The organism is Enterococcus phoeniculicola ATCC BAA-412, assembly GCF_000407505.1.
In the GTDB taxonomy this organism is placed as follows: Bacteria; Bacillota; Bacilli; order Lactobacillales; family Enterococcaceae; genus Enterococcus_K; species Enterococcus_K phoeniculicola.
Genome location: NZ_ASWE01000004.1, coordinates 1 through 230,686 on the forward strand (window position 1 = coordinate 1; position 230,686 = coordinate 230,686).

The window sequence follows — 230,686 nt, forward strand, 5'->3', positions numbered from 1 at the left end:
TTGTAGTTATTCCGGCATAGCTCAGTTGGTAGTAGCGCATGACTGTTAATCATGATGTCGTAGGTTCGAGTCCTACTGCCGGAGTCAATTAAAGATAGTTTCGACTATCTTTTTTTTGTGTCTAAATTTTTTATAGGATTATGGATTGGTATGCTTTCTCAAATGATATTTTAGAAAGGAAAGCAAGGAGGAGACCTTCAACTCAAGCATGTCTCATGCGTAGAAGATGATGAGAGACAAACGCAGTGGAGACCTTCAACTCAAGCATGTTTCATGCGTAGAAGATGATGAGAGCGAAACGCAGTGGAGATGAGTTTCCCCTCCCCCACCAAAATTTTCAAGAACTGGAAGTAACTACTATAATAGTTATATCCAGCTCTTGTTTTTTTCTATACAAAAGTATTATTTTAGTTTGCTCCGAAAATATGTAGGAAAAGAGCTGTATCTTTACACATCTTAGCCGAATCATAATCAGAAAATGCTACTAAAAGATTATATTTTATGTTATTTAACAAATAAATAAACGATGCGAAATGACTATCCATATCATTTCGCATCGTTTATTATGAGGGGCGTTCTACTTCAATTACTTCACTTAAATGTCCATAGAAATTTCCAGCTAACCTAGAGACGGGCTGTAATTTTTCAGGAAGAATATATTCGCGTTCTTTATCAAAAACGGAATCACTAAAGTAATAATCAAGTACTTCTAAAACAAAAAGATCACTGATTACCTCCTTCTGATGGTCTGTTATTGGTAAGTATTGATGTACGCGAACTTCCATACGAATGGGCGCTTCTTTTATTCCAGGAACGTCGACAGAGTAACTATCTGCTAATGTAACGTTTGTAAGAGATAGCTCGCTTTCTTCAGATGATAAGGATGCTGCTGTAGCATTCATTGCATAAAGAACCTCATCATTTACAATGTGGATAACTCCTTGTTTATTTTTAAGCAAGTTTGCTGCAGTATCTTTTAGCTCATGATTTTTACGATTAATTGAGATGGTAACTAATGGCACCTCTTTTGAAGCAACGGTGAAGTAGCTAAAAGGTGCTGCATTTATGACAGATGTATCTAAGTTTTTTGTTGTAATCCAAGCGATAGGACGTGGAATGATAGAACCGGTTAAAAATTTGTAATGTTGTTTAGTAGTTAGCATTTCAGCAGAATAATGAATCATAAACGTTCTCCTTAATAAATAAAAGTTGTATTCCTTTATTATATGAATATTCTCTCTTTCATGTAAATAAAATTGATTTTATTATGATTATATAAAAGAGAAGGTGGGATATAACTATTAAGTTATACCCCACCCTCGTAAACTCTTGATAAAGGTTGGGAACAGAAATACATTTCTAGGAAGCTAGTCGATTCTGCCCCGTTCTCAATTATATACACTTAAATCCGAAAATTATTTACGTTTTTCATTTGTTTTAGACGTGTCAAAAGGTCGAACATAATCTTCAATTTCTTTTCGTTTAGGTTCCAAGAATGGAGGGAGAGAAAGGATTTCTCCAGCTGTTTCATAGGTTTCATCTTCAAGGAAACCAGGACCGTCCGTTGCTAGTTCAAACAAAATACCGGGTGCTGCTCTAAAATATTCTGATTCAAAATAGAAACGTTGAACAAATCCTGAGTTAGGGAATTCTAATTGATTTAATCGTTTAATCCAAAACTCAAGTGCTTCACGATCTTCAACACGTAAAGCTAGATGGTGAACATTTCCAAATCCTTCCATTGCTACTGGAAGATCAGTCCGATGCTCTACAATGATACTTGCACCATTGCCTCCTTCACCAACTTCAAATAAGTAGAAATCGCCATCGACAGCTGTTTGTTTAAATCCTAAAACTTGTTCCAATACAAGTTTCATATGGTCATAATTTTGTACAGTAACAAATCCAGGTCCTAAGCCAATTAAAGCATGTTCTGCTGGAACGTTTGAATTTTTCCATGGGACACCAGCTGCAACGCCTGTATTCTTTTCATCTGAAATTAGTTGGTAACGTTGATTATCAAAATCCTCAAATTCTAAATACTTTTTCCCAAAGCGTTCACTAATTTCTCCGTGCTCAATTTGATTATCGTCAAATCGTGAAATCCAATAAGCTAAAGCTGCGTCGTCTTTTACACGAAATGAAGTACGTGAGATAGTGTTTGTTCCTTTCACGCCTTTAGGAATGCCAGGAAAGTCGAAAAAGGTCATGTCGGTTCCTGCAGAGCCTAAATCATCAGTAAAATATAAATGATAGGTTTCAATATCATCTTGGTTCACAGTTTTCTTTATTAAACGCAATCCTAAAGTATCCGTAAAGAAATGGTAAATTTTCTCTGCACTAGATGTGATTGCTGTTACATGGTGTAGTCCTAAAATTTGTTGGTTCATTTTGTGTTGCCTCCTAATAAATAAAATAATTAACTTACTAAAAGTAAGTATATTGTAATCATCAATATTTCGCAACTATTTTATCTTCTAAGTAAAAAAGACAGGTATAATAGGGATAGAAAGGTGGAAAATACATGAAAAGAGCTATTTTTTTTGATTTAGATGGAACCCTTATAGATTCAAGTGAAGGGATTTTTTCTTCAATCTTATTTGCTGCTGAAAGATTGAATCTTGAATATCCCAACTCAGAACTACTTCGAAAATTTATTGGTCCGCCATTAAAGACATCGTTTGAAAAATACCTTGGGCTTGATGAGAAATCAGCAAATAAAGCAGTACATGCTTACAGGGAGTATTATGCAAAAAAAGGAATGTATCAAATCAAACCGTATGATGGAATTAAAGAAGTACTTGAAGCGTTAAGTATAGAAAAAAATGTTTATATTGCCACTTCTAAACCAGAAATATTTGCCAAAGAAATTCTTGAATATCTTGGATTTAGTGACTATTTTGTAGGGATTTACGGTGCGGATCTTGATGGAAAACGGAGTGAAAAGTCTGAAGTCATTTCTCATGTACTTTCTCGTCACCCCGAAATAAAGCAGGCTGTTATGATTGGTGATAGAAAACATGATATGGTTGGCGGAAAGAGAAATAATCTGGCAACACTAGGCGTGTTATATGGGTTTGGCTCTGAAAAAGAGCTGTTGTCTGCTGGAGCAGATCAATTGGCAAGAGTACCATCTGATATTTTAGATAAGCTAAAGAAGATAAACTAAAAATTTAATATGTATGAAAAGAACACCAAACATTAGATGCTTTTCCTACATTTGGTGTTCTTTCCATATATGAATCTATTGAGGGAAGTTAGTTTAATCAAACTTAAAGAGTTTTTTTATATTTGCGAATCTTTTTAATTGCCCAATCATAGTGACTGGAAGTGGCAGAGACACAATAACTTCCTAAAGATGTACTGCCTGTCCAAGTAAAAAATTTTTTACTGAATAGCTCTTCGTTACTAAATTCATTGATTACATTCATTACTTTTGCATGACTTGTTTCAAATAGAGTCAATGCTTGAGTGAATGTTGTCTGTTGGTGTGATTCCCAAAATTTCTGATTTAACTCGGGAGTAGTTCGCATGGTGTAAGGAGCAGGGAAGAAGGGAGCCTTTACTCCGTCCACATGATTTGATTGAATTAGATTTAATAAAAGCTGTTGCCATTCATAAAGATGAATGAGCACATCTCGAAAATTACGGTCTCTATCCTCAAACGGAAATGTTCCAATCTGTTCTTCTACAGTAAATTCCTGAATGAGAGAATAAAGCTGTGTATATTTGTTTTGAGAAGCAGTTAATAGTTCTTCTTTATTTGTTGGTCTACTCATCGTTTTTCCTTTCTATTGGGATACATGATTCAGTCACCCATTTTTCAGAATTTTGTTCGGTTGCTGGTGATACGTGATTAACATTAAACATGGGGCCGCTAATTTGATAGGAATGAACTTCAATCCAACGAGCAAGTGCTTCCATTACTTGAGGAAGCTGTGTGTAGGGGCCTGAAAAGGTTACTGAAGCAACAGCCATTTCGTCAATCTTTCTAAATAAAATTTCTGGTGTGTTCATGTATGTACCTGTGACAGTATTTTGTACCTCTAAATCAACATTTTTTTCTTTGTATTCAGGGTCATGGTAGATACTTATACCAAAAAAAGCTGGAATTACCTCTACGTGTTGTTTTTCTACTTCTTCATACAACTTCTGCCATAATGTATATTCATCAGAAGCGTTTGAGATATGTTTTCTAAGAGACATCACTTGACGTTTAGGAAGAGTCTTTTTTACGACTGCATAGTCCAAGTAAGCCATTTTTTTATCAAATAATTGTTGAATAGAGTCAATCATTGCTTGTTGCGTTTTTAAAACTTCAACTTCTTTTTGAAGTTCTTTTTCTCTAATAGATAATTGTGTTTCAAATATTGTTACATTTTCAGAAGAAAGAATGGTTTGAATAGTTGCTAATGAAAATCCCATTTTTTGAAGCTGCTTTATTTGATTGATAGTTGTCAATTGCTGAGCTGTGTAATAGCGATAACCAGTGATTGGATCTTTTTTATCAGGAATTAAAAGAGCCTGTTTTTCATAATGTCTAAGCATGCGACTACTTGTTCCTGAGAGCTTTGAAAATTCACCAATTTGAAACAAATTTAACCACCTCACCTTTCAACTTTAAGTATACACATTTACATAGTGTCAATGTCAAGGAGGTGCAGGGGAGATATAGTAATAGATATATAAAGAACTTATGCGTAAGTCTTGGTATAAAATCCGTACACCAATCAATTTGACGGGTATCTGGTTTATTTTCTGTATAAAAATAAAGGGACATTTGCTAGAATAAAAGTAACCGCCAATTCAAATTGCTCTTCCACCAGATTTTAGTCTTTAATTTTAACTTACAAAAGAAAAGAGAAATCCTTCATAATTTTGCTAGAATTCAATGTTTTTTTAGTTTACCAGTTATCACAATTAAAAAAATAGTGAGGAGAATACATAAATGTATGATGCTATAAAGTTAGCTACAGAGGATGATATAAACAAATTAGAGGAGGAAATATCATTATTTAATAAAAGTAAAAAAAAGGTAATTCAAAATAAAGAATATAAGCAGTTTGCTTATGTTTTAACTGAAAATGAAGAAATTATTGCTGGTTGTATAGGTTTTTCATCTTTATATTATATAGGATATATAGATAGTTTGTGGGTAAAAGAAGAAAGAAGAGGAGAAGGTTTTGGGTCTTCTCTTTTAGAAAAAATGGAAAGTGAAATGAGAAATTATGGATGTCATACTTGCCATCTAGAAACATTTGATTTTCAAGCACCTAATTTTTATAAAAAAAATGGATATAAAAGTTTTGGTGCTCTAGAGTATAAAAAAATAGGTTTAAAAGAATTTTTTTTCTACAAAGAACTATAGTTAATTATTGTTGATAGATGAATATTGATAATGGTAATAAATTTAAAGTGGCTATTTTGAAACTATGAATTTTTTAGACTGAATCAAAATAACGAATGCTATCTGTAAATTTATTTATCAGATAAATTAGTTGCCATTTTTGGAAAATATAGACAAAATCAATAACAAATTTCGGATCCAGTTTGTGATAATTCTATTTCGGAAAAATATTCGACATGTTCTGTAGCGTTATACAAGATCAAAGAAGAGCTCTTTGGCCGTCGCAACATACTCATGCTACATTTTTTTATAAATAGCTGGTGCTAAATCCAATAAAAAAGACAACGTCCGATGAACGTTGTCTTACCAAAGCCACTTGACGGGCTTGAACCGTCGACCTCATCCTTACCATGGATGCGCTCTACCAACTGAGCTAAAGCGGCAATTAACACAAATACTAGGATACCGAATATAGAAGTATTTGTCAATATGACAACAGAAAATTTCATTTATGAAGTTTATTTTATTAATGGCTGTCTTTTTTGCAGCCTATTTTTTATTGAACATTTAAATAAAGAAAAAGGGGGTGGAACATAACTAATTTAGTCATAGCCCACCCTCGTAAACTATTAATAAAGGTTGAAAAGAAGAGGAACTCATCTACACTAGGCGTTGAGTGGGGGGAGAACTAATCTCCACTGCGTTTGTCTCTCATCATCTTCTACGCATGAGACATGCTTGAGTTGAAGGTCTCGAAAATAAGCTTAAATCCCTAATGATTTTAGAAGCAATCTTCGTGAATATTTCTCAAAGCTGAACACGTCTACCCCCCTTTTCTTATAGAAAGGATTTCATTATATTCGTTGATTACTCAATTTCTGTTTTTAGCTTTTTGTAAGTGAGCTTTGTCTCTTTAGGTATTTTAGAAGTGAAGTAATAGTCTCTTTTTTTTGTTTGTATCTTAAGGACTGGACTGGATGAGTTATCAACAAAAAGTGTGGCTGTCCGATTCTCCACTTTAAACTCGCCTAATTGATAATGCTCCGTTCCTGTTCCATTCATACGAATTCTGTCATTTGGTAGCTTATCGAGAAGGACAACATCCTCTATATCATCTATAGGAATTTTTGCATGAGTCAAGGGAGCTTGAAGCTGTACTTCTTCATTTGAAAGGGTTGCTTGGAAAGGATCTTGTCCAAAGTCAATCATAAATAGCGGGATTAAAACTACGAATAATAAACCTGTTACTAAAATACCAAGGATTCCTGCAATAATTTTTCCGGATTTTTTTCCTAGGTTCATAGAGACATTCATTCCTAAGCGATCTGCTACCATCAATCTAGAATCATTTGGGTTAATATAGATGCTAAACTTCCAATAATCATCGTCTCCTGTGTATTGATATTCAGGTGCTTGCTCAATGATTTGGTCTTGTTTTTTTCGTAAATCATAGAGATAGTAGATAGTAAAGATAGCACCCATAATTATAAGAATCATATAGAGCATCATTAAAAGAAACACAAAGTGATAATTCTCTTGTAATGAAGCTACAGGTAGAAAAGAAATTGGTGCAAGTAGCCAAAACAAGACAATTAAGATAACGGACCAGTGATGACGAAACAAGTCATTGTAAAGACCATTTAATTTTTTATCAGTCGTATAGGATTTAACTGGCATGCGACCTAAAGAATAATATAAAGCTATAAAGAGACCACAGACAACTATAGCTGTAATGATAAATATCCAGGTAGTAGTTGCCGTTCCTAGTGTGCGAAAGGTATATAGGCATCCGAAAATACTGACAAAAATAGCGGGTAATAACCACCAAGCAGAAAGCATTTTCCGATTTTTTTCAACAACGAGCGTAGTATCAATAACGAGAGGTGTTACTTCTGCTGTCCAATGGTTCTCAACAATTAATTGTTTCATTTTTCGGATGTAAGTGACTTCACAATAAAACATGCTTGCAATGCTTACCATCATAATTACTATAAAGCCAAGCATCATAATAGAATCATAAGGAGAGAATAAAAGCGGCAAACTTACTAAAGAGAGAACCGCTGCAATTTGTAAAAGACGTCGTTTGTATTCTTGTCGTAATTCAGTAATTTTAGTCTCCTCTAAATGCTCTTTTTGTATGGTATTTTCCAAAATAATGTTTTTGTGGGGATTCCCAGGAACTCTCGCAGATAATGCGATAATAAAAATAACTAAAATTAATATGCCAACTAACATGAAATTCATTTTTCTTCCTCCTTTATAAAAGCTGAAAGAATTCGTTCAACTTTTATAAGAATATCTTCTTTCGTTTGGTTATGTATAACAGCTTCTGCTAAAAGCAATGTGAGTGACTCCTCAAAGCTTGCAGGAAACTGCATGTCTAAAACAGGGAGTGGGGCAATCTTTGTGCCCTGTCGTCTGTCTGTGACGATGTAGCCCTCTTGTTTGAGCTGATTGTAAGCTTTGGATACAGTCATCATATTCACACCAATCTCATCGGCTAGCTGACGTACAGAAGGTAATAACTCATTTTCTGTAACTTCATGTGTTGCAATGCCTATAATTATTTGGTTTCGAATTTGTTGATAGATAGGTTCCTCTGAATTTGGGTTAATTGTCAATAACATTTCATCCCTCCTTTGTATTATATATAGTAATACAGATAATACATTAATGCAACTGAAAGTTTCTAAAGTAAAGCGTCGGCATTCTTACGAGTGATTATCTAATCATAGGAAAGAAGAGATAAAAACTTTATCAGTAAAATAAATAAGTCTGACTTTTCTGAAGAAGGTTGAGTTCATTTCTGAAGAGGAGTAAAATGGATAGTGGATTAAGAATTGAAAGGATGAGATGGATGACAGCAATCAATCAAGAAGTAACAAAGAAATTCAATCAGGAATATCTTGCAAACAATAAGCAACTTGCATTACAACGTGGAGTTGTGAAAAATGGGATTACCGCTTCTGCAGAAAATATTTCCGCACATGTGAATAATGTCCCAGTTTTTTCTGTAGACGTGGCTACAGGCAAAGTGTCTAATCAAAAACAATCAGGCCGCTGCTGGATGTTTGCTGCGTTGAATACTTTCCGCCACAAACTATTAACAAACTATCAGTTAAAGGATTTCGAGCTTTCTCAAAACTATACGTTTTTCTGGGATAAGTATGAAAAAGCAAACTATTTTTATGAAAATATTTTAGCAACAGCAACGGATTCGTTAGACAGCCGTAAAGTAGCATTTTTATTGTCAATGCCTCAACAAGACGGCGGGCAGTGGGATATGATTGTTTCTATTTTCCAAAAATATGGAATTGTTCCTAAATCAGCAATGCCTGAAAGCAGTAACAGCTCAAATTCAAGAGATTTAAACAATTATTTAAACAAAAAACTACGCAAAGACGCGGTAACACTCCGTCAGCTAGTTGCAGATGGTAAAACACCAGAAGCAATTCAAACAGCAAAAGAAGAAATGCTCCAAGATGTTTATAACTTTTTAGCAACTTCTTTAGGTACACCACCAGAAACATTTGATTTTGAATATCGCGATGAAGAAAAAAATTATCATATTGATCGTAATTTAACTCCTCAAAGCTTCTATGAAAAATATGTAGGTGTTGATTTAGATAACTATGTAAGCATTATTAATGCACCTACTGCAGATAAGCCTTATGACAAGTCATACACGGTTGAAATGCTAGGAAATGTGGTTGGTGGAAAAGAAGTTAAATATTTAAATGTAGATATGGATGCATTTAAAAAACTGGCTATTGCTCAATTGGAACAAGGAGAGTCTGTTTGGTTTGGTTGTGACGTGGGTCAATCTTCTACTCGTGATAGCGGTATTATGTCATTAGATGCGTATGATATGAATGATTTATTTGATATTGACTTCACCATGACAAAAGCAGAGCGTTTAGATCATGGAGAAAGCTTAATGACTCATGCGATGGTCTTAACTGGTGTTGATATTATCGATGGAAAATCAGCAAAATGGAAAGTGGAAAATAGCTGGGGAGATAAAGTAGGGGACAAAGGCTTCTTTGTTATGAGCGATGCATGGATGGATGAGTATACCTATCAAATTGTTGTTCGCAAAGATTTACTAAGTCCTGAGCAGTTAGCTGCGTTTGAAGAAGCACCTAAATTACTTGCTCCTTGGGATCCAATGGGCGCACTTGCTTAAACATGAAGGAAAAAATGAGTCTGAGACATACCCATTTCAGGGGATGTTTTGGACTCTTTAACTCTTAATAAATAGTGAGTCTAGAGAAATATATAGCTTAAAAAGGGGGAAACTTTATGGCAAAAAAATATACAACAACGCATGAAGTAGCGTATTATGAGTGTGATGTTAACCAAACAATGACGTTTCCTTCTATGTTAGGGGTCGTTATTAAAACGTCGGAAGAACAGAGTGATAAGTTAGGTCGAGGTTCAGAATTTGTTTCTAATTTTGGCTTAACATGGGTGATTACAAATTACCAGATTTCAATTACGCGCTTACCTAAAGTAGGGGAAGTAGTCAATGTCACGACCCAAGCTCGTGAATACAACAAATATTTTTGTTATCGGAATTTTTGGATTCATGACCAAGATGGAAATGAATTAGTAATGATTGAATCTGTGTTTGTATTAATGGATTTAAAAAATCGGAAAATGAGTAGCGTGATTGAAGAAATCATTGAACCGTACGAAAGTGAAAAAATTAAAAAAATCAAAAGAGCACCTAAATTTGAAAGCATTCAGGAGGGAGCTGTTGTTCCTTACCGTGTTCGATTTTATGACATTGACAGTAATCAGCATGTAAATAATGCCATGTATTTTAATTGGATGATTGATGTTTTAGGCTATGATTTTTTAACAAGCCATGTTCCAGTTTTTGTAAACATACGATTTGATAAGGAAGTCGAGTATGGTAATACGATTGATAGTCATTATGAAATCATTACGTTAGAGGAGCAAGTTGAAACTCGGCATGAAATCCGAATTGGGGAACTGCTCTGCTGTGAAGCGACGATTCAATGGAAGAAAAAATAAGAAAGCACATGAGGAAATCACATTTAGGACAAGAAGACGATAAACAGGGACCTGTTTTGTCTACTTGTTCATAATGGATAGCCATTCATGTGCTTTTAATCAAGATTGCATGAAGGAAATCAACTGCTCCTTGGAGAGAGCATTATTTATTGCAATTAACAGCTTTAGCCGAGCTTTTTGGCTGTTAATACTGTTACAGAAAATAACACCTAGCTCCTGCAGTTCTTTCCCCCCACCTGCATACTCATAAACTGCTTCTGCTATCCCGTTGAAGCAGCGGGAAACCAGAACGATGGGGACTTCTTTAGCTAACAGCTTTTTAATTGCTGGAATAGTCTCTGGAGGGAGATTTCCGGCACCTAATGCTTCTATGACTAATCCATCAACCTCAGATTCTCCAAGTGCTTCTATTAAATCTCCGTGCATCCCGGCATATGCTTTGACAATGGGAATTAATCCAGTCACAGTCTTTGTATCTAGCTGTTTTGTTTCTAATAATTCCTGCATAAACAAAATACGTTGCTTGGTTACGATACCAATGGGACCAAGAGTTGGTGTACGAAAGGTTGCAACGTTTGTTGTGTGTGTTTTGGTGACATAGCGAGCAGAGTGAATTTCATCATTCATAACCACCAGTACGCCTTTTTTCTTTGCTTCTGGGCAAGCAGCAACCCGAATCGCACTTTCAAAGTTGTAAAGACCATCACTTCCAAGCTCATTGCTGGAACGCATTGCACCAGTTACAGCAATAGGGATTTGTTGACCAATCGTGGTGTCTAGGAAAAATGCTGTTTCTTCAAGAGTATCTGTTCCATGTGTAATAACAATGCCATCAAACTGTTGAGAGATTGCTTGTTGAATTCTATTTTTTAAACGAAGCATGTGTTCTGGCATAATATGAGGCGATGGCAGATTGAAAATATCCTCCACAAATAATTCAACTGATTGAGGAATCGCAATTTCGGCATCCATTAATGGATTGATTACATCTGGACTAACTCCGCCAGTTAAAAGGTCTTCTTTCATAGCGATCGTACCGCCTGTGTGTAGTACAAGAATTTTTTTCATTCAGTCACCTTCTATAGAAAATTTTTGCAACAGCTTTAGCACCTATTGTATACTATTATAATAAGAAAAAAAACTGGAGGCCTCAAAATGATTCGAATTGGTTTGACATCCTACAAAGAACATGACAAATTAACTGGAAAACCTAATAATACACTGTATGAGTATGCAGGATTTCTGCCATTTGTCGAACTAGATACGGCTTACTATGGAATTCCAAGAAAAAGTAGTGTAGAAAATTGGATAGAAGAAGTTCCTCATTCGTTTCGTTTCGTGGTGAAAGTGTATCAAGGAATTAGCGGTCAAGGAAAATGGCAGGATTATTATACATCGGAAGCAGAGATGTTCACACGTTTTCTTGAAGCCATGGAACCTATGATTCAGTCGGGAAAACTCTATTGCTTTTTAATTCAGTTTCCATCTACCTTCAAATGTACAAAAGAAAATGTCATGTATTTAAAACGATTACGCGCATATTTTGGCGAGCTTCCAATTGCTATTGAGTTGCGGGATTTTTCTTGGTACTCAGAAAAATTTCTTAAAGGAACGAGAGACTTTATGATGCAACAGCAGTTTTCATTAGCTATTATTGATGAGCCGCAACTGCTAAATACTACTGTACCGTTTGATTCTTTTGTAACGAATTCAGCATTTACCTTACTTCGTTTACATGGTAGAAATGCAAACGGCTGGCAAAGTAACGATGCGGATTGGCGAAAAAAGCGAACGCTCTACCGATATAATGAGCAAGAACTTTATGAACTTGCAGAAACAATCAAACGATTACAGGGACAAACTAAAGAAATTGGAATTATTTTTAATAATAATTCTGGTGGAGATGCAGCAGAAAATGCATTAGCATTAAAAAAAATATTAGATATTACCTATGATGATTTGAATCCTGCACAAATTGACTTATTTTAAGGAGAAACCATGATAAAAGCAATCTTTTTTGATATTGACGGCACACTTGTCACAAGTAACTCAAAAGCATTGGCTAGCACACGACAAGCAATTGCTGAAGCTCAAAACAAAGGAATACTCTGTGGTGTTGCAACAGGCAGAAGCCCTGTGAGAATTCAGAGAGTTACAGATAATCTCAATCTGGACATGTTTGTCACGTATAACGGACAGTATGTTTATACAAAAGAAGAAGTTATTTTTGAAGAGGCCTTCCGTCCGGAAGTGTTGGAGGAAATTGTCAGATTTGCGGATACTAAGCACAGACAAATCATGTTTGGTGGAAAAGATCAAGTAGATGGAAGTACGACGATGATGATGGGCCAAGCGCGTTGGATAAAAAAAGTTAGTACGTACTTGCCAAAATGGTTTCCAGTAAGAACAGTAAAAGTTCTTTTACAAAAATTTAGTCCAAATCGAAGAAAAATTCGTTATGAGCAACTGGAAATACTAAAGCAGCCGATTTATCAGTGTATTTTGTTTAGCCCAGAAGCAGAAGATGAGACCTTACGTAAACAATTTCCTCATTGTACATTTCAGCGGTCAAATCCTTATTCAGTAGACATTATTCCTAAAGGCGGTTCAAAGCTCAGAGGAATCAATTATTTTTTAGAAACACAGGAAATTAAGCTGTCAGAAACGATGGCATTCGGCGATAATTTTAATGATAACGAGATGTTAGCTGGTGTAGGTATTGGTGTTGCGATGGGCAATGGCCGAACAGCTACAAAAAAAGCAGCTGATTATATAACGGACACAAATGAAGCTGATGGTATTGCAAAAGCACTTAAACATTTTCGAGTGATTGACTAGGAGCGAGCGCATATGACAAAACAATCCCCTTTTGAACAAGCAGAAGAATTTCATGAAATTTTTGATCCAAGAAAACCCAAAGTGCCTACCGCATTTTCTCCTGAGGAAGCCTCTTTTCGAGCGGGCTTCAAACAAGAGGAGTTAGTGGAGCTGTTATATGCAGCAAGTAATAATGACTTAGCTCTTTTTGAGAAACTGACAGAACAACTGCAACAAGATATTATAAAAGCAAAGAAAAAAATTTTAGCAAAATCAGAGCCTGTAGAAAACGTGCTGGTTTCAGAAGTGGATGCTCTAGTGGATGTGCTTTATTTTACTTATGGATCATTTTCCTTGTTAGGGGTAGACCCGATGCCTATTTTTGATATTGTCCATCAAGCCAATATGGGAAAGCTCTTTCCAGACGGGCAACCACACTATGATCCCAAAACCAACAAAGTACTTAAGCCAGAAAACTGGGCAAGAGATTTTGCTCCGGAAAAGAAAATTTATGCTGAAATTAAACGTCAGCAGCAAAAGAAGCAGCGGGATAATTAGAATAAAGAAACTGCTCTGTAAAGCGCGCAACAGGCACTTTACAAAGCAGTTTCTTTTCTAGTCAGATTAATCAAAAAATGTATAGTATAGAGCACGAATCGCTTTTTCTTCTTGAACTTCTTGTATACCAAACATAATACTCACCTCAGAAGAGCCTTGGTTAATCATTTCCAAGTTTACATGCTTCCTAGCGAGGGCACTAGTACTTTCAGCGGTAATCCCGACTCTTTGGCGCATACCTTCTCCTACGACCATAATCATGGAAAGTCCATGTGTAATCCGTAACTCATCAGGATCGAGTTCAAAAGCCAATCGACGCATCAGCTCTTCTTCGCTTTCTTTGGTAAGCTGGCGTTCTCTTAAAATAATTGAAACGTCATCGATTCCTGAAGGCATATGCTCATAGCTAAGAGAGAGATCTTCAAACACTTGTAAAATACGGCGAACAAAGCCGATTTCTCTGTTCATTAAATATTTACTAATATATATACTTGCGAATCCCTGGTCACTAGCAATACCCACAACCGGCTGTTGACTGATATCACGCTTTGTTGTAATCAATGTTCCAGGGTGCTGAGGATTATTTGTATTTTTTATAACGACAGGAATTTTTGCACGATACGAAGGCATCAAGGCTTCATCATGAAAAACAGAAAATCCAGCATAGGCCAATTCACGCATTTCCCGGTAAGTTAACTCCTTAATTGTTTCAGGTTCATGAACAAAGCCAGGATGAGAGACATAAATACCATCAACATCTGTAAAATTCTCATAAAGATCTACTTTCATTCCGGCAGCAACAATAGAGCCTGTGATATCAGAGCCACCACGTGAAAAGGTACAAATTTGACCGGCTTCTGTATATCCAAAGAATCCGGGAATAACTAAGATTTCCGACTCATTTCGCCAAGCGTAAATTTGTTCATAAGATTTCTGTAAAATACGTGCATTGCCAGGTTCGTCACTCACAATCATTCCAAGCTCTTTAGGGTTGATATAGCGTGCAGCGACTCCCTGCGTTCGTAAAATTCCTGCGATGAGTTTCGCATTGTTATTCTCACCACTGGCTAAAAATGTATCTGACAAGTGGGGATTGTTAGTGATAGGTAAGGTTTGTAAAGAAAGAATGTTTTCTTTAATTTCAGCCATTATTGCTTTTTCCACTTGAAAAGCGTCTGCAATCTCTTGATACCGCTGAATGATTTCTTGAGTGAATTCAGTCGTAGGTAAGTGAGTAAGTGTTGCTTCGTAGTAGGCAATCAATAGATCAGTGACCTTTATATCATCCTGGGTTCGCTTACCAGGCGCAGAGACAACGACAAACTTTCGCTGTACATCTCCTTTGATGATATGGACGACTTTCTCTAATTGACCGGCAGAAGCAAGGGAGCTACCACCAAATTTTACGACTTTCATTTATTTCACTCCTAGTTTTAATCTTATCCTAAGGATACAAAATTAACCTTGTAAAATCAAGAACGTTTCAAGGTAAATATGTAAAAAAACGAAAAATTTTCATGGGATATTGCGACTTATTTCTTTAATAAGAAATGTTTTTTTTAAAAGAATGAAAAAAACATAGAAAAAAGTAAAGTTTTTGGTGTTAGATAGTGAATGCTTTTTTTGTTTATGATATAATCTAGCGTAGACGTCTTCTGTTTACAGAAGAATAGGAACGAGAAATAGTAGATAATTATGTTGAATGGACATGAGGTTCATTTACTTTATAGGCATATTTGAAAACGGAGGAACCTTAAATGGGAAGTAAAGTTATCATTGGAATTGTAATCGCAATAATTATCGTGGCGGCAGTGTTATATTTAGTCGGCCATTTTATGAGAAAGAAAAATCAAGAGCGTTTAGATTTACTGGAGAAGAGAAAAGAAGACCTGTTTGACTTACCTGTCATTGAAGAGGTTGATGATGTAAAACGAATGCATTTGGTTGGTCAAAGTCAAAATACATTTAGAGAATGGCGACAAAAATGGACAGACATTTCCACTACTTCCTTTGCAGAGTTAGAAACACAAATCTTTGAGGTTGAAAACCTAAATGAGAATTTGCATTTTCTAAAGGGCAAGAAAATGGTCGTTGAAGCAGAAGAAACCATGGATGAAATGGAAAAGCAAGTGGCAGAAATTCGTGAAGGCTTGCGGGAATTACGTGAGAGTGAAGAACGTAACTCATTAGAGGTTCAAAAGGCATTAGATGTTTATGAAGATTTGAAAAAACTTCTAAAAGAAGACAACACTATTTATGGACCAGCTTATTCAGAGCTGCAAAAACAAATTAAAAATATTGAAATTGAATTTACACAATTTGTGACATTGAATACTTCGGGCGACCCGATTGAAGCTCGTGAAGTTCTAGAACAAGCAGAACGTCACACGTATGAAGTGGACGACTTAATGAAACGTATTCCTCCATTGTATGAAGAGTTAAGTAAAACTTATCCTGACCAGCTAAAAGAAATTGAAGATGGCTACAAACGTATGCTAGAACAAAATTACGTTTTCCCAGAGAAAAATTTTGCTGATGATATCAAGCGTGCAAAAAAACGTGTGGAAAATTCAATGAACGATTTAGAAAAAACAGAGGTAGAATCAGTAGAAGTTGCAAATATCGATACAGCCAATTCAATCGATGCGCTTTATGATGTACTTGAACGAGAAATCGAAGCGAAAAAATATGTTGTTCAAAGTCAAAAAGTAATCCAAGATTACATTGATCATGCAACAAAAAATAATCGTCAACTATTGATAGAGCTTGATCACACTTCTCAAAGCTATACATTGAATAATAATCAAGTGGGACGTGCCCGCGGGTTCCAAACAGAAATTGATGAGCTTTCTCGTCGAAATAGTCAAATGGAACCATTACTTGCAAAACATGAAGTACCTTATTCGGATGTTCAGCATTTTTACAAAAATGCATTTAAAGTGCTAGATGATATTGAAGCGCAACAAGTAGAAATTGATGATTCTTTACGTGAACTTCGTAAAGGAGAAAAAATTGCACAGGAAAAAATTGAAAAACTTGAGTTTAGCTTACGTAACTTAAAACGTTTTGTTGAAAAACAACGATTACCTGGTTTGCCGGGAGACTATTTAGAGTTTTTCTTTGTTGCAACAGATCGTATCGAAGAGCTCTCACGTGCGTTAAATCGAATTCGCATTAATATGGAAGAAATTAATAAGCTAGTTAACTTGTGTGAAGAAGATTTAGAAATGCTTGAAAAACGGACCTATGATTTAGTGGATGCTGCTGCATTAACGGAACAAATGATGCAATACGCGAACCGCTACCGTCATACACATCCTGAAATCAAGCAAGCTATTGAAAAAACGCTGGTACTATTCAGTAAAGAATATCGTTATCAAGAAGCATTAGATGAAATTGGTACCGCGTTAGAACAAGTTGAAAGTGGTGCGTTCAAGCGTATTGAAACATTCTACTTCAATAATCAGGATTTAGTATAGATTAGAAGGGGTCAGGACAGTAGAGTTCAACTCTAGCATGTCTCTCTTTTAGAGATTATTGAGAGTAAAACGCAGTGGCGACCTTCAATTCACAACCTTTATTATGATTTCACGAGGGTGGGATATAACTTAAATAGTTATATTTCACCCTCTTCTTTTTTGTCAAAAAGTGAGTGGAAGCATGCGTATCTATTTAAGGATAGACGCTTGAAAGCAAGGGTGACAACAGGTATAATAGGAAAGAATTTCAAAAAAGAGGGGTTTCTTATGATTTATTTTGATAATAGCGCAACAACAGCAATTGATCCTCAGGCACTAGATACATATGTAAAAACAAGCCAGCGTATTTATGGGAATCCATCTAGTCTCCATGATCTTGGAAACCAGGCGAATCGCTTACTGCAGCAAGCGAGAAAGCAAATTGCTGATCAGCTTCAAGTCTCTGTTGATGAAATTTATTTTACAAGCGGTGGAACAGAAGGCGATAATTGGGCTTTAAAAGGAACAGCGATTGCTAAACGAGAGTTTGGAAACCATATAATCATCTCAGGAATTGAGCACCCAGCAATAAGTGAAACAGCAGAACAGCTGCGACAGCTTGGAATAGAAGTCAGCATTTTACCCGTGGATGAACAGGGGTTTGTTGAAGTAGGGGCGTTGGAGTCACTCATAAGAAAAGAGACCATCCTTGTTTCTGTGATGGCTGTGAATAATGAAATTGGTTCCGTTCAGCCAATAAGTGAACTTAGCGAAATATTGGAAAAATATCCTAAAATTCACTTTCATGTCGATGCTGTTCAAGCCATTACAAAAATTCCTCAAGAGCATTGGCTAACCAATCGTGTTGACTTTGCTACTTTTTCTGCGCATAAATTCCATGGTCCTCGAGGAGTGGGCTTTAACTACTGGAAAAAAGGACGCAAATTAGCGCCTCTTTTAACAGGTGGCGGACAAGAAAATAACCAGCGTAGTAGTACAGAAAATCTGCCTGGAATCGTTTCTATGGCAAAAGCATTACGTATTTCTTTCAATAAAAAAGAAGAACGTCCAAATCATGTCGCTCTTTTAAAAGACTATTTAATGGGTGCTTTGGGTGAATATGAAAAAGTAACTCTTTTTTCAAAAAAAGAAAATTTTGCTCCGCACATTTTGTGTTTTGCTTTAAAGGGAATTCGCGGAGAGGTACTGGTGCATGCATTGGAAGAAAAACAAATATACATTTCAACAACGAGTGCTTGTTCAAGTAAAAAGAAGATGTCAAGCTCCACTCTAGGTGCAATGCATGTTGCTAAAGATTTAGCTACCTCAGCTGTACGAATTAGTTTGGATGAAAGTAACACTATGGCGGAAGTAGAACAATTTTTAATTATTTTTCATCAATTATATAAGAAGTTTTCAACAATTAATTAAGGAGCGTATGGCGTGAAGTATACAGAAATTATGGTTCGTTATGGCGAACTTTCAACTAAAGGAAAAAACCGTAAAACATTTATTATGCAGCTTGCTCAAAACACACGTCGCGCATTGTCTGAATTTCCAGCTGTTCGGATTCATGCCGATCGTGACCGTATGCATTTGATCCTAAATGGAGAAGACAGTCAGTTAATTATTCCAAAACTTGAAAAAATCTTTGGGATACAAAATTTCTCTCCCAGCGTTCAAGTGGAGAAAAATGTGGAAGTATTGAAGCAATCAGTTCAAGAGATTATGAAGGAGATTTATACAGGAAAAGAAACCTTCAAGATTAATGCCAAACGCAGCGATCATCAATTTGAGCTAGACAGCAATGAACTAAATCAAGTACTTGGAAATGCTGTTTTTGACGTGTTTCCTGAAATTAAAGCACAGATGAAAAAGCCCGATATTCTCTTACGCGTAGAGATTCGTCAGGATGGTGCCTATCTTTCTTATGAGACACTAAAGGGTGCGATGGGCTTACCTGTTGGAACAAGCGGAAAAGGAATGCTTATGTTGTCTGGAGGGATTGATTCACCAGTTGCAGGTTATTTGGCAATGAAGCGTGGGGTGGAGATTGAAGCGGTCCATTTTGCGAGTCCCCCTTACACGAGCGAACAAGCGCTTCAAAAAGCGAAGGACTTGACTGCTAAACTAGCTCCTTATGTTGGAAGTATCCAATTTATAGAAGTCCCATTTACTGAGATTCAAGAAGAAATAAAAAAATCACTTCCACAGGGATACTGGATGACAGTAACTCGTCGAATGATGTTACGACTGACTGATGCAATTCGTGCGCAACGTAAGGGCTTAGTGATTATTAATGGAGAGTCATTAGGGCAAGTTGCCTCCCAAACACTACACAGTATGGTGGCGATTAATGAGGTTACCGCAACGCCTATTATTCGGCCGGTCGTTACTATGGACAAGCTGGAGATTATTGAATTAGCCGAAAAAATTGATACCTTCGAGTTATCTGTACAGCCTTTTGAGGACTGCTGCACGATTTTTGCTCCACCACAGCCTAAAACACGACCTCGAGTGGATAAAGTAGAAGAGTACGAAAAACGATTGGATATTGATGGAATGATTGCTCGCTCATTAGCTGGGATAAACATTTCTCAAATTGACTCTTCTACTCCAAAAGAAACACTTGAAGAAGAATTTTCAGATTTATTATAAGAAGAATAAAGGAAGGCAGAAGTGTTCAGCTCCGAGAATCATTGTGAGCAATCGAAAGTAAAATTTCGTGATTTGTAGCATCAAGCAGGTGTAGTGTTGTAATTTTAGTTTCTTTCCGAAACTTTTAACTTTCTATCTTGCCTTATACGTAGAAGATGAGTTGTTTCTGCCTGCAACCATTATTAAGACGGAGATCTAGCATATGACTATTCCAGTTATGTGCTAGACTCTTTTTTTATTTTTTAAGGAAACGTTTTATTTTGTGAAGCTTTTCCGCTGAAATTTTTTTGACAATCAGTGAGTCAAATAATTGATATTTAATTTTAATTTTTGAGCAAAAAAAGCTTAGCAGTCATCATTTATTACACCATCCCTAGTTTTTTCTTCTTTTGTTTAGATGAGAGTTTATTTCTTTATAAAAAAAGAATTAGTAAAACAATGTAAAAAATTCACAATCTCTTGCGAATCATCAAGTTCCATGATAGAATCAATATGTGAATTCTGTAACAAAGGAGGGGTTAAATGATTGACGAAAAAAAGTGCAAGGAGCTTCCTAAAGCCACTGCCAAACGGTTACCTTTATATTTACGCTATTTAAAAATTCTTGGAGGATCTGGCGTATCAAGAATAAAATCAAAAGAATTTAGTGAAGTGACACAAGTTCCTTCCGCAACCATTCGTCGTGATTTTTCTCACTTAGGAGAGCTTGGTCGAAGCGGTTATGGCTATGATGTTCCTTATTTAATTGAAGTATTTAATAGCATTTTAAATACACAAGAAGAAAAAAGAATCGCTTTGGTTGGTTATGGAAATTTAGGGAGAGCATTAGTAAATAATAATTTTAGACGAAATGATAATTTAAAAATTGTCTGTGTGTTTGACAATAATCCGGAGCTTATCGGTAAAACTTTTGATGGTTTTGAGATTCATTCAATGGATGAATTTGAAAGAGTCAGCAAAGAACAAGAAGTCGCGGTGGCGATTACGACAGTTCCTAGCCAATACTCACAAAGTGCAGTAGATGTGATTGTTCAAAGCGGAATCACTGCAATTTTAAATTTTGCTCCTGATCGTGTGGTTGTGCCAAAAGAAGTTCACGTACAATATATCGATTTAACGACTGAACTGCAGACATTGATTTATTTTGATGAAAATTTAATCAAAAGCTAAAGCAGCGAAGTTTGTATAGGCTCATGGGTAAAAAATGTAAAATGATAATTATTAGAAAGAAGGTGAGGTCGGGACAGACGTGGTTCGCATAAGGAGCCAGTAATGTTCTGACCTTGTTTTTTTTCAGGTATAAAAGTCCGCTTCTTTGTTTTAGCTAAAAGTGAAGGTTGGCTAAGCAGTTTTCTTTTAAGAATAGCTGTTTTCAACTATACTCAAAGAGAAGGGACGTGATTTTTTGAAAATTACTAGAAAAGGAATTTCGATGGATGTTCCAGGGAAACAGCCAATGGTAGGAGAAAAAGCACCTGATTTTTCATTGGTGAATATAAAAAAACAAATTGTCCATCTATCTGATTTGCTGGGCAAACCTGTATTGATTAGTGTTGTGCCAGATATTGATACGCGAGTTTGTTCAATTCAAACCAAGCGATTTAATCAAGAGGCAGCAAAAGAGACGGACATTCATTTTGTTACTATTTCCAATAATACTAGAGAAGAACAAGCTAACTGGTGTGCTGCAGAGGGTGTCGATATGTTGATGCTCCATGATCCAGATTCTATTTTTGGTCAGGCTTATGGGTTATTTGTTCCTGAAACTGGTCGTTTTGTCCGCTCAATTTTTGTATTGGATGCAAAAGGAACCATTGTTTATGAAGAGTTAGTGGAAGAACAGACAAATGAACCTGACTATCAAAAAGCCTTGGAAGAAGCCAAAGCACTCATTTAAAACTAGAATTGACTTTAAAAATACTTCGTTGTAAAATAAGTCAAGACGAAGAACAAGAGGAGTAGCTAAATACTCATTTTTTAGAGAGAAAATCAGCAGGTGAAAGATTTTCAAATGAATTTAGTGAAGGTAGCTTGGGAGTCTTTGACTTGAAGAAGTAGTAGAGTCAAACGAGTCGTGATCGTTATCACACGCATGAAGTGGCAGGTAATCCTGCAATTTAGGTGGTACCGCGTAAACTACGTCCTAAAATACGAAAGTATTTTAGGACTTTTTTTGTATCTAAAATTAAGGAGGAAAAAAGATGACCGAAGAGAACAATTTATCAACAAAATACAACCCTCAAGAAGTCGAAGCTGGTCGTTACGAAAAATGGCTGGAAAAAGATTTATTTAAACCAAATGGAGATAAAAAAGCTGAGCCTTATTCTATTGTTATTCCACCGCCTAACGTAACGGGAAAACTGCATTTAGGACATGCGTGGGATACAACATTGCAAGACATGATTATTCGCCAAAAACGGATGCAGGGGTTTGATACATTATGGTTACCGGGAATGGACCATGCAGGAATTGCGACTCAGGCAAAAGTGGAAGAAAAATTAAGAGAGCAAGGAATTTCTCGTTACGATTTAGGAAGAGAAAAATTTGTGGATCAGGTTTGGGAATGGAAAGAAGAATACGCCAGTCATATTCGTGAGCAGTGGTCAAAGTTAGGCTTATCTTTAGACTATGGCCGTGAACGCTTTACTTTAGATGATGGTCTTTCTGAAGCTGTTCGTACTGTTTTTGTAAAACTCTACGAAAAAGACCTTATTTATCGTGGAGAGTATATTATTAACTGGGACCCAAAAGCGCGTACAGCATTATCTGATATTGAAGTTATCCATAAAGATATTGAAGGGGCTTTTTACCATATGACGTATCCGCTAGCCGATGGTTCTGGTGTTCTTGAAATTGCGACTACACGACCTGAAACTATGTTGGGAGATACTGCCGTCGCGGTTCACCCAGAGGACGAGCGTTATCAATCCTACATTGGTAAAACAGTTATTTTACCGTTAGTTGATAAAGAAATCCCAATCATTGCCGATGAATACGTTGATATGGAATTTGGAACAGGGGTGGTAAAAATTACGCCAGCCCATGACCCAAATGACTTTGAGGTAGGTAACCGTCACGATCTTCCTCGCGTAAATGTGATGAATGAAGACGGTACGATGAATGATTTAGCTGGAAACTATAAGGGAATGGACCGTTTTGCGGCTCGTAAACTGATTGTTTCTGATCTGAAGGAAATCGGACGTCTTGAAAAAATCGAAACAATGGTTCACAGTGTAGGTCATTCTGAGCGAACAGGTGTAGTTGTTGAGCCACGTTTGTCTACTCAATGGTTCGTGAAGATGGCACCTCTTGCAAAAGAAGCAATGGCAAATCAAGAAACAGAGAATGCGGTTGAATTTTTCCCTCCACGTTTTGATCAAACATTTATTCGCTGGATGGATAATGTTCATGACTGGGTAATCTCTCGACAATTATGGTGGGGACATCAGATTCCTGCATGGTATCATAATGAAACCGGGGAAATGTATGTAGGAATGGAAGCTCCAGAGGATGTGGAAAACTGGACACAGGATGCTGACGTACTTGATACATGGTTCAGTTCAGCACTATGGCCGTTTTCAACAATGGGCTGGCCAGATGAGTCAAATGAAGACTTTAAACGCTATTTCCCAACTAGTACATTAGTTACCGGTTATGATATTATCTTTTTCTGGGTAAGTCGTATGATTTTCCAAAGTCTGGAATTTACTGGAAAACGTCCTTTTAAAAATGTGCTAATGCATGGTCTGATTCGTGCAGAAGACGGACGTAAGATGAGTAAATCTCTAGGAAATGGGATTGACCCAATGGAAGTCATCGAAAAATATGGAGCGGATGCCTTAAGATGGTTCTTGTCAAATGGCTCAGCACCTGGACAAGATATGCGTTTTAGTTATGAACGTATGGATGCTTCATGGAACTTCATCAATAAAATCTGGAATGCCTCTCGATTTGTTTTGATGAATGTTGAGACAATGACTGTTGATCAAATTGATTTGTCAGGTGAAAAAACAGTAGCTGACCGTTGGATTTTGACCCGCTTAAATGAAACAGTTGAAAAAGTGACTGAATTATTTGATCGCTTTGAATTTGGAGAAGCTGGTCGTCAGTTGTATAACTTCATTTGGGATGATTTCTGTGATTGGTACATTGAAATGAGTAAGGAAGTTCTTTACGGAGAAAATGAAGCATCAAAACAAACAACACGCAGCATTTTAGTTTATACGCTAGATCAAATTTTACGCTTGTTGCATCCTATCATGCCTTTTGTTACAGAGGAAATTTGGAGCAAGCTACCACATGAAGGAGAATCTTTAGTTGTTGCAGACTATCCGGTGGTTCACCCTGAATTTAACGACAAACAAGCTGCAAATGGAATGGAAGTACTTAAAGAGCTAATCCGTGCGGTACGTAATATTCGTTCAGAAGTGAATACCCCTTTATCTAAACCAATTACGCTGCTGATTAAGACAAATGATGAAGCAGTGGATAAATTCTTGGTAGAAAATACAAGCTACATTGAACGTTTCTGTAACCCAGAAGAGCTAGTGATAGCCGCTCAGCTAACTGCGCCAGATTTAGCAATGTCAGCTGTATTAACAGGGGCAGAAATTTATCTTCCACTAGCAGGTTTAATTAATATTGAAGAAGAAATTGTTCGTCTTGAAAAAGAATTAGACAAGTGGGATAAAGAAGTGAAACGCGTGCAGGGCAAACTTTCTAATGAAAGATTTGTTGCTAACGCGCCAGAAGAAGTGGTTGCGACAGAAAAAGAAAAAGAAAAAGACTATCTTGAAAAGCAAGCAGCTGTAAAAGAAAGAATCCAAAGTTTACGTACAATCAGCTAGTCGAATGAAACAGGAAATGATACAAAGTCTAAGAAACGAAGCTCTATAGATAATTAAGTTTTATTCGCTCTTTTTCTGAAAGAATGTAGTATTTCTGTTATTTATATTCGTAGATGAACAGAATAATTGATTCAGTCTGAGAACTGAAGTGACCGCCAAAAGTTGTGCATGTAGCCTGCAGCTTTTGGCGGTCTTTTTTATGAACCATTAGGAAGCCGCAGGGAAAGTAAAGGGGGGAGTCTTTTTAAGGTCATTTAAAAGGAGAACATCGCTGAAATTTCTTGATAGGTTTTGTATGCAGGTATATTCGTATCAATTGTTTGCGAAAGAGAGAATACAAATATGTTATTCAACAACAAGATAAGTGAATGTATGTGCGAAATGAACTGTATTTTATGTAGATAACGAGTGTCTATTTGCTGCATTAAATAGCTGTTTTCAATGACGATTGCCACTTATTCACTAGAAATCAGACAGAGTATTTTGAAAGAGTTAGATGTGAAGGAAGTCCCAATTTTTTTAAGCTCTCTTTTTAAGGTGCCTTGTTTGAAAAGAGAGATAATGCTATATTTTGTGTACAAGATTTATATTGAAAGGAGTGATGATTAATGGGAACGCAGCTTCCTTTTACTCTTTCGTTAGTGAAAGCAACCTATATACCAAAACAAACGAATGATAGCCTGAACGTTTTTTTCGTTTTAAATGGATCGATTGAGTTAGAGGTCTCTAATCATGTACAAACGCTTTTTGCCGACGATCTTTATGTGGTTAATCCAATGGAAAGTTATCAGATTTCTTCTAAAGAAAAAAATTTATATTTGTATTTGCGTATTTCAAAGAAACAATTAGAACAGCAATTTTTAGGACCTTGTCTTCCTTTATATGATAGTCTGTTGCTAACAAATGCTGAAAAACAAGAAGAAGTCGGAAAGCTGAGGAAGCTTTTAACCCATTTGATGGCAGCCTATTTTAAAAAAGAAAATCGTTTGGAAATAGAAGTATATCAGTATTTATTCAGTTTTTTGACGCAAATGACCAAAAAATTTAAAAAAGAATCACCTATTCTTTTGACGATGAACACCAATGAAATCGACCCTCGTATTTCTCAGATTCTTGAGACGATTCAATCCGAGTATGAACAGGCACTGACACTAGATGACTTTGCAGAAAAGCATGGAATCTCTTACCATTATTTATCTAGATTATTTAAAGAGCACGTAGGAATGACCTATACCGAATACCTTAATCAGACGCGATTGCTTCATGCAGCCGAAGAGTTACTTTTGACAGATTTGCCCATAATAAAAGTTGCTTTAAATAATGGTTTTTCTAGTGGAAAGAATTTTCATCAGTTGTTCAAGAAACATTATCAAGTGACACCAAGTAGTTATAGAAAAGAACATTCGCTTATCTCAGACTATTCCTTAGGTACATCACGAATGGCCGATTTTGAGGAAGTGAGCAGACCACTGGCTTTACAAGAACTATCCAAGTATTTGGTAGAAAAAGAACTTGAAGATGAGAATGTTGCTGTGGATGAATCACTTTGTCTAGATGTAAAAACGATGTCTTATAAAGAAAGAGTCACGGGAAAGAAAATAATTAAAATTGGTCCCGCGTTTGAAGGGCTGGATAGCGCAGTTCAAGCAGAGCTTCGAATTGTTCAAGAAGAACTTCGTTTTGACTACATATTATTTGAAGGATTTTGTCCGGAAACAAATTTTGAAAAAGAAATGCATATGATTTCAGAATATCTGTTAAATAATCGATTGTTTGATTTTTTTGTGCGTATTCACTTAACACCCATGATTCAACTTTGTTTAGATGAACAGCTTGAAACAAATGATCAGGTGAAAAATTGGTGTGACCGGCAGCTTCAACTAATTCGTCATTTTATAAATCGTTATGGATACAGTGAAGTAGGAAAATGGTACTTTCAATGGAAGTTGCCAAGAAACATTGAACAGAAAAAGGTGGTCAATCATTATGGCTATACTTATTTTTTTAAGCAAGCAAAAATTCTCTTGCCAGAAATACATGTTGGCATTTTAGCAATGCAAACATTAAGCGAAGAGGAATTTGAGGAATATCAACTCTTTTTATCTGAGCAGGAACAGGTACGTGCTCTGCCGGATTTTATTAATTTTCACGCAGATCCATACAAATCATCAGAGATTCGAGCCGAACATGCGATTCATTTTAAAGAATACCAGCAGGCAATTTTATGTAGAATTACAACAACTGTTGAACAAATTCAACAACAACCTCTCCATTCTACTTGGCAGCCAGAAGTATTTTTGACGGATTGGAACACTCTGGTTGGTGAAGGAAACACATTAGCCGGTACTTTCTTTCGGTCTGCATTAATTCTTGAGTCAATTATTGAACTTTCTGAGAAAGTCTCAGGGATTGCTTATTGGTTGAATATTAAAGTAAAAGAACGCAAAACATTGCGTAGGGAAGATAGCAGTTTATCGGTATTTTTATATGGGGAGTTACGGCGTCCTTTGTTTTTTTCCTTAAAATTTCTGAGTCATTTAAAGAAGCGACAGCTTGCTCAAGGAGAAGGATATTTATTAACGAATGAACAGGGTAGCTATCAACTGTTAGTCTATAATTCAAGCTATTTGGATCCGGATTACTCGGTAGACACCGTTCAGGTAAAGTATCAAACAAAAAAACTGAAGATTGCTTTAGACCATTTACCAAAAGGAGACTATCTAGTAAGGCATTACGTGCTTGATAAAGATCATGGTGGAATCTATAACGATTGGATTCGTGTAGGGGGCGAACAGGAAATTGATTCAGAACTACAAAGCTATTTAGAGAAAAAAATAGTCCCAAAATTTGAGTTAACCAAGGAAAAAATTAGTAAGGATACCTATCACTTTGAAACCACATTGACATTGAATGCCTGTCAGCTGTATTTGTTTCAACCAATCTATTAATTCAAGAAAAGAGCAAAAAAAGACATCCTTTATTTGCTCTTTTCTTTTTTTATTTTTTCAAAAATAGAATATTTGGAAAAAATATCATAAATATAGCAGTTAATTTATTAAGAAGATAGCCTATAATTCTTATAGAAAACGTTTTCTTAATAAAAGTTAGCTGGAGGTAAAAAATGGACGTAAACATTGAAAAAACAGGTGCTAAAAAAAATAGCGTAGGATTAGTATTCGCATTGATGGCTGGTTACTCTATGGTTTACATGGATAAGAGCATGATATCAACTGCTGTCTTGCCAATCACACAAGAATTTCATTTAGATGCGGGACAAACAGGTTTTATTATGTCATTTTTCTTTTTAGGATATTCATTAATGCAAATTCCAGGTGGCTGGTTAGCCGATAAAATTGGTGCAAAAAAAGTATTAATGCTATCACTAGCAATCATTTCAGTCTTTTCATTTGCATTTGGTGCAGTAAGCAGTCTAATGCTATTTATTGCCATTCGATTTTTTGCAGGAATAGGACACGGAGGTTATCCACCAAGTTGTTCAAAATCAATTTCCGATAATTTTCCTCAAGAACGACGAACATTTATTCAGTCATTAATACTCTCAACATCTGGAATTGGTGGAATTTTAGCATTTACGCTTGGAACCAATCTAATTAATGCTAATTGGCGCTTTGGCTACTTAGCTTTAGGAACGTTATTTGCAGTTGCTTGTATCCTTGTAGGAATTTTTGTTCCTAGTCAGCCAGTGGACAAACAGAAGAAACAAGAAAATCCAATCCGATTCAGTCAAATAATTACCAACAGAAATGTTTTAGTATTATTTGTCGCAATGCTGCTATTAAACTTTTTACTTTATGGGAATATGTCTTGGCTGCCTAGCTTCTTAGCTCAAAAGTTTTCTTTAGATATTAAAACAATTGGGTACTTGCTCGCTGTAAATGCTATTTTCCAAACAGCAGCAACTATGTTTTCTGGGGTTCTGTTATCAAAAGTATTTTTGGGGAAAGAACGCAAATTTATTATTAGTGCCACGATTATTTCTGCAGGACTTGTTGCAGGATTTGTGCTGTCTAATCAACTTATTTTATCTATGGCTTGTTTAATTTTATTAAGTATGGTTTCAGTAGGCGCCTTTACTGCAATTTTTACTTGGCCTCATAAAATTATGGATTCATCAATTATCGGTTCCTCTATTGGAATCATTAATACAGGAGGAACATTAGGCGGATTTTTAGCTCCAATGATTTTAGGTCAGTTAATTAAAGCCGCTGGGGGTTCCTTTACCTTAGCTTTTGGGTTTATGGCTGTAGCAAGTATTTGCTGCGGATTAGTTGTTTTAGGAGTGAAAAAAGAAGACAAATGATTGAGAAAAAAATGAGGTATAAAAGTGCATTTGATATTATCGGTCCGATTATGGTGGGTCCCTCTAGTTCACATACAGCAGGTGCCGTTAGAATTGGGAAAATGGCCAGAGAGCTATTTAGATGCCTGCCGGAAAAACTAGTTGTAACCTTTTATGGTTCATTTGCTGAAACCTACAAGGGACATGGGACAGCAGTGGCAATCGTTGCAGGCGTTTTATCCTTTGATACAAACGATGAACGAATTCCGGATGCTATTGAAATTGCTGAAAAATTAGGTGTGACTATTGAATTTTTGATTAGCAAGAAACAGACAGAACATGCAAATACAGTAAATTTAGAATTAAAAACGCAAAAGGATGTATTGAATTTAACGGCTGTCTCTATTGGAGGAGGAAGTATCCAATTGACTGAATTAAATCATCAACCAACGTTTACCGAATCAGCTAGCGGTCACGGGTTGGTTGTTTCTACAAATGAACCTAAATTAGCTGAAGCGCAAATAAACACAGCGTTAGAAAGGCCAATATTTGTCCGCATACAAGACTTGCATAATGAATCAGTTATTTTTATTGAAACGGTAAGTGAAATCACTCAAAATCTATTAGAAAAAATAAAAAACATGTCAAGTATTACAACAGTTTTTTCTACAACAGGATGACAAGAAGGACGGGGAAGAAGATTGTTTCGATCAATTAAAGAACTAGTCAAAAGTGCAGAGGAAAAAAACTGTCGCATTTCAGAAATAATGATTCAACAAGAGATAGAAGTCTCAACTCGTTCCTATGAAGAAATCATCAGTCAAATGGATTTAAACCTTCAAACAATGGAACAAGCAGTTGAAAAAGGAGTAAATGGTGTTCGTTCACGCTCAGGACTAACTGGATATGATGCGAAAAAAATTCAAGCCTATATGGATCATCAATCGGTTTTAACCGATCAGACATTTGTTCAGGCGCTTTGCTATTCCATTGCAACAAATGAGGTGAATGCTGCGATGGGAATGATCTGTGCAACTCCTACAGCGGGTTCTGCAGGGGTTGTCCCTGGCGTATTACTTGCTTTTAGTAAAAAGTTTGAGGCAAGCAGAAAGCAAATGATTGAGTGCTTGTTTACTGCTGCGGCATTTGGCTTTGTTGTTGCTAATAATGCATGTATTTCGGGTGCTGAAGGAGGATGCCAGGCGGAAATAGGCTCGGCTTCCGCGATGGCAGCAGCATGTCTTGTAGAATTAGCAGAGGGAACGCCTAAACAAGCTGCTCATGCATTTGCCATTGCGTTAAGTAACAGCATTGGATTAGCTTGTGATCCAGTCGCGGGGTTAGTAGAAATTCCATGTATTAAAAGAAACGCAGGAGGAACTGCAAATGCTATTGCTGCAGCTGAGTTAGCATTAGCCAATGTGGAAAGTGAAATTCCTGCAGATGAAGTCATAGAAGCTATGTATCGAGTAGGACGCAATATGCCTGCAGATATTCGGGAAACAGGGATTGGCGGACTTGCTGGAACGGAGACGGGAAAGCGAATAATGAAAGAATTATTTGGTGTAGAAAGATAATGGACAAAAAAGATGGGAGAGAAGAAAATGAATGCAAAAGACCAAATTTCAGCAATCATAGAATCAAAAAAAGAAGAATTGTTTGAAGCTGCGGACAGTATCTGGGGGACTCCGGAAACTCGGTTTGCAACAGAAAAATCTGTACAGCATTACTATAGAATTCTCGAAAAAGAAGGATTTCAAATTGAAAAAGGAGTAGCAAATATGGATCATGCATTTGTTGCTACTTATGGAAATGGGCACCCAGTCATTGGAATATTAGCCGAATATGATGCATTAGATAATTTAAGCCAAGTAGCTGATTTAGGCGAACAAAAGGCGGAAATATCTGGAGGAAATGGTCATGGATGTGGACATAATTTACTCGGCACGGGGGCATTAGCAGGAGCTATAGGAATTAAGGAGTTCATGGAAAAAAATAATGTGTCAGGAACAATTCAGCTATTTGGCTGTCCGGCAGAAGAGAGCGGGTATGGAAAAGCGTTCATGGCTAGAGACGGAGTGTTTGATAAGGTTGATGTTGCGTTATCATGGCACCCTATGGATACGAGTATGGCATGGGGAATGAGTAGTCTAGCTGTTTATCAAATTTACTACAATTTTAAAGGGATTTCCGCCCATGCAGCAGCGTCACCAGAGATGGGGAGAAGTGCACTGGATGCAGCTGAATTAATGAATATAGGTGTTCAGTACTTAAGAGAACATATTATTGATGAAGGTCGGGTTCATTATGCATTTATTGATGCAGGTGGAAAATCTGCAAATGTTGTGCAGCCAACGGCAAGTTTATACTATTTTATTCGTGCGCCAAAAATCGAACAGGCTGAAGAAATATATAAACGTGTGAACAAGATTGCTGAGGGGGCGGCTTTAATGACAGAAACTGAATTAGAGATTGTTTTTGATTCCGCCTGTGCTAATTATCTGCCTAATCAAGTAGTTACAACGGCAATGTACGAAAATTTAAAAGAGTTTGGAAATCTTGGACTTACACCGAGTGATCAAGAATATAGCCAAAGATACTATGACAGTTTAACTGAAGAAACAAAAGCGGGTCTTCTTTCAAGAGCAAAACAAACAAACCCAACGGCAAGTGAAGAAGAAATTCAACGATTAGGCACTTTACCGGTTCAAGAAAAAGTGGGGCCATTATTCTTTTCAGAGAAAACTTCGGGGTCTACAGATGTTGGAGATGTAAGCTGGGTATGTCCAACTGCACAGGTAACAGTTGCTTGTGAACCACAAGGAACACCTCCACATTCTTGGCAGTGGGTTGCTAATGGAAAATCATCCGTTGCTCATAAGGGATTACTAGCTGCAGGAAGAGTCATTGCAACTACGGCTTATGATTTACTTATGAATCCGGATTTAGTAGAAAAAGCAAAGGCTGAGCATGTAAAAGCTGTTGATGGGCAGAAATACCAATCAGCAATTCCAAGCGATGTATTACCAAAATAAACGTCCTAAAAAATAAGAAAAGAGTCTAATTATAGAAACAACAAAGTTGAGGGAAATCTATTTCAACTTTGTTGTTTTTTTGACATTATTATTTTCAAAGTTTGCTATAATGTCAGAGAAGGAGTGGATACGATGACAATTGAAGAAGCAATTGAATGGATTCACAGTCGTCTGCCATTTGGCTCTCGACCTGGCTTAGAACGTGTAAATGCATTACTTGATCGGGTAAATCATCCAGAAAAAAAGGTACCTACGATTCATATTGCTGGAACAAACGGAAAAGGTTCCACCGTGACAGATTTACGCTGTCTGCTTGAAGAAGTGGGCGTAACGGTTGGGACGTTTACTTCGCCATATATTGAACGATTTAATGAGCGAATCGCAATTAATGGACAGCCGATTTCGGATAATCAGTTCATTAAGTATGCGCAAAAATATAAGACGCTGGTTGAAGAAATGGATCGTGAGGATGCAGTATCAGGCATTACAGAGTTTGAAACATTGACAGCGATGGCATTTGACTTTTTTCTTCAGGAAAAAATAGATGTTGCCATTATTGAAGTGGGACTAGGCGGCTTAATGGACAGCACGAATGTAGCCGTCCCAATGTTAACGGCGATTACAACCATTGGCCTAGATCACACAGATATTTTGGGGGACACAATCGAAAAGATTGCTTTTCAAAAGGCAGGCATTATTAAACAGGGTGTCCCTGTAGTTACGGGAAACATTCAAGAAGAAGCATTGACTGTTATTTTAGAAGAAGCCAAAAAGAAAGAGGCTGTTGTTCATAGATTTGAAAAAGACTATCGAGTAGAGTACCTGCATCCTGATGAAACGTGGGGAGAGGTTTTTACATTTTATAATGAAGCAGGACGGCTTCAAAAATTGAAGACCAGCTTACTTGGAAGACATCAAGTAGAAAATGCAGGAGTAGCTATTGAACTGTTTTATCAGTACTGTCAGCTTAAAGGACTGCCATTTCATCAAAAAGAAGTAGCAGAAGGGCTGTCTAATGCTCGCTGGCCTGGACGTATGGAACGAGTAAGTGAAGAGCCTTTGATTATTTTAGACGGTGCACACAATGACCACGCAGTGCGTCGATTAGTTCAGACGATGAAAAAAGAATTTAAAGAATATGAGATTCACATTCTTTTTTCAGCTTTGACGACAAAGAATGTAGAAGAAATGCTGCAATTACTGAAAAAAATTCCGAATGCCCATATTTATTTAACAACTTTTGATTATCCAAGAGCCATTGATTTGAAGAAAGTTGCCAATTTAGCTGATGATCAAGTAACGATTGTCTCCTTATGGCAATTTGGCATGGCAGAGATACTGGAAAAAATGAATAGTGAGACTCTCTTATTAGTGACAGGCTCACTTTATTTTGTTTCTGAAGTACGAGAATTTTTATTAACCTTAGGAGGAAGCGATGACTAGAGTAAGTGGTATAATTTTTGATATGGATGGATTGATTTTTGATACGGAGATGATTTATTATCAAGCTTCTCAAGAAATTGCTGATGCAATGGGGATGCCTTATAGCAAAGAAAGCTACATTCAATTCATTGGAATATCTGATGAAGAGCTAAAAGAGAGTTATCACGAATTTTTTTCAGCTTTTGGTAAAGAAAAGGTTCAAACATTTATCGATAATTCTTATGAGGAAGCGCTACGCTTATTTTCAGAAGGAAAAGCCAAACTTAAGCCTGGGGTCAAAGAGCTGGTTGACTACTTGGAAGAGCAGAAGATTCCACGAGTAGTTGCATCGAGCAATAATCGTCCAACGATTGAAATGCTTTTAAACCAAGTTGGATTAAAAGAAAAATTCACAACGATTGTTTCAGCGGAGGATGTAACAAGAGCAAAACCAGATCCAGAGATTTTTCAGATTGCTTGTGAGAAATTAGAAACAAAAAAAGAAGAGACGCTTATACTAGAAGACTCTAAGAATGGGGTGTTGGCAGCAGCGGCTGCCGAAATACCAGTGATTATGGTCCCTGATTTAGTTCCGCCAACCCCTGAATTAGAAGAAAAATCTATTCAAGTAGTGGACTCTCTGTTTGACGTAATTTCTTATTTAAAAAATAAATGATCCTTTTACTTCTTTGCGTAGCTAACTTATGAAACGCAAAGGAGTTTTTATATGGAAGAAAAGCTATTATTAAGAGAAGTACCTCCTAGTTCATTGCCCCGAGAGCGGTTGATAATGCAAGGGGAGAAGTCGCTTTCAGATCAAGAGCTGTTAGCAATCTGTTTACGAACCGGGCAGCATCCGATACATGTAATGGCTCTTGCTGCTGCAGTGTTAGAACGTTTTGGCAATCTCTATACGTTGAAAAGTGCAACGATGGAAGAATTGACAGAGATTAAAGGAATTGGCAAAGTACGAGCCATTGAAATTCGAGCACTTATTGAGTTGGGAAGTCGAATACAAAGGGCGACGCAGCCTAAAGTTGGCAAAGTGCGAGCAAGTTTTGATCTTGCACAACAATTAATTAATGAGCTGAAGGATTATCAGCAAGAACACTTTCTCTGTTTTTATCTAAACACAAAAAATGAGATCATTCAAAAAATTACGTTGTTTGTTGGGTCATTAAATCAGTCAATTGCTCATCCAAGGGAAGTCTTTCATGGAGCGGTAAGGTATCATGCGGCAAGTATACTTATTGCGCACAATCATCCATCAGGTGATGCGACCCCTTCTCATCAAGATATATTATTTACCCAACGGTTAAGTCAATGTGGGGAGCTCATGGGAATTGAGTTGTTAGACCATATTATTACCGGGCAGAATACGTATACAAGTCTAAGAGAAGAAGGAATACTAAAGAAAAAATAAGAGGTATATCTTGCAAAACATAAAATTCAACGGTACAATACTAAGTGTAATCTTGTTTGGCAATAGAAGTTGTAACACCTGTCACACCTCTATCGGACTCGAGCAATGTTACAATTAATTAAGTGCTTTAGCACGAGGAGGATATTTATTATGGAACATGGTACAGTTAAATGGTTTAACGCTGAAAAAGGATTTGGCTTCATCTCTCGTGAAGACGGAAGCGACGTATTCGTTCACTTTTCAGCAATCCAAGGAGACGGTTTTAAAACATTAGAAGAAGGACAAGCAGTTACTTTTGATGTTGAAGATTCAGATCGTGGTCCTCAAGCTGTAAACGTAGAAAAAAACTAATTGATTACGTACAAAAGTCCCTGCAAGGATTCTTGCGGGGACTTTTTTTATGTAAGTATCGATTAGTTAGACAGCTATTTTTTGTATGTATAATTTGCTTAACTCATCTAATGTGCTATGTAAATCTTCTTCTTCGGTGACTGTATGTGCACGTTGTGCGGCTTTGCCTAATGTATAGAACCAGAAAAGATCAAATAGCTGATCTAGCTGCTCTGAAGAAATCGTTTGATAAGCAGGGAGGCTAATGACTAAATGATTAAAATGAACATTGATCAATTCCTTCATTAATGGCTTGCAAGTCTCATCTACTAAGAAGAAACGCTCAAACTCATCTGGATGTTTATCTGCATATTGACAAAGTACTTCTGAAAACGATGATAAATCATGTCGTTCTTTATCAGACAAGAATTGTTCGACGGTCTGAATAATATACTCACTAGTGGCTGCTTTAAAAGTTGTCAGATTATCAAACTCTCGATAAATTGGTTGAGTAGAACAAGAGATGACTTTTGCAACTTTGCGTGCATGAAAATGTTTGAAACCTTCATCAACAACTAATTGGTAAGCACCTTCTAAAAGCTGTTCACGAAATATCTTTTTTGTACGAACCATTTTTATAAACTCCTTTATATTTAATAACCAAAAGTTGCATTTGATTTATTCTTAGAGAATACCATAAGAATTTGATAATAAATCATCAAGAATCGGCAAGTATGTTCCCAATTTATAAGAAAAGTCTGATAGAATAGTAAAATAGGGATAAGAAATTTTTTTATTCTTAAATATTCAGATGGTTATTTTATGTAATCTTGTTATTTATTTTTGTGAAAATGAGGTGTAAAAATTGATAAAAAAACTATTGAAGCAAAGTACAGGAAAAAAACTAGAGCTTTTTCGCTATATCATCATCCAAAAACCTGTAGCAATCAAAGAATTAATGGATGTATTTCAGCTTTCTAGAACAACGATTAAAAGAATGCTTCAAGAAGTGTCGAATGACTTAGAAAGCTTGAACATTGAAGGAGAAATTATTCAATATGCTGATTTTTCCTATTCTTTTATCAATCAGTCTGAGGATCTTTCTGGTATCTACCATCAATTAACACTTTACTACTGTCAACAAAGTACAATCTTTCAATTGTTAAAACTGAATTATCTCGAAACTGACTTAACGGTACCAATCTGTTGTCAAAAAATGAACATATCAGAAGCCTATTGTTATAAAGTGATAAATGAAACGAATAGTTTCTTAAAAGATTTCCATGTAAAAATTGCGACGCAACAAAAAGTACTAGTATTTTCTGGTGAGGAAGCCTCTATTCGATTATTGGGGTACTATTTGTTTAGTCATACATATCTTGGTGTAAAGTGGCCGTTTACACACATTCAAGAACAACAAATTGCACAACAGCTGACAGTCAGTTACCGTAATTTTTTAGAAAAAAAATCTTTCTCAGAAAAACAAACATTTTATTATTGGCATGCAGTAAATTCGTTACGTGCTTCTCAAGGACATATGATTGAAGAACTTGATGAGACAAATCAAGAAATTTTGAGATTGTTAACGAAAGACTACCATATTTTTAAACCAAAACAATTATATTTTTCTGGAGTAAGTCCAGAGAACTATCAAAAAGAATTATATTTCTGTAGTTTTATTGCACAGATGCAGTTATCTAAAGTTTCTGAGCTTTCTCCACAGCTAAGAAAGATAGGGGAGCAAATTTGTCAGTTAACATTCCCTGTAGTTTCTTTTTTTAAACAATTTATGAGCGAATTTAGTGAATATTTTATGCTAGATATGTCAGAAAATGAACGTTCTTTATTGATGTATCAATTGATTTTTCCGTATATTCGAGATCAATATTTTTTGTATGGGAAAGACAAATTCGTGGATGTGGTTTATCATTATGCGGTATTAACATATGAAAAAACACCGCAGCGTTTAGCCGTCGAGGATTTCTTAATCTATTTTCTTGGAGAAGAGATAGCAAAGCCGTATGAATCTTTTCTTACTAATAACAAATGGTTTATTGCAGATATTTTATATGCAACAACTGTTCGGCTTGAAAAAAAACAAATAAAAATTTATATTCATAATTCTTTAAAGGGTATGTCGGGAGAGTCACTGATTCGCTATCGGCTGGAAAATTTATTTAATCCCAAAACGATAAAAATTGTTAGTCAGATAGAAGAGGCAGATTTAATTATTTCTGATGCGGTAGAAGAAGAGCGCAATCCAGAGTCAAAGGTATTTTTTTTGGAAGACTTAAACAATCGGCATCAATGGGAGAATTTATTTGATACGATTTTAGCAATGTTGGAAAAACGAGTGGATATTCAGCTGCCAAAAAAATAAGGCGTCGATAGAAAAAGCGCTTCAGATGAAGAGAAATTTTCCTCTTCGTCTGAAGCGTTACTTTTCTTCTAGTAGTCGATTGAGTTCTTCCAGTAGTGGACGAGTGTATTTTTCCCGAAGAAAAGCTTCATATTCTTTTGCCTGTGTTTTTGTATCAAATTTTCGCTTGATTTTCATTGTTTTCGTTTTTGCTTTTACTTTTGTACCTTTTCGCTTGACGATTTTATCAACAACCTCTGACACTAGTTGTTCCTTCTTTTTTTGTTTCATTTTAGTCCTCTCCTTTATATTCGGCGTAGATGGTGAAGATGGAACTTATTTTCAATAAAAGAAGAAGGCGGGACATAACTAATTAAGTTATATCCCACCCTCGTAAAAGATTAATAAACGGTGGGAACAGAAGTGACTCATCTTCCCTGCGTTTTTGCTCTCAACAATTTCTACGCATGAAACATGCTAGAGTTGAAGGCTTCGAAAATAAGCTGAATACTTCTGTCCGAATCTCTTTGTATGAATTACTTATCTGGTGTCATAATCATAGGTAAAATCATTGGATGACGTTCTGTTTTTTCAAATAAGAAGGGCTGTAATGCACCAGTCATTGCGTCACGCAATTTTGCTTCTGTACAATCAGGAGCATTTAATACTTCACGTAATGCGTGGAACAAAATACGCTGTCCTTCGCTAATCATCTCACCTGATTCACGCATGTAGACAAACCCTCTCGAGAGAATATCAGGTCCAGCAAGGACTTCCTTTTTACTGATATCAACAGTAGCAACTGCAAGAACAAGACCTTCTTCAGAAAGAATTCTTCTGTCGCGTAAAACCACATTTCCAATATCACCAACGCCGTTTCCGTCAACATACACATCGCTTGCGTTAAAATGTCCGGCTACGTGTGCTTCATCTGCTGTTAAGGCTAAGACGTCGCCATTTTCTAAGATAAAACAATTTTCAGCGGGAACACCTGTATCTTGAGCGAGAGATGTATGAATTTTTAACATACGAAACTCTCCGTGAACAGGCATAAAGTATTTTGGTTTCATTAAACGAAGCATCAATTTTTGTTCCTCTTGTCCACCATGTCCAGAAGTATGGATATTGTTGATTTTTCCATGAATGACTTCAGCGCCAGCTTCAGACAGAAGATTAATCAGATGATTGACACTTGTTGTGTTTCCTGGAATCGGAGAACTTGAAAAAATCACGGTATCATCTGGCTGAATTTGGATTTGACGATGGGTGCCATTCGCAATTCGGCTAAGGGCTGCCATAGGCTCACCTTGAGAACCGGTACAAAGAATCATCGTTTCATTTGCAGGCAGGCGATTAATCTCATGGGCATCAACAAATGTGCCATCGGGAACATTGATATATCCTAAGCGTTGCCCGTTAACGATAGCATTTTCCATACTGCGTCCAAATACAGCAATTTTTCGTCCTGTTGCCACAGCGGCATCCGCTGCTTGTTGAAGACGAAAGATGTTTGAGGCGAAGCTTGCAAAGATGACCCGTCCTTCAATTTTTTCAAAAATTCGTTGAATAGAGGCGCCAATTGTTTTTTCTGATTTTGTGAATGTCGGAATTTCAGCATTTGTACTATCTGAAAGTAGACAAAGCACTCCTTCTTCACCAATTCGTGCCATCTTGTGCAGGTTTGCAGGCTCGCCGACTGGTGTGAAATCAAATTTGAAGTCACCGGTAGCGACAATATTTCCAGAAGGTGTTTTGACAACAACCCCTAAAGCATCAGGGATACTGTGTGTTGTTCTGAAAAAGCTCACAGCTGTTTTTCGGAAACGAATCACAGTATCTTCATTAATTTCGTGCATTTCAGCATCTCTTAGCAGTCCGTGCTCATCCAATTTGTTGGTAATTAGCGCAAGTGCTAAAGGTCCTGCATAGATAGGGATGTTCGCCTGACGTAGTAGGTAAGGAACGCCGCCAATATGATCTTCGTGACCATGTGTAATAACTAGTGCTTTAATTTTTTGAATGTTTTGGACAATATAACTGTAATCTGGAATCACATAGTCAATTCCCAATAGGTCATCTTCAGGAAATTTAATTCCCGCATCAATCAAGATGATTTCATCTTGGAACTGTACCCCGTATGTGTTTTTCCCAATTTCGCCCAAGCCACCAATTGCAAAGACACCCGTTTCATTATTTTTTATGAAGGGTTTCATTTTAAAACTCCGTTAATGTGAATTCAGCATTTTCTTGTTCGTATTCAAGGTGGCTACCTTCTAATAGTTGCACGAATTCAATATTATATGGGGTATTGTCTTCGACTAGTTGACGTGCAGTGACGTCTGAGTCTGCTTCAATGTATAGAGAGTGTGTTTGTTCTCTCTTTGGATTGCGTTCTTTTGTTTCTTGGTAATAAACTTTATAAATCATATAGTTCGTCTCCTTTATCTGCTTTTTGCAGTAATCTAACTTAGTTGACCTTCTTTTGCACAGCAAAAAACGGGGGGCATAGCCGCCACCTAAAGTTTACTCTGTATGCTTCTTAGATACGTCTTTGTAATCCAAGAAGAGAAAGCCTCGACATTGCTTTCTGGTAATCGTAATACTTTTCACCGGACATTTTGTATGCAAGATACAACAATTATAGATAGTTTATCATAGAATAATTCATAAGTATAGAAACTAGAGTGATGGATTTAAAAGAATTTAAAAAAATGAAAGAAAAAGTGAAAAAAAAAGAACTGAAGATTGTTATTTAAATGATTATTAAATAGTAATAAAAGTAAATAAGGAGAGAATTGCTCATTTTTTTCGTTAAAATGCTGTTTTTTCAAATGAGGGTGTTTTATTAAAAAAATGGGTGTGCTATATTGAAAGTAATCGATAAAAGAAGGGAGCTGATTAATTGAAATTAATGTGGCGTTACACGATGCGATATAAGAAGTTGCTGATTCTTGATTTTATCTGTGTATTCGGTTTTATTTTGATTGAATTAGGATTGCCAACAATTTTGGCAAAAATGATCGATTTAGGCATAGGAGAAAAAGATTTTGACTATGTAAAACAGCAAGGAATTCTGATGATTGTGATTACAGCAATTGGGATTATTATGAATATCTTGTTAGGATTCTTTTCCGCGCGTATTACGACAAATATTGTTGCTGATATCCGCGATGACTTGTTTGAAAAAGTTCAGACATATTCTCATACAGAGTATGAAACAATTGGTGTCTCTTCATTGATAACAAGAACGACAAATGACGCATATCAAATTATGTTATTTATGCAAAATATCCTGCGCACAGGATTTATGACACCCATGATGTTTATTGTTAGTTTATACATGGTTATGCGAACGAGTGTAAGTCTCGGATGGTACGTATTAGGGGCTTTGCCAATATTGCTTCTGGCAGTGGTAGCTATTGCAAGAGTTTCTGAGCCATTATCAAATAGACAACAGAAAAATCTTGATGGCATCAATGGCATTCTACGTGAGAATCTTTCGGGATTACGGGTTATTCGTGCTTTTGTAAATGAAAAATTTGAAGAAAAACGTTTTGAAAAAGTAAATGAAGACTATGCAGATAGCTCAAAACGATTATTTCGATTAATGGCCGTTGCACAGCCGGGCTTCTTCTTTTTATTCAATATTGTCATGGTTTTAATTATTTGGAGCGGGTCTGTACAAATTGAAGCAGGAAGTCTTCAGGTGGGGGATTTGATTGCGTTTATTGAATATATTTTCCACGCTTTGTTCTCATTCATGCTCTTTGCCAGCATCTTTATGATGTATCCACGAGCAGCAGTCTCTGCAAGACGTATTCAAGAAGCGTTAGATGCAGCGCCTTCTATCGTAGAAGATGAATCAGGTATTACAGAAACAAAAACAAAAGGCTATATTGAATTCAAAAATGTGACATTTGCTTATCCAGGGCATGCAGAAAGTCCAGTGATTCGAAATGTAAGCTTCACAGCGAGTCCTGGAGAAACGGTCGCGTTTATTGGGAGTACTGGGAGTGGGAAATCTACTTTAATTCAGTTGATTCCTCGATTCTATGATGTAAGTGACGGGCAGATTTTAATTGATGGTGAAGACGTTCGCAAGTACAGATTAAGTGCCTTGCGACAAAAAATTGGGTTTATTCCTCAAAAAGCATTATTATTTACTGGAACAATTGCAGAAAATCTGCGCTACGGGAAAGAAGATGCGACACAAGAGGAAATGGAGCGTGCAGCAGACATTGCACAGGCTTCTGAATTTATTTCACAAAAATCTGATGGCTATGACGAGCATTTATCTGAGGGCGGTTCAAACTTTTCAGGTGGACAAAAGCAACGTCTGGCTATTGCACGTGCCATCATCAGGAATCCGGAAATTTATATCTTTGATGATAGCTTCTCTGCTCTTGATTATCGAACAGATGCTAATTTGCGTGCTCGGTTGAAGAAGGAAACAACAGAGTCTACAGTATTAATCGTTGCTCAACGTGTTGGAACTATTATGCACGCAGATAAGATTATCGTATTAAACGAAGGTAATGTTGTCGGTATGGGCACGCATAAAGAACTACTTGGGAATTGTCCAATTTACTATGATATTGCGGCTTCTCAATTGTCAGAGGAGGAATTGTCATGAAAAAAACATTCTCTTCATTAATGCGATTGGGGCAGTATATTAAGCCCTATAGAGTTTCTTTTATTTTGGTTATATTTTTTACGGTGTTGACAGTAGCATTTAATGCAGCGTTACCGTATGTTACAGGATTGCCAACAACGGAAATTTCTAAAAATGTGTTAAATCACGAATCAATCAATTTTGATTACATTATTATGTGTCTGATTTGGATTACGATTGTAGGTGTCGGCTATTCAGCTGCTCAGCTGTTATCAGGAGTTTTAATGGCGAATGTTGTTCAAAGTGCCATGAAAGACTTACGTCGAGACATTGAAGAAAAAATCAATCGGTTGCCTGTTTCTTACTTTGATAAAAATCAGCAAGGAAATATCTTGTCTAGGGTAACGAATGACGTTGATGCAGTGAGTGGGGCGATGCAACAGGCATTTATCGGTGTAGTGAATGCAATTTTGGGCATCGTGATGGCTGTTGCCATGATGTTTTATATCAACTCACTAATGGCTGTTATTTCACTCATTATGATTCCGTTATCTATTTTCATTTCTAAGAAGATTGTTCAAATATCACAAAAGTACTTCCAAGGAATGCAGAATTCTTTAGGCGAATTGAATGGTTATGTTCAAGAAAACATGACAGGTTTCAGTGTGCTAAAGGTATATGGACGTGAAAAGCAAACACTGGATGGGTTTAAAAACGTTAATCACAAACTGAATCACTTTGGCTTTCGTGCCGCATTTATCTCTGGATTAATGATGCCGTTAGTTCAATTAACCGCTTATGCAACATACATTGGAATGGCTGTCATGGGAAGTTTTTATGTGATTTCTGGTGTTATTTTGGTAGGCCAGCTGCAAGCCTTTATTCAATATATTTGGCAGGTTAGTCAACCTATGGGGAACATCACTCAGCTATCTTCTGTTTTACAAAGTGCATCTGCGGCAACGACTCGTGTGTTTGAAATATTAGATGAACCAGAAGAAGTGCCAAATGAAGTGACAGTAGCTCTTCCAGAATCGATAGAAGGTCATGTGAAATTTGACCATGTATCGTTTGCTTATGACCCAAGCAAACCGCTGATTCGTGACTTAAACTTTGAGGTGAAAGCGGGACAAACGGTTGCTATTGTTGGTCCAACTGGTGCTGGGAAGACGACATTAATCAATCTGCTGATGCGTTTTTATGATGTGAATGAAGGAGCCATTCGGGTTGATGGAATCGACACAAAAACACTTGACCGAAGTGAGGTACGTTCAATCTTTGGGATGGTTCTGCAAGATGCATGGCTGTATGAAGGAACAATTGCGGATAATATTCGCTTTGGTCATTTAGAAGCGACAGATTATGAAGTGGTGGATGCTGCAAAAACAGCAAATGTTGATCATTTTATCCGGACAATGCCGGGTGGCTATGATATGGAAATTAACTCTGAAGGAGATAATATTTCTTTAGGACAAAAACAACTGTTGACTATCGCGCGAGCGGTGATTTCAAATCCAAAAATTCTTATTCTTGATGAAGCAACAAGCTCTGTTGACACGAGACTTGAGGCATTAATTCAAAAAGCAATGGATCGTGTAATGGAGGGCAGGACAAGTTTTGTTATTGCCCATCGTCTATCAACGATTCGTGATGCGGATTTAATTCTTGTGATGAACCAAGGAGAAATCATTGAAAAAGGAACACATGATAGCTTGTTAGCACAAGGCGGATTCTATGAGAAACTTTATAATAGTCAGTTTGCTGAAGACGGCGATTATGAATAGAATAGAGAAATAAAAGTAAATCGACAGAGGACGGGTGTCCCTCTGTCGGTTTTTTTTGCTATACTTACCTTATAGTGTAAGGTGAAACAGATAGGAGAGAACAAAATGAATCGATTTATTGCAGATAGCGCAGATGTATATGGAGATGTTCAGCTGGGGGAAGAGTCTAGCGTTTGGTTTCAAGCTGTATTACGTGGGGATGCGGAAAAAATTGTTGTAGGCAAAAGAACGAATATTCAAGATGGAACAATTGTTCACGTTGATCATGGAGCACCAACTATTATTGGTGATGATGTCACAGTTGGTCATCAATGTATGATTCATGGGTGTGAAATTAAGGATGGTGCGCTAATTGGTATGGGATCAACTATACTAAATCGTGCAGTTATTGGAGAAAATACATTAATCGGGGCTGGTTCTTTGGTAACGGAAGGGAAAATCATTCCTCCTAATGTGTTAGCTTTTGGACGGCCAGCCAAAGTGATTCGACCGTTGACAGAAGAAGAAATCAAGCAGAATCAAGAAAATATTCGCCATTATGTAGAAAAAGGCAATCAATTTAAACAAGGAAAATATAAACGAATTGTCGAGTAAAAATCTTCGTGAAGCAAGAACTCTGTATGAACGAGGAGTAAGCTTTCATTTTACTTCATAAATAAAAGAGGCGGTCCAGAATCGGACCGCTTCTTTTAGTGTATTAATTTAATGATGCGCTGTTTTCCATTACTTGGTCAATTAAGCCGTATTCTTTTGCTTGTTCAGCTGTCATGAAGTTATCACGATCGGTATCTTTTTCGATGACTTCAAGTGGTTGACCTGTACGTTCCGATAAAATTTTGTTTAGACGGTCACGTGTTTGTAAAATATGACGTGCAGCAATTTCAATTTCAGTTGCTTGTCCTTGTGCGCCTCCTAATGGTTGGTGAATCATGATTTCAGCATTTGGCAAAGCAAAACGTTTGCCTTTTTTACCAGCTGTCAACAAGAAGCTACCCATTGAAGCAGCCATCCCCATAACGATTGTTTGAACGTCAGCTTTCACAAAGTTCATTGTATCGTAGATAGCCATCCCAGCAGTTACACTACCACCAGGTGAGTTAATGTATAAATAGATGTCTTTTTCAGAATCTTGAGCATCTAGGAAAAGTAATTGTGCAATGATAGAATTTGCTAAATCGTCTGTTACTTGACCGCTCAGCATAATGATACGATCCTTTAATAAACGAGAATAGATATCATAAGCTCTTTCTCCTCTAGATGATTGTTCGATGACTGTAGGAATTAAATTCATAGTATTGTTCCTCCTTAAATTCTTTCAGGAATAGTTTAACATAGATTTTCAATATCTAAAAAGAAGTATACACATAAGGTCAATAAAGGTCAAATAGAAAGTTTTCATTCAATCTACTGTTCATGAAAAATAGAAATGTGTTACTATATAAAATAAGAGGAAAATCAGGAGGTACAGTATGTTAAGTGTTGCATTAGCAGGTTTAATAGGTGTATTAGTCGGAGCTGGGATAGTTAGTCTAGCTTTTTATCTACAGCTAAGATATCAAGAAAAAAAAGAGCTTCGCCGCCGGAGTTTAGAAAATAAAGTGAGAGAAATTGAAGTGTTAAACGAATTAAATAAGAAGGTAAATGAAATTCTTCAAAAACGAAATGTTTTATTGGAAAAATATGTCAGCTTTGATGCGTTTGACGACTGTTACATTACAATAGATGATTTTGTTTATTTACAAACTTTTACCTCACAAAATAATTTTTATTTGCCTAACTATATTCTTGAACAATTTTTTAAAAATATTGCGCATAGAAAAGTTGTTCTTTCACCAGATGAAACAGTTAAGATTGGCGGATATACTTATAAAGGCGGACGAGTTATTTTAGAGAATTTCTCTGAAGAGCTAATCGAAATGATTAATGAAAAGAAAATTCAGATGAAGCAGTTAACCAATGATCCTGTAGAGTTTTTTTCAGGTAAGTAATCGATAGAAACAACAGGTAAGAAGATAGAAATTTGATAACAAAGAGTAAATCTAAAACAAGTGTTTAGGTTTTGCTCTTTTTATTTTTAATGCAGGGATTCTTAATAGTCCTGTTCATTTCTTCTTGCTTTCAAGAATGATACAATAGAAAAGATTGGAGTGAAGGAATATGACACAAGTAATGGCACACAGAGGAAGCAGTGGTACTCGTCCAGAAAATACCTTGCCTGCGTTTTCTGAAGCAGTTCGAGCAGAGGCGGACGGCATTGAGCTAGATGTCCATTTAACTAAAGATCAAGTGCTCGTAGTCATGCATGATGAGGAAGTTGATCGAACAACTAATGGTCAAGGACGGATTCGAGAAATGACCTTAGCAGAAATAAAAACATTAAATGCTGGTTCATGGTTTGATAAAGAATTTTCTGCAGCAAGGGTTCCTACACTTAAAGAAGTACTTGATTTACTTGTCCAAAAAAATTTTCGTGGCTTTTTAAATATTGAAATTAAAACAGATAAATTTGACTATCCAGGAATTGAAGAAGCAGTCTCCTCTTTGATGATGAGTCAGCAATGGCCCTTTACACACTGGTACAGCAGTTTTAATATGAAGTCTTTAGAAAAAATGCATCATCTTGAGCCAGATACACAGTTAGATTATATTATGGGAACGGCTGAATCAAAGGTGAAACAAGCGTTAGAACGATCCTTTATTGAGGGAATTCATCCTAAAATTAATTGGATAAGAGAATCAGAAGCTTCTTTTTTAAGTTTCCCAAAGGCTGTTCGGCCGTGGACAATCAATGAAAGTGATGACATGCTTGCATGTTTTGAACAAAACCTGACAGGGATTATTACAGACTTCCCAGAGAAGGCAGTTCGTCTTCGCAGAGGGATGAAAAAATAGGAGAATTATGGAAAAAATAATTGTTATTGTTGGTCCAACGGCTGTTGGGAAAACAAGTCTAAGTATTCAATTAGCAAAGCATTTTCAAGGCGAAATCATCAGTGGAGACTCCATGCAAATTTATCGAGGGCTGGACATTGGAACAGCCAAGGTAACGGTGAAAGAAATGCAAGGAATTGCGCATCATCTTATTGATATTCGGGAGAAAGAGGAGTCATATTCTGTTGCCGAATTTCAAAAAGAAGCAAGACAGCATATAAAAAACATTCAGAGCAGAGGGAATATTCCTATTATAGCTGGGGGAACGGGGCTTTATATCCAAGCCTTACTTTATGATTATAAGCTAGGTGCCACAAGCGAGGAGGATGAAACAGACTCCCGATTGATTCGAGAATCCTACGAAAGCTTTGCTGAAAATAATGGCAATGAGGCGCTTTGGCAAAAGCTTGTCTCTGTTGATCCATTAGCAGCAGAAAAAATTCATCAGAATAACCGTCGAAAAGTGATTCGTGCACTTGAAGTGTTTGAACGAACTGGAAAAAGTATTTTCGCGCCTGAAAAAATACCTGAAAAACGGTATGATGCCTTTATTATTGGACTAAATACTGATCGTGAGGTGTTATATCAAAGAATTAATCAGCGGGTAGACGAGATGATGACCAAGGATTTGGTAGAGGAAGCAAGAAGTTTATTTGAGCATCCTGATACGCAGGCAGCAAAAGCGATTGGTTATAAAGAACTGTTTGGCTATCTTGCTGGCAATGAGTCAATAGAAACAGCAGTAGAATCGATTAAACAAAACTCGCGTCGGTATGCAAAGCGTCAGCTTACTTGGTTTCGAAACAAGATGGATGTTCATTGGTTTGATTTAGTGAAGCACCCTGAAGAAATCAAAGAAATAGAAACACAGGTACAAAAATGGTTACAAGAGGGGTGAAACGATGGAGAAACCACAGGAAAAAGTCATTATTGTTGGTGTAGAAACCGATGAAAATACAAAAAATTTCCAAGAATCAATGGAGGAGTTAAAAAGTTTAACCAAGACTGCCAATGGAGAAGTTGTCTACTCGGTGACTCAAAAACGAAAACAGGTTGATAGACAAACGCTGATTGGAAAAGGCAAATTAGAAGAATTAGTTCAGCTTGCGGATGCCTACGAAGCAGATTTGATTATCTTTAATCATGAATTGTCTCCGAGACAAAGTCAGCTTATCAATGACGCAATTGGGTTGCCGGTGATTGACCGAGTGCAGCTGATATTAGATATTTTTGCGATGCGTGCACGCTCAAAAGAGGGAAAACTTCAAGTGGCGCTTGCGCAGTTAAATTATTTACTTCCTCGATTAGTTGGACAAGGGAAAGCTTTGTCACGATTAGGTGGGGGAATAGGGACAAGAGGTCCAGGGGAAACCAAACTGGAAACGGATAGACGACACATCCGAAATAAGATTACTGTAATTAAGCGAGAATTAAAGGAAGTTTCTGCTCATCGCCAACGAAATAGGCAAAAGAGAAAGCAAGCAGATGTTTTTCAAATTGGACTGATTGGTTATACGAATGCAGGAAAATCAACACTCTTGAACCTGTTGACTAATGGGGAGACCTATGCAAAAGACCAGTTATTCGCTACATTGGATCCTTTAACGAAGAAATGGCGGCTACCAGAAGGGCTTGAGGTCACCTTAACCGATACAGTTGGTTTTATCCAAGACTTGCCTACACAGTTAATTGACGCGTTTCATTCAACTTTGGAAGAAAGTAAAGAAATGAATTTGCTTTTACATGTAGTTGATGCAAGTGCAGAAGATCGCATTCAGCAAGAAGCAACTGTTATGCAGCTGATTGAAGAGCTTCAGTTGAACCAACTTCCTATTTTAACGGTTTATAATAAAGCAGATCAGATAGAAGAAGATCAGTTTACCCCAACGTTGTTTCCAAATGTGTTGATTAGTGCAAGAAGCCAAGAAGGAAAACAGGCAGTAACAAAAGCAATCCGTCTGCAGCTGATGGAGCTAATGGAGCCTTACGCCTTAGAAATTCCTAGTCACGAAGGACAAGAATTAAATGAAATAAAGAGAAAAACATTTGTCTTTTCTGAAGAATATGAGGAGCAAACCAATGACTATGCAATAAAAGGATTTGCTATGAAGAATTCACGTTGGGTTCGCAAAACAGAGGACAGAGAGTTTTTTTAAGCTTCCTTGCTTTATCGAGTGGGAAGTAAAGTAATCCCGTATTTTTTTTGATGATGCAATTGTTGAAAAATAGAAAAAATGAATCCAGAAGTATGCTTATCAATGCTTGAACGTCAGAGTACCTAGCTGGCATTAAGTAGATAGATTGCTTCTGGATTTTTTTCTTTAAAAAAGGTTATCTTTATTTTGGATCATTCAGGCTTGAATTCAAGCTATTTCCGAACGTTCGGGTGAAAATGGTATAGGCATATTTAAAAAAACTTTTATTCATGTTAGAAAACCTTACATATGGGGTTGACAGGCTTTTTTTGAACTGCTATTCTTACACTAACTTAAAAAAAGCGTTACTTTTTTAAGAAAAAAGGGTCAAGAGAGGGGATTAAGATGCGAGAAAAAGAACTACGACGTTCCATGTCCGTATTTCCTATAGGTACAGTGATGAAGCTAACTGATTTATCTGCCCGACAGATTCGGTATTATGAAGAGCAGGATCTCATTCATCCTGAACGTAGTGAAGGAAATCGCCGAATGTATTCTCTCAACGATATTGATACCTTGCTTGAGATTAAGGATTATCTATCTGATGGATTAAATATGGCTGGGATTAAACGAGTATATGAGATGAAGCTATCAGAAGAGAAAGCCGCAAAGAAAAAGAATCAGCCGTTAACAGATGGTGATGTTCGTCGTATCCTACACGATGAAATGTTAGCACAAGGCGGATTCGGCCAGCAAAGTCCATTTCAATCAAACAGTGCACGACTTTAGTGCGCATTGATTGTGGAAATAAAAAATGAATAAATAAATGAAGTGTGAGGAAGGGAATTTAATTATGGCAAAAGAAGCAAAGACAGCAGCAGAGATAAAACATATCGCAGATGAAGAAAATGTCCGATTTCTACGTTTAATGTTTACCGACATCATGGGAACCATTAAAAATGTTGAAGTTCCAGTAAGTCAGTTAGACAAAGTACTAGACAACAAGATGATGTTTGACGGCTCTTCCATTGAAGGATTTGTCCGTATTGAAGAAAGTGATATGTACCTATACCCAGATTTATCTACTTGGATGATCTTCCCTTGGGAAAGTGATCATGGAAAAGTTGCACGCTTGATTTGCGATATCTATAATCCAGATGGGACGCCATTTGCTGGAGATCCTCGCGGGAATCTAAAACGCGCATTGAAAGATATGAAAGAACTAGGATTTTCACAATTTAACTTAGGACCTGAACCAGAATTTTTCCTTTTCAAATTAGATGAGAATGGCGAAATCACACTTGATTTAAACGATCGTGGCGGATACTTTGATTTTGCACCGACAGATTTGGGTGAAACTTGTCGTCGTGATATTGTCTTGGAATTAGAAAGTCTAGGATTTGAAGTAGAAGCTTCTCACCATGAAGTTGCTCCTGGGCAACATGAAATTGATTTTAAATATGCAGATGTGATTGATGCGTGTGACAACATTCAAACCTTCAAACTAGTAGTGAAAACCATTGCTAGAAAACATGGTCTTCATGCAACCTTCATGCCTAAGCCTTTATTTGGTATTAACGGTTCAGGCATGCACTGCAACATGTCTTTATTTACTGAGGAAGGAAATGCCTTCTACGACGCAGATGGTGAGATGGGCTTAAGTAAGACAGCTTATCATTTCTTAGCAGGATTATTGGAGCATGCGCGTTCTTATACCGCTGTTTGTAATCCAACGGTCAACTCATACAAACGTTTAGTACCTGGCTATGAAGCTCCTGTCTACGTGGCATGGAGTGGGCATAACCGTTCGCCTTTAGTACGTGTACCTGAGTCTCGTGGTTTATCTACACGTTTAGAATTGCGTTCTGTTGATCCATCAGCAAATCCATATTTAACTATGGCTGTATTACTGCAAGCAGGGTTAGATGGTATTCGTAATGAGTTAACACCGCCTCCTGCTGTAGACCGCAATATTTATGTGATGAATGAAGAAGAACGTGAAGCAGCACAAATCAAAGACTTACCATCAACCATTCATAATGCTATAAAAGAATTAAGAAAAGACCCAGTGATGATTGATGCGTTAGGCCAACACATTTATTCGAACTTTGTCGAAGCAAAACGAATGGAATGGGCAGCCTTCCGTCAAACCGTTTCAGAATGGGAAAGAGAACAATATCTAGAGCTGTATTAATTAGTAGGTTAAACCGCTACGAGCTGGGGCTTGTAGCGGTTTTTTTATAATTTTAGTAGATTTTAAACACTAAAGGAATTGAGGAAAACAAGCGTATTATAGGTAAGAGGAAGTAGCATTAGCGATAAATACCCTTTGATATACTGAATAAAAGCTACCAACGATTATTAATCGAAAGGAATTTTTATGTCAAACGATGATAAAAATTTAGCGACTATTGGAATTAAAAGAGAATAAGTAAATGAAGTACACAAATATAGACATCTAACCAAGAGGTAGGGGTGGCTATAAGAAAGAGGATCAAAATAGAATGAATAGAACAAGTATTCGGATTATCAAAATAGATGAAAAGTATGAAAAAGTAATTCATGGATGAAAATAGTAAATAGTGCTAAGATACCAAGTGAAAGAAGGAACTAGTAAATTTCTGTTAAAGCCTTTCTCTATATCCATTTTACGCTGAGAAATCAGACAATATTGAAAAATTTTGAATTAATACTTAGGAAGTGAAGACTTATTTTTTTTAAATATTTTACGAGAAGGAATAGCATCTGAAAAAAGAGTCTATTTTAAAAATAGTAGCTGTCATGATTGGTTTAATCAGATTGAGAGTTCTCTTTGTTTTGACTCATGTATTAAATCTAAATACCAGTCTGATATTTTTTCTAGTTTCTTTTTTGAAGTGTTTATTCATGGGGAGAACCTATTGTTTATTGAAGGAAAATTCGGTACGTTACATTGTTGGCAATAGTTATTTTAATACTTTCTTGTTGTATATATTTATAGTCTAAAACTGAACAATTTTGTATGAAAATAAATGAGAAACAGATTATAATAATGGACTTCTTCCCAACAAAAAGAGTACGTCATGTGATTAATCAAGAAATCAGAACGATTTGGGGTAGGAAATAATGCAAACATTTTTGACTAAAACATCAATGAAAAAAGTGATTTTGTTCGATTATTTATTGGAAAAAAACGGGTGGTGTACATTAAAGGAATTGCAAACCACACTCAAAGTGACAGGAAAATCCATTTTACATTACATAAAAGAATTGACAAAATTATTTGAAATTTATGGCGATAAAATAATCCTGATAAATGAGGAAAATAAAAGATTTTGTTTGAAAAAAGAAGAGGATTTTCCATCTTATGAAGTCTATCTTCATTTTTATAAAGGCTCCTATAATTATCAGTTGATTGATTTTATGTATCTTTACCCTGAAAAATCATTAAAGGATTTCGCAGAAAGTCAATTTACAAGTATATCCACAGTTTTTCGCTATGCAAAATTACTAGATCCTTTTTTTAGACGTTATCAGATTGATTTTCAGCCGTATCGATTACATTTAGATGCAAAGGAAAAAAATATTCGTTGCTTTTACTATTATTTTTATTGGAATTCTACACATGGTAATGGAGAAAGTTGGCCATTTCGTAGTGAGCTAAGCATGATAAAAAGGTACATGGAGAGCTTTGAAAATCATTATAAAATAAAGTTTGAACCGCTTCAACAGCGGATATTTTCCTATTGGCTAGCCATCATTTTAGAAAGGAGCCGTCTTACGAATATCTCAATTGCTGTTGATATTAAGACGGTCATTAATTTAGATCCCTATTTTCAGCTTTTGGAAAAATGGCATGCCGAATCTGACATGACTTTAAGTGAAAATGAGTTGTATTTTCTTTACCAAGTTATCTACTCATTTGGGATTATTGATGGTAATAGCTGCTATGAAAATAGCTATGCAATGGCACACAAACAGCAGATTACTTGTTCCTATCAAGCTGTTGAGAATCTGGCCGCTGTTTTAGAAAAAAAGTTCCACTTTCATTTAACAATGACAGATCAAGAGCTCTTGTTCAATTTTATTGCTTTTCACGAGCGTAGTAGGCTTTTTTATGGAAATACTGATCTTTTTTTTAACCGTTCCTATAGAGAAGAAGTTCAAGTAGAGACCCCTAAAAAATACCATCTAATGGAATCTCTTCATGAGACATTAAAACAGAAGGCGGATAAGAAGTTAGCTAGTGTGTTAGAAAATTGGGAACAACTTTTTTTAAGTTATTATTTTGTACTAGATTACTATGATTTGTTTGTAAGCTGTTATAAGCCATTGAAGATATTGATTCAAGATGATTTGCATCATACTCATCGTTTATGGCTGATGGACAAAATTAATACATACTTTGGTCATTCCTATACCTTCGCGTTTTATGATTACAAAACCAAGACTTCAGAAGTTGATTTAGTTGTATCGAATTATTATTTTAACACAGGTGAGACTCCTTTGGTTTTAATGAAAAATATTCCTACAGAGCGCAATTGGCGACAATTTGGAGAGCTAATTTATCGTTTAACGAATCAAAAAGACACATTTGCTTAATCAGCATATGTGTTTTTTTGCACAGATGAATGAACCTTAAATTTTTTTCCAAAATCAGGAAAAATTTCGAACTAGAAAAAGCTTATTGCCCATGGGAAAATTGTCCTAGGTCAGATTAGGCCAATTATTATTTAGGAGGAATTATAAAATGAAAAAAACAATGATTACTACTGCTGCTTTTGGTTTATTGGCAATGAGTACGACAAGTCTGTCTGTCTTTGCCAGTGAGCTTACAGATGTCACAAATAAAACGGATGTCACATTGACAGCCGGATCAGGAGAAGATGTTGATCCAGTCGTTCCAGACGACACACACGATGATGATCCAAGTACTGGTGATACTGGTGCGCTTTCGATTCCTTACGCATCGAATATCACATTTGGTCAACAAGAAATCAAGCAAGGAGATACAGATTACTTTGCGCTAAACAAAAAACCTCATGTACAAGTTAATGATACCCGAGGTGGGGCAAAGGGATGGATACTTGGTGTAACAATCTCACCATTCGTGGGTGAAAACGGCAAAGAATTAATCGGTGCGAAAATGTCGCTGACTAATGGGAAAATTACTACAAAAGACAACCAATCAACAGCCCCAGAACTAGCAGAAAATTCCTTTGAATTAAATGAAGAATATCAAGATGTTGTGAGAGCTAAGAAAGGTCAAGGTGCGGGAGCCTTCGCGGCGGTTTTTGAAGGGAAAGATGGGGAAAATGAAAATGTCAAACTTCATGTACCGCGAGCAGGTGTTGAAGCGCAAAGCTACACAGCAGATTTAACGTGGGTGTTGACTGATGCGCCAGCATAAGGAGCTAGGAGGACGTGAGAAGAAATTTTCCCTCTTTTTTATTTATGCACTTTGCCTGATTGTTCTTGTTTTTCCTGCAAAAATTTTTGCCGCATCCGAAGAAACAAAGAATAATATTTCTTTTGATGCACAAGCGGTTTTACCAGATAATCAGCAATCAGAAGCAAGCTATTATGATTTGAAAGTCCAGTCAGGAGCAACTCAGGATCTGATTCTCAAGTTGCGTAATACTAGTACAACTCAAATCAAAGTAAAAATTGAAGCAAATAATGCCGTTACAAATCAAAATGGTTCAATTGATTATTCTCAGCATGGCACTAAACTGATTGGCGGTCCATCATTTGAGAATCTGGTTTCTGAGTCACAAACAGTTATTCTACAGCCGAAAGAGGATCGAGAGGTACACTTTCAATTAAATATTCCTGAAGAAGGATTCGATGGAGTGGTTTTAGGTGGTTTTTATTGTTATGAGGACACCAAAGAAGAGGACCAAAAGGAAAAAGGGTTTAGTTTGAAAAATAAATTTGCATATACCATTGGAGTAAAACTTAGCTGTTCAGATAAAAAAATTAAACAGAACTTAACGTTAAAAAAGGTAACACCAGGGCTAGATAACGGTTATTTAGCAGTATTTGCTGATATGGAAAATTTGCAGCCGGTTCTTATGAGTAAACTGGACATGCATGTAACGGTTACTAAAAAAGGACAAAAGGATGTACTGAAGGTGCTAGATAAAAAAATTTCGTTTGCACCGCGTACCAACTTTCACTTGCCAATTAGCTGGAACAATGATCCTCTTAAAAAGGGGAAATACGAATTAACGATGCATCTAACAGATGATAAAGGGAAAAAATGGTTATTTCAAAAAGATTTTGAAATCAAAGAGGCAGATGAAAAATTGAATGAGCAAGCAGTAGAAGTAAAAAAATCCCATAATTATACTTGGTTGCTCTATTTGATGAGTATTGTATCCTTAGGAATCATTCTTGGTTTAATCACTTATATTTACAAATTGAAACGTAAAAAAAATTAGAGCGGAGGGAGAAAATGAAAAAAGTTATTAGTCTCTTTCTAGTTGTGATAGTACTTGGAATTCCTATATCAGCGTCGGCGGCTGAACAAGTCAAAAGTGAAGCTAGGATTACATTTTATCAACCTAGTAACAAAAATCAAACGATACCGATGGAAAAAGTATTAATGAAGAATTCCCAAAATGCTGGATCTCAGCTGAGGGATAGTGATACGAGTTCAGGTTCTAAAATGTTCCCAAAGACAAATGAAGAAAAATCTTTTTTATTAGTAGAAATTGGCTTGTTGATTCTGGGGTTGGTTTCCTTTATAGCTATTACTAAGAATAAGCTGAATGATAAGGGGATATCAAATGAAAAAGCATAGCTATATATCCATTTTACTACTGTTAGTTGGCGGTATTTTTTTGGGAGCTGCTAGGGTGGAAGCGGCTCCCAGACCGCTAACAGATTTAGAATACTTTCATTGGGCTAATCAATCCGTGACACCAGCTGAAAACACTTTTGTCATGCATTATGGGGAAAATACGACTGTTGAACTGCTTGAAGGGGACGGCGATTTGGATTATTTAACGGTTGATCACAATACGAATAAAAGTAAAGCGTTAGTGAAAAATGTAGGCTTTTATGAAGGAAAGGAAGTAAGCTTATTAGTAACATTGGAACGAAATAAAAGCAGCTTGGATGGTGGTTCTATTGGCTTCACAAAAGGTTATTTTTTGGGGATTACAATCAAAGGGGAAATGATTGTTACTTATGATTTTGTTGATAATACTGGGCGGCCAATCACGATAAAAACTGCATTTAATTATTATGGCTTAAATCATAATAAATATATTGGCTACAAAAATCCTGGTTCTACTATTGATTCGTTATATGCTGAAAACCCGACACATATTCTTTATGATACTTGGGATGGAGATGACGATGATCACTGGTTATATTTAAAGAATATCACACCAGGAATTCCTTGGAGGGATCCACGTCAGCGTTTTGAAATGACAACACATGCTGTTTCTAATGTTACGTTTGTCGTGCACAATAATGATGTGACTCCTTCGTCAATCGTCTATTTTACAGATTTTTTAGCCAAACCAGAATTTCCATCTGCGTATGCGGTGAATTCGAGCTTTGAGAGTGCAAATAAGAATGTGTACTTAAAAGCTAAGCAGACGATTCCAAATGTTGATCAATGGCAGAAACCTACTCAAATGACAATCAATGTCAATCTGGAACAGGTGAGTCAAACGAGACAATATGCGTTTGATAAAGTACTTATTACTAATTTCAATGGGGATGATCTGACAGAGTTATTTTCTAGCCAATCAGATGAGAAAAACGTTCAAATTATAGCTAAGAACCCAACAGACAGCCGTCTATATGATACTATCCTTCAATATAAAATCTATTTGAAATGGATGGGGACAGAAAATCCAGTAAATACTGCAATTGTTTCAGATGGAAGTTTATCCTTGCCATTTGATGTAGAGACCATTTTAGACGGACACCATTTAGAAAAAAATGCAGCTTCATCAATTATTAATTATCTTGGAAAAGAAACTACTGTTTTTTTAAATGAACAGGATAATCTGGTTCATGATTCGATAACAAAATTTGGAGTGCTAACAACCTCTTTTGATTTATCTGATGATTATCCAGAAGTACCTGGATATGAACCAATCAAGGAAAAGAAGCAAGACAAAGGTATCTTCTTACCTGAAGAACAAACAATCATTCATCGCTATCGTGAAAAAAGAAAGTTACAATTTGAATTAATCGATAAGGACAATCCTCTGTTCGTTTCACGTTTTACAAATAAGCGGAAGCTTACTTTTTCATTTACTCATGATAAATCAACGAGTGTTTCGGTGATAGCGCAATGTGGAACAGAAGAAAGGGAGCTTAAGAAATACTCAGCTATACCTGAAAAAGTTAATGACAGTCTTATGTTTAAATTTCCTGAAAAATGGTTAGATCAAGAGGTATTTTTCTATGTAAAAGATGATAACAATCAAGAATCTGATAAAGAGAGTAGAATTATTGAGAAAGAATCTGGTCCGAAACTCATTATTCCTAATACAATTAGTTTCGGTGAAAATAGGATCCCAGCGATGGATAGAGTAATTTCTGCGACTACTGAGGAAGACTTTCAAGTCGAAGATAAAAGTAAACTAGACAAGAGTTGTTGGACAGTTAAGGTGAAAGAAGAGCAGCCGTTAACAAACGAAGAAGGACAGATACTTTCACAGAGATTAGCTTACCATAATCAGGATCAACACATTCAAATTAATGGAGGCAATCAAACTATTTGGCAAGGGAGCGGTAGCATAAGTGCTAATTTGGCAGGGGGTCTGCAGTTAACAATTTGCCCTTCCGACGTAGTTGGCACATATAATGGGGTATTGTGCTGGTCACTTGAGGATGCACCTGAATAAATATTTGGAGAGTGTAGAAATATAAATAAGCAATCCGTTTGTAGAGGGTGAGCTATAACTATCTAAGTTGTGGCTCACCCTTGTAACATTTTAATGAACCGAGGAGAAGTAACTCATCTTCTGTGAATAGAATACGAGAGAGCAGCAGGTTACACAAATAAGCTGAAATTGCGCCTCTCTGTTTGATTTGCAGAGCTCACTCCTTCTAGCCTTACCTCAACGTATGAATAAAATTAAAGAGCTTAAATTAAATTTTTAAAAAGGAAGATTTATTTGTCTCATAATCATTTTATTTCGTGCATCATTAGTTAAAAAAATTCCTTTTAATTTCATTTTTTGTGAGGAGAGATTCATCAAGGGTGTTCGATCAAAAGTGATATGATTCTAATAGAATAGACACTAAAAAATAAAAAGATGATAGCCGATTAATATGAAAAATTAACTAAGGTAGTCTCAATCTTCCTAGAAAGAGGTTTACGGAAAATCTAATATCAAGTAGACTATAAAAAAGAATGTGTGAATGATAAGGAAGTGAAGAGTTGGCGAAAATTGGGATTGTAGAAGACGATCGATTGTTGCAAGAAGCGCTGGATATTTTATTTAAGAAAGAAGGATTTGAGGTTCTGCATGCTTTTTCCTGTAGAGAAGGAATCGACCTGCTGAAAAGTCAACCAGATATACTGTTGTTAGATATTAATTTACCTGACGGCCTAGGGTTTCAAGTATGTGAACGAGCAAAAGATATTCCTGTGTTGTTTCTAACCGCGCGTGATGATGAAGTAGACATGATTGAAGCCTATGATCAGGGATGTGAGGACTATATTGTAAAGCCTTTTTCTACAGAAGTATTAAAGAAAAAAATTCAAGTTGTTTTACGAAGAAATGCAGGACTATCTGACAGTTTTCACTATCTTACACTCTCTATTAACTATAAGAAAAAACAAGTGACACAACAAGGGGAGCTTGTTCAGTTGACTGCCAAAGAGTTCCAACTACTGGAATACCTAACAAAAAATGTAGGACAAGTCGTTTCCAAAGAGGCAATTTTACAAAAAGTTTGGGATTTAGAAGGATCGTTTGTAGGCGAAAATACGGTGAGTGTTACTATTAATCGATTAAGAAAGAAAATAGAAGTGGATGCCTTACAAACCCAATATATAAAAAATATATTTGGTATGGGGTATATTTTTGGAGAATAAACATGAAAAAAAACGGGTTAAATATTCCTAGCTATACAATCATTCAATGTCTGATTGCCCTAGCAATCATGGGATTTGCACTGACTCAAATAAAAGAACTTTCAGCAAAACTGGTGATTTTTGGTATACTAGGACTTTACTTTCTAAGTTCGTTGCTTGAAAGAAGACGATATGAAAAAAAACTGGTAGAGGTATCCATCTATATTCGAGAAATATTTGATGGAATTACAGAGCATAAAACATTTCGTGACACAGATGACTTATTATCAAAAATAGTTGAGCAGCTTCAACGTCTGGAAGAAATGATGAGTGGAACAAAACAAAAAATTATTGCTGACCGAGATAATATGCAAGCACTCATTACAGAAATTGCCCATCAATTGAGGACGCCGTTAGTGAACATAAAAACCTATCTAGATATTTTAGAACTTCCAGAGCTTACAGAAAATGAAGAAAAACAAGCGCTTCAAGCATTGGATTTTTCTCAACAAAAACTCACATTTTTAGTCGAAAGCTTTATTAAGATTTCTAGGTTTGAAAACAAGCTGATTCAGATTAAGAAGAAAGAAACAAATGTGAAGGAAACTGTTGTTGAAGCGATGTTTCAAGTACATAAACAAGCGCACGAAAAACAAATTGACCTTTCACTTGATGCAAAGGAAGCAATTGTCCTTTCTCATGATAAAAACTGGTTAGCAGAGGCTATTTATAACGTGTTGGACAACAGTGTAAAGTATTCTCCGGAAGAGTCAAAGATTGACCTAGCTTTATCTGAAAATGATTTATTTGTCCAATTATTTATAAGAGATTATGGGATTGGAATTGAAAAAGGGGAAGAGCCAAAAATTTACCAACGCTTCTATCGAGGAAAAAGAGTGACAACAGAGGAAGGCTTTGGGGTTGGTTTGTATTTAACCAGAGAAATTATTAACCAGCACGGGGGACTCATCAAGGTAAAACGAGAAGAGCCAGGACTCAGCGTGTCGATAATTTTAAATAAACGGTGAAAGTGGTCGGGACTTGTTCAGTTCCTAGAACAGGTACTGTGCATCATCAGAAGCAATAATTTATGTGATTTAAAGTGATTGTAAGAAGTACTTCTGTTCACGCCGTTTATTAAGCGTTCACGAGGGTGGGACATAACTTAGATAGTTATGTCCCCCCTCGCCTTTTTTTAATAAAAATGATTATTTTATTTCTGTCAGTTTGTTAGGAGTTTGTTAGAATTGATCATTATACTGAATTTAGTCAAATAAAATAGTAAGGATAAGGTGAATATGAATCTATTAAAGACAATGAACTTAACAAAAATTTATGGCGAAGACGAAACACAAGTGCATGCACTAAATGAGGTGACGATTGAAATAGAAGAAGGCGAATTCGTAGCAATTGTTGGGAGCTCAGGAAGTGGAAAGAGTACTCTTTTGAACATGTTAGGCGGACTAGATACCCCCTCAAGTGGAGAAGTTTATGTTCGAAACAATGAATTGAGCCAACTAAGCAATGAGGAGCTCACCATTTTTCGCAGAAGAAATATAGGGTTTGTCTTTCAAAATTATAATTTGGTTCCTATCTTGAATGTCTACGAAAATATTACACTGCCATTGAAGTTGGACGGAGTGGCTGTAGATGAAGCATTTCTTTCGTTAATTACGAATAAACTGCAGCTTCAACAAAAATTAGAACAAATGCCGAATACTCTTTCGGGGGGACAACAGCAAAGAGTGGCGATTGCACGAGCATTAATAACAAAGCCTGCAATTATCTTAGCAGATGAGCCTACTGGAAATCTTGACTCAAAAAATGGGTTGGAAGTTATCAGTCTATTGAAAAGTTCAGCACATGAGTTTCATCAAACGATTGCAGTGGTTACTCATAATGAGGAGATTGCTCAAATGGCTGACAGAATGATTCGAATAGAAGATGGAAAAGCTTATTAAAGGGGGCTAGGAGAATGAAGCTAAGGAATAATAATCGAACGGTTATCCGTACGTTATCAAAGGCAAATTATAAACATAATCAATCACGAAATTGGTTAATGATAGGTGCAGTAGCTACTACAGTCCTTGTATTGTTTTGTATTTTTAGTTTTATGAAGGGACGAATTGATGCAGAATACATTATGGAAGTTAGACACAATGGCGTTGCCTCCACCACTTCTTTGGATCGTCCGACCAATCTTCAAAAAAAAGAAATCGAACGGCTTTCTTATATTGATCGAACAGGTAAGGTCTATGGATTTTCAGAGGGAAAAGTGAATGGAACAAGCCGTTTTGCAGGAGTAGTTGCTGATAACACAGCTTTTGAAAAAATGTTTGTTCCGGCATATTCTGATATTCATGGAGCCTATCCAAAAAAAGAAAATGAACTGATGCTCTCCATTAGAGGACTAGAGGAGCTTGGGATAACAAATCCAACACTTGGAATGAAGATTCCTGTAGAGATTTATATGGATAAGGGAAAATCAGAGAATCGGACTTTTTTGCTAAGTGGTTTTTATACAGAGTATGTTCATCCTATAGAGGGTCCGCCTATCGGTTTTTTCTCTGAAATCTATCTGAATCATTTGGGTTTTTCAATGAACAATCCAACTAACCTACTCATTCAACAGAAAAACTGGTATCCCGGAGAAGATATAGAGCAAATGCTTTACAATGATGTGGATACAATTGATGAGATTCAGAAATTTGGTAGTGCAAATTCTGTAAGTTATAATGTGATTCGAAGAACAGTAGGTGGGTACGATATTGCCTTTTTAAGTATTGCTATTCTAATCATTTGTGTCTTTTTATTAAACTACAACGTAATGAATATTTCCGTGAGTCGCGAAATTCGTTATTATGGATTGTTAAAAACGATTGGTGCAACAAATCGTCAAATTAGAAGAACTATTTATCAACAATTTCTTAAAATATCGTTGATTGGACTGTTGATTGGTAGCGGGATAAGCTTAGTAATTATTTTAGGAATTGCCCCTAAAATACTATCAAAATACTATTTAAATAATTATGGGCTTTCTTCTCAGATGATTCAATTTGAACCGATTCTTTTAATTGGAAGTGTGGGGCTTACACTTCTCCTCTCTTTTATAAGTATTTTACTTCCTGCATATAAAGCAGGAAAAATTACGCCGATTGAATCATTAAATTATATTGGCCCTAAGACTAACAAAAAAAGAAGACGAAAGGGTCAAGAGGGGGCGAAGCTCCATTATATGGCATGGAGAAATTTATGGAGAAATAGACGAGCAACGGTATTGTCAATGTTGTCTATTTTTCTAGGACTTGGAATAGCACTAAGCTCCATTGTTGTCGTGACTTCTTTAGACTATACGAATAACTTTAAATCTTTTCCTGATTTTGAACTGGCTGCGCCGTATAGCCCAATGTTTTATTTGGATGATAAAATATTTGATGATAGTTTTGCTTCTTTAACGATGGAGGAGGCAGAGTATCTTCAAACACTTGATGGCGTAAAAAAATCAGAGGTTATCTATGGGGGATTTATTCAAGCGAATCCAGATGATAAGGCATGGGTGCCCTATTTTAAAGGTGGAACGATGATTCCCAACCTTGAATCAGAAGATGGGAAAGAACAGTTAAAGCAAATGAAAGCTTATTTTTATTCGACAATTTTAATTGTTGAGGATTCTTATTTAGATCAATTAGAAAAATATAGTGAAAAAAATCAACTTAGTTTAGACATAGAAGGTCTCCGAGCAGGAACAAGTGTCATTAGCACAGCGGGCTCTCTTTTCTCGAAAAAATTATTAGCATCCTCTATTTCAGAGATGGGGGAAGTGGTCCATTTAGATGCGAAAATTCCTAATAAGAAACCGGCAGAGAGGACTTTTGGTGGTTATGTAGATTCATCGAAAGAAGAATTTCCAGCAAAACACTATAGCTATATGCAAAATGGACCGGAGCTCATGATGAGTGAAGCAAGTTTTGATCAATTAGGTATTCAAAAACGGCCACTGGTTGTCAACTTATATGTAGAAGAAGAAAAAGAACCTTTTGTTAAAAGAAAAATAAAACGATTTATGGAACAAAAGGAAGCGGCTATCGCACCCAATGAGCGTGAAGCGAAAGTCCCTTCCGCATTTATCAACTCAGAAAGCTTAGAGGCTGCACAAGATGAGATAAGAACGATGAAAGTAGCGATGTATTCGATTAGTTTCTTGTTAATTTCATTAGGACTTGTCAATCATATGAATACGACATCAAGTAGTCTATTGAGTCGACGAAGTGAAATCGCTGTTATGGAAAGTGTGGGAATGACTAGAAAGCAGCTGAGAAAGCTTTTGATATTTGAAGGACTTTACTATAGTGGGATTGTTTCGGCGTTGTTGTGTACGCTAGGTTCAAGTAGTTTATTTCTCTTATTTAAGGTTATTCACGGGCGAATGGGGTATGCACAGTTTACATTTCCAATGATTTCTTTGCTGGTGATTGTCAGCTGTTTATTCTTAGTTTGTATAAGTATCCCACTTATTTTTTATCGACGAATGACTAATCAAAGTGTGATCGAACGATTGCGGGAAACAAACGAGTAGCGGATGTTTTTTGAAAATTTTCGTGAAACTTAACTGAGAAATCTTCTTGACATTTTGTATCATAACTTGTATTATACTGCTTGGGCACCTTTCTAAAAGGTCAGTTGTTTATACGTAAATAATAGCTCCCTGTTCACTATGAATGGGGAGTTTTCTTTTTTTATTTACTAAGCACTATCCTAAACATGCATAAAAATTTTTAAGAAGGAGTTTTTCATTTTATGACAAAATACATTTTTGTGACAGGCGGCGTGGTATCTTCTATTGGTAAAGGAATTGTTGCAGCTTCTTTAGGTCGCTTGCTGAAAAATCGTGGATTAAAAGTGACTATTCAAAAGTTCGATCCTTACATCAATGTGGACCCAGGGACAATGAGTCCATACCAACATGGGGAAGTATTTGTAACAGATGATGGTGCAGAAACTGACTTAGATTTAGGTCACTATGAACGCTTTATTGATATTAATTTGAATAAATACTCCAATGTGACGACAGGTAAAATTTATTCTGAGGTTTTGCGTAAAGAGCGTAAAGGGGAGTATCTTGGTGCAACGGTCCAAGTGATTCCACATATTACAAATGAAATCAAAGAAAAAATTATGCGTGCTGCCAGCATGACAGACTCCGATGTAATTATTACTGAGGTGGGAGGAACTGTTGGAGATATCGAATCATTGCCATTTTTAGAAGCACTTCGTCAAATGAAAGCAGACGTGGGTTCTGATAACGTGATGTACATTCATACAACCTTGATTCCTTACTTAAAAGCGGCTGGAGAAATGAAGACTAAACCAACACAACATAGCGTAAAAGAGTTACGTGGTTTAGGAATTCAACCGAATATTTTAGTTGTTCGCACAGAACAGCCTGTTTCTCAAGATGTTAAAAATAAACTTGCACAATTTTGTGATGTTGCGCCAGAAGCTGTTATTGAATCTCGCGACGTGGAAACATTGTATTCTATTCCTCTTGCACTTCAAGCACAGGGAATGGATCAGTTTGTTTGTGACCATCTAAAATTAGAGGCACCGGCTGCTGATATGACAGAATGGCGTGAGCTAGAAGAAAAAGTATTGAGTTTACAAAAAACTGTTCGTATTGGACTAGTTGGAAAATATGTAGAATTGCCGGATGCCTATCTTTCTGTTGTGGAATCATTGAAGCATGCAGGGTTTGCTTATAATTCTGATATTGAAATTGACTGGATTCAAGCACAAGAAATTACACAAGACAATGCAGCAGAAAAACTAAGTCATCTTGATGGTATCTTAGTTCCTGGTGGATTTGGCGATCGTGGAGTTGAAGGAAAAGTTGAAGCAATCCGCTTTGCACGTGAAAATGACGTTCCATTCTTGGGGATTTGTTTAGGAATGCAGATGGCCTGTGTCGAATTTGGCCGAAACGTTGTTGGATTAGAGGATGCAGGCTCTGCAGAAACGTATCCAGATGCACAAAACAATATTATTGATTTGATGGCTGACCAAGAAAACATTGAAAACTTAGGTGGCACATTACGTCTAGGATTGTATCCATGTAAAGTAAAAAAAGGAACGAAGACAGCCGCTGCCTATAATAATGAAGAAGTGGTTCAAGAACGTCATCGTCACCGCTATGAATTTAATAACAAATACCGTGAAATGTTTGAAGCAAACGGAATGGTTTTCTCAGGTGTATCACCAGACAATCGTTTAGTGGAAATTGTGGAAATTCCTGAGAAAAAATTCTTTGTGGGTTGTCAGTTCCATCCAGAGTTAATCTCTCGTCCAAACCGTCCGCAAAAATTAATTAAAGCGTTCGTTGGCGCATCTTTAGATAGTCGCGAAGAAAAATAAAGGTAGATAGCCAAGTTATTCAAGAATGTTAAGTGAAATGAATAGAGAGTAGGACACCCCCTGGTGAGAGCGATAGTCTTCACCGAGGGGTGTCTTATTCTCGTTGTGCAAATTTTTTTTGAATGATAAATGAGCTAATCACCAAAGGAGTGATTCCGAAATTCTTTTGGTGAAATCTTTTCCTTCTTTTTAAATAAATAACTAAAATAGTTTGGATCGTTGTAGCCAATCTCTAGGGCAATGGATGAAAGCTTCTCATTTGTTTCGGTGAGTAGCTTCTTTGCCAGTTGAATACGGCAATTAGTCAAATACTCAATAAAGGTTACACCGATTGCCTGAGAAAATATTGTACTAAAATGAGCTGGACTCAGGCTGACATGTTCTGCCACAACATTCAGGGAAATATTGGGATCAGAATAATTTTCTTTAATATAATCGATTGCTTTTTGAATAATCGTTTGATGTTTAAACATAATGGAGTTCTGCGGCGATTGTATGAGAAACAAGCAAATTTGTCGAACAACAGTTGTATATTCTTCCATGGAGGATACTGTTAAAGATAAATCCCTTATCGTAGTTAATTCTTCAAGTTCGGGAGGCAGTTGAGTTTGATTTTTTTGTTGAACAAGTTTAATCAGCTCTGTCAACACAAAAAAACGAAAGAAGATGTTTCGAGTCTCGTCTGCCGCAGGAAAACCGGATAGCTCACTAACAAATGAATTCACTTCTTCTGGCTTGAGAGCAGCAATTCTTTTGGCTAAATCTAGTTTGAATGGATTGGGTGAAGCAGAGTGGTTTTCCTTGAATGTTTCCTCGTAACTAATGATTTCTACTTTTTTTAAATCCCCATACGTAGCAAGCAAGGATTTTGTTAAATGAAACGAATGAGGAATGTCGCTGATTCGATTTACAACAGGTCCAATCGCAACTGAAACGGCTTGTTTTTGTTCACTTTGTAATTCTTTGATGAGTATTTGTGCTAACTCTGAACTCTTCTTTACTAATTGCTCTCTATCTTTTTGAAAGACTAAAAATTTTATATACTTAGACGAAATACTAGAAAAAATCAAAGATGAATCGTCGTCAAATAGATAATTCAGATGATTGCTAAAATAGTATTGCTCTTCAAAGCATGGATTATTTTGACTTTTCACTAATAAGACAAGAAATTTTTGACCTAGAAGCGAGCGATCTAAGCTTGTTGATTTTTTCTGAATTTCTTCCATGGATAAAGAACCGTTAAAAAGACCATTTAAAAAATGATTTTTTTTAAGTTCAAAGACAATCTTTTCATCGCCAGACTCATTTTCTGAGGGAACCTTTTTTTGACTATCTAATTCAGAAACAACTCTTCTGAGTGAACGCTCTAATTCATTGTTTTTAATGGGTTTTAAAAGATATTCATCGGCTTTAATTTGAATAGCTGTCTTCATATAATTAAAGTCATCAAAGCCTGTTAAAAAGAGAATACGAATCCAAGGAAATCTTTTTTTGACTTCTTTTGCAAAGGTAACGCCATCCATAAAGGGCATTTTAATATCCGTTAATATAATATCAGGTTGTAAATCAATAATAGCAGAAAGCCCCATCTCGCCATCAGAAGCTTCTCCTGAAAAAAAGAGAGGGAGGGTCTCAGAGAGCTTTAATAACTGATTACGCAAATTTTCTCGAATTAAGGGCTCATCTTCAACGATAAATATACTGTACATAGTTTGTAATCTCCTTATCTTATAAAGTGGGTTGTTTTTTTGGTACACGAATGGTGACACAGGTTCCTTGATTATAAGTGCTCTCTATTTTCAAGTAGGCATCTTCGCCGTAATAGAGATTTAGTCGCCGATTGACATTATAAAGTCCGTATCCTGATTCAGTTGATGAAAGAGAGACTTCGGATAAATGAAAACGAACGTTGTTTAACACCTCTGGCGACATCCCGATTCCATTGTCATTGACAAAAAACACGAGTGCTTCTTTTTCCTCCACTAAGCCGACATGGACTTTCCCAGCTCGTCTGACAAGTTTTGTTCCGTGATAGACGGCATTTTCAATAATCGGCTGTAGAATCATTTTTAATACCATCTGTTCTTGAAGCTCATCAGGTACTTGAATATCATAAGTAAGCATCTCCGCATAGCGAATTTTTAAAATTTTGAGATAGTCTTCAACATGGCGAATTTCTTTTGACAGAGGAATCCAGTCTTTTCCTTTGCTTAAGGAGATTCTGAAAAAATCAGATAATGCAAAGGTCATTTCTTTGACAGCAGGTAAATCTTCTTGATCGGCGAGTGCTAATATGGCATCTAGTGAGTTATAAACAAAATGCGGCGTGATTTGAGCTTGCAGTGTTCGTACTTCACTTTGCGCGAGATGCTGCTGTTTTTTTGCATTTTCTTCAATTAGCGTAGTTAAGTTTTCTGCCATCATATTCATACTTTCGCTTAATTTAGAAAGCTCAAAAAGCTGTGAGGCAGTGGAACGATAAGAAAAATGACCGTTTGAAAACTCATTCGCTAATTTGACTAAGTCATTAATCGGCTGTTGAATTTTCTTTTCAAGAAATTTTTGTGTACGACGACTAAAAAAGAAAATACAAGCAATAATAAGCAGTTGAGCCATACTAAGCAGTAGAAGAGAGTTCGTCACTTCCTCGCTTCGTTTGCTTGCTAAATTAATTTCAACTCGAACGAAATCTTGTAAAATATCATAGAGCAGCTGGTTTACAGAATCTATTTGAAGCATAATCAGTTCATTTTCTTCCACAGGCTGTTCGAGTTTTACATTATCTAAAATCTTATCCAAGTATTTTTCCATGGTATCTAAAGTACGTTGAGCAACCTCCAGTGTACTTCGTTCAGTAGTAGTGTTGGCATTTTCGCTGATGACCGTGAGTTCAGAACGCAGCTCATAAATAATACTTTTTTTATCATAATTTGTGGGTTCAATTTGACCAAATACAATATCCCACATTTCTTCCAGTACATTATTTTTTACTTTTGTTGATATCTGATTTGCAGCTTGTATATTATCAACAGAGTTTTGATAAATCAGAATATAGCGAGTGTAAAAAAAGATACTGAACAAAATAGGTAAGATAGCAATCGCTAGCATAATTTTATTGGACTGCTTAAAGATTTTTTTGATACTGTCCGTATTATACATCGTATACACCTCAGTAATTTCTTGTAGGAATGGTCTTCAATGGCGATTGATCAGAAAAAATTGTTTCAGGCATGTAGACCTCTTCAGGAATCGTATTTCCCTTTAAATAACGAGAAATAGTATTTCGAACATACCAGCCAGCATTTGGATTGCATTCGACCACGGCATTTACGTCTCCTGATTTTAATTTCAAAATCATATCTTCCTGTGCATCAATTGTAATAATGATTAATTCTTTTCCTGGCTGTATATCACTGCCTTTTAAAGCATCCAATGCCCCATGAGTCATTTCATCATTATGGCTAAATAAGACATCAATCTTGTTAATTTCTCCTGATTGAATTAATTTAGTCATCTGTTCTTTTCCTTTTAAGCGAATGTAGTCCCCGCTTTTTGTTTGAGTGATTTTCATACGGGAGTCTCTTTGAATCACTTCTGAAAATCCCTCATGTCGAAGCGTGGTTGGAGAAGTAGAGGCAAGTCCTTTTAATTCAAAAATATTGATTGTTTTCTGATCTTTTTCCTTAAAGTAGTTATACACATAAAGTCCAGCACGATTTCCTTCTGCTTTAAAGCTTGGACCGATGTGGGTAAGGTACAGAGAGCTATCCGTAACGTTAACATTTCTATCCGTTATGATGACTGGAATACCTGCGTCTCTTGCTTCTTTTAAAACAGGCTCCCAGCCATCTTCTTTTAATGGAGTAAAAACAATAATATCTACTTTGTAGGCGATGAAGGTCCGAATATCCTGAATTTGTCTCTCTTGGTTCATAAATCCATTTTTGTACAGTACTTGATAATTTTCTTTGGCCAATTCCTCGTTAATTGATTCAGTGTGCCGTTTACGCCAGCTGCTTTCTGTTCCTGATTGAGAAAAACCGACAACAATGGTGGGTTCTTCCTTCTCAAGTGGTTTTGTACAGGCAGCAAGAATGAAGAGAAGAAATAGAACCATAACTCCTGTTTTTTTCAACAATAGTTCACTCCTTTTTTGAGTACGATTATTGTATCAAATAATCACCTTTATTGTAATCGCTATCACGATTGGGCAGAGCCGTTCGAATAAAAACAAAGAAAATAAAAAAATATTCAAGATTTATCTAACGTTTACACGAAAAAATAAGCAGAGAAAAAAAGATTTGTAGAAACGGAGAAAAATATTCAATGAAAGCGCTTGTAAAGTTTAGTAAACTTCAACATGTAATTAGAAATCGAAAAAAGGAGAGTATGAAATGAATACACGTTTGAAAAAAGGATTGATCGCTGCTGCAGGGTTGATGGTCGCTATGAGTTTAGCAGCTTGCGGGAAGACATCAGGAGATACTAAGAGTCAGGACAAAGGATTTGTTGGAATTGCTATGCCGACGAAATCAGCAGAACGGTGGATTGCTGATGGGGATAACATGGTGAAGCAGCTAGAGGATAAGGGATACAAAACTGACTTGCAATATGGTGAAGACAAAGTGGAAAATCAAGTTGCTCAAATAGAGAACATGATTACTAAAGGCGTAGATATATTAGTGATTGCATCCATAGATGGTTCTGCGTTAACAGATGTTTTAGATAAAGCAAATAAAGAAGGTATCAAAGTGATTGCTTATGATCGTCTCTTAATGAACTCTGAAAACGTTGATTATTATGCAACTTTTGACAATTTTAGTGTAGGTGTACTTCAAGCTTCATACATTGAAGAAGCATTAGGACTTAAGGATGGAAAAGGTCCTTTTAATATTGAACTATTCGGTGGTTCCCCAGACGATAACAACGCATTAATAAACTACAATGGAGTTATTTCCGTGCTGCAGCCTTATTTTGACAGCGGTCAGCTAGTAGTTCCTTCTGGTCAAACAAAATTCAACCAAATTGCGACACTTCGCTGGGATGGTTCTACTGCTCAAGCACGTATGGATAACTTGCTGAGTGCTAATTATACTGATAAAAAATTAGATGCGGTTCTTTCTCCCTATGATCCAATTGGGTTAGGGATTATCTCTTCGCTAAAAGGAGTTGGTTACGGAAAAGGAGACAAGCCAATCCCTGTTGTTACAGGTCAGGACGCAACAATTGCAGGCGTAAAATCAATTATTGCAGGAGAGCAGACACAAACGGTATTTAAGGACACAAGAACATTAGCAAAGAACACAATAGAAATGATTGAGGCAATTACGAATGATAAAGAAGTGCCTGTGAACGATAAGGAAACCTATGACAATGGAGTAAAAGTAGTGCCAACCTATCTGGCAAATCCTATTTCTGTGGATAAAGAGAATTACAAAACTGAACTAATTGATACTGGTTACTATACAGAAAAAGAATTAAGTAATTAAGAGTTGAGAGGATCTCTTGCTAATTTTTTCTTGAGATAAATCAAAATGCGGGAGAAAGGGGTCTAACGAATGTGTTCTTCGTGATCCCTTTCTTAGATTAGGAGAGTGAGAAAATGACAGACTACATTCTTGAAATGAACCATATTATCAAAGAATTTTCGGGAGTACGTGCATTAGATGATGTAAATATAAAAATTGAACGCGGAAAAATTCATGGACTTTGTGGAGAAAACGGTGCAGGAAAGTCAACACTGATGAATGTGTTGAGCGGTCTGTATGCGTATGGCAATTATTCTGGGGAAATTCTATATGATGGGGAACAGTGCCGGTTTAAAAGTTTGCGAGATAGTGAAAAAAAAGGCATTGTCATTATTCATCAAGAGCTTGCGTTAAGCCCTTATTTATCAATTAAGGAAAATATATTTTTAGGTAATGAACAAGCGAAACGTGGGATTATTGATTGGAATGTAACAGAAAAAAAGACGGATGCGTTACTAAAAAAAGTCGGGTTAAAAATTAATCCTAACTTATTAGTCTCGCAAATCGGTGTAGGACAGCAGCAGCTTGTAGAAATTGCAAAAGCTTTTGCAAAATCAGTGGAATTATTAATTTTAGATGAGCCAACTGCGGCATTAAACGAAGAAGAAAGCGAAAATCTATTGGCATTAATTAAGGAATTTCGTACACAGGGAATTACTTCAATCATCATTTCGCATAAATTAAATGAAATAGTAAATGTTGCAGATCGAATTACAATTTTACGTGATGGAAAAACAATCGAAACTCTTGAAAAAGAGGAAATTAGTGAGGAAAGAATCATACGAGGGATGGTGGGAAGAGATTTAGCCAATCGCTATCCAAAAAGACAGCCGAACATTGGGGAAACCTACTTTGAAGTGAAGAATTGGACTGTCCACCATCCAATTGATACAACTCGTATTGTGAATGATCAGATAAACTTTACGATGAAAAAAGGAGAAATTGTTGGGATTGCAGGCTTGATGGGCGCAGGCAGGACGGAGTTTGCGATGAGTGTATTTGGACGATCATATGGGAAAAACATTACAGGAGAAGTCTACAAAGAAGGAAAGTTGATTTCTATAAAGGATGTTCCTACAGCAATTGAAAACGGACTTGCCTATGTTTCTGAAGATCGGAAGGTATTAGGATTAAACTTATTGATGGATATTCGTGAAAATACGACTATTGCAAGCTTAAAGAGCATTAGTCATCGTGGGGTAATTGATAAAGAAAAAGAGATTCTTGCTGCAAATAATTATCGAAAAAAAATGAAAACAAAGACAACTTCCGTATTTCAAAATGTAGGGAGTCTCAGTGGAGGAAATCAACAAAAAGTAGTTCTGTCTAAGTGGCTGATGACCGAGCCGGATATTTTGTTTTTAGACGAACCAACTCGTGGGATTGATGTTGGTGCAAAGTATGAGATTTATACCATTATTGAAGAAATGGCTGCTGCTGGGAAATGTATCTGTATCATTTCATCGGAGCTGCCAGAAATTATAGGAATGTGTGATCGGATTTACACAATGAATGAGGGGCGCTTGACTGGAGAAGTGCTGAGAAATGAAGCCAGTCAGGAAAAATTGATGGGCTTAATGACAATGGAAAAAGAAGGTGCATTCTAGTATGGAGCAAATAAAAAAAGGAAAAGAAATAGGGAAACGAGAAGAAAAGCAGAATGGAATTAAAGAACGATTATTAGATATATTCAGCAAATATAGTATGGTGATTATTTTAGTCTTTTTATTAATCGCCTTTCAGCTATTAACGAATGGTATTTTTTGGAGACCTTTGAATATTACGAATCTCGTATTACAAAATAGCCACATTTTAATTTTGGCAGCAGGGATGCTACTTGTTGTTTTACTGGGGCATGTCGATTTATCTGTAGGTTCAGTGATGGCTTTTGTCGGTGCAATTGCAGGTGTTCTAATGGTAAACAAAGGGATGAGTCCCTGGTTAGCTGTTCCCATCTGTTTATTAATTGGGGCAGTTATTGGTGCATGGCAGGGCTTCTGGGTTGCCTATGTTGGCATTCCTGCGTTTATCGTTACATTAGCAGGCTTGCTCATGTTTCGAGGTCTAACACAAGTCGTTCTTGGCGGACAGTCTTTAGCGCCATTTCCTGTCATTTTTCAAAAAATTTCAACAGGTTATTTGCCAGATATAATTTCTGGCGAGCACATTCATATGCTGTCTATGCTGATTGGGGCAGTCTTGTCTATCATGCTAGTACTGAGTCAGTGGAAGGCGAGAGAAAAAAGAAAAAAGAACTTATTTGACGTAGAGAGTTCTTCATTTTTCTTGCTTAAATCACTCTTTACTGTACTAGTTGTCATGGGAGTAACCTATATTTTTTCTTCCTATTCAGGATACCCTATTATCTTAATTCTTCTTGGCGTTCTTGTGTTTGCATATTCTTTTTTGACAAATAAGACGATTATAGGACGACAAATTTATGCAACGGGAGGAAATAAAAAAGCTGCAGAGCTATCTGGAATTAAAACAAAACGTATCACCTTTTGGGTGTTTGTCAATATGGGCATGATGGCGGCTTTGGCTGGATTAATTTTAGCTGCCCGATTAAATGCAGCAACCCCTCAGGCAGGAACTTCTATGGAACTGGATGCAATGGCTGCGGTATACTTTGGCGGAGCTTCTACATCAGGAGGGATAGGAACAGTGATGGGGGCAATCGTCGGCGGATTGGTAATGGGTGTTTTAAATAATGGCATGTCTATTTTGGGCGTGGGTGTGGACTGGCAGCAAGCAATTAAAGGATTGATTCTTCTGTTAGCCGTTGTATTAGACATTTACAACAAAAAGAAAAAAATCTCATAGATATCGTTTGTAAAAAAATCATAAATAAAAAATATACAAGTAAAAACGGATTAAACGAACACTGGAACTGAACAAAAATATTTAAAGGAACTTTGTTATCTAATGAACAAAGTTACCGTTTTCTTTGCAGTATATAGCCATCTTATAGAAATAGTATATTTATATTAAGTGATATTTTAATTGAAAATAACTATGGAAATTTCCAAATTCGATGATTTTAGTAGAAAAGTACCGAAATGTTTGCTAAAATGTAACTGTTGGTTAGGGGAGATCCCCTTAACAAATTTGTTTATACAAACTTAGGAGGAATTTTTTATGCCATTAGTATCAGGAACAGAATTTCTTAAAGCTGCTCACAAAGGCGGTTACGGTGTTGGAGGATTCAACACAAACAATTTGGAATGGACAAAAGCGATTCTTGAAGCTGCTGAAGCGAAAAAAGCACCAGTATTGATTCAAACTTCTATGGGCGCTGCTAAATACATGGGCGGATACAAAGTATGTTACGATTTAGTAAAAGACTTAGTAGACTCAATGGGTATTACAGTACCAGTTGCAATTCACTTAGATCATGGTGAATACGAAGATGCATTAGAATGTATTGAAATTGGTTATACTTCTGTAATGTTTGATGGTTCTCATTTACCATTTGAAGAAAACATCGAAAAAGCAAAAGACGTTGTTGCAAAAGCACATGCTAAAGGTGTTTCTGTAGAATGTGAAGTGGGTTCAATCGGCGGAGAAGAAGACGGAATCATTGGTTCTGGCGAATTAGCTGATATTGAAGAATGTAAACAAATGGTTGCTACAGGTATTGATTACCTAGCATGCGGAATTGGTAATATTCATGGTTCTTATCCTGATAACTGGACTGGTTTAGCATTTGATCATTTACAAGCTATTTCAGACGCTGTTGGCGATATTCCATTAGTATTACACGGAGGTTCTGGTATTCCTTTAGAACAAGTTCAAAAAGCGATTTCTATGGGTGTATCTAAAATCAACGTAAATACTGAATGTCAAGAAGTATTTGCTGCTGCAACTCGTAAATATATCGAAGAAGGAAAAGATCTTGAAGGTAAAGGTTTTGACCCTCGTAAATTACTAGCACCAGGAACAAAAGCTGTTACTGAATTAGTAGAACAACGTATCGAATGGTTCGGTTCAACTAACAAAGCATAATAAATTCTGATTTTATAAAAGTGCCCCTCATCTGAGGAGCACTTTTTTATTTATCCTTTTAGAAAAGTAGCGATGCAACGAACGGTAGAGATGAATATATGTAAATGAGTGAATTTAGCGGAGCTTATGGCTTGCGATTTTTTTCTCCAAATCACTTAAATAGCGTGTTTGTATTTTTTTTAGATTTAATGCAAAAAAAGAAACCGCCCAAATGAATGGATTTTTAATGATTAATTCTTCTGTAAAGACTATTTGTGTTGTTTCAGGTGACAATGCGGTAAAGACTCCAATCCAGTCCCCGATGAATTGCTTGTTTTTCATGGAAAATGTATATCGTTTATTTCTCTCTTTTTTGGTAATTGTAAAGTGAGTAGCCCCGCCACCCTTGTAATGTTCAATAAATGTTTTTTCATCTACCTGCTCAATTTTTTCTACATCCGATCGCCACGTGTAGTCGGAGTTGTCGGTTACAACTGCCCATACTTCATCAATCGGATAGGGAAGGACTTGTGTAACTGTACTGGTACGTTTCATGCTGCTCTCCTTATCTTATTCATAGTTTTTAATTTCCATAGAAATATCTAGATATCTGTCTTATTTTATTATCTTTTTTCTTTTTCTACAATATGGTAAAATGGATAATAGTGCAAATAGGCATTTTTTTAGTTCTTAAACCAAAAAGTATAGGTGAATATAAAATGAAAAAAATTAAAATAAATGGTAATCGCCCCTTAAAAGGCGAAGTGACGATAAGTGGTGCAAAAAATAGTGCGGTAGCTTTGATACCTGCTGCTATTTTAGCTGATTCTCCAGTGACTCTTGAGGGAGTTCCTGACATACAAGATGTACATTCATTAATTGAAATTTTAGAAATTATGGGTGCAAAAACCAAATTTGAAAATAATCAGTTAGAAATTGATCCTAGAGAAATTGTTTCCGTACCCATGCCAAGTGGGAAAATTAACAGCTTACGTGCCTCATATTATTTTATGGGCTCTTTATTAGGAAAGTTTGGCGAAGCGGTAGTTGGCTTGCCTGGAGGCTGCTATCTAGGTCCGCGTCCAATCGATTTGCATATTAAAGGGTTTGAAGCCCTAGGCGCCACTGTTAATAATGAACATGGGGCAATGTACATACGTACAGAAAAAGGTCCATTGAAAGCAACACGTATTTTTATGGACATGGTTTCGATTGGTGCAACGATTAATGTTATGTTGGCTGCGGTAAAAGCAGAAGGAAAAACAATTATTGAAAATGCGGCTAGAGAACCAGAAATTATTGATGTAGCCACTTTGTTAAACAATATGGGTGCTAAGATTCGTGGCGCTGGAACGGATATTATTCGTATTGAAGGTGTAAATGAACTGCACGGTTGCCGTCATTCAATTATTCCAGATCGTATTGAAGCAGGTACTTATTTAGCTATGGCAGCAGCTGTAGGTGAAGGAATTGTTGTAAAAAATGTTATTTTTGAACATTTAGAAAGTTTTATTGCCAAGTTACAGGAAATTGGTGTACAAATGAATATCGGAGAAGACGAGATTGAGGTGCTGCCGTCTCATGATTTGAAAGCTGTTCATGTGATGACGTACCCTTACCCAGGGTTTGCAACGGATTTACAACAACCTTTGACGCCTCTACTTCTTAAAGCAAAAGGAACCGCAGAAATAACTGATACTATTTATTCAAAACGTGTAAATCATATTCCTGAGCTTGCTCGAATGGGAGCAGATGCAACGGTTGAAGGAAATCTGATTGTTTTAAACGGACCGAATAAATTACATGGAGCAGAAGTTGTTGCTTCAGATTTGCGTGCAGGTGCTTGTCTGGTAATTGCAGGATTGATGGCAGAAGGAACAACTACTGTTTATAATGTAGATTATATTCTTCGCGGTTACGATCATATTATCGAGAAACTTACTGCTTTAGGAGCAGATATTCAAATGATAGAGGAAGAGGCTGAAAAATGAGCGATTATTTAACAATGGCGGAACTTGAAAATAAAACGTTAAAAGAAATATATACTTACGCAAAAGATTTTAAGATTCCATACTACAGCCAAATGAATAAAAAAGAGTTGTCTCTGTCTGTTATACGTGCACAAGCCGAAAAACAAGGCTTCTTTTACATGGAAGGGATTCTAGATATTGTGGGGCAAGAAGGCTACGGCTTCTTGCGTCCGATTAACTACGGACCAAGTGTGGAGGATATTTATATTTCTTCATCACAAATTCGTCGTTTTAGTTTAAGAAACGGGGATAAAGTAGCAGGAAAAGCACGTCCACCCAAAGAATCTGAACGTTATTATGGTTTAATGCATGTTGAAAGTGTCAACGGAAAAGATCCTGAGGAAGCAAAAGAACGTCCTCACTTCCCAGCGTTAACCCCTCTTTATCCAGAAAAGCAAATTAAACTGGAAACCACAACGGGCCGATTAGCGACTCGTATGATTGATATCTTTTCTCCCGTGGGATTTGGTCAGCGTGGGCTGATTGTTGCTCCACCAAAAGCCGGAAAAACAAGTGTTTTAAAAGAAATTGCAAATGGAATTACAGATAACTATCCAGATGTAGAATTGATTTTGTTATTAATTGATGAGCGTCCGGAAGAAGTGACTGATTTAGAGCGAAGTGTGAAGGGGGATGTTGTTTCTTCAACCTTTGATCAACAGCCGCAAAATCACACACGTGTCGCTGAATTGGTCTTGGAACGGGCGATGAGACTTGTGGAGGATAAGCGGGATGTAGTTATCTTAATGGATAGTATCACTCGTTTAGCACGTGCATATAATTTAGTGATGCCGCCAAGCGGAAGAACTCTAAGCGGAGGGATTGATCCGGTTGCTTTATACAAACCTAAGAAATTCTTTGGTGCGGCTAGAAATATTGAAGAAGGCGGCAGCTTGACGATTTTAGCTACGGCTTTGGTTGATACTGGTAGCCGAATGGACGATATTATCTATGAAGAATTTAAGGGAACTGGAAATATGGAACTTCATCTGTCACGTGATTTGGCAGAACGACGTATTTTCCCTGCCATTGATATTAAGAAATCAGGCACACGAAAAGAAGAGCTGCTAATGGCTCCTGAGAAATTAGAGGATCTTTGGAAATTGAGAAATAATATGACTGGAGATTCATTGGATTACACAGAACAACTGATTCAATTTTTGAGAAAAACAAAAAATAATGATCAGTTTTTTGAAGCATTTCAAGATGTTTCTTTTGGAAGTCGCACACCAAGAAGAAATCAAAAAAGATAATTGCATATTGAAACAAATCATGGTACGATATTACTGTTGTAAATCGACAAATCAACTCTGACTCAGCAAATGATTCAGGGCAAAGGAGCGAACGAAAGATGAAAGAAAATATCCATCCAGAATATCATCCAGTAGTATTTATGGACTCAACAACTGGTTTTAAATTCTTGTCAGGTTCTACAAAATCTTCACAAGAAACAGTTGAATGGGAAGACGGAAATACTTACCCAGTAATCCGTGTCGAAGTCACTTCTGACTCACATCCATTTTACACTGGACGTCAAAAATTCACACAAGCAGATGGACGTGTGGACCGTTTCAACAAAAAATACGGTATCAAAGACACAAACGCTGCAGAATAAGAGACAAGATAAAGAAGCCATTCTTGAAGGAGGACGGCTTCTTTTTTTGGTTCAATGTGAGAAAGACTTGCTAAGCTAGCTAGTTCCCAAAATAAGCTATTTTTCTGTTTATGCTAAGCTAGAGTATATGACGATGGTTTACTAGTTTTAACTGCTCTATATTTAAAAAAGCTTGTGCTGAATGAGCAATTGCTCCGTAAATTACGGGATTCCATTCAATTGGACTTTGTAGGATATGCACTTTTTTTGTAAAGCGATTAATAAGTGAAGATTGAATGATAGTCACAATATTTGGAATCTTTTTTGTTAAGGTGCTATTTAAAATAACGAGTTCAGGAGCATAGAGCATAATTGTGTTGTTAATCGCAATGGTTAGGTAGTTGGCGTATTTTTCAATGATTGTTACGACATCTGCATCCCCAATATTATACAAAGCTGCGACGACATCAGAGTTTACTTTTTTCAGATTTTTTTTCTCACTTATTTCCTGATAAATGACCTTTGTCGAGCAATACTGTTCAAGACAACCTGAATTCCCACATGGGCAAGGACGACCGTCAGGAAATAAAATCATATGACCTAACTGTCCAGCATAGCCCATATTACCGATTTCTAGTTTCCCATTTTTCACGATACCAGCACCAATTCCACTATGCAGACTAATCGAGATTAGGTTTTCAAACTCTGAAGAAAAAGTATACTCACCTAGAGCAGATAAGTTTGCTTCATTTTCAACACTAACGGGAAATGAGTACATGGCGTTTAACTTTTCAATGAGATTCATTTCTGAAAGCCTGTAATAGGAAGTGGTAATGATAGTATTATTCAACACCTGTCCTTGAATTGCAATGGTCATGCCAATCACACCGTGAAAAGTAGAGGGTTCATCTTTTCTCAAAGTAGTCACAATTGATTCAATATAATCAAATACATTGCTGTCATCTACTTTTAAATCATTAAACTGGAGTCTTGCAATTTCACTTCCATCAAGATAAGAAATCATTGCGTCAATATAATCATAGCCCAAATCAATTCCAATAATTAAAGCAGATTTTGCATTGAAAGTTAACAAAATAGGTTTTCTTCCTCTTGTATTTGCTTCTCCGATTCTTTGCTCAATGACAAGATGGTCATCAATTAGTTTTTTTATAATGGAGGAAACGGATGCTTTATTTAAAAAAGAAACTTGACTAAGTTCGGCTCTAGAAATTTCTCCGCTTTTAATTATCTGATTGAGAATCTTTGCTTCATTTTGTTCCCGGATTGTATATTTACTAGATATCATGGTGATACCTCCTTATCAGGATAATTAGTTTGTTATGCAAACAATTTTAAATTTTTATGAGTAAAAACGAATAGAATAGCTATTTAAACAAATGTATAAGAGACAATCAGTTTCCATATACAACACCTATTATACCAAAATAATCTAAAATAGATAGTTGACTTTTCTTAGAAAGTGTTTTATATTTTTCATGTAATTAGTTTATCGTGCGAACTAATTGTTTTTTAATTTTAAAAAGGCCTGCTTTTAAAATAGCTATTTTTTCTTTAATTAGTTTATCGTGTAAACAAATAAGGATCTAACAGGTAAGTTTGTCTCTTGAAAATGTTGACAACGCTTAAAGGACCAATTTTCAATAGACTGACTTTGAATGAGATTCAAGAATGTAAGGAGAGAATAATTTTTGATTAATGTATATCCAACGTATTTTTCTAGAGTTTTCGATGATGAGTTGTTAATCGTAGAAGCTTGGGGAGAAAATGCTGTAAGGGTCCGTTCATTTATAGATATGAATTATAAGGAACGCTTAAATGCTCTGACACAAGAAAGTAAACAAGGAATTGAAAAGGTATCCATAAATGAAATAGAAGGCGGCATAGAGTTAATCAATGGAAAAATGAGAGTTGTGCTAGATCACCGTGACAGGCTGACGTTTTACAACGAAAAAGGAGAAGTATTATTAAAAGAGTATATTCGGTTACGTGCAGTTAAGCATGATGATGGAGCAGAGGATGTTGGAACAGTTGAAATTACGAAGGACTTCAACTCTACGTTAAAGCTGAAATCTAGAGAATATCAATCAAATTACTCGAACGATTTTAAAGTAACGACAAGATTTGAACCAAATCCTCAAGAAAAAATATATGGGATGGGGCAATATCAACAGACCTATTTAGATCTTAAAAATACGGTCTTAGAGCTTGCGCAAAGAAATTCTCAGATTTCTATTCCATTTTTTATTTCAAATATTGGTTATGGATTCTTATGGAACAACCCAGGAATTGGGGAGGTTTCATTTGCCAAAAATATTACTAGATGGGAAATGTATTCGACTGATTACATTGATTATTGGATTACAGCTGGTGATGAACCGAAAGAAATTTTAAGAAATTATTCAAATGTAACTGGAAAAGCCCCCAAAATGTCTGATAATCTTTTGGGATTATGGCAAAGTAAGCTAAGATATCGAACAAAAGATGAGCTTATGGAAGTTGTAAAAACATATAAAGAAAAAGGAATTCCTCTTTCGACAATTGCAATTGATTATTTTCATTGGCCAAAGCAAGGAGAATATCGGTTTGATGAGGATTATTGGCCGAACCCTGAAGAAATGATTAAAGAGCTTAAGCAAACCTATCAAGTTGAACCTATTATTTCTGTTTGGCCTACAGTGCAGACAGATGCAGAAAATTATAATGAATATCTTGAAAATGGTTATCTTGTAAAAGTAAATCGTGGGGTCAGATTAACAATGCAAATTCAAGGAAACACAGTTTTCGTGGATATGACAAACGAACAAGCAAGAAACTATGTTTGGAACTTGATTAAAAAAAATTATGTAGATAAAGGTGCTCGCTACTTCTGGTTAGACGTTGCGGAACCAGGCTATTCTGTCTATGATTTCGATAATTACCGATATAAAAAGGGAACGGATTTGCAGTGCGGGAATATTTATCCTATTGATTATTTGAAAATGGTATCAGAGGGTCTGACAGATGAGAAGCCAGTCGTTACACTCGTTCGAGGAGGGTGGGCCGGAGCACAAAAATATGGCGCACTGCTTTGGTCTGGAGATATTGATTCTAGTTTTGAAGCCTTTCGAAATCAAGTGAATACCGGGTTGAACGTAGGGATGGCGGGAGTTCCTTGGTGGACAACAGATATTGGAGGATTTCATGGAGGAAATCCAAATGATTCGGAGTTTAGAGAGTTGTTGATTCGATGGTTCGAGTATGCAGTATTTTCACCTGTATTGAGAATGCACGGAGACAGATTACCACATAGCAAACCATTATCAAATTCTGGTGGTGGGTCAATGGTCACCGGAGCCCCCAATGAGATTTGGTCATATGGTGCTGAAGTAGAGGGAATTTTAAACAAATATATAAAAATTCGAGAAGCTCTTCGTCCTTATATATCCAAACTGATGGAAGAAGCTCATCTTTTAGGCGATCCGTTAATGAGAACTCTATTTTATGAGTATCCAGAGGACTTACATGCATGGGAAGTTGAAAATACGTATCTTTTTGGAGCAGATTTATTGGTCGCTCCAATAATTAATTATGATGAAACTGCTCGAGAAGTGTATCTACCAAAAGGTGACTCATGGATAAATCTTTGGACAAAGGAAACATATGATGGAGGACAAACGATTCAAGTAACTGCAAACTTATCGGAAATACCTGTGTTTATAAGAGAAAAAGGAAAAGATAAATTTGATTTATTAGTTAAAACCATTGAGGAGGAAGTATAAATGGAAGCAAATATTTTTCAGCTATTGTTAATTATATTATATGGATGCTTTATAAATTTTGAAAAAAATTCGACAATGTTTGGCACGTATCAACCAGTAACTGCAGGGTTTGTCACAGGTTTAATTTTAGGTGATGTCACAACAGGACTTTATATTGGAGGTACTCTTCAATTACTTTCTTTAGGAATAAGTAATTTTGGTGGAGCATCAATTCCTGATTATCAAACTGCGAGTATTGTTGCAACATTTATTACAATTACCACGGGTCAAGAGGCCTCTGTTGGTATTTCTATAGGGATTCCAGTTGCATTACTCATGGTTCAATTGGATGTTATTCGCAATACTATTGGGATTTGGATGGTTCATCAAGCAGAAGCAGGAGCGAAAAAAGGAAATTATGGAACAATTACAAAGATGCAAATGTTTGGTGTTTTTCTGACCGCAGCAACTACAGGTATCCCGGTTGCTTTAGCAGTTATTTTTGGCCCATCATTAATCAATACAATATTAGACCATACACCAGAATGGTTGACTAACGGCTTAACAGTTGCTGGTGGCTTACTTCCAGCAGTTGGGATTGGTTTGTTATTAAGATATTTACCTGCAAAAGAATATTTTAGCTATTTAGTTATCGGATTTGTCTTGTCTGTTTATATGAATGTACCTTTGTTGGGTGTCGCATTAATCGGAGGAGCAATTGCTTTAATTTTATTCAAAAAGAATAGTAAAGAATCAAGTATGGTTACTCAGACTGTAGGAGGAATGGATGAAGATGAATAATTCAGTAAATACGAATGTCGATGAAAAAACAAAAAATAGTGTCTTGTGGCGATGGTTTTTTACTAGTTCTGTTTCCTCAAATTATGAGAAAATGCAAGCCTTAGCCTATTGTTATGCAGTATTGCCATTTTTAAAGAAGGCCTATAAAAATAAACCAGAAGCTTTACAAAATGCAGTTTTAAATCACCTACAATTTTTTAACACCAATCCATGGGTAGCTCCATATATTTTAGGTATCAATGTAGCGATGGAAGAAAATGCAGATGAAAATACCGAAGCAGCCGTAACATCAATTAAAACTGGTTTAATGGGACCTGTAGCAGGATTAGGTGATAGTCTATTTGTCGTAATTCCTTGGACAATTTTTGGTGCGATTGCAGCAAATATGGCAATTGATGGGAGCCCTGTCGGAATATTTTTATGGATTGCAGTAAGTGTAGCCTTAAAGATGCTAAGTATTCCATTATTCAAAGCAGGATATACCTCGGGAACGAAGCTTATATCTACTATTGAAAAGAGCTTGAAAGTTTTGACGGAATCTACATCTATTTTGGGTCTAATGGTAGTAGGAGCACTTATTCCCTCAGTTGTGAAATCAACGATTGCTTTGAATTTCAAACAAGGAGATTTTACAATGAAAGGACAGGATATACTTGACCAAATTATGCCAGGTTTAGTACCTGCACTTTTAGTCGGATTCGTTTTTTGGGCGTTAAAGAAAAATGTGAAGCCTATTTATCTAATACTAGGTGTAATGGTGTTCTCGATAATTCTTGCGGCATTAGGAATTTTAAAGTAAAGGAGATAAGTAATTATGGAAATGAAAGGAATTAATAATATTCGAATAGACGATCGATTGATTCATGGACAAGTTGCAACTATGTGGAGCAATAAGTTAGGCGTAACTCGTTTGATGGTGGTTAATGATGAAGTAGCCAATAATGATATTCAAAAACAAGTTTTGCGGATGGCAGTCCCAGCAGGAATTGCTTCTTCTATTATTTCTACAGAAACAGCAATTAAAAATATAATCGCTGGAAAGTATGAAGGACAAAATGTTTTGCTAATCGTGAAGTCACCAGTAGACTTACTGGCTTTTTTGGACAATCAGCTGTTGCTAAAGAATGTGAATGTAGGGAATATGTCTAGTAGAAAACATACGACCGTTTTAAGACCTAATATTAGTGTGACAGAAGAAGAACGACAAGCTTTTGAAAAACTATTAGACGCGGGAATTGAGATTACCACAGTTATGACTCCTGATGATAAAAAAACCTATTTAAAAGATATTTTATAGAAATGAGATAGAGTAAGAATGAAAAATGAACTTATTTTGATGAGTCATGGAATGATGGCAAAAGAAATGCTGAACTCAGCAAAGATGATTTTGGGAGACCAAATTGATTATCCTGTAGTCTGTATGAGTCCAGAAGACGGAATTAATGGAACAAAAGCTAAACTAGTAAAAATACTTGAACAAATTTCAGGAGATAAAAAGATTATCATTTTGGCTGATTTAATGGGTGGAACACCAGCTAACGTTGCCTCGATGGCAGCTTTGGAGGATTCACGTATAAGCGTTGTAACTGGCATGAATTTGGGTATGATTCTTGAATCATTTTTCTCACTTGAGGAAGAATATTTAGAGAAAAAATTAATAGAAATTGGTATACAAGGAATTTTGAAGCCTCAAGTACAAGAAACAGAAGATGAATAAAACATATAAAAAGAGGAAACTTTATGACGAAGTTTCCTCTTTTTATTAGGTCTTAATCCCACTAAACTAGCCAATGATCAGACTTTTAATCTAATAAAATCCATAAAAATCTACATTTGTACTATCAAAACAACCGATTTGCTTTTTTACAAAATGAATAGCGAAAATAATTAAGTAGCTCTACTTCAAAGAATCAACATTTGTTTCAATCACTTGTTTATACCAATTAAAGGATTCTTTTTTCGAGCGATTGAGTGTACCTAGTCCTGCATCATCTTTATCAACGTAGATAAATCCATAACGTTTGCGCATCTCGCCAGTTCCAGCCGAGACGATATCAATGGATCCCCAAACTTGATAGCCAAGTAAATCGACATGGTCTTTTTCAACGACATCAATCATAGCCAAAAGATGTTTTTTTAAATAATCGATTCGGTAGCTGTCCTCAATGGTTCCATCTTCATTTAATTCATCGATTGCACCGATACCATTCTTTACGATGAATAGGGGAATTTGATAACGGTCGTATAAACTGTTCAAGGAGTTTCTTAAGCCAATGGGATCAATTTGCCAACCACACTCAGTCATATCCAAGTATGGATTTTTTACTCCACTGGATAAATTTCCTTCTGCTTGTTCAATATCTCCACCGATTCCTTCAATACCTGAGAAATAATAACTAAATGAAACAAAATCAACGATCCCTTCAGATAAAATGGCCTTATCACCTAATTCAAATCGAATGACTCCACCCAATGATTCAATATAAGATAGACAAGTATTCGTGTATTTTCCTCGAACATGTACATCGCCAAAATAAAAGGTAGGTAATAATTTATTCCGAGCTGCGATTTGGTCTTCTGGATGACAAGTTGCTGCATAAGTACAAGGATACAATAGCATGCAGCCGAATTGAAAGTTGGGATTAATTTTTTTTCCTTCAATTATAGTCAATGCACTAGCAACTAATTGATGATGAACAGCTTGCAACATCGTATTCACTTTATTTTCATTTTTCTGATATAAAATCCCCGCCATATGCCAAGGAGTAGAGGCGATGAATAATGCATTAATCTCATGAAAGGTTAACCAGTAAGTCACTTTATGTTTGTATCGTTGCATCACTTTTTTTGCATAGCGGACAGATAATTCAACTAATTTTCTATCTCTCCATGCACCATATTTTTTCACAAGATTTAAAGGCAATTCAAAATGATGTAAGGTAACAACTGGCTCGATGCCATACTTTAGACATTCATCAAAAACATTGTCATAAAATTGCAATCCAGCTTCGTTAGGTGTTTAGTCATCTCCATTAGGAAAAATCCGAGCCCATGAGATGGAGAGACGAAAGCTTTTAAAGCCCATCTCTGCAAACAACGCGATATCTTCTTTATATCTATGATAAAAATCAGTTCCTTCGTGACTTGGATAATAGGATTCTGAGTGAATAGACTCGTGAATTTCACGTGGTTTCTCATGTTCAGACCCCATTTCAACATCATTAATCGTTAGTCCTTTTCCACTCTCTAAATAGCCACCTTCATATTGGTTTGCAGCTGTTGCACCACCCCATAAAAAATTGTCTCTTAGCTTCACTATTATCTCTCCTCTGTCATTTAAATTAGAAAGTTACTATTTGTTCCTCTTCAAGATGTATCGCTAGATCGGGGAATTTCGCACTGTTTGCAATTATTGATTTAATCGAACAAACTTTTTCAAGCTCAGAAGATGAGGCTGTGAATTATATTTTGTCTCAAGGGTATAATGTACATCATTTAACATTGAAGCAAATGTCTAAAGAAAGCTATACCTCTTCAGCAACCTTTGTACGAGTGGCTCAAAGACTTGGATTTACAGGTTGGAATGAATTTAAGGTAAACTTTTTAAAAGAGATTACCTACTTTGATAGACAGGCAAATATGATTGACTTAAATATTCCGTTTGATAATACAGATTCAGTTCTAAGTATTGCTAATAAAATTACAGAGCTAAAGAAAGAATCATTGAATGATACGATTGAGCTGCTTTCGTATAAAACGTTACAAACCGCTGTGGATATGTTGAATGATGCTAGTGAAGTTAAGGGATTTGCAAGTAATGTTAATAGTTTATTGGCAGAAGAATTTCAATTTAAGATGAATCGAATTCAAAAACCGGTTTTATTAAGTTCACTTGAAGGAGAGCATATTTATGACGTATTAAATATGAAGGAAGGAGCAGTTGCAATTGTCATTTCTTATAGTGGAAGTAGTAAAAAAATGGATGAAATCATGCAAACACTTCAGTCTAAGAAAATCCCCATCGTTGCAATAACGAGTTTAACAGAAAACCTGTTAACTAGACAAGCAGATGTTGTATTGCATATGGCGACTAGAGAGAGTGTGTATTCTAAAATAGGACAATATTCCACAAACACTTCTATTGTGCATATTCTTGATATATTGTATTCCGCTGTTTTTGTTAAAAATTTCAAGAAAAATATGGAACATACGATTGAGACTTCGAGAATTGCGAACTATCGAAGAGCAACCGCGAAACCGATGGAAGAGTAGTCTTGGAGGGAGAGTCCGTAAATAATTGTCAAAAAGATAGAGGGAAGTTTGTCTTTTGAAGAGACAACAAAACGATACGAGAAAAATCCTCTTCTTATAAAATGCTTACGAACAGAATTTTATAAGAAGTGTTTTCTCAATTTTTTATAGCTATCCTTTAATTAATATCTTTATTTTGAAGTTTTGGCTAGTCCTTTCTGCTCAATGATTTGCCATAAGCTTATTTCTATCTGATCATAGTCTGAAGTGGTTAAGTTCATCTTTATACAGAGGTATAGTGGTGTAGTGCTGACTTTTATATCATAAGAAGAGACAGTGCCTAAAATTAGATCTGCCTTGGCAGCCTCGTCAACGAAAATAAGATGAAAATTAGCTCCAAAACGGTTAAATACCTGAAGTCGAATATAGGTTTTTAATACATCAGGCAAATCATATATATGGAGATGGACTCTAAAAAACATGGATTCTACAGGCATTAAGTGTAGGCAAAAAAGAAAATTAACAGTTTTTAGGTACTGAAAATCTGATTCTGGAAATTCTTGAACAAACTGCTGCCAAAATAGCTCAAATCGATTGAAGAAAAGAGGAAAAGATTGTCTCATTTTTTTTTCATCAATGATATGGAAATGCTCAAATAATTCGTTATCCATTATAAAAAAAGTTCTGGTTAAGAACTGACTAATAAGGCTGTCTTTCACAAGGGAGCTCTCTGTTTGTGTTAATTCTCTAAAATTTTGTGTAAATAAATATTGCCAGCGGGTTAATTTGTTTTTTTGAAATAATCGCACAATTTGTGAATTGTTCAGTAATGTTGAATGTAAATCGGCACAATGAACAGATAAAATAAATAGTTTCCAGTCATAGAACGACCAATCTGATAAGAAATCTGGTTTGTCTAGAACATCAATATGGTCAAAATATAATTCATGCTCTGGTTCTGGATAATAAGGAGCTCCTCTTTTGATGGAAAGAACATATGATAAAATAATAAAAAATAAGATCTCTCGTTGCATAGCAGAGTCACGAACATTCAAATAATCATTCAGTTGGTGTGTTAGTGATTGAAGGTCCTCGTACTCTGGAATTTCGTGCATCATTTCTGGTGTTCGGTAAATAAAAAACAACAAGGCAAATGTAACAAGACGTATTTTATTCTCCGGACCTACAAGGCGTATTTTTCTTGAAAGCGTAATCTTTAAGTGATAAAAGGCAAGGTGCTGATTTATTTCTTTTACTTTTCTTCTTAAAGAAGACTCACTTATGTAGTAGGTTTCACAAAAATTTTCAGTAGAGACATCTCTTGTGAATAAAAGGAGCATAAGGAGCTCTATTGCAATATCCTTACTTAAGAAATCAATAATAAACGGATGTAAGTGATCACTTTCATGAATAAGTTTAATGCCGTTATGATGACTGATAACTAATAGGACTTCTTCATTCTCGTAGAATTCTTGAATATCCTCCTTCAATTCGCGGAGATTCTTTTTTACTAAATACATATTCGAGTAGCCCAAGAGCATTTGCAATTGGTTTGTTGAAATGAAATCCGTTTGATTTTCCAAAATATATAGGATATCCAACTTCATCAGTGAATAAATGCTTAAGCCAAAAATACTTATCAACTCCTAATTCTTCTCGTTGAAATGTAATGTTCAACCCACATTATATGATAATTATTCCAATAAAAACCGTTATCTTTTAAAATAGACATGCTCAAAAATGAACTAACATAGTTATAGAATTCGAACATTTAGTAGCTGGAATTCTTTATATTATCACATAGCATAATGAAAGAATAAACTATTATGCATTAAAAAAAGCATAAGAATAGGCTTTTCATCAAGTGTTTGTATTAGTTATTTTAAATAACGAAAGTGTTTTTAATTTTTTAGGAATTAAAAAAAATGATAGATAAATAAGTTAAATCTTTATCCTCACGTGGTTACTTTCGTTTTGTCTAAATTGAAGGCCAATTACTAGCTAACTGCTAGTCTTTTTTTGACACTAACTTATCCATAGCTTCTTCATAAAATGAAGTATGTATGTACTTTATTTTTGTATATACGAAATGGATAAGGAGGAGTTAACAATGGATAAATGGATGAAAAGATGCTATTCCCTGTTAATGCTTGGATTACTAATTTTTCAAGCAATTGTTTCCCCAGTTGTAGCGCTGGCGCAAGAAACTATGGAAGATACAAATCCTTTAATAAGTATGAAGGACATTTCCTTTGAAAAGAACGGGGAGTCAGAGGGGTATTTAATTTTTTTGATTGTTGATTATAATAATATGAATGAAGTAGCTCAATCTGCGATAATTCATACAAATACCGCGATGAACGTAAATAAAATAGAAGATGTAACTGGAGTATCTGCTAGGATAAATCAACACGATCTTCAACTGAATATACCTGGAAAATCTTCTGGAGAAGCGAAAATCGTTGTACAGGTCGATCCAGTAAGTGAAGATAAGGAAATTATCTTTGAAAATGAAGGGAAAACGATGTCGGTTTTACTTTCAAAGAAAGAAGATAGCTCAACTAGTGAGAGGACAAAAGAAACCACAGCTTTCTCAACAAAAGTAGCATCCAAAATGGAAACAGAAGAAAGCAAACAGGACATCTCAGAAACAGCAGAGTCGGTAGCGCCGGCAGAGTCTAAAGAGACCGTACAGCCACCTATCAAGAAAAAAGAGAAAGTACAAGCAAAACGTGAGGCGATAAACTTAGTCAGCCTATTTCAAACAGGAGATAAGTTTATTCAATCAGTCGGATTTAAAGTAACACATGAGGGAAAGGAGATTGATTACACAAAAGAATTAGTCCCAGCAGAAGCGTTAATTTCATTTCAATATGGTTGGCAGATTCCGCAGCACTTATTAGATGAACGTATGATTCAAGCAGGAGACTATATCGAATTTTCGCTTCCTGAAACTATTAAAATTAATCCCGTATCTGGAAATCTTGTTTCAACATCTGGTGACGTATACGGAACCTATGAAGTAACTACTGATGGAAAAATTCGATGGACATTTAATAAAAAAGTGGAAGAAGAAAATGATATATCAGGACAAACAACTTATAGTCAAGAGTTAAAAGAAGAGAGTAATGCAGGAGATACCACAATTAAAATTCCAATTGATGGAGGTGAACAGCTCGTTAATATTCATGTGATTCCTAAAGGAGGGAACGCAATCAGCAAGCAAGGTGCGTTTAGTGCAGATAAAAAGTCTGTTCGTTGGGAAGTATCTGTTAATACAAGTTTAACACAAATGACGAATGCGACAGTCAAAGATCCTTTACCTGAAGGTTTAGAGCTAACAAAGCTAACTATCTATCCGCAATCAGTAAGTCTTGACGGGCGAATAAGTGTTGGTGAGATAGCGCTTGTTGAAGGGGAAGATTATCTGTACGATGCACAAACAAAGATGGTCACATTTAGTAATAGATATGCTAAAACAGCAGCCTCATTTCGATTAGTTTACGACACTTTAGTCAAAGATTCAGCCATCCCTTTTGAGGGGGGGGGAGTCACGTTTAAAAATAGAGCAACCTTAAACGATGGGCACACGGATTATACAGCAGATGCGACAGTAACTACAACTTATGGCAAGCTTTTAGAAAAAACACCACCGAAAGTGGAGAACAATGGTTCAGGGCAGATCTATTCGTGGCAAATTAAACTAAATGCAGGAAGTAAAAATCTTGCACCTGGGTATTATGTAAAAGACACGCTAAAAAATGACTTTCTCGAGTTCGTAGAGGGATCAATCGTTGTAAAGGACGATAAGGGAACTGTTTTGACTTTGGGAGAGGACTATGAACAGGTCATTTCAGGAAAAGACCTGACGATTACATTTCCTGATGGCTTGAATCACTTTGTTACCATCGATTACAAAACCAAATTTATAAAGATCGTTGATGGAAGCTTAGCAGAAGAAGAGAAAAAGCTGCTGAATGAAGTCGTTACCTCAGATGGTTATAAGACGAATAGCTCAGGCACATTGAAAACAGATGGGCTAATTAAATCAGCTACCGTGGACTATAACACAAGAAAAATAAACTGGACAATTGAAATCAATCGCTTTAATTATGAAATGATTGGTTGGCATCTAACGGATACAATGAGTGAGGGATTGACCTTTCTTCCTGAATCGTTTAAGTTATCAGAAAAATCGGGTGGACAATTAGTAAAGGATACAGATTATACGATAAGCCATACAGACAACACCTTTGATGTGGCTTTTATAGGAGAATTAGCCAAAGGAACAGAGAAGACCTACGTCCTTACGTATCAGACTGATTTTGAAAGAAGACAGGGGAAGTTCTCTAATAAGGCGGTTTCTTATTGGGAGGATACAACTGGAGATGCACATGAGACGACGGTCACAAAAGAAGTACCGGTGGATACAAATTATGTAATTGATGCAACAAAAGGAGGCTCTTATAACGCCCAAAGCAAAGAAATCACGTGGATGACGATTGTAAATTATAACCAAGATGAATTAAAAAATGCGACAATTGTTGATCCGATTATAGGAGATCAAGAATATGTGAAAGACTCGGCAACTTTGTATGAGGTAACGATCTCTTCAAATGGGCGGATTTCATTAGGAAAAGAAGTGCAGGGAAGAACAACTCTAGAAGGCAAGACTGTTACAGCTGAATTACCTGATGGAACCACAGCTTATGCATTGGTTTTTCGAACGACTCTGAAAGGAAAGTATATTCAAGGAAGCTATAAGAATGAAGCGACCTATACAAATGGGAATCTTACACGAGTCGTTGAGGCATCGGTTACACCAAAAGATAGTGGAAAGCTTGCATTGAAATCAGGGCAACAAGATCCAGAAAATGCGAATTATGTCATATGGCAAGTAACCGTGAATCCTTCACAATCAACGTTGAGTGAAGTAACGGTAGTGGATGAGCCATCTCCAAATCAGGTTTTGGATGAACAATCAATTTCTATTTATAAAACAACGGTTTCTACGGATGGCACGATTACAAGAACCAATGATGTACTTCAAAAAGGCAAAGACTTTACAGTTGAGATTAAAACAGATAGCGAAACAGGCAAGCAAGTAGCGACTATTTTATTTACTCAGACAATCGAAACTTCTTATATTATCGAATATCGTTCGTTGATTAATTCTGGAAAAGCTACAGATGAGCTGACAAATAAAATAGCGATAAAAGCGAGCAATGAAAAATTAATTCATGAAGACGTTCCTTCCACAGTGAAAGTGATTGTTTCTGGAGGAAGTGCCACAGGATCAAAAGCTTCTGTTACCTTGGTAAAAGTCGATAAGGACACATCAAAACCTATCAAAGGTGCTTCACTAGAGCTGTGGTCAACAGACAGTAACGGAAATAAGCAGCAGCTTATTCGCTCTGGCGTGACCGATGAAAAAGGAGAGCTTAAATTTGGTAATCTACGAGCGAATTACACATACCTTTTATTTGAAACCAATGCACCAGAAGGGTATACGGTGAGTGAAGAACTGGCGAAAGGGAAGAAACTTACTTTGGAGGAAGAAACAGAAACCTCTATCTTCCAAGAGGTTGAGATTGCAAATGAGCGTGCCAGAATTGCGTTTAAAAAAGTGGATGCTGATGCGAATACGCCTGTGAAAGGGGCCGTTTTCGTTGTGGTGAATGAAGAAGGACAATTTTACAATGGATTGAATGAAAAAGGAATGGTGGAGTGGGTTGATAAAGAAAATGACATTCACCAGTCGACAAAAGATGCATTAACTTCCAATAAAGAAGGAATTGTCGAAGTGGTTGGGTTGAGTCCAGGGGAGTATAAAACCAAAGAAGTCACTGCACCAACGGGTTATCGCCTATCAAAGACTGCCTATACATTTACCGTAGAAAAAGATGATCAGGGATTTGTAAAACTGGCGGTACCACTAGAAGCAATCAAAAACAAACGCAAAACGATGCAGATAGATGGGGAAAAAATTTGGAAGGATTATCACAATAAGTTCCAAACGCGACCAGATTCCATCACAGTCCATTTGTACAGAAATGATGTTCTCTTTGATACAAAGGAAGTCAAAGAAAGGGACGGAGAATGGACATTTACCTTTGATGAATTGTTTGTAACAGATGAGTTTTCGGTTCCTTATGAGTATCGTGTGGAGGAAGAGGCTGTAAAAAATTATGAAACCTCAGTGGATGGGTGGACAATTACAAACACTTATACGAATACGGAAACCACACAGGTACAAGGGCAAAAGCTTTGGGAGGATTATCAGAATAAATTTGAGACTCGTCCAGAAAGTATCACGGTACGGCTGCGTCAAAATGGCGAGGTGATAAAAGAGACAACAGTCAAACCAGATCAGACAGGTGACTGGCTCTACACCTTTACGGAGTTACCGAAGTATGATGAAAAAGGCGATGCCTATGAGTACACGGTGACAGAGGTACCAGTTGAAAATTATGAAGCAACGATCGAAGGTATGACGATAACCAACACGTATAGAAATACGGAACCAACAGAGCTTACTGGAGAAAAACACTGGGAGGATTATGAAAATAAATTCAACACTCGTCCAGAGAATATTACAGTACAGCTCCGTCAAAATGGCGAAGTGATAAAAGAAACAACAGTCAAACCAGACCAGACAGGCAAGTGGCTCTATACCTTTACGGAGTTACCGAAGTATGATGAAAAAGGGGATACCTATGAGTATACAGTGTCAGAGATTCCAGTTGAAAACTATGAAACAGCGATTGAAGGTACGACGATAACCAACACGTATAGAAATACGGAAACAACAGAGCTTACTGGAGAAAAACACTGGGAGGATTATGAAAATAAATTCAACACTCGTCCGGAAAGTATCACGGTACAGTTGCGTCAAAATGGCGAAGTGATAAAAGAGACAACAGTCAAACCAGACCAGACAGGCAAGTGGCTCTATACCTTTACGGAGTTACCGAAGTATGATGAAAAAGGGGATACCTATGAGTATACAGTGTCAGAGATTCCAGTTGAAAACTATGAAACAACGATCGAAGGTACGACGATAACTAATACGTATAAGAAACCGACTGAACCAAAAAAACCAACCGAACCAAAGAACCCGACAGATCCTAAAACGCCGACCGAACCAACAAAACTAAAGAAACCCGTAACGAAACAACTAACACAACAAAGTAAGCATCTAGAAAAGAAATTACCAAAAACAAATGATACAAAGAATGACGATTGGGTGTTGGGAGGAAGCGTCCTCTTGTTACTCGGTCTGCTATTACTTGTCTTATTTAATAAAAAGAAACAATGTAAGTGACCGAATAATCTAAAAGAAGATGAGATAGAAGTGTTCTCCTGTAGGAGTAAGATACTTCTATCTCATCTTCTTACTATTTTTCAAACAAAACCATCTATAAAATATGTTTTTTTCGAAATTCACTTGGGCTGATAGAAAAAACTTTTTTGAAATATTTTGATAGGTAATACCCATGTTTAAATCCAGTTAATTCGGCTATTTCTTCCATTGGCAGGTTAGTTGAAACGAGTAACTGCTGCACATTTTTTAGCCTAACATGAATAAGATATTCTTTGGGTGAAAATCCAGTTTCTTTTTTAAATAATCGAGAAAGATAAGATGGATTAAAATTAAACTGCGTACTTAAATCTTGTAAGGAAAGATCCTCATGAGAATGATGTGTAATGTAGTTGGAGAGCTCTTTGACTCTTGAATTTCTACTGGAAACTGTTGGTGAATGGATCGGTCTTTCAGAGTGTGCATCAATAAAATGAAATAAAAACAAGTCTTGAATGAAGTGTGCACGAATGAAAAAACTATAGGAAGACAAATCATAAACGTACTGCTTTAACATTTTTTCATTCATCAATAAGCGGTCTTTATCAATAGAAAATAGCCCGCTTGATGCGTGTAAATAATTTGAAGAGATTGGAAAGTCTATCCGGAAAAAATGAAAGGTCATTGGTGTAAGTACCGCTCGTTCAAACAAGGTATTTGGCGGACATACCAAAAGACAAGGACCTTGTGTTTGCCCTGAATGTTCACCGATTTTAAAAGAACAAGAGCCAGCGGTAATTAAATAAAGGACCCAGAAGTTATCTGTGTCTTTTGAAAGAGAAAAGGAGTTTTTTTTCTCCCATAAAACATGATCGATAATTTGTATTGATTCCATAATTAACCTCCGAAAAGTCAAAAAAAGCCAAAAATAGGGCTGTTTTCTATATTGTTGAATATATCACAATCTATATAATAAAACCATAGATAAAAAGGAGAACGCTTACTATGGAAAAATATGAAACAGAAATTCTTGTAGCTGGTGGTGGTTTAGCAGGTGTCTGCGCAGCGATTTCAGCTGCTAGAGAAGGTAGAAAAGTGACGCTTATCCAAAATCGCGGTGTACTTGGCGGGAATTCAAGTAGTGAAATACGTGTTTGGGTATGTGGTGCGACAAAGCATGGAGTGAATCGCTATGCAAGAGAAACTGGAATTATGGGGGAATTATTTTTAGAAAATCAATTTAGAAATCCCCAGGGGAATGTTTATCATTGGGATTTATTATTGCTTGAAAAAGTAAAAAAAGAACAAAATATTCAATTGTTATTGAACACTGAAGTGGTTTCTGTCGACATGAAGTCAGATGGAGAAATTCAGTCTGTGACCACAAGAACTCAGGGGGCAGAGAGAGAAAGTCAATTTTTTGCGAATTATTTTATTGATTGCACGGGTGATGGCTTGGTTGGAGCAAGTGCAGGTGCACATTTTCATATTGGTCGAGAAGCAGCAAATCAGTACAATGAGACACTTGCGCCGAAAGAGGAAGACGGAGAGTTGTTAGGGAGCACACTTTTATTTTATACAAAAGATGTAGGAGAAAAAGTGAAATTTATCGCACCGCCTTTTGCTAAAAAAATAACAGATACTTCGATAATAAAGAATCGAACTTTGAATCCAGCAGATAAAGGATGTGCCTATTGGTGGGTTGAATGGGGCGGTGAGTTAGATACAATAAAGGACAATGAAGCTATTCGAGATGAATTATTGGCAGTTGTTTATGGTATCTGGGATCATATAAAAAATTCTGGTGAGTATCAGGCGGATTCACTGGACTTGGAATGGGTAGGTACTTTACCAGGCAAACGTGAATCAAGAAGATTTATTGGCGATTATGTACTTACGCAACAAGACATTGAAAATCAAACTGCTTTTGAAGATAGAATAGGATTTGGCGGATGGTCAATCGATTTACATCCAGCAACGGGCATGTATACAGAGTCAGCTGGAGCGGTTCATGTTGTAGCTGACGGAATCTATCACTTACCATATCGAATGTTATATTCAAAAAATATCAAAAATTTATTTTTCGCTGGAAGAAATGTGTCAGCCAGTCATGTTGCTTTTGGAACCATACGTGTGATGGCGACCTGTGCAATTCTAGGTGAAGCAGCAGGGACTGCAGCAGCATTTGCTATTGATAAAAACTGCACACCAAGAGAAATCTATCAGCTTCATTTAGCAGAATACCAACAACGACTCTTAAAAAATGATGCTTCTGTCATTGGGTTAGCAAATGAAGAGTCAAAAGACAAAGTGAAAACCGCAAAACTGTCAGCAACAAGTACCCTAAGAGAACTGAATACATCAAGTGCTACTATGCACGCTAGAAGACTGGATCAAGGAGTAGGAGTGCTATTTCCATATGTAGGTCAAGAAAGCATAGAAATTTTGGTGGAGGCTAATCAATTCACACAAATGGAAGTTGTAGTTTATTCAACTGGAAGAAAAGAAAATTATATTCCGCAAAAAAAAATCAGTAGTCAAACCATTCAAATTGATTCTGGTGAAAGACAGTATAAGCGTGTTATGCTTCCAAAAATAGAAAATCAAAATGTATTTATTATCATCCGTGAGAATAGTCAGCTATCTGTTTTTATGAGTGACACTGTGATTCCAGGAGTTTTAAGCTTTATTCATGATCCAATTGGGGAGCTGAGCCAACCAGAACTACACAATTATGCGAGAAAATCACCTATTCTAGAATGGACAAATCAAAAAATAAATCGTCAAAACCTTGTATTTAAAACAGAGAGTAAAACTATCTATCAGCCTGAAAAAATTCAAAATGGCTTTGTCCGTCCTTTTGGTGATCCTAACATTTGGGTTTCCTCTCTAGAATCTTCACAAGAGGAAATTCTTACATTTTCATGGGAGGCTCCCGTGACGTTGACAGAAGTAGCGATTACGTTTAATGATGATGTAAATGAAGATCTTGTTAACCTTCATCATCATCGTACAAATTTTGATGTGATTCCTGAAATTATCAAAGACTACGAAATTTGGCTTTCTATAGATGGAAAAGACGTATTAGTAGAAAAGGTGAGAAATAACCGCGTAAGACATCGTGTACACCAATTTTCTAAACAATCGGCTGACAAGCTAGTGGTTAAACTACTTGAAACAAATGGCAGTCGTTTTAAATCATTATATGAAGTACGTGCCTATTAAAGAGCATAAATAATAAATGTAAATAAGGAGTGGATCAAGTGGATTCTGCACAAAAGGTTGTAAAACCAAAAGATAGTAAGTTTAAAATGCGTTATGTCGTTCTTGCATTAGTATTTGTGAATATTGTTATTAATTATATGGATCGCACGAATGTATCAATCGCTATGCCAGAGCTTGCAAAAGAGTTGAATTTAACAACAGTTGAACAAGGATTAATATTCTCAGCATTTGGCTGGATATATGCGGCAATGCAGGTTCCAGGAGGACTGCTGCTAGATAAATTTGGTTCTCGAATTATGTATTTTATTAGTTTGTTTGGCTGGTCATTAATGACGCTGTTTCAGTCTTCAATCACTGGATTTGCTCAGCTGTTGGGGCTACGACTAGGTGTTGGTTTTTTCGAATCACCTGTCATGCCGGCAAATAATCGAGCAATTTCATACTGGTTTCCTGAAAATGAACGTGGTACGGCAATTGGAATCTATTCTTCTGCGCAATTTCTAGGCTTAGCTTTCTCAATGCCTATCCTTTATGCTATTCACAATTCAATTGGCTGGCGTGGATTATTTATTGTGACAGGAGTGATTGGAATTGCGTGGGCGTTTGTTTGGTACATTGTTTATTCTGATCCGCAAAAAAATAAATGGGTGAGCCAACAAGAGCTTGACTATATTAAAGCTGGAGGGGCAATCTTTGAAGAAGAACTGCCAGATGAGCAACCCAAAGCAAAAGTAACGAAAGAAAATTTAAAAAAACTATTTACAAAAAAACTGATTGGGATTTATTTAGGTCAATTTGCAATTAGCGGCACATTTTGGTTCTTTTTAACTTGGTTTCCTTCATATTTAACAGAAGAAAAAGGAATGAGCCTAACATCTACAGGATTTTTATCAAGTGTCCCTTATCTTGCTGCATTTGTGGGCGTCATATTGGCAGGCTATCTTTCTGATCATTTGACCAAAAAAGGATTTTCAAAAAGTATGGCAAGAAAAATACCTGTCATTACAGGCCTACTATTAACTTTATTTATCATGGGAGCCAACTATACAAATAATCCTTATTTAATTATTGGGTTCATGTCCATTGCATTTTTTGGCAATGGATTAGCAACAATTACTTGGGTATTTGTAACCTTGTTAGCGCCTAATCAATTATTAGGATTAGCAGGTGGGATATTTAATCTGTGTGGTGCCTTATCCTCCATTGTCATCCCAATCGTCATAGGATTCTTAGTGGCAGGAGGGAATTTCTCCTATGCTTTAGTATTTGTTGCTATTATTGCATTGATTGGAGCATGCTCGTATATATTTGTTGTGGGGAATTTAGAAAAAGAAGCATAAGTTGAGCGATTCATTTCATAGAGAGTCTGCGAGTAAGAAATCTCAGGCTCTTTTTGTCTGTCTTTTTTTTGAGAGGGGGAGGACTCTGTGAATATAGAGATGAATTGAAGCATACCTCAAGTGGACTTTGTGAATTTTTTACGGTGTTTAGTTTCTATTATTGTTTATAAATGTATGCGCTTTCTATTGTTAGTTTGTGAAAAATACTTTAGAATAGAGGTAAGTACATAAAGAAAGAGGGATGAATGAAATGGGTGCAATGGCGCAGATTTGGAAGAGTTTTATCTCATCAGATTCACAAACTCATTTACTCACTTTGCCTGATAAAGTGAAAGATTCATGGCTTTTTTGTAAGGAGAATGCGGTCAGCCCCTATGTTAGCAACAAGCGAATTGAAAGTCAGTCACAGTTTATACAAAGAAGAAAGAAAAATAAAGAATTAATCGAGCTTGTTTCCACAGAGTTGAAGAATTGGGAATCCCTCTTTCGAGCAGCAAAACCAGTTTTTGTGTTAACTGATATGGAGGGATGTATATTATGGCGTGATGGCTATAGAGATACAAAGGAAAAAGCAAACGAGATTGATTTTTCAGAAGGAAGCTATTGGAGTGATTTAGAAGTTGGGACAAATGCTATTTCATTAGCTTTGAGAAATCATCAGGCAGTTGCTGTCTACCAATATGAACATTACAATATAGAATCACATGCGTGGAACTGTTGGGCAGCAGTTATTTATGGGGCCGATAAGCAGCCTGTAGGTGTACTGGATGTTTCTTCGTTCATCCGAACATCTGAAGAGGATTTGATGATTACGATGATTCAATTGATTGCTTCAAATGTTTCTGCTGTAATGGAATCCAGAGAAACTCAAAGGAAAATTCATTTGTTGGAGTACATGATGAATGAGCCAAATGAAGGGATTATTTGCGATCGTTTTTCCCGGATTCTGAAAGTTTCTGAGAAGATAGAGCTCAGTGAAGAAGAGATTCTCGGAAAGACAATCGATCAAATTAGTTTTCCAAAGGATTACTTGCTGAAGAAAAAACGGATATATTCCAATGAGGAAATTATTGGCTACTATTTTACAGTAGACAAAACAACCTCAAACACAGAATTTCGCTATTTTGGTGTTCCTAGCCAAAGTGCATCCTATCAAGCGTTTTTGAATCAGGTAAAACAAGTTTCTAAGAGTACGTTGCCTGTCCATTTATTTGGAGAAACTGGAACAGGAAAAGAGATTGTTGCAAAAACGCTTCATTATAATAGTCCAATGTCAAAAGGACCGCTGATTTCTATCAACTGTGGTTCAGTGAGTGAAAATTTATTGGAAAGTGAGTTGTTTGGTTATGCCCCAGGTGCATTTACTGGAGCAAATCACAAAGGCTTCATTGGGAAAATACGTCAAGCAGATGGAGGGACTTTATTCTTAGATGAAATTGACAGTATGTCAAAACGAATGCAGTCTGCTTTATTACGTGTTTTGGAAGAAAAGCAAGTGCATCCAATTGGAAGCGAAAATAGTTATCAGGTAAATTTCCGTTTAATTACGGCAAGTAATCAAGACTTAAAAAAATATGTTCGAGAAGACAAGTTTCGTGCGGATTTATTTTATCGTATTTATGTTTGTGGATTAAATTTACCGCCATTACGAGACAGAAAAGAAGATATTGCAAAGTTGATTCAGCTTTTTAGCAAGGAGAATCATTGGGCACCCATCTGGCTTCCAAAAATTTCTCATTATGTGAAGGAAAAAGAATGGTATGGCAATATACGAGAATTAAATAATTTCTTAGATCGTCTATCTATTTTCTATCCTGAAGAGGAACCAACAAAAGAAGAGGTTTCTTTGTTAATGAACATGGGTTGTATTGAAGAAGTCAAGACACCTCTTTGTTTAACCAGTGAACCAAAAAAAGAGGAAAAACAAGCGATTTTAGATGCGTTAGAAAATCAGCATTATCATTTATCGAATACAGCAAAAGCGCTAGGAATTTCACGAAGTACTTTGTATCGTAAGATGAAAGAGTATCAAATCGAGTGAAAAGGAAACAATATGAATCAAATGGCACAAAGCGATGACACGTTTTGTGTCTTTTTTGCTGTCTCAGAAAAGAAGATTCTGGAATGATACCGCTTTCTCTTTTGGCATGATACTTGCTTATTAGTTAAGTGAAAGATAAAGGAGGAGTCAGAATGAAGTTAAATGCTGGATTCATCTTTTTAGCACAAGGGGCGAATTATCAAACAGACCGTCAGGTAGTCTCTACTCCAAGTGTGGATTTAACTGTCGTAGGGGTAGCAAATTATGAAGATGCTTGCGTTGCAGCAAAGCAAATGGAGGAGCTGGGGATTGGTGCAATTGAGTTATGCGGAGGATTTGGAATTATCGGTACAGCGAAAGTTAAAGAGGCAGTTTCAAAGAATGTTGTTGTGGGTGTTGTAAGGTTTGATTTACATCCAGGACTCAGTCATCAAAGTGGCGATGAGTTATTTTAAGGGAGGGAAGTAGATGAAGTATTTTGATTTAGTCGTTATTGGGGCAGGTCCCGGGGGATATGTATCCGCATTAAGAGCTGCACAATTTGGAAAACAGGTGGCAGTCGTAGAAAAAAATCAGATTGGTGGTACATGCTTAAATGTGGGATGTATCCCCTCAAAAACGTTTTTAAAGCATAGTGAATGGGCATTAACGTTAAAAGAAGCCAATCAATATGGACTAAAAAATGAACTACTTGAAATTGACATAAAAAGGCTTGTTAAAAGAAAAGGACAGGTTGTTGGAACCTTGCAAGGCGGTATTCGACAGCTATTTAAGAAGAATGGCATTGCTTATTATGAAGGAGAGGCACAGCTGTCAAAAAATGGTGACGTTCAAATAGGTGCGGAACAGATCCATGGGGAAAATATTCTTCTAGCAACAGGGAGTCATCCATTTGTACCACCGATTGAAGGGCTGGAGTCGATACCCTATTTAACAACAGATACTTTTTTTGATATGGAAAAACTGCCCAACTCATTGGCGATTATTGGTGGAGGGGTGATTGCGATTGAATTAGCATTTGCCATGGCACCACTAGGAGTAAAAGTAACAGTAGTTGAAGTAGCGCCTGATATTTTATTAACAGAAGATGAAGAAGCACGAAAACTGATAAAAGAACAATTGAAAAAGCTAGGTGTCACCGTTATTACCCAAGCCGTGATAAAGAAAGTGACCAAGGAGTCTCTTCATTTATCAGACCAACTCATTGCGTTTGACCAGCTCTTAGTTGCTGCGGGAAGAAAGGCAAATTTAGAGATTCCCCTTCATTTAGGCTTGAAAGTAACAGAGGACAAAAGGTTTGTATCCGTGAATAAGGGATTTCAAACCTCACAGCCAGCCATTTACGCGGTAGGAGATGTTTCAGGTGGATTACAGCTTGCTCATGCGGCCAGTGAAGAAGGACTTGCGGCGGTCTCCCACATGTTTAAAACAGAAAAAATCGTGGTGGACAATAACCGAGTTCCTCGCTGTTTGTATACATTTCCAGAGGTAGCGTCTGTAGGTTTATCTGAGCAGCAGGCAAAAGAGTCTGGGCGAGAAATTACAGTGAAGAACCTACCCTTTGCAGGAAATGGAAAAGCAATCAGTGGACTGGAAACACAAGGGTTTGTCAAATTGATCACAGACAAAGAGTTTGGAGAAATTTTGGGTGCTGTCATTGTAGGAGCACATGCCACAGAGATGATTCATACCATTTTAGCAATTATGGCTTCTGAGGGAACAGTGGATGAGCTTGCTTCAATCATTTTTGCCCACCCAACGTTGTCAGAGGTACTTGGAGAAACAGCAAAAAGTGTGGTATTTAAAGCAATTCATGAATAAAAAACACGTAAGTCAAGGAGGAATTTGTAATGGAAAAAGATACAGCACGTTGGATTTATGAAAAAATGAATGATATTCGTCACTTTGAGGATGAAGTACATCGTTATTTTTCAAAAGGAGAGATTCCGGGCTTTGTTCACTTATATGCAGGAGAAGAAGCGATTGCCTCAAGTATTTGTTCTTTTCTAACAGACGAAGACCAAATCACCAGTACCCACCGAGGTCATGGACATTGTGTGGCAAAAGGCTGTGATTTAAATGGGATGATGGCTGAAATTTTTGGTAAATCAACAGGTTTATGTAAAGGTAAGGGCGGTTCCATGCATATTGCCGATGTGGATAAAGGAATGTTGGGTGCCAATGGAATTGTTGGCGGAGGCTTTTCTTTAGCGGTAGGAGCAGCGCTCAGAAACAAGTATTTAAAAACGAATAATGTTGCTATCTGTTTCTTTGGCGATGGTGCTTCAAATGAAGGAAATTTCCATGAATCACTGAACATGGCTTCTATCTGGAAATTGCCGGTTGTGTTTGTCTGTGAAAATAATTTGTTTGCTGAATCTACGCCTCAATGGTATTCTTCTGCATCAAAAACAATTGCTGAACGAGCATCAGCTTATAATATGCCCGGTGTTCAAGTGAATGGGAAAGACGTAGCTGAAATTTATGAGGCAGCAGGGGAAGCGATTGAACGCGCACGAAATGGAGAAGGACCAACTTTAATTGAATGTCGTACGTATCGTAACTATGGTCACTTTGAAGGTGACGAACAAAAGTATAAAGCAAAAGAAGGTCAAGAAAAAGAATGGGCAGACGTTGATTGTATTACAGTCTTCAAAGAAAAAGCTTTAGCAGAAAACTTGCTAACAGCAAAAGAAACAGAAGAAATTGAAACTGCTTCAGTTAAACGGATTGAAGAGGCAGTTGCGTTTGCTAAGGCAAGCCCAATTCCTGAACCAGAAGCATTATGGGAAGATGTGTTTGCATAGACACGGTCATAAACAAAAAGAATAGTTAAGAAAGATTCAATTAGGAAAAGGAGCGAATCACTATGGAAAGAACAACAACGTTTATGGGCGCAATCAACGAAGCTTTGGCAATGGCGATGCGTGAAAATGATCGAATTATTTTATTAGGAGAGGATATTGCAGGAGGACGTGACGTTGCTCATTTGGAAAATAAGCAGAGTGCTTGGGGCGGTGTAATGGGAGTCACGAAAGGATTATTAGAAGAATTTGGGACAGACCGTGTCATTGACACCCCAATTTCTGAGCTGGGTTATATGGGAGCTGCTGTGGGAGCTGCTGCAACAGGGTTACATCCAATTCCAGAATTAATGTTTAATGATTTCCTTGGCTTTTGTCTAGATGCATTGCTGGCACAAGGTTCTAAAATGCGGTATATGTTTGGCGGAAAAGCGAAAATTCCGATGACTGTTCGGACAATGCATGGCGCAGGAGCTTCTGCTGCGGGGCAACACTCAGGGTCTTACTATGGCTTACTAGGCTCAATTCCTGCGATTAAAGTTGTCGTTCCTTCAACACCTTACAACGCAAAAGGCTTGCTACTTGCTGCAACAGAAGAAGAAAATATTGTGATTTTTTCTGAGGATAAAACATTATATAGTCGAAAAGGAGAGGTTCCAGAAGACTATTACACATTAGAAATTGGCAAAGCACATATTGTTCATGAAGGAAGTCATTTAACAATCGTTACAATCGGGAAGATGCTCTATATCGGATTAGAGCTTGTAGAAGAATTAGGGAAAATGGGCATTGAAGTCGAGCTCATTGATTTACTAACGGTAGCACCATGGGATCAAGAAACCGTTTTGAACTCTGTGAAAAAAACAGGTCGCTTAATCGTGATTGATGAAGCAAACCCGCATAATAATACAGCAACAGACATCGCGTCTGTAGTGGTTGATAAAGCGTTTGATTATTTGGATGGACCAGTGAAGTGTGTTTGTGCCCCGAATACACCAGTGCCATTTGCAACAAATTTAGAACAGCTTTATTTACCTACCGCAAAACGTGTAATGGAAGAAGCAGATGAATTAATCTTTGATTTGAAACAGTAGGAGGTGAAGAAAACATGGCAGAAACAATTTTAATGCCTAAATTAGGGCTAACAATGACCGAAGGAACCGTTGATATTTGGTATAAAAAAGAAGGTGATCCTGTAAAAAAAGGAGAGGCTCTTTGTGAAATCAGCTCAGAAAAACTTTCTCAAGATGTGGAAGCAGAAACAGATGGCGTTTTGTTAAAAATTTTAGTTCCTGTAGGAAAAGAGGTTCCTTGTAAAGATCCGATTGGTTTTGTAGGACAACCGGGAGAAGCACTTCCGAGTTCAGTCGCAGAGCCTGAAAAAGTTGAACAAAAAACAGAAGAGGTCGCTACAGCATCAGTCAGTCCAACAAAAGTGACAGAAGTGACAGAGAAGACGGGTCGTGTATTCATCTCCCCTTTAGCAAAAAAAATAGCAGAGGAAAAAGGAATTGACTATACAGAGATTGTAGGAACGGGTGGAAACGGTCGAATTACAAGAAAAGATGTTGAGGCATACAAAGCCCCAGCAAAAGAAATAGCGATGACGCAACAAGTACCAACAGGTGAAGGACTAACGGGTATGAGAAAGGCCATTGCCAAAAATATGATGAATAGCATCCATTCAAGTGCACAGCTTAGCTTGCACAGGAAAATTGATGTGACAGAGTTAATAGTCTTTAGAAAAGAATTAAAAGCAAAGCTTGGCGATAGCGTCAGCAGCAGCGTCTTTAGTTTAAATATCTTTTTAGTGAAGGCTTTAGCACAAGCACTTAGAGAAGTACCGTTGATGAATGCCCATTATGATGGCCAGACATATATGAAAAACGAAGAAATTAATATAGGAATTGCGGTTGCCTTAGATGAAGGGTTGATTGTTCCTGTAATTAAAGGAGCAGAAAAACGCTCATTAAGTAATCTAGCAAAAGAATTTGGTCGAGTAACGACCGCTGCAAAAGATGGAAGCTTGTCTGGGGATGATTTGTCTGGAGGAACGTTCTCTATGACGAATCTTGGAAGTGAAGGGATTGAATACTTTACCCCAATTTTAAATGCTCCTGAGGTAGGAATCTTAGGTGTAGGGGCATTAAGCAGTCGGCTAGTGTTGGGCGAAGATAGTGAACTACTTGAGAAAAAAGAGCTACCATTAAGCTTGACGTTTGATCATCAAGTAGTAGATGGTGCACCAGCTGCACAATTTATGAAGCATTTAGCCAATTATCTTGAACATCCCTACTTGTTGATGGTTTAAAAAGTAAATCAAAGATACCCACCAATGTTTGTACATACTCGAACATTGGTGGGTATCTTATTTATTTCAGCTTTTACTAACTATAGAATGTTTTAATTTTTATATCCTGGTCATAATTTCCAAACCCTTTACCAAAGAGAGTGCAGCCTCCGATATGTTTTGCATCCTCTTTTACTTCAATTTTTAAATGCCACGTATCCTCATGACTCGGAATATCTGAAATGCTGATTTCCGACAGTGGGTCTCCTTCCATATATGTCCCATGATTCATGATGCGAATCGTCTTTAAGATACCATACTGATTCAGATTATCAGGATACCAATCGGGTGTATATTTCCCTCGAATATCTGCAAAATCACCAGGACTCGTCCACGTGCCTAACTCAACTCCGTTTAATGTGAAGGTAATATCAGATGGCCAGTTGTCATTTGAAAAAGGAAACTCTGAGGAGATTTCCATAGAGATTTCAAGCATCTCAAGTTTTTCAGTTGATGAAAGAAAATTAGGCGACTGATATTCAACAAACCCTTTGGTAAACCAAAGAATTCTTGCATCCATGCGGCTAGGATCCATGAAGTATTTGGGTTCATCGACAGGACCGATGAAATCATTTAAGGTCGCAAGACCACAAGTTGGCTCAACGGAGTAATTTGTGTAGTGTCCTACAGGAATCGTACTTTCTCTGGTATCGAACGCATTAAAGATTTTTTCAGGAAAGTTCACCTCAATTTTATCAACACGAAGGCTAGAGATTTTTTGTTGTCCAACTTTTTCTGTTTTAATTAATTTAGCCTCTTCAAGTTTTTTTATATGCATGGTGACAATGGCACTGCTCAGACCTAATTCAGCTGCCAACTCTTTTATATTCATTTTATTCTTTGCTAAAAGCTGGATGATGTTGATTCGGACATTGCTAGCTAAAGCCTCATAGACAGGCAATGCTTCGGAATTAATTTCTAATTGCATCTTATTCACCTCGTGAATCCGTTTTATTTGACTTCATATTAACATATTTATTAACAACTGTAAAACAAATCTTTATAAATCTATATTGTTAATAAAAACATTAATCGATAGTTTAGTTAAACTGATTATTTTAATATAAATGCTATTGACAGCGATTTCATTTCGTTTTATTATTTAGTTGTAAATTGAAAGGGGTTGCTTATTGGGACCGAATGTTTAGTTTTGGAATAATTTATTTATTTTTAAGTTTTGTAGTTTCATCACTTTTTTAAGAAATATTAGAAGTTTGTCTTGTCAAGTTATTATCAATTGAATGAAGAGAACAAAATTATGAAGAAGGAGAGTTTTGAGATGAAAGCGAGTAAAACAATTTTAACAGCCGCAGCAATTGCTCTAAGTACAATCGTTTTAGGTGCATGTGGAAGTGGGAGTAAGGATAAGTCTGATTCGAATGGAAATGACGAATTAACATTCATGTTTCGAGGGGGAGAGGATGAGAAAAAGGCATATAGTGCTGCGATTAAAAAGTTTGAAGAAGCAGAAGACGTAAAAGTAAAAATTATATCTACGGATGCAGATCAGTATGCAACAAAATTACAAGCAGCTATATCAGGTGGAAATTTACCGGATGTATTTTATATAGAACAAAGTAGCTTAATGCCATATGTGGATAACGGTGTCTTGCTGGATATCACCGATGAAGTGGAAAAATCGGACTTTGATTTATCAAATGTTTGGGAATATGGCGTAAATAGTTATCGATATGATGGAGAGAAAGTGGGCAGTGGTGCTCTTTATGGGCTACCTAAAGATGTTGGACCATTTGCATTAGGCTATAACAAGCAGATGTTTAAAGATGCAGGAATTGAGCTGCCAGATAAGGATAAACCATACACTTGGGAAGAATTTGCAAAAGTATCTCAAGCGCTGACAAAGGATACGGATGGTGATGGAGAATTAGATCAGTGGGCAACTGGTTTTAATGTAAACTGGAGTTTACAGGCATTTGCATGGAGTAATGGTGGTGATTGGATCAATGAAGACAAAACGAAGGTTGTGGTGGATACACCGGAATTTGCCGAATCCTTGCAATTTTTTGCAGATTTACAAAACAAATATAAAGTGACACCCTCTATTTCAGATGCACAAACTCTAGATACGTATCAACGCTGGATGAATGGTGAAATCGCGTTCTTCCCAGTAGGTCCATGGGACATGAGTACGTATGCAGGATTGGACTTTGAATACGATTTAATTCCTTGGCCTGCTGGATCAACAGGACGGCCAGCAACTTATGTAGGTTCTTTAGGGATTGGTGTATCAAGCAAAACAAAATCTCCAGAAAAAGCTGTTAAACTTGTCGAATATTTAAGTGCGTCAGAAGAAGGACAACAGCAATTAGTAGATGCACAAATTCAGATTCCTAACTTAATTGATATGGCTGAAAAATGGGCTTCTGCGACAGATAAGGTTCCTAATAATAAAGAAGAATTCCTTCAAATTGTACAAGATTATGGTCGTCCTATGCCAGCAGCAGCAACGTATAATGCAGAATGGTATGATGAGTTCTTTATTAATATCCAATCGGTATTAGATGGAGATCAAACAGCTGCTGATTATGTAAAAGAAGTTCAGCCGCGTATGCAGGCAAAACTAGATGAAGCAATTCAACAACAAGAAACTGCTAAGTAAAAAATTTAAAGCAAGCTGTCACTCAACTTTAAATGAGTAATAACTTGTAGTTGAAAAATCAACAGATTTAATCTGTATGTAGAATCAAAAAGAAATAAGTAGCTGGGGGAATTTTTGTTGCTCCAGCTATGCTCTTTGGACGTTCGACTATTTTAAGGGGGCACTAGTATGGAGATGTCAGCCAAAATGAACAAGAAAAAAACAAGTAAAGCACCAAAAAGTAATTTATATAAGAAAGAGCATAGAGTTGCCTTTTTATTTGTTCTTTTGCCAGTAGTAGGATTTATTTTATTTTCATTAATTCCGTTATTGTATTCTGCCTATGCGGCGTTTACCGATTGGAATGGGCTTGGCCAAATGAATTTTATTGGATTTGATAATTTTAGAAAACTTTTTAAAGATGAGTATTTTTATAAAACTTTGTTTAATACCTTATACCTAATGCTGGGTATTCCGATTGGATTATTTCTCTCGTTTATTTTAGCGTCTGCGTTAAGCAGAGGAATAAAAGGAACAACTATTTTTAGAACCATCTACTATATTCCAGTGATTTCATCCTTAGCAGCAATCTCAATTTTATGGCAATGGGCTTATAATGGTGATTTTGGTTTAGTCAATCAAGTACTAGATATTTTTGGTATCGATGGTCCTAATTGGTTGCAAAATCCTGATACCGTGAAGCCTGCGATTATTATTATGACTGTTTGGAAAGGATTAGGGTACTCGATGTTGCTTTATCTTGCTGCAATTCAAAGTGTCCCAAAAACATTTTATGAAGCGGCCGAATTAGATGGGGCTTCGTCTTTTCAGAAATTTAAAAATATCACATGGCCAATGGTAAAACCAGTAACATTTTTCTTAGTAGTAACCAACATAATTGGTGGCTCTCAAATATTTACAGAAATTAATATTATGACGCCAACAGGTGGACCTAAGTATAGTTCAGCAACCATTGTTTGGTACATTTGGCAAAAGGCGTTTAAGAACTGGCAGATGGGATACGCTAGTAGCATGGCGTTAATTTTAGCTATATTAGTGTTTGCTGTCACTGCATTCCAATTTTATATGAATAACCGTTCAAGCTATTCGATGGATTAAAAGGAGGGACTATCAATGACGAAAAAAAAGAATATGACTAATATCTTAATTATTATCGTTTTGTCTATCGGAGCGATTGTAATGGTTGGTCCACTCCTGTGGATGGTTTCAACCTCATTAAAAGAAAAATCAGGTGTTTTTCAGCTCCCGCCACAATGGATTCCAAATCCAGTGAAGTGGGATGCATATAAACGGTTAGCAGAACTAGATACATTAGCATCCGGAATAAAAAATACGGTTATTGTTTCGTTATCGGTCACGATTGTTGGAACAATAACTTCTAGTATGGCTGCTTTTTCATTTGCAAAGCTTAGAATGCCCCATAAAAATGCATTATTCTTAATGTTGCTAGCGGCTTTAATGATTCCCTATCCTGCGGTAATGATTCCTCAATTTATGATGTTTTCAAAAATTGGCTGGGTTGATACATTACTCCCATTAATTGTCCCAGGAATGTTTGGCAATATTACGATGATTTTCTTTTTGAGACAGTATTTATCTAATATCCCAGATTCTGTAGTTGAGGCAGCAAAAATTGATGGTGCTGGGTATTTGAAAATGTTTTTCCAACTAATTTTTCCGTTAATCCGTCCAGCAGTTGCGGCACAATTTATTTTGTGGTTCATGGGGGTTTGGAATGATTATTTGGCGCCATTAGTTTATTTAAATAGTCCTGAAAAACAAACTTTGCAGGTGGTGATAGCTAACTTGAATGCGGCATATGCTATTCAAACAGATTATCCACTTATCATGGCAGCTTCAGTTGTTTCGTTATTACCTGTATTGATTGTATTTATTATTTTTCAAAAACAAATTATTGAGTCTGTTGCATTGTCAGGTATGAAGGGCTAGTGAGGAGCAGAAAATGATACAAAAATTAATGAAGGCAATAAATGTTGTCGTTATTCTATTTCTTATCAACATTCTATGGTTTTTCGGAACAATAATAGGTGGATTATTTTTAGGCTTTGTTCCAAGTACGGCAGCATTAATTCATCTCTTGTTATTACCAGATTTATTTCAAGATACTTATTCATACAAAGAAATTGTACTGATTTTTATTAAAAGATATTGGCAGATATTGAAAGAATATACATGGCGTGTAGTAGTTGTACCATTCTCGATAATTATTCTTTATTTTGACGTGTTAATTATACAACAAAATAGTTTGATGAAAGCACTGTTTCAATGGCCGCTTATTTTATTCATGGGCTATATGTGCCTAATAATAATTAACTATTTCATTTTAGATGATAGTTTTCCACTAGAAAGAAATAGAAGCAAGTTGAAATTTTCAATGGCGGTTGTCTTTCTTTTGCCACTTCAATCGTTAACGAGCGCTGTGTTATTTCTCTGCTTCTTTGTTATAGGTCTTGCCTATTCATGGTTTCTATTTTTTGCTATTCCACTTTTCGTTTATGTGATAACTCATTTATTTCTTTCTGCGTTAAAAAAGAAACGGTTGGTGAGTTAATAAATGAAACAAAAAATTTTACTGTTTGGAGTTGCTATAGGAGCCATACTGATTTTATCTAGTTGCAAAAAAGAGGAAGTAGCACAAACGCTAACCAATCCCAATTTTGAAAATGTGAGTGTCCATGACCCTTCCATAATAAAGTCAGCGGATAGCTATTATATTTTAGGCTCACATATGCAATTTGCCAAAAGTGAAAATCTCATTCAGTGGGAACAATTATCAGAAAGTGTTGCACAAACATCATTATTTGATGATATACGCGAAGAGCTAAAAGAAGAATTTTCTTATGCAAAAACAGATACATTATGGGCTGGAGATATTCAGCAACTTAAAAATGGAAACTATTATATGTACTACTGTCTCTGCCAAGGGACGTCTCCTCTATCAGTATTAGGAGTGGCGGTCGCAGATTCAATTGAGGGACCTTATGAAAAAGTAGAATCTTTTTTATACTCTGGGAGCTCTCCTAAATTTGGAGAGACTTATGATGCAACAACAGATCCTAATGTGATTGATCCTCACGTATTCTATGACAACGATGGAAAACTGTGGATGGTTTATGGTTCTTATTCTGGTGGAATTTATATTATGGAAATGGATGGAGAAACTGGACTGCCGATTGACACAACCTCTTATGGAAAACGACTATTGGGAGGCAATCACAGTCGGATAGAAGCACCTTACATTTTATATAATCATGAAACAAAATATTATTATTTATTTACATCGTTTGGTGGATTAGACTCTTATGGTGGTTATAATATGCGTGTTGCAAGGTCTAAAACAGTAGACGGCCCTTACGAAGATGGTCTAAATCAACAAATGATTGATGCTAAAGGAGCCAAAGGAACAACCTTTGATGATTTAAGTATCGAAGGATATGGAAATAAACTAATCGGGAATTTTTTCTATGAAGAAGATGATGGATTAACGAATGCAGGATATGTTTCTCCAGGCCATAATTCAGCAATATATGATGAAGAAAGTGACACTTATTTCCTTATTTTTCATACAAGATTTCCAAATAGTGGTGAAGAGCATCAAGTACGTGTCCATCAATTATTTTTCACCGAAGCTGGGTGGCCAGTCGTTTCTCCTTTACGATATGCAAACGAAAAACTAGATAATTATACAACAGGTATGATAGACGGTTCCTACCGCTTACTGAAATTTTCTAAAGAAATTAGCGATCAAATCCAAGAGCCAGAAGCAGTCACCTTAAAAAATGGAGATATTTCAGGAAAAGTGAAGGGAAGTTGGACATTAGCATCAACTAACATTGATAAAGATTCGATAGTGAAAATAAATGAAGAAGAATATAGAGGGAAATTTATTTCTGTTTGGGATGAAAATCAGGAACAGCAAGTGATGTCATTTACTGGTGTTTCCAAAGAGGGAGTTCCTCTATTTTTAATTGAGAACAAGGAGCAAAAGTCATGAATGAAAAACAACAATATGAAAATCCAATTGTATTTGAGCGGGCAGATCCGTGGGTTTATAGACATACGGATGGATATTATTATTTTACGGGATCTGTACCAGGCTATCAGTCTATCGAAATAAGACGAGCAAAGAAACTAAATGATTTGGAATCTAACAGCGAGGTTATGACTGTATGGCACGCCCACACAGACGGCTTAATGAGTCAGCTGATTTGGGCACCAGAACTTCATTTTATTGAAGGAAAATGGTACATCTATTTTGCTGCAAGTAATCATGGCGAAGAACGAGATGAAAAGAATCATCATCGTATGTTTGTAATAGAAAATAGCAATGAGTCGCCAATGAATACAGAATGGATAGAAAAAGGCCAAATTATTACACAATTTGAAAGCTTTAGTTTAGACGCAACTGTATTTGAACATAAAAATGAACTTTACTATGTCTGGGCACAACTAGATCCAAGAATCCCTGGAAACTCCAATCTTTACTTATCAAAGATGGAGAATCCATGGACATTAACAGGGAAACAACTTTTATTATCTGTCCCAGAGTATGAGTGGGAAAAAATTGGCTTTTCAGTAAATGAAGCGCCAGCTGTTCTAATTAGAAATGGGAAAATCTTCATTACCTATTCTGGTAGTGCAACTGATGAAAATTATGCAATTGGTCTACTTTGGGCAGATGAAACGAGCGATTTATTAGATGGGTATTCATGGAATAAATTAGACAAACCTATTTTTGTTAGCTCTGAAAAGAATAAACAGTACGGTCCTGGACACAATTCATTTACTAAAAATGAAGATGGAACAAAAGATGTCATTGTTTTTCATGCAAGACCTGAAAAAAATAAAGAAGGTGATCCTTTAAATAATCCAAATCGCCATGCAATTGCACAAGAATTTACGTGGACAAAAGATGGATTTCCATTTTTAGGAGAACCTGTGGCAAACACAAGAGTATAAATAGTCTGAAAAGTGAGGAAATCAAATGAAAATCAACGTATTAAATCAAAAATCAGGTCCAACTATTAGTAAATATATTTATGGTCATTTTGCTGAGCATTTAGGTCGTTGTATTTATGAAGGACTATATGTGGGGAAAGACTCTTCTATCCCTAATGTTAATGGTATGCGCGTGGACGTAGTTGAAGCATTAAAAGCCATTAATATTCCTGTTTTGAGATGGCCTGGGGGGTGCTTTGCTGACGAGTATCATTGGAAAGATGGCATTGGACCAAAAGAAACACGAAATAAAATGGTAAATACTCACTGGGGTGGTGTGACGGAAACCAATCATTTTGGGACGCATGAATTCTTTGAACTGGTTCGACAATTAGAATGTGAAGCGTACGTTAACGGAAATGTGGGTAGTGGGACCGTTCAAGAAATGTCTGAGTGGGTGGAATATATCACGATGGGCGGCACTTCTCCTATGGCTGACTGGCGTAGGGAAAATGGGCAAGAAGAGCCTTGGGACATGAAATTTTTTGGTGTAGGAAATGAAAACTGGGGCTGTGGTGGAAATATGCGTCCAGAATACTATGCTGATTTGTATCGTCGCTATCAGACGTATGTTCGTCAGTATGGGGACAAAAAGATTTATAAAATTGCTGGTGGTGCCAACGTGGACGACTATCATTGGACAGAAGTGTTAATGAAAAATGCTCATTGGTTAATGGATGGATTAAGCTTACATTACTACGTTCATCCGCAAGGTTGGGAGAAAAAGGGAAGCGCACTGGCGTTTGATGAAAATGAATGGTATGTCACTTGTGAGAAAGCTGCGCATATGGATGAATTAATCACACGCCACAGTGCGATTATGGACCAATATGATCCTGAAAAACGTGTAGGAATTATTGTGGATGAGTGGGGAACTTGGTTCACAGCTGAACCGGGTACAAATCCTGGCTTTCTATATCAGCAAAATACCATTCGTGATGCGATGGTGGCGGCGATTACACTAAACATTTTCCACAAGCACGCAGAACGTGTTCACATGGCAAACATTGCTCAAACAGTGAACGTGTTGCAAGCAATGATTTTAACAGATGGTGAAAAGATGATTAAGACACCTAGCTATCACGTATTTGAGTTGTATAAAAATCATCAGGATGCCGAATTGGTTGATACCTATAGCAGTGAAAACAATACCGTTTCTTATACTGTTTCAAAGAAAGACAATCAAGTAACTGTTTCTATCTGTAATTTTTCTACCACCAATACAGAAGAAATTTCACTTAGCCTTGAACAATTCGGGCAGGTGAAGGAAGCTCAATACATCTATGCAAAAGAAATGAATGCGCATAATGATTTTGATGCGCCAGAAGTTGTTTCTATTCAATCGTTTACAGATTATAAAGAGACAAATGATGGGGTTTCTGCAACGGTTCCTCCGATGTCTGTGACAACAATTGTCATAGGAGAATAGGCGCATGACCTGTAAAGGATGCGAAATAAAAGAAGAAGCAGCAAATGTGGACGTAGACGTATTGATAGAGGAGCAGCTACGTATGGAAATTGATTTAGCCAGTCAACAGATAGCAAAGAAAAGAACAGAAATTTGCGAAACCTGTCCATTTCGTGTAGGTGATACCTGTGGGAAATGCGGCTGTTACTATAAATTTCGAGCGAATTTATCAAACAAAACCTGTCCAGCAGGCTATTGGTGAGAGAGAAAAGAACGAGAAGAGCTGACACGAAACGAATGGATTTTGTGTCAGCTTCTTTAAGCGAAAAAGGATAAAAAGAAGGAGTGACAAAATGATATTTGAAAAAAATGGGGTTCATGACCCAACGATACTTCAGGAAAACGGAATCTACTATCTCTATTCAACAGATACATTACAGCCGGAAACAAGAGGTGTTCCTATACGTACCTCTAAGGATTTGATTCATTGGAAATTTGAAAAAGCTGCCTTAGACGGAGTTCCTAGCAAAGCAAAACTATGGTCTGGTGCAACTGAACTCTGGGCGCCAGAAGTAATTAAAGTCGATGATGAATATCGAATGTATTATTCAGCCTCTACTTTTGGGAGTACAACCTCTTTCATTGGTTTGGCGGTGTCAGATCATCCATTAGGTCCGTGGGTTGATAAAGGAGAGGTAGTAAAAACAAATCCTCAAATAGCTGCACATAATGCGATTGACGCAAATATTTGTTATGACAGAAAAAACAATCAATGGATGGTTTACGGGTCTTTTTTTGGCGGGATTTATATAGCAGAAATTGATAAAGTAACAGGTAAGTTCTCCAACAAAGGGTATGGAAAACAACTAGCCATTCGCTCACAAAGCGTTGAAGGAGCTATTGAGGGTCCTTTTATTAAGTATAATCCTGATACGGATGATTATTATTTGTTTGTATCATTTGATTCATTGAATGATTTTTACAATATTCGAGTGGGTCGATCGAAATCAATTGATGGTCCATACATTGACTTTTTGGGGAACGAACTAACAAATTTAGAACTATGTCCAGACAAAATTGGTACAAAAATACTAGGTGGTTATCAGTTTAGTGGAGAGATTCCGTTGTATGCACCGGGACATAACTCTGTTTTTTTTGATGAGGGAACAAAGCAAGACTATCTCGTGCATCATGCGCGAAAAAAACAGTTCTCTGACGAGTTTTTCTTACAAGTTCGACCCTTGTTTTGGTTATCAAATGGTTGGCCAGTTACAACACCTTATGAATACACAGGTCGCATAGAAAAAGTACCAGCTAAACTTGAGCACTTACAAGGAGCATGGGAAATCGTCTTGTTTTCGCAGGCTGATGTTCAAAAATCCGAAGGGATTGCTGATATCACTATGTGGTTGGAGAAAACTGAAAGTACGTATATAACCTATAAGCAAGAAGTAAAAAAACAGCTGTATATTAGCGGAATAACAGGTAGCGGAATCTGTTTTTTTGGGAAAAAAGATGAATGCAAATAAGCTTAACAAAAGAAACAAAGAAAAATGTGCACAGTTGCATGCCAAAAGGACGGGATAGCTGGGCTGTTTTTGGTGCATCCGTTACGTAAAAAGAGGTTTGTAACAAATAATGGCTCAAAGGTTAAAAGAATTTAACTGGTCTTATGTAGTCGTGGAGTGACACTAAAAGAAAGATAGATACTGACTTCGTGGAATTCCATGGAACAAAGGGAAAAAAGGGAAAGAAAGGATGGAAGGTTGCGGAGAAGAGAATGGCATTGCTTTTTGTTTTTGCTGTAGGATACGAGGAGTGTGGATTATAACTATTTGAGTTATAATCCACACTCCTCGTCTTTTTTATTTTCTTCGATAATCTGTTGGTGAGACGGAAACCATTTTCTTGAATAATCTCGAAAAGTATTTTTCATCTTGAAATCCGACGTCTTGTGCGATTTCTTTAATTGTTTTGGGACTTTCAAGCAATAATGTTTTTGCTTTATCCATTCTTTGCTGTTGCAGATAGCTGGTCATGGTTGTTCCCATTGTTTTTGAAAAAAGATGAGAGAGATAGGCTTTATTGTAGCCAAAATTATTCGCCGTTTCCTGTACAGTAATTGGCTGGGCATAGTTTTTTTGCAGCCAGTCTGTGACAAACCCTATCAAATGATTTTCTTGTGATTTGCTGGTAGTCAAAAGTGACTGCTTGGTGGTTGCAGATAAGCTAAGCAGTAATGTTTTTGTAAATGAATCCAAAAGCTCTGGCTGCCAAACACTGTGTTTCATTGCGAGAATTAATTGTTGGAATAAAATCAGCTCATTAGTGGAAGCTAGCCCCTCAGCGTAAAGCGGCCAAACAAATGCTGACTCTAGCTTAGTTTTCTGTAGCCGGTCAAAAGACTGAATAGAAAAAAGGGAAGCGGGTGCTAGAAAATGCAGCCAATAAAAAGATAGACCGCCAGGGGATTCCTGCTGTCCAGAAAATGAAGTGTAAGGAGGAATCAGTAACACATCCCCAGGTTTTACAGCAAGGACTTCTCCTTCAATTAGTAAGTGCAGCGTGTCTTTTATTCCGATAAACAATTCGTAATTATGGTTGACCCTAGGTAAGTGCTGCCAAGGAATCTCTGAAAAAAACTTTCCAGCAAGCTCAAATGTAATGGGTCCTGTGTGACCAATTACATAATTAGTCGGTTCAAACATGAACATTTTCCTTTCCTATAACTAGCTTTTATCCTCTATATCTATCTTTTTTTCTAACGACAATAAATTGAATGAATTATATAATAAACTCAACCTAAATGATAACGTTTTTATAAAAGAAAGGCAATTATAAAAATATGAACTAGTATTTGTCTACCATAAAGGAGAGAATGGATATGTTACAAGAATTTTCGTTGAATTCAGTCAAGCTATCAGATACATTTTGGAAAAACTATCAAGCTTTAGTAAAGGAAACAGTCATTCCTTATCAATACGAGGTACTAAATGATGCCATTACTGTTGATGTCCAAGCAGAAAGAGCAGATGATACGCTACCTACGGGTAAAAGTCATGCATTAGAAAATTTTCGGATTGCCGCAGGACTGAAATCAGGAGAGCATTTTGGATGGATATTTCAAGATAGTGATGTTTATAAATGGTTAGAAGCAGTTGGCTACAGCCTAATCAATCAGCCAGATAATGAATTAGAGACACTTGCTGATGAAGTCATTGAATTAATCGGAAAAGCGCAAGCAGAAGATGGCTACTTAGACACCTACTTTCAAATTAAAAACCCGAAGCTAGCCTATCGAATGCTCTATTTTAGCCATGAACTGTATTGTGCAGGACATTTAATTGAGGCAGCAATCGCTTATGACCAAGCAACAGGAAAACAGTCCCTTTTGGAAATTGCCAAACGAGTAGTTGAAAATATTCAGGTTCACTTTGGTTATGAAGAAGGAAAAATTCACGGTGCTGATGGTCATCAGGAGATAGAGTTGGCGCTTGTCCGGCTCTATGAACATACACAAGACAAACAATATTTAACACTTGCAGCATTTTTCACAGATATTCGAGGGAGCAACCCTCATTTTTATGCTAATGAAGTGAAACGAAATCTTGATGAAGGACTTTCTGATGAGAAGCCGGTGATTGACCCAGCCTATTTACAAGCAAATGAACAGCCAAAAAATCAGCAGATTGCACAAGGTCATGCTGTTCGTATGCTTTATATGGCAACGGGAATGGCAAAAATTGCGAATCATGCCAACGATAATGAACTCTTAGCTGCTTGTGAGAGAATTTGGGAAGATGTGACAAAAAGAAAAATGTATGTTACAGCAGGTGTAGGCTCGACGGTTCATGGAGAGGCATTTACGGGGGCGTACGACTTGCCCAATGACACTATGTATTGCGAAACCTGTGCATCTATTGCACTTGTTTACTTCGCGTATGAGCTGTTCAAAATAAATCCTAAGAAAGAATATATGGATGTTTTAGAGCGCGCATTATATAACGGTGTATTATCTGGAGCCTCTGTAGATGGTAAACATTTTTTCTATGTGAATCCTCTGGAAATTCATCCAGACAGCTGTCGTCATAATCCAGGAAAGGGTCATGTTAAAACGACACGTCCTGATTGGTTTGGTTGTGCATGCTGTCCGCCTAATTTTGCTCGTCTGATTAGCTCACTTCAAAAATATGTGTATACACAAGACGAGGAGAATGTCTACCTGAATTTATTTGTTGCTAGTCAGTTAACAACAGAACAAGGCGTGCGCATTAAGCAAAAAACAGCATTTCCTTATGAAAACCAGCTTTGCATTGAAGTAGATAATGGCGCAGGAAAGCTGTTTATTCGTAAACCCTCATGGGCAAAAAATATGCAGATGCATACTGAAGCGACAGTTGAAGAGACAGCGGACTATTTTATTGTCCAAATGGATGAAAAGACGCGCATTCAAGCCTCTTTTGAACAACCTACTTTAGCGATTCGCAGCAACCCTAAGCTATGGACGAACAGCCAACTGTTAGCTATTCAAAGAGGGCCATTTGTTTATTGCGGAGAGGGAAGAGATAACTCGATGTTATTTTCTTACCGAGTTCGTTTGGCGAGTATTTCAAAGGCAAAGTTAACGAAGAATGCGAGTGTGTTACCAGAAACGCTTCAACTTGTTGTTTCTGCTGAAAAAGTGAAAAATTGGGAGACGGATGCTCTTTACAACTTTGTGTCAGACAAAGAAGAAACAAGCCCTGCACAGTTAACGCTAATCCCCTATCATTTGTGGGGCAATCGTGGCGAAAATGAATTGCGTGTTTGGTTCCCTGAATATACGGAAAATTAGCGATTACGATAAAAAGAAAGCACCTACAAGAAAAGTCAGCGTAATAGGCAACGTCATAAAATAAGGATAAGTAAAAAAGTGAGTAGAAAATATTCTGCTCATTTTTTTAAATTCCTCTATAAATAATAAAAAACATTCTTCTCTTGAGCGCAGAAAGAAAACCGTCTATACTAAATGTACGTACAAATTTTAAGGAGCGTTCAATATGAAATCAAAATATCAACTAATTGCGGATGAAATTCGCTCAAAAATATTAAGCAATGAGTATACAGTAGGTTCAGTCATTCCTCCTGAATTACAGTTGCAAAAAGACTATGAAGTAAGTCGTCACACCGTAAGACAGGCAATTGCCCTATTAGTTAATGAAGGATATTTGAGGAAAGAAAAAGGATCAGGGACTTATGTAGATGATGCATTTCAAACAGATGTCCGAATAGGTGGAAAAAAGACAATCGGGGTGATTACAACCTACTTATCTGATTATATTTTTCCAGCGATTATTCGGGGGATTGAACAGGAATTAAGAAAAAAAGGCTACTCGTTGCTGCTGGCAAGTACAAATAATGATCCAGTTCAGGAAAAAGAATGTCTTGAAAGAATGTTGGAACAAGGCGTTCAAGGCTTGATTGTTGAGCCGACAAAAAGCAACCAGTTCAATCCTAATTTAGCACTATATCTATCATTTAAAGAACGGAATATCCCGATAGTTATGATTAATGCTTATTATGAAGAGATGGATACTCCGCATATATGTGTGAATGACACGAAAGCTGGCTTGATTGCTACGGAATATTTGATTCAAAACGGACATAAAGAGCTTGCACTAATCACTAAAATTGATGATTTACAAGGCAAATACCGAATGAAAGGCTTCATAAAAGCCCATGAAACCTACCGAATGCCCATGCGTTCAGAGATGCTTTTTACCTATACAACTGAAACCAAAGAGGTAGTGGCAAAAAGTGCAGTAGAAGCGATCTTAAAAGAGGAAGTAAAGCCAACGGGAATTGTTTGCTACAACGATGAAATAGCAAATCGTATGGTGAAGGAGCTTGGAAATAAAGGTTATCATGTACCGAATGATTTTTCAATTATTGGGGAAGATGATTCCTATCTGAGCTTGATTGGTGAAGTTTCTTTAACAACAGTGACGCATCCAAAAGAATTGATGGGAATTGACGCTGCCAAATGGATTATTCAGGCAATTGAAACTTCGGAAATGAAAAAGAATATTTATTATGACCCACAGTTAGTCCTACGAGAATCTGTCCAAAAACTCCATTGATATATGCGTACATTTTTTATAACTTCATTGACATGTACGGACAAATAATTTATAATTCTTTTTGTAGAAAGCGATAACAAAATCGTTTTTAGCAGAAAGAATTTTTTGTTTTATATAGAGAAAAATTGAAGGAGGAACTGAATTGACGGATAAAGCACAGATAATTGAGGATATTCAAAACGGAAGAACGTCACTTGGGATTGAATTGGGCTCTACAAGAATCAAAGCTGTATTAATTGATTCAACTCATCAAACGATTGCTTCTGGAAGTTTTGAGTGGGAAAATCAGCTGATTGACAGTATTTGGACATATGCACTTGACGAGATATGGAAGGGTCTTCAAACAAGCTATCGAGAAATGGCAGCAGAAGTGTTTTCAAGCTATGGCCTTGTTCTGAAAAAAATTGGCTCTTTTGGCATTAGCGCTATGATGCATGGGTATATGGCATTTGACAAGGAGGGAAAACTCCTTGTTCCATTTCGGACATGGCGAAATGCGATAACTGAACAAGCAGAAAAAGAGTTAACAGAGCTATTTGAATTTAATATTCCTCAACGCTGGAGTATTGCCCATCTTTACCAAGCTATTTTAAATGAGGAAGCACATGTGCCGCAGATTGATTATTTAACTACGCTTGCAGGGTACATTCATTGGCAGTTAACAGGAAAAAAAGTTCTGGGTGTTGGTGATGCGTCTGGCATGTTTCCAATTGGTGAAGATGGAAGCACTTACGATGAGAAGATGCTTCAACAATTTACTCAAAAAATAGAAAAAAATCACTATCCATGGAAGATAGAGGCAATTTTACCTACCGTCTTATCTGCAGGGGAAGAGGCTGGGGTATTGACGGAAAAAGGAGCCAGGATGTTGGATCTTTCAGGCTCATTAGAAGCGGGAGCGATTGTTTGTCCACCTGAAGGCGATGCAGGAACAGGAATGGTAGCTACCAACAGCGTGGCAAAACGGACAGGAAATGTGTCTGCAGGAACTTCTGTGTTTGCGATGATTGTGTTGGAAAACCAATTAAAAGCGGTTCATCCGGAAATTGATTTGGTAACAACTCCTTCTGGGGAAGCTGTTGCGATGGTTCACGCCAATAACTGTTCCTCTGATATCAATGCATGGGTGAAGCTGTTTGCCGAATTTATGGAGGCAATGGGAATGAGTGTAGACATGAACCATTTATTTGAAACCTTATTTATCCAAGCACTAAAAGGTGAAGATGACGGTGGTGGCTTATTGTCTTTTGGGTATTACTCTGGAGAAAATATTACTGGACTAAAAGAAGGTCGGCCGTTGTTTGTCCGGACACCAGATAGCGATTTTACCTTGGCTAATTTTATGAGAACCCATTTATTTTCAGCACTTGGTGCATTGAAGATTGGCATGGATATTTTAGGTAAAGAGGAACAAGTCCAAATTGATAAGATTTTCGGACATGGCGGTTTATTCAAAACAAAAGAAGTGGGACAAAGAATCATGGCTGCTGCGATGAATTCACCAGTGTCCGTTATGGAAACGGCAGGAGAAGGAGGCGCGTGGGGAATTGCCTTGTTAGCAGAATATGCACGAGAAAAACAAGCAGGTCAAACGTTGTCAGATTATTTAAATGAAGTGGTCTTCCGTGGAGAAACAGGTGTGGAGATTGCCCCTGATGACAAGGATATTGCTGGATTTGAAACATTTATCAAACGTTATAAAAAAGGGTTGGCCATTGAACAGGCTGCGGTAGACTTTTTAAATTAAAGGAGGAACAGGCGATGTTAGAGCAATTGAAAGAAGAAGTATTTCAAGCGAATCTTGAACTTCCAAAACAAGGATTAATTAAATACACATGGGGAAATGTCAGCGGGATTGACCGAGAGCAAGGACTGTTTGTTATAAAGCCCAGTGGCGTAAGCTATGACAATATGAAGGCAAGTGATATGGTGGTTTGCGATTTACAAGGAAACGTAGTGGAAGGTAAATTGAATCCTTCTTCTGATACACCAACACATGCAGTTTTGTATCAAAGATTTTCTGAGATTGGAGGGATTGTGCATACACATTCTACATGGGCAACTGCTTGGGCACAATCGGGTTTAGATGTTCCTGCGATGGGTACGACTCATGCAGATACCTTTTATGGAACAGTTCCCTGCGCGCGATTTTTAACACAAGAAGAAATTGATAGAGGGTATGAAGCTGAAACTGGTGAGCTGATTGCTGAAACCTTTAAAGAACGAGAAATTGATCCGTTAGAAGTGCCAGGAGTTCTGTTACATGGGCATGGGCCGTTCACTTGGGGAAAAACTCCAAGTAGTGCAGTGATGAATGCGGTCGTTTTAGATGAAGTCTGCAAGACGAATTTTGTTGCACGACAACTAAATTCCTATGCAGAAGAATTACCACAGCGAGTTTTAGATAAACACTATTTAAGAAAACATGGAAAAGATGCATATTACGGTCAAAACTAATAGTTTACGAGGAGAGATAGAAATGTTAAATACAGCAAAAAAAGAATTTTGGTTTGTAGTAGGTTCTCAGCACCTATACGGAGAAGAAGCACTGCAAGAAGTGAAAAATCATGCAGAAAAATTGGTAGAAAGCTTAAATAATAGTAAGAGCTTACCTTACCCAATTGTCTTGCAAGAGCTGGCAGTTACACCAGATACCATTACAAAAATTATGAAAGAAGTTAATTATCGTGAAGAAGTAGCAGGCGTTATCACATGGATGCATACCTTTTCTCCAGCGAAAATGTGGATTCGTGGCACGAAGCTTCTACAAAAGCCACTCCTTCATTTAGCAACACAATACAACGAAAGTATTCCTTGGAAAACAATTGATATGGATTTCATGAATTTGAATCAGTCGGCTCATGGTGACCGTGAATATGGATTTATCAATGCTCGCTTAAACAAACAAAACAAAATTGTTGTGGGCTACTGGGAGCGTCCGGAAGTTCAAAAGCAGATTGCAGATTGGATGGATGTAGCAGTTGCTTATAATGAAAGCTTTGAGATTAAAGTTGCTCGCTTTGGTGATAACATGCGAAATGTCGCTGTAACCGAAGGGGATAAAGTAGAGGCACAAATTCAATTTGGCTGGACGGTCGATTATTTTGGCATTGGGGATCTGGTAACAGTAATTGATGCAGTAAGTGATGAAGAAGTAGAACAAACATTTGCTATCTATAAGGAGCTTTATGATTTTGATTATGGAAGCTACGACCAAAAAACATGGGAAGATCATGTGAAGGTGCAAGCAAAACAAGAAATTGGTTTACGTCGATTCTTAGAAGCGGGTGGCTACTCTGCTTTTTCAACAAACTTTGAAGATTTGTACGGCATGCAGCAGTTACCGGGGCTTGCGGTTCAGCGCTTGATGGCAGAAGGCTATGGATTTGCTGGTGAGGGGGATTGGAAGACTGCGGCGATTGATCGTTTACTTAAAATCATGTCTCACAATAAAGAGACAGGGTTTATGGAGGATTATACGTATGAATTGGCGGCTGGAAAAGAAGCCATCTTACAATCACATATGATGGAGGTAGATCCCACGTTAGCTCAAACAAAACCGAGAGTCGTGGTTTCACCGTTATCTATGGGGGATAGAGAAGATCCAGCTCGTTTAGTTTTTGATGGGAAAGCAGGCGAGGGTGTCGTGGTTTCCATGGCTGATTTTGGCACACACTATAAGCTTTTAGTCAATGAAGTGTCATGCTTTGAACCAACAGAAGAAGCGCCAAACTTGCCAGTTGCACGTGTTCTTTGGGAAGTGAAGCCAAATTTCCACGACGGCGTACAAGCATGGATAGAAGCAGGTGGGGGTCATCATACAGTGGTGTCCTTAGCTCTAACTACAGACCAAGTGCTTACCTGGGCAAAATTAGTAGGACTAGAAGTAGCGTTGATTAAATAGCCTTCTATTCTATGGAAGAAATAGTCAGAAAAAAAGGATGCTAGAATTGGCGCTTCTGGTTCTTGCCAGCTCTTAAGCTTGGGAACAAAAGAAGTTTCTCCCCGAATATCAAACGAAGCCTATCAGCGAAATTATTCGCTGGTAGGCTATTTTTTCAATAGGTAAACTGAGCCATTCATTACACCAGTGACTTTTTCTCAATTTGAGAAGGAGAGACTCCATAATATTTTTTAAACAATTTGCTGAAATGATAAGCGTCCTGATAGCCAACTGCTTGTGCAACATCTCGAATGGTTAGCTGATCGTTTTGCAGGAGTTCTTTTGCATGCTTTAATCGCACTTGAATTAGATAATTAATTGGGCTGACACCGGTTGCCTCTTTGAATATTTTAGACAGGTGTGTCGGACTTACATAAAGAAGCTCCGCTAGCTGTTCTAATGTAATCTCTTGGTTATGATGATTTTCGAGATAATAGATGGCGTGATTAACAATGTTTTGCTTTCTTTTTGCTGTTTTTGAGAGCTCTAAGGTAACGGTACTTCCTTGCTCTTTTTCTAAACTTCTAAGAATTAATACAAGCATTTCAATAATCAAAGCTTTAACCATTAGTTGAAATTCGGGTTTTTCTTCATTATATTCTCTGGTTAACCGCCAAGCTTTATCTAAAAACTCACATTGATATTCACCTAAATCAAGGAGAGCCTTTTTATTAGGAAAATGGTTTCTCGTAAGACCATCTAATGAAATATTAGATAAACCAATATGCAGCTGATGTGAGTAGGTATTCTCTGGCTGGCGTTCTCCGTGTTTTACACCAGGATTAAAGAGCATAATGCGACCTGCCCCAATATGGATTTCATCTTCTTCGATAGTGTATTTCACTTCTCCTTCCAGAACAATACTGATTTCTAAAAAGTCATGGTGATGAATATTTCCAACGTTTCCGGATTGATTCCACGGGTCGAAAGCGTAAATAATTTCTGGATTAAATATTTGTGCATTTGTATAGCCCATAATCGTAAGCCCTTTCTTGTTATCTAGTAATATTGTACATCAAAACGAGTAAGAATAACCATTTCTTTTCCATTAAATTGACGGTAAGCTAGTACACGATTTGATAAATAATCATTTAGGAAATTTATGTTTTTTTATTGTAGGAGGGATGAGCAATGAGTAATTATCAATGGATTTGGCAATACGCAAAAAAATATTCAAGTAAAGCGATTTTAGCCATTATTTTCTTAGTAGTAAATGCGATTTTGATTGTTATTAATCCATTAATTACAGGGGAGATTGTTGACAAAGTAATTGATGGCAATCAACCAGGCCTTTTGGTTCCATTTTTGGCATTAATGATAGGGATTACATTATTTCGAACGATTATTCGGTACCTCTACCAAATGCTGTTTGAACGAATAGGTCAAAATACGCTCTATGAGCTGCGTCAGGACATGTATAAAAAGCTGCAAGAGCTGGATTTTGACTTCTTTAACCACACACGTGTAGGGGATATCATGGCACGAATGACTGGAGACACGGATGCGATTCGTCATTTCGTTTCATGGGTTGTCTACAATATTTTAGAGTGTGTTTTATGGTTTGTTACAGCTGTTGTGGTCATGGCAACAATTAACTGGCAGCTGATGCTTGCATTAGTGGCAGTCACACCGTTTATTTTTATTTTAACACAACGTATGTCAAAAGAAGCACATCCGGTCTTTTTTGAAATTCGTGAAAGTTTTTCCCGATTAAACTCAATGGTAGAAGAAAATATTGGAGGAAATCGGGTAGTGAAGGCATTTGCTCGTGAAGAATTTGAAATCGAAAAATTTAATGAGCATAACGAGGACTATAAGAAGAGAAATATGGAATCTGCAAAAATTTCAAGAAAGTATCTTCCTTGGTTGGATGGATTGGCAGGAAGTCTGAATTTAATAGCTTTAATTTTAGGCGGACTGTTTGTCATTCAAGGAAAGATGACCTTGGGCGATCTAATTGCATTCAATGGTTTTTTATGGATGTTAAACCAACCGATGAGAATGAGTGGCTGGTTAATTAATGACGTTCAACGTTTTTCGGCTGCTTGTATTAAGATTCGTCAAATGTTGAATACAGAGCCGCAAATTCCAGTGGTTTTAAAAGAACATGAAGATAAAGTGAAAGGCTTTGTTGAATTCAAACACGTGTCTTTCCACTTTTCAGATGATCCGCATACTCAAGTATTAAAAGATGTTTCATTTAAAATCAGTCCGGGGCAAACGATTGGTATTTTAGGGGAAACAGGCTCAGGAAAGACGACCCTTGTCAACTTGGTAGGACGATTCTATGATCCAACTCAGGGGGAAGTATTAATTGATGGGAAAAATGTGAAGGACTATCCCGTACGTCAACTGCGGGAAAATATTTCAATGGTTATGCAGGATGTTTTCTTATTTTCGAATACCATCGAGGATAACATTGCCTTTGGAAATCCGTTTGCTGATGAAAGTTATGTGCAGCGAATGGCACAAATTGCGGATGCTCATGAATTTATTTCTCGTATGCCAGAGGGCTATGCAACGATTGTTGGTGAGCGAGGCGTAGGTTTGTCAGGTGGACAAAAACAACGGATTTCGCTTGCCCGTGCATTAACAAAAGATCCATCTATCTTAATTTTAGACGATACAACCTCAGCTGTGGACATGGAAACAGAATCAAAAATTCAACGTGAGTTAACGGCATTAACAGAGGCGAAAACAACATTCATTATTGCCCATAGAATTTCTTCTGTGCGAGAAGCAGATTTAATTCTGATGATGGAAAAAGGGCAGGTAGTTGAACAAGGAACCCATAAAGAATTAGTAGAGAAAAAAGGGTTGTACTATGAAGTGTACCAGAAGCAACTAGGTCTTGAAAATGGGGAGGTGAACTAGATGGCACGTAATAAATTTGACGTAGATGAGGAATTGGAGCAGGAGTTTAACTGGTCTCATTACAAACGATTGGCGCAATATGTTAAACCCTACAAATCGCCTATATTAAAAGCGTTGTTTGTCATAATTTTGGCAAACGTAGCAGGAATGTTAGGCCCTTATTTTACAAAAATTGCAATTGATGAGGTTATTCCCCAAGGAAACCTTACGTTACTTATGCAGCTGAGCGTGTTTTTCTTGATTTCACTGCTTGTGATTGGCTGGTGTATGAGATACCGTATTTACGCAATTACTGAAATTGGTCAAGACATCCTAAAAGATATGCGCTATTCAATTTTTGAACATCTGCAACGCTTGCCATTTTCTTATTTTGACAATCGTCCGCACGGGAAAATTTTGATTCGCGTCGTAAACTATATCAATACGCTAAGCGATTTGTTGAGTAATGGTCTAATCAATCTGATTTCAGATATCTTTAATGTGATTATCACGTTAGTTTTTATGTTCTTTATTGACGTGAAACTAACATTGTATAGTTTATTGCTGTTACCTATATTGTTTGTGATGGTGATGGTCATTAAAAACAAGCAACGAAAAGCATATCAGGTGCTAAGTAATAAGCAGTCCAACTTGAATGCCTATATTCATGAAAGTATCTCTGGAATTAAGATTACTCAATCTTTTGCTCGAGAGGAAGAAAATTATCAGATTTTTAATGAAGTGAGTGAAGAATACCGAACCTCTTGGATGAAGGCTGTCAAAGTTCAATTTCTTTTGTGGCCGGGAGTTCAAAATATTTCAGTGATGACTACCTGTTTGATTTATTTCGTTGGGATTCGCCAGCTGGGTGTGGATGTAACCACAGGGACTTTGATTGCCTTTATTGGCTATATTAATAATTTCTGGAATCCAGTAATCAACATTGGTAATTTCTATAATTCATTAATTACAGCGACGGCTTATCTGGAACGTATTTTTGAAACGATGGATGAAGTACCAGACATTCAAGATGAACCAGATGCACAGATATTGCCTTCTATTAAAGGGACGGTTGATTTTGAGCATGTTACTTTCAGATATGAAGAAGGTAAGAATATTCTAAATGACGTGAGTTTCCACATTAGCCAGGGACAAAGTATCGCCTTGGTTGGTCCTACAGGGGCAGGAAAAACAACTATTATCAACTTGCTCAGCCGTTTTTATGATGTAAATGAGGGAAGTGTAAAAGTAGACGGATTTGATGTTCGAGAAGTAACCCTTTCATCGTTGAGAACGCAAATGGGTGTGATGCTTCAAGATACCTTCGTTTTTTCTGGAACGATTTTAGATAATATTCGCTATGGAAAATTGGATGCCACAGAAGAAGAGGTCATTGAAGCTGCAAAAGTAGTTCGTGCTCATGAGTTTATTAAGGATTTAAAAGACGGCTATCACACAGTGGTAGAGGAACGAGGAAGTACCCTTTCTGCAGGACAACGTCAACTTATTTCCTTTGCCCGTGCATTACTAGCTGATCCCAAGATCTTGATTTTAGATGAAGCTACATCAAGTATAGACACCAAAACAGAGGAATTACTACAAGAAGGATTACAACAGCTTCTTAAAGGAAGAACCTCCTTTATCATTGCTCACAGACTATCAACAATCAAAAATAGTTCACAAATCTTCTACGTGGAGGGTGGACGTATTGCTGAGGCAGGGACACATGATGAGTTAATGGCGCAAAGAGGACTATATCATCACTTGTATCAGTCACAGTACGACTTACTTCAAGTGACAGACTAGTTTGTAAAAGCCAAGCTTATTTGAAAAGAATGAAGCGACCGCCCAAAGTTAGACTACTAACTTTGGGCGGTCGCTATGTTTATAGCAAAGTAATTTATCCATTTCAAGGTATTTTGGTTAGAAGCTTCGCCCGCCTCCGCCAAATGTTCCTCCGCCAGAGGAATGAGTGGTGCTTCCGCCACCACCGCCTCCGCCATTATTACTAGGCTTAGGAATTCTTCTGGTAGTGACAAAAGAGTTAATTAATTTATCCTCTCGATCAGTTAATTGTAAAGAGGACTTTTCCTTGTAAGGGTATTTATAGGTCCCAAATTTCAACTGATATTTCAGTTTCATCAGAACGAAAAATACTCCACTGAGGATGAGAGCTGCAACAAGAGCAATGATTGCTTCTAGGATGGTTAGTGTTTTATAACGAGTAATTTTTCCAGTGTCTCGGTCAACTCGATAATGTCCCCCAGGAACCCCTTTATCAACAAAGGTCGATAAGTTGGAGAAATAGATTTCAGCCGCATTAAAATAGCTGGCACTGCGCATATCCTCTTGAATGTCATCTAACATAGAATTTTTTCTGGAATCCGTCACATAGTCAATCATATTTCCTGAAGTTGAGACATAAAGATCACGATTCCCCATATCAAGTAGAAGAACTGAGCCGTTTTCATCTGGCCCTATCGCTTTGAGCAGATACTGATCAGAAAATTTTTCCGGGCTTTGAATATACTCCGTTGTAGTAACAATAAACGTCCGTCCTTTGATTTTTTCGTCTATCTTGGCAGCTTCTTGTTGAAGTGTTTGAATTTGTTCTTCTGAGAAAAGACCTGCCCGGTCATCTATTGTAACTGTCTCGGCAAATCCAGTAGAACAACCAAAGAAAAGAAGGAGGAAAAGACCAGCTAAGAAGAGTGGAAACACTCTAGCGTTCGCAGTCATTTTTCTCATATAAAGTAACCTCCTAACATAAATAAGAGAGTTAAAAGTGTAAATAGTCCAGCAGTTGCAAGCCCCAATCTTTTATAGCTCATTGGAAGGACGCCGCTAACTTTCCCTGTTTGTCCATTCATTGCGTAATAATAGATTTTGTCAGATTGACGACTACCGCGGTAGGTAACCAGCCAAACAGGAAGGAGAACATAGTGATTTTTTTCCTCATTGATAGAAATATTTGTATTAACACTTGTTAAAGTGGTGTAGCCTGTAGCCGTTTCTTTCAACAAATTTTCAGAGTAGGAATGAATTTCTTTTTCTACAGTATCACGGATGGCTAGATATTCGATATCTCTTTTTTCTGCTTGGAAGCCCGCTAAATATTGGCTTTTAAAATCAATGGCTTTGTCTAAAGGAAACGGCTGAACTTGCTCCACCATTTTTTGCTGAGTGTTTTTTGATAAGGCGTTTTTAATCAACTCTTTAAAGGAAAGTACTCCTTTACGGAATACTTGAAACTGTTTTGTTTCAGTGTATTCAATATCGCCTACACGCCATATACGAACAGCGGTAGCATTTGCGGATAATTGTCCTGATACATCTGCATCCACTGTCCAGTATGGAAAATAGACACCGGTCAGTTTGTCAATTTGACTCTTATCAAAAAAGTCCTTTGGAATAAACCATTTTTTCTTTGTCCATGACAAAAATTTTTCAACTGCTTCTTCTTTTTCTACAGCAAAAGGGAGAACCTTTTCTGGCAGGAACTCTCCGCTTAAACGACCAGACAGAACTACCGGATTATGGCAATAATAACAATAAGTTGCCGCAGTCGTCGCGTCGGTTACAATCTCAGCACCACAGCTTGGACAGGTAAAGAGCTCCATTGTTGCATGCTCTTTTTGACCTGTCGCGTTTTCAAATGACTCCTCAGCTGTTTTTGCACCTGCTTCTGTCATTTCAGGCTGAGACGTGTCACCGACAGCAGTTGCTGCACGTTGCTTTTCTTCATATTCACTCACTTCTTCTTCCGTGAATATACTTAAACAGAAGTCACAATGAAATTTCTGATCTTTTGGATCAAAGGTTAATGGGCCGCCGCAATTTGGGCATTTGTGTGTAAGAACATCCATTTTCATTGTTTCCTTTCCCTAGTCAAGAGGCACGCCAACAAAAGGTTTGCCACAATGAGGACAGAATTTTGGAATCCCGCTTCCTAAATCAACTATTTCATGACACTCATTACATTTCATTTGAAGACCAGAAGATACCACAGGTTTTGGCGTGCCACAGTTTGTACAGAATTTCCCTGTGTTTTCAGTGCCGCATTGACTGCATGTCCATGTGTCAGGAGTAGAAGAAGCGTTTTGCTGTGCTTGTTGTGTTTGCTGTGCTTGTTGATTATTTTGAGATGCTTGAGTTAAGTAAGAACCATTTGCATTCATGCCCATGCCCATCCCCATAAATCCAGTCATGGCACCAGCATCATTTTTTCCAGCAGCTTCCATTCCGCGGGCAATAGAGCCTTGTACATACCCTTCGCGAACGCCAGGATCGCCAAGCATTGCCCCTTCATTTCTCATATTGATAAGCTTCATGGAATCGTCAGTATAAGAAATGCTAGCGACTGCTACAGAGAGAATTTCCATTCCTCGCAGTTCTCTCCAGCTGTCATCAAGGACATCAGACATGTATTTGCTTAACTCCATACTCTTTGATGAAACATGTGAAATCCGTTGTCCATCTGCAGACATCTGATTGATGGCCGATTGAAGGGCCGTCAAAAATTCAGCTAAATATTGTTCATTAATATCATCTAACTCTACCTGCGTTTTATTTTTTGGAATCGCATTTGTATAAAATAAAATAGGATCAACGATAGAGATAGAATAATTTCCATGTGCACGCAAGAATAACTCAGCATTGTAAAAATTATCAAAGTAGTTTAATGGAGATTGTGTGCCAAATTTGATTCCTTTAATTTCTTGGAGATTGATATAAAATACTTGTTGTTTTTGAGGAGTGACCCCTCCAAATTTAAAACGAGAGAACGTTTCAGAAACAGCGTCTTTTAATGATCCGTTAAACATAGAAGGCGCTAACTCATTTTTCACAGTGTAGTACCCTTCTTCAGCCGTATAATCAATGATTTTTCCGCCATCGACTAAAAGCATCATCATATTTGGATAGACGTGAACAACAGATCCATCCGTAATTACATCATCTGTTCCTTTGCGATTTGAGCCGCGTCGGTCGTCTCGGCGAACCTTAACTCCTTTTGTCATAACGGTTGTATCGCTCATATTATCTGGTTCAATGACTTCAATCCACTGATCCGCTAATCCGCCACCAATGGCACTTGTTGCTGCTTTAATAATTCCCATGAAAGTTCCTCCTAAAATCATTTTTAATGTTAGTCACATTATAGCACACCAAAATCATTTGCTGATAGGTCGCAAGACTGACAAATGGAAAAGATTTTAGGAAAAACTGAGAAAAAAAGGAAAGAAATTTGAAACTTAAAGAAAGTATCTTTTTTTTGAGGAATCCCTACATGTTGTGGTTTTTTTTTCATAAATCACGTATAATGTGTACTAGTGAAATTTTTTTAGGAAGGGGTCCATTATGGCTTATCAAGCACTCTATCGTGTCTGGCGTTCGCAACGATTTGATGATGTTGTGGGACAAAAGGCAATTACCCAAACACTCAAAAACGCGATTACACAAAAAAAGACCTCCCATGCATACTTGTTTACAGGACCAAGAGGAACAGGAAAAACAAGTGCTGCCAAAATTTTTGCAAAAGCGATTAATTGCCCCAATAGTAAAGATGGGGAACCTTGTAATGAATGTGAGATGTGTCAGTCCATTACAGCAGGTAGCCAAGAAGATGTGATTGAAATTGATGCGGCAAGTAACAATGGGGTAGAAGAAATCCGATTTATTCGTGATCGAGCAAATTATGCTCCTACCAAAGCTGCCTACAAGGTCTATATCATAGATGAAGTCCACATGCTTTCAACAGGGGCGTTCAATGCCTTGCTGAAAACGTTAGAAGAACCAAAAGAACATGTGATTTTCATCTTAGCAACAACAGAGCCACATAAAATTCCATTAACGATTATTTCGAGAACACAACGGTTTGATTTTAAACGAATTAATGCTCAAGACATTGTCGACCATCTGACCCATATTCTTAAGGAAATTGATATTTCTTATGAAGAACAAGCACTGTACATTATTGCACGAGCTGCTGAGGGCGGGATGCGAGATGCATTAAGTATTCTCGATCAGGCAATCTCGTTTAGTGATGGAACTATCACGACACAAAATGCGATGCAGGTGACAGGAAGCTTAACTTTTGAGATGATGGACCAGTACATTGGTGCATGTGTGAATAAGGAAGTTCAACAGGCGTTGACTTACTTAGAACAAATTCTTTCTGAAGGAAAAGAAGCACGTCGTTTTTTAGAGGATTTACTTTTGTATTGTAGAGACTTATTGATGTACCAACAAGCACCACAGCTTCTTTCGGAAAAATCCGGGCACTTGACAGAGGCATTTAAAGAATTATCTGCAACTGTGACACCAGAAGCTATCTATTATATGATTCAGATTCTAAGTGAGACACAAAATGAGGTTCGTTTTACCAATAATGCAACAATCTATTTAGAAGTAGCTACGGTCAAATTAGCAACACCTCAAACGGGTGCTGTTCAAGCAATTCCCAGTGGAAATAGTGCGCCTCAGCCGGTTGATTCAGCTGCCGTACAGCAACTTCAGGCACAGGTATTTGCACTTCAAAAAGAATTACAGAGCTTAAAACAATCAAAAAATGCAGGTGCAGCTGAACAATCTGCCGCACCAAAAGCAAAACAAAAAACATCAAAAGCAAGTTTCCGTGTACCCACTGAGCGTGTGTTTCAGGTTTTATCTGAGGCAACAAAACCAGATTTGCTGAATCTTAAAAACGTGTGGGATGATGTGTTAATGGCCATGTCGGTTACCCAGCGAGCAATGCTGAAATCAAGTGAGCCGGTTGCTGCGGGTCCTAACAGCTTGGTCATCGCGTTTGAGTATGAGATTGTTTGTCAAAAAGCGACAGGAGACGAGGAGCTTACTTTAACACTAAGCAATACGATTAGCAGAATGATTGCAAATTATTCTCCAAATCCGGTGTATATTACGCGAGAAAGCTGGCCGGAAATCAGGCGTTCCTACGTCAGTCAGAATAGACACGCAGACAAACCAAATGAAACATTTGTTACACCAGAAGATGAGGCACCAGAAGACCAGCTCCCACAAGAAGATGTGGCGGTAGAAAAAGCAAAAGAAATTTTTGGTGCCGAATTAATTACAATTATAGATGACTAGGAGTGAAGAATTATGATGCGAGGCATGGGAAATATGCAAGGCATGATGAAACAAGTACAAAAGATGCAAAAAGAAATGGTAAAAGCACAAGAAACGTTAAATGAAAAAGAATTTATCGGAGAAGCGACAAACCAGCTGGTAAAGGCTGTGTTTACCGGTGATAGAAAAATGAAGGATATTCAAATTAATCCTGAGATTATTGATCCAGAAGATAGTGATATGCTTCAAGATTTTGTGATTATGGCGGTCAATGACGCGCTAGAAAAAATCGAAAAAGAAACAGAACAAACCATGGGTAAATATACAAAAGGAATGCCTGGATTTTAAGAATAACCAAACGTAAGGAGAAACGCCCATGCAATACCCAGAACCGATTGCTAAGTTGATTGATAGTTATATGAAATTGCCTGGAATTGGGCAAAAAACTGCTACAAGACTCGCCTTTTATACTATTGATATGAAAGATGAGGTGGTCAATGAATTTGCCAAATCTTTATTAAGTGTCAAACGAGATTTACACTTTTGTAGTATTTGTGGAAACATTACTGAAGAAGATCCTTGTGAAATTTGTCAAGATACCACTAGAGATAGAAGTATGATTTTAGTGGTCGAGGAACCAAAAGATGTGATGGCAATGGAAAAAATGCGCGAATTTCACGGATTGTATCATGTCTTGCATGGGGTGCTTTCTCCTATGGAAGGGACAGGTCCTGAAGATATAAACATTGCGCCTTTGATTCAGCGGTTGCACAATGATGAGGTAAAAGAAGTGATTATCGCAACAAATGCAACAACTGAAGGTGAAGCCACGGCTATGTATCTGTCTCGTTTAATCAAACCAGCAGGGATTAAAGTCACGCGATTAGCGCATGGACTGTCTGTTGGAAGCGACATTGAATATGCAGATGAAGTGACATTATTAAAGGCGGTTGAAGGTCGCCGAGAGTTATGAGTTTTCAATTGAATAAGTTTTCCAGTACAATAGAAGAGTATTGGATAGGATAAATGGAGGCAAAAAACGTGAACGGATTATTTATCACGGTTGAAGGACCAGATGGTGCAGGAAAAACGAGTGTAATCGAAGAGCTGTATCCTCGATTACAAGCATTGACGAACCAACCAATTATTAAAACAAGAGAACCTGGCGGTATTGCCATCGCTGAAAAAATTCGACACGTCATTTTAGACCCTAAGAATGATGCAATGGATGAACGAACGGAAGCATTACTTTATGCGGCTGCTCGTCGTCAACACTTAGTGGAGAAAGTCTTTCCTGCGTTAAGTGAGGGGAAAATTGTGTTATGTGATCGTTTTGTAGACAGCTCACTTGCATACCAAGGGGCAGGACGTCGTATTGGTGTCGCTGCGATTGCTGAGATGAATGAGTTTGCAACGGAAGGCTTAACCCCAAATTTCACTTTGTATTTAGATATTGATTCTGATACAGGGCTACGCCGTATTGCTCAACATCGTTCGCACCAAATGGATCGACTTGACTCAGAAGGATTAGAGTTTCACCAGAGAGTAAGACATGCCTATCTAAAACTAGCCGAAGAAAATCCGACACGTATTACCAAAATCGATGCACGTCAAGGTTTGCTAGATGTAATAGAAGATTGTTATCAAGCAGTTGTCAGCCGTTATCCAGAAAAATTTAATCAATAGGAGGATGAAAAGTATGAAAATTGTTTTAGCTATTGTTCAAGATAAGGATAGTAACCGTTTAGCCAATGAATTTATTGATTCAAACATTCGTGCAACAAAATTATCGTCAACAGGTGGCTTTCTAAAAGCCGGGAATAGTACATTTATTATTGGGGTTGACGATGATCGTGTAGAAGAAACACTTGAGTTAATCAAGAAAACTTGTCAGTCAAGAAAACAATATGTTTCAACACCTGTAACGTTAGATATTTCGATGGACGGACAAGTTCCTTATCCAGTTGAAGTTGAAGTTGGTGGAGCAACAGTGTTTGTTCTTCCAGTTGAAGGATTCCATCAATATTAAGGAGAACATCATGGAAGAGACACAATTTTTAGAGGAAAATCAACCGATTGTGTTTACACAACTTCAAAAAAGTTTTGAGCATGGGCGTCTTGCCCATGCTTATCTTTTTGAAGGTGAGGCAGGCACAGGAAAACATGAGGCAAGTATTTGGTTAGCCAAGCACTTATTTTGTACCAATTTACAGGCGCAAAAGCCTTGCAATCAGTGTAACAACTGTCAGCGAATCCAGCGAAATGAGCACCCCGATGTTCAGGTTATTGAGCCTGATGGTCAAACAATCAAAGTAGACCAGATTAGAAATCTCCAATCTGAATTTTCAACAAGCGGATTTGAAACAAAACAAAAAGTCTTTATTATTAAAGATTCCGATAAAATGAATAGCAGTGCGGCAAATAGCTTACTAAAATTTTTAGAAGAGCCTGTAGGAATGTTTCTCGCTATTTTAGAGACAGATTCTGTTGGACGAATCTTACCTACCATTCAATCACGCTGTCAAATCTTACATTTTCAACCACTCTCAAAAGAATTATTACAAAAGAAATTAGTCGAAAATGGGATTGGTGAACAGAGTGCAAAACTTTTATCTTCATTAACAAATAGTTTCGATAAAGCAGTTGAAATCTCTCAAAATGAATGGTTTAATGAAGCTAGGGAATCTGTACAACAGTGGTTTAATTATCTGAAAGAAAAAGATCCTCAAGCATTTATTTATGTACAGAAAAAACTAATAAAAGTTTTTAAAGAAAAAGGACAGCAAGCAGAGTCTTTTGCGATGCTTTTATTTTTCTATCAGAGTTTGCTAGTAGAAAAAACGTCTGGCGGAGTACTCAAAGATATTTCTGAGGTTAATCGCGTATTGGAGTTAATTTTACAGGCAGAACAAAAATTAAGTACGAATGTTTCTTTTCAGAGTACAGCCGAGCAATTGGCATTGAGAATTATCTATAGATAGATTCACTAATGAATGGATGAAGGAGGATGAAAATGGTAGAAGTGGTAGGAGTCCGTTATCGTGAAGCAGGACATATCTATTATTTTACTCCTGGGAAATCAGAATATGCTTACAATGATAAAGTTCTTGTTGAATCACAACAGGCAAAGCAAATCGCAACTGTTGCGATTCCAAAAAAAGAAATTCAACCTGAAGATTTACCAGATGAGCTAAAACCTATTTTACACAAAGCGTCTGCACAGGAGCTAAACAAAGAAGCACAAAACATTGCAGATGCCAAGGATGCATTTAAGATTGCAAAAGAGAAGATTCGTCTTCATGAGTTAGAAATGAAGTTAATTCGAGCAGAATATACATTTGATCGCAGTAAAATGATTTTTTATTTCACAGCAGATGGGCGTGTTGATTTTCGTGAGCTAGTAAAAGATTTAGCTGGAATTTTCCGTACACGAATTGAACTACGTCAAATTGGTGTGCGTGATGAAGCGAAAATTTTAGGTGGGATTGGTCCTTGTGGGCGTCAGCTATGTTGTTCCACTTTTTTAGGAGACTTTATTCCAGTTTCTATAAAGATGGCAAAAGATCAAGGATTATCGTTGAATCCAGCGAAAATTTCAGGTTTGTGTGGTCGTTTAATGTGTTGTTTAAAATATGAAAATGATGAATACGAACAAGCTAAAAAAGAGCTTCCTGACTATGGAAAAGAAATTGCGACTCCTGATGGAAAAGGTCGGGTAGTAGGGTTAAACCTATTAAGTCGAGTAATTAAAGTCCGTTTAGCAGGAAAAGAAACTCCTATTGAATATGATTATGAAGAGTTGAAAGAAGCGATGGCTGAAGTGGGTGAGATTCATGGATAAGCGTTCCCTTTATGATGGCTTGAACCAATTAGAAGCAGAGTTACGCAAGACGTTAACGGAGCTTATGGAGATGAAAGAGGGTCTCCATGAAATTGTTGAAAAAAATACTACGCTAGAGATGGAAAACCAGCGCTTACGTGAACATCTAAGAGAACTAAATCAGGTGGCAGAAGCTCCTTCTGAAAAGATTAAACAGGCGCTGTCAAAATCACGTATGAATTTGGAAAAAATCTATGAAGAAGGATTCCATGTCTGTTACGATTTGTATGGTTCACGTCGTGAGAATGATGAACCTTGTGCATTTTGTCTTGAAGTCATTTATCGAGAAAGTATTAAATAAATTTGTTGATAAGAACAAGTAAGGACAGAGTGGTTAGAACAGAAGTATTTAGCTCCGAAAATAGTAGGAGTTACTTATCTTCCGACATTTATTAAGATTTAAGGAAGTCAGGACAGAACTTTTGGAGTTGTGTTCCGGCTTCTTATTGTTGTAAATTAGAATAAGCATGCTCGATGGTCTACCGTACTTACCAGTTAGAGGTAAGTCTTTCTAGTCCGTTTTGTGGATAACTTCTAAAAAAATGAAAGGATTTCCTACATGAACAAACAAAAAAGTTTTAAAGGTACAAAAGAAACAGGTACTTTATATCTTGTTCCAACACCTATTGGAAATTTAGAAGATATGACATTTCGTGCGGTGAAAACATTGAAATCAGTGGATTTAATTGCAAGTGAAGATACTAGAAACACTCAAAAATTATTAAATCATTTTGATATACAAGTGACACAAAAAAGTCTTCATGAATATAATTATAAAGAACGTGTTCCACAGCTTGTGGAACAATTACTACTTGGTGAGTCAATTGCACAAGTAAGTGATGCAGGAATGCCATCGATCAGTGATCCAGGTCATGAGCTTGTTTTGGCTTGTATCGAAAAAAAAATTCCAGTAGTTTCCTTACCAGGTCCTACTGCAGGTATGACTGCACTCATTGCTTCTGGTTTGTTGCCACAGCCCTTTTTATTCTATGGCTTTTTACCGAGAAAGAAAAAAGAGCAGACTTCTTCTTTGGCGGACTTAAAGCAACAAGACTGCACACTTATTTTTTATGAGTCGCCATACCGAGTCGCCGCGACATTAAAGAATATGCAAGAGGTGTTTGGTGGACAAAGAAATGCGGTGATTTGTCGTGAGCTGACAAAAATTCATGAAGAATACCTTAGAGGAACGATAGATGAACTAATTATGTATCTGGAAGAAGCTGAACTAAAAGGCGAATGCTGTTTACTCGTCTCTGGAAATGATGGAAGCGAAAGTAAAGATAGTGTACCTGAAGGAAGCTTAAAAGAGCAAGTTGAGCAAAAAATTCAAAAAGGACTTTCTTCAAAGGCGGCAATTAAGGAAGTAGCTGTTGAGAACGGTATAAAAAAACAAGAAGTCTATCGTTTGTACCATGGGTTAGAAGAATAAGAAACGGAGAAGAGGAAGCTTTACTTTAGAGAGCTTCTTTTTTTTCGATTTGATTTATTTTTAAACGAAATGATTGTATGGGAACGGATGTTTGTACTATAATAGAGGAGAGTGAGCATAGTCGTTTGGTAGATAGAAACGATTTATTAACGAAAAAAAGAAGGTGAAGTCAGTGGCAGAGATGCGTTTTCCATTAAAAAATGATACCTCAAGGAAAATTATTCATATTGATATGGATGCGTTCTTTGCGGCAGTGGAGGAGCGAGATCATCCAGAGCTTGTAGGGCACCCCTTAGTTATTGCTAGACATCCAAGCGATACGGGAGGCAGAGGCGTTGTTACAACGGCTAATTACATTGCTAGGCAGTATGGTATCCATTCTGCGATGAGTGCGCAAAAAGCGTTTGAATTGTGTCCTCATGCGATTTTCAAACCCGGAAATCATGAAAAATATAGTAAAATATCGAAGGAAATACGAGAAATTTTTCATCGGTATACTGATATGATTGAACCGATGTCAATTGATGAGGCTTATCTAGATGTTACTGAAAATAAAGTGGACTCAAAATCAGCTATTAAGATTGCCCGAATGATTCAACGAGATATTTGGCAAGAGCTGCACCTTACTTGTTCTGCAGGAATCAGCTACAATAAATTTATAGCAAAGCTTGCCTCAGATTACCAAAAACCCAAGGGGATGACAGTCGTTATGCCAGAAGATGCAGTACGATTTTTAACGGCGTTACCTATTGAAAAGTTTCATGGAGTAGGGAAAAAGACGGTCCCTAAAATGAATGAGATGGGGATTTTCACTGGAGCAGATTTGTATGAACAAAGTGAAATGGATTTGATTCAGCATTTTGGTAAAATGGGTTACTCTTTGTATCGAAAGGTCCGAGGAATTCATGATTCTCCGGTTAGTGTCACGAGAGACAGAAAATCAGTTGGCCGAGAGCATACTTATGGCAACCCCTTACTAACAGAAGATGAGGTTTTCACTCAGCTTAGACAGCTATCTGAAAAAGTAGAGGATTCTTTGAGACGTGTTCAAAAACATGGGAAAACAGTCGTTCTTAAAGTAAGATATACTGATTATACAACAATTACAAAACGGGTAACACTTCCTGAATATGTCTATAAAAAAGAAGTGCTTTTTCATGAAGCAAGTTTAATTTGGGAAGAGATACTAGGAATTGAGAAAGGAATTCGATTATTAGGAGTCACCGTAACCAACCTTGATCCAATGTCATATGAAAATATTGTCTTACCTTTGTGGGAAAAAGAAAGGAAATAAAAAATTGTACGTTGTTTTAGAGTGCTGTGATAGATGATAAAAAAATAGACGAAAGATGAGCTGGCAAAGACCGTCATCTCGTCTATTTTTTTATCAAATAAATGAAAAAAGCAACTGCTAACTAAGGACAATGTAACTTAGTTATTAGATAAAGTCAGATTTTTTGATTTGTTCAAAGCTTTGCTCTCCATCATGACATTTATCCCATAGCACCACTTCTTTTTGTGCAAAAGATTTTTTTACATCAATAATTCGTTGGTTGCTGCTTCCTCTAAACTGAAGCTTTAGGTCACGTTTTGAAAGCTCAAATCGTCCATCAACTAAAATATCAATTTTACTTAGTAATTCCAGCTTATCTTCGGAATCAAGCAATAATTCGTCGAAGGTATAGCCAGACCATGACCAAATATCTTTTTGTTCGCCAAAGGTAGCACGTACACGATTCACTACTTGCAGGCAAACCTCTGTATTCAAAAAGGGTTCTCCTCCTAAAAGGGTCAATCCTTGTACATAATCATGAGATAAATCTTCGATAATTTGGTCTTCCAGCTCTTTCGTGAAGGGTTTTCCATAACGGAAATTTTGAACGGCTTTATTAAAGCAGCCTTCACAAGCAAATAGGCAGCCACTCACATATAAACTATTTCTCACACCTTCGCCATCTACAAAATTGAAGGCTTTGTAGTCAGCTATATAGTTTTGACTGTATTCTTTTGCTAGCCATTCTTTGGGTTGGGGATTATTCATAGGGAAAACTTCTTTCTTTAACAATATAGTAAAAATAAATATTCTAGGCATAAAAAAATAGCGCTAGAATAATCAGCGTTAGTCCACTTTTTAAAGAAGACAGGGGAGAGAATATAAGAATCTGGAGAGTGGACATAACTATCTAAGTTATAGTACACCCTCGTAGAATCTTAATAAAGGGTTGGAACAAAAGGAACGTATCGCTCTCAACAATCTCTATAAGCGGGACGGAGAATCGAAGGTCTCCACTGCGTTTGTTTCTCAACAACTTCTATGCATGAAACCTGCTAAAACTGAAGGTTTCGGAGACCCGTTGAAAGTGTGTTTCTCCTTCCTCCGGTATTGATGAAAGAAATAGTTAATAGCCTTGTCCAAAGAACTTAGCTTTCTAAATTATTCTTTCATATGTTTTACACGTGAAGAAATTTCTTTATGACGACCATGAACCATTGGGCGTGCTTGAGGGTTTCCTAAGTAGCCGCAAGTCCGTTTCACTACATCACAAGTTTTAGGGTCTCTGTTGCCACATTCTGGACACTCAAATCCACGTTCTGTAGGAGTAAAGTCACCTTCAAATCCACAAGCATAGCAATGATCAATCGGTGTGTTTGTTCCTAGGTAGCCAATTTTATCGTAAGCATAGTCCCAAACTGCTTCAAGTGCTTTCGGGTTTTGTTGAAGAACTGGGTATTCACAATAGTGAATAAAACCACCGGAACAGTAGGCAGGATAGTCTTTTTCAAAATCCAGTTTTTCAAATGGTGTAGGATTCTTACGAACATCATAGTGGAAGCTGTTTGTATAATATTCCTTGTCCGTAATATCTTTTACCAGTCCAAATTTTTCTGTATCTAATCGGCAAAAACGATCCGTTAAGCTTTCGCTTGGTGTAGAGTACACACTAAAGTGATATCCATATTCATCTCCCCAAGCATCTGCATGGGCTTTTAATGATTTTAAGATACTGATGGTGAATTCTTTTGCTTCAGGATTTCCTTCCCATTCTCCGCCAAAGAATGAAGACGCGACTTCATAAAGTCCAATATAGCCAAGAGAGACAGTTGCGCGACGATTTTTAAATAACTCATTAACGGATTCTTTTCGATCTAAACGTTTCCCAAACGCGCCGTACATGTAAAGAATCGGTGCATTTGCAGGTGAGGCTTCTTTACAACGATCAACACGATAAACAAGGGCATCCTTCATAATACCTAGACGTTCTTCAAGTAAAGACCAGAATTTATCCATATCACCATTTGCTTCAAGCGCAATACGAGGTAAATTTAATGTAACTACACCCAGATTCATACGCCCCACATTGATCTCTTCCCCATGTTCATCTTTCCAACCTTGTAAGAAGGAACGACATCCCATAGGTACTTTGAAGCTGCCAGTCAATTCAACAATCTTATCGTAGTTTAGAATATCTGGATACATCCGTTTGGTTGCACATTCAAGCGCTAGCTCTTTAATTTCGTAGTTAGGATCTGTTTTATCCATGTTAATACCACGTTTTAATGTGAAAATTAGTTTAGGAAAAATAGCTGTTCTGTGCTCACTGCCCAAGCCATTGATTCGGATTTGTAAAATTGCTCGTTGAATTTCGCGCTCAAACCAGCTTGTACCAAGACCAAAACCAAGAGAAGTAAACGGCGTTTGTCCATTTGAAGTGAATAGGGTATTAATTTCATATTCCAAGCTTTGCATTGCATCAAAAATATCTTTTTTCGTTTTTGATTTCGCATATTCTTCACGTCGTTCAGGCGTTTCAATCCATTCTTGAGCATCTTTTAAATGTTTTTGGTAATTTAATTCTGCAAAAGGTGCAAGTAGTTCATCTGTACGGTCTGCAGAACAACCGCCATATTGACTAGAGGCAACATTTGCGATAATTTGAGAAATTTGAGCAGTAGCCGTTTGAATCGATTTTGGTGATTCAACCTCTGCATTTCCAATTTTAAATCCTTTTGTCAGCATCCCTTTAAAGTCAATCAAACAGCAGTTCGTCATAGGAGTATAAGGATGGTAATCTAAATCATGATAGTGAATATCACCTTTTTGATGAGCATTTGCAACATGAGGGGGAAGCATTTTTAATCCGATTGATTTTCCAACAATTCCAGCAGTTAAATCACGTTGGGTGTTAAACACATCACTATCCTTATTTGCATTTTCATTCACAACAGATTGATCTTTATTAATTAGCTTTCCAATCGTAAAGTTAATATCTGTTGATTTGCTTCGTTCAAAATCTCGGCGAGTGCGGTAATTGATATACTCTTCTGCAAGTTTGTATTCATTTTTTTCTAGTAAGATATGCTCAACTACGTTTTGAATTTCATAAATTTTTATATTCTGTTTAAATCGTTCAACAATTTCCTGATCAACACGTTCTACGATGTCTTGAATTCGTTCATGGGCAAGAGGAGTTAGTCCATTATTTAGCTTATGTTCCGCTTTTAACAGCGCATCATAAATTTTTTGGTCATCAAAATCAACTAGGCGACCATCACGTTTGATAATCTTCATACTTGATAAACGTGTTTCTTCCGTTGATCTTTGTGCACTTGTATCTTTAATTTCCATCATTTGTATCCACTCCTAAAATTTCATTCATTCATATCATAAAACAATTCTCTCTAACTATCAACAATATATAGTGTTTTTTTAGATATTATTTTTATTATGAACACTATATATAGTGTTTCTAGGGTATGAAAATAATTGAAAGCTTATGGCTGTCGGATTTGTGAAGGGTTTCGTAAACTGTCTGAAAAATTAATTTTTTTTCAGAAAAATTCAAGGAACAGATAAAAAAAATCGAAATGTGCTACTATTAAAAAAATGGCTCTATCAAAGGAGAATGATTCCTTTTTTAGTACCTATCTAAACTAGAGGGAGGGACGTTACAGATGAAAACGATGATTGACGTGAAACATCTGAGTAAAACCTACGGAAATAAAGGAAATCACGCTAAGGTGTTGGATAACCTTTCTTTTAAAGTAGATGAAGGAGAGTTTGTCGGTATTATGGGACCTAGTGGCGCAGGGAAAACGACGCTTTTGAATATTTTAGCAACCATTAGCTTGCCTACTATAGGAAGTATACAGATTGACGGACAAGAAATCACACGGATGAAGGAAGGTCAGCTAAATGATTTTCGCCGAAAAGAGCTTGGGTTTATTTTTCAGGAGTTTAACTTATTAGATACGTTAAGCAACCGAGACAACATAATCCTTCCATTAGCTGTCAATCGGGTACCTGTAGAAGAAATTCATCAGCGAATTCAAAAAGTATGTGAAATTTTGAATATTGAATCAACACTAGATAAATACCCTGATGAGATTTCAGTAGGTCAGCGTCAAAGGATTGCTGCAGCTAGAGCACTAGTGGTAAATCCCAGCGTAATCTTTGCAGATGAGCCCACAGGTTCTCTGGATTCAAAAGCTGCAACTGAGCTGCTGCATTATCTAACAGATATTAATTTACAAGAAGATACAACGATTGTCATGGTGACACATGATCCCTATACAGCAAGCTTTTGTAATCGGATTTTATTCATTAAAGATGGCGTGATTTTTTCTGAGGTTGTCCGTAGAGGCTCACGTCAGGAGTTTTTCAATAAAGTGATTGATATGCAGGCAACGATTGGTGGAGGAGGCAAACTGAATGCTCTATAGACTAGCCAGTCGTAGTTTTATGCAGCAGCTTCGGATTTATTTTGGTTACTTTTTAAGTATGTCTATTGCTGTGATGATTTATTACTCATTTAGTGCAATGACCTATGACCAACCCTTATTAAGACGGGCAAGTCAAGATGTGCGAATTGAGAATTTCTTAAGCATGGGGAGTATCATGGTCATTTTAGTGATTCTCTTTTTTATGGTAAGTGCCAATCGTTTTTTTGTAAATAAACGATACAAAGAAGTTGGGCTGTATCGGTTGTTTGGAATGAGTAAGCTACGAATTTCTCTTCTTTTCTTTTGGGAAACAATGGTTTTAGGCAGCATTTCTTTAGTTGTCGGAATCTTTTTTGGTATCGTATTTTCAAAGCTGTTTTCAATGATTTTGGTAAAGGCAATGGATTTGTCAGTGGGCAGCGACTTTTTTATTTCTTGGCCGTCCATCTGGAATACGATTGTGGTATTTTTCTTTATCTTACTTTTAGTCTCAGTCAGAAGTACTTTGATGATTTTCCAGTATCAGTTGGGTAGTTTTTTTAAACAAAAAAATAGTGCGTTGGCAAAAAAAATGCGTGTGAGAGGATGGACTTTTCTTTTTGGATTTCTCGGAATTGCGATGCTTTTGACAGGGTATGGGCTTGCTTTGTTTATCGGGAATCTCTTGCCTAAGATTGTGTTAGCGACAGACCATTATGGCTGGATTGTCTCATTTCCATTACTCATTTTCTTTTTGTGTGTTGTCGGAACGTATTTATTTTTCGGTCAAACAATGAAAGTCATTTATTATTTAATTGGAAAATGGCGCGATTATGTATACCGAGACTTGAATATCCTTTCTTTAGGAAATGCGAAGGTCCATCTTGCAAAAAGTTGGCGGACGATGTCATGGGTAGCAATAATTTTAGGTATCTCATTAGCTTCTATAGGTGGAACAGCTTTTTTAGTTTCTGTTGCTATGAAGACCGTGCAAGTTGATAACCCAGCCTCATTTCAAGTACGAGAAGAAGATGTCTCAACCCTTAAAGAAGTTTTAGCAGAAAATGATGCAGACATTCTTTCAGAAGTATCACTCACGTATAAAGTGGTTGGTGCAGAAATTAAAACTGCTATTGAAAATGAAACAAATACAGTCATGACTCTTTCCAATCTAATTTCTGAAAAAGATTACGAATCCTTTAAAAAAATTTATCCTGAGCTTCCTGAAATTTCATTACTAGATGAAAAGCACGTGGTGATTTTAGATAGTTTACAAACGATAATGAAAGGGTTTGATCGATATGAATCGGATATTTTATTTTCGGGAAATATCGCGACTACTTTCCAAAAGAGACTGCCGGATTATTTAGGAGATTCGCTTCTTCGCTATATGGGACTGTCTGGTGTGACATTTGTTGTTTCTGATGAGGTTTTTAAAGAGACAAAAGGGATGGATTACCGAATTGTTTCAATTAATGTTTCTGCAAAAAACGAAGAAGCATTGACACAAGGAGTTAATGAAGTGCTGGAACAATCATGGGGGAATGAAATTATTTCTAGCTACCATATTACAGAGTCGGGAATAGAAGGAGAAGTCAGATTCTCAACAAATGAAGATGCAAATGCAAATGAATCTAGTTATCTCCGTTTAAACTTAAGCAGTCGATACCCTAATGTGCGTGCAGCAAGAAGACAGATGGGAATTCTAATTTATGTGGCTGTTTTTATTGGAATGATTAGTATGATTGCAACAGGTTGTATTCTCATGCTACGTCAGTTTTCAGAGGCAGAATCAGAAAAAGAAAATTATAAGCTGCTAAAAAAGATGGGAATTCCTCGAAAGCAGTTAAATCGGTTGATTTATCAGAAAAATGCAGGTGTCTTTTTTCCGCCAATGATTCTAGGGATGATGCACGCCTACTTTGCCATCTATGTATTTAGTGAGTTTGCAGCAGAAGCTAGTTATTGGTTAGCTTATCTATTTTGTGTCTTATTAATGGTGGTTTATGGCTTCTTTTATCTGTTGACGATTTTGATGTATGGAAAGATTTTGGAAAAATAAACCATGGATGACTACAACGGATGTTTAAGCAGCAAACTTTTTTTAAGAGTGTCAAAAAATAGGTATAAGAAGCGGCGTTTACTTTGCTGCTAAAATAAAAAGAAGAAGGCGGGACATAACTAATGAAGTTATACCCCGCCTTCTTCTTTACTTACTGAATAAATAGTGTAACAGCAGATATGCTTCTATCTTTTTTTAGTCAGTCTCCTCTTAGCTATGAAAGAGATTCACCATTACTTGCAATCACTTGTTTGTACCAGCTAAAGGATTTTTTTCTTGTTCGTTTTCCACTCCCGTTTCCTTGATCATCAAGGTCAACATAAATGAAGCCATAACGTTTCTTCATTTCACCAGAGCTAGCAGAAACTAAATCAATACAACCCCATGTAGTGTAGCCAAGCAAGTCCACACCATCTAAGCTGACAGCATCCTTGAAGGCTTGGATATGTTGAGCAAGATAGTCAATTCGATAATCATCTTCAACGTAACCTGATTCGTCTGGAATATCCACCGCACCCAAACCGTTTTCCACTATGAATAAAGGGATTTGATAACGATCATATAAGGTATTCATGGTGATTCTCAAACCTTTTGGATCAATTTGCCAGCCCCATTCACTAGCTTTCAAATAATCATTTTTGAGAGTTGGAAATAGGTTTCCTTCTCTAAGCTCATTTAATTTTTCATCCGCACTTGCAACGCTAGATGAATAATAGGAAAAACCAAGGAAATCTACAGTGTTTTCTTGTAAGAGCACACGATCTTGATCGGTAATTGGGATGTGAATGTCTTGTCTCTCCAACATTTTTACTGCATAGGCAGGATAAGAGCCGCGAATTTGGACATCTGTAAAGAAAAAGCTTTCACGATCAACCATTTTTGCCGCCCAAACATCTTCAGGATTGGGCGTGTTTGGGTAGTTATCGCCTGCAGCAAGCATACAGCCAATTACATTCTCCGGATCGATTTCTTTGGCTAATTTGGTTGCGGCAGCACTTGCTACCAATTCATAATGGGCAGCTTCGTATTTGACTTGCTCTTGGTTTTCTTCTTCTTCAAAGAGCAGACCTGCTGCCATAAAAGGTGCATGTAACAGCATATTGATTTCATTAAACGTGATCCAATGATGGACTTTTCCTTTAAATCGAGTAAATAATACTTTGCAAAGATTTAAGTAAAAGCCAATCATTTCTCGGTTTCGCCAAGAGCCATATTTTTGAATTAAATGGATAGGGCAATCAAAATGTGAGATGGTTATAAGCGGCTTGATTCCATGACGAATACATTCATCAACCATTTTTTCATAGAAGCGGATTCCTTCTTCATTTGGGACAGGCTCATCTCCTTGTGGAAAGATTCTAGACCATGAAATAGAAAAACGATAGACAGTAAAGCCCATTTCTGCAAATAGAGCAATATCTTCCTCATAATGCTGATACATATCAATTCCTTTTTTTGCAGGATAGTAATAATCCTTTTCAAATTGAAGCATTTTTTTGGTTCCAGCCATTACGTCAAAACGAGTAGGACCGTAAGGAATCAAATCTACATTCGCTAGACCTCGTCCGCCTAAATTGTACCCACCTTCTACTTGATTTGCCGCAGTAGCGCCACCCCATAAAAAATTTTTTGGTAAAGTCAATTCATTATCCTCCTACACAAGTCCACGTATAAATGTTTCACCCGGGTTTATTTTTGCTGAATCAGTTGTCAAAATATCTAAATAACTTGCAGTGTTTGTGATAATAATTGGTGTGTCCGTTGAAAATCCTGCTTCATGAATTTTTTCTATGTCAAAAGTTACTAAAAGCTGCCCTTTTGTTACAGAATCTCCTTGGTTTACGTGACTGGTAAAATACTTTCCTTCTAATTGAACGGTATCTAACCCAATATGAATAAGCACTTCCATCCCATCATTTGAGATAAGACCTATCGCATGTTTTGTGGGAAAAAGTGAAACAACTTCTCCATCAAAGGGGGCATAAACCTCTCCAATTTCTGGAATAATCGCAGCACCGTCACCCATAAGTTTTTGAGAAAAAGCAGCATCTTCAATTTCTTCAAGAGCAACCACTTGTCCTTTGATTGGACTATATAGAGTATTTTTTTTCTCTTCATCAGTAGGTAGAGAATCGCTAGTTTCGATTTTTTTTTCTTGATATAAGAACATAGTAAGTGCAAAGGCAATGACCATAGCAATCGCTACACCAATTAAAGCAATAACAATATCGTTCATACTCTTTGTTTCGGGATTAATCATGGCCGGTAATTCAAACACACCGATTCCACCAAAAATATATTCTTTTAAATCCGCGTATCCGTAATAAGCTCCTGCAATTGCAGAGGCAATACAGCTAATGATAAACGGTTTTTTTAGCGGAAGGGTAACTCCATATATTGCTGGTTCAGAAACACCAAAGAAAGAAGAAACAGCAGCTGGAAATGCTAGTGCTTTTAACTTTTTGTCTTTCGTTTTTAATAAAATAGCTATAACTACAGCGGTTTGAGCGAAAGTTGTTGCAAAAAATGGCATCATCACATTATCATAGCCAATCGTCATAATGTTGTTTACATAGATAGGAATCATTCCCCAATGAACCCCGAAGATAACCATAATTTGCCAGAAGAATCCCACTAAAGCGCCCGCAAGCATTGGACTAAAGTTTCTTACGCTTAATATTCCTTCAGCTAGAAGGCTAGAAGAGAAAGTGACAATGGGACCAACAAAGATAAGACCAAAAATCATTGCAAAGAAAAGTGTAAGCATTGGAACCGTGAAAAATTTAATGACATCAGGAATAATCTTATTAAAAAACTTTTCTAATTTTGCAGCGATATAGACAATAAAAATCACTGGCAAGACGCTAGATGTGTAATCCATGCTGATCACAGGTATACCAAAAAAGTCTAGATATACAGGGGCTGAAAAAAAGCTTCCATCAAACAGTGTATAAAGTGGTTTTGCAGTTTCAGATAAGCTGGATAGCTGCATAGAAGGGTAGCAAAGGGCCAATCCGATTAATATACCTATAAAGGGTTTCAAGTTAAATTTTTGTGAAGCAGTGTAGCCTAAAAATACTGGTAAGAACATAAAGAGTGCATCACTCATGGCATCAATGATGGTAAATGCACCACTCGTATCTGCGTATAGTCCCATTACACTAAAAAGAATGTTTAGCCCTTTTAGCATCCCTGCCGCAGCCATAATTCCTAATACTGGTTGGAAAATACCGGAGACTAAATCAATTAAACGATCGATTGTCCGTTGGTTTTCTTGTGTTGTATCGGCAGTTGTGGTGGAAGAAGACGAACCTAAATGAGGCAGTACAGTAAGGATATCTTCATAAACATCACCCACATGGTTTCCAATGACTACCTGATATTGTCCACCAGATTTCATTACGGTAACGACACCCTCCATGTTTTTCAATTGCTCATCGTTTGCTTTTCCTTCATCTTTTAGTTTGAAGCGGAGCCGTGTAATACAATGGGTGAGACTATTAATATTTTCATCTCCACCTACATTTTGAATAATTTTTTTTGCTAAATTTGTGTAATCTGACATTTTGATTTCCTCCAATTATGGTTGATAAATGAAGGTCTGGCCAACTGAATGTAACCATCCATGAAACGTAAATGGTTCCTCCTTTAAGCGTAATTTTTATATTTAAAAGTTATTTGTAAATAACTTTTTGAATATGCACCGTTAAGTATAAGCATTCTTCATCCGATAAGTGATAGTCATAGTTTCTGGCAAGGTGGGTGACGATTTTACCGACACATTCAAAGGACTTTGGATATTTCTTTTTCATAAAGTCAATCATTTCAGTATCCTCAGTTCCTTCATAAGTTGTTTTAGAAACAATACGCTGGGCAAAGAATTTTAAATGAGTAATAAAACGATAATAGTACACAGAGTCTTCATTAAAGTTTACCTGAAAGAAGTATCGGACAATATTCGTAAGCTCCTGCATCAGTTTTGTAATCATGTAGGCATCTGGTGTTTCGTAATCAGACTCAGCATTAACCAAATGAAGGGCGATAAATCCTGCTTCATCTTGAATGAGTGTTAAATCAAAGTCTTTTTTTATTTGTGCTAAGGCATATTCACCAATTTGATATTCATCTGGATAGAAGCTTTTAATTTCCCAGAGTAACGGATTTTTTAGCTCAATTCCTTCTTTTTTTCGAGAAAGGGTCCCGTAAATGTGATCTGCTAATGAAAGATAAATGCTTTCATTCAATTTTTTCCCAAGTGTTAATTTGGCTTGATCAATAATCTTAGTGGATAGATCTAAATATTCTATCGGTAAATCAGAAAGAAGCTCTTCAAATTTTTCAAATGTTTCTTTGTCAGATAGAGGGAAAAATTGCTCTACTTGAGACGAAACGATAATATCACCTGCCTGTTTCTGAAAAGAAATTCCTTTTCCTTTAACAATCACTTGTCTTCCTCGCTCGTTCGTAACTAAAGCAATATTGTTGTTAAAAATCTTGATGATTTCCATTATGTATTCTCCTCTCCTAAAAAAATAAAAAAACCTATCTACATAACTAAAGAAACGTCTATCCATTAACGTTCATTAGTTAAGTAAATGGGTCTAGCTTGTAGTTAAACAATCACTATCCAATGTTACTTTATTATTTATGGTATCTTTTATATGATCGGTTGCTCAAATCACGTGCGCAACGATACGTTCATTTTATGTAGAGAATAATAACATAGAACCAATTTATTGTAAACACTTACTTTAAAAGTATCCAGTAAAGAGAAGAGAGGTTTCTTTCTTTTATAATGAATCATTCAAAATGGAGGGAAACTTTAGAGGCTGAAAAAAAACAGTAAGCTCTTATCATTTATACAGGAGCATGATATACTTTTTAGGTAAAGAAAGGAGCTTTTCAATGGATAAAAAAGAAGAAGAGTTGTTAATTGAGTTAACAAGCGCTAGAGGCGTTCCCGGAAATGAAGAAGAGGTTCGAGAGGTCTTTAAAAAATATGCGAAGCCTTTTGCCGAAGACATCTTTTTTGATGGATTAGGCAGCGTGATTGCCAAACATTCTGGAACAGGCGGCGGACCTAAAATTTTTATTTCTGCCCATATGGATGAAGTTGGATTTATGGTCACTAAAATTACAGAAAAAGGATTTTTAGAATTTCAAACACTTGGCGGTTGGTGGGGACAAGTGATGCTTGCTCAACAAGTGGAAGTTAAAACACAGGATGGAAAAATCATTCATGGTGTGATTGGTTCTAAACCACCACATGTACTCACACCTGAGGTTCGTAATAAGCCATATGACATCAAAGATATGTTTATCGACATTGGTGCTTCAAGTTTAGAACAAGCAAAAGAATGGGGAATACGTCCGGGTGATATGGTGACTCCATATATCGAGTACAAACGATTAAATGACAGCAAGTTCTTATTAGCAAAAGCGTGGGACAACCGTATTGGTACAGCGGTTTCTTTACGAGTGCTGGAAAATCTTTCAAAAGAAGAACATCCTAATGTATTGTTTGCTGGAAGCGATGTGCAAGAAGAAGTAGGCTTGCGCGGAGCAAGAACAAGCACACATCTGGTGAACCCAGATATTGCCTTTGCATTAGACACTGGTACTGCTGGTGATACACCTGGAATGACACCAAAAGAAGCGGATTCTGTATTAGGGGAAGGACCACAAATTCTTATTTTTGATGCATCAATGATTCCTCATAAAAAGCTATTGAATTTTGTTATTCGAGTAGCAGAGGAGCTGGAGATTCCATTCCAATACACTGTAATTACAGGTGGGGGAACCGATGCAGGTCAAATGCATTTAACAAGAGATGGCGTCCCTTCTCTTGCGATTACCGTTCCCGTGAGATACCTACATTCACATACCTCTGTCATTCATGAGGATGATTATTTCAATACTGTAAAATTAGTTACAGAGGTTGTTCGACGTTTGGATAGAGAAACAGTTGAAGAGCTTAGAAGCTATTAAGAAGTAAGGAGAACTTATGAAAATACCTATCTCAGAATATAAAAGATTAGCTAGAAAAGCATTAGAGGGACAATGGTTGATTAATGGAGGCATCTTAATTTTAGTTGCGATACTCACAAGCGTAATAACCAATATTCTTAATAACTTTTCAGGTTTTCCTTTGGGGAGCTTCCAACAATCGTTACTCGATTTATTAGTGACTATTGTTTTACTGTTTGCTTTCAGCTATGGAACGTTTTATATCTCTTTATTCGTTATTCGTGGTGGGAGAGCCAATTTTCAACTGATTTATAGTGTGTTTCAGAGTAAATATTACTTTCCTTTGTTACTCATTAATTTAATAGAGACGGTTGTTCAGTTTATCCTAACTGCTATTTTCTTACTGCCTGTTTTCTTAATTGCAGGAGTATCAGTTTATGTGACATTTTTACTTGGAAGTAGTCGCACGCCTATTGCACAGCTTCAAAATGCGGCTGCATGGAGCGCAGGTATTGGGGCAGTCTTCCTAATAATTTTAGTCATATTTACGATAATTGTTTTGTCTTATATTGTTTCAGGAATCTTTCAATTTGCCGTCCTTGCAAAAATGGATTTTCCTCAGCTTACAGTAGGGGAAGCATTACAATATAGTTGGCTATTAGTAAAAGATCGTATAGGTCAGTTTTTACTTCTTCAACTATCCTTTATTGGCTGGTATTTCTTGGGCATTCTTGCTTTAGGATTAGGCGTATTTTGGGTGAATGCTTATCAAAATGTCACAAATGCAGCATTTTATGATGAGGCACGCAAGCAAAAAGGAAACCCACAGGAATTGTTAGCAGCAAAATAAGAGAGAAGCGTTTCAAATCTGACGCTTGCATCTTCAATGATTCACAAGAAGAAAACTGTTTATTATCTAAAGAAGCTGAGTCCTCTTGAGTGAGAGAGGACTCAGCTTCTTTTTTCGTCTAGTAAGTATTAGAAAGCGTTTTGAAATAGTTTTTCTACTGCTTTTTAATTGCCCAGATTCCTAGCAACCTTAGAAGAGGAGAAGCCTTTAAGTATCCTTCAAATATTTGCTGTTAATTACTTCACCTATTTTTCAACTTTTAAAAAACGTCTTAAATGACTTGCTGTATAGGAGTGGCGACAGTGAATAAAATCGATTGGGTATCCTTGAAACAGTAATTTTCCTCCCAGACTGCCTCCTTTTGGTCCAAGATCAATAATCCAATCTGCCTGACTTATAACGGACAAGTTATGTTCTAATATAATTAGAGTATTTCCGTCTGCTACTAACTCATGGATAAGTATAAGTAAGTGATCAATATCTGATTCATGTAATCCTGTAGTAGGTTCATCCAAAATAATAATTTTAGACGCTTTTTTTGATAATAATTGAGCAATCTTTACCCTTTGCAATTCTCCACCAGAAAAGCAATCAAGTGTCTGCCCAAGTTTTATATATGAAAGATTCGCTTTAATAACCGCTTCTAAAGTTTGTTTTATTACAGGATTGTCATAGAATAATGGCATCGCTTCTTGAGCAGTTAAATCGAATATTTCGCTTATATTTTTTCCTTTATATAGGTAAGAAAGTGTTTGCTCATTAAATCGCTTACCTCCACATTTTTCACAAATCTGTTGTGAATCACCTAAGTAAGCTAAATCAAGTGTAATGAAGCCTTTTCCTTTGCACTCGGGACAAGCCCCTTTACCGGTTACTGAAAACAAGGATCTCTCAACATTATTTGCTTGACTGAAAACTTTTCTAATTTCATTGAATATATTTAAATAAGTGGTGATGTTAGAGCGACTCGATGTATGAGGCAGACTCTGATCTAAAATTGTTGCTTGGGGATATTGATGTTTAAAAAGCTGTCGTATTAATGTACTTTTTCCTGAACCTGCAACCCCTGTCACTAAGGTTATCGCCTTTTTAGGAATTTTTACCGAGAGATTATTAATATTGTTTTTTGAAACATTTTCGAGTGTATAATAGGTTGAAAACTCTTTTTTCATTGTGTTAATATGATGTTCTTTTAAAAAAGCATTTGCTGTAACTGTATTAGATTGTAACAACCTGTTAAAGGGTCCCTGAAAAGTTACATTCCCGCCATCAATTCCAGCACCTTCTCCAAAATTTATCACTTCATCAGCAATTGCAATCATATCAGGATCATGGTCTACGAATAAAACCGAATTGCCTTTGTTTTTAATTGCTTTCAAAATATTGTTGATTCCTTTTATATCTTGAGGGTGCAAACCTACACTAGGTTCATCAAAAATATAAAGAACGTCTGACAATGAACTATTCAGATACTTCGTCATCTTAATTCTTTGTGATTCTCCACCAGATAAAGTGCTTGTCGCACGACTGAGTGTTAGATAGTCTAAACCAACGATACATAAACTTTTTAGTTTCATTTTCAGTTCATTGGTTACAATACTCACTGATTCATTATCAATACCGGTAATAAAATCAAGTAAGTCAACAATTGCCATATTATTACAATCCGCAATGGACTTGTTCGCTATCTTTGCACGTAACACCTCATCATTTAATCTTGTGCCATGGCATACAGGGCAGGTATTCGTTGTTAAAATTCTGTTTAAGTCTTTTTTGTACTTTGTATTTTCTGTGTGAACAAAACTGTCCATAATCCGTGGAACTACTCCGATATATTCAGCTGTTTTGTGCCAGTTTTCGCTAGGATTCACTGGTTTTATCTTGGGTGAATACAAAAGTAAATAAAGTTCATCATCTGAGTAATCAGCTATTTTTTTATCGTTATCAAAGAATCCAGATTCTGTATATCTGGATAACCGCCATCCGTTGTTTTTAAAGGTAGGAAATTGAATCGCATTTTCTTTTAGAGATTTATCAAAATCAATTAAAGCTTCAATAATTACTGATTTTACCTCCCCTAAGCCCTTGCAATTTTTGCACATTCCATCTGGATGATTAAATGAATACTTCATGGAATAACCGATAAATGGGACTGCTATTCTGGAATAAAGCAATCTTAAATTTGAGGAAATATCTGTAACGATTCCAACTGTTGATCGAGCATTCCCATGAATTCGTTTTTGATTAATAACCAACGAAACTGGAAGATTGGCGATGGAATCAACAATAGGCTTTTTATATTTTGGTAATAAATTTTGAATATAGCTGGAATAAGTTTCATTTAACAGTCTTTGGGATTCACTTGCAATGGTATCAAATACTAAAGAGGATTTGCCTGATCCTGAAACACCTGTAACAGCTACTATTTTGTGTTTCGGGATAGCTAATGAAATATGTTTGAGATTATTCGTTGCAGCATTTTTTATTACTATGGAATCATTCACCATTTGCTATCCTCTCCTTTTTCAATCCACTTGATAGTTTACTTGATAATCGTGCAAATTCTTGTTGTTCTTCTTTAGTAAATGATGTTAAAGCAGTTTGATAAAGTGCCGTGTGCCTTGTTGAAATATCAGCTAATAAACATTTCCCATCATTGGTAATAGAAGTATATAACTCTCTTCCGTCTAATTGATTAGGCAACTGCTGGATATACCCCAAAGATTTTAAATCCTTTAAGGCTTTTGACAATTTTGTTCGTGATGTCCCCAAAATAATACTTAACTTTGAAGGTAAAAGTTCTCCTTCTTTTTTTAATTGATATAAAATATCATACTGTAGCCAAGAAATATTTTGGGGATTTACTAAGGTTCTTTCAGCAACCATTTCACATTGTAAATCCATTAAAGATGTTTTTAAGTCCATTATAATCTCCTCCGTAATATGATTTCTATATAGCAATTATATCTTATTGGAAATTAATTTCAAAGTTATTTTTTTAATGTGAGTGTTAATGAAAGACTCTCATTTAAAAATTGAATCAACGTTACTACTTGCCTTTTGTTAGTCTGCCGAGGAGATTTTTATCCCGCTTGTTGCTTTTACTTACACCTACGATTGGACTTACAAGTTCTTGAAAACGAAACAATTTGTCTATTGTCCTTAGAATAGTCAGAGAGGTATAATAGTTAAGAAAATATACGAATTTTCCATTCGTTTTCTAGAAAACACAAGCCGAATCAGACAGAGTTTTGGTGCGATCTTTATTTTTGTGATACCATGTTTTATGGAAGGGGGAGTTTTATGAAATTGACGGTACTCGGCTGCTTAGGAGCATACCCATATAATGGTCAGGGAACGACAGGTTATTTGTTGGAATCGGGGGATTATCGCTTATTAGTGGATGCAGGAAGTACAACGCTAGTGAATCTGGAGAAACAGATTGATCCGTTAACTTTGGATGCAGTTATACTCAGTCACTACCATCACGATCATATCGCTGACTTAGGGGTGCTGCAATATTACTGGCAATTATTTCCGACTGCAGAGAAAAAACGAATCTTACCTATCTACGGGCATACGGAGGATGCACAACACTTTCTTGAACTAACGTTAGAAAATGTTACCCAAGGACATCCATATGTCGAATCAGATGAGCTTCATTTAGGTCCATTTACAGTGACTTTTATGAAAACGATTCATCCTGTTCCTTGTTATGCGATGCGCTTCATCGAAACTGCTACTGGAAAAGTCTTTGTGTTTACTGGTGATTCTGGCTATTTAGAAAGCTTTATTGAATTTGCAGCTGATGCAGATTTATTTTTAGCGGATACGTATTTATTTGAAGGAAATGAACGACATAAAGCGCATTTCACTTCAAAGGAGTCAGGAGAGATTGCAAAAGCAGCAGGTGTGAAGCAACTTGTTTTGACACATTTACCACAGTTAGGTGATTTAAATCAATTGAAAAAAGAAGCACAACAAGCAGCGGGATCAGACATTCTTGTAGAGCTTGCTGAACCCAACAAACTATTTATCATTTAGGAGGAATTTTTTGTGATTTTTGTACCCAATGAAAATAATGACCCAAGAGTAAACCTTGCTATTGAAACATACTTGTTAAAAGAATTTCCATTAGATGAACCTATTTTATTATTTTATATTAATGAGCCTTCAATTATTATTGGTCGTAATCAAAATACAATTGAAGAAATTAACGTAGATTATGTTGAAGAACATGGGATTCATGTAGTTCGCAGACTAAGTGGTGGTGGGGCAGTTTATCACGACTATGGCAATTTGAATTTCAGCTTCATCATGCCTGATGATGGAAACTCTTTCCGTGACTTTGCGAAAGTAACGCAGCCAATTATTCAAGCTTTGCATGAGTTGGGAATTGAAGGAGCAGAGCTTAAAGGACGGAATGATTTAGTAATTAACGACATGAAATTCTCTGGAAATGCTATGTATGCAACCAGTGGTAGAATGTTCGCTCATGGAACCATCATGTTTGATAGTGATGTGAATGAAGTAGTGAATGCATTGAAGGTTCGTAAAGATAAGATTGAATCAAAAGGGATTAAGTCCATTCGTTCTCGTGTAACTAATATTAAGCCTTTCTTGCCGGAAGAAAAACAAGGGATGACAACAAAAGAATTTCGTCAAGATATTTTATTGAAGATTTTTGGTGTAGACTCTGTTGATGATGTGAAAACATACGAACTAACAGAGAAGGATTGGGTAGAAATTAACAAAATTTCAGATGAATATTATCGTAATTGGGACTGGAATTATGGAAAATCTCCTGAATTTGACATTGAAAAGCGTCATCGCTTCCCGATTGGTTCTATTGAAATTCGATTGAATGTTTCCAATGGAGAAATTGTTGAAGCAAAAATCTTTGGAGATTTCTTTGGCTTGGGAGAAATTTCAGATGTTGAAAACGCCCTAGTTGGGGTGAAATATGAAAAAAATGCAATCAATGAGGCAGTAAAAGCAATTGACGTGAAGAAATATTTTGGAAATATCGAAGTACAGGATTTAGCAGATTTAATCTACTAAGTTAAGTCAGATTAGCTAGCTTTCATTTTCAAAAATGAGTGACTCTTTTTGAGATGAAAGCTAGTTTTTTAGTAGAGTTTTTTTGAAAACAGAAATTCTTTGTTGCGAGAAAATGTGTCTCTTCGTATAATGAATAAGGAAATGAGGGGAAAGTATGCGTAATGAAATGATGCATCGTCCAGTAGTGAAACCAGAACTACTAGACTTTATGAGAAATGAACAAAAAAAACTGCCAGGTGAACTGGGCAAACTAGAAGAAGAAGCACATGAGGATGGAGTTCCTGTAATTCCCCACGAAACAGTGGTGTTTCTCCAATTTTTATTAGGGCAAATAAAACCTAAAAATATCTTGGAAATAGGTGCAGCAATTGGATTTTCATCCAGTGTGATGGCACAATACGTTGGTGATGACGGCCATGTAACGACAATTGACAGATTTGATGTCATGATTCGAAAAGCTAAGAAAAATTATGAACGTTTAGGTCTAGAGGAAAAAGTAACGCTACTCGAAGGACAAGCGGCTGAAATTTTACCAACGCTTAGTGGGCCTTACGATTTTATTTTTATGGATAGTGCAAAATCAAAATACATTGAATTTCTGCCAGAGTGCTTACGTCTATTAAGAAAAGGGGGCGTGTTAATGGTAGATGATGTGTTTCAAGCAGGCACAATTTTAGACCCAATCGAAGATATCCCGCGTAGTCAGCGAACGATTCATCGAAAGTTAAATAAGTTTCTGCAAACTGTTATGCAGCACCCAGGACTTACATCAACTCTATTGCCTCTAGGTGATGGTGTTATTTTAATGACCAAAGAGCAAGAAGAAATCCAACTCGAGGAACCATTTACAGAAGGGACCGAATAAGTAGAAAAATCAATTACTGAACATAAAGAAGTACATGATTTAAACATAGCAGGAGTGGTGAAACAAGTGCGGTACAAAAATATTGTCTACCCAGTTTTAGTGGCGGTCCTTTATATGTTTTTTTTCCAATTGTTTACGAAAATTTTATGGGAAAATCATTTATTGGTGGGACTTCAAAAAATAAATGAAGCAAATCTATTATTTAAATTTACAACGGATTTTATTGCAAATGGATTTATTGTTTTTTTATTGGTAGCAACCTTTTATTTGACGAAACGACCGTTAAAGGAATTGGGACTAACAATAGAATCAAAGAAAATAGTTTTTTTGTTGGCAGCTGTGTACGTAGCTATGTTCATATATTACGGAAATTATACAGAAAAGGGCATATATATAGCTTTTTTCTATTTAGTCATTGTGGCATTTTCAGAAGAGATTATTTTCAGAGGCTACTTCTTTTCTGAACTGAGAAAAACGCAATCTTTCTTGTTTTCTGCTGTTTTTAGTGGACTATTTTTTGGTGTCATGCACGCCTTTCTTCCAACAATCACTAGCAATGGGACAACAGCTGATTTTATTCAGCTTGCCTTAAGCAGTTTGGGTCAAGGGATTGTCGGCAGCTGTTTCTTTGCCTTTTTATATGAAAAAAGCAGGAGTATTTTTGTGCCAGTATTAGTTCATGCTATTTTGGATTATGGAAGTTTGTTGATAAATGGTTAAAAAAGTGTTTCTTATAGATGTATAATTTCATTTTTGAAGAATCGGAGAGAGTGGGGCTTACCTGCTCTTTTTTGCTGTTCATAGGTAATTGTGAATCTGTGAGAAATTTTGTATACTTTTTAGAAAGGATTCTTTGGGAATCAAAGAGTGAATTGAATGAGGGTGGGATATAACTAAATTAGTTATGTCCCACCCTCATCTGCTTTGTTAAGTTTATAGAAAAGAAATTTCTTTTTGGCGCGTATTCGGTTTACCGAATGAAATTGACTAACAGGAAAATGAGCCCTAGTGCAACAAGAAACAGTAGTGTATACATGAGGAACGTAACAAATCCGTCAAAAAAATGTTTCATTGAAATCACCTCATGCCTATTATAGCACGCAGAAGAAAGTTTGTTAAAAGAGAGCATGCAGCACTCTGTTTTCTTAAGAGTAGAAGGATGATAAAAGAAAAAATATTCGCTTACTATAGGTGAAGTTTATCATCAAAGAGTTGAATAAACTTCATTAAATAGTAAAGACACGTGCATTTCTAAGTTGGGTTTTTAATGCCTCTATCTGATAAAGAATTTCTTTCTTCCTACTCCCAGAAAAAATTCCTAGTGTGCGGAATTCATCTTGAAGATTCTCCATTAAAGCATAAATATCTTGTTTTTCTTTAGAGTCAGATTGCCAAGAGTGATGAACCGTTAAATCTGAAAAAAGATCATTTCTTGTCTGCAGATAGTCAGCTATTTGTAGGTCAGCATCTGTTTCACCATCAAAAATAGGGACAGGACGACGACTTCCTTCTACCATCATGTGATGAGCTAAAGCAGCTTGCTTCATCTCATCACATAGCTGATAAAGTAAGAAGCGGTCATAGTCGTCAATCACTTTATCTGCAATTACTACCTTTATAAATTCTCTAAAGTGGTTTGCTTGCAAAATTTTATTTTCAGCGATACTTGCTGAAACCTTCATCGGTGACGTATTTTCCTTGAGAAAGGACTGTGTCCAATCAGAAGTCATAATGCGTCCTAGTCTTTTAATCATTCGCTGCTGTTTTCCTTTTAACGAGAGGAACTCTTTTTCTCCGATAAGTTGTTTATAATAGGTAGTTTGAGGGAAGTCATAAAAAACTTGTATATTTTTTGCTAACAAATCATCTAATGTCTGGCTAGGATTCGCTGAGAAAAGTTTACTTTGCTCGACAAGTAATTTATAGATAAAGGTATCATATAGCCTTCTTGAGCATGTTGTCACGTCTTCTAGCTGATTGTCTGGCGTCTTCTCCCAGTTATCTAAAATATCTGAAATAATAAAATCAAAAGATAAGCTTTCAATAGGTGTTTGGCGTATATTTGCCATGATTTGTCCAAGTTTTGAAAGATAATCATTAGACTCCGTTAATAAAATGTCCTCTGAATGAGTAATGAAGGCTGAAAAAGCTCCAGAATCGAATGCTTTTTTTTGTAAATTTTTTAATTCTAAAAGTGTTTCTTCACTACTTGTTTCTTTAACTGCCAAATTATTTGCCTCTTCAATCGTAAAAGAAGTACGGCAATAAAGACAGATATAGAGACCATCTTTTCTTTCAAAATCATTACTTCCGCATAGTTCACAAATAATTTTTTTCAAAATAGACCCTCATTTCTGTGAATTTACTACTTTCATTATAACAAAGTAAATGAAGAGGGCAATGGAAAAATAAAGAACGTTTTTTAGTATATGTATAGGTATTTACTGTTTCTTCTTTGAGACGGTCTCTAGAAACTAAGCAATAAAGATTGTTCATGAATGCGTACTAGATCAGGTTTCCCTTCTCTTTATACGAACTGAGAAAGGAGAAGAGGACTGCCATAACTTCCAATCAACTAGCTAGCCCTAATGAAAAGAAAATTTAGGTAGTAGGAAGAAAACGAGTAAGTGTTGTCCTGAATTGCTCTCTTATTTAAGTCAATTTTTCCTTTAGTGAATAGGCATGTCCGTTTCCTACTCGCTTGAAATGTCTCAGCTTCGTATCATATTCGGCTAGATAGACATCTGGCATTGTCATTTTTTTAAATTCTTCTATACCAAATTCCCCTTCAGTTAATGTATGAAATAAGACAGATAGCGAGGTGCCGTGTCCACAAATTATAGTATTTCCCTGACTTTCTCTTAAAATTTTTTCATAGGCAGGAATGATTCGTTTTTGTACCTGATTGAGAGATTCTCCATTTTCTAATTTAAAATCAAAATTATTCCATTGACTAGCTGTAAATGAGGAAAAGTCAGATACCCAACATCCAACCACACGTTCTCGAAGCGTATCTACGATAGACACATCTGTGTTTAATAAATCGGCAGTTGGTTTAATTGTTTGCAAGGCTCTGGTATAGGGGCTACAATAAATTTTTTGAATTTGTTTGTCTACAAAGTAAGTCCCTAATTGCTCAGCAAGAATTTTACCCTCAGCAGTCAAAGGAGCCAGTTGATCGTTTTTGCATGAAATATCACGAATAGAATGTCGAACAAAATAGATAGTTTTCATAATTCCTCCTAAATTTATTATATGTATTATCTAAAAGTTTATCATAGATAATGAATAGTTACTCTAGTCAACTTACAACGTCTGTTTTTTAAATGAAATAACCACCAAATTTTAGTTGCGTATACTAAAATTTAGTGGTTATTTTTTATAGTGATTCTTCAGTTTATAGAATTTTAAGTAAAAGGAAAACATGGTTGAATAAATCATGATACACTAAAAAAGTCGTGGTTTATTTAAAACCAAGACAAAAAATAATCTTATACAAGATAACGAGAGTTATGCATACATGAATAGTAATTTATTTGAGTAAAAATGTCAATAACTTAGTTTATTTTTAGAAAAATTTTTTTATAATATGAATTTTTTGTTAAAATGAGCGGTTTTCTGGAAAAGTTGGGTTAATTATAGCCCGTCTATTAAGCCGTCAAAAAGAAAGGAGCTAAATGTAATGAAACGAGGAGAAAACATCTACAAACGAAAAGATGGGCGCTGGGAAGGACGTTATATTAAAGGAAAAAATGAACTGGGAAAAACAAAATATGGTTATGTCTACGGTCGTTCTTATCAAGAAGCACAAAGAAAGCTTTATCCCCTCAAACTAAAATATTTTGCGATTCGAGAGATCAGAGGAAGTACGACACTACCGTTTGATGTTCTTGCCACCTATTGGTTAAAAGATCAGCTTGAAACAGTCAAACCTTCTACGTATGCCAGCTATCAATATAAACTAACTCACTATGTGTCCCCTATTATTGGAAGAATCCCCTTAAATGAACTGACTCGTTTAGATGGGCAACAGTTGATTTGGACATTACGAAAAACACTTCAAATATCAACTATCCAAATAATCATGGGAATTGTTAAAGCGTGCCTGAATTATGCACAAGAAATTGGTTATCTGGAAAACAATCCTTTTCGCTTTGTTAAATTACCCAAAAAAAGAAAAGAAAAGGTGCGTGCACTGAAACGTTCCGAGCAAAAGACACTTATGAAGGTTGCTGTGGAAGAAGAAAAAAATCATGGATTAACGACAATTACCGCACTGCTCACGGGAATGCGGATTGGTGAGCTAGCTGCATTAAAATGGACAGATATTGATTTTGATGAAAATATTATTTCTGTTAGTCATACCTACCAGCGAATCAACTTAGAAAAAGGTACGAAGAAAACACAACTTCTCTATAATTCTGCAAAAACGGAGGGATCTGCACGAGTGATTCCACTAGGGCAGACTCTAAAACAGTTATTACTTACCCATGCAGAAAAAAAGGAGTCAGCTATATTTGTCTTCGGTAAAGGAGAAACAGCTACTGAACCCCGAACACTTACCTATCATTTTAATCGTATTCGGAAAAAAGCCAATTTACCAGATGTTCATTTCCATCAATTACGTCATACCTTTGCGACACGATGTTTGGAAGTTTCAAAAAATATCTCCTCAGTGAGTGCGGTAATGGGGCATGCATCTACGCAGATGACGCTAGATGTTTATGGGGACTCTATGATAGAAACTCGCTTGGATATGTTGGAAAAGATGGAAGCATGCTTAGCATAAATTAGATAAGAAATCGTTTTCAAAAAAAGAGTACTTTTTTTGGAGGGGATTTTTTTTGTTTTTTTTTGAAATCTGGTCTCCTCTTTACATTCTGTAATTTTTATCTGTTCCAAGGAATAAGAAACGCCAAAAAAGAAAGCTCCGTCAGAACGCCGTCAGCTACCTGCTGAAACTATTCACAGTAAACGATTTTCAAGCATTCTCTTGGTTTTAAATAAACTAAGATGACAATATCTAAAGTTTACCATGCTTTTTCTTAAATAGTGGGAAAAAATGATGTCTAAAAAAGGTATTTTTATGGGAGAAAAAAAGAATTTTTTATTCCAAAAGAAATAACTTTAGTTTTTTTATAATGCTGATAACGTAATTTAAGTACACAAAAATAGAGACAAATGAACTCAGTTTTTACCTAATGGAATAAAGTGGAGACTAAGAAAGCGAGAACAAGATGGCAGCCTTTAAAAGAAAAAAGAAACATGCAGTATTTGATATATTGAACGATTTAAAGGATGACTTTGAAGAAGATGGGATAGGTGAACTTCAGCAACGAAATCAGCGATTAGAAATAGAAAACGTGAAACTGGCATCTGATAAACAGGAAATGGAGAAACGTCGTGTAGTACTGGAAACAAAGATTCGAGAACTGGAAGCAGACGCTAGAAGGGATTTTTCACCTGTTTCAAACTTAGAGCTTGAGGAATACAAAGGACTCATTGAAAAACTGACAAATGAAAATACTAAATTTTCTGAAGAAATAATTCGGCTTGCCAAACACCACCCACAAGTAAATGAATTAAAAGAGCATTGGGCACGAGAAAAAGAAAGCTATGTGCTTGAAATAGCAGAACATAAAAAAGAGCAGATTGCTTTGCGTAATGAAAATAAACAGTTAAGTAAAGCAAATCAAATCTTACATAAAGAAACGAGCCAAATGAGTGTGGAAACAAATAGGCTGCTTGAAGAAAATGAGCAGCTGTCAGAAGAAAACTTAAGTCTTTCGCTACAAATAACAGAGCTGACTCAAGAACGGTATCAGAAAGAAGAAGCAGCACTCATTGTACAGGAGTCACTTCAGAGCATGTTGACACAGGAACGTACAGAAAATGAACGTTTGCATCAGCACTTTGATCGATTGACACAACAGAATCAGCAGCTAACGGTTTTGGTGAATCAGTTAACAGAGTCAGCAAAACAGCCAGAAGGGACAGTTATTATAGAGACACGAGCCTACAAGGATTTGTTGGCTCATATACATGTGCTTGAAGAAGAACTTTCAACTTTTAAGAATCGAAGTTCTCAAGAAAATGACTATTCTTTAGCCAAAGATGAGTTAGCAAATATTCTATTGAATGCCAAGCTGAATGAGAAAGACCTATTGAAGCAGGCTGATGCTAAAGCTCATGAAATAAAATCAGAGGCGAAAGAAGAACTGCGACACTTAAAAGCGAACACCCTACTTTATCAACAAAATGTTGAAGCGGCAAAAGAAGAATCAGAAAGACTCTTCAATCAATTAATTTCGCGTGTACATGAGTTAAATCAGATAGTCTAGGATAAAACTATTTTTTGAAGAAAACCTAACAATGGTAGTCTTGTAAAAATATATTAAATAAAAAAGTATACATAAATCAATAGTTGATTTACTTATCTTTTCATTGCAAAGAAATAACTTTAGTTATCTGATTTGATGAGATAAAAAATTGCTTTTTTATTAACAAGTATTACCTAACTAGATAGAAAAACTGTGGTTATTAATTAGTAAGAGAGGTATCTATCTAAAAAAGGGGGACCAAATCTTATAACGTAGGAAAAACAGCTATGAAGTTATTTTATGAAAACTAGCAGGTCATAACTACTTGAGAGGAGGTGAGAAAATATGAAAAGGAAAAAAAATAGAAAGCTTTTTTGGGGAATAGCTTTGCTTGTATCGATGGTTATCGGCGTCATCTTCGCAGATAGTCTACAACCGATTCGAGCGATGGAAGAGACCAACACTTCAGAATCTGAAGTGTTAAATACAAATGATTCAGTGGGGAATGTCTATGGAGTGGCAGGTGTCATTGACAACCAGTTAAATGCTATCTCAGATAAAGTGGCTGAACTTGAGGATATTGAAGAATTGAATGAACCAAGTGAAGCAAATGAATCAGGTAAAGAAGCTACTGAAAACGCAGAAGTGGAATTAAAAGAGCCTGTTGAAGAGAAGGAAGTACCTGTAGCAAAAGCAGCGAACGCTCAAACAAGGGCAGCGGTAGATGTAAGTACATGGGCAGGATTATCTGCAGCCTTGTCAACAGCCACAGCTACGACAGAAATCAATGTTGTATCAGATTTGGTCGCAACTAGTGCCATTACCAATGCAGTGACAGATGCGACGATTAACTTTAATGGCCATAGTGTCAGTTTTGGAAACTTCTCTATTACTGTACCTACACTAACAACTTTACGAATAAATAATTTCACCTACACAAGTACAGGAACGACGATTGCTAGAGCAGTGTTTCTCGGTGCAGGAAATATTATTTTTTCAGGGACAGTGAATTCCTTATCTGGGAATACGGGTCCTTTAGCGAATATGGTTGGCGGTGGACTTACATTTGATAATGCAGTTGCACATGTAAATGCAGCTCAGTCTAGTCTTACGACGGCTGCGGCAATTGCAATGATGAGATCGAAAAATCTGACAATCACAAATGGGACACAATTTACATCTGAATCTATCTATGTATATAACATAACAACTGCTGGGGGAATTGTTATGATTGATAAACAAAGTCAAGTAATTACTCATGCAGCAGATGGACGAAAGATGATGTGGAACTTTGATCAGCAATCGGATGTAACGATTAAAGATGAAGGGACGCTTTTGGATATAGAAGGGTACAACTACACTGAAGCTGATGATGGTGGATTGTTTAATGTTACCTCTGGTACGCTAAAATCTAGTATTAATGTTCTTGACGGTGCAAGAGTTAAAGCACATGCAAGACAAAAAACAGTACTACAGCTTGAGAGTGCTGGTGGTACATTTAATGTCAGCAATAACTCTATTTTAGAAGTGGTATCAGACACTGATGGTGGGTACATCTATGGAGTTCCTATCCGCTTTAGGGTTCGTGGAAATATGGAGTTTAATGTGTCCAATAACTCTAAAATGTCAATTGTTAAAAATGGTGGTGAAGCGCCAGGAATTCGTATGTCTGGTGGCGGAAATAAGGTACGTGTAACAGGTGGATCTGATTTTACGATTATTAATGCCGGGAGTGGTTCAGCGTTATCTCCAGGTGCTAGTGCACGAAATCAAGGGATTTATTACGCAGGAACAGCAACTGAGCCACATGAGTTTACGGTGTCAGGGGACAACTCCAACGTAAGTATTACAGCTAAATACGGTGCCGCGCTAGATGCAGGTTCCCAGAATTTTAACATTACTGCTGATGAAGGTACTTATTTTGTTGCTAAAGGATTGGGACGTGTGGCTAGAGATGGAATTTTTAATGGTGGCTTAGTTAATTTCAAGATGACTAGTCCTAAATACTTTGATTTTCGAAATGACCGTGTGGGTGGTGGTTATGTATTTGATGTAGGGACGAGAACTTCTACATTCAATACAACAAACTCTCAATTATCTGTTTGGAAATCAGGGACAAATTTAGATGATAATCCATCTAATGCATGGAACCTTTTTGATTATTCATTAACAGGCACCAATTATGCAACAGTTGTTTCTTCAACGGATGCTGATTTTACGGCAAATTATCTAGGCGCTAATGCTTATTCCCGGATGAGTGCTAATAACCAAACAGCAATTGTGGATTCGATTCGGATACCAACCAATGCAGATAAGTATATTTATGCAAATGTGTTAGTTCCTGAAGAAAAAGATTCTAAACCTCGTCCAGCATGGAAAGATGAAGTTGAAGTGAGATTGAAAATAACTAAATCTGATGGTACAGAATATACTCGAGATGGACTAACTATTGGGGATGAGCAAACTATCTACAATGACCCGACACCAAGTGACGGATTCGTAAAGATTGCGATACCTAATGGGGACTTTATTGAAACAGGAGATACAGTTAGTGTTGTGGCTGCTTGGCGTGGGACGGCAGCAGGTGGACAACTTCCAAGCAAACCGGAGGATCTGATTGCGACACCGCAAAAGACATTAGATGTAACACCACCAACACCTGTTCCAACCTCATTAACTTCTGGTGTTATCACAAATGCGACGAAGCAACTAACCGAAAAAGACCTTGAACCAAATGCACGTGTACAGCTTTCGATAAACGATGGAACACCTGTCGAAGCGGGAACGGTAGCTGCAGATGGAACGTGGACATATAATTTGACTAAGTATCTTGATCTTGGGGACAAGATAACGATTTATCTAACTGATGTGACTCCAACTTTCCCAGCAGAATTTGATCCAAGGGGATTAGAGGGCACACGGATTGATACTGGTAACCGCAATCCAAAAGCAGAAACTGCCTATCATGATACAACGTTTGCAAAGGCAACAGAATTTATTGTTGTAGATGTTCTTCCAGACGATGCAACGATTGAAAAAACAGTTGCAGTAGAAGGCGGGGCAACGACCACACAGGTTGGAGATTGGTTGATTTATACGCTAAAAGTGAAAAATATGAAAGATGCAAGTTTAGACACCGTTTGGAAAGATGTCAAGATTGAGGATGTTTTAGATGCAAATCTAAAATTTGATGCAGAAAATACGGGGATTACCCCTTCAGATGTAACCTTTGATTACGACGAAACCAGCAGAAAACTAACGTTAAATATTGGTGATTTGGCGTCTCAGGAAGAAAAAACCGTAACATTTAAGGCCAAAGTCCAGCGTAGTGCAGTTGGAAACACCATTTTAAACAGTGCCAAAGCAATTGGCTACACACCACGGGAAGCAGGAACCTTTGTTCCAGGAATTGTTGATAACCCAACGTACCAAACCTACGAAGTGGCAACAACAAAACCAATTGAAAATCCTGGTGGGGCTGTATTTGGTACATTAAGTTTAATTAGTGCACCGGATGTCATCAACTTTGATATTCAAAGTGTCAATGAAAAAGCTACACACGTAACCAATCCAACCTATAGTAATCCATTAGTAGTGGAAGATACTCGTGCAAGTGACCGTCAGGATCCATGGCATATTACTGTGAAATTGATCCAAGAGTTGACGTTGCTTGATGAACAGGGGAATCCGGGAACAGATATTCTTAGGGATGCAATTCGCTTTGTTTATGGCGATAAGACAACAACCTTAACCAATCAAGCTACACCGTTAGTCGGAAACGACTATGCTGCACCAGATGCGAATGGTTTGTATACGTTGAGTGAGGGTTGGAAAGATACGGCAACAACCGATGGCTTTGAGTTATATGTTCCAGCTGGAAAAGTAGAGAGCCTTGGAAATTATCAAGCAGTATTAGAGTGGAATATTGAGAATACCCCACTTCCTGCTGCAGCGAATAATTTACCAAGGGAATAAAGAAGGAGTGCTTGTTTATGAAAAAAAAAGCTAGTTCTATACTAGTCATCGTGCTCTGTTCTTTTTCCACGCTCTTGTTTACAAACTTTAGCTATGCCAGTGAAAAGGACGGCGGCTCGGTAAAAAGCCAAGGAACCATTACGTTTGTTGAAGGAAGTAAAAAACCAGGAGTCGTTACGCCAGGAGAAAAACCTGCGGCGAAGACACCCGGGAAAACCTTTCCTAAAACAGGGGAACTGGTGACAAAAAGTCTCTGGATTAGTGGGGTCATTCTTTTATTCATTGGATGTTACTTCATAATCTTTAAACGAAAAAGTCAGGAGGAGAATGATGAAGAAACTAATTCTTAGTCCATTCTTACTTGCCTCATTATCGCTTATGATAGTGGGACCTCTAGCTGTGGATAGCCACGCAGTGGAAAGTAAAGGCTCCGTTACATTTGAAGGAGAATATCCTTGGGACAAAGTCGATCCAGAAAATCCTGGTGAAATTATTGATCCCGGTGAAAGTGAAACAGCCGGAAAATCCTTGCGCTTAGATTTTGTTCCCACGTTAGATTTTAATCAGCAAGTGATCTCTTCTGAAGATCAGTTGTATCCAGCCAAAGCCCAATTGTTCCATTCAGAAACTCCTGCACGTGCAAACTATGTACAAGTCAGTGATTTCCGAGGAACCGGTAAAGGATGGACGCTACAGCTGTCCCAAGACTACCAGTTTCGTAATCCAGAAGATCAGAATACCATCTTAAATGGGGCAGTGATTTCCTTAAATCACTCATGGGCGAATTCGTCGAATGAGAAGACAGGAAAACCACTCGTCCAAAAAGATGTGATTGAAATGAATCCAGGTACCACCTATGACTTGGCTAAGGCAGAGCCGGGGTCAGGGGAAGGCACATGGTTAATCTCATTTGGGGCGTCAGCAGATAATCAGTTTTCAATGAAAAATACATTGGAAGCTATGGTGTCTGATGGCAAGCCCGAGACGGATCCCGTCTATAAACAGGATGTGTATGTCAATCATGCTGTTTCCTTGTTGGTACCAGGAAAAACAGAGAAAAAGGCAACAACTTATCAAACGGTGTTAACTTGGACCTTGTCCGAGCTACCATAAATATTTTACCCATTATTAGGAGGAAAAAAAATGAAAACAAGAACAGTATGTTCAGCAGCGTTACTTGCTTTATTAAGCACAGCAGCATTATTACCAGTAGGAGCAGCAGCAGCAGAATCAGCTACTCCAGTTCCAGCAGTAGGAAAAGGAACAATCACATACGAACAAGGAAATGAAAAACCTGAAGTTACACCTCCAGGAGAAGAAGGACCGGAAATTGACGGACCAGATACGCCAGAAGATTGGAATCCATTAATGATTGTTGGTGCAACAACATTAGATTTTGATACACAAAAAATCGGAACATTTACAGCGGATCAAGTGTATAACGCAAAAGATTTTACAACAACTGAAACTGCTTCAGGTGATGCAGTTACAATGGAAAACTTTGTAAAATTCCGTGATATTCGTGGGGTAAAAAACCATGACTACACTGTTTCAGCACAAATGACTAAACAATTTACAGCATTTGATGGTACTGCTTATGATGAAGATTTAATCCTAAAAGGTGCATCATTGGCTTATTCAAATGCGTCATTAGTTACTACAGCAGCTAATGCTGATAACTTGCCAGCAGTTGGTAGTGCAGACACAACACTTCAAACAGCCTTTAACTTAGCTCCAGACTCTACTACAGGTTCAGCAGCAGGTGATTCTGTGACTGTATTGTCTACAAAAGGACAAAAAGGATTTGGCGTATTTGATATTAAGTTTGGTGAATTAGGTACGACTTCACAAGAATCAGTGAAATTAACTGTACCAAAATCAAACCAATTAACAACAAATACATACCAAGGTGAAATTACTTGGACAATTGCTGAAATTCCAGCGGCTCCAGGAGCATAAAGTGTGTATTTAATCAACAAATGAAGTAAAAACTTGGTACAGGAGAAATCCTGTACCCTATTTATTCAGGCGAGATGAAGAGACAAAATAAGGCAGCTTTTGTGTCTTTCTCTCGAAATGAAATGAGGAGACCCCATGAAGAAAAAAGCAATGATAGTAGTTAGCCTCGTCTTTAGCTTGTTCATACTGCCAAGTGTGGCTTACGGCGCAGGAGACGAGAAGACGAGCGAGTCAACAACAGGGAATACCGCACCAACTGGTTTTGAATATCAAGTGGTTCGACCAGAAAATCAAATCAGTGATAGTGGTTATTTTGATTTAAAAATGACGCCAGGTCAGAAACAGACTCTTCATGTTAAGATTAAAAATACAGGAGATAGCCCAATTACCCTGAAAATCGAGTTAAATGGTACCAAAACAAATTCCAATGGCGTCGTGGAATGGGGACCTAGTGCGGTAGAAAAGGATGCTTCATTGAAGTATGATTTTGTGGATATTGCGAAGGCACCCACCGAGATTACGGTCAAACCTAAAAGTGAAGAGGATATCCCCATTGAGTTAACCATGCCAGATGCTTCATACGATGGCGTGATTGCTGGAGGCATTCGCTTAATGTCTAAAGATCAAGAACAGCCTAACTCTAATGCTACCATTATCAATCGTTATGCGAATTTAATTGGTGTTTTGCTAAAGGAAACAGATAAGAAGCTCCAGCCAGAGTTAACATTCAATAAAGTTTATGCCGGATTGAGCAATTATCGAGGGTCTGTTTTTGTGAATTATTCCAATACCAATGCAGTATTCTTAAGCGATATGAGTGTAGAAGCACAGATCATGGGAAAGGATTCCGATGAAGTGTTGTATGACAAGAAACAAAGCGGAATGGCGATGGCACCTAATTCTCAAATCACGATCCCTGTTAGTATGGAAGGAGATGAGATGAAGCCAGGAGACTATCGTGCCCATGTCTTGGTGACCGTTGGAAAAGAAAAATGGGAGTGGACAGAAGCGTTTACTATCACCAAAGAAGAAGCCGATAAATTCAACCAAGAAGACGTGGGCGTGATTCAAGAGCGTGGGGTTGACTGGAAGCTGATTGCCATGATCGTAGGTGGCGGTGTAGTACTTGCGCTTATTCTATTTGTTGGGATTCGTCAGGTAAATAAAAAGAAACAAGCCAAGCTAGCTGCAGAACGCAAACAAAAGAAGCGAGCACAACAAGCAGCCAAAAATAAGAAGTCCAAAGCATCAGAAAAATCAAAAGAAACAATGAACGAATAACCGTAAGGACAACGAGAAAATGAGGGGGAAACTATGAGTATTATCGACTGGCTATTTATTGCCTTTATCAGTATCTCCATTTTGTGTGGCGTCTTTGGGGTGGTCTCTTTGATTCGTGCGGTGGGCAGTAATAGAGAATTGAAAAAACTTCAAGAAATGTCCCCACCAAAAATGAAAAAGAAGAAACGGCTCTGGATGAGAAAAATCAAGCTACTGATGATAAAGAGAAAAAAACAACAAAAAACCGCTCTTTTCTTGTTTCTATTGGGTCTATTATTGGTGGCGGGAGGCTTTGGTGGGCGATATTACCAATCGACTGCCTTATCAAAAGAGGATACGGCCTCTATTGTGACCGGCTATTACTTAACAACAGAAATTGAGAAGCAGCTCGCATTGGTCGAAGAAGATCCGAGTCGTGCGCGAACCAACATTACGGAGCTTTCTGGTCGGATGGCAAGCTTCGGTGTGAAACGAGCAGACGGACGAATCAATGTAGAAGGACAACGCTTATTAAATCGATACTATAAGCAAATGAAGGAATTTGGGTTAAATGTTACTGGACAAATGGAACCTTTGATGACAGATGAAGAGGTTCGTGCTTCTTATGAAACTGATTTGAAGACCATCTTAGAAACACAAAAGAAAGTTACGAAATACTTTAACCTCAAAGAAGATGCGCTGTCAAAACGAGAGTGATTGTTTATGTCTGAAAAACTCATTCAAGAAAAGAAAAAAAAGCGAAAACAGATAAAGAAAACTGAAGAATTACCAGCAACTAAAAAAGTATCACGTAAGACACAATCGATTGTTGACGAAACGAATGCATTAAAAAACGTACAGAAGACAAAGAAGAGACGGAAACGAGTCGTTTCAACGTATGAGTCAGTAAGCAAGAAAAAGCAAGAGACAAAAAACAAGGGAGCTATCCATCAACGAAAAGTCTCTGAAAAATACCTGTTTTTTATGGGGAATGAATCTCCAAAGAAGTCGAAACAAGTAATCTCCACCCAAGAAATCAGAAACCAGAAAGAATTGGAAAAGCAAAAGCTAGCTCCAGAACGTTCAAAGAAGCCAAATTCTTCTAGCAAAGCAGCTAGCAAAACATTTGAAAAACAAAAAACAAGAAGCAATAATTCTTCTATACACGCCGCAGAACAAGCAAAACGAAGTACAAAAGCGCAACATCAACGAAAAAAACAGTGGCAGCTGGCACAACGTAAAAAACAACAGCGTCGTCAGCGGATACGCACACTAGGCATCTCTATTGGGGGAGGAGTTCTGTTTGTAATGCTGGTTTTGATGTATTTTTTCTCTGTCACAAAGGTATATGGATACAGTATGTTGCCTACCTTAGCCGACGGAGATCTCGTCATTATCAACAAACAAACAAACGTGACGCGTTATCAGCTGATTGCGTTTCGTACCGATAAAAAAGATGTGATTGTTCGGCGAGTCGTGGGTCTTCCCGGAGAAAAAATCGAGCTTCGACAAGGGAAACTCTATGTGAATGATGAGGAACGGGTGGAGTTTTATCTAGCAGAAGAAGAAACATCCGCCGAAAAAGTGAAGCCTTCTTTGGCAGATACTGGGCAAGAAATTAGTGGGCTTCAATCGGTTCCTGAACACACATATTATGTTTTAGGAGATAATCGTTCTTACGCTACAGATAGCCGCTATTTTGGTCCAGTATCAGAAGATCAAGTGATAGGCGTTGTTACTATGCGTCAACCAGAGGAGAGTAGATAGGGATGGAAGAAGAAAAACAGGCAGAGAAAAAGCCAAAAAAAGCAACTTCAGAGGCATCATCAAGCCAAGTCAAACCTATGAAGAATGCAACTCCCTCTTCATTGACCGCTAGGAAAAACAAGGGGACGACTTCAAAAGCAACGATAAAAAAAGAACGTAGGCTAGTGAAGCATTCTGAAAAACACGAAACTCTCTTGCCTCCTTCATCCTCTGACAGAAAGACAAAGAAACGAAAAAAACGCACTCCAGAAGAACAGGCAGCCTATCAGAAACGAAAAACTGCCTATTTAAAAGAAAAGAAAAAGCGACGTCGTCGTCAAAAACGCCTCAAACGGATGTATGAAAGTGCCCTATTGAGTATAGGGATATTGGTAGTATTCTTTCTCCTATTGAAAGTTCGGATTCATCGAGTGGAGGGACAATCCATGAATCCAACATTAAAGGATAAAGAAATTGTCTTAACTGAAAAAACAAAGAATATTCAGCGAGGAGAATTGGTGATTTTCCAGCTGAAAGCATCCGAACCTGCGTATGTCAAACGGGTGGTCGGCATGCCTGGGGATGCGCTGTGGCTATCAGGTAATACGCTCTTCATCAATCCCTATATCAAATTCTCTATGGCAATTATTCCTTCAGGAGATACGCTCCCAAGTGGCACCATTTCTGTGGAGTTGAAGATGGAGGACTTAAAAGGCATTCAGGGATTCAGTCGTATTCCAGCAGATAGTTATTTTGTGTTAGGGGATAACTATGACAACTCAGTAGACAGTCGAAACTTCGGCTTCATCAACAAAGAAATGATTGATGGAAAAGTATTTCAATAAAAAAGAAATTGGTTGTTTTAACGGACAGAAAAAAAGTAGTTAAATAGATAAAAAAACATTCTCAACATAAGTGACCAGTTGGTAACCAATGGTGCTCATTTTGGGGGTGTTTTTATTACTTCAATTCTAATAGCATTTTCTATGGTATACTAAAAAAAATTATGTTAGGAGAAGGCGATGAGGGATAAGAAAAGATTCATTTATACCAAGTTATTTGTTATTTTCTTTATTGGTTTACTAATCACTGCCTGTTCAAAGTCAGAGAAAAAGGAGTCTGCACAGACGATAGATAATCAAATAATAGAAAAAATAAGCGGAGAATGGCTAGATAATAACTATACATATGACCAATATAAGATAACTACTTCAAAGAAAAGTATTTTTTTTAATTCAGTTGAGTTAATAGTGGAAAAAACGGAGAAAAATAAGATATTTACTGTTGAAAAAGAGGATGAGCGTGCGCAGTGTACTTTTGAATTATTTGAGGACAAGCTAATGGTTTATAGACAGTATGAAATTGAACAAGACCCAAAGAATCCTTCTGTTGGAGGAGTACTTGCACCTATTGAGTTAAGAAAGAAAAGAATCCTTACAAAAGAAGCACTGTTAGGAAATTGGGAATCGGCTGAAGCAAATGAATCTGTCTACATACGCATAAATGATTCTTTTCTCAATCAAATTTCAATAGATTTCACTGATAATGAAGAATTTAATAATGTGAAATCAGAAATGCTTATGTTAGAAGAACAAAGCCATACTTTTCAGTACATAAACGAGGAGCAATCCATCCGCTATATTTTTTCTTATGTGGACAAAGAAGATTTACTCATCCAATGCTCCTCTGTGAAAACAGGAGAAGAACTTCAACGTTACATCTTAAAGAAAATGGCAATTGAATCAAAATAAAACGAATGAACCCTCTTGATGCATCCTCAAAACTCATAAATGAGCCTATCAAACTGGCTGGTATGAATTCGGTATTGAACCGGACTTGTGCTAGTCTTTTTTGTAATCATGGCTGATTTTTATTTTATTCACTCGAAAATCCTTTCCAAATCGTTCATGTTCATATGGATGGAATCATCGTTTTATAAAATTAGTTATTTTGTTTTTTGTTAATTTTTTATATTTTTCGCTGATTGGAAGTTTTGTTAATTTTTTTCCATTTGATGAAGTGAAATTTGTCAAAAAACTATTTCTCATCAATACATATTTTAATGTGTAACCTTTTATATAGTTTAAATTGATAATATAAGCAGAATGAATTTGAACAAAATTATTGTTATCTAACTGTTTTAATATTTCAGCAGCAGTCATGTTGCATTTATAAAGCTCGTCTTCATAGTATATAAAAGCAGTTCTTCCTCGTTTTTCAAAATAAAGAATTTTGCTGGCATCAAGAATATATCTGATTTTTTTGTACGTAAAGCTGAAATATTTTTTATCAATACTTAAGTAATGAGCTGCTCTTTCTAAAACTAAATCTAATTTTTGTTTCGTTATAGGTTTGATAAGGTAATCAAATGTTCGAATTTCAAAAACCAGCGGCATATATTTTTCGTCATTCGTTAAAAATACGATGAGTGAATTAGGCGAAAGGGATCGAAGTTTTTTTGCAACCTCGATTACATGGTAACCATCTGCTTCTATATTTAGTAAATAGAATTCAAATAATATTTTTTTCTCCTCCACATCCCGTATCAAACGGGTGACATCACTGTAAGACGTATACTCAAATGTATGCTGACTCAAAATTTCTTCCATTTTGTTTAATTCTGAAAGACTTGCCTCACAAATAGCTATCTGCATGATATTCACCTACTAAAAAGACTTATTAAATGAAATGCTTATTAAGTGTATCATACATATATATAAATAAATATTTTGTGTAATAACTAGTGAATAAAGTGTCATATCTATTGAGTCATTTTCTTCTCATTTCAAATGAATAATGGTATTTCAGTCATATATCTCTTCTCATCAAAATAGAATAGATAAGATAAGCGAGTTGATAATTAAAGGTCGTAAAAAAATAGAGTGATAACTAAAATTACTATCTTATTTTCTATGAGACTGGGTAGAAATTTTCTAGTAATCATCCAGTTATGACAGTAACTAAACTATCTATAACAGAAGTGTTTTTATGAGCCGTTTTCATGCTATAGTTTCAATGTAAATTAAAGAATATTTAGTAGGATTAAATTATAGTAGAGGTAAAAATTTACAGAAGAATTGGAAGCAGAAATAGTATGAAACAAACGGTTAAAAAATCATTTATTACCACTTTATTGTTGTTAACACTAGGGACTTTTTCAATGCCGCTATTGTCTCTTGCTGATGTGACACCTTTTGCTTCTGGTAATTGGGATTCTGTGGTTGCCAATGATCTAAACGGACTGTCTCAAGTTGGGACTACGAACCGAACGACTAAGACAAGTTTTACTCTATCCGTAAGAAATTCTGATGGAAGTAGTGTAGGCTCTAAAAAAGTTACAATTGCTAACGGGGCTTCTGACTATCACGATGTTTGGGGCGCGCCATTTCGAGAAAAATATGGGCATATAACAACAGGAAGTAAAGACCACGATCCTTGGTTTGATGCATAGTATGTAAAGCTCTAGCCTCTACTATTTTTAATACCCAAGTCTGTTGGAGAAATCTGTATGGCTTGGGTTTTTGGCTACGTCATCCCCCTATTTTAGTGGGATGGTCTAGAAATTTAACATTAATATTAAGTTTCTTTGACAGGTTATTTTAGATGAATCAATAAATAGTACTAGGTTTATTTATGAAAATAATTAGCAGGAGGGATTATTGATGAAGTTAGGAAAAAAATTAAAAGAAAATCGTGTACGAAAACAGATGACACAACAAGATTTAGCGGATAAATTACTGGTTTCAAGATCGACAATTTCAAACTGGGAGAGTGACCGCTCTTATCCAGATTTGGAGTCGTTAAAAGAGTTAAGTCAAATTTTTGCAACATCAATTGATGACTTACTACTAGACGATAGTGAATTAATAAAAAAAATGTCGAAAGATATGAAGAAAGGTAAGCATAGAAAAAAAATAATTTTAGTAAGTCTTATTCCTTTTTTTCTTTTACTTGTAATGATTTTTAGCTTTGTATTTATAAGTGATAATCAGGAAGTTGCAAGCGTTGATAAAATTACGGTGAAGACTCTTTCTTTAAAAAAGTTAACATCAAAAACAACTATTTCTGGCTCCATAGCCATTCCTAAGTTTGAGGGGATAAGTTCAAGTCAGCGTATTCGAGTTGATGATATACTCTATATTTTTTTTAATGTAAAACCTAGTTTTTTAGGAAAAAATGAATTTCAGCTAAATTTATCGACTATTAATGAGCCAGATACATTGAAAAAAATAATTTTAGTATCTGGTGGTGTACTAAATGGAAAAGAGGGGATTTCAAGTAATGAATTAAGCAAACTCCCTAGTCAAAAAATCATTTGGGAGTCAGCAGCACCTGAATCGGAGGAAAACTGATGAAGCTAGAATTTCATTCTTTATCTAAATCATTTGGAGACAAACAAATATTTGATCAGATGAATGAAGCATTTGATTCTACTGGGAAAATTACAACGATTCTAGGTGAAAGTGGTTCTGGAAAATCGACTCTTTTAAATATTCTATTTGGGATTGATCAAGAGTATGAGGGAACTTACTCTATAGATGGTTTGGATACTAAAAATCTAAGCGACACAGATTGGGATTATTTAAGAAGTCAAAGAATTCAAATTGTTTATCAGGACTTTAAGTTGTTAGAAAAATTCACCGTTGAAGAGAATCTTTATTTCGCCAACCGGATTTATACAGTGGATTATTTAAAAAGAAAAAGTAAGCTATTGGCGCTACTTAACTTAGAGTCTATCGAACATACCCTTGTAAAAGATATTAGTGGTGGACAAAAGCAACGAGTAGCTATTGCTAGAGCTCTATTAAACGACCCAGAAGTCCTTTTGTTAGATGAACCAACAGGGAATTTAGATCAGGAAAATACGATTGCTTTATTTGATTATTTGAAGCAAATCAAAGAACAAGGGAAAAGTATCTATGTGATTACTCACGATGATCGTATCACTTCTTATTCAGACACTATTTATCTATTAGAAAATCATCAATTGGTTCTTCAAACAAAAACAGATGTTCAAAAAGAGAAAATAAAAAAGAGACAGAAGATAAAGAAGAGGAAGAAAATAAAGAAGAGACAGAGAACAAACAAGAATAAAATATCTATTAGAAATGTAGTTAAATACATCCAAACAGATTTATTTAGAAACAAATCCCATTTTTTTGTAACAAGTATTCCACTTATTTTGATTCTGTCGGTTTTCACACTCTTATTTACAGGGTTTAAGCAAACAACTTTAGATAGTTTTACAGATTTATTTAAAGGCCTTGCTGAAAATGTCTTATATATAGATACACAAACGCTCACGCAAAAGCAACAAACGAAACTAAACAAACAACAAATTGAAAGCTCAACCGATGGAAAGCGACTCTATTTTTCAAAAGTGGACTTTAAAAAAATGGAACAGCTAAATAATGTTGAAAAAATTATACCTTTTAATTTAGGAAATTTTATTTTGGATGAGGACAATAATGAGTTACAGGAAAATATAGATACGAAAGATTTTCCAGAGGAATTTAAACAACTCAATAGTTTTAGTACGGCACCTTCACTCATCACCTTTTCTTTTCAGAGTTTGTTGTTACCCAATAAAGACCTGTATTACTATAATCCTAACCACGTAAAGGTCGTCTCAGGAAGACTTCCCGAAACGAAGCAAGAGGTTTTAGTACCAGATTTTTATAAACGTTATTTGGAATTGCTGAACGAATATTCGGATACCATCTCTTTAAATGTAAAAGATTCATCTGATAATTTTTCTAAAAAAAACTATTTAATTTCTGGTACCTATGAAACAAATTATAAAAATACATTTGTTCCTCAAATGAGAATCAATGGTAGCAATGCATTTCCTATCTATATTCCATACAGAGATTCAACAGATTTAGATACATTAAAAAGCCAAAATTCTTACGAGGATTACAAAAAAAGTGAGTCAACTAATCCGCAAACAATCAAATACCTGAAATCTATTTACGATACGTATGACGATTATTTAAAAAGTATCGGTACTGGAAACGGTAGTGTATTGATTGTTGCCAAAAAGGAAGAAGCGGTGCCAGAAGTAACGAAGGAGATTGAGAAGTTATTTCCTTATTATCAAATAAGATCTAGATATTCTTTAAAGAATGGAGAATTTTCAATTACGTATCGTAAGCTCGTTTTCACGTTACTAGCGGGTCTTAGTATAGCTTCAATACTCATGATTATTATTTTTGTTTTTCTTAATAAACAGGTTATTTCACAGAAGAAAAAGGAGTTGGCTACTCTGTTTAGTCTGGGGTATTCTAAATTATCTGTAAAAAGTATTATTGGAAGCGAAATAGTGATTCAATTTTTGGCTATTTATTTTATTTCAATGTGTGTCGTGTGGGTGTTTGATGAATTCTATTTATCAAAAACAACGTATAGTACGTATTTTGTCAATATTTTTAGTTTAGAGAATCAGCTTCTACTATTACTGGTTATCTTATTAACGTCTTTCTTCTCAACTCTGTGGGGAGTATCTAGTGTAAATAAGAAAAGACTGGTAGAAAATTTAAAATAGATTCCCTAGAAAGGCTGTATTCCAGTTATTAGTAAACTAATTTGTTCACTCGTGGATAGTATTGTATGATAAATCTAACCCGATGGGAGGGACTTATATAATGAAAAGACAGGTATTTGGTGAGGAAATTAGAAGGTTGAGAAACGAAAAGAATATATCTCAACATGATCTTGTAGAGGGAATTTGTTCTCAATCAATGCTTTCCTTTATTGAATCAGGAAAGTATATGCCAAACGTTAGTATTTTAGTCCAGCTATGTAAAAGGTTAGAACTTGATACGGATAGGTTACTATTTCATAACCATTATGAGATAAGTTCGATTGAACAGTTAAGTAAAAAGTGTGAGAAATTATGTAATAATCATCTTTACTACGAATTATTTGAATTTTTGAATCTTAAAATGGTTACTGATTCAATTGAAACCTCTGAACAAATGCAAGCTTATTATTATTATTTAGCTTGTTGCCAATACCATATAGAAAAAGATAGTAGAAAAAGTTATATAAGTTTTCAATTATCTATAGCAGAAGCTGGTTTAAAAAATAATACGTTAAAGTGTTTAAGCAATGCTTGTCTGGGTCTGTTAAACGCTAAGTTAGGGAAAAAAGAGAGCACTAAAAAATATATTAATCAGTCAAAAATTGATTTTAGAGAACTTAATTATGAAAAAAATTTAACTATTCTATTTTATCTAGAAGCATATTCATATCTCACTTTAGGAATGCTAGCGAAAGCTTGCCAAACCCTTGAAGAAGGAATTGAATTTGTTACGGCGCATGATTCACATTTTATGCTGGGAAATATGTTTTATATGGCAGCAAAGGTGGCAGAAAAAGCCGAAAAAAATAATATCATCCGAGAAAATCAACAGAATAGTGAAATGTTTGAAAAGTTATTCAATGAAAAAGTTTTTAAAGAAATTTATTAATATTAGTATACTAATTATGAAGTATTTTAAATGTAAGCTATCCTTTATTCATTAAATAGAGGAGGCGATTTTCATGTACAAAGCATTATTCACAAATAGTGTAAAGATACCACAAAAAAAAGAACGGGTTAAAGAATTTTTAAGCAATCCGGAGAATTTATTGAAATGGGATTCAGATATTTCATTAGTAGAAAAAACAAATATAGGTGTAAAAATTACGAGAGTCTATCAATCTTTAAATGATTCGGAAATAGTTATAATAGAAAACGGTGAAGACAGGATAATTTATGATTGTAAAGGAAACAGACTAGATTATAGAGTGGAATTTAAAATTATCGAAAGCTCAGAATTTATAGAACTATTTGAAACATTATTCTTACGAGAAGATACGAATGCACACTTACCTTTAAAATTATTGAAACCTGTAGTAAAGCATGCGTTTTCCTTAAAATTGGATAATTTAACAAACCTACTTGGACAGATTTAGGCATCTTTAAATGTAAGAATTAGTGTTAGATTCCTCAACATTATTTTTTAGTAAATTTGATTAGTGGATTACTAGTATTAATCTTTTAAGCTTATATTACGCTCATTCTCAAAACTCATAAATTAGCCTATCAAACTGGCTGGTATGAATTCGGTATTGAACCGGACTTATACCAGCCAGTTTTTTGTTTCTGTACTAACTTCGCTATGATCCTTGCAGAAGCTTGCTGTAGTACGATTCGGACTGCTTATAATGTAGTAAGCCTAATTTTACACATTATGAACGGAATTAGAACAGGGAGTTTACAAAGTATATTGTGTGAAAAATTTTCTCAAAAAGATAATTATCTGTTAGAAAATTTGCATGTCGCCTTTTTTTGGTCGCGCTTACATATTTGCCGTTTCTTTTGGCAACAATCTCTACTTATATAAAATTAGCAATGAACATATACTTATTTCAGAAGGGAGGAGGAGAGAAATGAAGGATAGAACACTCAGCATTTTAAAAAGCTTTGTTCCTTCAAGCAATCCAATTGCATCTACTGTAATTGAAGAACGGTTTCAAATTAGTGCGCGCACATTAAGAAATGAACTACGAGAAATTAATCAAGTTTTAGTAGAAGCTGATTTTCCGGAAATCAAAACGATACGAAAAAAAGGATATGCTCTTGAATTAAGTTATAAAGAACGAATGGCTTTAAGTGACTGGACGAATCGATTTAGTCCTCAGGATTACTTAGAAAGGAACAGCCGAATTTTTGATTTAATTCTTTCTTTTTCTCTCGATAACAAAGTTACTTTACTTTATAAAAAAGAAGAAGAATACCAAATTTCTAAAAGCACAATGGACGAAGACATGCGTCGTATTCGTCATGAACTAGATCATTTTGGTATTGAGGTATTGAGTCTTGCTAAACAGGGAATCATCCTACGTGGTGCAGAACGAACGACTAGAACAATGATATACGAGGTTATTAACAAATATGCTGGTGTTATAGGTTTTTCTGGAAATGCTGAGAAGTCGACAAATCGTAAAATTCTAAATAATCATCTCCCAGATAATATGATACAAATACTGGGTCAGATTTATGATGAGACAATGTCTTCTCGAGAAGAATTATATAGAAATCAGCTGTTGGTCTTCACTGCGGTATGGGTTTGTCGTATGCAACGCCAAGATTTCATCTCAGGTTCGAGCTGGCAATCTGATGGGCATACAAATGAAAGTCAAAATTTTATAGATAGGGTTTGTCGATTTTATCAGTTAACACCGACAGAAACAGAGAGCAATTATATTCAGTTTATGCTTGATACGTTTAATTCTCGGGATATGCAAAATTCATTAGATTGGATGAAAGCACAATTATTATCCATTCAGTTAATTCAATTTGTCGAAGAAGAAACGAAAATTCCGTTTTCTAAAAAAGAAGAAATTCTTCAAGAGGGATTATTCAAACATGTAGCAGGTCTGATAAATCGTGTAAAAAGCAATATTCAAATTGTGAATCCATTGAAGAATAACATCAAAACCAACTATGCCAACATATACCGAGCAATTGAAAAATTTTCAATTAATATTGAACAGTTTTCAGGCCGTTTAAGTGAAGATGAAATCGCTTTTTTAACCATTCACTTCTCAACATCAGTAAGTACAATTAACCAGGACACGCATTATTATTATCGTGCAATTGTCGTATGTAATCATGGACTGGCTACAGGAAAACTTTTGGCAGAAAATTTGAAGGAACTTTTTGACATTGAAGTTTTGGCAGTTTTGAGCTCTAGAGAAATTGATTTAATCGGCAAACTAGATGTTGACTTGGTTTTTTCAACAGTAGAGCTGGACTATCCCAATAAACCTGTTTTAATTTTAGAACCAATCATTAAAGATGCTAGCAAACAAGCTATTTTTGACTTTTTAAAGAAGCATCAGCGATATCAACGTTTGATGAATAAAGAAGATTCAACACAGTTATTTTATTCTCTTGTTTCTATTATTGAGAGAAGTGAAGGAAGAGTAACCGAAGGAATTTATAAAGAAATAGAAACACTCTTTGATAAAAACAGTTTAGTTATAAACAAGAAGGAGATTCAGCCGATGTTAGACAGCGTATTAAAGGATAGCAATATTTTATTGCAGCAAAAAGTAGCAAACTGGGAGGAATCAATTCAAAGAGTGTCTGAACCGTTGCTTAAGGAAAGTGTAATAGAAGAACGTTATGTTGAGGCAATGATAGATTCGGTGAAGAAATATGGTGCATATATTGTCATTGGCAAGCATTTAGCATTAGCACACGCACGACCAGAAGATGGCGTTAATAAATTGGGTATTAGTGTAGCTACCTTAGCAGAACCAATTGTTTTTGGAAATGAAGATAATGACCCTGTAAAAATTATCTTTTGTTTAGCAGCGGTTGATTCATACTCGCATCTAACGATTATGCGTAAATTAATTGAGTTGGTAAACGATGAAGAGAAAATTGAACAATTATGTGTAGAGACTGAAATGACGAAGTTTAAGGAAATATTATTTAATTAAGAGATTGGAGAAAATAACAATGGCAAAACAAGTAAGTATTTTATTCGTATGTGGTGCAGGATTGGGCAGTAGTTTTGCCGCTCAAATGGCAGCAGAAGATGTGTTGAATGCACATAATGTTACTGCAAAATTAGATCATGTTGATATTTCTACAGCAGCCTCTGTTCAGCCGGATATTATCATTACAGCACAAAATTTTGAATCACAATTCTCAAATTTTTCTATTGATGAGGAAAAGACAACGATTGTATATTTACGAAATATTGTCTCAAAGATAGAAATAGAGGAAAAGCTTTTGCCGGTACTAGAGAGCAAAGGTGCACTATAAAATAGAACAGGAGAATAGGGGAAATGGGTGTAATTAATTTTATTATCGAGAATATTTTGACACAAGCCTCCATTACAATTGCATTAATTGCCATGTTGGGACTGATTTTACAGAAAAAATCAATGGGGCAAGTATTATCAGGTTCACTGAAAACTTTATTAGGATTTCAAGTGTTAAGTGCAGGTTCTAGTATCATTGTTGGAAGCTTGCAATATTTTGGAGAAATATTTACCGAAGGATTTGGTATGCAAGGAATTATTCCTTCTATTGAAGCAATCAATGGACAGGCAATGAATCAGTTGGGTTTAGGAAGAGATATTGCCTTAACATTTTTGGGGATTTTTATTTTCAATATTTTAATTGCTAGGTTCACTAAGTGGAAATACATTTTCTTAACGGGTCAAGCCATTTTATGGATGGCAACAATGACAACGGTTTTGGGCTATTTTGTAGGCCTAAGAGGAATTACACTGATTTTAACTGGCAGTCTTGTCGGAGCAATTTTCGCGGTGGCAATGCCTGCAATAGCACAGCCTATTATTCGTAAAATTACAGGAACAGATGACATTGCTTTAGGACACTTCTGCACAATTGGGTACATGTTTGAAGCTGGAGTTGCTTATATATTTGGGGAAAGAGGAGAAAATAAGAAGTCTATTGAGGACATTAAACTTCCAAAGGCTTTTGATTTTCTACAAGATACTTATTTGTCGGTTATGGTAGTGATGGTTCCATTATATATCATTACAGCCATTTTCGCAGGACCAGAAGTTGGTGGGCACGGGGATCAAAACTATCTAATGTTTGCCTTTTTACAAGCAATTCAATTTGTTGTGGGTGTTTATGTGTTAATGGCGGGTGTCCGCTTACTATTGGGTGAAATTGTACCTGCTTTTCGTGGAATTGCGATGAAGATTGTTCCAAATGCCATTCCAGCATTAGATTGCCCTGTATTCTTCCCTTACTCACCAAACGCAGTTATTTTAGGGTTTATTACAACAACTATTGGGACTGTGATTGCAATGTTCTTACTACCTACTTTTGGATTAGCGATGATTTTACCTGGTATGTTAACGAATTTCTTTGCTGGAGGTACAGCTGGTATTTTCGGTAATGCTGTTGGGGGACGTCGAGGAGCAATCATTGGCGGGATTGCGCATGGATTCTTCATTACTTTGCTGCCAGCATTATTAGTAACGATCTTTAACAGTATGGGCTTCATTAATGCAACTGCGACAGATGTTGACACCGTTGTAGCAGCATTGCTTTACGCTTGGATTTTAAGCCCAATCTTGAAAGCGTTCTGATTAGGAGAGGATTGAAATGTTCGGATTTTTCAAAAAAGAAAAGAAATCTAAGCCTCAGGTTCAAAAAGAAGTGGAAGAATTATCTGATGAGGAAAAGACTGTTTTGCAAGCTAGCGTGGAAGAATTAAAACAAGCTTTATCTACTTCAATGGAGGAAGAAAATCAGGCTGAGAGCTATGAAAAGCTTGGATTGTTGCAAGACCGTCTACATCAAACCGATGATGCAATTTCTTCGTTAGAAAAGAGTCTTGAGTTAAAGCTAAGTATTGGTGACGGGTATAAAAAACTGATGAGTTTATACAATTCTAAAAGAGCGGAAGCAGCACGAAATGGTGACGATACGGGGATTGAAAAATATATGAACAAAATGGATGATATGCGTCAGATTGCCAAAAAAGTAACCTTAGGCGGTTAAATTGCAGTATTTATTATCAAAAAAATAATTTAAAAGAGGGATACTATGTATAAAACGCTAAAACAAGTAACACAAACAGCAGAAGAATTAAATATGACAATCGGAGCTTTTAATACACACAATCTCGAAATGCTACCGGAAATGATACGCGCCGCAAAAGAGATGGGTGCGCCTATCATCATTCAAACAAGTATTGATACAGCAAAATATATCGGCTATAAAGTATTAGTTGCTGTAGTAAAAGAAATTGCTGAGGATGAAATGGTGGATGTAGCGTTACATTTGGACCATGCCAGAGACTTCAATGAGATTAAAGCAGCAATTGATGCAGGGTATTCAAGTGTTATGTACGATGGGTCTCATTTGCCTTTCAAAGAAAATATTATAAAAACAAAAGCCGTCGTGGAATATGCTCATGCACATGGGGTATCTGTTGAAGGCGAATTAGGAACAATCGGTGGAACAGAAGAAGGAATCTCTGTTGCTGAAAATGACAAAGTTTATACTAGACCTGAGGATGCTGTAGAATTTATCAAACAGACACAAGTGGATGCTTTGGCAATCGCTATTGGTACAAACCATGGTCAATTTAAGTCGAAAACAGAAGTGAATATTCCCCTGTTAAAAGAAATCCATGCAGTTGTAAAAATTCCACTGGTCATCCATGGTGGTACAGGAGTGAAGGAAGAAGATTATCCTGAATTAATCAATAATGGGATTCGTAAATTCAATGTAGGCACAGAACTGTTAGTTAATTGGACGAAACAAGCGAAGACTGAATTTTCAAAAACAGAAGTCAATAAATCATTACGCCATAATGTAATTCCTGCTAATTTAGCAGTGAATAAAATTGTAAAACACAAAATTGGCTTGTTTATGAACGTCGATAGCCCTTTAGTAATGAAAAATAAACATGAATAAGTATTTAATTTTAATCGCAGGAAGTCCTGGCACAGGAAAAAGTTATTTGATTGATAAAATGCGAAACACGTTAGGGGAATTCTTTTTGCTAACGCCTGATGAAGTAAAGGAAATGTTTGCTGATTCTATTGGTTTTCGTAATTTGAAAGAAAAAGCTGCTGTTGAAACAAAAGTCTGGGCATTTTATTATAAAGCAGTGGATCTTTATATGGAGGCAGGAAAAAGAATAATTGTTTCTGAATATCCTTTTAGTGCAAAACAAAAGGTAGCCTTACAAACGCGCGCTGATAAATTTGACTATCATGTAATCACTATTAGATTAGTGGCAGATTTTGAGGTGTTATGGAATAGGAGAAAAATAAGAGATCGGGAGAATGAACGTCATTTAAGTCATATTATGACACATTATCATTTTGGAGATCAACTTGAAAACCGAAGTGAAGCTGATAATTTGATTACTAGAGAAGACTTTAAAAAAATTATCACTGAGCGACAATATGATCAATTTGAGCTAGGAAGATTATTTGAGTATGATGTGACGGACTTTTCAAAAGTAGATTACACTGCTCTCATGGAAAAGGTAAAAAGCATCATTGCTCATTAACTTGATTATATTTAAATGAGGTAGGAATCGAAGTGTTCAGCTTATTTCTCGGAGCTGAACACTTCTGTCCCGACCGCTCAATTAATGCTAAAAATCCACGTTCAAGAAACTCTGAGTAAGAAGAGTTTTTTATAACCACTGTAATAGATTTTACTTCAGATTTATTTAAATTGGCTATTCTTCATTTTTAGAAAATATTTTGTTATAAAGTCGCAATCTATCGGAAGTGCAGATTTAGACATTCTTCAATTTTAGACAAAAGAAAACCTTTGAGAATTTTCTCAAAGGTTAACAGACGTTCTAGGAGGGATTCGAACCCCCGACCGTTCGCTTAGAAGGCGAATGCTCTATCCAGCTGAGCTACTAGAACAGTAGTAAACTGAAGTGATTTGGTAATAAATGTTATAAATCAGCAACATATTGAATTCTATCAGATTTATTAAGCAGATTCAAGACAAAATTAAAAAAAATGTTATTTTGACAGAAAAATTTTTCGAGGGTGAAACTAGGTGGTGAAACTCTACTGATTCATGCATTTTCTAATAGCATGATAAAAAGCCAATGACATTGAATATAAAGAGTTTGAGGGTGGGCTCATCTCTCCTGCATTTTTCTCTCAATGACTTCTACGAAAGTGGCATGCGAGAGCTGAAGGCATCGGAAAAAATTGACTCTCTCCATTGAAAGATAATTTTTCATGTTTTCTATCATTTTCGTGAATGCCTGCTTATTACTTAAAATCACGGAAGTTTCACTTCTGATGATGTACAGTACCTACTTGGTGCTGTACATCACGAAGTTTTACCCAGTACCAATTTGGTTCTCGAAACTAGGCATTTCTGTCTCAATCTCAATTAAAAAGTAGAGTACGGATAGTTAATTAAGCAGTAACGATAATGTTGCCTGCTGCATCTGCTGGTTTTAGCAATGTCGCTATACACGTACAAAAAGCAATCAATGATGGAATAAATGTCCATGAGAAAATGATATATAGTATTCCTTTACCAGTAAAACCTGAATAAAATTTATGAATACCAAATCCTCCAAGAAAGAAAGCAAGAAGAAAATAAATCCATTTGTTTACAACTTTTCCTCCCATATATCCTGCATATTGCGTTTGATTGTTTGTCTGTTCATTAACGATATTAATACTAATTTGATCTTCTTGTTTTTTTGAAGGTTGGTCTACTTTAAAGATAATCGCGGAATCTCCATCTGGAAAAACCTCCACCAAATCGCCAACCTCTGGCGTGAAATCTAATAGTTCATAAGGGAATCGCACGGTAGAATGATCATCTTGGGCGATAACTACCTCATATTCATCAAGCTTAATTATTTTTGCCATTTTGTCCCTCCTATCTTTTGTAAAAATCTCAATAAAAATAGATATAATTGCAAACAATCTTCTTTAATAATACCTCATGCCCTGAAGTAATGAAAGTGCATTTTCTGACTTATGAAGGAAAGAATGGACTCCCTTTTTTTCGTGAAACAAATCGCAAGTAAAAGGATTCTGTGGATAAGTTGGAAATAGAGGGGAAATTAGAACCTTGATGAGAAAATAAAAAAACTCCGTTAAAAAAATCAAATTGTTTTGTGAAAAGTTTCGTATTTTGATGTTTCTATGATACTCTTGTAAGTGAAATTGGAATTTTTCATGAAAAGGGGATTTGTATTAATTGGGAAAAACATTTATATCATTATTAAGATCTGAGTTTGCAGGGTATACTTTATCGAAGTTACAAAAAGATGTACTTGCAGGAATAACTGTCGCAGCAGTTGCCTTACCGTTAGCTTTGGCTTTTGGTGTTTCTAGTGGAGCAACAGCGGCTGCAGGTATGGTGACAGCAATTATCGCGGGCGTAGTTATTGGGAGTCTCTCAGGGGGATTTTATCAGATTTCTGGGCCGACAGGAGCAATGGCAGCAATTCTTATGTCGATTGCTGCAACTAGTGGACTAACAGGGATTTTACTAGCTACTTTTCTGGCTGGTGTTTTTTTGGTTTTGGCGGGTATTTTTAAATTAGGCTCTCTTACATCTTTTATTCCTGCGCCAGTCATAACAGGTTTTACCTCGGGAATTGCTATCATTATTGCTTTAGGACAAGTAGATAATTTCTTTGGCGTGAAGTCTCAAGGACATAATTTAATTGAAAAACTATCAAGTTATCAGACATTAGGATTTTCAGCAAAACCATTAACGGTCGTTATAGGGGTCTTGGTGGTAGCAGGCATGATTGTCTATCCCAAAAAGTGGAATCAAAAAATTCCGGCTTCTTTAGTAGCAATTATTCTTGCCACTGCTATAACTATGTTGTTTAAATTGCCAGTAGCAACTGTAGGGAAAATTCCCACTTCGCTGATAAGTGATGAGCGGCTTGTTTTGGGCTCTATCCAACTTTCTTCATTAAAAGAAGTTCTCGTTCCTTCTATTAGTATTGCAATGCTCGGTATGATTGAAAGTCTATTATGCGGTGCGTCTGCGGGGCGTATGACAGGAAAACCATTAGACAGCAATCAAGAGCTTGTAGCGCAAGGTGTAGGAAATATCATTTTACCATTTTTTGGCGGCATTCCAGCGACAGCTGCGATTGCACGTACGAGCGTGGCAATTAAATCGGGTGCACAAACTCGATTGGCTGGGATTTTTCATGCACTTATTTTGCTGTTGTCTATGCTAGTTTTAGCACCAGTTATGTCTCAAATTCCTATGCCAGCTTTAGCAGGGGTTTTAATTGTTACTGCATGGCGGATGAATGAATGGCATACGATTACAGCACTAGTTAAAAAGAAATATCTAGCAGGTATAGCCTTATTTGCTGTAACCATGGTTAGTACGGTAGTATTTGATTTGAGTTTGGCTATTGTCATTGGGATTGTTGCAGGATGTATTTTCTTTGTAGCAAAAAGTGCAGCAATCACGATTTCCGTGGAAGAAGTAGACTGGTCTAGGATGGGTCTTCCGCAATCAGATACAGCGAAAAATTGGGCGGTTGTCTATATCAGCGGACCGTTATTCTTTATGTCCGCCGAAAAATTGCAACAGGCATTTCAGTCGCTAAGTGAAAGAGAAGGAGTGATATTTTCTATGCGTGGCGTACCAAGTATTGACTTGACTGCTTTAGATGTGTTCGCTGATTTTCATCAACTTGCACAAAAGAGAGAGCAGGAAGTGATTTTTACCTCCTTGCAGCCAGAAGTTGAAAAGAGCTTAGAGCTTCTGTGGCATGCTGAAGAAAAACCAGAACAGCACTTTTCGGTAGCACATGCCTTACATTCATTACAAAAACAGTAAATGTATGAAATATTAGTTGAAAAGTTTCAGATATTCATATATATAGGGAAATTTTTATTGACTGATGTAGATAATTTTGATAAGATATTAATGTTGTAATTGTGGTCTCCACAGCTACAACCGCACAGAACAAGTTTGTAAGAACAGTGATGTCACTTGGGATGGCGAGTCTAAGTATAAAATAAGGAGGTGCTGTATAGCATGTACGCAATTATCAAAACTGGTGGGAAACAAATCAAAGTTGAGGTAGGCCAAGCAATCTATGTTGAAAAATTAGACGTAGAAGCTGGTGAAAAAGTTGTCTTTGACGAAGTAATTTTAGTCGGTGGTGAATCTACGAAAGTAGGAGCTCCTACTGTGGCTGGAGCTACTGTTGAAGGAACTGTTGAAAAACACGGCAAACAAAAGAAAGTCGTGACTTTCAAATACAAACCTAAAAAACATTCTCATCGTAAACAAGGTCATCGTCAACCATATACAAAAGTTATGATTGAAGCAATCAACGCTTAATTAGCGAAAGAAGGCCTCGGAAATGATTAAAGGGACATTTAAACGAAATGACTCCGGTCAAATTGTTTCATTTACCCTAACAGGGCATGCTGAAGCAGGACCGTATGGAAGCGACATTGTTTGTGCAGGTGTTTCTGCATTAGCAATCAGTACCATCAACGGAATTGACGCCTTAGCAGGTTTTGAACCAATTGTTGAAATGAATGAGACAGAAGGCGGCTATTTATATGCTGAAGTTGTTTCAGGAATGACACAGGAGCAAAACAACATTGCCCAGATTCTAATGGAAAATCTATTGCTAGGTTTACAGTCCATAGAAGCTGAGAATACAGAATATATTCAAGTTGATACAAACACTCAAAAATAGGAGGTGCAGACTATGTTACTAAATATGAATTTACAATTATTCGCCCATAAAAAAGGTGGAGGTTCTACTTCCAACGGACGTGATTCAGAATCTAAACGTTTAGGTGCTAAGCGTGCTGACGGACAAACTGTTTCAGGTGGTTCAATTCTTTATCGCCAACGTGGAACAAAAATCTACCCAGGTGTAAACGTGGGAATCGGTGGCGATGACACTTTATTCGCTAAAGTTGATGGTGTGGTACGTTTCGAACGTAAAGGCCGCGACAAAAAGCAAGTGTCTGTTTACCCAGTCGCTCAAGAAGCTTAATTATTGAAACACTCAATCCTTTGTGTAGCAGGGGATTGGGTGTTTTTTTATAGTTAAAAAATGTCTAATTTAGCGAGAAACTGCCTTTTTTCTATGCAAATTTTGCTATACTTATAGTAAGGTGTAGAGAGTAGATAGCAGTAGGTGGGAATGATTAACGGATAGATAAAACAGCTAGCTTGTAAAGAACAATATCTTGACTTGCTTTCATCTAGCTTTAAACTACGGATTTTATCTCCTGGGAGTGTTCGTCTATCTACTTACAATAGTGAGGACGGCTATTTGTTTTCTGTACCAAGTAGGAATGGTTGTGAGAAAATGAAAAGATATAGTATTTGGCTTTTGGTTTTATTTATATTTATGGCAGGCTGTACAAAATCTAATTTGAATCAAGAGCCAAAGGAGTCCATGGATGAATCGCAAGGTGAACAGCTAGAACAAGAATATCAAGCGCTTATTGGTACATGGAAACGTATAAATCTTGAGAATGAAGTTTTTTGTCTATCAAAAATAGATAATATTTTATACATATCCTACAATCAAGGAGAGCTAAGTCCATTAGCCTTGATTTCTAAGGAAAAGAGAAAAAATGGAAACTATTATTGTTTTATAAATGAAGAAAAGAAAAAGGGCTATAACTTTTTTCTGAAAAACGAAGAAACGATGACAGTCAACTCTTTTACATCTGTAGAAGGAGTAGATAGCATAAGTCCGCCGTTGGAGTACAGAAAGACAGATGAAAAGTGAAAACTCTATTTATAATCATAACTATATGGAGGAATCAAAATGAAGAAATGGATGACTAAGAAGAGTGTTTATATTCCGGTATCAATCGTTCTGGGGGGAATTGGTGTTGGCGCCTTTATTGGAAGTATGTTGGGTGTGGATATAGAGGACAAGCTAAATAAGGAGTATTATAAAAGTAAAGAGGAACCGTTATTTAAAAAAGATGAAAAGTGAAAGGATTTTTTTAAAACATAATTTTTAACTGTTAAACACCCCATGATGAGAGCAGGAAGTTATGTATACTGTTTTTTTCAGATTCAGCTCTTAAAATTTGTGTCCTTTTTCAATAGTATGTTTCACTCATTTTAAAATTGTGTTGCAAATCTCTGTGATTTATATTAAAATAACGTTAATTAAAAATTATGCTTTGAAGAGAAGAGTAAGTAACAAGAAGTAAGAAAAGAGACCCTTGTCTGGTGAAAATGGGGATTACTGCAAGTTAGTGAAGATGAGCTCTGAGCATCTGGTGTTGTTCACGCAAACCAGACGGTAAGCGACCGTTAAATAGCCAAGTATGTTTGTACTGTTGAGGTATTATTTGAAAAAATAATATAAATAAGGGTGGTATCACGGAAATATTCGTCCCTTTATCTATCAAAGAATTGGTAGGTAAAGGGATGAATATTTTTTATTTATCGTAAAAAATAAAGGGGAGTATTTCGATGAAAAAATTAGGTATTATCACTCTATTACTGAGTTGTGTTTTATTTTTTACAGCATGTGGAGCAAAAGAAGAGAAACAAAATCACTTGAAGATTGGTGCCTCACCCACACCGCATGCAGAAATTTTAGAGCATATTAAGCCAAAACTAAAAGAAAAGGGAATTGAACTAGAAATTGTCAAGTTTGATGATTATGTTTTACCGAATAAGGCATTGGAAAATGGGGATATTGATGCAAATTACTTTTCAACAGTTCCGTACTTTAATCTGCAAAAAGAGGAAAACAATTACGACTTTGAAAATGTAGGTGCAATTCACTTAGAACCAATGGGAATTTATTCTCAAGAGATTACAAGCGTTGAAGACATTCCCGATAAAGCAAGAGTAATTGTTTCAAACGTACCCTCAGAATGGGGACGAGTATTGAATATTTTCGTTCAAAACAAATTGATTACTATGAAAGAGGGGATTGCGATTGATAAAGCATCTTTTGAGGACATCGTAGACAATCCAAAAGAACTCGTATTTGAGCACAGTGTTGATCCAACATTACTGACTTCGGCTTATGAAAATAAAGAGGGAGATTTGGTTGCCATCAATTCCAATTTTGCCTATGAAAAAGGACTGAATCCAGTAAAGGATTCATTGATGATTGAAAATGAAGATTCACCATATGTGAATATTATTGCGACAAAATCTGTAAATAAAGAGGATGCGGCACTCAAAGAATTAGTCAAAATTTTGCACGATGAAGAAGTGCAAAAATGGATTGATGAAAAATGGGGCGGATCAATTATTCCTGTTAACTAAACAAGATGAGAAAGAAGGAAAAGTAAATGCAAAGAGCAATTTTCGCTGGAGGCTGTTTTTGGTGTATGGTAAAGCCGTTTGATACACAGCCAGGAATTATTTCTGTTTTATCAGGATATACAGGAGGATTTAAAGAGAACCCGACATATGAGGAAGTAAAGGCAGGAAAGACAGGGCACACAGAAGCAGTAGAGATTATTTTTGATCCAGAAGTTATTTCCTTTGAAGAGCTAGTAACTATTTACTGGCAACAAACGGATCCGACAGATGCTTTTGGACAATTTGAAGATAGAGGAAGTAGTTATCGACCAGTTATTTACTACTTTAATGAAGAACAGCAAAGAATCGCTGAAGAAAGTAAACGTCAGCTACAACAAAGCGGCTTATTTAAAAAAGAAATCGTCACAAAAATTGAACCGGCGGAGACCTTTTATCCAGCAGAGCTTTATCATCAAGCGTACTATAAAAAAAATCCTGACAATTACAAAAGAAATGCCCAACAAAGAAAAGAGTATATCGAGGATGTGTGGAAAGAAGAATCTTTATAGAAATATTTCGCGATTAACTGTAAAGACAATGATAAGTTAAATAAACTTTCTATTATAAAGGATCTATTGCGGCTTTTTATTGCCTATTACTTTTCTATAACTGACATTTCCTGTTATACTTCATAAAATATCTGAATTTCTGGAGGAATATATATGCGTTTGTGGCATGAAGAGTTACTTAGTCGTCTTCCTAGACAACAATTATTAGGTCAGCATCGTGAGTGTTGTGCTCTACGAGGAAATGGTTGGGGAAAGCCTCATTCAACGGTAAATTATGTATTTTTGTATTCTCCCTACAAGTTATTTCAATATCATATGGAAGTAATGCATGAAATGAAAAAAAGAGGGTATAAGCCTGCAGAAGAATGGGAAACACCTTTTTATCGAGGGAAAAGCTGTGAAGCATACAAGGAAATAGAAGTCATACAACAAACGAGTCCAATCTATCCTGAGCACGATGAACAGTACAAGAAAGAATGCTTGGCAAATTTACTGAGTAAGGGGATAGAGATGGATAGCTTTTAAATGAGTCATACATCATAAAACGTGAAATCTAAAGTAATAAGTGGAAAGAAATACGTACAAATCATTCCTAAATGATAATTATCAAGGTGCGTAGAGAACTGTAAATATAAAAAAGCTCTGGAAACTAATTTTTTAGTCTCCAGAGTTTTTTTATCCTCTAGCAAAAGGTCCTTTTGGAGCGATTAATTCAAGATTTGTCCCATCTGGATCTGTGAAATAAGCAACCCCTGTTCCAAAACCGCTCTTTAAACCATCTTGCTCTTCAAATACAATGGGTGCTCCGTCTGGTTCTACGCCAATTGCTTTTAAGCGTGCAACCGCAGCCTCGATATCATCTACTTCAAAACACATATGCATAGCACTAATCTGATCGTTCGAATAGTTTGCTTTATTTGATTTTGGTTCTACATACTCTAAGATATCAATATTAATATTGTCTAAGTGAAGATTCGCATATTTAATTCGTGTATCGTCCAATCCTTGCGTTTGTGCCATACGTTTGCCGCCAATTTCATCTTTGTTTGCAATTTTTTTACCAGTTAAGGCTTCGTAAAAAATGATTGATTTTTCTAAGTTGCTTACGGTAATACCTACATGATTGACCATAGAAAATCCTGATAGTGTGTTTGTCATTATTATTTCCTCCTGTTTTTTAGCTAATTATTTAAAATCAAACGAGTCTGGATCTGGTCCGACGCGTAAATTTTCGTTAAGTGCATTTAGTTTTTCCATTTCTTCTTGTGATAATTGAAAATCAAAGATATCTGCATTGCTTCTCATTCGATCGCTATGAGTGGACTTTACATTTAATAAAATATCTTGTTGGATTGCCCAGCGTAAAATAATTTGAGCGGGTGATTTCTTATGTGCTTCTGCAAGGGCCAAAATAGTTTTATTTGTCAATAATTGACCTTGCATCAGTGGTGACCACGCTTGAATGTGAATCCCTTTTTCTTCACAAAATGCTCGTAATTCCAGCTGAGCCAATTTGGGATGAAGTTCAATTTGATTGATTGCAGGAACGACTTTAGCAAAGGTAAATAGTTTTTCTAAATGGTGAACTTGAAAGTTGCTAACACCGATTGCTTTGATTTTTCCTTCAGCATATAAATCTTCTAAGGCTTTCCAAGATTCTTCAAATGCTTCATTTCCCGGCCAGTGAATTAGGTATAAGTCTAGATAATCAAGTGAAAGTCGAGTAAGGCTCTCATGAAAAGCCGCGATAGTTTCATCGTAAGACAGATGATTATTCCATACTTTTGATGTGACAAATAACTCATCTCGTGAAATCCCTGTTTCTTCTAAGCCTTGTTTTATTCCTAGTCCGGTGCCAGTTTCATTTCCATAAATTGCGGCGGTGTCAATAGAGCGATAGCCATTGACTATAGCATTTTTTACTACCTCTGAGGTATCTGCATCTGGGATTTGGAAGACACCTAATCCTAGACCGGGTATATCTGTACCGTTGTTTAATTTGACTGTGTCTGTTAGTGAATGAATCATAAATACATCTCCCTTTGTTTTTTTCTGTGATTATCATATAATGAGACTGTAAATCTGTATAGTACGTACTTTTTTGTTTGATACGTACTAAAAAGTAACTTTTTGATTATATCAAGCTTATGAGGTGAAAAAAATTTGGAAGAAAAAATTTATAATATTGGTGTAGAGGCCACAATGGATGTCATTGGCGGTAAATGGAAACCGATTATTCTTTGTAATTTGCGACATGGTTCATTAAGACCGAGTGATTTAAGAAGAAAAATTCCAGGAATTAGTCAAAAAATGTTAACACAACAGCTACGTGAGCTGGAGGAATCTGCTATTGTTTCTCGCAAATCTTATAATCAAGTACCGCCAAAGGTAGAATATTCGTTAAGTGAATATGGAGAAACTTTAGGTCTCCTGTTAGATAATTTATGTCAATGGGGAACGATGCATGTGAGCACGTTGCAAAACAAGGGAGAAAAGGTAACTCTTTTAGAAAAAGAATAGGGAGAAGAGGTCGCGATGGAGGGGCTAGCTTATTTGCGAAGCTTTCAACTTTAGCATGTTCCATGCGTAGAAGTTCGTTGAGAAACAAACGTAATGGAGCTGAGTTGCTTCTTTTCCCGACCGTTATTAAGCTTTTAAGAGGGGGCATAACTTAGATAGTTATGTCTCCTCTTTTTGTATCTGCAGGTAGTTATCAAAAATACAGTATGTAATTGAAAGAGAGTTCAGTTTGGATTGTTGTCGACTTAGTTTGCGAAAGATAATGGTATTCGTTTTTTTATAAAGAAAAATCCTTATGTATCAGGGATGGAACAGATTTGTTGCTTTCTTTTTTGATAGATTTTCTTATACTGGGAACGTAAAGGAGGAAGAAGATGTCTTTAGGAGAGGATTTAAAAACAGCACGAATGAAAAAAGGGATGACACAAGAGCAAGTAGGTGCGCAGCTCTATGTAACGAGACAAACTATTTCAAGATGGGAACAAAATAAAACGATGCCTAACATTTATGTCTTACAAGAATTAAGTATGATATATGGCAAGACACTGGATGAGTTAATTTCGGGAGAAGTTGTAAAAGAAAAAGTGGAGAAAAAAAAGAAAATTAATATTTTTGCTCTTTTAGGGTTTGCTATTTTTAATTTTCTTGTGATTGCCAGCGCAACGGTTCCGTTTGCAGTCATGTTTTGTGTGTTCTGGATTCTGACGATTGGTTTGATTTTTGCACCAGTTATACTCTTTATTCTCTATTTTTTTAACGTTCAAATAGTAACGATTATTTTGTTTCGTGTTTTGAAAAGTTATATTCGTTTCAATATAAAGAATATCTATTATTGAACTATCAGTTTAACGAATGAACACAGTTTTTCTGTGTTTTTTGGGGTGAAAAAATATGCAAAAGTCTATGGTTCTAAAAGGAACAGACATCTGGAAACAAGTAATGATAGAAGCGTCTAAAGAGCCTCTTTCTATAATAAATGGTGTGTCTTTTACAGCTTATGAAGGCGAGTTCATCAGTATTGTGGGACCATCTGGGTCAGGAAAAACGACTCTCTTACACTGTCTATTTGGCTTAACACAAGTCAGTAAAGGAACGGTGGAAATAATGAATACAGAAATTACAAAGTTGAATTTAGAGAAAAAAGCGAAGATGCGTCAAACGATGATAGGATTTATTTTCCAGGAGTACAATCTTTTATCTGCATTACCTGCAATTGAAAATGTTCTTATTCCTTTACGGCTTGCAAAAAAGAAAATTGATTATGAAAAAGTGAATCAGGTTTTAGATAACTTAACATTTACAGCAAGTAAGCAAGCTTTTGTCCATACACTTTCTGGTGGTGAACGTCAGAAATTAGCGATTGCACGTGTGTTACTGTCAGAAAATAAGCTTGTATTTGCAGATGAGCCAACAGGAGCGTTAGATTCTCAATCAAGAGAATTGGTATTTGAACAATTGAAGTCGTTAACGAAAATGGGTATCTGTGTCATCATGGTGACACATGATATTGAGCTTGCAGCGCAGACAGATCGAACTTATGTGCTAAAGGATGGACGGGTTGTAACTTCTCTACTTTCTCCAACTTCAACTGAAATTTTTAAATTGTTAAATGAAAAGGAAGCTGGGTAGACTATGAAAAAACTTATCTGGATGCAATATAAGTACTCATGGAAACTATGGGCTAATTGTTTTAGTCTTTTTCTAATTATGAGTATATTAGTAAGTGTCTGCTTTATTGGCTTTTTTTCTCTCTTATTTTCTGACACGCATGTACTATTAGGGGCAAATGATCCCACACCGATTTTTATAATGCCTGTGACCTTTGGCGGGCTTACACTACTCGTTGTTATGGGAAATATGCTTCGCTTCATACTGGCTTTTTTTCGAAAGGATTATCGTACATGGCTGGTTTTAGGAGCCAATCCACGACAACTTGCAAGTTTAGTTGGTGGTCAGCTAAGTATTTTCGGGGCGCTTAGTGGTGGTTTTGGATATTTTCTGGCCTACCCGCTTACTGTGTTTTTTTATCGCTGGCTGCAATTGATTGTTGGAAAAGAAATGCTCCCTGCCATTTCGATAAAAATGAGCCTCTTTTCATTTTTTTGCAGTATTTTCCTGGTGACGCTATTGTGGGGAGCTGGAGGATATTTTAAAGCGAAAAAAATGATGAAAAATGATGCACAAGAGCCTCTGATTTTTGGTGCTGAAGACAGAAAAGCTCTGGAAATTCGTTGGTGGTTATATGGAATCAGCATTTTAATAATTGCTTTTTGTTATTGGCAGCTGTTGAAAGACTCATTTAGTCTAAGCATGTGGCCGCTGTTACTCTCTGGTCTTATTATTTTTGTCAATAGTGTGACTTCTCAACTCGTACCATTTTTACTAAATAAAGGACGGAGATTTCTACCGAAAAACAAAAATGGGTCTTTTATCACTGCTTTTTGGAGCGTTGTATCTGAAAATGAGTTTGCAAAAGCTTTGTTTCCTTCCGTTCTCATTGGAACACTTCTTGTTTCAGGTTTTTCATCTCTAATCACCAATATTTTGACTCCGTATAGTCAAAGAAGTGCAGGACAGCAAGCAACTGAAAATCTTCTTATTTATCTTTTATATTTAGGTGCGCCATTATTGATTATATGTGGCCATATTTTAGTGATTACACAATTACATGTAAAAAAGAAAACAAATCAATTTTCCTTTTTTTCAAGGATAGGATTCACCTTTGGACAACTATTCATGGAGGAAATGGTGGAGTCAATCATTTACGTAGGAGTCTATTTAGTTTATTCATTTATTGGTTGCTTTTTTCTTACATTTCCAATTTTTAAGCTATCGACCACCATTTTTTCTGATGAGGTCTTTTCTTGGGTACCCACATTTTTCTTGCCAGTTTGTTTTGGTTTTGGAATTTTTCTCTTCTTATTCTTGAATTTTATTGGGCGTTTGTTACTAGAACGCATGAAACAAAGAAAGCTTGTTTCTTAATAAATGTAGAAAAGTTCTGTTTTTCGTGCTACGCTTACTGGACAGTACGACTAAGGAGAGAACCGATGAAACGTTTTTTGAATGAATGTAAACCATTTGATTTAGTCATCATCGCTTTTTGCATCATGCTTTCTTTTGTACCAACAGCTGCATTTTTAGCAACAAAAAGTACAACTGATGCTGAGACAAAGATTGCAGTTATTCGAATAGATGGAAAAGAAGTAGAGCGATTTTATTTAGATAAAGTCAAAAATAAAACAGTGACGTATCATCCAAATAAAAATCAGTATAATATTATTGAAATAGATAATGGACGGATTCGGGATAAAGAGGACAACAGTCCGGATCAAGTAGCTGTAAAACAAGGCTGGATAAGCGAGGTTGGGCAGATAGCTATCTGCTTACCTCATAAATTGGTTATAGAAATTATTGGTGACAGCAGTGGTGAAGGTGATTATTTAATATACTAGAGAGATAACTGTATTTTATTAATAATAGTTTTTTATGCCGACGTTTCAAATATGGACGTTTTTGTATGTCTGTAATGTGCTTTTTTATTCATTTATATTTTATTTTATATCAAAAGGATAAGAGTGTTTATCTGGACAATCTATTAAATTTTTATTATGATATTTCAACAGAGAAAGTTCTAAGATTCCTGATGACTTGCTTTTTATGCAGGACAAATGCAATTTGGCTGTAACACAGGTATAATTGTGCTAATAAAGACTTGAAAAGGGTGATCGCTTTGTCTAAACGAATCGACCGAATCTATGCTTATGTCAAAGAACAGACGTCGCAATTATCAGAAGAGGAAGTAAGAAAAGGAGCAGGAGTTACCACCTCGGAGGTAGCAGAAGCATTTTCTATTCAGCGAACGAATAGTAGTAAAGATTTGAATCAGCTAGTAAAAGATGGCAGATTAACTAAATTAGATGGTCGGCCAGTCCGTTACGTCTTAGCTAAAAATTGGCAGGAGCTTCCGACGAAAAAGTATGTGCCAAGCTATATGGAAACACCTGTAGAAAAGAAAAAAAAGCCTGTTTCTCAACCTGTTATGGCAAGCAAAGACATCTTTTCTAGAATTATTGGTGCATCTGGAAGTATGAAAAATTCCATTGAGCAAGCAAAAGCAGCGGTACTTTATCCTCCTAAAGGGTTGAACTGTTTAATTACAGGACCAACAGGATCTGGAAAGACCTATTTTGCTCATGCGATTTTTCAATATGCAAAATTGAATAAGGTGATTGAGCCAGATAAAGAATTAATTGTCTTTAACTGTGCGGACTATGCTAATAATCCTGAGCTCTTGATGAGCCATTTATTTGGTTACGTAAAAGGGGCATTTACAGGAGCAGAGAGTGATAAAAACGGCATTATTGATGAGGCAGATGGAGGAATCTTGTTTCTTGATGAAATTCATCGACTTCCACCAGAAGGACAGGAAATGATTTTTTATTTCATGGATCATGGCACGTACAGTCGATTAGGCGAAACTTCTAAAACGCATCAAGCAGCAGTGCGGATTATTGGGGCGACAACAGAAGATCCTAGCTCAACATTATTAGATACGTTTGTCAGAAGAATTCCCATCAATATTCAGCTGCCGCCCTTTGCAAAACGTCCAGCTTCTGAAAAAGTTGATTTGGTTAAAGTGATGGTCTCGCAAGAAGCCAATCGAATTGAACGGCGGATTTCTCTGACGGAAGATGTAGTTAAGGCACTCATTGGCAGTGTAACTTATGGGAATATCGGACAACTTAAATCGAATATACAGCTGGTCTGTGCTAGAGGGTTTTTAAACCATATGCAGCAAGAAGAAATTTCGATAACCATCAATGACTTGCCGGAAGGAATTCGTGCAGGGGTGATTCAATTGGCGAGCGATCGAGAAGCTTCTACAGAACTGGCAAAAGTATTAGAGCCTAAAATAGATGTTTCTCCTAATGGCTCCATCCTTGAAATACAATCAGACTCCTATGAATTACCTTACAATTTATATGATATTATTGGTGACAAAGCAACGTTGTTAAAATCAGATGGTCTTGATCAGGAAGCCATTAATCACTTCATTTCCACAGATATTAATATTCATTTGAAGTCCTTTTATAAGGATCATGGTTTTTCTTTTAATGCAGAAAATAAATTGTCTGAATTTGTCGACCAAACGATTATTGACGTGACAAACCAAATCTATCATCGGGTAAAAAAAGCCCTAGATTATGAATTTCAACAAAATTTTGTGTATGCGATGAGTTTACACATTAGTTCATTTTTAAAAAAGATTTATCTTGGAGAGGAACGTCATACGAATGATAATATTAAAGAAATGGCAGTTGATTTTCCTAAAGAGTTTGAGGTAGCAAAACAAATTCGACACTTTATTTCTGAACAGTTTCAGGTAGAAATTCCAGAAAGTGAGGATTACTATTTGACTGTTTTGCTTGTTTCATTGAGAGATGAGGAATCTGTTGGTCGAGTAGGGGTGATTGTTGCTGCACATGGAAGTAGCACAGCAAGCAGTATGGTTCAAGTGGTTAAACAGCTATTGGATGTTGAAAAAATTATTGCGGTAGACATGCCGTTAGATATGCATCCTAGGACTGCGCTAGAGCGAATTGAACATGCAGCACTTCAAATTGATGAGGGAAGTGGAGTCATGCTTCTGGTAGACATGGGCTCTCTAGCAACCTTCAGTGAAAAAATTCAAAGGGACACAGGTGTGCCAGTCAGAACGATTGATATGGTCACAACCTCGTTAGTATTAGAAACGGTTCGTAAAGCTTCGGTGATGGGCGCAGATTTAGATAATTTGTATGAATCATTAAAGAATTTCAGAGGGTATGCGGCGGATGTTACTGTTGGAAAAACAGAAAAACGATTGGGAAGTAATCAAGTGATCTTAGCCATCTGCGCCTCAGGAGAGGGAACTGCGCAAAAAATCAAGGAAATCATTGATACTTCATTAGAAAAGCGTAAAAACAATGCCATTCAAGTGGTGACACTCTCTGTATTAGATGTAAAAGAAAAAATGAGTATGATGCAGGAGAAATTTGATATTCTTGCCACTACAGGAATTATTGATCCTAAAATTCAAGCACCGTTTATTCCGTTAGAACGCTTTATTGATCATGATGTCGATCATATTTTAGATCAGCTTCTATTAGAAGATGAGCTAGAGGAAATAACAGATGTCTCTATTGATGAAGAACAGGCACGAACGATTTGTGTGAACTACATGGAGGAAAGTTTTACGTTCATTAATCCGACAAAGTTGATTGATCCACTGTGGCAATTTGCGATGGTGATAACAGAAAAATTTTCAATTGATACTGCTAGATATGCGTTTCAGATTAATTTGACGATGCATTTGGCGGGAATGGTCGAACGCATTTTACTTGGGGAATTACTAAGTGTTGAGAGTGAGAGCTTGCAAGAAATGAAGAGAAATCCCGCTTACTTAATTGTTGAAGCTGCAGCCAGAGAACTAGAATCGAAGGTTCATCTATCCATACCGCCAGCAGAAGAGTATTATTTGATGCAGTCAATTACGAATCAACAGATGAAAAAGATACAGTAATGCTTATTAAAAGAATACACAAATAAATACACTAATTCTAAACAATACACTATTTTTTAGTGTATTGTTTTTTTGCTCCCATTTCTTAAGGAAATTAAAAGAGTGTATTGTTTGAAAGTTGGCATGCTTCTTGCTTAATATAAAGATGAACACAGGAGGTGATTTTAAGATCAGGACGCATGTTCTTTTGAGAGCTGTGTTCGAATAGGGAATAAGTAAGGAGGTCCGTCAATATGGTGATGGATATTCGTTTAGCTCGGATTGATGATCGATTGATTCATGGACAGGTGGCTACTGCGTGGTCCAAATCAACAGACATTAGTCGAATTCTCGTTGTCAGTGACGAAGTAGCGCACGATGAGCTTCGAAAGTTTTTATTAAAAGAGGCCGCACCGCCAGGAGTTAAGTCAAATGTTATTACAATCAAGAAAATGATTGAGGTTTATGACAACGACTTGTTTGAAGGCATAAAGGTCATGTTGCTCTTCACTAACCCAAAAGATGTTGCTCAGCTTGTGCAAGCCGGTATTCATTTTACTTCCATAAATATTGGAGGTATGCGATTCACCGATGGAAAGCGAATGATTACAAATTTTGTTTCTGTTGATGATGATGATATTAAGGCGTTTCGTTACTTAGATCAAAAGGGTGTGGAGTTAGAAATCCGAAAGGTCCCGGCTGATCGTAAAGTCAATTTAATTGAGCTGCTTCAAAAAGAGAAAAAAACATAAAGCAGCTTTGTCGCAAACGATTGTAACATTTTTTACAATCTGCAATTATCTGTGTATCTATTTTATTTAATTGAAGAAAGCTGTCGGAAAACAAAACAGTAAGATAATAGGAGGTATAAATATGGTAGGGATTATCCTTGCAAGTCATGGAGAATTCGCAAATGGCATTTTGCAATCTGGCTCAATGATTTTTGGAGAGCAAGAAAATGTAAAAGCTGTGACATTACAGCCAAGCGAAGGCCCAGATGACTTAAAAGCCAAATTAGTAGAAGCAATCGCCTCTTTTGACGATCAGGAGGAAGTATTGTTCCTGGTTGACTTATGGGGAGGTACACCGTTTAATCAAGCCAATAGTTTATTTGAAGAACACAAAGACAAATGGGCAATTGTTGCCGGTATGAATTTACCAATGGTTATCGAAGCCTACTCTTCACGTTTTTCTATGAATTCTGCGCAAGAGATTGCTGCTCACATTCTGGAAACAGCTAAAGAGGGTGTGAAAGTAAAACCTGAAGAATTGGAACCAAAAGATACTGCGAAAGCTGCAGTTGCAGACAACCAACCTAAAGGTGCATTAGCGCCAGGGACAGTGGTGGGTGATGGAAAAATTAAAATCGTCTTAACCCGTGTCGATTCTCGTTTACTACATGGACAAGTAGCAACCGCTTGGACAAAATCAGTGAATCCATCACGTATTATCGTTGTTTCAGATGCAGTGGCAAAAGATGACTTACGGAAAAAATTAATTGAACAAGCTGCTCCTCCTGGAGTAAAGGCAAATGTTATTCCAATCAAGAAAATGATTGAAGTAGCAAAAGATCCACGTTTTGGTGGAACAAAAGCACTTCTCTTGTTTGAAAACCCAGAAGACGTTCTTCGAGCAATCGAAGGTGGGGTAGAGATTCCAGAGGTAAATGTGGGATCCATGGCACATTCAGTCGGAAAAGTTGTTGTAAGTAAAGTATTGTCAATGGGAACTGAGGATGTAGAAACATTTGAAAAATTAAAGAACAAAGGGGTAACCTTCGATGTTCGTAAAGTACCAAATGACTCAAAAGACAATATGGATGAATTATTGAAGAAAGCGAAAGCAGAATTAGCTAACGCAAAATAATCCCAAAATTCAATTAAAAATAGGAGGCTTATCATGTCTATTATATCAATCATTTTAGTCGTATTCGTTGCCTTTCTAGCTGGTATGGAGGGAATTCTAGATGAATTCCAATTCCATCAACCGTTAGTGGCATGTACATTAATTGGTTTAGTAACAGGAAATTTAACTGCAGGTATTATGTTGGGCGGATCATTACAAATGATCGCATTAGGTTGGGCAAATATTGGTGCTGCCGTAGCACCAGATGCTGCGTTGGCATCTGTTGCATCCGCAATTATTTTAGTTAAAGCATTAGGTACTGACAATATTTCTGTTCAATCTGCAATTACAACATCTATCGCTGTGGCAATCCCACTTGCAGTCGCAGGTTTATTCTTAACAATGATCGTTCGTACACTTGCGGTGCCTATCGTTCACATGATGGATTCAGCAGCAGAAAAAGGGAATATTCGACAAATTGAATTTCTTCACGTATTAGCTGTATGTATGCAAGGTGTTCGTATTGCAATTCCAGCGGGCGCTCTATTATTCATTCCGCCTCAAACCGTTCAAACATTTTTAGAATCAATGCCTGCATGGTTAACAGATGGTATGGCAATTGGTGGGGGAATGGTCGTAGCTGTAGGTTACGCAATGGTTATCAATATGATGGCGACAAAAGAAGTTTGGCCTTTCTTCATCATCGGATTTGTAGTAGCAGCAGTGACTCAATTAACATTGATTGCACTAGGTGCATTAGGTGTGGCTATGGCATTGATTTACTTAAATCTATCTAAAATGGGTGGTTCAAGTAACAATGGCGGCGGAAGCAATACTGGTGACCCGCTTGGCGACATACTAAATGATTATTAATTAGGAGGAGGAGAAAAAAATGGCAGAAAAAATCGAATTAACGAAAAAAGATCGTTTAGCTGTTGCATGGCGCTCTACCTTCATCCAAGGTTCTTGGAACTATGAACGTATGCAAAATGGCGGCTGGGCATTCTCAATGATTCCAGCAATTAAGAAATTATATAAATCAAAAGAAGACCGCTCTGCGGCGCTAAAACGTCACTTGGAGTTCTTCAATACCCATCCTTATATTGCTTCTCCTATTTTAGGAGTAACTCTTGCATTAGAAGAAGAACGTGCAAATGGCGCACCTGTTGATGATGTGGCAATTCAAGGGGTGAAAGTTGGGATGATGGGACCATTGGCTGGTGTTGGTGATCCAGTATTCTGGTTTACTGTTCGACCAATGCTTGGGGCACTTGGTGCTTCTCTAGCAATGTCAGGGAATATCATGGGTCCAATCATTTTCTTCGTTGCATGGAACCTGATTCGTTGGGCATTCATGTGGTATACGCAAGAATTCGGCTACAAAGCTGGATCAAAGATTACCGAAGACCTTTCAGGCGGCGTATTACAAGACGTGACAAAAGGAGCCTCTATTTTAGGGATGTTCGTTTTGGCGGCCTTGGTACAGAGATGGGTATCAATTAAATTCCTACCAGTTGTTTCTGAGGTAAAACTTGACAAAGGTGCTTATATCGAGTGGGATAAAATTGATATGACAGGTAAAGGTCTACAATCAGCTTTTGAAAAAGTAAATAGCGGGTTGGCGTTATCAGAAACAAAAGTAACGACTTTACAAAACAACTTGGATCAATTAATTCCAGGGCTAGCGGCATTGCTTCTAACATTCTTCTGTATGTGGCTACTTAAGAAAAAAGTGTCTCCAATTGTTATCATCATTGGCTTGTTCATTGTTGGGGTTGCTGGACACTACGTGGGTCTATTATAAAATAGACTTTAGCGATTGCTAGGAATTTCACTCAATGAATAACAGGATCAAGGGTCACTATATAGGTACTCTTGGTCCTGTTTTTATTTAGCTATGATTCAACTAAAATGAGTTGAATGGATAAAATAAAAAAAGAATCATATAATAATGATAGAAAAGTCTAAGGAGTAGATATAAATGGTTCAATCATTAAACACTAAGATTGATTTAACGATAGATGCAACGGCATTTAATGGCTTAACCGAATATGGAAAAATTATGATTGGTGATAAAGGCTTTGAATTTTATAATAGTCGCGATACGAGAAAATTTATTCAGATTCCTTGGGAAGAAGTCGACTTGGTTATTGCTTCGGTTATGTTTAAGGGGAAATGGATTCCACGATATGCGATTCAAACTAAGAAAAACGGGACATTTACGTTTGCATCAAAGGAACCCAAAAAAGTTCTGCGTGCGGTGAGAGAATATGTAAAACCAGAGCATATGGTTCAATCACTAGGATTTTTTGATGTCATTAAACGCGCAGTAGTTTCTATTGGAAAAAAGAAGTGAATAGAACAGGGATTTATACGTACAAGAAGGATGTTTTGTAGATGAGAAAACTCATATATAAATTATTCTTCTTTTTTGTATTCGATAAAATTGAATCGATTCAAAAAAGTCTTGAAATTCAATTTTTCTCTTGTTATTATAGAATTGAATCGATTCAATTTTTCTGAGAAAGGGGGAGAATATCATGGCAACGATTCATGAAGTCGCAAAGTATGCAGGAGTTTCTGTAGGAAGTGTTTCTCGATACTTAAATGGCTATACATTAAAAGAAGACAATATGAAAAAGATTGCTGAAGCGATTGCTGCATTAAATTATAAAGAAAACCTGCTTGCAAAAGGGTTGAAAAGTAATCAAAGTCTTTCTGTAGGTCTTCTTATGAACAATATGCAAAGTAACTTTAGTATATCAATGGTAGCTAAGATTGAAGAAGAGATGGAACGAGCAGGCTATGGATTGCTACTAAGTGGTTTTCAAGGGAACCCTAGTCAAGTTCAAAGAAAAATTGATTTCTTGCTTTCTCGCTCAGTCGATGGGTTAATTCTTTTTGAAGCAGAGCAACATTGGGCAGAAATTCAAGCATTAAAAGGGCTTGATTTACCAATTTTATCCATCAATACGCCTGTAGAATTTGAAAAGGTCGATTCTATTTTAGTAAACGATCGACAGAGTACAAAAGAAGTGATTTTACGGATGCTTTCTCTTGGGCATAGAAAAATTGGCGTTATCGCAGCGCCACAAAAAGATTATGTGGCAAAGGAACGTTTGTCGGGGGTTCTTGCGGCTTTTGAAGAAACGGATATATCAAAAGAAACTCTTTCTGTCTTTTATGGTGACTATTCAAAAGAAAGTGGAGAAAAAGGAGCAAAGTTTCTGATTAATGAGGGTATCTCTGCACTTTTTGTATGTAACTACAATATGTCTTTGGGTGCTTTACAGGTTATTTACGAAGAAGGAATACAGATTGGACAAGAATTATCCTATGCTAGTTATGATTATTTTGAAGCAAGTGAAATATTCAGCCCGAAACTAACGGTCATAAAACAGCCGATTACAGAAATTGGGGTTCTTGCTGGTAATCGAATGCTTGAGAGAATTCGAAAAAAAAATCAGCTCACAGGAGAGACCCTTGTACTAAATAATGAAATCTTATGGCGAGAATCAATTGGAAGAAAATAATTATAAAAAATAGAAAAGAGTGTTGCAAGATGAAAAAATTTCCAGAAGGTTTTTTATGGGGTTCAGCGATGTCTGCGCCACAAACAGAAGGACATGGATCAAAAAATGGGAAATCTCCTTCAACGTGGGATTATTGGTTCCAAACAAATCCAGAAAAATTCAACCAAAATCAAGGACCGGAAAACACCTCTAATATGTATGAAACCTACGCAGATGACTGCCTACGAATGAAAGAAATTGGCTTAAATTCAATTCGTACATCTATTGCATGGACTCGATTATTACCAGACGGGAAGACCTTAAATCCTGAAGCGGTTGCCTTTTATCGAGACTACTTCCAAAAAATGAAGGACAGTGGTGTTGAACCGATTATGAATCTCTTTCATTTTGATATGCCGATGTGGCTGATGGAAAAAGGTGGCTGGGAAGTCAGAGAATCAGTGGAGGCTTTCGCTTTTTATGCAAAGACAGCCTTTGAACAGTTTGGCGATATCGTTACAAAATGGACAACATTTAATGAGCCTATCGTACATGTAGAATGCGGTTATTTATATGGCTTTCACTATCCAGCTGTTGTCGATTTTAAAAAAGCAGTACAAGTTGGTTACAATACGTTAATGGCTCATGTTCGCGCAGTGGAAGAATTTAGAAAGGTTCTGCCTAATGGAGAAATTGGAATCATCCTGAATATTTCACCTGCCTATAGTCGCAGTAATAGTCCAGAAGATGAGCGAGCAAAAGAGGCGTCTGATTTATTGAATAGTAACAGTTTTTTAGATCCTGCAGTTCACGGGAAGCTACCAGATGCGTTGATTCAATTGGTTAAAGAAAATCAGCTAACGCCAGAAACTCAGCCTGAGGATAAGGAATTAATGAAGAAGAATACGGTTGATTTTATTGGCTTAAACTATTATCAGCCAAGACGTGTGCAAGCACCAGAAAATCCTGCTGTTCCAGCAATTATGCCAGAGGACTTATATGTTCCTTACGATTGGCCTGAGAAAAAAATCAATCCTTATCGTGGATGGGAAATTTACCCGGAAGCCTTGTATGATGTAGCGATGATGATGAAAGAAAACTATAATAATATTCCCTGGTATGTGAGTGAAAACGGGATGGGTGTCGCTGAAGAAGAGCGGTTTATGAAAGAAGATGGGATGATTGAGGATGATTATCGCATTGAGTTTATGCAAGAGCACTTGGACTACTTACACAAAGGAATTGAAGAAGGAAGCAACTGCTTTGGCTATCACACTTGGACATTTGTCGATTGCTGGTCATGGTTGAACGGCTATAGAAATCGATATGGATTCTATCGTGTAGATTTAGAAAACCAATTTGAGCGGACAATGAAAAAAAGCGGTCTTTGGTACAAAGAGCTATCAAAAAATAATGGGTATTAAATAGAGAAAAAACCGACAGCTTTTGTCGGTTTTTTTCTCTATTTTTTCATTTATTTGCTATAATAAATTAGATAGGAAAAAGAAAGTAGGGATTTTGGATGATGAAACGTGTAAATAAGTTACGAGAAGAAATGCAAAAGGATGGATTGGATAGTTTTTTAGTAACAAGTAAATATAATCTACGCTATTTGACGAATTTTACTGGAACAACTGGCTTGGCTGTAATCACAATGGATAAGGCTTTTTTCATTACGGATTTTCGTTATACAGAACAAGCTGCAGCACAGGCACAAGGTTTTGAAATCATTAAAAATGTTGGGCCTATTTTTGATGAAGTAGCGAATATTATCAAAAAAGAGGGGCTGCAAAAGCTTGCGTTTGAAGAAATGCATGTGAGCTTTGCAGAGTATTCTGTTTTAGATGAAATTATTATGGCGGAATTAATTCCTGTAGCAGGATTGATAGAAGAGTTAAGAGAAGTGAAAGACCCAGATGAAATTCTATTGGTTAGAAAAGCGTGTGAAATTGCTGATGCAGGATTTTCGTATATTTTAGAAACTATAAAACCTGGAATGACTGAGATTGAAGTAGCTAATTTATTAGACTTTCATATGCGTTCTCTAGGTGCTTCAGAAGTATCTTTTGAGACGATTGTAGCAAGTGGTTTTCGCTCTGCAATGCCCCACGGTGTAGCTAGTGAAAAAGTTATTCAGCAAGGGGAAATTATTACGTTAGATTTTGGCTGCTATTATGAAGGCTATGTTTCTGACATGACACGTACATTTGCTATAGGCGATCCTGGTGAAAAGATAAAAGAAATCTATCAAATTGTCTTGGATGCACAGTTAAAAGTTATCGATGCAGCACAGCCTGGAGTAACCGGTGTCCAATTAGATGCGGTTGCAAGAGATTACATTATAAAAATGGGCTATGGAGAAGCATTTGGACATTCAACAGGTCATGGGATTGGTTTAGAAATTCATGAAGGACCAAATGTATCTTTTAGAGCAGAAGAAGCTTTTGTGGTTGGAAATATTATCACTGATGAACCAGGAATCTATCTGCCGGGAATAGGTGGCGTTCGTATTGAAGACGACTTACTGATTACCGAAGATGGAAATGAACCATTGAATCATTCTCCTAAAGAGTTGATTATTTTATAAATGGCAGAAACCTGAAGAACCTTGAAAGAGAGTGCTTTAGGTTTTTTCTATGAAAAGTATCTACAAGTATATATCAGTATAGATGTATGGGAAAAAACGAAGAACTTAATAAATGAGTCTTCAAAAAACAACAGAAAAAATCTTTACTACTTTTCTAAGGAAATTCAAAGAAATCATCATGGCTTGTATGTTTATTATAGATAATCAGCAGAAATAATGATAAACTAAACAGGAACGCAGCTTTTGTAAAATTATCAAGAAGTTGTGGAGAAAATTTCTCCGGCTAAGAATTAGATTGCGCACATTGACTAGAGAAAATAAGATGCTATTGGGTGGACGTATTCACTCAAGCGAGTTGTTTTTTAAGTTAATGGATGATGTAAATTATAGGGTGAGTTGTATGTGTTGAGTACCAGACTTATTTCTATAAATGCTAGCAGTCAGTCGAGGTCAACAAAAATAACTGATAAAGACAACAGTTGATACACATGTATCATGTGCATAATTAAGGAGGCACTAGTATGGCAGAGGAAAAAAATTTAGTATTAGATGCAAATCAAGAGTTGGGCGAAATCGTCATCGCTCCTGAAGTGATAGAGGTTGTTATTGGCATTGCAGCTTCAAAAGTTGAAGGTGTCTACGGAATGCGTGGAACATTTGCCAGCAACGTTACTGAGCTTTTAGGTAGAGCTTCTCACGGTAAGGGTGTTTATCTTACCATTGATGAAGATGGATTAAAGGTTGATATCTATTGCTATCTAAAATATGGTGTTTCTGTACCTAAAGTAGCGATGGAAATGCAAGAACGTGTGAAGCAGCAAGTTTTATTTATGACAGACATTGATTTAGTAGAAGTAAATGTTCATGTAGTTGCTGTCGTACCAGAAAAAATGGAACAACCAGTTTTAGATGAGTTGTTTGAAGATGAGGACACAAATGAGTAAAGAATTAACACGGCGTGAGATTCGGGAAATGGCATTACAAGCTTTATTCCCATTAGATTTTAATACAGATTTGACAAAAAAAGATGCGATTTTAAGTGCAATTGAATTAGAGCACGAGGAACTTCTTAGTGAAGAAGAAGATGCCTTTGTTCCTGTTTATTTAGATGTATTGGTCGGCGGTGTTTGTGAAAAAAAAGCAGAGCTGGATCAATATATTGAAAAGCATTTACGTGATAATTGGAAGATTAACCGGATTTCAAAAATGGATTTGGTTATCTTGAGAATTGCGGCTTTTGAGATGCTGTATGTAGAAGACGTTCCAAATACAGTAGCAGTAAATGAGGCTTTAGAGCTGACAAAAACGTTTAGTGATGATCGTTCAAGAAAATTTGTGAATGGTGTTTTATCTAATCTGATGAAGGAAATTGAAGCTGGGGAATAATCCTCAGCTTTTTCATATTTTTGAACTTCTAAATCTACGCAGATAATTTGTTGTATGCTAAAATAAAAATGTTCAATAAAAATTAGGAGTGGTTGTTGTGGGAGAAATTATCAACGGGAAAGAACTAGCCGATAAATTACAAGCAGACATTGCTGTTGAGGTACAGGCGATACGCAAAGAAGGAATTACGCCAGGATTGGTTGTTTTATTAGTAGGAGACAATCCAGCAAGTCAAATTTATGTAAGAAACAAGGAACTTGCTGCAGGCAAGATTGGTATCCATTCAACAGTTGAACGTTACCCAGCGGATTTATCCGAGGAAACTCTTCTATCTGAGATTGAACGATTTAATAATGATGATACCTGTCATGGGATTTTGGTGCAACTGCCGTTACCAAAACATATTGACGAGGAGAAAGTACTACTAGCCATTCATCCAAAAAAAGATGTAGACGGCTTTCATCCTATGAATTTAGGTAGATTATTTGAAGGAAATCCAGAAATGATTCCATGTACGCCTTATGGTATTATGAAAATGTTTGAGGCTTATAAGATTGATATTGAAGGAAAGCGAGCAGTCGTAATTGGTCGAAGTAATATTGTTGGAAAACCAATGGCCCAACTCCTTTTAATGAATAATGCAACAGTGACCATTGCTCATTCAAAAACAAAGAATTTAGCAGAGGTAGCTAGAGAAGCTGATATATTAGTGGTCGCAATTGGTAGAGGACACTTTGTTACAAAAGAATTCATCAAAGAAGGAGCAGTAGTAATTGATGTAGGAATGAATAGGGATGAAGCTGGAAAGTTAATCGGAGATGTAAAATTTGATGAAGTTGAACCACTAACTAGCTATATCACACCTGTTCCAAAGGGCGTTGGACCTATGACAATTACAATGCTCATGAAGCAAACAGTGGAAGCTGCAAAAAGACAGAGGTGAGTAAATGGAACAGCAATATCTTACGATTACCGCGCTAACAAAATATTTGAAACGAAAATTTGAGGCAGATCCCTATTTAGAACGGGTGTATCTAACAGGGGAAATTTCTAATTTTCGTCCAAGGGCGAATGCCCACCAATATTTTAGTTTAAAGGATAATCAGGCCAAGATATCTGCCATTATGTTTAAAGGTGCTTTTCAAAAATTAAAATTTGAACCAAAAGAGGGGATGAAGGTCCTAGTAGTTGGACGGATTTCACTTTATGAAAGTAGTGGCGCGTACCAGATTTATATCGAACATATGGAGCCTGATGGTGTCGGTGCATTGTATCAGGCGTTGGCTGAATTAAGAGAAAAACTTAGTAAAGAAGGCTTGTTTTCAGGTCCTAAAAAACCACTTCCACGCTATCCCAAAAAAATCGCAGTCATCACAAGTCCCAGTGGCGCAGTAATTCGAGATATCATCACTACAGTAAAACGCCGCTACCCAATTGCACAGCTTGTTTTATTTCCGACAGTTGTCCAGGGAAATCAGGCGGCAGATGATGTTGTAAGGAATATTCAGCGAGTCGAAGCAATGGGATCATTTGACACCATTATCATGGGCCGTGGTGGAGGGTCAATTGAAGACTTATGGCCTTTCAATGAAGAGCGTGTGGCAAGGGCTATTTATAATGCTAAGACACCGATTATTTCATCTGTTGGTCATGAAACAGATACCACAATTGCAGATTTAGTCGCAGACGTTCGAGCGGCAACACCAACTGCTGCAGCAGAACTTGCAGTTCCTGTATTGTCTGAGGAGTTATTGAGAATTAAAGAGCGACAAGGGCGTATGGAGCAGGCTTTTTTGAATCAGCTTCAGAGAAAAAACGAGCATTACCAACGTTTGGCAAATTCATACGTTTTTCGACAACCAGGACGTCTTTACGATGCTCAATCGGTGAAATTAGATCAAATGATGCAGCGCTTAAGACAGGCAATGCAACACTCTTTGTTTGAAAAAGATAAACAAGCAAGTCAGATTATCCATCGAATGTATCAGATGGAACCAAGTCATCGTCTGAAACAAGCACAGCAGCAGCTAGATTATAGTAACAACAGATTAAAGGAACGAATGAAAAGCTACATGGAAAAGAAACGACAAGGATTCGAAACGGCTGTTCAGTCGCTAGATTTGTTAAGCCCATTAAAAATTATGGGACGAGGCTATAGTTATACCACAAAAGAAAATCAAGTGATTAAAAAAATAAATGAACTCTCATTAAAAGACCGAGTAACGATTCATTACCAAGATGGTCAGGCGATTGCTGAGATTATTGAGCTTAAGGAGGAAAAACATGGCGACGAAAACATTTGAAGCTTCACTACAAGAATTAGAAGAGATTGTCTTAAAATTAGAGCAAGGCGATGTTCCTTTGGAGGAAGCACTTGATGCATTTAAAAAAGGAATGGAGTTAAGTAAGCAATGTCAAGATACGCTAACAAATGCTGAGAAGACATTGACAAAAATGATGACTGAGACAAATGAAGAAGTTGTTTTTGAAGAGAATGGAGAATAGGGATGTCAACGAATCAAACTTTTTCTGAAAAACACCTCCCTTTTGTTGAGCAGGAGTTAGTATCTTTTATTAACAAGCATACAACAAATGAACAATTAAAAGAGAGCATGCTTTATTCTGTAAATGCTGGAGGAAAGAGAATACGACCACAGTTATTACTTGCAGCCGTCTCTTCTTTTCATAAAACAGTTGGTACGGGTGCCTATCAAACCGCGGCGGCTTTAGAAATGGTTCACACCTATTCTTTGATTCACGATGATTTGCCTGCGATGGATGACGACGATTTACGTCGAGGAAAGCCAACCAATCATAAGGTATATGGAGAAGCTACAGCTATTTTAGCGGGAGATGCGTTGTTAACTATGGCTTTTCAGCTACTTAGTATGGCACAAGTTGAGATGGAGCCGAAGCTTTTGCTATTGCAATTGTTTTCTAAGGCAGCTGGGGCCGAGGGAATGGTGAGTGGACAAGCTGCTGATATGCAGGCAGAAAACAAACAGATTTCAGTTAAAGAGCTTGCTGGAATACATGAAGATAAGACTGGCAAACTTATAGAATATGCCCTTATTTCTGGTGGGATACTTGCAAATCAACCGACAGAAGTATTGGAAATGCTGCAAACATTAGCCGGACATTTAGGACTTGCTTTTCAGATTCGTGATGATTTACTGGATGTGACAAGTACAACGGAATTACTTGGAAAAGAAACTCAGCGTGATGCCCAATTAAATAAAAGTACTTATCCAGGACTTCTTGGATTAGCTGAAGCTAAACTCGCACTAGACGAAGAGCTGATAGCTGCTGAACGAACAATTGATCGTCTTCAACAAACAGTTTCTGCTTTTGAACCAATGTATCTAAAAGAATTGGTGAAGGTATTTTATTTATAGAAAGAGGAACAACATGAAAAAAGAACGCGTAGATGTCCTTGCCTTTAATCAAGGTCTTTTTGAAACACGAGAAAAAGCCAAACGTGGTGTGATGGCAGGACAGGTATATACAGAAAAAAATGAACGTTTAGATAAACCCGGAGAAAAAATTGCTGTGGAAACAATTCTTCAAGTAAAGGGACAAAGGCTCCCTTACGTCTCAAGAGGTGGTCTAAAGCTTGAAAAAGCATTAGAAATTTTTGATTTGACCGTTTCTGAGAAAGTGATCTTAGATATTGGTTCTTCTACAGGAGGTTTCACCGATGCTGCGCTTCAAAATGGGGCAAAATTAAGCTATGCGTTAGATGTCGGTTATAATCAGCTTGCTTGGAAAATACGACAAGATGAGCGGGTAGTGGTGATGGAAAGAACCAATTTCCGCTATTCAAAACCGGAGGACTTTACGTATGGTCAGCCGCAAGTGGCGACAATCGATGTGTCCTTCATTTCGCTAAAACTAATTCTACCACCCTTACACGAAATTTTATCTGCAGATGGGGATGTGGTTGCCCTTATCAAACCCCAGTTTGAAGCAGGAAAAGAATTTGTTGGGAAAAAAGGAATTATTCGAGATCCCGATGTTCATAAAATGGTATTGAAAAATATCTTATCTTTTGCAATGGAAGCTCACTATGATGTCGCCGCAGTAAGTTTTTCTCCGATTACTGGTGGAGAGGGAAACATTGAATTTTTAGCTCATTTAAAAAAATCAAATGAAATCGGACTAATGGCTCCTTCTATTTCAATTGAAGAAATTGTTCATTCAGCACATGAAAATCTGCATAAATAACCAAATTCGTTGTGTTTCTATTAAGAAGCCAGCGAATTTTCTTTATTAAGAGGGCAAAATAAGCTATGATAAATATGACTTTTAAACCAAGGAGCGTATATAATTATGAGAAAGAAAGATAGGCATCGTTTGATTACCCGTTTGCTTGCAGAGAGAAGTATTCAAAAACAAGAAGAATTTGTTGAAATATTAAGTGCAAAGGGAATTGATGTTACTCAGGCAACTATTTCAAGGGACATTAAGGAAATGAAGCTGATTAAAGTTCCTTCAGCAGATGGTGGCTATCGCTATAGCTTGCCGGCAGAAACGAATGAAGATGTTGGAATGAAGTTAGAAAAACTTTTAAAAGACGCTTTTGTTTCTGTAGATCAAATGGAAAAATTCGTTATTTTAAAAACGTTGCCTGGCAATGCATCAGCTGCAGCAAATCTTATTGATAAGCGATATAAAAAGGAATTGTTCTCAACGATTAATGATGATGATAATGTGTTAATGATTACAAAAACTCAAGAAGATGCGCACTATTTGAAACAAGAATTTTTGCGTTATCTATAGATACAGGAGGTAAATATCTTGTTACAAGAGCTAACAATAGAGAATTTTGCCATTATTTCAAAACTTAGATTGTCTTTTCATCAAGGAATGACTGCTTTAACAGGAGAAACTGGCGCAGGAAAATCAATTATAATTGATGCGATGGGTTTGCTAGCAGGAGGAAGAGGTTCAAGTGATTATATCCGACAGGGAGCACAAAAATGTACACTCGAGGGACTATTTCAATTACCTAGACAAGCTGAATTTCTATCTTTCATGGAAGAGTTGGGAATAGAAACCGAAGAGCAAAGTTTAATCATTCAACGTGACATGTCCATTTCGGGGAAAAATATTTGCCGAGTGAATGGTCGAACCGTTACATTAGCAAATCTTAGAAAAATTGGTGAATTTCTAGTTGATATTCATGGGCAAAATGAACACCAAGAATTAATGCAGGCAGATAAACATTTAGGGCTGTTGGATGAGTTTGGAAATCAGTCTTTTAAAAGAGATAAGAAAATGTATCAAAAACAATATGATGCCTTTCGTCAACTCGAACAGCAGGTTAAGAAAATTCAAGCAAATGAAAAGATGTTTGTTCAGCGAATTGATATGCTTCAATTCCAGCAAGAAGAGATTGAGGCTGCAGAGTTGCAGATTGGTGAAGAAGAGCAGCTCATAGAGGAAAGAGACAAGCTAAGCAACTATCAAAAAATTGTAGATGGCTTGGCTGAAAGTTACGAAGCATTAAATGCTGAAGGGCAGAGCAGTATAGATGGGGTTGGGGCTGCACTAGGTCAACTTCAAGGAATTGCTCATTTAGATTCAGAGTACAGTGACATATTGGAAAATGTGCAAAATGCCTATTATCTTTTACAAGATTCAATTGGCGACATCAGTCGTCAGCTTGATAACTTGGAATTGGATGAAAATCGTCTAGAGGAAGTAAATCATCGGCTTGAATTGATTCGACAACTAAAAAGAAAATATGGGGAATCCATTGAAGCGATTTTGGCTTATCAAAAAGAGATTAGTCAAGAATTAGCAGATTCAAATTTTTCAGATGGACAAATGGATGGCTTATTGAAAAAACTGACGAATCAAGAACATCAGGTGCGAGAATTAGCAGAAAATCTGCATGACCAACGAGTAGAAATTGCAAAAAAATTACAGAAATCAATTTTAACTGAGTTAAAAGAACTCTATATGGCGAATACTGATTTTGAGGTGCGGTTCTCGTCTACAGATAATGAGCTTCATCGCGATGGAATAGATCAAGTGGAATTTTATATTACGACCAATCCAGGTGAACCACTAAAACCACTGGTAAAAGTTGCATCCGGTGGTGAATTATCGCGTGTCATGCTGGCGTTGAAAACTATCTTTTCTAAAAAACAAGGGATTACCAGTATTGTTTTTGATGAGGTAGATACGGGAGTGAGCGGGCGCGTGGCACAGGCAATTGCAGATAAAATTTATCAGGTTGCACAAAACTCCCAAGTGCTTTGTATTACGCATTTGCCCCAAGTTGCTGCTGTGGCAAACTATCAGTACTATATCTCAAAAGAGGTAAAAAAAGGACGGACAGAAACAAGCGTGCAGCAGTTGTCTTCTAAGGAGCGGGTAACAGAAATTGCCCGTATGCTTGCAGGAAGTGAAATTACAGATTTAACAAAAAAACATGCAGAAGAGCTTTTAAATATGGCAAAAAAATAAGAACTAAAAAAAGATACCTACTCCGTTGAGTTAGGGTATCTTTTTTTGTTTGCAAAATAATTGGTAAAGAAAAAAGACAGATCGTCTGCTGAAAATCCCTCTTTGTAATCGGTTTTAAACTCGTCAAATAATAATAAACTGAGAGAATAAGAGAGCTGTCTAAAAAAAGCGTGAAGATGAATCTGTTTATAAGCTGTAAAAGCTCTGTTAGTCAACACTATGAAAAAGGGGCACATTAGCTATCTTTTTCTGCGAAACTATCAAAGGGAAAAAATCCCCCACACTTCCTCACATTTTCAATGAAAAACTTGATTTAGAAAATTTATGGCTGATTTAATGATGAAAATAGATTTTAACGAGAGTCATTTCTATTTCTCAGAATCTCCCACTTTCCTCCACCAACTATTCAATAATTGATAAAAATGAAAAAAGAGCCGAAACCATCGTTTTCGAGCTCTCCTTATTATTAGGCAATAGTAATTACATGAAATAGGCCAATGCACCAATGAACACTGAACCAACCATAAGAATCAACATAACCCAAATGACGATTTTTGTCACCTTTGCAAATGTACTTTTTGATTTTGTATCTTTCATAAAGACCATCCTTCTTTTAAAATCCAACTTCTCTTGAATAGTTTACCTTCTTTTAAGTGATTCTTCAAGAAGAGTTCTATAAAAGATGCTTTTTCTTTAAGTAACGAATGACCCCAACACACAGAAATGCCGTAATGATGAATATCCAAAAGAAGGCATCTGAACGACCTGCAAGAGGAAGTTTCACATTCATCCCGTAAATACCGCCAATAATTGTGGGTATTGTTAAGACAATAGTAAGCGAGGTTAGAATTTTCATCACGTTATTTAGGTTATTTGATACGATTGCAGAAAACGTTTGTGTCATTTGATTTACAATTTTTAATTGAATCTGAGAAGAGGTTAAGGCCTGCGTCGTTTCTACCAACACATCGTGAAGATGAATTTTATAGGCATGATTAGACGTCAACACCTCTGTATGATTTAGTTTGGTTAACGTTTTTAGATTGGCTGCAGTAGCGGCTTCAAAATAAATTAAACTTTTTTGTATATCCATGATTTGGTAGAGTTGACTATTTTCTGTAGAAACTTGAAGTTCTCCTTCGAGTTTATCAGACTGTGTTTTTAAAAGCATTAGGTAGTGATTGTAAGAAAGTGATAACTGCCAAATTAACTGAAGAAGCAAATTCATAGAGTTAGACATATCATTTCTAGGGTATTCACGTGTTATGACTTCTTGCATGAACGCCGGTTTGTGATTTGTTACGGTAATGATTTTTTTCTCAGGTGTAACAATCACTGAAAAAGGAAACGTATTTAGCTGAAGATATCCGCTGGGACTCGTTATTGCGTAGGGATATTGCAATAGCAAAAGAGCAGGGCGATCAAAACTGATTTGTTCAAGCTCTTCAGAACGTGAAGTTTCAGAGTTATCAAGAATGGCAGTCATGAAGTCAGCAGGCATTTTATAATTTTTTGTGAGGGTTGTAATTTCCTCTTTTGTTGGATTTTCAACACAAAGCCAAAAAACCTCTTTTCCATCTGTTTCCTGATTTTTAAAATACTGATTTTCTAAAGAAAAATAGCTAATCATTCAAGCACATCCTTTATTCAAACTGTAACTTATATTATAGCTAATATTTATTGAAAAAGCCTTTATTTCCCCTTTTTTCCGAGAAGAATCAAAAAATTTTATAAAAACCGTCAAATAGGCATGAACTTTTAAAAAAACTGAAACACTAATGTAAAGAAAATGAAGTATAGTTAGGAGTAGATATGATTAAGAAAGGAAATAAAAAATGAGTTCGACTTCTCTGGTTGTTTTGTTTTGGTACATATATCCAATCATTGTATTATTTGCTTGTAATTTTTTAGTTACAACATTTTCTCTAACACAGCGTTTTAAAATTAAAGTACCAGATATTAGCATTCCTTTCTTGTTGATTGGCTTGCATGAATTATCAAGGAATACAACTTCTAAATCAATTTTACCGTATTTTTTAATATCGGTTCTATTGTTAGGAATCCTGATTGCTGTATTCCTCGCTTACTACAAAGGAGAGATTGTTTATCCTCGATATTTCAAGATGTTTTGGCGACTTGTGTTTTTGCTAAGCATGGTCGTTTATATATTAGTAGTTTTAATAAGCATTGTTTTTTAACACGTAAAAACGGCTTAGAAAACTTTTAAAAAATTCCTAAAAGTCTTTTCCTCTCAATATTTTACTAAAGTAAAAATAGGTCAAAAAAATTCCAAATATATTCCTCGCAAAGGTGGTAGAAAGTGGGGGATTGTGGTAGACTGTTTTTAGCTGGTGGAGGAATAGGGGGATTTTCAATGTTTATGGGTGAGTTTCAACATAATATTGATGCAAAAGGCCGTCTGATTGTTCCCTCAAAACTTCGTGAGAAACTTGGCGAAAAGTTTGTGGTGACAAGAGGATTAGATGGCTGTTTATTTGGATATCCCTTATCTGAGTGGGAGAAGCTTGAAGAAAAGTTAAGCGAAATGCCACTTGCAAAAAAAGATGCACGTACGTTTGTACGATTTTTTTACTCAGCAGCTACCGAGTGTGAGATTGATAAACAAGGAAGAATTAATATTCCGAGTACACTCCGCACACATGCACAACTTGCAAAAGGTTGTGTGATTATCGGCGTTTCAAACCGAATTGAAATTTGGGATGAAGCCCGCTGGCAAGAATTTTCAGCGGAAGCAGAAGAAAATTTTGATGAAATCGCTGAAACAATGATTGATTTTGGCTTGTAGAAAGAGGAACGAAGATGACAGAAGAATTTCAGCATTACACAGTTTTGTTAAAAGAGACTGTTGATGGGTTACAAGTGAAGCCCAATGGTATTTATGTCGATTGTACCCTAGGCGGGGCTGGACATAGTGAATATCTGTTGAGCCAACTGAATGAAGAAGGTCATCTGTTCGCATTCGATCAAGATCAGAGTGCAATCGATCATGCCAAGAAAAGACTAGCTCCTTTTGTGGAAAAAGGCCAAGTTACTTTTATAAAAAGTAACTTTAGAGAATTAAAGCAGCAATTACTTCAACAGGCTGTTTTCTCAGTAGATGGGATTTTATATGACTTAGGTGTCTCGTCTCCACAGCTAGATGAAGCAAGTAGAGGGTTCAGTTATCATCAAGATGCTCCTTTGGACATGAGGATGGATCAAGAGGCATCATTCAGTGCGTATGACTTGGTGAACACATATGATTACCACCAGTTAGTGAAAATCTTTTTCCGATATGGAGAAGAAAAATTTTCAAAACAGATTGCGCGCGAAATCGAAAAAGTAAGACAAGTAAAACCAATTGAAACAACTCAAGATTTAGTTGAAATTATCAAGACAGCTATACCAGCACCCGCAAGAAGAAAGGGTGGTCACCCGGCAAAACGAGTGTTCCAAGCTATCCGGATTGCAGTAAATGATGAGCTGGGCGCAGTTGAGGAATCACTTGAACAAGCAATTGACTTACTAGGAATGAACGGACGATTAAGTGTTATCACATTCCATTCACTAGAAGATAGAATTGTAAAAAATATGTTCAAAGAGTACAGTATCCCTAAAGATTTACCACAAGGGCTACCAGTTGTTCCCGAAGAATTCCAACCTGAATTGAAATTAGTAAACAGAAAACCGATTCTTCCATCTGAGGAAGAACTAGAAGAAAACAATCGATCACGTAGTGCTAAACTGCGTATAGCAGAAAAAATTAAGTTGAAAGAGGAGTAGGAGAATGGCTGAATTGAAAAAAGCACATCAATATTCATATGATTATGTTCCAATTGAAGATCCTATGGATGAGCAACATGATGAACTGAATATAGATCAAATGCCTGAATTCGCTCCAGAAGTGGAAGAAGAAGTGATTATTTCTATTTCTCCTGCTAAACGTTTAAAACGATTCACGAACCTAGAAAAAATTCTTGTAGTTGGCTTAGCTTTGGTAGTCGTGGCTCTTTCTGTAATGACCATCAAACTACGTACCAATATTAGCAGCGTTGAACGAGATATTTCAGGAGTGACCTCGACAATTGCTACGAATAAATCAGAAATCAGTCGATTAGAGCAAGAAAAAAATGAACTTTCTCGATCAGAAAGAGTGAAAAAGATTGCTGAAAAACAAGGGTTGACGATTAATGATGATAATTTAAGGAAAGTGAAGTAAATGTCTGATAAACGGAAGCGTAAGGATTCAAAAAAACAAAAAAATTTAAACCCGATGAACAATCGCAAAAAAGTAGGTATTCTTTTATTTGCTACGAGTATTGTATTGTTCTTTTTATTTGTCGCTCGGTTTTCTTATATTGTAGTAAAAGGAGAAATTGCTGGAACTTCATTAGAAGAAAAAACGAAATCTCTGTATCAGGGAAGCGAAGTAATTAAAGCAAAACGAGGAACAATTTACGATCGTAATGGAATAGCAATCGCTGAAGATGCAACATCCTATTCAATCCGAGCAACTTTGGAAAAAACCTTTGTCTCTGGAAAAGATAAATTATATGCAGAGGAAAAAAACTTCGATGCGATTGCAGAAATCTTGCATAAGTATTTAAAAATTAAAAAAAGTGATGCATTGGATACTTTAAAAACAGGATTAGCTGAAAATAAATATCAAGTTGAATTTGGTTCTTTTGGGAAAAATATTTCATTAGCAACAAAGCAAAAGATTGAAAATGAGATGAGCAAACAAAAAATGGCAGGGCTCTATTTTAATGAACATCCTGCTAGAATGTATCCAAATGGAATATTTTCTTCGCATCTCATTGGATATGCTGTTCCAAACGAAGATGATAATGGCCTAGAAGGAAAATTAGGAATTGAACAGATTTATGATGATGTCTTAAGCGGAACAGATGGAAAGCGTGTCTTTCAAAAAGATAATGCGCAAAATCCCCTAGCTGGAACTGTTGCTGAAGAAACACCTGCAGTAGATGGGAAAGACATTTATACAACACTAGACAGTCGACTTCAGACAATGCTTGAAACCTCGATGGACGAGGTGTATAAGAATGTGGAGCCGGAAAGTTTAACTGCGATGCTGGTTCAAGCAAAGACGGGTGACATTGTTGCAATGGGGCAAAGACCAACGTTTGATCCGGAAAATTTAGATGCCATTGAAGTTTGGCGAAATTTTTTGGTTGAAGATCAGTATGAACCAGGGTCTACAATGAAATTATTTACAACAGCAGCTGCACTCGATGAAGGGGTATTTAATGAAAATGAAACCTTCACTTCGGGTAAAATCACAGTAGCGGACACTGATATATACGATCATGATAAAGGAGCAAAGGGCGATTTGACAATGCGCCAAGCTTTATCTTGGTCAAGTAATGTTGGAATGGTAAAATTAGAACAAAAACTTGGCGATAATTGGCCACGTTATATGAAAATTCTTGGGTTGGGACAAAGTACACATTCAGGTTTAAATGTCGAGTCGGCAGGACAGCTTCCCACAGACAACGTTGTTGACCAGGCAATGAGCTCATTTGGACAAGCAGTAAATGTAACAAACTTTCAAATGATGAGAGGATTTACAGCGATTGCCAATAATGGGACAATGCTTCAGCCTCATTATATAAGCAAGATTGTTGACACGCAGACTGGGAAAGAAACAGTCACAAAAACAGAAGTTGTCGGACATCCATTTCAAGCTGAATCTACTCAAAAAGTTCGTGAGTATATGAGAGATGTGGTAGAGGATCCAAACTACGGAAGTGCCTATGGACTATACAGTGTTCCCGGTTATAATGTTGCTGCAAAAACAGGAACCGCCCAGATTGCCTCAGAACAAGGGGGATACATTGAGGGAGAGAATCCTTATTTGTTCTCAATTGTTGAAATGGTTCCAGCAGAAGATCCTGAGTACATTTTGTACCTAACTATGAAATTACCAAAAAATTATGATCGTGAAGCATTGCCTAGCATTGCTAATCCATTGATGAAGCGCGCAATGGAATTCAATGAAGATAGTACAGATGATATAGCAAATGAGGAAACTGAGAAAGTTAAAGTGTCAGACTATCGAAACTTGGGGACAGAAGAAGCAGCATCTGATGCACAAAAAAAGAATCTTACCCCTGTAGTTATAGGTGATGGAAAGAAAATTGTAAAACAATCAACACCAAATGGTGAAGAATTAATGGCTTCAGAAAAACTTATTTTACTTACTGATGGAAGCAAAGTTATGCCTGATGTGACTGGCTGGTCTAAAGGAGATTTACTGAAGCTGGCTAATCTTCTAGGAGTAGAGGCGGTATTTGAAGGGGACGGCTACTGTAAGGAACAGAGTGTCGTTGCTTATGACATTGTTACAACAGATAAGTTACATTTCGTTTTAGAATAAGTAAAGAAAATGATTAGCAGAATTAGGAGAGAAAAAAGATGGAATGGACACAAATTTTACTTCCAATAGCAAGTAGTTTTGCCATGACAGTGGCTTCGATGCCACTGTTTATTGGCTATTTCCAAATGAAAAAATATGGACAATCGATTCGTGGAGAAGGTCCAGAATGGCATAATATTAAAGCGGGAACCCCTACTATGGGGGGTGTCGTTTTTTTAGTCGCTAGTTTATTGACAAGCATTTGGGTAGCAGCATGGCAAAAAGAATTGACTCCTTCGTTATTTATTCTGCTTTTCATTTTAGTGTTATATGGTTTATTAGGTTTTTTAGATGACTTTATAAAGGTTTTTAAAAAGCGTAATATGGGATTGACTTCATTGCAAAAGCTAATCGGTCAATTAGTAGGTGGTGTAATTTTCTATCTAGTTTATCGAAGTGAGATGAACACGAATACACTGAATTTATTTGGACTAGAAGTTCCATTGGGAATTTTGTATGGTGCTTTTGTGTTATTTTGGCTTGTTGGCTTTTCCAATGCAGTAAATTTGACAGATGGAATTGACGGACTTGTTTCTGGGCTTGGAATGATTTCTTTTGGTACTTATGCAATTATTGCTTGGAGTCAAAAGCAATTTGATGTGTTTATTGTTTGTATAAGTGTGATTGGCGGACTTTTAGGCTTCTTCCCATACAATCGAAAACCTGCAAAAATATTCATGGGGGATGTGGGCTCACTCGCTTTGGGTGGCTTACTAGCTGCCATTTCGATTTTACTTCATCAAGAATGGACATTATTACTTATTGGTTTAATTTATGTATTTGAAACGGCAAGTGTTATTTTGCAAGTTACATCATTCAAACTGACAGGTAAACGAATTTTTAGAATGTCCCCGGTTCATCATCATTTTGAGATGGGTGGCTGGTCTGAGTGGAAAATCGATGGTGTATTTTGGACAGTTAGTATTCTTTGTTCCATCATCACTTTATGGATTGTTTTGTAGGAGATGACAATGATGAAAAAAATTAAAGATTATCAAAATAAAAAAGTTCTTGTGTTAGGATTAGCCAAGAGTGGAGTTAGTGCGGCCAAATTGTTACATGAATTGGGCGCACTTGTTACCGTTAATGACGGAAAACCTTTTGAAGAGAATCCTGAAGCACAAGATTTGTTAACACTTGGAATTAAAGTAATTACAGGTAGTCATCCCATTGAATTGATGGATGAAGGCTTTGCGTTAGTTGTAAAAAACCCGGGAATACCCTACAGTAATCCGCTGATTGAAAAAGCATTGGCGCTGCATATTCCGGTTCTTACAGAAGTGGAGTTAGCTTATCAAATTGCTGATTGCCCAATTATTGGTATCACTGGTACAAATGGGAAAACAACGACGACAACAATGATTGGTTTGTTGCTAAATGCTGATAGAAAAGCTGGTCAA

Annotated in this window: 200 protein-coding genes, 3 tRNA genes, 1 pseudogene and 3 other annotated features (1 of these 207 cut by a window edge); of the genes and pseudogenes, 160 read left to right on the forward strand and 44 right to left on the reverse strand. The window is 36.7% G+C overall.

Translation table 11 applies throughout. The features are described 5' to 3' along the window. Positions 1–10: 10 nt before the first annotated feature. Positions 11–84, forward strand: a tRNA-Asn gene (locus tag I589_RS14050). Between the two features lie 479 nt (positions 85–563). Here the strand turns inward: I589_RS14050 and I589_RS14055 are convergent. Both I589_RS14055 and I589_RS14060 read right to left on the reverse strand, forming a co-directional pair. Beyond that, complete coding sequence (locus I589_RS14055; RefSeq protein ID WP_010766959.1) at positions 564–1,184, reverse strand: flavin reductase family protein; 621 nt, start codon at positions 1,182–1,184, stop codon at positions 564–566. Positions 1,185–1,415: 231 nt separating this feature from the next. Further along, on the reverse strand, positions 1,416–2,390 hold the full coding sequence (locus I589_RS14060) for a ring-cleaving dioxygenase (protein WP_010766960.1): 975 nt from the start codon (positions 2,388–2,390) through the stop codon (positions 1,416–1,418). A 134-nt stretch (positions 2,391–2,524) separates the two neighbouring features. Between I589_RS14060 and I589_RS14065 the strand changes: the two genes are divergently transcribed. After that, positions 2,525–3,169: an HAD-IA family hydrolase gene (locus I589_RS14065; RefSeq protein ID WP_010766961.1), complete on the forward strand. Its 645-nt coding sequence runs from the start codon at positions 2,525–2,527 to the stop codon at positions 3,167–3,169. A gap of 103 nt (positions 3,170–3,272) precedes the next feature. Here I589_RS14065 and I589_RS14070 read toward each other — a convergent pair whose 3' ends face one another. Further along, positions 3,273–3,779, reverse strand: coding sequence for a ClbS/DfsB family four-helix bundle protein (locus I589_RS14070; RefSeq protein ID WP_010766962.1), 507 nt, complete (start codon positions 3,777–3,779; stop codon positions 3,273–3,275). Beyond that, positions 3,772–4,596 carry a MerR family transcriptional regulator gene (locus tag I589_RS14075; RefSeq protein ID WP_010766963.1) on the reverse strand — a complete coding sequence of 275 codons (825 nt, stop codon included), beginning with the start codon at positions 4,594–4,596 and terminating at the stop codon, positions 3,772–3,774. The genes I589_RS14070 and I589_RS14075 overlap by 8 nt, the downstream gene beginning before the upstream one ends. Before the next feature lie 352 nt (positions 4,597–4,948). On the opposite strand from I589_RS14075, the gene I589_RS14080 reads away from it, so the two are divergent. Next, entirely contained in the window at positions 4,949–5,368 is a 420-nt protein-coding gene (locus tag I589_RS14080) for a GNAT family N-acetyltransferase (protein WP_010766964.1), read from the forward strand. Between the two features lie 349 nt (positions 5,369–5,717). Here the strand turns inward: I589_RS14080 and I589_RS14085 are convergent. From I589_RS14085 to I589_RS14095, 3 genes are all read right to left on the reverse strand, one after another. Beyond that, positions 5,718–5,790: transfer RNA gene (locus tag I589_RS14085), tRNA-Thr, on the reverse strand. Between the two features lie 424 nt (positions 5,791–6,214). Then, positions 6,215–7,591, reverse strand: a complete 1,377-nt coding sequence (locus tag I589_RS14090; RefSeq protein ID WP_010766965.1) for a PH domain-containing protein — start codon at positions 7,589–7,591, stop codon at positions 6,215–6,217. After that, positions 7,588–7,974 carry a GntR family transcriptional regulator gene (locus I589_RS14095; RefSeq protein ID WP_010766966.1) on the reverse strand — a complete coding sequence of 129 codons (387 nt, stop codon included), beginning with the start codon at positions 7,972–7,974 and terminating at the stop codon, positions 7,588–7,590. Before I589_RS14095 ends, I589_RS14090 begins: the two co-directional genes overlap by 4 nt. A 230-nt stretch (positions 7,975–8,204) precedes the next feature. Here I589_RS14095 and I589_RS14100 point away from each other — a divergent pair, with 230 nt between their 5' ends. Both I589_RS14100 and I589_RS14105 read left to right on the forward strand, forming a co-directional pair. Further along, complete coding sequence (locus I589_RS14100; RefSeq protein ID WP_034685464.1) at positions 8,205–9,533, forward strand: C1 family peptidase; 1,329 nt, start codon at positions 8,205–8,207, stop codon at positions 9,531–9,533. A gap of 116 nt (positions 9,534–9,649) precedes the next feature. Then, the gene (locus I589_RS14105; RefSeq protein WP_010766968.1) at positions 9,650–10,387 is read left to right on the forward strand and encodes an acyl-ACP thioesterase domain-containing protein; all 738 of its coding nucleotides are present in this window, start codon (positions 9,650–9,652) and stop codon (positions 10,385–10,387) included. Positions 10,388–10,486: 99 nt separating this feature from the next. On the opposite strand, the gene I589_RS14110 is transcribed toward I589_RS14105, so the two are convergent. Next, entirely contained in the window at positions 10,487–11,455 is a 969-nt protein-coding gene (locus I589_RS14110; RefSeq protein ID WP_010766969.1) for an asparaginase, read from the reverse strand. An 87-nt stretch (positions 11,456–11,542) separates the two neighbouring features. Between I589_RS14110 and I589_RS14115 the strand changes: the two genes are divergently transcribed. From I589_RS14115 to I589_RS14125, 3 genes are read left to right on the forward strand one after another with little or no spacing between them, the layout of a single operon-like run. Continuing rightward, positions 11,543–12,376, forward strand: a complete 834-nt coding sequence (locus tag I589_RS14115; RefSeq protein WP_010766970.1) for a DUF72 domain-containing protein — start codon at positions 11,543–11,545, stop codon at positions 12,374–12,376. Positions 12,377–12,385: 9 nt separating this feature from the next. Continuing rightward, complete coding sequence (locus tag I589_RS14120) at positions 12,386–13,225, forward strand: Cof-type HAD-IIB family hydrolase (protein ID WP_010766971.1); 840 nt, start codon at positions 12,386–12,388, stop codon at positions 13,223–13,225. Positions 13,226–13,237: 12 nt separating this feature from the next. Continuing rightward, entirely contained in the window at positions 13,238–13,762 is a 525-nt protein-coding gene (locus tag I589_RS14125) for a pyrophosphohydrolase domain-containing protein (protein WP_010766972.1), read from the forward strand. Between the two features lie 66 nt (positions 13,763–13,828). Here the strand turns inward: I589_RS14125 and I589_RS14130 are convergent, their stop codons facing one another. Further along, complete coding sequence (locus tag I589_RS14130) at positions 13,829–15,178, reverse strand: aspartate kinase (RefSeq protein WP_010766973.1); 1,350 nt, start codon at positions 15,176–15,178, stop codon at positions 13,829–13,831. A gap of 341 nt (positions 15,179–15,519) precedes the next feature. On the opposite strand from I589_RS14130, the gene I589_RS14135 reads away from it, so the two are divergent. The 15 genes from I589_RS14135 (at position 15,520) to I589_RS14205 (ending at position 35,256) form a co-directional block, all read left to right on the forward strand. Next, a complete protein-coding gene (locus I589_RS14135) occupies positions 15,520–17,241 on the forward strand; it encodes a septation ring formation regulator EzrA (RefSeq protein WP_010766974.1) in 1,722 nt (573 codons plus the stop codon). 267 nt (positions 17,242–17,508) lie between these two features. Then, positions 17,509–18,651, forward strand: a complete 1,143-nt coding sequence (locus I589_RS14140) for a cysteine desulfurase family protein (protein WP_010766975.1) — start codon at positions 17,509–17,511, stop codon at positions 18,649–18,651. Between the two features lie 12 nt (positions 18,652–18,663). Then, positions 18,664–19,878, forward strand: a complete 1,215-nt coding sequence (gene thiI, locus I589_RS14145; RefSeq protein WP_010766976.1) for a tRNA uracil 4-sulfurtransferase ThiI — start codon at positions 18,664–18,666, stop codon at positions 19,876–19,878. A 522-nt stretch (positions 19,879–20,400) separates the two neighbouring features. After that, complete coding sequence (locus I589_RS14150; RefSeq protein ID WP_010766977.1) at positions 20,401–21,048, forward strand: redox-sensing transcriptional repressor Rex; 648 nt, start codon at positions 20,401–20,403, stop codon at positions 21,046–21,048. A gap of 235 nt (positions 21,049–21,283) precedes the next feature. Continuing rightward, a complete protein-coding gene (gene tpx / locus I589_RS14155) occupies positions 21,284–21,775 on the forward strand; it encodes a thiol peroxidase (RefSeq protein WP_010766978.1) in 492 nt (163 codons plus the stop codon). 39 nt (positions 21,776–21,814) lie between these two features. Next, positions 21,815–22,027: a binding site (T-box leader), on the forward strand. Between the two features lie 52 nt (positions 22,028–22,079). Then, a complete protein-coding gene (locus I589_RS14160; protein WP_010766979.1) occupies positions 22,080–24,725 on the forward strand; it encodes a valine--tRNA ligase in 2,646 nt (881 codons plus the stop codon). A gap of 608 nt (positions 24,726–25,333) precedes the next feature. Next, complete coding sequence (locus tag I589_RS14165) at positions 25,334–27,673, forward strand: helix-turn-helix domain-containing protein (protein ID WP_010766980.1); 2,340 nt, start codon at positions 25,334–25,336, stop codon at positions 27,671–27,673. A 173-nt stretch (positions 27,674–27,846) separates the two neighbouring features. Then, the gene (locus I589_RS14170; protein ID WP_010766981.1) at positions 27,847–29,046 is read left to right on the forward strand and encodes an MFS transporter; all 1,200 of its coding nucleotides are present in this window, start codon (positions 27,847–27,849) and stop codon (positions 29,044–29,046) included. Next, a complete protein-coding gene (sdaAB, locus tag I589_RS14175; protein ID WP_051100874.1) occupies positions 29,043–29,705 on the forward strand; it encodes an L-serine ammonia-lyase, iron-sulfur-dependent subunit beta in 663 nt (220 codons plus the stop codon). The genes I589_RS14170 and sdaAB overlap by 4 nt, the downstream gene beginning before the upstream one ends. A gap of 21 nt (positions 29,706–29,726) precedes the next feature. After that, a complete protein-coding gene (gene sdaAA, locus I589_RS14180) occupies positions 29,727–30,602 on the forward strand; it encodes an L-serine ammonia-lyase, iron-sulfur-dependent, subunit alpha (protein ID WP_010766983.1) in 876 nt (291 codons plus the stop codon). Positions 30,603–30,629: 27 nt separating this feature from the next. Next, positions 30,630–32,060, forward strand: coding sequence for an amidohydrolase (locus I589_RS14185; RefSeq protein ID WP_010766984.1), 1,431 nt, complete (start codon positions 30,630–30,632; stop codon positions 32,058–32,060). 132 nt (positions 32,061–32,192) lie between these two features. Beyond that, a complete protein-coding gene (locus I589_RS14190) occupies positions 32,193–33,503 on the forward strand; it encodes a bifunctional folylpolyglutamate synthase/dihydrofolate synthase (RefSeq protein ID WP_010766985.1) in 1,311 nt (436 codons plus the stop codon). Further along, entirely contained in the window at positions 33,496–34,158 is a 663-nt protein-coding gene (locus tag I589_RS14195; protein WP_010766986.1) for an HAD family hydrolase, read from the forward strand. The genes I589_RS14190 and I589_RS14195 overlap by 8 nt, the downstream gene beginning before the upstream one ends. Before the next feature lie 51 nt (positions 34,159–34,209). Then, positions 34,210–34,905, forward strand: a complete 696-nt coding sequence (radC, locus tag I589_RS14200; protein WP_010766987.1) for a RadC family protein — start codon at positions 34,210–34,212, stop codon at positions 34,903–34,905. 150 nt (positions 34,906–35,055) lie between these two features. Continuing rightward, complete coding sequence (locus I589_RS14205; RefSeq protein WP_010766988.1) at positions 35,056–35,256, forward strand: cold-shock protein; 201 nt, start codon at positions 35,056–35,058, stop codon at positions 35,254–35,256. Between the two features lie 66 nt (positions 35,257–35,322). On the opposite strand, the gene I589_RS14210 is transcribed toward I589_RS14205, so the two are convergent. Continuing rightward, positions 35,323–35,868 (reverse strand): TetR/AcrR family transcriptional regulator, encoded by a 546-nt coding sequence (locus tag I589_RS14210; protein WP_010766989.1) that lies wholly within the window; start codon positions 35,866–35,868, stop codon positions 35,323–35,325. Between the two features lie 232 nt (positions 35,869–36,100). On the opposite strand from I589_RS14210, the gene I589_RS14215 reads away from it, so the two are divergent. Then, a complete protein-coding gene (locus I589_RS14215; RefSeq protein WP_010766990.1) occupies positions 36,101–37,615 on the forward strand; it encodes a helix-turn-helix domain-containing protein in 1,515 nt (504 codons plus the stop codon). Positions 37,616–37,672: 57 nt separating this feature from the next. Here the strand turns inward: I589_RS14215 and I589_RS14220 are convergent, their stop codons facing one another. The 3 genes from I589_RS14220 to I589_RS14230 all read right to left on the reverse strand — a co-directional run bounded on the left by I589_RS14220 (position 37,673) and on the right by I589_RS14230 (position 40,021). Continuing rightward, positions 37,673–37,885: a hypothetical protein gene (locus I589_RS14220; RefSeq protein WP_010766991.1), complete on the reverse strand. Its 213-nt coding sequence runs from the start codon at positions 37,883–37,885 to the stop codon at positions 37,673–37,675. A gap of 245 nt (positions 37,886–38,130) precedes the next feature. Beyond that, positions 38,131–39,807, reverse strand: a complete 1,677-nt coding sequence (gene rnjA, locus I589_RS14225) for a ribonuclease J1 (protein ID WP_010766992.1) — start codon at positions 39,805–39,807, stop codon at positions 38,131–38,133. 1 nt (position 39,808) lies between these two features. Beyond that, positions 39,809–40,021 (reverse strand): DNA-directed RNA polymerase subunit epsilon, encoded by a 213-nt coding sequence (locus tag I589_RS14230; protein ID WP_010766993.1) that lies wholly within the window; start codon positions 40,019–40,021, stop codon positions 39,809–39,811. Between the two features lie 475 nt (positions 40,022–40,496). On the opposite strand from I589_RS14230, the gene I589_RS14235 reads away from it, so the two are divergent. The 3 genes from I589_RS14235 (at position 40,497) to I589_RS14245 (ending at position 44,584) form a co-directional block, all read left to right on the forward strand. After that, positions 40,497–42,227: an ABC transporter ATP-binding protein gene (locus tag I589_RS14235; RefSeq protein ID WP_010766994.1), complete on the forward strand. Its 1,731-nt coding sequence runs from the start codon at positions 40,497–40,499 to the stop codon at positions 42,225–42,227. After that, positions 42,224–43,990 (forward strand): ABC transporter ATP-binding protein, encoded by a 1,767-nt coding sequence (locus I589_RS14240; RefSeq protein ID WP_010766995.1) that lies wholly within the window; start codon positions 42,224–42,226, stop codon positions 43,988–43,990. The genes I589_RS14235 and I589_RS14240 overlap by 4 nt, the downstream gene beginning before the upstream one ends. Positions 43,991–44,095: 105 nt before the next feature. Further along, the gene (locus I589_RS14245; RefSeq protein ID WP_010766996.1) at positions 44,096–44,584 is read left to right on the forward strand and encodes a gamma carbonic anhydrase family protein; all 489 of its coding nucleotides are present in this window, start codon (positions 44,096–44,098) and stop codon (positions 44,582–44,584) included. A 103-nt stretch (positions 44,585–44,687) separates the two neighbouring features. On the opposite strand, the gene clpP is transcribed toward I589_RS14245, so the two are convergent. Beyond that, complete coding sequence (clpP, locus tag I589_RS14250) at positions 44,688–45,281, reverse strand: ATP-dependent Clp endopeptidase proteolytic subunit ClpP (RefSeq protein ID WP_010766997.1); 594 nt, start codon at positions 45,279–45,281, stop codon at positions 44,688–44,690. Positions 45,282–45,459: 178 nt separating this feature from the next. Here clpP and I589_RS14255 point away from each other — a divergent pair, with 178 nt between their 5' ends. The 16 genes from I589_RS14255 to pyrG all read left to right on the forward strand — a co-directional run bounded on the left by I589_RS14255 (position 45,460) and on the right by pyrG (position 65,494). After that, positions 45,460–45,978 (forward strand): hypothetical protein, encoded by a 519-nt coding sequence (locus I589_RS14255; protein ID WP_010766998.1) that lies wholly within the window; start codon positions 45,460–45,462, stop codon positions 45,976–45,978. A gap of 169 nt (positions 45,979–46,147) precedes the next feature. Continuing rightward, complete coding sequence (locus I589_RS14260; RefSeq protein ID WP_010766999.1) at positions 46,148–46,882, forward strand: glycerophosphodiester phosphodiesterase; 735 nt, start codon at positions 46,148–46,150, stop codon at positions 46,880–46,882. Positions 46,883–46,889: 7 nt separating this feature from the next. Next, complete coding sequence (gene miaA / locus I589_RS14265; protein WP_010767000.1) at positions 46,890–47,819, forward strand: tRNA (adenosine(37)-N6)-dimethylallyltransferase MiaA; 930 nt, start codon at positions 46,890–46,892, stop codon at positions 47,817–47,819. 4 nt (positions 47,820–47,823) lie between these two features. Beyond that, a complete protein-coding gene (gene hflX, locus I589_RS14270; RefSeq protein ID WP_010767001.1) occupies positions 47,824–49,077 on the forward strand; it encodes a GTPase HflX in 1,254 nt (417 codons plus the stop codon). Positions 49,078–49,461: 384 nt separating this feature from the next. Further along, positions 49,462–49,845 carry a MerR family transcriptional regulator gene (locus I589_RS14275; RefSeq protein WP_010767002.1) on the forward strand — a complete coding sequence of 128 codons (384 nt, stop codon included), beginning with the start codon at positions 49,462–49,464 and terminating at the stop codon, positions 49,843–49,845. Positions 49,846–49,909: 64 nt separating this feature from the next. Beyond that, positions 49,910–51,250, forward strand: a complete 1,341-nt coding sequence (gene glnA / locus I589_RS14280; protein ID WP_010767003.1) for a type I glutamate--ammonia ligase — start codon at positions 49,910–49,912, stop codon at positions 51,248–51,250. A gap of 911 nt (positions 51,251–52,161) precedes the next feature. Continuing rightward, complete coding sequence (locus I589_RS14285; RefSeq protein WP_010767004.1) at positions 52,162–53,637, forward strand: AcpB/EbpR/MafR family transcriptional regulator; 1,476 nt, start codon at positions 52,162–52,164, stop codon at positions 53,635–53,637. Between the two features lie 148 nt (positions 53,638–53,785). Next, positions 53,786–54,445, forward strand: a complete 660-nt coding sequence (locus I589_RS14290; RefSeq protein ID WP_010767005.1) for a WxL domain-containing protein — start codon at positions 53,786–53,788, stop codon at positions 54,443–54,445. Further along, positions 54,432–55,478: a WxLIP family cell surface protein gene (locus I589_RS14295; protein ID WP_010767006.1), complete on the forward strand. Its 1,047-nt coding sequence runs from the start codon at positions 54,432–54,434 to the stop codon at positions 55,476–55,478. Before I589_RS14290 ends, I589_RS14295 begins: the two co-directional genes overlap by 14 nt. Positions 55,479–55,492: 14 nt before the next feature. Next, positions 55,493–55,840, forward strand: a complete 348-nt coding sequence (locus I589_RS14300) for an EF2685/EF0750 family sortase-dependent surface protein (RefSeq protein ID WP_010767007.1) — start codon at positions 55,493–55,495, stop codon at positions 55,838–55,840. Then, complete coding sequence (locus I589_RS14305) at positions 55,827–57,908, forward strand: hypothetical protein (RefSeq protein ID WP_010767008.1); 2,082 nt, start codon at positions 55,827–55,829, stop codon at positions 57,906–57,908. Before I589_RS14300 ends, I589_RS14305 begins: the two co-directional genes overlap by 14 nt. Positions 57,909–58,447: 539 nt before the next feature. Beyond that, positions 58,448–59,107 carry a response regulator transcription factor gene (locus I589_RS14310; RefSeq protein WP_010767009.1) on the forward strand — a complete coding sequence of 220 codons (660 nt, stop codon included), beginning with the start codon at positions 58,448–58,450 and terminating at the stop codon, positions 59,105–59,107. A gap of 2 nt (positions 59,108–59,109) precedes the next feature. After that, positions 59,110–60,114 (forward strand): sensor histidine kinase, encoded by a 1,005-nt coding sequence (locus I589_RS14315; RefSeq protein WP_010767010.1) that lies wholly within the window; start codon positions 59,110–59,112, stop codon positions 60,112–60,114. A 270-nt stretch (positions 60,115–60,384) separates the two neighbouring features. Then, on the forward strand, positions 60,385–61,047 hold the full coding sequence (locus tag I589_RS14320) for an ABC transporter ATP-binding protein (RefSeq protein ID WP_010767011.1): 663 nt from the start codon (positions 60,385–60,387) through the stop codon (positions 61,045–61,047). Positions 61,048–61,061: 14 nt separating this feature from the next. Further along, entirely contained in the window at positions 61,062–63,662 is a 2,601-nt protein-coding gene (locus I589_RS14325) for an ABC transporter permease (protein WP_010767012.1), read from the forward strand. Positions 63,663–63,883: 221 nt separating this feature from the next. Further along, complete coding sequence (gene pyrG, locus I589_RS14330) at positions 63,884–65,494, forward strand: CTP synthase (RefSeq protein ID WP_010767013.1); 1,611 nt, start codon at positions 63,884–63,886, stop codon at positions 65,492–65,494. Between the two features lie 134 nt (positions 65,495–65,628). On the opposite strand, the gene I589_RS14335 is transcribed toward pyrG, so the two are convergent. The 3 genes from I589_RS14335 to I589_RS14345 are packed head-to-tail and all read right to left on the reverse strand — an operon-like array spanning position 65,629 to position 69,611. After that, entirely contained in the window at positions 65,629–67,203 is a 1,575-nt protein-coding gene (locus tag I589_RS14335) for a response regulator transcription factor (RefSeq protein ID WP_010767014.1), read from the reverse strand. 19 nt (positions 67,204–67,222) lie between these two features. Then, positions 67,223–68,653, reverse strand: a complete 1,431-nt coding sequence (locus I589_RS14340; RefSeq protein ID WP_010767015.1) for a sensor histidine kinase — start codon at positions 68,651–68,653, stop codon at positions 67,223–67,225. 10 nt (positions 68,654–68,663) lie between these two features. Beyond that, the gene (locus I589_RS14345; RefSeq protein ID WP_071875909.1) at positions 68,664–69,611 is read right to left on the reverse strand and encodes an ABC transporter substrate-binding protein; all 948 of its coding nucleotides are present in this window, start codon (positions 69,609–69,611) and stop codon (positions 68,664–68,666) included. Positions 69,612–69,942: 331 nt separating this feature from the next. On the opposite strand from I589_RS14345, the gene chvE reads away from it, so the two are divergent. The 4 genes from chvE to I589_RS14365 all read left to right on the forward strand — a co-directional run bounded on the left by chvE (position 69,943) and on the right by I589_RS14365 (position 75,027). Continuing rightward, positions 69,943–70,983 carry a multiple monosaccharide ABC transporter substrate-binding protein gene (chvE, locus tag I589_RS14350; protein WP_425386984.1) on the forward strand — a complete coding sequence of 347 codons (1,041 nt, stop codon included), beginning with the start codon at positions 69,943–69,945 and terminating at the stop codon, positions 70,981–70,983. Between the two features lie 113 nt (positions 70,984–71,096). Continuing rightward, positions 71,097–72,629 carry a multiple monosaccharide ABC transporter ATP-binding protein gene (gene mmsA / locus I589_RS14355; protein ID WP_010767018.1) on the forward strand — a complete coding sequence of 511 codons (1,533 nt, stop codon included), beginning with the start codon at positions 71,097–71,099 and terminating at the stop codon, positions 72,627–72,629. A gap of 97 nt (positions 72,630–72,726) precedes the next feature. Continuing rightward, complete coding sequence (gene mmsB, locus I589_RS14360; protein ID WP_425386985.1) at positions 72,727–73,845, forward strand: multiple monosaccharide ABC transporter permease; 1,119 nt, start codon at positions 72,727–72,729, stop codon at positions 73,843–73,845. 315 nt (positions 73,846–74,160) lie between these two features. Beyond that, positions 74,161–75,027, forward strand: a complete 867-nt coding sequence (locus I589_RS14365; protein WP_010767020.1) for a class II fructose-bisphosphate aldolase — start codon at positions 74,161–74,163, stop codon at positions 75,025–75,027. A gap of 114 nt (positions 75,028–75,141) precedes the next feature. Here the strand turns inward: I589_RS14365 and I589_RS14370 are convergent, their stop codons facing one another. Beyond that, a complete protein-coding gene (locus I589_RS14370) occupies positions 75,142–75,561 on the reverse strand; it encodes an SRPBCC family protein (RefSeq protein ID WP_010767021.1) in 420 nt (139 codons plus the stop codon). Positions 75,562–75,725: 164 nt separating this feature from the next. Between I589_RS14370 and murA the strand changes: the two genes are divergently transcribed. The 3 genes from murA to I589_RS14385 all read left to right on the forward strand — a co-directional run bounded on the left by murA (position 75,726) and on the right by I589_RS14385 (position 78,651). Then, positions 75,726–76,997, forward strand: coding sequence for a UDP-N-acetylglucosamine 1-carboxyvinyltransferase (gene murA / locus I589_RS14375; RefSeq protein WP_010767022.1), 1,272 nt, complete (start codon positions 75,726–75,728; stop codon positions 76,995–76,997). Next, complete coding sequence (gene rho / locus I589_RS14380) at positions 76,994–78,289, forward strand: transcription termination factor Rho (RefSeq protein ID WP_010767023.1); 1,296 nt, start codon at positions 76,994–76,996, stop codon at positions 78,287–78,289. The genes murA and rho overlap by 4 nt, the downstream gene beginning before the upstream one ends. Positions 78,290–78,387: 98 nt before the next feature. After that, positions 78,388–78,651, forward strand: coding sequence for a type B 50S ribosomal protein L31 (locus I589_RS14385; protein WP_010767024.1), 264 nt, complete (start codon positions 78,388–78,390; stop codon positions 78,649–78,651). A 118-nt stretch (positions 78,652–78,769) separates the two neighbouring features. On the opposite strand, the gene I589_RS14390 is transcribed toward I589_RS14385, so the two are convergent. After that, positions 78,770–79,936: an ROK family protein gene (locus tag I589_RS14390; protein WP_010767025.1), complete on the reverse strand. Its 1,167-nt coding sequence runs from the start codon at positions 79,934–79,936 to the stop codon at positions 78,770–78,772. 403 nt (positions 79,937–80,339) lie between these two features. Here I589_RS14390 and I589_RS14395 point away from each other — a divergent pair, with 403 nt between their 5' ends. Genes I589_RS14395 through I589_RS14415 form a run of 5 tightly spaced genes read left to right on the forward strand, consistent with a single transcriptional unit; the run spans position 80,340 to position 84,906 of the window. Further along, the gene (locus I589_RS14395; RefSeq protein WP_010767026.1) at positions 80,340–82,409 is read left to right on the forward strand and encodes a glycoside hydrolase family 31 protein; all 2,070 of its coding nucleotides are present in this window, start codon (positions 80,340–80,342) and stop codon (positions 82,407–82,409) included. Then, on the forward strand, positions 82,410–83,189 hold the full coding sequence (locus tag I589_RS14400; RefSeq protein WP_010767027.1) for a PTS mannose/fructose/sorbose/N-acetylgalactosamine transporter subunit IIC: 780 nt from the start codon (positions 82,410–82,412) through the stop codon (positions 83,187–83,189). Next, positions 83,176–83,988, forward strand: a complete 813-nt coding sequence (locus tag I589_RS14405; RefSeq protein ID WP_010767028.1) for a PTS system mannose/fructose/sorbose family transporter subunit IID — start codon at positions 83,176–83,178, stop codon at positions 83,986–83,988. The genes I589_RS14400 and I589_RS14405 overlap by 14 nt, the downstream gene beginning before the upstream one ends. A gap of 15 nt (positions 83,989–84,003) precedes the next feature. Further along, positions 84,004–84,486: a PTS sugar transporter subunit IIB gene (locus I589_RS14410; protein WP_010767029.1), complete on the forward strand. Its 483-nt coding sequence runs from the start codon at positions 84,004–84,006 to the stop codon at positions 84,484–84,486. An 18-nt stretch (positions 84,487–84,504) separates the two neighbouring features. Next, positions 84,505–84,906 (forward strand): PTS sugar transporter subunit IIA, encoded by a 402-nt coding sequence (locus I589_RS14415; protein ID WP_010767030.1) that lies wholly within the window; start codon positions 84,505–84,507, stop codon positions 84,904–84,906. 180 nt (positions 84,907–85,086) lie between these two features. Here I589_RS14415 and I589_RS14420 read toward each other — a convergent pair. Next, positions 85,087–86,508 (reverse strand): annotated as a pseudogene (locus I589_RS14420) (family 1 glycosylhydrolase). Positions 86,509–86,609: 101 nt separating this feature from the next. On the opposite strand from I589_RS14420, the gene I589_RS14425 reads away from it, so the two are divergent. Beyond that, complete coding sequence (locus I589_RS14425; protein ID WP_281169482.1) at positions 86,610–87,461, forward strand: MurR/RpiR family transcriptional regulator; 852 nt, start codon at positions 86,610–86,612, stop codon at positions 87,459–87,461. Between the two features lie 170 nt (positions 87,462–87,631). Here I589_RS14425 and I589_RS14430 read toward each other — a convergent pair whose 3' ends face one another. Beyond that, complete coding sequence (locus I589_RS14430) at positions 87,632–89,083, reverse strand: helix-turn-helix domain-containing protein (protein ID WP_010767034.1); 1,452 nt, start codon at positions 89,081–89,083, stop codon at positions 87,632–87,634. Positions 89,084–89,550: 467 nt separating this feature from the next. Between I589_RS14430 and I589_RS14435 the strand changes: the two genes are divergently transcribed. Further along, positions 89,551–94,764: a Cna B-type domain-containing protein gene (locus I589_RS14435; protein ID WP_016250110.1), complete on the forward strand. Its 5,214-nt coding sequence runs from the start codon at positions 89,551–89,553 to the stop codon at positions 94,762–94,764. Positions 94,765–94,858: 94 nt separating this feature from the next. Here the strand turns inward: I589_RS14435 and I589_RS14440 are convergent, their stop codons facing one another. Next, positions 94,859–95,635, reverse strand: coding sequence for a helix-turn-helix domain-containing protein (locus I589_RS14440; RefSeq protein ID WP_010767036.1), 777 nt, complete (start codon positions 95,633–95,635; stop codon positions 94,859–94,861). A gap of 110 nt (positions 95,636–95,745) precedes the next feature. On the opposite strand from I589_RS14440, the gene I589_RS14445 reads away from it, so the two are divergent. The 8 genes from I589_RS14445 (at position 95,746) to I589_RS14480 (ending at position 106,461) form a co-directional block, all read left to right on the forward strand. Beyond that, positions 95,746–97,965 (forward strand): FAD-dependent oxidoreductase, encoded by a 2,220-nt coding sequence (locus I589_RS14445; protein WP_010767037.1) that lies wholly within the window; start codon positions 95,746–95,748, stop codon positions 97,963–97,965. 38 nt (positions 97,966–98,003) lie between these two features. Then, positions 98,004–99,305, forward strand: coding sequence for an MFS transporter (locus I589_RS14450; protein ID WP_010767038.1), 1,302 nt, complete (start codon positions 98,004–98,006; stop codon positions 99,303–99,305). A gap of 241 nt (positions 99,306–99,546) precedes the next feature. Further along, a complete protein-coding gene (locus I589_RS14455; protein WP_081628302.1) occupies positions 99,547–101,346 on the forward strand; it encodes a sigma-54-dependent Fis family transcriptional regulator in 1,800 nt (599 codons plus the stop codon). Between the two features lie 152 nt (positions 101,347–101,498). After that, positions 101,499–101,801, forward strand: coding sequence for a DUF6506 family protein (locus I589_RS14460; RefSeq protein ID WP_010767040.1), 303 nt, complete (start codon positions 101,499–101,501; stop codon positions 101,799–101,801). Positions 101,802–101,814: 13 nt separating this feature from the next. Further along, positions 101,815–103,167 carry a dihydrolipoyl dehydrogenase gene (gene lpdA / locus I589_RS14465; protein ID WP_010767041.1) on the forward strand — a complete coding sequence of 451 codons (1,353 nt, stop codon included), beginning with the start codon at positions 101,815–101,817 and terminating at the stop codon, positions 103,165–103,167. 29 nt (positions 103,168–103,196) lie between these two features. Then, complete coding sequence (locus I589_RS14470; protein WP_010767042.1) at positions 103,197–104,153, forward strand: thiamine pyrophosphate-dependent dehydrogenase E1 component subunit alpha; 957 nt, start codon at positions 103,197–103,199, stop codon at positions 104,151–104,153. A gap of 62 nt (positions 104,154–104,215) precedes the next feature. Next, positions 104,216–105,244, forward strand: coding sequence for an alpha-ketoacid dehydrogenase subunit beta (locus I589_RS14475; protein WP_010767043.1), 1,029 nt, complete (start codon positions 104,216–104,218; stop codon positions 105,242–105,244). 14 nt (positions 105,245–105,258) lie between these two features. Then, complete coding sequence (locus tag I589_RS14480; protein ID WP_010767044.1) at positions 105,259–106,461, forward strand: dihydrolipoamide acetyltransferase family protein; 1,203 nt, start codon at positions 105,259–105,261, stop codon at positions 106,459–106,461. A gap of 76 nt (positions 106,462–106,537) precedes the next feature. On the opposite strand, the gene I589_RS14485 is transcribed toward I589_RS14480, so the two are convergent. Beyond that, on the reverse strand, positions 106,538–107,428 hold the full coding sequence (locus I589_RS14485) for an ArsR/SmtB family transcription factor (RefSeq protein ID WP_010767045.1): 891 nt from the start codon (positions 107,426–107,428) through the stop codon (positions 106,538–106,540). A gap of 351 nt (positions 107,429–107,779) precedes the next feature. Between I589_RS14485 and I589_RS14490 the strand changes: the two genes are divergently transcribed. From I589_RS14490 to I589_RS14530, 9 genes are all read left to right on the forward strand, one after another. Then, the gene (locus I589_RS14490) at positions 107,780–109,120 is read left to right on the forward strand and encodes an ABC transporter substrate-binding protein (RefSeq protein WP_010767046.1); all 1,341 of its coding nucleotides are present in this window, start codon (positions 107,780–107,782) and stop codon (positions 109,118–109,120) included. Positions 109,121–109,288: 168 nt separating this feature from the next. Next, complete coding sequence (locus I589_RS14495; RefSeq protein ID WP_010767047.1) at positions 109,289–110,218, forward strand: carbohydrate ABC transporter permease; 930 nt, start codon at positions 109,289–109,291, stop codon at positions 110,216–110,218. A 15-nt stretch (positions 110,219–110,233) separates the two neighbouring features. Beyond that, complete coding sequence (locus I589_RS14500) at positions 110,234–111,070, forward strand: carbohydrate ABC transporter permease (protein WP_010767048.1); 837 nt, start codon at positions 110,234–110,236, stop codon at positions 111,068–111,070. 13 nt (positions 111,071–111,083) lie between these two features. Beyond that, the gene (locus I589_RS14505; protein ID WP_010767049.1) at positions 111,084–111,692 is read left to right on the forward strand and encodes a YesL family protein; all 609 of its coding nucleotides are present in this window, start codon (positions 111,084–111,086) and stop codon (positions 111,690–111,692) included. A 3-nt stretch (positions 111,693–111,695) separates the two neighbouring features. Continuing rightward, a complete protein-coding gene (locus I589_RS14510; protein ID WP_010767050.1) occupies positions 111,696–113,135 on the forward strand; it encodes a glycoside hydrolase family 43 protein in 1,440 nt (479 codons plus the stop codon). Next, positions 113,132–114,100: a glycoside hydrolase family 43 protein gene (locus I589_RS14515; RefSeq protein ID WP_010767051.1), complete on the forward strand. Its 969-nt coding sequence runs from the start codon at positions 113,132–113,134 to the stop codon at positions 114,098–114,100. The genes I589_RS14510 and I589_RS14515 overlap by 4 nt, the downstream gene beginning before the upstream one ends. A gap of 25 nt (positions 114,101–114,125) precedes the next feature. After that, the gene (locus I589_RS14520; RefSeq protein ID WP_010767052.1) at positions 114,126–115,568 is read left to right on the forward strand and encodes an alpha-N-arabinofuranosidase; all 1,443 of its coding nucleotides are present in this window, start codon (positions 114,126–114,128) and stop codon (positions 115,566–115,568) included. Positions 115,569–115,572: 4 nt separating this feature from the next. Next, positions 115,573–115,809 (forward strand): hypothetical protein, encoded by a 237-nt coding sequence (locus I589_RS14525; RefSeq protein WP_010767053.1) that lies wholly within the window; start codon positions 115,573–115,575, stop codon positions 115,807–115,809. A gap of 91 nt (positions 115,810–115,900) precedes the next feature. After that, on the forward strand, positions 115,901–117,076 hold the full coding sequence (locus I589_RS14530) for an arabinan endo-1,5-alpha-L-arabinosidase (RefSeq protein WP_010767054.1): 1,176 nt from the start codon (positions 115,901–115,903) through the stop codon (positions 117,074–117,076). Between the two features lie 336 nt (positions 117,077–117,412). Here I589_RS14530 and I589_RS14535 read toward each other — a convergent pair whose 3' ends face one another. After that, entirely contained in the window at positions 117,413–118,255 is an 843-nt protein-coding gene (locus tag I589_RS14535; protein ID WP_034685426.1) for an AraC family transcriptional regulator, read from the reverse strand. 176 nt (positions 118,256–118,431) lie between these two features. On the opposite strand from I589_RS14535, the gene I589_RS14540 reads away from it, so the two are divergent. The 5 genes from I589_RS14540 (at position 118,432) to araA (ending at position 125,570) form a co-directional block, all read left to right on the forward strand. Further along, positions 118,432–120,381: a glycoside hydrolase family 127 protein gene (locus I589_RS14540; RefSeq protein ID WP_010767056.1), complete on the forward strand. Its 1,950-nt coding sequence runs from the start codon at positions 118,432–118,434 to the stop codon at positions 120,379–120,381. A 205-nt stretch (positions 120,382–120,586) separates the two neighbouring features. Continuing rightward, a complete protein-coding gene (locus I589_RS14545) occupies positions 120,587–121,666 on the forward strand; it encodes a GntR family transcriptional regulator (protein WP_010767057.1) in 1,080 nt (359 codons plus the stop codon). 142 nt (positions 121,667–121,808) lie between these two features. Beyond that, positions 121,809–123,413 (forward strand): xylulokinase, encoded by a 1,605-nt coding sequence (locus I589_RS14550; RefSeq protein WP_010767058.1) that lies wholly within the window; start codon positions 121,809–121,811, stop codon positions 123,411–123,413. A gap of 14 nt (positions 123,414–123,427) precedes the next feature. Next, the gene (locus I589_RS14555; protein ID WP_010767059.1) at positions 123,428–124,123 is read left to right on the forward strand and encodes an L-ribulose-5-phosphate 4-epimerase; all 696 of its coding nucleotides are present in this window, start codon (positions 123,428–123,430) and stop codon (positions 124,121–124,123) included. A 22-nt stretch (positions 124,124–124,145) separates the two neighbouring features. Then, the gene (gene araA, locus I589_RS14560; RefSeq protein ID WP_010767060.1) at positions 124,146–125,570 is read left to right on the forward strand and encodes an L-arabinose isomerase; all 1,425 of its coding nucleotides are present in this window, start codon (positions 124,146–124,148) and stop codon (positions 125,568–125,570) included. Between the two features lie 178 nt (positions 125,571–125,748). Here araA and I589_RS14565 read toward each other — a convergent pair whose 3' ends face one another. Further along, positions 125,749–126,585 (reverse strand): AraC family transcriptional regulator, encoded by an 837-nt coding sequence (locus tag I589_RS14565; protein ID WP_010767061.1) that lies wholly within the window; start codon positions 126,583–126,585, stop codon positions 125,749–125,751. A gap of 155 nt (positions 126,586–126,740) precedes the next feature. Here I589_RS14565 and I589_RS14570 point away from each other — a divergent pair, with 155 nt between their 5' ends. Beyond that, positions 126,741–128,483 carry an ABC transporter ATP-binding protein gene (locus I589_RS14570; protein ID WP_010767062.1) on the forward strand — a complete coding sequence of 581 codons (1,743 nt, stop codon included), beginning with the start codon at positions 126,741–126,743 and terminating at the stop codon, positions 128,481–128,483. Beyond that, entirely contained in the window at positions 128,484–130,268 is a 1,785-nt protein-coding gene (locus I589_RS14575; RefSeq protein ID WP_010767063.1) for an ABC transporter ATP-binding protein, read from the forward strand. Between the two features lie 117 nt (positions 130,269–130,385). On the opposite strand, the gene I589_RS14580 is transcribed toward I589_RS14575, so the two are convergent. The 3 genes from I589_RS14580 to I589_RS14590 are packed head-to-tail and all read right to left on the reverse strand — an operon-like array spanning position 130,386 to position 133,579. Further along, on the reverse strand, positions 130,386–131,210 hold the full coding sequence (locus I589_RS14580) for a TPM domain-containing protein (RefSeq protein ID WP_010767064.1): 825 nt from the start codon (positions 131,208–131,210) through the stop codon (positions 130,386–130,388). Then, the gene (locus I589_RS14585; protein ID WP_010767065.1) at positions 131,207–132,328 is read right to left on the reverse strand and encodes a TFIIB-type zinc ribbon-containing protein; all 1,122 of its coding nucleotides are present in this window, start codon (positions 132,326–132,328) and stop codon (positions 131,207–131,209) included. The genes I589_RS14580 and I589_RS14585 overlap by 4 nt, the downstream gene beginning before the upstream one ends. 18 nt (positions 132,329–132,346) lie before the next feature. Then, positions 132,347–133,579, reverse strand: coding sequence for an SPFH domain-containing protein (locus I589_RS14590; RefSeq protein ID WP_010767066.1), 1,233 nt, complete (start codon positions 133,577–133,579; stop codon positions 132,347–132,349). Between the two features lie 241 nt (positions 133,580–133,820). Between I589_RS14590 and dnaX the strand changes: the two genes are divergently transcribed. From dnaX to dinB, 10 genes are all read left to right on the forward strand, one after another. Then, positions 133,821–135,569 carry a DNA polymerase III subunit gamma/tau gene (gene dnaX, locus I589_RS14595; protein ID WP_010767067.1) on the forward strand — a complete coding sequence of 583 codons (1,749 nt, stop codon included), beginning with the start codon at positions 133,821–133,823 and terminating at the stop codon, positions 135,567–135,569. 12 nt (positions 135,570–135,581) lie between these two features. After that, on the forward strand, positions 135,582–135,896 hold the full coding sequence (locus I589_RS14600) for a YbaB/EbfC family nucleoid-associated protein (RefSeq protein ID WP_010767068.1): 315 nt from the start codon (positions 135,582–135,584) through the stop codon (positions 135,894–135,896). Between the two features lie 28 nt (positions 135,897–135,924). Beyond that, the gene (gene recR, locus I589_RS14605) at positions 135,925–136,521 is read left to right on the forward strand and encodes a recombination mediator RecR (RefSeq protein WP_010767069.1); all 597 of its coding nucleotides are present in this window, start codon (positions 135,925–135,927) and stop codon (positions 136,519–136,521) included. A gap of 68 nt (positions 136,522–136,589) precedes the next feature. Beyond that, on the forward strand, positions 136,590–137,234 hold the full coding sequence (gene tmk, locus I589_RS14610) for a dTMP kinase (RefSeq protein ID WP_010767070.1): 645 nt from the start codon (positions 136,590–136,592) through the stop codon (positions 137,232–137,234). A 13-nt stretch (positions 137,235–137,247) separates the two neighbouring features. Then, on the forward strand, positions 137,248–137,577 hold the full coding sequence (locus I589_RS14615; protein WP_010767071.1) for a cyclic-di-AMP receptor: 330 nt from the start codon (positions 137,248–137,250) through the stop codon (positions 137,575–137,577). Between the two features lie 10 nt (positions 137,578–137,587). Then, the gene (gene holB / locus I589_RS14620; RefSeq protein ID WP_010767072.1) at positions 137,588–138,529 is read left to right on the forward strand and encodes a DNA polymerase III subunit delta'; all 942 of its coding nucleotides are present in this window, start codon (positions 137,588–137,590) and stop codon (positions 138,527–138,529) included. A 32-nt stretch (positions 138,530–138,561) separates the two neighbouring features. Next, the gene (locus I589_RS14625; protein WP_010767073.1) at positions 138,562–139,389 is read left to right on the forward strand and encodes a PSP1 domain-containing protein; all 828 of its coding nucleotides are present in this window, start codon (positions 138,562–138,564) and stop codon (positions 139,387–139,389) included. Beyond that, positions 139,382–139,729, forward strand: a complete 348-nt coding sequence (locus I589_RS14630; protein ID WP_010767074.1) for a DNA replication initiation control protein YabA — start codon at positions 139,382–139,384, stop codon at positions 139,727–139,729. Before I589_RS14625 ends, I589_RS14630 begins: the two co-directional genes overlap by 8 nt. 258 nt (positions 139,730–139,987) lie before the next feature. After that, positions 139,988–140,860: a 16S rRNA (cytidine(1402)-2'-O)-methyltransferase gene (rsmI, locus tag I589_RS14635; RefSeq protein WP_010767075.1), complete on the forward strand. Its 873-nt coding sequence runs from the start codon at positions 139,988–139,990 to the stop codon at positions 140,858–140,860. A gap of 181 nt (positions 140,861–141,041) precedes the next feature. Continuing rightward, on the forward strand, positions 141,042–142,154 hold the full coding sequence (gene dinB / locus I589_RS14640) for a DNA polymerase IV (RefSeq protein WP_034685477.1): 1,113 nt from the start codon (positions 141,042–141,044) through the stop codon (positions 142,152–142,154). Between the two features lie 144 nt (positions 142,155–142,298). On the opposite strand, the gene nrdG is transcribed toward dinB, so the two are convergent. Next, positions 142,299–142,901 carry an anaerobic ribonucleoside-triphosphate reductase activating protein gene (gene nrdG, locus I589_RS14645; RefSeq protein ID WP_010767077.1) on the reverse strand — a complete coding sequence of 201 codons (603 nt, stop codon included), beginning with the start codon at positions 142,899–142,901 and terminating at the stop codon, positions 142,299–142,301. 393 nt (positions 142,902–143,294) lie between these two features. Then, positions 143,295–145,490: an anaerobic ribonucleoside-triphosphate reductase gene (gene nrdD / locus I589_RS14650; protein ID WP_010767078.1), complete on the reverse strand. Its 2,196-nt coding sequence runs from the start codon at positions 145,488–145,490 to the stop codon at positions 143,295–143,297. A gap of 323 nt (positions 145,491–145,813) precedes the next feature. Here nrdD and I589_RS14655 point away from each other — a divergent pair, with 323 nt between their 5' ends. Next, positions 145,814–146,581 (forward strand): ABC transporter ATP-binding protein, encoded by a 768-nt coding sequence (locus I589_RS14655; RefSeq protein ID WP_010767079.1) that lies wholly within the window; start codon positions 145,814–145,816, stop codon positions 146,579–146,581. Beyond that, positions 146,571–148,622 (forward strand): ABC transporter permease, encoded by a 2,052-nt coding sequence (locus I589_RS14660; RefSeq protein WP_010767080.1) that lies wholly within the window; start codon positions 146,571–146,573, stop codon positions 148,620–148,622. Before I589_RS14655 ends, I589_RS14660 begins: the two co-directional genes overlap by 11 nt. 214 nt (positions 148,623–148,836) lie before the next feature. Here the strand turns inward: I589_RS14660 and I589_RS14665 are convergent, their stop codons facing one another. From I589_RS14665 to licT, 3 genes are all read right to left on the reverse strand, one after another. Continuing rightward, the gene (locus I589_RS14665; protein WP_010767081.1) at positions 148,837–150,264 is read right to left on the reverse strand and encodes a 6-phospho-beta-glucosidase; all 1,428 of its coding nucleotides are present in this window, start codon (positions 150,262–150,264) and stop codon (positions 148,837–148,839) included. 12 nt (positions 150,265–150,276) lie between these two features. Further along, entirely contained in the window at positions 150,277–152,187 is a 1,911-nt protein-coding gene (locus I589_RS14670; protein WP_010767082.1) for a beta-glucoside-specific PTS transporter subunit IIABC, read from the reverse strand. Positions 152,188–152,296: 109 nt separating this feature from the next. After that, a complete protein-coding gene (gene licT, locus I589_RS14675) occupies positions 152,297–153,130 on the reverse strand; it encodes a BglG family transcription antiterminator LicT (RefSeq protein ID WP_010767083.1) in 834 nt (277 codons plus the stop codon). Positions 153,131–153,527: 397 nt separating this feature from the next. Between licT and I589_RS14680 the strand changes: the two genes are divergently transcribed. Both I589_RS14680 and I589_RS14685 read left to right on the forward strand, forming a co-directional pair. Further along, positions 153,528–154,610 (forward strand): M42 family metallopeptidase, encoded by a 1,083-nt coding sequence (locus tag I589_RS14680; RefSeq protein ID WP_010767084.1) that lies wholly within the window; start codon positions 153,528–153,530, stop codon positions 154,608–154,610. A gap of 16 nt (positions 154,611–154,626) precedes the next feature. Then, on the forward strand, positions 154,627–155,439 hold the full coding sequence (locus tag I589_RS14685; protein ID WP_010767085.1) for a DUF975 family protein: 813 nt from the start codon (positions 154,627–154,629) through the stop codon (positions 155,437–155,439). A 245-nt stretch (positions 155,440–155,684) separates the two neighbouring features. Here I589_RS14685 and I589_RS14690 read toward each other — a convergent pair whose 3' ends face one another. Then, positions 155,685–157,946: an ATP-binding cassette domain-containing protein gene (locus tag I589_RS14690; protein WP_010767086.1), complete on the reverse strand. Its 2,262-nt coding sequence runs from the start codon at positions 157,944–157,946 to the stop codon at positions 155,685–155,687. Then, positions 157,936–158,364, reverse strand: a complete 429-nt coding sequence (locus tag I589_RS14695) for a MarR family winged helix-turn-helix transcriptional regulator (RefSeq protein WP_010767087.1) — start codon at positions 158,362–158,364, stop codon at positions 157,936–157,938. The genes I589_RS14690 and I589_RS14695 overlap by 11 nt, the downstream gene beginning before the upstream one ends. 378 nt (positions 158,365–158,742) lie before the next feature. Here I589_RS14695 and I589_RS14700 point away from each other — a divergent pair, with 378 nt between their 5' ends. The 4 genes from I589_RS14700 (at position 158,743) to I589_RS14715 (ending at position 162,085) form a co-directional block, all read left to right on the forward strand. Further along, on the forward strand, positions 158,743–159,483 hold the full coding sequence (locus tag I589_RS14700) for an MBL fold metallo-hydrolase (protein ID WP_010767088.1): 741 nt from the start codon (positions 158,743–158,745) through the stop codon (positions 159,481–159,483). A 12-nt stretch (positions 159,484–159,495) separates the two neighbouring features. Continuing rightward, the gene (gene lplA, locus I589_RS14705) at positions 159,496–160,500 is read left to right on the forward strand and encodes a lipoate--protein ligase (RefSeq protein WP_010767089.1); all 1,005 of its coding nucleotides are present in this window, start codon (positions 159,496–159,498) and stop codon (positions 160,498–160,500) included. A 154-nt stretch (positions 160,501–160,654) separates the two neighbouring features. Further along, positions 160,655–161,365, forward strand: coding sequence for an O-methyltransferase (locus tag I589_RS14710; protein ID WP_010767090.1), 711 nt, complete (start codon positions 160,655–160,657; stop codon positions 161,363–161,365). A 66-nt stretch (positions 161,366–161,431) separates the two neighbouring features. Further along, positions 161,432–162,085, forward strand: coding sequence for a CPBP family intramembrane glutamic endopeptidase (locus I589_RS14715; RefSeq protein WP_010767091.1), 654 nt, complete (start codon positions 161,432–161,434; stop codon positions 162,083–162,085). A gap of 506 nt (positions 162,086–162,591) precedes the next feature. Here the strand turns inward: I589_RS14715 and I589_RS14720 are convergent. Together I589_RS14720 and I589_RS14725 are read right to left on the reverse strand one after the other, a co-directional pair. After that, on the reverse strand, positions 162,592–163,704 hold the full coding sequence (locus tag I589_RS14720) for a TFIIB-type zinc finger domain-containing protein (RefSeq protein ID WP_010767092.1): 1,113 nt from the start codon (positions 163,702–163,704) through the stop codon (positions 162,592–162,594). 313 nt (positions 163,705–164,017) lie between these two features. Next, a complete protein-coding gene (locus I589_RS14725; RefSeq protein ID WP_010767093.1) occupies positions 164,018–164,599 on the reverse strand; it encodes a histidine phosphatase family protein in 582 nt (193 codons plus the stop codon). A gap of 448 nt (positions 164,600–165,047) precedes the next feature. Between I589_RS14725 and I589_RS14730 the strand changes: the two genes are divergently transcribed. From I589_RS14730 to I589_RS14780, 11 genes are all read left to right on the forward strand, one after another. Next, positions 165,048–166,154, forward strand: coding sequence for a tyrosine-type recombinase/integrase (locus tag I589_RS14730; protein WP_010767094.1), 1,107 nt, complete (start codon positions 165,048–165,050; stop codon positions 166,152–166,154). A 448-nt stretch (positions 166,155–166,602) separates the two neighbouring features. Further along, positions 166,603–167,706 carry a coiled-coil domain-containing protein gene (locus I589_RS14735; protein ID WP_010767095.1) on the forward strand — a complete coding sequence of 368 codons (1,104 nt, stop codon included), beginning with the start codon at positions 166,603–166,605 and terminating at the stop codon, positions 167,704–167,706. Positions 167,707–168,030: 324 nt separating this feature from the next. Continuing rightward, on the forward strand, positions 168,031–171,660 hold the full coding sequence (locus I589_RS14740; RefSeq protein ID WP_010767096.1) for a WxL domain-containing protein: 3,630 nt from the start codon (positions 168,031–168,033) through the stop codon (positions 171,658–171,660). A gap of 17 nt (positions 171,661–171,677) precedes the next feature. Beyond that, a complete protein-coding gene (locus I589_RS14745; RefSeq protein ID WP_010767097.1) occupies positions 171,678–172,010 on the forward strand; it encodes an EF2685/EF0750 family sortase-dependent surface protein in 333 nt (110 codons plus the stop codon). Next, on the forward strand, positions 171,991–172,773 hold the full coding sequence (locus I589_RS14750) for a WxL domain-containing protein (RefSeq protein ID WP_010767098.1): 783 nt from the start codon (positions 171,991–171,993) through the stop codon (positions 172,771–172,773). Before I589_RS14745 ends, I589_RS14750 begins: the two co-directional genes overlap by 20 nt. 30 nt (positions 172,774–172,803) lie before the next feature. Continuing rightward, positions 172,804–173,619 (forward strand): WxL domain-containing protein, encoded by an 816-nt coding sequence (locus tag I589_RS14755; RefSeq protein WP_010767099.1) that lies wholly within the window; start codon positions 172,804–172,806, stop codon positions 173,617–173,619. A 135-nt stretch (positions 173,620–173,754) separates the two neighbouring features. Beyond that, complete coding sequence (locus I589_RS14760; protein ID WP_010767100.1) at positions 173,755–174,900, forward strand: WxLIP family cell surface protein; 1,146 nt, start codon at positions 173,755–173,757, stop codon at positions 174,898–174,900. Between the two features lie 33 nt (positions 174,901–174,933). Then, the gene (locus tag I589_RS14765; protein WP_010767101.1) at positions 174,934–175,596 is read left to right on the forward strand and encodes a hypothetical protein; all 663 of its coding nucleotides are present in this window, start codon (positions 174,934–174,936) and stop codon (positions 175,594–175,596) included. A 6-nt stretch (positions 175,597–175,602) separates the two neighbouring features. Continuing rightward, a complete protein-coding gene (lepB, locus tag I589_RS17945; RefSeq protein WP_010767102.1) occupies positions 175,603–176,646 on the forward strand; it encodes a signal peptidase I in 1,044 nt (347 codons plus the stop codon). 2 nt (positions 176,647–176,648) lie between these two features. Further along, positions 176,649–177,470 carry a signal peptidase I gene (gene lepB / locus I589_RS14775; protein ID WP_010767103.1) on the forward strand — a complete coding sequence of 274 codons (822 nt, stop codon included), beginning with the start codon at positions 176,649–176,651 and terminating at the stop codon, positions 177,468–177,470. A 177-nt stretch (positions 177,471–177,647) separates the two neighbouring features. Further along, on the forward strand, positions 177,648–178,376 hold the full coding sequence (locus tag I589_RS14780) for a hypothetical protein (protein ID WP_010767104.1): 729 nt from the start codon (positions 177,648–177,650) through the stop codon (positions 178,374–178,376). A gap of 174 nt (positions 178,377–178,550) precedes the next feature. Here I589_RS14780 and I589_RS14785 read toward each other — a convergent pair whose 3' ends face one another. Then, positions 178,551–179,234, reverse strand: a complete 684-nt coding sequence (locus I589_RS14785) for a LytR/AlgR family response regulator transcription factor (protein ID WP_162140357.1) — start codon at positions 179,232–179,234, stop codon at positions 178,551–178,553. Between the two features lie 485 nt (positions 179,235–179,719). Between I589_RS14785 and I589_RS14790 the strand changes: the two genes are divergently transcribed. The 11 genes from I589_RS14790 (at position 179,720) to I589_RS14840 (ending at position 190,697) form a co-directional block, all read left to right on the forward strand. Beyond that, on the forward strand, positions 179,720–180,076 hold the full coding sequence (locus tag I589_RS14790; protein ID WP_010767106.1) for a hypothetical protein: 357 nt from the start codon (positions 179,720–179,722) through the stop codon (positions 180,074–180,076). A gap of 211 nt (positions 180,077–180,287) precedes the next feature. Beyond that, a complete protein-coding gene (locus I589_RS17950) occupies positions 180,288–180,977 on the forward strand; it encodes a helix-turn-helix transcriptional regulator (RefSeq protein WP_010767107.1) in 690 nt (229 codons plus the stop codon). After that, the gene (locus I589_RS17955) at positions 180,977–183,169 is read left to right on the forward strand and encodes an ABC transporter ATP-binding protein/permease (RefSeq protein WP_010767108.1); all 2,193 of its coding nucleotides are present in this window, start codon (positions 180,977–180,979) and stop codon (positions 183,167–183,169) included. Before I589_RS17950 ends, I589_RS17955 begins: the two co-directional genes overlap by 1 nt. Positions 183,170–183,269: 100 nt before the next feature. Then, complete coding sequence (locus I589_RS14805; protein WP_010767109.1) at positions 183,270–184,097, forward strand: helix-turn-helix domain-containing protein; 828 nt, start codon at positions 183,270–183,272, stop codon at positions 184,095–184,097. A 73-nt stretch (positions 184,098–184,170) separates the two neighbouring features. After that, entirely contained in the window at positions 184,171–184,584 is a 414-nt protein-coding gene (locus I589_RS14810) for a hypothetical protein (RefSeq protein ID WP_010767110.1), read from the forward strand. Between the two features lie 477 nt (positions 184,585–185,061). Beyond that, positions 185,062–187,122 carry a BglG family transcription antiterminator gene (locus tag I589_RS14815; protein ID WP_010767111.1) on the forward strand — a complete coding sequence of 687 codons (2,061 nt, stop codon included), beginning with the start codon at positions 185,062–185,064 and terminating at the stop codon, positions 187,120–187,122. Between the two features lie 19 nt (positions 187,123–187,141). Beyond that, positions 187,142–187,450: a PTS sugar transporter subunit IIB gene (locus tag I589_RS14820; RefSeq protein ID WP_010767112.1), complete on the forward strand. Its 309-nt coding sequence runs from the start codon at positions 187,142–187,144 to the stop codon at positions 187,448–187,450. Between the two features lie 23 nt (positions 187,451–187,473). Then, positions 187,474–188,757 carry a PTS sugar transporter subunit IIC gene (locus I589_RS14825; protein WP_010767113.1) on the forward strand — a complete coding sequence of 428 codons (1,284 nt, stop codon included), beginning with the start codon at positions 187,474–187,476 and terminating at the stop codon, positions 188,755–188,757. Between the two features lie 16 nt (positions 188,758–188,773). Continuing rightward, positions 188,774–189,172: a hypothetical protein gene (locus tag I589_RS14830; protein WP_010767114.1), complete on the forward strand. Its 399-nt coding sequence runs from the start codon at positions 188,774–188,776 to the stop codon at positions 189,170–189,172. Positions 189,173–189,217: 45 nt separating this feature from the next. Next, complete coding sequence (locus I589_RS14835) at positions 189,218–190,093, forward strand: class II fructose-bisphosphate aldolase (protein ID WP_010767115.1); 876 nt, start codon at positions 189,218–189,220, stop codon at positions 190,091–190,093. Beyond that, positions 190,086–190,697, forward strand: a complete 612-nt coding sequence (locus I589_RS14840) for a P-loop nucleotide/nucleoside kinase family protein (protein ID WP_010767116.1) — start codon at positions 190,086–190,088, stop codon at positions 190,695–190,697. Before I589_RS14835 ends, I589_RS14840 begins: the two co-directional genes overlap by 8 nt. A 296-nt stretch (positions 190,698–190,993) precedes the next feature. On the opposite strand, the gene I589_RS14845 is transcribed toward I589_RS14840, so the two are convergent. Both I589_RS14845 and I589_RS14850 read right to left on the reverse strand, forming a co-directional pair. Further along, a tRNA-Arg gene (locus I589_RS14845) sits at positions 190,994–191,067 on the reverse strand. Positions 191,068–191,577: 510 nt separating this feature from the next. Beyond that, a complete protein-coding gene (locus I589_RS14850) occupies positions 191,578–192,042 on the reverse strand; it encodes a TM2 domain-containing protein (protein WP_010767117.1) in 465 nt (154 codons plus the stop codon). Between the two features lie 334 nt (positions 192,043–192,376). On the opposite strand from I589_RS14850, the gene I589_RS14855 reads away from it, so the two are divergent. The 9 genes from I589_RS14855 to I589_RS14890 all read left to right on the forward strand — a co-directional run bounded on the left by I589_RS14855 (position 192,377) and on the right by I589_RS14890 (position 198,507). Next, the gene (locus tag I589_RS14855; RefSeq protein ID WP_010767118.1) at positions 192,377–193,993 is read left to right on the forward strand and encodes a SulP family inorganic anion transporter; all 1,617 of its coding nucleotides are present in this window, start codon (positions 192,377–192,379) and stop codon (positions 193,991–193,993) included. A 108-nt stretch (positions 193,994–194,101) separates the two neighbouring features. After that, positions 194,102–194,175: a sequence feature (ribosomal protein L21 leader region), on the forward strand. Between the two features lie 19 nt (positions 194,176–194,194). Next, positions 194,195–194,503: a 50S ribosomal protein L21 gene (gene rplU / locus I589_RS14860; protein ID WP_010767119.1), complete on the forward strand. Its 309-nt coding sequence runs from the start codon at positions 194,195–194,197 to the stop codon at positions 194,501–194,503. 22 nt (positions 194,504–194,525) lie between these two features. Continuing rightward, the gene (locus I589_RS14865) at positions 194,526–194,870 is read left to right on the forward strand and encodes a ribosomal-processing cysteine protease Prp (RefSeq protein WP_010767120.1); all 345 of its coding nucleotides are present in this window, start codon (positions 194,526–194,528) and stop codon (positions 194,868–194,870) included. A gap of 12 nt (positions 194,871–194,882) precedes the next feature. Next, positions 194,883–195,176 carry a 50S ribosomal protein L27 gene (gene rpmA / locus I589_RS14870; RefSeq protein ID WP_010767121.1) on the forward strand — a complete coding sequence of 98 codons (294 nt, stop codon included), beginning with the start codon at positions 194,883–194,885 and terminating at the stop codon, positions 195,174–195,176. A 318-nt stretch (positions 195,177–195,494) separates the two neighbouring features. Further along, positions 195,495–195,923 (forward strand): hypothetical protein, encoded by a 429-nt coding sequence (locus I589_RS14875; protein WP_034685432.1) that lies wholly within the window; start codon positions 195,495–195,497, stop codon positions 195,921–195,923. A 39-nt stretch (positions 195,924–195,962) separates the two neighbouring features. Then, on the forward strand, positions 195,963–196,136 hold the full coding sequence (locus I589_RS18495; protein WP_010767123.1) for a hypothetical protein: 174 nt from the start codon (positions 195,963–195,965) through the stop codon (positions 196,134–196,136). 184 nt (positions 196,137–196,320) lie between these two features. Next, positions 196,321–196,552: a binding site (T-box leader), on the forward strand. Between the two features lie 72 nt (positions 196,553–196,624). Further along, the gene (locus I589_RS14880; RefSeq protein WP_010767124.1) at positions 196,625–197,434 is read left to right on the forward strand and encodes a MetQ/NlpA family ABC transporter substrate-binding protein; all 810 of its coding nucleotides are present in this window, start codon (positions 196,625–196,627) and stop codon (positions 197,432–197,434) included. 26 nt (positions 197,435–197,460) lie between these two features. Then, complete coding sequence (gene msrA, locus I589_RS14885) at positions 197,461–197,982, forward strand: peptide-methionine (S)-S-oxide reductase MsrA (protein WP_010767125.1); 522 nt, start codon at positions 197,461–197,463, stop codon at positions 197,980–197,982. Positions 197,983–198,135: 153 nt separating this feature from the next. Continuing rightward, complete coding sequence (locus I589_RS14890) at positions 198,136–198,507, forward strand: TIGR02328 family protein (RefSeq protein ID WP_010767126.1); 372 nt, start codon at positions 198,136–198,138, stop codon at positions 198,505–198,507. A gap of 150 nt (positions 198,508–198,657) precedes the next feature. Here I589_RS14890 and I589_RS14895 read toward each other — a convergent pair whose 3' ends face one another. Together I589_RS14895 and I589_RS14900 are read right to left on the reverse strand one after the other, a co-directional pair. Next, positions 198,658–199,140: a VOC family protein gene (locus I589_RS14895; RefSeq protein ID WP_010767127.1), complete on the reverse strand. Its 483-nt coding sequence runs from the start codon at positions 199,138–199,140 to the stop codon at positions 198,658–198,660. A 27-nt stretch (positions 199,141–199,167) separates the two neighbouring features. Further along, positions 199,168–200,010, reverse strand: a complete 843-nt coding sequence (locus I589_RS14900; RefSeq protein ID WP_010767128.1) for an aldo/keto reductase — start codon at positions 200,008–200,010, stop codon at positions 199,168–199,170. A gap of 135 nt (positions 200,011–200,145) precedes the next feature. Here I589_RS14900 and I589_RS14905 point away from each other — a divergent pair, with 135 nt between their 5' ends. The 23 genes from I589_RS14905 to recN all read left to right on the forward strand — a co-directional run bounded on the left by I589_RS14905 (position 200,146) and on the right by recN (position 222,850). Then, positions 200,146–200,502: a winged helix-turn-helix transcriptional regulator gene (locus tag I589_RS14905; RefSeq protein WP_010767129.1), complete on the forward strand. Its 357-nt coding sequence runs from the start codon at positions 200,146–200,148 to the stop codon at positions 200,500–200,502. Positions 200,503–200,876: 374 nt separating this feature from the next. After that, positions 200,877–201,338, forward strand: a complete 462-nt coding sequence (locus I589_RS14910) for a helix-turn-helix domain-containing protein (RefSeq protein ID WP_010767130.1) — start codon at positions 200,877–200,879, stop codon at positions 201,336–201,338. Between the two features lie 55 nt (positions 201,339–201,393). Beyond that, a complete protein-coding gene (locus tag I589_RS14915) occupies positions 201,394–202,131 on the forward strand; it encodes an ABC transporter ATP-binding protein (protein ID WP_034685433.1) in 738 nt (245 codons plus the stop codon). A gap of 3 nt (positions 202,132–202,134) precedes the next feature. Further along, entirely contained in the window at positions 202,135–203,487 is a 1,353-nt protein-coding gene (locus I589_RS14920) for an ABC transporter permease family protein (protein WP_010767132.1), read from the forward strand. Between the two features lie 65 nt (positions 203,488–203,552). Beyond that, on the forward strand, positions 203,553–203,957 hold the full coding sequence (locus I589_RS14925) for a NusG domain II-containing protein (protein WP_010767133.1): 405 nt from the start codon (positions 203,553–203,555) through the stop codon (positions 203,955–203,957). A 278-nt stretch (positions 203,958–204,235) separates the two neighbouring features. Next, positions 204,236–207,067: a sigma-54-dependent transcriptional regulator gene (locus tag I589_RS14930; protein ID WP_010767134.1), complete on the forward strand. Its 2,832-nt coding sequence runs from the start codon at positions 204,236–204,238 to the stop codon at positions 207,065–207,067. Between the two features lie 233 nt (positions 207,068–207,300). After that, complete coding sequence (locus I589_RS14935) at positions 207,301–207,798, forward strand: mannose/fructose/sorbose PTS transporter subunit IIB (protein ID WP_010767135.1); 498 nt, start codon at positions 207,301–207,303, stop codon at positions 207,796–207,798. A 121-nt stretch (positions 207,799–207,919) separates the two neighbouring features. Further along, a complete protein-coding gene (locus tag I589_RS14940; protein WP_010767136.1) occupies positions 207,920–208,912 on the forward strand; it encodes a mannose/fructose/sorbose PTS transporter subunit IIA in 993 nt (330 codons plus the stop codon). A gap of 33 nt (positions 208,913–208,945) precedes the next feature. After that, positions 208,946–209,764 carry a PTS mannose/fructose/sorbose transporter subunit IIC gene (locus I589_RS14945; protein WP_010767137.1) on the forward strand — a complete coding sequence of 273 codons (819 nt, stop codon included), beginning with the start codon at positions 208,946–208,948 and terminating at the stop codon, positions 209,762–209,764. A 19-nt stretch (positions 209,765–209,783) separates the two neighbouring features. After that, the gene (locus tag I589_RS14950) at positions 209,784–210,695 is read left to right on the forward strand and encodes a PTS system mannose/fructose/sorbose family transporter subunit IID (protein WP_010767138.1); all 912 of its coding nucleotides are present in this window, start codon (positions 209,784–209,786) and stop codon (positions 210,693–210,695) included. Between the two features lie 177 nt (positions 210,696–210,872). Beyond that, positions 210,873–211,247 carry a DUF956 family protein gene (locus I589_RS14955; protein WP_010767139.1) on the forward strand — a complete coding sequence of 125 codons (375 nt, stop codon included), beginning with the start codon at positions 210,873–210,875 and terminating at the stop codon, positions 211,245–211,247. A 184-nt stretch (positions 211,248–211,431) separates the two neighbouring features. Then, the gene (locus I589_RS14960; protein WP_010767140.1) at positions 211,432–212,424 is read left to right on the forward strand and encodes a LacI family DNA-binding transcriptional regulator; all 993 of its coding nucleotides are present in this window, start codon (positions 211,432–211,434) and stop codon (positions 212,422–212,424) included. Between the two features lie 29 nt (positions 212,425–212,453). Next, entirely contained in the window at positions 212,454–213,827 is a 1,374-nt protein-coding gene (locus I589_RS14965; RefSeq protein ID WP_010767141.1) for a glycoside hydrolase family 1 protein, read from the forward strand. A gap of 98 nt (positions 213,828–213,925) precedes the next feature. Further along, positions 213,926–214,990 (forward strand): M24 family metallopeptidase, encoded by a 1,065-nt coding sequence (locus tag I589_RS14970; protein WP_010767142.1) that lies wholly within the window; start codon positions 213,926–213,928, stop codon positions 214,988–214,990. Between the two features lie 521 nt (positions 214,991–215,511). After that, on the forward strand, positions 215,512–215,934 hold the full coding sequence (locus I589_RS14975) for an Asp23/Gls24 family envelope stress response protein (protein ID WP_010767143.1): 423 nt from the start codon (positions 215,512–215,514) through the stop codon (positions 215,932–215,934). After that, positions 215,927–216,376 carry a transcription antitermination factor NusB gene (gene nusB / locus I589_RS14980; protein ID WP_010767144.1) on the forward strand — a complete coding sequence of 150 codons (450 nt, stop codon included), beginning with the start codon at positions 215,927–215,929 and terminating at the stop codon, positions 216,374–216,376. Before I589_RS14975 ends, nusB begins: the two co-directional genes overlap by 8 nt. 97 nt (positions 216,377–216,473) lie before the next feature. Continuing rightward, on the forward strand, positions 216,474–217,319 hold the full coding sequence (locus I589_RS14985) for a bifunctional methylenetetrahydrofolate dehydrogenase/methenyltetrahydrofolate cyclohydrolase (RefSeq protein WP_010767145.1): 846 nt from the start codon (positions 216,474–216,476) through the stop codon (positions 217,317–217,319). Positions 217,320–217,323: 4 nt separating this feature from the next. After that, positions 217,324–218,679 carry an exodeoxyribonuclease VII large subunit gene (gene xseA / locus I589_RS14990; protein WP_010767146.1) on the forward strand — a complete coding sequence of 452 codons (1,356 nt, stop codon included), beginning with the start codon at positions 217,324–217,326 and terminating at the stop codon, positions 218,677–218,679. After that, positions 218,660–218,881: an exodeoxyribonuclease VII small subunit gene (locus tag I589_RS14995; RefSeq protein WP_010767147.1), complete on the forward strand. Its 222-nt coding sequence runs from the start codon at positions 218,660–218,662 to the stop codon at positions 218,879–218,881. Before xseA ends, I589_RS14995 begins: the two co-directional genes overlap by 20 nt. 2 nt (positions 218,882–218,883) lie before the next feature. Further along, positions 218,884–219,771 (forward strand): polyprenyl synthetase family protein, encoded by an 888-nt coding sequence (locus tag I589_RS15000; protein ID WP_010767148.1) that lies wholly within the window; start codon positions 218,884–218,886, stop codon positions 219,769–219,771. A gap of 13 nt (positions 219,772–219,784) precedes the next feature. Continuing rightward, on the forward strand, positions 219,785–220,600 hold the full coding sequence (locus I589_RS15005; RefSeq protein WP_010767149.1) for a TlyA family RNA methyltransferase: 816 nt from the start codon (positions 219,785–219,787) through the stop codon (positions 220,598–220,600). A 105-nt stretch (positions 220,601–220,705) separates the two neighbouring features. After that, entirely contained in the window at positions 220,706–221,155 is a 450-nt protein-coding gene (gene argR, locus I589_RS15010; RefSeq protein ID WP_010767150.1) for an arginine repressor, read from the forward strand. An 18-nt stretch (positions 221,156–221,173) separates the two neighbouring features. Further along, positions 221,174–222,850, forward strand: a complete 1,677-nt coding sequence (gene recN, locus I589_RS15015) for a DNA repair protein RecN (protein WP_010767151.1) — start codon at positions 221,174–221,176, stop codon at positions 222,848–222,850. Positions 222,851–223,330: 480 nt separating this feature from the next. Here recN and I589_RS18205 read toward each other — a convergent pair whose 3' ends face one another. Both I589_RS18205 and I589_RS15020 read right to left on the reverse strand, forming a co-directional pair. Beyond that, complete coding sequence (locus tag I589_RS18205) at positions 223,331–223,447, reverse strand: DUF4044 domain-containing protein (protein ID WP_010767152.1); 117 nt, start codon at positions 223,445–223,447, stop codon at positions 223,331–223,333. Between the two features lie 76 nt (positions 223,448–223,523). Continuing rightward, on the reverse strand, positions 223,524–224,480 hold the full coding sequence (locus I589_RS15020) for a magnesium transporter CorA family protein (protein ID WP_010767153.1): 957 nt from the start codon (positions 224,478–224,480) through the stop codon (positions 223,524–223,526). Positions 224,481–224,685: 205 nt separating this feature from the next. On the opposite strand from I589_RS15020, the gene I589_RS18210 reads away from it, so the two are divergent. From I589_RS18210 to murD, 7 genes are all read left to right on the forward strand, one after another. After that, the gene (locus I589_RS18210; RefSeq protein WP_010767154.1) at positions 224,686–225,048 is read left to right on the forward strand and encodes a DUF3397 domain-containing protein; all 363 of its coding nucleotides are present in this window, start codon (positions 224,686–224,688) and stop codon (positions 225,046–225,048) included. A gap of 176 nt (positions 225,049–225,224) precedes the next feature. Beyond that, positions 225,225–225,656, forward strand: a complete 432-nt coding sequence (gene mraZ, locus I589_RS15025) for a division/cell wall cluster transcriptional repressor MraZ (RefSeq protein WP_034685495.1) — start codon at positions 225,225–225,227, stop codon at positions 225,654–225,656. Between the two features lie 14 nt (positions 225,657–225,670). Beyond that, the gene (gene rsmH, locus I589_RS15030; protein WP_010767156.1) at positions 225,671–226,633 is read left to right on the forward strand and encodes a 16S rRNA (cytosine(1402)-N(4))-methyltransferase RsmH; all 963 of its coding nucleotides are present in this window, start codon (positions 225,671–225,673) and stop codon (positions 226,631–226,633) included. A gap of 4 nt (positions 226,634–226,637) precedes the next feature. Beyond that, positions 226,638–227,069 (forward strand): cell division protein FtsL, encoded by a 432-nt coding sequence (gene ftsL / locus I589_RS15035; RefSeq protein ID WP_010767157.1) that lies wholly within the window; start codon positions 226,638–226,640, stop codon positions 227,067–227,069. Next, entirely contained in the window at positions 227,070–229,247 is a 2,178-nt protein-coding gene (locus I589_RS15040; protein ID WP_010767158.1) for a penicillin-binding transpeptidase domain-containing protein, read from the forward strand. Between the two features lie 38 nt (positions 229,248–229,285). Then, positions 229,286–230,248, forward strand: coding sequence for a phospho-N-acetylmuramoyl-pentapeptide-transferase (gene mraY / locus I589_RS15045; RefSeq protein WP_010767159.1), 963 nt, complete (start codon positions 229,286–229,288; stop codon positions 230,246–230,248). 12 nt (positions 230,249–230,260) lie between these two features. Beyond that, positions 230,261–230,686, forward strand: partial view of a UDP-N-acetylmuramoyl-L-alanine--D-glutamate ligase gene (gene murD / locus I589_RS15050; RefSeq protein WP_034685434.1) — the 5' portion only. It continues 942 nt past the right edge of the window; 426 of the gene's 1,368 nt are visible here — the first part of the coding sequence; it begins with the start codon at positions 230,261–230,263; the stop codon falls past the right edge of the window.

What these genes read in the sequence shown, in the direction of transcription:
- I589_RS14135 (WP_010766974.1), top strand. Translation starts at nt 15,520, where the DNA reads ATGGGAAGTAAAGTTATCATTGGAATTGTAATCGCAATAATTATCGTG.
- I589_RS14500 (WP_010767048.1), top strand. Translation starts at nt 110,234, where the DNA reads ATGACGAAAAAAAAGAATATGACTAATATCTTAATTATTATCGTTTTG.
- I589_RS14470 (WP_010767042.1), top strand. Translation starts at nt 103,197, where the DNA reads ATGGAAAAAGATACAGCACGTTGGATTTATGAAAAAATGAATGATATT.
- I589_RS14510 (WP_010767050.1), top strand. Translation starts at nt 111,696, where the DNA reads ATGAAACAAAAAATTTTACTGTTTGGAGTTGCTATAGGAGCCATACTG.
- hflX (WP_010767001.1), top strand. Translation starts at nt 47,824, where the DNA reads ATGGAGAAACCACAGGAAAAAGTCATTATTGTTGGTGTAGAAACCGAT.
- I589_RS14475 (WP_010767043.1), top strand. Translation starts at nt 104,216, where the DNA reads ATGGAAAGAACAACAACGTTTATGGGCGCAATCAACGAAGCTTTGGCA.
- rnjA (WP_010766992.1), bottom strand. Translation starts at nt 39,807, where the DNA reads ATGAAACCCTTCATAAAAAATAATGAAACGGGTGTCTTTGCAATTGGT.
- I589_RS15000 (WP_010767148.1), top strand. Translation starts at nt 218,884, where the DNA reads ATGTCAACGAATCAAACTTTTTCTGAAAAACACCTCCCTTTTGTTGAG.
- licT (WP_010767083.1), bottom strand. Translation starts at nt 153,130, where the DNA reads ATGGAAATCATCAAGATTTTTAACAACAATATTGCTTTAGTTACGAAC.
- I589_RS14080 (WP_010766964.1), top strand. Translation starts at nt 4,949, where the DNA reads ATGTATGATGCTATAAAGTTAGCTACAGAGGATGATATAAACAAATTA.
- I589_RS14240 (WP_010766995.1), top strand. Translation starts at nt 42,224, where the DNA reads ATGAAAAAAACATTCTCTTCATTAATGCGATTGGGGCAGTATATTAAG.
- I589_RS14945 (WP_010767137.1), top strand. Translation starts at nt 208,946, where the DNA reads ATGTCTATTATATCAATCATTTTAGTCGTATTCGTTGCCTTTCTAGCT.
- I589_RS14370 (WP_010767021.1), bottom strand. Translation starts at nt 75,561, where the DNA reads ATGAAACGTACCAGTACAGTTACACAAGTCCTTCCCTATCCGATTGAT.
- I589_RS14230 (WP_010766993.1), bottom strand. Translation starts at nt 40,021, where the DNA reads ATGATTTATAAAGTTTATTACCAAGAAACAAAAGAACGCAATCCAAAG.
- I589_RS14895 (WP_010767127.1), bottom strand. Translation starts at nt 199,140, where the DNA reads ATGACAAACACACTATCAGGATTTTCTATGGTCAATCATGTAGGTATT.
- I589_RS14505 (WP_010767049.1), top strand. Translation starts at nt 111,084, where the DNA reads ATGATACAAAAATTAATGAAGGCAATAAATGTTGTCGTTATTCTATTT.
- I589_RS14685 (WP_010767085.1), top strand. Translation starts at nt 154,627, where the DNA reads ATGAAAATACCTATCTCAGAATATAAAAGATTAGCTAGAAAAGCATTA.
- lepB (WP_010767103.1), top strand. Translation starts at nt 176,649, where the DNA reads ATGGAAGAAGAAAAACAGGCAGAGAAAAAGCCAAAAAAAGCAACTTCA.
- I589_RS14415 (WP_010767030.1), top strand. Translation starts at nt 84,505, where the DNA reads ATGAAAAATGAACTTATTTTGATGAGTCATGGAATGATGGCAAAAGAA.
- I589_RS14780 (WP_010767104.1), top strand. Translation starts at nt 177,648, where the DNA reads ATGAGGGATAAGAAAAGATTCATTTATACCAAGTTATTTGTTATTTTC.
- I589_RS14725 (WP_010767093.1), bottom strand. Translation starts at nt 164,599, where the DNA reads ATGAAAACTATCTATTTTGTTCGACATTCTATTCGTGATATTTCATGC.
- I589_RS14760 (WP_010767100.1), top strand. Translation starts at nt 173,755, where the DNA reads ATGAAGAAAAAAGCAATGATAGTAGTTAGCCTCGTCTTTAGCTTGTTC.
- lpdA (WP_010767041.1), top strand. Translation starts at nt 101,815, where the DNA reads ATGAAGTATTTTGATTTAGTCGTTATTGGGGCAGGTCCCGGGGGATAT.
- mraY (WP_010767159.1), top strand. Translation starts at nt 229,286, where the DNA reads ATGGAATGGACACAAATTTTACTTCCAATAGCAAGTAGTTTTGCCATG.
- I589_RS14125 (WP_010766972.1), top strand. Translation starts at nt 13,238, where the DNA reads ATGACAAAACAATCCCCTTTTGAACAAGCAGAAGAATTTCATGAAATT.
- I589_RS14755 (WP_010767099.1), top strand. Translation starts at nt 172,804, where the DNA reads ATGAAAACAAGAACAGTATGTTCAGCAGCGTTACTTGCTTTATTAAGC.
- I589_RS14460 (WP_010767040.1), top strand. Translation starts at nt 101,499, where the DNA reads ATGAAGTTAAATGCTGGATTCATCTTTTTAGCACAAGGGGCGAATTAT.
- I589_RS14455 (WP_081628302.1), top strand. Translation starts at nt 99,547, where the DNA reads ATGAATGAAATGGGTGCAATGGCGCAGATTTGGAAGAGTTTTATCTCA.
- I589_RS14950 (WP_010767138.1), top strand. Translation starts at nt 209,784, where the DNA reads ATGGCAGAAAAAATCGAATTAACGAAAAAAGATCGTTTAGCTGTTGCA.
- I589_RS15005 (WP_010767149.1), top strand. Translation starts at nt 219,785, where the DNA reads ATGAAAAAAGAACGCGTAGATGTCCTTGCCTTTAATCAAGGTCTTTTT.
- I589_RS14940 (WP_010767136.1), top strand. Translation starts at nt 207,920, where the DNA reads ATGGTAGGGATTATCCTTGCAAGTCATGGAGAATTCGCAAATGGCATT.
- I589_RS14070 (WP_010766962.1), bottom strand. Translation starts at nt 3,779, where the DNA reads ATGAGTAGACCAACAAATAAAGAAGAACTATTAACTGCTTCTCAAAAC.
- xseA (WP_010767146.1), top strand. Translation starts at nt 217,324, where the DNA reads ATGGAACAGCAATATCTTACGATTACCGCGCTAACAAAATATTTGAAA.
- I589_RS18205 (WP_010767152.1), bottom strand. Translation starts at nt 223,447, where the DNA reads ATGAAAGATACAAAATCAAAAAGTACATTTGCAAAGGTGACAAAAATC.
- I589_RS14690 (WP_010767086.1), bottom strand. Translation starts at nt 157,946, where the DNA reads ATGGTGAATGATTCCATAGTAATAAAAAATGCTGCAACGAATAATCTC.
- I589_RS14115 (WP_010766970.1), top strand. Translation starts at nt 11,543, where the DNA reads ATGATTCGAATTGGTTTGACATCCTACAAAGAACATGACAAATTAACT.
- I589_RS14525 (WP_010767053.1), top strand. Translation starts at nt 115,573, where the DNA reads ATGACCTGTAAAGGATGCGAAATAAAAGAAGAAGCAGCAAATGTGGAC.
- I589_RS14060 (WP_010766960.1), bottom strand. Translation starts at nt 2,390, where the DNA reads ATGAACCAACAAATTTTAGGACTACACCATGTAACAGCAATCACATCT.
- I589_RS14580 (WP_010767064.1), bottom strand. Translation starts at nt 131,210, where the DNA reads ATGAGAAAAATGACTGCGAACGCTAGAGTGTTTCCACTCTTCTTAGCT.
- I589_RS14255 (WP_010766998.1), top strand. Translation starts at nt 45,460, where the DNA reads ATGTTAAGTGTTGCATTAGCAGGTTTAATAGGTGTATTAGTCGGAGCT.
- I589_RS14390 (WP_010767025.1), bottom strand. Translation starts at nt 79,936, where the DNA reads ATGATATCTAGTAAATATACAATCCGGGAACAAAATGAAGCAAAGATT.
- I589_RS17955 (WP_010767108.1), top strand. Translation starts at nt 180,977, where the DNA reads ATGAAGCTAGAATTTCATTCTTTATCTAAATCATTTGGAGACAAACAA.
- rho (WP_010767023.1), top strand. Translation starts at nt 76,994, where the DNA reads ATGAGCGATTATTTAACAATGGCGGAACTTGAAAATAAAACGTTAAAA.
- I589_RS14405 (WP_010767028.1), top strand. Translation starts at nt 83,176, where the DNA reads ATGAAGATGAATAATTCAGTAAATACGAATGTCGATGAAAAAACAAAA.
- I589_RS14695 (WP_010767087.1), bottom strand. Translation starts at nt 158,364, where the DNA reads ATGGACTTAAAAACATCTTTAATGGATTTACAATGTGAAATGGTTGCT.
- ftsL (WP_010767157.1), top strand. Translation starts at nt 226,638, where the DNA reads ATGGCTGAATTGAAAAAAGCACATCAATATTCATATGATTATGTTCCA.
- I589_RS14840 (WP_010767116.1), top strand. Translation starts at nt 190,086, where the DNA reads ATGAATAAGTATTTAATTTTAATCGCAGGAAGTCCTGGCACAGGAAAA.
- I589_RS14540 (WP_010767056.1), top strand. Translation starts at nt 118,432, where the DNA reads ATGTTACAAGAATTTTCGTTGAATTCAGTCAAGCTATCAGATACATTT.
- I589_RS14440 (WP_010767036.1), bottom strand. Translation starts at nt 95,635, where the DNA reads ATGGAATCAATACAAATTATCGATCATGTTTTATGGGAGAAAAAAAAC.
- I589_RS14970 (WP_010767142.1), top strand. Translation starts at nt 213,926, where the DNA reads ATGATGAAACGTGTAAATAAGTTACGAGAAGAAATGCAAAAGGATGGA.
- I589_RS14195 (WP_010766986.1), top strand. Translation starts at nt 33,496, where the DNA reads ATGACTAGAGTAAGTGGTATAATTTTTGATATGGATGGATTGATTTTT.
- radC (WP_010766987.1), top strand. Translation starts at nt 34,210, where the DNA reads ATGGAAGAAAAGCTATTATTAAGAGAAGTACCTCCTAGTTCATTGCCC.
- I589_RS14875 (WP_034685432.1), top strand. Translation starts at nt 195,495, where the DNA reads ATGAAAAGATATAGTATTTGGCTTTTGGTTTTATTTATATTTATGGCA.
- I589_RS14385 (WP_010767024.1), top strand. Translation starts at nt 78,388, where the DNA reads ATGAAAGAAAATATCCATCCAGAATATCATCCAGTAGTATTTATGGAC.
- nrdD (WP_010767078.1), bottom strand. Translation starts at nt 145,490, where the DNA reads ATGATGGAAATTAAAGATACAAGTGCACAAAGATCAACGGAAGAAACA.
- I589_RS14965 (WP_010767141.1), top strand. Translation starts at nt 212,454, where the DNA reads ATGAAAAAATTTCCAGAAGGTTTTTTATGGGGTTCAGCGATGTCTGCG.
- I589_RS14315 (WP_010767010.1), top strand. Translation starts at nt 59,110, where the DNA reads ATGAAAAAAAACGGGTTAAATATTCCTAGCTATACAATCATTCAATGT.
- I589_RS14345 (WP_071875909.1), bottom strand. Translation starts at nt 69,611, where the DNA reads ATGGTTCTATTTCTTCTCTTCATTCTTGCTGCCTGTACAAAACCACTT.
- I589_RS14490 (WP_010767046.1), top strand. Translation starts at nt 107,780, where the DNA reads ATGAAAGCGAGTAAAACAATTTTAACAGCCGCAGCAATTGCTCTAAGT.
- clpP (WP_010766997.1), bottom strand. Translation starts at nt 45,281, where the DNA reads ATGAATTTAATTCCTACAGTCATCGAACAATCATCTAGAGGAGAAAGA.
- I589_RS14120 (WP_010766971.1), top strand. Translation starts at nt 12,386, where the DNA reads ATGATAAAAGCAATCTTTTTTGATATTGACGGCACACTTGTCACAAGT.
- I589_RS14600 (WP_010767068.1), top strand. Translation starts at nt 135,582, where the DNA reads ATGATGCGAGGCATGGGAAATATGCAAGGCATGATGAAACAAGTACAA.
- I589_RS14210 (WP_010766989.1), bottom strand. Translation starts at nt 35,868, where the DNA reads ATGGTTCGTACAAAAAAGATATTTCGTGAACAGCTTTTAGAAGGTGCT.
- I589_RS14815 (WP_010767111.1), top strand. Translation starts at nt 185,062, where the DNA reads ATGAAGGATAGAACACTCAGCATTTTAAAAAGCTTTGTTCCTTCAAGC.
- I589_RS17950 (WP_010767107.1), top strand. Translation starts at nt 180,288, where the DNA reads ATGAAGTTAGGAAAAAAATTAAAAGAAAATCGTGTACGAAAACAGATG.
- I589_RS14105 (WP_010766968.1), top strand. Translation starts at nt 9,650, where the DNA reads ATGGCAAAAAAATATACAACAACGCATGAAGTAGCGTATTATGAGTGT.
- mraZ (WP_034685495.1), top strand. Translation starts at nt 225,225, where the DNA reads ATGTTTATGGGTGAGTTTCAACATAATATTGATGCAAAAGGCCGTCTG.
- I589_RS14400 (WP_010767027.1), top strand. Translation starts at nt 82,410, where the DNA reads ATGGAAGCAAATATTTTTCAGCTATTGTTAATTATATTATATGGATGC.
- I589_RS14435 (WP_016250110.1), top strand. Translation starts at nt 89,551, where the DNA reads ATGGATAAATGGATGAAAAGATGCTATTCCCTGTTAATGCTTGGATTA.
- I589_RS14535 (WP_034685426.1), bottom strand. Translation starts at nt 118,255, where the DNA reads ATGTTTGAACCGACTAATTATGTAATTGGTCACACAGGACCCATTACA.
- msrA (WP_010767125.1), top strand. Translation starts at nt 197,461, where the DNA reads ATGCAAAGAGCAATTTTCGCTGGAGGCTGTTTTTGGTGTATGGTAAAG.
- I589_RS14275 (WP_010767002.1), top strand. Translation starts at nt 49,462, where the DNA reads ATGCGAGAAAAAGAACTACGACGTTCCATGTCCGTATTTCCTATAGGT.
- I589_RS14975 (WP_010767143.1), top strand. Translation starts at nt 215,512, where the DNA reads ATGGCAGAGGAAAAAAATTTAGTATTAGATGCAAATCAAGAGTTGGGC.
- I589_RS14090 (WP_010766965.1), bottom strand. Translation starts at nt 7,591, where the DNA reads ATGAATTTCATGTTAGTTGGCATATTAATTTTAGTTATTTTTATTATC.
- I589_RS14110 (WP_010766969.1), bottom strand. Translation starts at nt 11,455, where the DNA reads ATGAAAAAAATTCTTGTACTACACACAGGCGGTACGATCGCTATGAAA.
- I589_RS14625 (WP_010767073.1), top strand. Translation starts at nt 138,562, where the DNA reads ATGGTAGAAGTGGTAGGAGTCCGTTATCGTGAAGCAGGACATATCTAT.
- I589_RS14300 (WP_010767007.1), top strand. Translation starts at nt 55,493, where the DNA reads ATGAAAAAAGTTATTAGTCTCTTTCTAGTTGTGATAGTACTTGGAATT.
- I589_RS14160 (WP_010766979.1), top strand. Translation starts at nt 22,080, where the DNA reads ATGACCGAAGAGAACAATTTATCAACAAAATACAACCCTCAAGAAGTC.
- I589_RS14915 (WP_034685433.1), top strand. Translation starts at nt 201,394, where the DNA reads ATGCAAAAGTCTATGGTTCTAAAAGGAACAGACATCTGGAAACAAGTA.
- dinB (WP_034685477.1), top strand. Translation starts at nt 141,042, where the DNA reads ATGCGTTTTCCATTAAAAAATGATACCTCAAGGAAAATTATTCATATT.
- I589_RS14100 (WP_034685464.1), top strand. Translation starts at nt 8,205, where the DNA reads ATGACAGCAATCAATCAAGAAGTAACAAAGAAATTCAATCAGGAATAT.
- I589_RS14530 (WP_010767054.1), top strand. Translation starts at nt 115,901, where the DNA reads ATGATATTTGAAAAAAATGGGGTTCATGACCCAACGATACTTCAGGAA.
- I589_RS14740 (WP_010767096.1), top strand. Translation starts at nt 168,031, where the DNA reads ATGAAAAGGAAAAAAAATAGAAAGCTTTTTTGGGGAATAGCTTTGCTT.
- I589_RS14995 (WP_010767147.1), top strand. Translation starts at nt 218,660, where the DNA reads ATGGCGACGAAAACATTTGAAGCTTCACTACAAGAATTAGAAGAGATT.
- I589_RS14655 (WP_010767079.1), top strand. Translation starts at nt 145,814, where the DNA reads ATGAAAACGATGATTGACGTGAAACATCTGAGTAAAACCTACGGAAAT.
- lepB (WP_010767102.1), top strand. Translation starts at nt 175,603, where the DNA reads ATGTCTGAAAAACTCATTCAAGAAAAGAAAAAAAAGCGAAAACAGATA.
- I589_RS14735 (WP_010767095.1), top strand. Translation starts at nt 166,603, where the DNA reads ATGGCAGCCTTTAAAAGAAAAAAGAAACATGCAGTATTTGATATATTG.
- I589_RS14790 (WP_010767106.1), top strand. Translation starts at nt 179,720, where the DNA reads ATGAAACAAACGGTTAAAAAATCATTTATTACCACTTTATTGTTGTTA.
- I589_RS14805 (WP_010767109.1), top strand. Translation starts at nt 183,270, where the DNA reads ATGAAAAGACAGGTATTTGGTGAGGAAATTAGAAGGTTGAGAAACGAA.
- I589_RS14900 (WP_010767128.1), bottom strand. Translation starts at nt 200,010, where the DNA reads ATGATTCATTCACTAACAGACACAGTCAAATTAAACAACGGTACAGAT.
- I589_RS14485 (WP_010767045.1), bottom strand. Translation starts at nt 107,428, where the DNA reads ATGCAATTAGAAATTAATTCCGAAGCATTGCCTGTCTATGAGGCTTTA.
- I589_RS14290 (WP_010767005.1), top strand. Translation starts at nt 53,786, where the DNA reads ATGAAAAAAACAATGATTACTACTGCTGCTTTTGGTTTATTGGCAATG.
- I589_RS14590 (WP_010767066.1), bottom strand. Translation starts at nt 133,579, where the DNA reads ATGGGAATTATTAAAGCAGCAACAAGTGCCATTGGTGGCGGATTAGCG.
- I589_RS14570 (WP_010767062.1), top strand. Translation starts at nt 126,741, where the DNA reads ATGAGTAATTATCAATGGATTTGGCAATACGCAAAAAAATATTCAAGT.
- I589_RS14320 (WP_010767011.1), top strand. Translation starts at nt 60,385, where the DNA reads ATGAATCTATTAAAGACAATGAACTTAACAAAAATTTATGGCGAAGAC.
- I589_RS14615 (WP_010767071.1), top strand. Translation starts at nt 137,248, where the DNA reads ATGAAAATTGTTTTAGCTATTGTTCAAGATAAGGATAGTAACCGTTTA.
- I589_RS14305 (WP_010767008.1), top strand. Translation starts at nt 55,827, where the DNA reads ATGAAAAAGCATAGCTATATATCCATTTTACTACTGTTAGTTGGCGGT.
- mmsB (WP_425386985.1), top strand. Translation starts at nt 72,727, where the DNA reads ATGGTGATTATTTTAGTCTTTTTATTAATCGCCTTTCAGCTATTAACG.
- I589_RS14700 (WP_010767088.1), top strand. Translation starts at nt 158,743, where the DNA reads ATGAAATTGACGGTACTCGGCTGCTTAGGAGCATACCCATATAATGGT.
- recR (WP_010767069.1), top strand. Translation starts at nt 135,925, where the DNA reads ATGCAATACCCAGAACCGATTGCTAAGTTGATTGATAGTTATATGAAA.
- I589_RS14340 (WP_010767015.1), bottom strand. Translation starts at nt 68,653, where the DNA reads ATGTATAATACGGACAGTATCAAAAAAATCTTTAAGCAGTCCAATAAA.
- I589_RS14445 (WP_010767037.1), top strand. Translation starts at nt 95,746, where the DNA reads ATGGAAAAATATGAAACAGAAATTCTTGTAGCTGGTGGTGGTTTAGCA.
- I589_RS14065 (WP_010766961.1), top strand. Translation starts at nt 2,525, where the DNA reads ATGAAAAGAGCTATTTTTTTTGATTTAGATGGAACCCTTATAGATTCA.
- I589_RS14185 (WP_010766984.1), top strand. Translation starts at nt 30,630, where the DNA reads ATGAATGCAAAAGACCAAATTTCAGCAATCATAGAATCAAAAAAAGAA.
- I589_RS14410 (WP_010767029.1), top strand. Translation starts at nt 84,004, where the DNA reads ATGGAAATGAAAGGAATTAATAATATTCGAATAGACGATCGATTGATT.
- holB (WP_010767072.1), top strand. Translation starts at nt 137,588, where the DNA reads ATGGAAGAGACACAATTTTTAGAGGAAAATCAACCGATTGTGTTTACA.
- I589_RS14520 (WP_010767052.1), top strand. Translation starts at nt 114,126, where the DNA reads ATGAAAATCAACGTATTAAATCAAAAATCAGGTCCAACTATTAGTAAA.
- I589_RS14880 (WP_010767124.1), top strand. Translation starts at nt 196,625, where the DNA reads ATGAAAAAATTAGGTATTATCACTCTATTACTGAGTTGTGTTTTATTT.
- I589_RS14365 (WP_010767020.1), top strand. Translation starts at nt 74,161, where the DNA reads ATGCCATTAGTATCAGGAACAGAATTTCTTAAAGCTGCTCACAAAGGC.
- I589_RS14325 (WP_010767012.1), top strand. Translation starts at nt 61,062, where the DNA reads ATGAAGCTAAGGAATAATAATCGAACGGTTATCCGTACGTTATCAAAG.
- I589_RS14295 (WP_010767006.1), top strand. Translation starts at nt 54,432, where the DNA reads ATGCGCCAGCATAAGGAGCTAGGAGGACGTGAGAAGAAATTTTCCCTC.
- pyrG (WP_010767013.1), top strand. Translation starts at nt 63,884, where the DNA reads ATGACAAAATACATTTTTGTGACAGGCGGCGTGGTATCTTCTATTGGT.
- I589_RS14810 (WP_010767110.1), top strand. Translation starts at nt 184,171, where the DNA reads ATGTACAAAGCATTATTCACAAATAGTGTAAAGATACCACAAAAAAAA.
- I589_RS14830 (WP_010767114.1), top strand. Translation starts at nt 188,774, where the DNA reads ATGTTCGGATTTTTCAAAAAAGAAAAGAAATCTAAGCCTCAGGTTCAA.
- I589_RS14095 (WP_010766966.1), bottom strand. Translation starts at nt 7,974, where the DNA reads ATGTTATTGACAATTAACCCAAATTCAGAGGAACCTATCTATCAACAA.
- I589_RS14710 (WP_010767090.1), top strand. Translation starts at nt 160,655, where the DNA reads ATGCGTAATGAAATGATGCATCGTCCAGTAGTGAAACCAGAACTACTA.
- I589_RS14170 (WP_010766981.1), top strand. Translation starts at nt 27,847, where the DNA reads ATGGACGTAAACATTGAAAAAACAGGTGCTAAAAAAAATAGCGTAGGA.
- I589_RS14680 (WP_010767084.1), top strand. Translation starts at nt 153,528, where the DNA reads ATGGATAAAAAAGAAGAAGAGTTGTTAATTGAGTTAACAAGCGCTAGA.
- I589_RS14850 (WP_010767117.1), bottom strand. Translation starts at nt 192,042, where the DNA reads ATGGCAAAAATAATTAAGCTTGATGAATATGAGGTAGTTATCGCCCAA.
- I589_RS14750 (WP_010767098.1), top strand. Translation starts at nt 171,991, where the DNA reads ATGAAGAAACTAATTCTTAGTCCATTCTTACTTGCCTCATTATCGCTT.
- I589_RS14130 (WP_010766973.1), bottom strand. Translation starts at nt 15,178, where the DNA reads ATGAAAGTCGTAAAATTTGGTGGTAGCTCCCTTGCTTCTGCCGGTCAA.
- rsmH (WP_010767156.1), top strand. Translation starts at nt 225,671, where the DNA reads ATGACAGAAGAATTTCAGCATTACACAGTTTTGTTAAAAGAGACTGTT.
- I589_RS14785 (WP_162140357.1), bottom strand. Translation starts at nt 179,234, where the DNA reads ATGGAAGAAATTTTGAGTCAGCATACATTTGAGTATACGTCTTACAGT.
- chvE (WP_425386984.1), top strand. Translation starts at nt 69,943, where the DNA reads ATGAGTTTAGCAGCTTGCGGGAAGACATCAGGAGATACTAAGAGTCAG.
- I589_RS14890 (WP_010767126.1), top strand. Translation starts at nt 198,136, where the DNA reads ATGCGTTTGTGGCATGAAGAGTTACTTAGTCGTCTTCCTAGACAACAA.
- I589_RS14545 (WP_010767057.1), top strand. Translation starts at nt 120,587, where the DNA reads ATGAAATCAAAATATCAACTAATTGCGGATGAAATTCGCTCAAAAATA.
- I589_RS14935 (WP_010767135.1), top strand. Translation starts at nt 207,301, where the DNA reads ATGGTGATGGATATTCGTTTAGCTCGGATTGATGATCGATTGATTCAT.
- I589_RS14925 (WP_010767133.1), top strand. Translation starts at nt 203,553, where the DNA reads ATGAAACGTTTTTTGAATGAATGTAAACCATTTGATTTAGTCATCATC.
- I589_RS15020 (WP_010767153.1), bottom strand. Translation starts at nt 224,480, where the DNA reads ATGATTAGCTATTTTTCTTTAGAAAATCAGTATTTTAAAAATCAGGAA.
- I589_RS14335 (WP_010767014.1), bottom strand. Translation starts at nt 67,203, where the DNA reads ATGTACAGTATATTTATCGTTGAAGATGAGCCCTTAATTCGAGAAAAT.
- I589_RS14140 (WP_010766975.1), top strand. Translation starts at nt 17,509, where the DNA reads ATGATTTATTTTGATAATAGCGCAACAACAGCAATTGATCCTCAGGCA.
- dnaX (WP_010767067.1), top strand. Translation starts at nt 133,821, where the DNA reads ATGGCTTATCAAGCACTCTATCGTGTCTGGCGTTCGCAACGATTTGAT.
- I589_RS14670 (WP_010767082.1), bottom strand. Translation starts at nt 152,187, where the DNA reads ATGTCAGATTACACAAATTTAGCAAAAAAAATTATTCAAAATGTAGGT.
- nrdG (WP_010767077.1), bottom strand. Translation starts at nt 142,901, where the DNA reads ATGAATAATCCCCAACCCAAAGAATGGCTAGCAAAAGAATACAGTCAA.
- argR (WP_010767150.1), top strand. Translation starts at nt 220,706, where the DNA reads ATGAGAAAGAAAGATAGGCATCGTTTGATTACCCGTTTGCTTGCAGAG.
- I589_RS14480 (WP_010767044.1), top strand. Translation starts at nt 105,259, where the DNA reads ATGGCAGAAACAATTTTAATGCCTAAATTAGGGCTAACAATGACCGAA.
- I589_RS14495 (WP_010767047.1), top strand. Translation starts at nt 109,289, where the DNA reads ATGGAGATGTCAGCCAAAATGAACAAGAAAAAAACAAGTAAAGCACCA.
- I589_RS14955 (WP_010767139.1), top strand. Translation starts at nt 210,873, where the DNA reads ATGGTTCAATCATTAAACACTAAGATTGATTTAACGATAGATGCAACG.
- I589_RS14910 (WP_010767130.1), top strand. Translation starts at nt 200,877, where the DNA reads ATGTCTTTAGGAGAGGATTTAAAAACAGCACGAATGAAAAAAGGGATG.
- araA (WP_010767060.1), top strand. Translation starts at nt 124,146, where the DNA reads ATGTTAAATACAGCAAAAAAAGAATTTTGGTTTGTAGTAGGTTCTCAG.
- I589_RS14220 (WP_010766991.1), bottom strand. Translation starts at nt 37,885, where the DNA reads ATGAAACAAAAAAAGAAGGAACAACTAGTGTCAGAGGTTGTTGATAAA.
- I589_RS14260 (WP_010766999.1), top strand. Translation starts at nt 46,148, where the DNA reads ATGACACAAGTAATGGCACACAGAGGAAGCAGTGGTACTCGTCCAGAA.
- I589_RS14745 (WP_010767097.1), top strand. Translation starts at nt 171,678, where the DNA reads ATGAAAAAAAAAGCTAGTTCTATACTAGTCATCGTGCTCTGTTCTTTT.
- I589_RS14575 (WP_010767063.1), top strand. Translation starts at nt 128,484, where the DNA reads ATGGCACGTAATAAATTTGACGTAGATGAGGAATTGGAGCAGGAGTTT.
- I589_RS14765 (WP_010767101.1), top strand. Translation starts at nt 174,934, where the DNA reads ATGAGTATTATCGACTGGCTATTTATTGCCTTTATCAGTATCTCCATT.
- mmsA (WP_010767018.1), top strand. Translation starts at nt 71,097, where the DNA reads ATGACAGACTACATTCTTGAAATGAACCATATTATCAAAGAATTTTCG.
- I589_RS14245 (WP_010766996.1), top strand. Translation starts at nt 44,096, where the DNA reads ATGAATCGATTTATTGCAGATAGCGCAGATGTATATGGAGATGTTCAG.
- I589_RS14865 (WP_010767120.1), top strand. Translation starts at nt 194,526, where the DNA reads ATGATTAAAGGGACATTTAAACGAAATGACTCCGGTCAAATTGTTTCA.
- I589_RS14205 (WP_010766988.1), top strand. Translation starts at nt 35,056, where the DNA reads ATGGAACATGGTACAGTTAAATGGTTTAACGCTGAAAAAGGATTTGGC.
- I589_RS14565 (WP_010767061.1), bottom strand. Translation starts at nt 126,585, where the DNA reads ATGGGCTATACAAATGCACAAATATTTAATCCAGAAATTATTTACGCT.
- I589_RS18210 (WP_010767154.1), top strand. Translation starts at nt 224,686, where the DNA reads ATGAGTTCGACTTCTCTGGTTGTTTTGTTTTGGTACATATATCCAATC.
- I589_RS14730 (WP_010767094.1), top strand. Translation starts at nt 165,048, where the DNA reads ATGAAACGAGGAGAAAACATCTACAAACGAAAAGATGGGCGCTGGGAA.
- I589_RS14285 (WP_010767004.1), top strand. Translation starts at nt 52,162, where the DNA reads ATGCAAACATTTTTGACTAAAACATCAATGAAAAAAGTGATTTTGTTC.
- glnA (WP_010767003.1), top strand. Translation starts at nt 49,910, where the DNA reads ATGGCAAAAGAAGCAAAGACAGCAGCAGAGATAAAACATATCGCAGAT.
- I589_RS14960 (WP_010767140.1), top strand. Translation starts at nt 211,432, where the DNA reads ATGGCAACGATTCATGAAGTCGCAAAGTATGCAGGAGTTTCTGTAGGA.
- I589_RS14825 (WP_010767113.1), top strand. Translation starts at nt 187,474, where the DNA reads ATGGGTGTAATTAATTTTATTATCGAGAATATTTTGACACAAGCCTCC.
- miaA (WP_010767000.1), top strand. Translation starts at nt 46,890, where the DNA reads ATGGAAAAAATAATTGTTATTGTTGGTCCAACGGCTGTTGGGAAAACA.
- I589_RS14920 (WP_010767132.1), top strand. Translation starts at nt 202,135, where the DNA reads ATGAAAAAACTTATCTGGATGCAATATAAGTACTCATGGAAACTATGG.
- I589_RS15040 (WP_010767158.1), top strand. Translation starts at nt 227,070, where the DNA reads ATGTCTGATAAACGGAAGCGTAAGGATTCAAAAAAACAAAAAAATTTA.
- rpmA (WP_010767121.1), top strand. Translation starts at nt 194,883, where the DNA reads ATGTTACTAAATATGAATTTACAATTATTCGCCCATAAAAAAGGTGGA.
- I589_RS14585 (WP_010767065.1), bottom strand. Translation starts at nt 132,328, where the DNA reads ATGGATGTTCTTACACACAAATGCCCAAATTGCGGCGGCCCATTAACC.
- I589_RS14165 (WP_010766980.1), top strand. Translation starts at nt 25,334, where the DNA reads ATGGGAACGCAGCTTCCTTTTACTCTTTCGTTAGTGAAAGCAACCTAT.
- rplU (WP_010767119.1), top strand. Translation starts at nt 194,195, where the DNA reads ATGTACGCAATTATCAAAACTGGTGGGAAACAAATCAAAGTTGAGGTA.
- rsmI (WP_010767075.1), top strand. Translation starts at nt 139,988, where the DNA reads ATGAACAAACAAAAAAGTTTTAAAGGTACAAAAGAAACAGGTACTTTA.
- I589_RS14150 (WP_010766977.1), top strand. Translation starts at nt 20,401, where the DNA reads ATGATTGACGAAAAAAAGTGCAAGGAGCTTCCTAAAGCCACTGCCAAA.
- I589_RS14820 (WP_010767112.1), top strand. Translation starts at nt 187,142, where the DNA reads ATGGCAAAACAAGTAAGTATTTTATTCGTATGTGGTGCAGGATTGGGC.
- I589_RS14630 (WP_010767074.1), top strand. Translation starts at nt 139,382, where the DNA reads ATGGATAAGCGTTCCCTTTATGATGGCTTGAACCAATTAGAAGCAGAG.
- nusB (WP_010767144.1), top strand. Translation starts at nt 215,927, where the DNA reads ATGAGTAAAGAATTAACACGGCGTGAGATTCGGGAAATGGCATTACAA.
- I589_RS14515 (WP_010767051.1), top strand. Translation starts at nt 113,132, where the DNA reads ATGAATGAAAAACAACAATATGAAAATCCAATTGTATTTGAGCGGGCA.
- I589_RS14660 (WP_010767080.1), top strand. Translation starts at nt 146,571, where the DNA reads ATGCTCTATAGACTAGCCAGTCGTAGTTTTATGCAGCAGCTTCGGATT.
- I589_RS14055 (WP_010766959.1), bottom strand. Translation starts at nt 1,184, where the DNA reads ATGATTCATTATTCTGCTGAAATGCTAACTACTAAACAACATTACAAA.
- murA (WP_010767022.1), top strand. Translation starts at nt 75,726, where the DNA reads ATGAAAAAAATTAAAATAAATGGTAATCGCCCCTTAAAAGGCGAAGTG.
- I589_RS14835 (WP_010767115.1), top strand. Translation starts at nt 189,218, where the DNA reads ATGTATAAAACGCTAAAACAAGTAACACAAACAGCAGAAGAATTAAAT.
- sdaAB (WP_051100874.1), top strand. Translation starts at nt 29,043, where the DNA reads ATGATTGAGAAAAAAATGAGGTATAAAAGTGCATTTGATATTATCGGT.
- I589_RS14555 (WP_010767059.1), top strand. Translation starts at nt 123,428, where the DNA reads ATGTTAGAGCAATTGAAAGAAGAAGTATTTCAAGCGAATCTTGAACTT.
- I589_RS18495 (WP_010767123.1), top strand. Translation starts at nt 195,963, where the DNA reads ATGAAGAAATGGATGACTAAGAAGAGTGTTTATATTCCGGTATCAATC.
- I589_RS14190 (WP_010766985.1), top strand. Translation starts at nt 32,193, where the DNA reads ATGACAATTGAAGAAGCAATTGAATGGATTCACAGTCGTCTGCCATTT.